At 60.8% G+C, this 179717-nt stretch carries 157 protein-coding genes (1 of these 157 only partly in view); 66 read left to right on the forward strand and 91 right to left on the reverse strand.

Annotated features, from left to right (window positions below; all coding sequences use genetic code 11):
- On the forward strand, nt 1–2052 hold the end of the coding sequence (locus BT125_RS13135; protein WP_072407533.1) for a dermonecrotic toxin domain-containing protein. It extends 2559 nt beyond the left edge of the window; only the last 2052 of its 4611 coding nucleotides appear in the window; its start codon lies beyond the left edge, outside the window; it ends in the stop codon at nt 2050–2052.
- Between the two features lie 113 nt (nt 2053–2165).
- Here BT125_RS13135 and BT125_RS13140 read toward each other — a convergent pair whose 3' ends face one another.
- Complete coding sequence (locus BT125_RS13140) at nt 2166–3710, reverse strand: MocR-like pyridoxine biosynthesis transcription factor PdxR (protein WP_072407535.1); 1545 nt, start codon at nt 3708–3710, stop codon at nt 2166–2168.
- Between the two features lie 100 nt (nt 3711–3810).
- On the opposite strand from BT125_RS13140, the gene BT125_RS13145 reads away from it, so the two are divergent.
- Genes BT125_RS13145 through BT125_RS13155 form a run of 3 tightly spaced genes read left to right on the forward strand, consistent with a single transcriptional unit; the run spans nt 3811 to nt 5582 of the window.
- Nucleotides 3811–4452, forward strand: a complete 642-nt coding sequence (locus tag BT125_RS13145) for an FMN-binding negative transcriptional regulator (protein WP_072407537.1) — start codon at nt 3811–3813, stop codon at nt 4450–4452.
- A 2-nt stretch (nt 4453–4454) separates the two neighbouring features.
- Nucleotides 4455–4901: a GNAT family N-acetyltransferase gene (locus BT125_RS13150; protein ID WP_072407539.1), complete on the forward strand. Its 447-nt coding sequence runs from the start codon at nt 4455–4457 to the stop codon at nt 4899–4901.
- A gap of 9 nt (nt 4902–4910) precedes the next feature.
- Nucleotides 4911–5582 (forward strand): GNAT family N-acetyltransferase, encoded by a 672-nt coding sequence (locus tag BT125_RS13155; RefSeq protein ID WP_072407541.1) that lies wholly within the window; start codon nt 4911–4913, stop codon nt 5580–5582.
- A gap of 186 nt (nt 5583–5768) precedes the next feature.
- Here BT125_RS13155 and BT125_RS29665 read toward each other — a convergent pair whose 3' ends face one another.
- A complete protein-coding gene (locus BT125_RS29665) occupies nt 5769–10721 on the reverse strand; it encodes an OTU domain-containing protein (RefSeq protein WP_256573768.1) in 4953 nt (1650 codons plus the stop codon).
- 176 nt (nt 10722–10897) lie between these two features.
- Nucleotides 10898–11797 (reverse strand): homocysteine S-methyltransferase family protein, encoded by a 900-nt coding sequence (locus tag BT125_RS13165; protein ID WP_072407543.1) that lies wholly within the window; start codon nt 11795–11797, stop codon nt 10898–10900.
- A gap of 114 nt (nt 11798–11911) precedes the next feature.
- On the opposite strand from BT125_RS13165, the gene BT125_RS13170 reads away from it, so the two are divergent.
- The 3 genes from BT125_RS13170 to BT125_RS13180 all read left to right on the forward strand — a co-directional run bounded on the left by BT125_RS13170 (nt 11912) and on the right by BT125_RS13180 (nt 16084).
- Complete coding sequence (locus tag BT125_RS13170) at nt 11912–12733, forward strand: ABC transporter substrate-binding protein (protein ID WP_072407545.1); 822 nt, start codon at nt 11912–11914, stop codon at nt 12731–12733.
- The gene (locus tag BT125_RS13175) at nt 12730–13563 is read left to right on the forward strand and encodes an amino acid ABC transporter permease (RefSeq protein WP_060739974.1); all 834 of its coding nucleotides are present in this window, start codon (nt 12730–12732) and stop codon (nt 13561–13563) included. Before BT125_RS13170 ends, BT125_RS13175 begins: the two co-directional genes overlap by 4 nt.
- Before the next feature lie 493 nt (nt 13564–14056).
- A complete protein-coding gene (locus BT125_RS13180) occupies nt 14057–16084 on the forward strand; it encodes an autotransporter domain-containing protein (protein WP_371857806.1) in 2028 nt (675 codons plus the stop codon).
- A 198-nt stretch (nt 16085–16282) separates the two neighbouring features.
- Here the strand turns inward: BT125_RS13180 and oadA are convergent, their stop codons facing one another.
- Both oadA and BT125_RS13190 read right to left on the reverse strand, forming a co-directional pair.
- The gene (gene oadA, locus BT125_RS13185; protein WP_072407549.1) at nt 16283–18091 is read right to left on the reverse strand and encodes a sodium-extruding oxaloacetate decarboxylase subunit alpha; all 1809 of its coding nucleotides are present in this window, start codon (nt 18089–18091) and stop codon (nt 16283–16285) included.
- 13 nt (nt 18092–18104) lie between these two features.
- Nucleotides 18105–19520: an acetyl-CoA carboxylase biotin carboxylase subunit gene (locus BT125_RS13190; RefSeq protein WP_025216234.1), complete on the reverse strand. Its 1416-nt coding sequence runs from the start codon at nt 19518–19520 to the stop codon at nt 18105–18107.
- 187 nt (nt 19521–19707) lie between these two features.
- Here BT125_RS13190 and BT125_RS13195 point away from each other — a divergent pair, with 187 nt between their 5' ends.
- The gene (locus BT125_RS13195) at nt 19708–20670 is read left to right on the forward strand and encodes a LysR family transcriptional regulator (protein WP_072407551.1); all 963 of its coding nucleotides are present in this window, start codon (nt 19708–19710) and stop codon (nt 20668–20670) included.
- Here BT125_RS13195 and BT125_RS13200 read toward each other — a convergent pair.
- Nucleotides 20612–20821, reverse strand: a complete 210-nt coding sequence (locus BT125_RS13200; RefSeq protein ID WP_072407554.1) for a PA3496 family putative envelope integrity protein — start codon at nt 20819–20821, stop codon at nt 20612–20614. The two genes, BT125_RS13195 and BT125_RS13200, sit on opposite strands and share 59 nt — an antisense overlap.
- Nucleotides 20822–21050: 229 nt before the next feature.
- Nucleotides 21051–21917 carry a transcriptional regulator HexR gene (gene hexR, locus BT125_RS13205; RefSeq protein ID WP_003187110.1) on the reverse strand — a complete coding sequence of 289 codons (867 nt, stop codon included), beginning with the start codon at nt 21915–21917 and terminating at the stop codon, nt 21051–21053.
- Nucleotides 21918–22348: 431 nt separating this feature from the next.
- Here hexR and BT125_RS13210 point away from each other — a divergent pair, with 431 nt between their 5' ends.
- Nucleotides 22349–22663, forward strand: coding sequence for a hypothetical protein (locus BT125_RS13210; RefSeq protein ID WP_072407556.1), 315 nt, complete (start codon nt 22349–22351; stop codon nt 22661–22663).
- 68 nt (nt 22664–22731) lie between these two features.
- On the opposite strand, the gene BT125_RS13215 is transcribed toward BT125_RS13210, so the two are convergent.
- Complete coding sequence (locus BT125_RS13215) at nt 22732–25605, reverse strand: putative bifunctional diguanylate cyclase/phosphodiesterase (RefSeq protein ID WP_072407558.1); 2874 nt, start codon at nt 25603–25605, stop codon at nt 22732–22734.
- A 261-nt stretch (nt 25606–25866) separates the two neighbouring features.
- Here BT125_RS13215 and uvrD point away from each other — a divergent pair, with 261 nt between their 5' ends.
- From uvrD to BT125_RS13230, 3 genes are all read left to right on the forward strand, one after another.
- Nucleotides 25867–28047, forward strand: a complete 2181-nt coding sequence (gene uvrD / locus BT125_RS13220; RefSeq protein ID WP_072407560.1) for a DNA helicase II — start codon at nt 25867–25869, stop codon at nt 28045–28047.
- Between the two features lie 298 nt (nt 28048–28345).
- On the forward strand, nt 28346–29221 hold the full coding sequence (locus BT125_RS13225) for a Tim44 domain-containing protein (RefSeq protein WP_072407562.1): 876 nt from the start codon (nt 28346–28348) through the stop codon (nt 29219–29221).
- Between the two features lie 140 nt (nt 29222–29361).
- Nucleotides 29362–29769 carry an SMI1/KNR4 family protein gene (locus BT125_RS13230; RefSeq protein WP_042731763.1) on the forward strand — a complete coding sequence of 136 codons (408 nt, stop codon included), beginning with the start codon at nt 29362–29364 and terminating at the stop codon, nt 29767–29769.
- Nucleotides 29770–29781: 12 nt separating this feature from the next.
- Here BT125_RS13230 and BT125_RS13235 read toward each other — a convergent pair whose 3' ends face one another.
- Nucleotides 29782–31545 (reverse strand): cation:proton antiporter, encoded by a 1764-nt coding sequence (locus BT125_RS13235; protein WP_072407564.1) that lies wholly within the window; start codon nt 31543–31545, stop codon nt 29782–29784.
- A 278-nt stretch (nt 31546–31823) separates the two neighbouring features.
- On the opposite strand from BT125_RS13235, the gene BT125_RS13240 reads away from it, so the two are divergent.
- Nucleotides 31824–32309 (forward strand): acyl-CoA thioesterase, encoded by a 486-nt coding sequence (locus BT125_RS13240; protein WP_039593237.1) that lies wholly within the window; start codon nt 31824–31826, stop codon nt 32307–32309.
- A gap of 121 nt (nt 32310–32430) precedes the next feature.
- On the opposite strand, the gene pdxY is transcribed toward BT125_RS13240, so the two are convergent.
- Nucleotides 32431–33303, reverse strand: a complete 873-nt coding sequence (pdxY, locus tag BT125_RS13245) for a pyridoxal kinase PdxY (protein ID WP_072407566.1) — start codon at nt 33301–33303, stop codon at nt 32431–32433.
- A gap of 119 nt (nt 33304–33422) precedes the next feature.
- On the opposite strand from pdxY, the gene BT125_RS13250 reads away from it, so the two are divergent.
- Nucleotides 33423–33845: a DUF3301 domain-containing protein gene (locus BT125_RS13250; protein ID WP_053126721.1), complete on the forward strand. Its 423-nt coding sequence runs from the start codon at nt 33423–33425 to the stop codon at nt 33843–33845.
- A 12-nt stretch (nt 33846–33857) separates the two neighbouring features.
- Here the strand turns inward: BT125_RS13250 and BT125_RS13255 are convergent, their stop codons facing one another.
- Nucleotides 33858–34823: a CobW family GTP-binding protein gene (locus BT125_RS13255; protein ID WP_072407568.1), complete on the reverse strand. Its 966-nt coding sequence runs from the start codon at nt 34821–34823 to the stop codon at nt 33858–33860.
- Between the two features lie 27 nt (nt 34824–34850).
- Between BT125_RS13255 and BT125_RS13260 the strand changes: the two genes are divergently transcribed.
- Nucleotides 34851–35204 (forward strand): NADH:ubiquinone oxidoreductase, encoded by a 354-nt coding sequence (locus BT125_RS13260; RefSeq protein WP_072407570.1) that lies wholly within the window; start codon nt 34851–34853, stop codon nt 35202–35204.
- On the opposite strand, the gene BT125_RS13265 is transcribed toward BT125_RS13260, so the two are convergent.
- Nucleotides 35201–35851, reverse strand: a complete 651-nt coding sequence (locus BT125_RS13265; protein WP_072407572.1) for a DUF1826 domain-containing protein — start codon at nt 35849–35851, stop codon at nt 35201–35203. The genes BT125_RS13260 and BT125_RS13265 overlap by 4 nt on opposite strands.
- Entirely contained in the window at nt 35851–37059 is a 1209-nt protein-coding gene (zigA, locus tag BT125_RS13270) for a zinc metallochaperone GTPase ZigA (protein ID WP_072407574.1), read from the reverse strand. The genes BT125_RS13265 and zigA overlap by 1 nt, the downstream gene beginning before the upstream one ends.
- A gap of 145 nt (nt 37060–37204) precedes the next feature.
- Here zigA and BT125_RS13275 point away from each other — a divergent pair, with 145 nt between their 5' ends.
- From BT125_RS13275 to BT125_RS13295, 5 genes are all read left to right on the forward strand, one after another.
- Complete coding sequence (locus tag BT125_RS13275) at nt 37205–37597, forward strand: glutamine synthetase (RefSeq protein ID WP_072407576.1); 393 nt, start codon at nt 37205–37207, stop codon at nt 37595–37597.
- A 115-nt stretch (nt 37598–37712) separates the two neighbouring features.
- The gene (gene folE2 / locus BT125_RS13280; RefSeq protein ID WP_072407578.1) at nt 37713–38609 is read left to right on the forward strand and encodes a GTP cyclohydrolase FolE2; all 897 of its coding nucleotides are present in this window, start codon (nt 37713–37715) and stop codon (nt 38607–38609) included.
- The gene (locus tag BT125_RS13285; protein WP_072407580.1) at nt 38606–39274 is read left to right on the forward strand and encodes a metal ABC transporter ATP-binding protein; all 669 of its coding nucleotides are present in this window, start codon (nt 38606–38608) and stop codon (nt 39272–39274) included. The genes folE2 and BT125_RS13285 overlap by 4 nt, the downstream gene beginning before the upstream one ends.
- Nucleotides 39274–40140, forward strand: a complete 867-nt coding sequence (locus tag BT125_RS13290; RefSeq protein ID WP_072407582.1) for a metal ABC transporter permease — start codon at nt 39274–39276, stop codon at nt 40138–40140. The genes BT125_RS13285 and BT125_RS13290 overlap by 1 nt, the downstream gene beginning before the upstream one ends.
- A gap of 11 nt (nt 40141–40151) precedes the next feature.
- Complete coding sequence (locus BT125_RS13295; RefSeq protein WP_072407584.1) at nt 40152–41027, forward strand: metal ABC transporter substrate-binding protein; 876 nt, start codon at nt 40152–40154, stop codon at nt 41025–41027.
- A 124-nt stretch (nt 41028–41151) separates the two neighbouring features.
- Here BT125_RS13295 and BT125_RS13300 read toward each other — a convergent pair whose 3' ends face one another.
- Complete coding sequence (locus tag BT125_RS13300; protein WP_072407586.1) at nt 41152–41673, reverse strand: DUF3617 domain-containing protein; 522 nt, start codon at nt 41671–41673, stop codon at nt 41152–41154.
- 141 nt (nt 41674–41814) lie between these two features.
- On the opposite strand from BT125_RS13300, the gene cls reads away from it, so the two are divergent.
- Complete coding sequence (cls, locus tag BT125_RS13305) at nt 41815–43254, forward strand: cardiolipin synthase (RefSeq protein ID WP_060739952.1); 1440 nt, start codon at nt 41815–41817, stop codon at nt 43252–43254.
- Here cls and cfaB read toward each other — a convergent pair.
- From cfaB to BT125_RS13330, 5 genes are all read right to left on the reverse strand, one after another.
- Entirely contained in the window at nt 43251–44438 is a 1188-nt protein-coding gene (cfaB, locus tag BT125_RS13310) for a C17 cyclopropane fatty acid synthase CfaB (protein WP_072407588.1), read from the reverse strand. The two genes, cls and cfaB, sit on opposite strands and share 4 nt — an antisense overlap.
- 182 nt (nt 44439–44620) lie before the next feature.
- Entirely contained in the window at nt 44621–46540 is a 1920-nt protein-coding gene (locus BT125_RS13315; protein WP_072407590.1) for a heavy metal translocating P-type ATPase, read from the reverse strand.
- On the reverse strand, nt 46537–47589 hold the full coding sequence (gene hflK, locus BT125_RS13320; protein WP_072407592.1) for a protease modulator HflK: 1053 nt from the start codon (nt 47587–47589) through the stop codon (nt 46537–46539). Before hflK ends, BT125_RS13315 begins: the two co-directional genes overlap by 4 nt.
- Nucleotides 47586–48626, reverse strand: coding sequence for a protease modulator HflC (gene hflC, locus BT125_RS13325; RefSeq protein ID WP_072407594.1), 1041 nt, complete (start codon nt 48624–48626; stop codon nt 47586–47588). The genes hflK and hflC overlap by 4 nt, the downstream gene beginning before the upstream one ends.
- Nucleotides 48623–50584 (reverse strand): protease modulator HflK, encoded by a 1962-nt coding sequence (locus tag BT125_RS13330; RefSeq protein WP_072407596.1) that lies wholly within the window; start codon nt 50582–50584, stop codon nt 48623–48625. Before BT125_RS13330 ends, hflC begins: the two co-directional genes overlap by 4 nt.
- Before the next feature lie 221 nt (nt 50585–50805).
- On the opposite strand from BT125_RS13330, the gene lpdA reads away from it, so the two are divergent.
- Nucleotides 50806–52206 (forward strand): dihydrolipoyl dehydrogenase, encoded by a 1401-nt coding sequence (lpdA, locus tag BT125_RS13335; RefSeq protein ID WP_072407598.1) that lies wholly within the window; start codon nt 50806–50808, stop codon nt 52204–52206.
- Nucleotides 52207–52340: 134 nt separating this feature from the next.
- Here lpdA and BT125_RS13340 read toward each other — a convergent pair whose 3' ends face one another.
- The 7 genes from BT125_RS13340 to BT125_RS13370 form a co-directional block, all read right to left on the reverse strand.
- Nucleotides 52341–54491 (reverse strand): hypothetical protein, encoded by a 2151-nt coding sequence (locus tag BT125_RS13340; RefSeq protein ID WP_072407600.1) that lies wholly within the window; start codon nt 54489–54491, stop codon nt 52341–52343.
- The gene (locus tag BT125_RS13345) at nt 54478–55671 is read right to left on the reverse strand and encodes a DUF3142 domain-containing protein (RefSeq protein ID WP_072407602.1); all 1194 of its coding nucleotides are present in this window, start codon (nt 55669–55671) and stop codon (nt 54478–54480) included. Before BT125_RS13345 ends, BT125_RS13340 begins: the two co-directional genes overlap by 14 nt.
- Nucleotides 55672–55832: 161 nt before the next feature.
- Nucleotides 55833–56645 (reverse strand): class I SAM-dependent methyltransferase, encoded by an 813-nt coding sequence (locus BT125_RS13350; protein WP_072407604.1) that lies wholly within the window; start codon nt 56643–56645, stop codon nt 55833–55835.
- Nucleotides 56639–57793: an acyltransferase family protein gene (locus tag BT125_RS13355; protein ID WP_072407606.1), complete on the reverse strand. Its 1155-nt coding sequence runs from the start codon at nt 57791–57793 to the stop codon at nt 56639–56641. Before BT125_RS13355 ends, BT125_RS13350 begins: the two co-directional genes overlap by 7 nt.
- Nucleotides 57790–58659, reverse strand: coding sequence for a class I SAM-dependent methyltransferase (locus BT125_RS13360; protein ID WP_072407608.1), 870 nt, complete (start codon nt 58657–58659; stop codon nt 57790–57792). Before BT125_RS13360 ends, BT125_RS13355 begins: the two co-directional genes overlap by 4 nt.
- Nucleotides 58656–59948: a glycosyltransferase gene (locus tag BT125_RS13365; protein ID WP_072407610.1), complete on the reverse strand. Its 1293-nt coding sequence runs from the start codon at nt 59946–59948 to the stop codon at nt 58656–58658. The genes BT125_RS13360 and BT125_RS13365 overlap by 4 nt, the downstream gene beginning before the upstream one ends.
- Nucleotides 59942–61555, reverse strand: a complete 1614-nt coding sequence (locus BT125_RS13370; protein ID WP_072407612.1) for a glycosyltransferase — start codon at nt 61553–61555, stop codon at nt 59942–59944. The genes BT125_RS13365 and BT125_RS13370 overlap by 7 nt, the downstream gene beginning before the upstream one ends.
- Nucleotides 61556–61982: 427 nt before the next feature.
- On the opposite strand from BT125_RS13370, the gene BT125_RS13375 reads away from it, so the two are divergent.
- Genes BT125_RS13375 through BT125_RS13410 form a run of 8 tightly spaced genes read left to right on the forward strand, consistent with a single transcriptional unit; the run spans nt 61983 to nt 70986 of the window.
- Nucleotides 61983–62897 (forward strand): GDP-mannose 4,6-dehydratase, encoded by a 915-nt coding sequence (locus BT125_RS13375; protein WP_072407614.1) that lies wholly within the window; start codon nt 61983–61985, stop codon nt 62895–62897.
- The gene (gene gmd / locus BT125_RS13380; protein WP_060739937.1) at nt 62894–63862 is read left to right on the forward strand and encodes a GDP-mannose 4,6-dehydratase; all 969 of its coding nucleotides are present in this window, start codon (nt 62894–62896) and stop codon (nt 63860–63862) included. The genes BT125_RS13375 and gmd overlap by 4 nt, the downstream gene beginning before the upstream one ends.
- A 3-nt stretch (nt 63863–63865) precedes the next feature.
- On the forward strand, nt 63866–65308 hold the full coding sequence (locus BT125_RS13385) for a mannose-1-phosphate guanylyltransferase/mannose-6-phosphate isomerase (RefSeq protein WP_072407615.1): 1443 nt from the start codon (nt 63866–63868) through the stop codon (nt 65306–65308).
- Entirely contained in the window at nt 65308–66105 is a 798-nt protein-coding gene (locus BT125_RS13390; protein WP_072407617.1) for an ABC transporter permease, read from the forward strand. Before BT125_RS13385 ends, BT125_RS13390 begins: the two co-directional genes overlap by 1 nt.
- A complete protein-coding gene (locus BT125_RS13395) occupies nt 66105–67370 on the forward strand; it encodes an ABC transporter ATP-binding protein (RefSeq protein WP_072407619.1) in 1266 nt (421 codons plus the stop codon). Before BT125_RS13390 ends, BT125_RS13395 begins: the two co-directional genes overlap by 1 nt.
- Nucleotides 67367–68734 carry a glycosyltransferase family 4 protein gene (locus BT125_RS13400; protein ID WP_072407621.1) on the forward strand — a complete coding sequence of 456 codons (1368 nt, stop codon included), beginning with the start codon at nt 67367–67369 and terminating at the stop codon, nt 68732–68734. Before BT125_RS13395 ends, BT125_RS13400 begins: the two co-directional genes overlap by 4 nt.
- Nucleotides 68725–69855: a glycosyltransferase family 4 protein gene (locus BT125_RS13405; protein WP_072407623.1), complete on the forward strand. Its 1131-nt coding sequence runs from the start codon at nt 68725–68727 to the stop codon at nt 69853–69855. The genes BT125_RS13400 and BT125_RS13405 overlap by 10 nt, the downstream gene beginning before the upstream one ends.
- Entirely contained in the window at nt 69856–70986 is a 1131-nt protein-coding gene (locus BT125_RS13410) for a glycosyltransferase family 4 protein (protein WP_072407625.1), read from the forward strand.
- Between the two features lie 53 nt (nt 70987–71039).
- Here the strand turns inward: BT125_RS13410 and BT125_RS13415 are convergent, their stop codons facing one another.
- Together BT125_RS13415 and BT125_RS13420 are read right to left on the reverse strand one after the other, a co-directional pair.
- On the reverse strand, nt 71040–71666 hold the full coding sequence (locus BT125_RS13415; RefSeq protein ID WP_072407768.1) for a glutathione S-transferase family protein: 627 nt from the start codon (nt 71664–71666) through the stop codon (nt 71040–71042).
- A 126-nt stretch (nt 71667–71792) separates the two neighbouring features.
- The gene (locus BT125_RS13420; protein ID WP_072407627.1) at nt 71793–72695 is read right to left on the reverse strand and encodes a LysR family transcriptional regulator; all 903 of its coding nucleotides are present in this window, start codon (nt 72693–72695) and stop codon (nt 71793–71795) included.
- 335 nt (nt 72696–73030) lie between these two features.
- Here BT125_RS13420 and BT125_RS13425 point away from each other — a divergent pair, with 335 nt between their 5' ends.
- The gene (locus BT125_RS13425) at nt 73031–75244 is read left to right on the forward strand and encodes an LTA synthase family protein (RefSeq protein ID WP_170866833.1); all 2214 of its coding nucleotides are present in this window, start codon (nt 73031–73033) and stop codon (nt 75242–75244) included.
- A gap of 53 nt (nt 75245–75297) precedes the next feature.
- On the opposite strand, the gene BT125_RS13430 is transcribed toward BT125_RS13425, so the two are convergent.
- Entirely contained in the window at nt 75298–76287 is a 990-nt protein-coding gene (locus BT125_RS13430; protein ID WP_072407631.1) for an aspartate-semialdehyde dehydrogenase, read from the reverse strand.
- A 131-nt stretch (nt 76288–76418) separates the two neighbouring features.
- Here BT125_RS13430 and ftrA point away from each other — a divergent pair, with 131 nt between their 5' ends.
- A complete protein-coding gene (gene ftrA / locus BT125_RS13435) occupies nt 76419–77405 on the forward strand; it encodes a transcriptional regulator FtrA (protein WP_072407633.1) in 987 nt (328 codons plus the stop codon).
- Here ftrA and nudK read toward each other — a convergent pair.
- Genes nudK through BT125_RS13455 form a run of 4 tightly spaced genes read right to left on the reverse strand, consistent with a single transcriptional unit; the run spans nt 77402 to nt 80762 of the window.
- Nucleotides 77402–77998: a GDP-mannose pyrophosphatase NudK gene (nudK, locus tag BT125_RS13440; protein ID WP_060739927.1), complete on the reverse strand. Its 597-nt coding sequence runs from the start codon at nt 77996–77998 to the stop codon at nt 77402–77404. The two genes, ftrA and nudK, sit on opposite strands and share 4 nt — an antisense overlap.
- A gap of 42 nt (nt 77999–78040) precedes the next feature.
- Nucleotides 78041–78874: an ammonia-dependent NAD(+) synthetase gene (nadE, locus tag BT125_RS13445; protein ID WP_072407635.1), complete on the reverse strand. Its 834-nt coding sequence runs from the start codon at nt 78872–78874 to the stop codon at nt 78041–78043.
- Between the two features lies 1 nt (nt 78875).
- Complete coding sequence (pncB, locus tag BT125_RS13450) at nt 78876–80105, reverse strand: nicotinate phosphoribosyltransferase (RefSeq protein ID WP_072407637.1); 1230 nt, start codon at nt 80103–80105, stop codon at nt 78876–78878.
- A 9-nt stretch (nt 80106–80114) separates the two neighbouring features.
- On the reverse strand, nt 80115–80762 hold the full coding sequence (locus BT125_RS13455; RefSeq protein WP_072407639.1) for a nicotinamidase: 648 nt from the start codon (nt 80760–80762) through the stop codon (nt 80115–80117).
- A 181-nt stretch (nt 80763–80943) separates the two neighbouring features.
- Between BT125_RS13455 and BT125_RS13460 the strand changes: the two genes are divergently transcribed.
- Complete coding sequence (locus tag BT125_RS13460) at nt 80944–81501, forward strand: adenylyltransferase/cytidyltransferase family protein (RefSeq protein ID WP_072407641.1); 558 nt, start codon at nt 80944–80946, stop codon at nt 81499–81501.
- Nucleotides 81491–82198, forward strand: coding sequence for an NUDIX hydrolase (locus tag BT125_RS13465; protein ID WP_072407643.1), 708 nt, complete (start codon nt 81491–81493; stop codon nt 82196–82198). Before BT125_RS13460 ends, BT125_RS13465 begins: the two co-directional genes overlap by 11 nt.
- A gap of 3 nt (nt 82199–82201) precedes the next feature.
- Here the strand turns inward: BT125_RS13465 and BT125_RS13470 are convergent, their stop codons facing one another.
- The 23 genes from BT125_RS13470 to rpmH form a co-directional block, all read right to left on the reverse strand.
- A complete protein-coding gene (locus tag BT125_RS13470) occupies nt 82202–83458 on the reverse strand; it encodes a type II toxin-antitoxin system HipA family toxin (protein ID WP_072407645.1) in 1257 nt (418 codons plus the stop codon).
- Nucleotides 83451–83909, reverse strand: a complete 459-nt coding sequence (locus BT125_RS13475) for a helix-turn-helix domain-containing protein (protein WP_072407647.1) — start codon at nt 83907–83909, stop codon at nt 83451–83453. Before BT125_RS13475 ends, BT125_RS13470 begins: the two co-directional genes overlap by 8 nt.
- A gap of 329 nt (nt 83910–84238) precedes the next feature.
- Nucleotides 84239–86071, reverse strand: a complete 1833-nt coding sequence (glmS, locus tag BT125_RS13480; RefSeq protein ID WP_072407649.1) for a glutamine--fructose-6-phosphate transaminase (isomerizing) — start codon at nt 86069–86071, stop codon at nt 84239–84241.
- A gap of 1 nt (nt 86072) precedes the next feature.
- The gene (locus BT125_RS13485) at nt 86073–86849 is read right to left on the reverse strand and encodes a DeoR/GlpR family DNA-binding transcription regulator (RefSeq protein ID WP_060739917.1); all 777 of its coding nucleotides are present in this window, start codon (nt 86847–86849) and stop codon (nt 86073–86075) included.
- 206 nt (nt 86850–87055) lie between these two features.
- On the reverse strand, nt 87056–88423 hold the full coding sequence (glmU, locus tag BT125_RS13490) for a bifunctional UDP-N-acetylglucosamine diphosphorylase/glucosamine-1-phosphate N-acetyltransferase GlmU (RefSeq protein WP_072407651.1): 1368 nt from the start codon (nt 88421–88423) through the stop codon (nt 87056–87058).
- Between the two features lie 114 nt (nt 88424–88537).
- Complete coding sequence (locus tag BT125_RS13495) at nt 88538–88963, reverse strand: F0F1 ATP synthase subunit epsilon (protein WP_072407653.1); 426 nt, start codon at nt 88961–88963, stop codon at nt 88538–88540.
- A gap of 45 nt (nt 88964–89008) precedes the next feature.
- A complete protein-coding gene (gene atpD / locus BT125_RS13500) occupies nt 89009–90385 on the reverse strand; it encodes a F0F1 ATP synthase subunit beta (RefSeq protein ID WP_003187186.1) in 1377 nt (458 codons plus the stop codon).
- 27 nt (nt 90386–90412) lie between these two features.
- Nucleotides 90413–91273 carry a F0F1 ATP synthase subunit gamma gene (gene atpG, locus BT125_RS13505; RefSeq protein WP_072407656.1) on the reverse strand — a complete coding sequence of 287 codons (861 nt, stop codon included), beginning with the start codon at nt 91271–91273 and terminating at the stop codon, nt 90413–90415.
- A gap of 50 nt (nt 91274–91323) precedes the next feature.
- A complete protein-coding gene (gene atpA / locus BT125_RS13510) occupies nt 91324–92868 on the reverse strand; it encodes a F0F1 ATP synthase subunit alpha (protein ID WP_053126819.1) in 1545 nt (514 codons plus the stop codon).
- 21 nt (nt 92869–92889) lie between these two features.
- Entirely contained in the window at nt 92890–93426 is a 537-nt protein-coding gene (locus BT125_RS13515; RefSeq protein ID WP_060739913.1) for a F0F1 ATP synthase subunit delta, read from the reverse strand.
- Nucleotides 93427–93438: 12 nt separating this feature from the next.
- Nucleotides 93439–93909: a F0F1 ATP synthase subunit B gene (locus tag BT125_RS13520; protein ID WP_047230097.1), complete on the reverse strand. Its 471-nt coding sequence runs from the start codon at nt 93907–93909 to the stop codon at nt 93439–93441.
- Nucleotides 93910–93967: 58 nt separating this feature from the next.
- Entirely contained in the window at nt 93968–94225 is a 258-nt protein-coding gene (gene atpE / locus BT125_RS13525) for a F0F1 ATP synthase subunit C (RefSeq protein ID WP_003097235.1), read from the reverse strand.
- A gap of 131 nt (nt 94226–94356) precedes the next feature.
- Nucleotides 94357–95226: a F0F1 ATP synthase subunit A gene (gene atpB, locus BT125_RS13530; RefSeq protein WP_039593180.1), complete on the reverse strand. Its 870-nt coding sequence runs from the start codon at nt 95224–95226 to the stop codon at nt 94357–94359.
- A gap of 16 nt (nt 95227–95242) precedes the next feature.
- Nucleotides 95243–95650 carry a F0F1 ATP synthase subunit I gene (locus BT125_RS13535; RefSeq protein ID WP_014340990.1) on the reverse strand — a complete coding sequence of 136 codons (408 nt, stop codon included), beginning with the start codon at nt 95648–95650 and terminating at the stop codon, nt 95243–95245.
- A gap of 148 nt (nt 95651–95798) precedes the next feature.
- The gene (locus BT125_RS13540; protein ID WP_060739912.1) at nt 95799–96671 is read right to left on the reverse strand and encodes a ParB/RepB/Spo0J family partition protein; all 873 of its coding nucleotides are present in this window, start codon (nt 96669–96671) and stop codon (nt 95799–95801) included.
- 9 nt (nt 96672–96680) lie between these two features.
- Nucleotides 96681–97478 (reverse strand): ParA family protein, encoded by a 798-nt coding sequence (locus BT125_RS13545; protein ID WP_072407658.1) that lies wholly within the window; start codon nt 97476–97478, stop codon nt 96681–96683.
- An 18-nt stretch (nt 97479–97496) separates the two neighbouring features.
- Complete coding sequence (rsmG, locus tag BT125_RS13550) at nt 97497–98132, reverse strand: 16S rRNA (guanine(527)-N(7))-methyltransferase RsmG (protein ID WP_170842301.1); 636 nt, start codon at nt 98130–98132, stop codon at nt 97497–97499.
- Between the two features lie 5 nt (nt 98133–98137).
- On the reverse strand, nt 98138–100036 hold the full coding sequence (gene mnmG, locus BT125_RS13555) for a tRNA uridine-5-carboxymethylaminomethyl(34) synthesis enzyme MnmG (protein WP_060739910.1): 1899 nt from the start codon (nt 100034–100036) through the stop codon (nt 98138–98140).
- A gap of 567 nt (nt 100037–100603) precedes the next feature.
- On the reverse strand, nt 100604–101974 hold the full coding sequence (gene mnmE, locus BT125_RS13560; RefSeq protein WP_072407660.1) for a tRNA uridine-5-carboxymethylaminomethyl(34) synthesis GTPase MnmE: 1371 nt from the start codon (nt 101972–101974) through the stop codon (nt 100604–100606).
- Between the two features lie 79 nt (nt 101975–102053).
- Complete coding sequence (gene yidC / locus BT125_RS13565; RefSeq protein ID WP_072407662.1) at nt 102054–103736, reverse strand: membrane protein insertase YidC; 1683 nt, start codon at nt 103734–103736, stop codon at nt 102054–102056.
- Between the two features lie 2 nt (nt 103737–103738).
- Entirely contained in the window at nt 103739–103984 is a 246-nt protein-coding gene (yidD, locus tag BT125_RS13570) for a membrane protein insertion efficiency factor YidD (RefSeq protein WP_010465488.1), read from the reverse strand.
- On the reverse strand, nt 103977–104378 hold the full coding sequence (gene rnpA / locus BT125_RS13575; RefSeq protein ID WP_003207107.1) for a ribonuclease P protein component: 402 nt from the start codon (nt 104376–104378) through the stop codon (nt 103977–103979). Before rnpA ends, yidD begins: the two co-directional genes overlap by 8 nt.
- 16 nt (nt 104379–104394) lie before the next feature.
- Nucleotides 104395–104529: a 50S ribosomal protein L34 gene (gene rpmH / locus BT125_RS13580; protein ID WP_003213577.1), complete on the reverse strand. Its 135-nt coding sequence runs from the start codon at nt 104527–104529 to the stop codon at nt 104395–104397.
- 567 nt (nt 104530–105096) lie between these two features.
- Here rpmH and dnaA point away from each other — a divergent pair.
- The 5 genes from dnaA to gabP all read left to right on the forward strand — a co-directional run bounded on the left by dnaA (nt 105097) and on the right by gabP (nt 112996).
- A complete protein-coding gene (gene dnaA, locus BT125_RS13585; protein ID WP_072407664.1) occupies nt 105097–106623 on the forward strand; it encodes a chromosomal replication initiator protein DnaA in 1527 nt (508 codons plus the stop codon).
- A 39-nt stretch (nt 106624–106662) separates the two neighbouring features.
- Nucleotides 106663–107766 carry a DNA polymerase III subunit beta gene (gene dnaN / locus BT125_RS13590; RefSeq protein ID WP_003196145.1) on the forward strand — a complete coding sequence of 368 codons (1104 nt, stop codon included), beginning with the start codon at nt 106663–106665 and terminating at the stop codon, nt 107764–107766.
- A 7-nt stretch (nt 107767–107773) separates the two neighbouring features.
- Entirely contained in the window at nt 107774–108877 is a 1104-nt protein-coding gene (recF, locus tag BT125_RS13595; RefSeq protein WP_072407666.1) for a DNA replication/repair protein RecF, read from the forward strand.
- A gap of 5 nt (nt 108878–108882) precedes the next feature.
- Nucleotides 108883–111300: a DNA topoisomerase (ATP-hydrolyzing) subunit B gene (gene gyrB, locus BT125_RS13600; RefSeq protein WP_072407669.1), complete on the forward strand. Its 2418-nt coding sequence runs from the start codon at nt 108883–108885 to the stop codon at nt 111298–111300.
- Between the two features lie 301 nt (nt 111301–111601).
- The gene (gene gabP, locus BT125_RS13605) at nt 111602–112996 is read left to right on the forward strand and encodes a GABA permease (protein ID WP_072407671.1); all 1395 of its coding nucleotides are present in this window, start codon (nt 111602–111604) and stop codon (nt 112994–112996) included.
- A 128-nt stretch (nt 112997–113124) separates the two neighbouring features.
- On the opposite strand, the gene BT125_RS13610 is transcribed toward gabP, so the two are convergent.
- Nucleotides 113125–113859 carry a response regulator transcription factor gene (locus BT125_RS13610; RefSeq protein WP_072407673.1) on the reverse strand — a complete coding sequence of 245 codons (735 nt, stop codon included), beginning with the start codon at nt 113857–113859 and terminating at the stop codon, nt 113125–113127.
- 233 nt (nt 113860–114092) lie between these two features.
- On the opposite strand from BT125_RS13610, the gene BT125_RS13615 reads away from it, so the two are divergent.
- On the forward strand, nt 114093–115607 hold the full coding sequence (locus BT125_RS13615) for a sensor histidine kinase (RefSeq protein ID WP_072407675.1): 1515 nt from the start codon (nt 114093–114095) through the stop codon (nt 115605–115607).
- A 187-nt stretch (nt 115608–115794) separates the two neighbouring features.
- Here BT125_RS13615 and BT125_RS13620 read toward each other — a convergent pair whose 3' ends face one another.
- From BT125_RS13620 to glyQ, 4 genes are all read right to left on the reverse strand, one after another.
- Nucleotides 115795–116574, reverse strand: a complete 780-nt coding sequence (locus BT125_RS13620) for a lysophospholipid acyltransferase family protein (protein ID WP_072407677.1) — start codon at nt 116572–116574, stop codon at nt 115795–115797.
- An 80-nt stretch (nt 116575–116654) separates the two neighbouring features.
- Nucleotides 116655–117188, reverse strand: coding sequence for a D-glycero-beta-D-manno-heptose 1,7-bisphosphate 7-phosphatase (gene gmhB, locus BT125_RS13625; RefSeq protein WP_060739901.1), 534 nt, complete (start codon nt 117186–117188; stop codon nt 116655–116657).
- Between the two features lie 3 nt (nt 117189–117191).
- A complete protein-coding gene (gene glyS, locus BT125_RS13630) occupies nt 117192–119246 on the reverse strand; it encodes a glycine--tRNA ligase subunit beta (RefSeq protein ID WP_072407679.1) in 2055 nt (684 codons plus the stop codon).
- Nucleotides 119243–120196, reverse strand: a complete 954-nt coding sequence (gene glyQ, locus BT125_RS13635; RefSeq protein WP_003177094.1) for a glycine--tRNA ligase subunit alpha — start codon at nt 120194–120196, stop codon at nt 119243–119245. The genes glyS and glyQ overlap by 4 nt, the downstream gene beginning before the upstream one ends.
- A gap of 81 nt (nt 120197–120277) precedes the next feature.
- Here glyQ and BT125_RS13640 point away from each other — a divergent pair, with 81 nt between their 5' ends.
- From BT125_RS13640 to BT125_RS13655, 4 genes are all read left to right on the forward strand, one after another.
- Entirely contained in the window at nt 120278–120835 is a 558-nt protein-coding gene (locus BT125_RS13640; protein WP_072407681.1) for a DNA-3-methyladenine glycosylase I, read from the forward strand.
- A gap of 43 nt (nt 120836–120878) precedes the next feature.
- The gene (locus BT125_RS13645; protein ID WP_072407683.1) at nt 120879–121766 is read left to right on the forward strand and encodes a lysophospholipid acyltransferase; all 888 of its coding nucleotides are present in this window, start codon (nt 120879–120881) and stop codon (nt 121764–121766) included.
- A gap of 224 nt (nt 121767–121990) precedes the next feature.
- Nucleotides 121991–122716 carry a hypothetical protein gene (locus tag BT125_RS13650; protein ID WP_072407685.1) on the forward strand — a complete coding sequence of 242 codons (726 nt, stop codon included), beginning with the start codon at nt 121991–121993 and terminating at the stop codon, nt 122714–122716.
- Between the two features lie 271 nt (nt 122717–122987).
- Nucleotides 122988–123776 (forward strand): SDR family NAD(P)-dependent oxidoreductase, encoded by a 789-nt coding sequence (locus tag BT125_RS13655; RefSeq protein ID WP_072407687.1) that lies wholly within the window; start codon nt 122988–122990, stop codon nt 123774–123776.
- Between the two features lie 114 nt (nt 123777–123890).
- On the opposite strand, the gene BT125_RS13660 is transcribed toward BT125_RS13655, so the two are convergent.
- The 4 genes from BT125_RS13660 to BT125_RS13675 form a co-directional block, all read right to left on the reverse strand.
- Nucleotides 123891–124337 (reverse strand): phage infection protein, encoded by a 447-nt coding sequence (locus tag BT125_RS13660; RefSeq protein ID WP_072407689.1) that lies wholly within the window; start codon nt 124335–124337, stop codon nt 123891–123893.
- 31 nt (nt 124338–124368) lie between these two features.
- Entirely contained in the window at nt 124369–124788 is a 420-nt protein-coding gene (locus BT125_RS13665) for an organic hydroperoxide resistance protein (RefSeq protein WP_030139009.1), read from the reverse strand.
- A gap of 402 nt (nt 124789–125190) precedes the next feature.
- Entirely contained in the window at nt 125191–126315 is a 1125-nt protein-coding gene (locus BT125_RS13670; RefSeq protein ID WP_072407691.1) for a GGDEF domain-containing protein, read from the reverse strand.
- 186 nt (nt 126316–126501) lie between these two features.
- On the reverse strand, nt 126502–127065 hold the full coding sequence (locus BT125_RS13675; RefSeq protein ID WP_072407693.1) for a TetR/AcrR family transcriptional regulator: 564 nt from the start codon (nt 127063–127065) through the stop codon (nt 126502–126504).
- A gap of 150 nt (nt 127066–127215) precedes the next feature.
- Here BT125_RS13675 and BT125_RS13680 point away from each other — a divergent pair, with 150 nt between their 5' ends.
- Nucleotides 127216–127911 carry a glutathione S-transferase gene (locus tag BT125_RS13680; RefSeq protein WP_072407694.1) on the forward strand — a complete coding sequence of 232 codons (696 nt, stop codon included), beginning with the start codon at nt 127216–127218 and terminating at the stop codon, nt 127909–127911.
- A gap of 76 nt (nt 127912–127987) precedes the next feature.
- Here BT125_RS13680 and BT125_RS13685 read toward each other — a convergent pair whose 3' ends face one another.
- Nucleotides 127988–128362, reverse strand: a complete 375-nt coding sequence (locus BT125_RS13685; RefSeq protein WP_080712484.1) for a lysozyme inhibitor LprI family protein — start codon at nt 128360–128362, stop codon at nt 127988–127990.
- 655 nt (nt 128363–129017) lie between these two features.
- Here BT125_RS13685 and BT125_RS13690 point away from each other — a divergent pair.
- On the forward strand, nt 129018–129377 hold the full coding sequence (locus tag BT125_RS13690; RefSeq protein ID WP_072407696.1) for a DUF6124 family protein: 360 nt from the start codon (nt 129018–129020) through the stop codon (nt 129375–129377).
- 213 nt (nt 129378–129590) lie between these two features.
- Here the strand turns inward: BT125_RS13690 and BT125_RS13695 are convergent, their stop codons facing one another.
- The 3 genes from BT125_RS13695 to BT125_RS13705 form a co-directional block, all read right to left on the reverse strand.
- A complete protein-coding gene (locus BT125_RS13695) occupies nt 129591–130364 on the reverse strand; it encodes a MetQ/NlpA family ABC transporter substrate-binding protein (RefSeq protein ID WP_072407698.1) in 774 nt (257 codons plus the stop codon).
- Between the two features lie 79 nt (nt 130365–130443).
- Complete coding sequence (locus BT125_RS13700) at nt 130444–131118, reverse strand: methionine ABC transporter permease (protein ID WP_003196204.1); 675 nt, start codon at nt 131116–131118, stop codon at nt 130444–130446.
- Nucleotides 131118–132125: a methionine ABC transporter ATP-binding protein gene (locus BT125_RS13705; RefSeq protein ID WP_060739889.1), complete on the reverse strand. Its 1008-nt coding sequence runs from the start codon at nt 132123–132125 to the stop codon at nt 131118–131120. Before BT125_RS13705 ends, BT125_RS13700 begins: the two co-directional genes overlap by 1 nt.
- A 209-nt stretch (nt 132126–132334) precedes the next feature.
- On the opposite strand from BT125_RS13705, the gene katE reads away from it, so the two are divergent.
- Nucleotides 132335–134527: a catalase HPII gene (katE, locus tag BT125_RS13710; RefSeq protein ID WP_256573771.1), complete on the forward strand. Its 2193-nt coding sequence runs from the start codon at nt 132335–132337 to the stop codon at nt 134525–134527.
- Between the two features lie 116 nt (nt 134528–134643).
- On the opposite strand, the gene BT125_RS13715 is transcribed toward katE, so the two are convergent.
- The 4 genes from BT125_RS13715 to zur are packed head-to-tail and all read right to left on the reverse strand — an operon-like array spanning nt 134644 to nt 137440.
- On the reverse strand, nt 134644–135357 hold the full coding sequence (locus BT125_RS13715) for a PA5502 family lipoprotein (RefSeq protein ID WP_072407702.1): 714 nt from the start codon (nt 135355–135357) through the stop codon (nt 134644–134646).
- Nucleotides 135358–135394: 37 nt separating this feature from the next.
- Entirely contained in the window at nt 135395–136183 is a 789-nt protein-coding gene (gene znuB, locus BT125_RS13720) for a zinc ABC transporter permease subunit ZnuB (protein WP_003196213.1), read from the reverse strand.
- A complete protein-coding gene (gene znuC / locus BT125_RS13725) occupies nt 136176–136958 on the reverse strand; it encodes a zinc ABC transporter ATP-binding protein ZnuC (protein ID WP_072407704.1) in 783 nt (260 codons plus the stop codon). Before znuC ends, znuB begins: the two co-directional genes overlap by 8 nt.
- Nucleotides 136958–137440 carry a zinc uptake transcriptional repressor Zur gene (gene zur, locus BT125_RS13730; RefSeq protein WP_018602776.1) on the reverse strand — a complete coding sequence of 161 codons (483 nt, stop codon included), beginning with the start codon at nt 137438–137440 and terminating at the stop codon, nt 136958–136960. The genes znuC and zur overlap by 1 nt, the downstream gene beginning before the upstream one ends.
- Nucleotides 137441–137506: 66 nt before the next feature.
- Between zur and BT125_RS13735 the strand changes: the two genes are divergently transcribed.
- Nucleotides 137507–138436, forward strand: coding sequence for a zinc ABC transporter substrate-binding protein ZnuA (locus BT125_RS13735; RefSeq protein ID WP_072407772.1), 930 nt, complete (start codon nt 137507–137509; stop codon nt 138434–138436).
- Between the two features lie 94 nt (nt 138437–138530).
- Here BT125_RS13735 and BT125_RS13740 read toward each other — a convergent pair whose 3' ends face one another.
- Together BT125_RS13740 and BT125_RS13745 are read right to left on the reverse strand one after the other, a co-directional pair.
- Nucleotides 138531–139481 carry a homoserine kinase gene (locus BT125_RS13740; RefSeq protein WP_072407706.1) on the reverse strand — a complete coding sequence of 317 codons (951 nt, stop codon included), beginning with the start codon at nt 139479–139481 and terminating at the stop codon, nt 138531–138533.
- A 60-nt stretch (nt 139482–139541) separates the two neighbouring features.
- Nucleotides 139542–139829: a DUF2782 domain-containing protein gene (locus BT125_RS13745; RefSeq protein WP_018602771.1), complete on the reverse strand. Its 288-nt coding sequence runs from the start codon at nt 139827–139829 to the stop codon at nt 139542–139544.
- 74 nt (nt 139830–139903) lie between these two features.
- On the opposite strand from BT125_RS13745, the gene polA reads away from it, so the two are divergent.
- Nucleotides 139904–142672, forward strand: coding sequence for a DNA polymerase I (gene polA, locus BT125_RS13750; RefSeq protein WP_072407708.1), 2769 nt, complete (start codon nt 139904–139906; stop codon nt 142670–142672).
- Between the two features lie 375 nt (nt 142673–143047).
- On the opposite strand, the gene yihA is transcribed toward polA, so the two are convergent.
- Nucleotides 143048–143689, reverse strand: coding sequence for a ribosome biogenesis GTP-binding protein YihA/YsxC (gene yihA, locus BT125_RS13755; RefSeq protein WP_072407710.1), 642 nt, complete (start codon nt 143687–143689; stop codon nt 143048–143050).
- A 191-nt stretch (nt 143690–143880) separates the two neighbouring features.
- Here yihA and BT125_RS13760 point away from each other — a divergent pair, with 191 nt between their 5' ends.
- The 7 genes from BT125_RS13760 to BT125_RS13790 all read left to right on the forward strand — a co-directional run bounded on the left by BT125_RS13760 (nt 143881) and on the right by BT125_RS13790 (nt 151218).
- The gene (locus BT125_RS13760) at nt 143881–144171 is read left to right on the forward strand and encodes a c-type cytochrome (protein WP_003196231.1); all 291 of its coding nucleotides are present in this window, start codon (nt 143881–143883) and stop codon (nt 144169–144171) included.
- Nucleotides 144172–144217: 46 nt separating this feature from the next.
- Nucleotides 144218–144829 carry a c-type cytochrome gene (locus tag BT125_RS13765; protein WP_072407712.1) on the forward strand — a complete coding sequence of 204 codons (612 nt, stop codon included), beginning with the start codon at nt 144218–144220 and terminating at the stop codon, nt 144827–144829.
- Between the two features lie 188 nt (nt 144830–145017).
- Nucleotides 145018–145662: a thiol:disulfide interchange protein DsbA/DsbL gene (locus BT125_RS13770; RefSeq protein WP_072407714.1), complete on the forward strand. Its 645-nt coding sequence runs from the start codon at nt 145018–145020 to the stop codon at nt 145660–145662.
- Between the two features lie 15 nt (nt 145663–145677).
- On the forward strand, nt 145678–146556 hold the full coding sequence (locus BT125_RS13775; RefSeq protein WP_072407715.1) for an endonuclease/exonuclease/phosphatase family protein: 879 nt from the start codon (nt 145678–145680) through the stop codon (nt 146554–146556).
- Nucleotides 146553–148646, forward strand: coding sequence for a diguanylate cyclase (locus BT125_RS13780; protein ID WP_072407717.1), 2094 nt, complete (start codon nt 146553–146555; stop codon nt 148644–148646). Before BT125_RS13775 ends, BT125_RS13780 begins: the two co-directional genes overlap by 4 nt.
- Before the next feature lie 103 nt (nt 148647–148749).
- Nucleotides 148750–149529 carry an N-acetylmuramoyl-L-alanine amidase gene (locus BT125_RS13785; RefSeq protein ID WP_072407719.1) on the forward strand — a complete coding sequence of 260 codons (780 nt, stop codon included), beginning with the start codon at nt 148750–148752 and terminating at the stop codon, nt 149527–149529.
- A gap of 75 nt (nt 149530–149604) precedes the next feature.
- Nucleotides 149605–151218 (forward strand): EAL domain-containing protein, encoded by a 1614-nt coding sequence (locus tag BT125_RS13790; protein WP_072407774.1) that lies wholly within the window; start codon nt 149605–149607, stop codon nt 151216–151218.
- Nucleotides 151219–151237: 19 nt separating this feature from the next.
- Here the strand turns inward: BT125_RS13790 and BT125_RS13795 are convergent, their stop codons facing one another.
- Nucleotides 151238–153028, reverse strand: a complete 1791-nt coding sequence (locus BT125_RS13795) for an ATP-binding protein (RefSeq protein ID WP_072407721.1) — start codon at nt 153026–153028, stop codon at nt 151238–151240.
- Nucleotides 153029–153038: 10 nt separating this feature from the next.
- Nucleotides 153039–154385, reverse strand: coding sequence for a sigma-54-dependent response regulator transcription factor AlgB (gene algB / locus BT125_RS13800; RefSeq protein ID WP_053126909.1), 1347 nt, complete (start codon nt 154383–154385; stop codon nt 153039–153041).
- A 438-nt stretch (nt 154386–154823) separates the two neighbouring features.
- Here algB and BT125_RS13805 point away from each other — a divergent pair, with 438 nt between their 5' ends.
- The 5 genes from BT125_RS13805 to BT125_RS13825 all read left to right on the forward strand — a co-directional run bounded on the left by BT125_RS13805 (nt 154824) and on the right by BT125_RS13825 (nt 159287).
- Entirely contained in the window at nt 154824–155108 is a 285-nt protein-coding gene (locus BT125_RS13805) for a hypothetical protein (protein WP_072407723.1), read from the forward strand.
- An 80-nt stretch (nt 155109–155188) separates the two neighbouring features.
- Entirely contained in the window at nt 155189–155353 is a 165-nt protein-coding gene (locus tag BT125_RS13810) for a DUF1328 domain-containing protein (protein ID WP_003177151.1), read from the forward strand.
- 2 nt (nt 155354–155355) lie between these two features.
- Nucleotides 155356–155820, forward strand: a complete 465-nt coding sequence (locus BT125_RS13815) for an inhibitor of vertebrate lysozyme family protein (protein ID WP_072407725.1) — start codon at nt 155356–155358, stop codon at nt 155818–155820.
- A 702-nt stretch (nt 155821–156522) separates the two neighbouring features.
- Entirely contained in the window at nt 156523–157854 is a 1332-nt protein-coding gene (gltP, locus tag BT125_RS13820; protein WP_072407727.1) for a glutamate/aspartate:proton symporter GltP, read from the forward strand.
- Between the two features lie 203 nt (nt 157855–158057).
- Nucleotides 158058–159287 (forward strand): nucleoside recognition domain-containing protein, encoded by a 1230-nt coding sequence (locus tag BT125_RS13825; RefSeq protein WP_072407729.1) that lies wholly within the window; start codon nt 158058–158060, stop codon nt 159285–159287.
- A gap of 5 nt (nt 159288–159292) precedes the next feature.
- Here the strand turns inward: BT125_RS13825 and BT125_RS13830 are convergent, their stop codons facing one another.
- From BT125_RS13830 to BT125_RS13875, 10 genes are all read right to left on the reverse strand, one after another.
- Nucleotides 159293–159925 carry an ABC-type transport auxiliary lipoprotein family protein gene (locus BT125_RS13830; protein ID WP_072407731.1) on the reverse strand — a complete coding sequence of 211 codons (633 nt, stop codon included), beginning with the start codon at nt 159923–159925 and terminating at the stop codon, nt 159293–159295.
- Nucleotides 159922–160860 carry an MlaD family protein gene (locus BT125_RS13835; protein WP_072407733.1) on the reverse strand — a complete coding sequence of 313 codons (939 nt, stop codon included), beginning with the start codon at nt 160858–160860 and terminating at the stop codon, nt 159922–159924. Before BT125_RS13835 ends, BT125_RS13830 begins: the two co-directional genes overlap by 4 nt.
- Before the next feature lies 1 nt (nt 160861).
- Complete coding sequence (locus BT125_RS13840; protein WP_072407735.1) at nt 160862–161665, reverse strand: ABC transporter ATP-binding protein; 804 nt, start codon at nt 161663–161665, stop codon at nt 160862–160864.
- Nucleotides 161662–162810 carry an ABC transporter permease gene (locus BT125_RS13845; protein ID WP_072407737.1) on the reverse strand — a complete coding sequence of 383 codons (1149 nt, stop codon included), beginning with the start codon at nt 162808–162810 and terminating at the stop codon, nt 161662–161664. Before BT125_RS13845 ends, BT125_RS13840 begins: the two co-directional genes overlap by 4 nt.
- 52 nt (nt 162811–162862) lie before the next feature.
- Nucleotides 162863–163888: a DUF5924 family protein gene (locus BT125_RS13850; RefSeq protein ID WP_072407739.1), complete on the reverse strand. Its 1026-nt coding sequence runs from the start codon at nt 163886–163888 to the stop codon at nt 162863–162865.
- A 198-nt stretch (nt 163889–164086) separates the two neighbouring features.
- Nucleotides 164087–165469 (reverse strand): M16 family metallopeptidase, encoded by a 1383-nt coding sequence (locus BT125_RS13855; protein ID WP_072407741.1) that lies wholly within the window; start codon nt 165467–165469, stop codon nt 164087–164089.
- 184 nt (nt 165470–165653) lie between these two features.
- Nucleotides 165654–167312: a Na/Pi cotransporter family protein gene (locus tag BT125_RS13860; RefSeq protein WP_072407743.1), complete on the reverse strand. Its 1659-nt coding sequence runs from the start codon at nt 167310–167312 to the stop codon at nt 165654–165656.
- A 359-nt stretch (nt 167313–167671) separates the two neighbouring features.
- Nucleotides 167672–168439 (reverse strand): TerC family protein, encoded by a 768-nt coding sequence (locus tag BT125_RS13865; protein WP_072407745.1) that lies wholly within the window; start codon nt 168437–168439, stop codon nt 167672–167674.
- A gap of 74 nt (nt 168440–168513) precedes the next feature.
- Nucleotides 168514–169821 carry a CitMHS family transporter gene (locus BT125_RS13870; RefSeq protein ID WP_053189433.1) on the reverse strand — a complete coding sequence of 436 codons (1308 nt, stop codon included), beginning with the start codon at nt 169819–169821 and terminating at the stop codon, nt 168514–168516.
- 397 nt (nt 169822–170218) lie between these two features.
- Nucleotides 170219–170557, reverse strand: a complete 339-nt coding sequence (locus BT125_RS13875; RefSeq protein WP_072407747.1) for a DOPA 4,5-dioxygenase family protein — start codon at nt 170555–170557, stop codon at nt 170219–170221.
- Between the two features lie 84 nt (nt 170558–170641).
- Here BT125_RS13875 and BT125_RS13880 point away from each other — a divergent pair, with 84 nt between their 5' ends.
- Entirely contained in the window at nt 170642–171301 is a 660-nt protein-coding gene (locus tag BT125_RS13880) for an NAD(P)-dependent oxidoreductase (protein ID WP_072407749.1), read from the forward strand.
- Between the two features lie 80 nt (nt 171302–171381).
- Here the strand turns inward: BT125_RS13880 and BT125_RS13885 are convergent, their stop codons facing one another.
- Nucleotides 171382–172332, reverse strand: a complete 951-nt coding sequence (locus BT125_RS13885) for a choline sulfate utilization transcriptional regulator (protein ID WP_072407751.1) — start codon at nt 172330–172332, stop codon at nt 171382–171384.
- 114 nt (nt 172333–172446) lie between these two features.
- Here BT125_RS13885 and betC point away from each other — a divergent pair, with 114 nt between their 5' ends.
- The 3 genes from betC (at nt 172447) to BT125_RS13900 (ending at nt 176630) form a co-directional block, all read left to right on the forward strand.
- On the forward strand, nt 172447–173961 hold the full coding sequence (gene betC, locus BT125_RS13890; protein WP_072407753.1) for a choline-sulfatase: 1515 nt from the start codon (nt 172447–172449) through the stop codon (nt 173959–173961).
- A gap of 15 nt (nt 173962–173976) precedes the next feature.
- On the forward strand, nt 173977–174897 hold the full coding sequence (gene choX, locus BT125_RS13895; protein WP_072407755.1) for a choline ABC transporter substrate-binding protein: 921 nt from the start codon (nt 173977–173979) through the stop codon (nt 174895–174897).
- 164 nt (nt 174898–175061) lie between these two features.
- On the forward strand, nt 175062–176630 hold the full coding sequence (locus tag BT125_RS13900) for a SulP family inorganic anion transporter (RefSeq protein WP_072407757.1): 1569 nt from the start codon (nt 175062–175064) through the stop codon (nt 176628–176630).
- A 74-nt stretch (nt 176631–176704) separates the two neighbouring features.
- Here the strand turns inward: BT125_RS13900 and aroE are convergent, their stop codons facing one another.
- Nucleotides 176705–177526, reverse strand: a complete 822-nt coding sequence (aroE, locus tag BT125_RS13905) for a shikimate dehydrogenase (RefSeq protein WP_072407759.1) — start codon at nt 177524–177526, stop codon at nt 176705–176707.
- A gap of 13 nt (nt 177527–177539) precedes the next feature.
- Nucleotides 177540–178454, reverse strand: a complete 915-nt coding sequence (hemF, locus tag BT125_RS13910; protein ID WP_072407761.1) for an oxygen-dependent coproporphyrinogen oxidase — start codon at nt 178452–178454, stop codon at nt 177540–177542.
- Nucleotides 178455–178617: 163 nt separating this feature from the next.
- Between hemF and BT125_RS13915 the strand changes: the two genes are divergently transcribed.
- Nucleotides 178618–179595, forward strand: a complete 978-nt coding sequence (locus tag BT125_RS13915; protein ID WP_072407763.1) for an NADPH:quinone reductase — start codon at nt 178618–178620, stop codon at nt 179593–179595.
- Nucleotides 179596–179717: the final 122 nt, after the last annotated feature.

Consider the following 179717-nt stretch of genomic DNA (forward strand, 5'->3'; position numbering starts at 1 on the left):
GAAGGCGCACTGAAAGGGCTCTACGAACGAAGCGGGAGCTGGTACGCAAAAATGGCGGGGAGCTGGTTCAAAGTGAAAGTCGAAGGCGAATCGGTCTTTATCGTCGACGGAAAAGATCCCACCCGCGAGGGGCCGCCCTTGATCAATGATACCCACGGCACATGGCATATCGATACGCGCCTGCGATTGCGTGGCATCGGCTCCAAAGGCATCCGGCAAAAAGTCATCGCCGACGCGCAAGGGCGCCGCACCGAGCTGCTTGCCTCACTCAATCGGTTCGAAGAAAAAAAGCCACAGAACCAGAAATTGCTGACCATGCAAGCCAAGGAAATGAACGAGGCTGCGGGGCCGGCCAAGGAAATAAAGCGCGACGAATATGTGAGCCTGCTGAAAACACAGCGGGAACACTACGAGAAGGCGTTGCGGACCCTGATGGAATGGCCGCTCTTCCAGTCGAGGCCCGACTACGCTCGCACCCGGCTCGGCTACCTGAACGCGCAGATCGATTTCACCTTCGCCGAAATGGAGGCGCTCCAGGAACGATTCATCCCGGCCTTGAACAAGGCCAAGGGCATGATCACCTCCGGGGTCGAGGTGCTGGAGCAACAGCACATCGACGCGGCCGAGAGCATGATCAGCGTCGGCGACGACATGATCGAACGCCTGGACTATATGGAAACACGCTTCACCGAGCTGAAGACTGTGGGCTACGAAGGCTTCGAATTTGTCCATCGGCACCGCAAGAAAATGCCGCTCTATACGGGCGCCGACCTTCGAATGATCAAACTGGATATGTATCGCCATCTCTGCCTGTCGCTGGAAAGCGTCGAGTCGATGCCCGAAGGCTGGGAGGCGCTCAACCAGGTCGTCGATAACGCCACGGTGGCGTTCCAGAGCCTGCGTGACGCGATCGATGAGCGAAGCGTGATCCGGCTGGACGAGCGAATCGATGCATTCGGCAGCCTGGCCGAACAGTTCGTGGCCATCGGTGAACATCTCCAATACCTGGGCAACGAATACAAGGGCAGCGTGCAGCCGTTACAACTGGCGCGGCTGCGCTCAGGGATCGCCACGCTGGAGCAATGGACGTTGCATCACCTGGGGGCCGCCTTGGAGGAAAGAAAGAATCAGCGAAGCTCGGGGGCGCCTTACGAACAACGGCCCAGGCCTCGAAAAAAATTCATCCGCGCGCGCTTTTGGGGCCTGGTCAGTGGCGAGCCGCGCTTGTCCAAGCTCATGGAGGAAACGGACTGGGTCGATGTGAAAAAACCCTTCTCGGGGGAGATCATTGTTACGTTCCATCGCAAGGAAAGCGGCGAATGGATTCCTCACCTGAAGCCCGATGCTGCACCGGCCGCTGTCCCGGCGTTGAACATCAGCGTCGCCAAGGGCAATGACCTGATCAACGGCCTGGCGGCGTTCAAGGCGCAGATCGCAGAAACCGCAAAGACACCCACCCAAACGCCCACCGGGCTCGGGATGATCCTCAACGCCCACGCCGGCAGGATGGAAAAAATCAGCGCGGCAATCAAAAAAGCACTCGACCAGGCCCAAGGCGTGGCCTCCAACGAAACGTTCGAACTGCCGGCAGAACAACGGCGCGCGGCGGAAACCTTGCGCGCGCAACTCGAAAGGGAGTCGAGCGCCCTTTACATCCTGGGCTTCGACACGGTCCTGAATCTCATCAAGCAACGCCCGCCGACCATGAGCAGCATCCTGTGGCTCAAGAGCCGCAACCAGATTTCCATCACCAAACAAAAGAGCCGTCAACGCATCAAGACCCCGCCCCACGGCTATCTCGACCGGTACGAGATCAAGGACGTGAAGACCAATAAAACCCTCTGGTTCGCGGATTTTCGTTACTCGAAAAGCTGGGTTCCCGCCTATGCATTTCTTTCCGCACGCTTGAAAACCATCGAGCAAGCCAGTCAGGAAACCGTCGAAATCGAAGACATCCAGCCTCTCACCCAGCGTGAACTGGTCGACCATTATCGCAGCGAAATTGCCGTGGACCAGGCCAAGGAAGTGTTCTTTCATAAAGCCCGCTCATGAGCGCAATGCAATTCATTTAGGAAAATGATCGACCTGTGGCGAGGGAGCTTGCTCCCTCGCCACAGGTTGTCGATTGCCTTAAGTGAACCGTATTACAGTCATGAACCGGGGTGTCAGGGCCTCCAGGCTTGGGTCAGACTCGCCAACGCGGTCGCGATCGCCGTGGGCGGGACCGCGGCGAATCCCAGCACCAACCCGCCGTGGATAGCCGTGGTGGTGCTGGGCAACCAATAACTGCTCAAACCATTGACTTCGACCCCCGCCGCCGTCGCCTGGGCAATCAGTTCGCGCTCCCGGGCGAGGCTGTCCACCGGCACCGTGACATGCAACCCGGCCACGACGGTCGGCAAGCTGCCAACCCCTGGAATGTCTTTGGGCCAACCCGCCAGCAGCGCGTCTCGTCGGACCAGCGCGGCCCGCCGCATGCGCCGGATGTGGCGCTGGAAATGCCCGGCGGCCATGAACTCGGCCATTACCGCTTGGGTGCTGACTTCGGAATGGCGCACGTCCACGGCGCGACGCCGGGCGAAGGCGTTGACCAGGCCCGGCGGCAGCACCAGGTAGCCCAGGCGCAAGGCCGGGAACGCCACTTTGCCGAACGTACCGACGTAGAGCACCCTCCCCTGGCGATCCAATGCGGCCAAAGGCGCCAGGGGCGCGCCGCTGTAGCGGTACTCGCCATCGTAGTCGTCCTCGACGATCCAGCCGTGGTTGCGTTCGGCCCAGGCCAGCAGTTCCAGGCGCCGTGGCAGGCTCATGACCACCCCGGTCGGGTACTGATGGGACGGGGTGACGTAGGCCAGCCGGCAGTGGCTCAACCCACCGAGCGCCGTGCAATCCAGGCCCTCATCATCGACCGGCACTCCCTTGACGTCGGCACCGGCGACGGCGAACGCATGCCCGGCCGCGCGATAACCGGGATTTTCCACCGCCACGACGTCGCCCGGGTCTACCAGCAGCTGTGCACAAAGGCTGATGCCCTGCTGTGCGCCACTGGTGATCACAATTTGTTCAGCCGTGCAGTGCAGCCCCCGGGAGCTGCGCAGGTAAGCGGCGATCAGCCCGCGCAGGCGCGCATCCCCTTGGGAGTCGCCATAACACAACTGCTGCAAATCCGGCTTACGCCAGAAAGCCGCGTTCAGCTTGGCCCAGACGTCAAAAGGGAACAGATCGAAAGCCGGCACACCGACCCTGAATGCTCGCGGCGGGCCACTGGGCGGCTGGGGTAAATGGTGGTTTTCGACCCGATTCAATGCATCGCTGTGGATAACTTTACTGGATGAAACCACAGGCAAATCGAGCCAGTCTGTGGATAAGGCTGTGGGTAAGCCTGTTGAAAACCCTGTGGATACTTTTGTGGATATGTTTTTCAGCGGCAGGGTCATCGAGGACAGTTTTGCCACATAGGTGCCGTCCCCTACCCGCCCTTCGATGAAGCCCTCGGCGTAGAGCTGGTCGTAGGCCCGGACCACGCTGTTGCGCGAGATCGACAAGGCTGCCGCCAGGTCACGGCTGGCCGGCAGGCGCGTGCCGCTGGCCAGGCGTCCGTCCAGCACCCGAGCGCGCAACGCCTGGTAAAGCTGGCGGCTGAGGCCCTGGCGGCGGTCCAGCTCGATGCCGGCGGGGTTGAACGACAGTGGCGGCACGACGTTGTGCATGACAGCCCTCACGAATGGACCTATTGAATTGGCCAGAAGTGGCTCTTACAACAGACCAATAGCCTGCCTAGGATGCTCGCATTCGCCAAGGAAAATCATCATGTACAACCCCAAAGCCTTTGCCGTCGATGACCTGCCTCAGTTGCACCAGATGATGGGCGATTGCCGCTTGGCCGTGCTGGTCACCCACGGTGAACACGGTGTGCAGGCCAGCCATCTGCCGCTGTTGCTGGCCACGCAACACGGGCCGAACGGCACCCTTTACGGGCATATGGCCCGAGCCAATCCACAATGGCGCGACTTGGAAGCCGGCGCCGAGGCCCTGGTGATATTCACCGGTGCCGAGGCCTACGTCAGCCCGGGTTTCTACCCGAGCAAGGCCGAACACGGCAAAGTCGTGCCGACCTGGAACTATGTGGCCGTACACGCCTACGGCAACGCTGAGGTGTTCAGCGACACGCAGCGCCTGCGCAACCTGGTCGGCGCCCTTACCGACCGCCACGAAACCGCTCGCGAGCAGCCGTGGAAGATCGATGATGCACCGGCCGAGTACATCGACAGCATGCTCAAGGCCATCGTCGGCTTCGCCCTGCCCGTCCTGCGCCTGGAAGGCAAGCGCAAGCTCAGCCAGAACCGCAGCCCCGCGGATGCCGCCGGGGTCCGCAGCGGGCTCGCTGCCAGCCCCGACCCGCAGGACCGGGCCCTCGCCCACCTGATGCCTGAACCATCGTCCAAGGAGTGAACATGAGCCAACTCGACATCCGCCGCGTCAGCGCCGACGATCACGCCGCCTGGCTGCCGTTGTGGCAAGCCTACCTGCGCTTCTACAACACCGAACTGCCGGAGGCGGTCAGCCAAAGCACCTGGCAGCGCTTGCTCGATGAGCGTGAACCGACCCATGCTGCCCTGGCCTGGAAGGGCGACACGGCGGTGGGCCTGGTGCACTTTATCTATCACCGTTCGAACTGGAGTATCGAGAACTCCTGCTACCTGCAAGATTTGCTGGTGACGCAACAGAGCCGTGGCACCGGTGTGGGTCGCCAGCTCATCGAGTTCGTCTACGCCACCGCCAAGGCCGATGGCTGCTGCAAGGTGCACTGGTTGACCCACGAAACCAACGCCACGGCGATCCAGCTATACGAGCGCATCGCCGAGCGCCCAGGCTTCATTCAATTTCGCAAAGCCCTTTAAGGAGCGCCCATGTCGTCTTCACTCGCTGATTGGAAAGGTGTCCCGGCGCCGTCTGCGCAGTTGCTCGAAGGTCGTTTCATCCGCCTGGAAAAACTCGATCCGGCGCGGCACGCCGACGGCCTGTGGCAAGCCCTCGAAGGTCCCGGGGCCGACCCGAAGCTCTGGGATTACTTGCCCTATGGCCCGTTCAAGGAGCGCGGCGCGTTCGATGCCTGGCTGAACAACCACGCCGCCCACACCGATCCGTATTTCTTCAGCGTGATCGACCGCGCCAGCGGCGAGGTGCAGGGCATTCTCAGCCTCATGTCCATCGTCCCGGCCCAGGGCCGCATCGAGATCGGCCACGTGACCTTCGGCGCGCCGATGCAGCGCTCGCCGAAAAGCACCGAGGCGGTCTACCTGTTGGCCAAGGAGTCTTTCGCCCTGGGTTACCGCCGGCTGGAGTGGAAGTGCAACAACGGCAACGCTCGCTCCAAATATGCCGCCGAACGGCTGGGGTTCACGTTCGAAGGCGTGTTCCGCCAGCACATGGTGGTCAAGGGCCAGAACCGCGACACCGCGTGGTATTCGATGCTGGATTCGGAGTGGCCCGCTATCGGCGCCGGGTTCGAGCGCTGGTTGAGCGACGAGAACCAGCGCGAGAACGGGCAGGTGCGCGGCTTGGTGGAGTGCCGGTCCTAGGTTCGATGCCGGCCACTTGCCTCGTAAACCCGTGGCGAGAGAGCTTGCTCCCGTTGGAGTGCACAGCAGCCCTAGAGTCTGCCGCCTCGATGGGCCAGGTTGATTGTGTCCGGCCTTTTTGGGGCTGCTGCGCAGCCCAGCGGGAGCAAGCTCCCTCGCCACGATTTCTGGTTGGAAGACGGCCTATCAGGCCTCAGGCGGTTTCCTCGTGGCCAGGAATGGCTCGAGCACCTCGGGCGTTACCCCTCTTCGGGCATACGGCCAGGCCCATTGCGGTATGGCCCCATGGGCGCTCACATAACTGGCGAAATTCAACCGGCTGTGCCCCACGCCCCCTCCTGAGAAATTGAAATTGTAGAGGAAGTACTGGGCTTGCCTGTCGCTCATGCTGTAGGCATCCAGGATCAGTCGATGCGCCCGGGCCTCGTCCTGGGTCAGGCTGTCGATCAAGGCGCTCGTGAATGTCCACTCGGTGTCGAGCGAGCCGGGTCGGCCCAGCACGAACCGGATGTTGTCGTTGCTGAAGTGCGGCCCCATCAGATCCTGCCAAATGGTCCTGGCGCTTGCGCGCGTGATCCCGCGCATGGCGAGAATGGACGACCACAGGTCCGGCCTGTCGAACAGGACAGCGATCCGGCTATTGGAAAACGGCTGCCCCGGTGCATTGAACAACCTGGCGACAGCAGACAAGTCGCTGTCCCGGACGTATCGGGCCTCCAGGATAAAGCCGGAGAACTCCAGCAAGGCCTGCCGATGCGTGAACAGGTTTTGCAGATTCCAATCATCGAACGGCTGCATCCAACGGATATCGATGCTGCCGTAAAGCTCCAGTTCGTCATAACGGCCCGTGAGATATCGGGCAATGAGGTCAAGCCGCGCATCGGATAAGCCAGGGGTGCGTATCCATTGCGAAAGCAGGTTCATAGGGAACAGCCCGCCCAGGTTGGAAGCGATCAAGGGGGACTTGAGCAGGATGTTCGCCCGACTCGATAAGATAGGGAATCGTTGGAGGGCGACCGTCAGCAGATCGACCAGGTCCTCGGCCCGGTCGTATTGGATGAATTGCGCCAACAGATCTTCATCGTCGAACATGCTGCGGCCGGTTTCCTCCTTGAACCTTGTCCCGACCTTCTTCAAGTCGCCGCTGTCCACCAGATAGGCGCCGTTGAGCGTGTTTTCGAGCTGCTCTTCGCTGAGATGACCATGCACGGCCTGGTCGTAGGGGACGTACGCCATGCTGTTCTTGGGGTGGTGATCGGTCAGGTCCCGGGCCTTGACTCCGTATTCGAGCATGATGTGGATCACGTCCTGGGAGAACATGAGGAATTCATTGTTGAGCAGTTCGCCCACTTCCGTAGGCTCGACAGGCGCCAGCAGCGTGTCCTCGAAAAAGCTCCGCAAGGACTGATCGTTTTGGGTGTAGTAGGGAATGCTGCTCAGCACCGGTCGCCCCGGGGCCCGAGGAGACACGAAGCTGCCGATGTGGCGCAGTATTTCCGGTGGCAAGGCGGCGTCGGACGCGTGGTTCAATACCCTGCGCGCCATGTCGTCTGCATGCAGGTGCAAGAGCCTCAACAGCGGTTGAAACAGGTTATGCGGGTTACGCACCCCGTAGACAATCTGACTCAGGTCGAATACCGCCCCTTCGCCCAACAGGTTCTCCAGGGAACGTGCGTTATCGGCGAGTGCCTGCTGCAACCCGGTGGGCTGCGTCACCAGGTAATTGTTGAGTTCCGGGTGCTGGTCGATGTAGGCGGCCGCTTCATTGCGCAATCCCTGCATCGAAAACCTCGGCTGCGTCTGCCCCTCGTTCAATCCCCGCGCGACGGCGTTGAAGAAGCAATCGCCGTCGGCCGCGAACGTGACGTCCGTATCGTCAGCGAGCCTCAAGGTGTAATGGTTTTCCTCCGTGCGTATCAGCACCACGTCGGTGCTTGACCTGAGCGGATGCGCGCCCGATGGGTAGCTGCTTTCGTACTGCCCTGGGGTGAAACGCACGGTCCAATCCCGGCGCCCATGGCGTCGGTCGATGATCAGCAAGCTGCGATTTCGCGGCCAACTCGCAATACGGGTGATGAATGAAGGCACCAGTTCCATGATCTGGACGTCCCATACCCCCGGCGTCCGGATCAGGGCAGAAACGGCGCGAAGCGATGGCGCCGACCGTTTGGGGTCTGAGGGACCCGGTTGGGGAGAGCGTTGCGACGGCCGCTTGCCTCCTCCGCCCAGGCCATACCCTACGGCGCGCCACTCGCCATCGGGCCCACGGGCCACGGTACTCCTCATCACCCCGCTGGAGCGGATGCTCAACCCTGTGGCCGGGTTGACGATGGTGGCTTCGCTGGCGTTGAGCGGCGTATGGTCGTGCACCCGGAACACCGTCCCATCGGGTTGGCGCACATAGACCTGACGCGTGACGCGGCCCGTCGCGCCATCGGTGATAGTAGGACGATAGAAGCCCCGGACATCCACTGGCACCCCTTGGAGCAGCGCGGTATCCATCACGGCATAACGGCGATACAGCGCGTCCTCCAAGGGCAATCCGAGCCGCGCTTCAGTCGAGTTCTGCCGAGCCGCTGCCGGCAGAAAAGTCCCCTGGCCTCGCACCTTGAATGGCACACCGCCGAGGCCTGGCGACCGTCGGGTGTTCGCCACCGTGTGCACGAACATCAGCGTGTCCAGGTGCGTGGGCACGGCACCGGTCTTGAGCACCAGCAAGCCCGTTTTGACCGCACGCGCGAGCATCTGGAAACCGGGGATAAGCAACAGGCCAGCCAGGTCCATGACCAGCTCCACCACCATCATCACCAGCCTCATGGCGGTCTGGTGGCTGATATCCCGGTTGCTGTTGGAGCGGTGATCGGCATGGGCACTGTGGAAATTGACGTGGGCCCGGTGAAAGTCCTCGAGGAAATGGCCATTGATCAGGAACCCCCGGACCATGGGGCGACCGCGATATTGCCCCAACGCACGCTTGATCTCCTCCGAGTCGAGGGTGGACATGCGCGAACGGAAATACGTGCGCCATTCTTCTTGCTGCAGCAACCCCGTGACGCCATCGCTCAGGTCCGAAAATTCGTGGAAGTCATCGCCATGAGGGCTGTCCGGGAAATAGACGCCTACGGTTCCTTCGATCAGCGGCCCCGCCTGGTCTGACAGAATCAGCACGCCATCGATACTGATCGCGTTGCCCGTCGTGCCATGCTGCAAGCCGACGGTGCCGCCCAGGAGAAGACCGTAGATGCGCACGCTGCGCCCGCCGACCAATGCGCGCTTGGCGGCGGTGGGCGATTGCAGCACCGCCTCCAGCCAGCCCGCGACGAGCTTCTGCGCCTTGGGTCGGCTGACGTCGGGATTGATCACGGTCGCCTTGAACACTTCATCGCCCCGGAGCCCGGCCGCGTAACCTTTGAACTCCAGGTTGGCCAGGTACGCCGCCTGCCAGGCCGCCTTGTATTGCGGCGCGTTCATTTGTTCGCGAAGCAGGATTTCATAGCGGCCACCGGCATCGATGCTCGACGCCATCCGGGCCAGTTCGCTCCCGGTCACCGTGATCAGGAAACCGCTTGCCGGGTGCCGGACACGTTGACCATGCCGGTCGACCAGGTCAACGGCCAGCACTTCTCTCATGGCGTTCGGGTACTGCGGTGCACGCAGATTATCGAGCATCAATTGCGTCAGACTGCTGGTCCGGGACTGCCTCGGATTGGCCCGGTCGCCGAAGAACAGCTTGACCATGGTCCGGTCCGGATCCGGTTCTATGCGCGGGTGGATGCTTTGCTGAAGGTATTGCCGGATCTTCTGGCGAGTGAACTGCACCAGCGTCGGGACACCGCTGCCCAACGCGTAGACGGCCTGGAATACCCGGCCTTCGAGCTCGCGATAGCGGGCCTGTTCGGCCCGCGTCGCGGCTTTGTAGAAACCCGGGCGACGATTGTCCACCAAGGTTTCCTGGCGGGCCGCCAGTGGCCCGGCCAGTGACAACATGGGCAAGCCAAGGGCTGCTTCCGTTCGTTGGGCAAAGACATCCATGGATACCGTTGCGTTGTCCGGCGCAGTCAACACCGCCTCCAGGGCGCCACTTTGCATCTGCAGCAAGTCCGCTGCCGCCACCTCGAACACATGCCCGGTCAATTCAGAAGAAATATCGTGGATCGAGCGTTCCTGGCCCTCGTGGAGCGGGCGGACGTTGTCGACCAGATCCTGGAAAGCGTGAAATCGCTGCAGCCCGCGTTCCAGGGAATACAGGAACAACGAAGGCCGATCGGTGAACTTGATCACCATTGCCGCGGGCCATTTCTGCGGCGAATCCGTGCCTTGGTCGAGCAGGACGGTATAGGCGTGGGGAATGGGCGCCCTTAGCAGCCGGTTCCTGTCAGCCTGGGAAGGATGGGTGGTGATGATGTCCAGCAGGCGATCATCATCGGCCTGCTGGATTCGCGCGGCTTGGGTGAGCGGAGCGGCAGGATCCCGATCCGCTTTATACAAATTGAACAGGTGCAGGAATCGTTGGGCAAGCAATTGGGCAAGGACCGCTTCAGCCGTGGACGGTGCTGCGGTCGCCTCGCGGGTGTCGCCCCGGTTCTCGCCAAGACGAAAGCGCGCCAGCTCGTCACGGAACTGAGTTTTGACCCGTTCGTTCGCCGCGGTTCGGGAAATGTGGAACACCGACGCCAAGGCCCGTAGCGTCTGCGCGTCCGGTTGCCGGACAAATACGCTGTCGGCCTCCTCCAGCGAGTCCGGACGGATGAAGAAGCCGACGCCACCGTTTGTGAAGTCAGGCGCCGTGTCGCTGAACAAACCGTTGCGCAGGACATCGGTGAAACGCTCCGAGGACGTCAGGGCGCGATCACCGGCCTGGTCCGTGGTAAAGCGGTTCACGTAGCAGTTATCTGGATCGATATCCGCAAGCAGCGATGGGCGGAATCTGTCGGCGGGAATCTTCGCCTTGAGCAGGCTGACCAGCAGGTTCCCAAGCACCCCGTCGAACGTGGGAAGGCCTGCAAACAACTGAGTGAGTTGAATCTGGTTGTTGTCCAGCAACTCCAGTTGCCTGAGTTGCACCCTTGCCTGGGCACTGAGCGGTTCGCCCTGGGGGACGACGGCGTTGGCCGGATCGTCTTTGGAGAAAGTAGCCATCTGAATGGTCCGGTTCTGATTGAAGAATCCGGACCCTATCGCGCCGTCGCCGCCCAAACGGCATACATATTTATAGCGTGGCTAGGCAGCCTGGCGAAAAACGTAATCCAACGTGTCGCCCTCTATCCATGGCCGTGGGGCTGGCCTGCCGTGAGGGCAGTCACCCGCCAGACGGCTCAGCCCAGTTGCTGTGCCAATACCGCAATATGCTCCGGCCCGATCCCGCAGCAGCCACCCAAATGGCTGGCCCCGCGCTTGCGCCAGTCCGCCGCCCATTGCAGGTAACCCGGTGGATCGAGGTCTTCGCGCAACGGGTCCAAGCCGTCGTTGGCGGTCGCTTCTTTGGGTTGCGGCGGAAAGGCGTTGGCGTAGGCCCCGATGTGGATCGTCACGCCCAGGCGCTCGAAGGTATCGCGGGCAGCGTCAATCGCCGCGCCGATCACTTCCGGCTGGCTGCAGTTGAACAGCAGCACCTCGACGCCCAGTTCGGCCGCCACCGCGGCGGCGTCCGCCACCGGTTCACCGGAGCGCAGGCGCGGCACTTCATCGGTGTCTTCGTCTTTCAGGGTGAACGACAGCCAGAACGGCTTGCCGTCCTTCGGCAAACCGGCGTGAATCGCCCGCGCTTCGACCGTGGAGCTTTGGGTCTCGGCCAGCCACAAATCGATATGGGAGGCCAAGCCGTTTACCAGGGGCGCCAACAGTTCACTGGCACGGGAAGCGTCGAACAGGTCCGGCCGATAGGAACCGAACAGCGGCGGCAGCGACCCGGCCACGCGCACCGCTTTGCCTGAGGCCTGTACCGCCCGCTGCGCCAACTCGCCAGCCAACGCGGCCAGGGCCTGGCCTTCGGCGGCGAAACGCGCCTCGCCGATATGGAACGGCACCACCGCATAGCTATTGCTGGTGATCACGTTGGCGCCGCTGGCAATGTAAGCCGCGTGCACGGCTTCTACCGCCTGGGGCGCTTCGCTCAAGGCCAGGGCCGACCACTCGGGCTGTCGGAACGGCGCGCCCCGGCGTTGCAGTTCGCGGCCCATGCCGCCATCGAGAATGACTGTCGTTGCTGCGCCCATATGCGATTCACTCATAAGCTTATGAAAAATACTCACTACCGGAGTTGTTCTTATAACTATTTAATACGCACCATTCGGTTAACTACAACTTATTTTTCTACCCAGGGACTTTCCGTGAAATCACAACCATTGCTGGCCCTGGGCCTGACATTCCTGGCCGCCTCTTCGCAAGCGTTTGCCGGTGCCACGCTGGACCGCATCGAACAGAAAAAAGAACTGGTCGGCGTGTTGATGGAAAGCTATCCGCCCTTCTCGTTCCTCAACGATCAGAACCAACTCGACGGGTTCGACGTCGATGTGGCCAAGGCCGTGGCGCAGAAACTGGGAGTGAAGCTGCGCCTGGAGACGCCGTCCTGGGACGTGATTGCGGCCGGTCACTGGAGCGGACGCTATGACATCTGCATCTGCTCCATGACCCCGAGCAAGGCCCGCGCCGAAGTGTTCGACTTCCCGGTGCAGTACTACGCTTCGCCCGCGGTGATCGTGGTCAACGCCAAGGACGACCGTATCCACGGTGCCAAGGACTTGAGCGGCAAGAAGGTCGGCCTCACCAGCGCCTCCAGCTACGAAAGCTACCTGAACAAGAACCTGGTGATCGAAGGCGCCGAGGATACCCAACTGAGCTATCCGTTCGAGGATGTACAGATCGCCCCGTACGATACCGACAACGTGGCGTTCCAGGACCTGGGCCTGGGCGCCGGGGTGCGCCTGGACGCGGTGCTGACCAACCTGGTGACGGCGCAGCCACGCCTGACCGAAGACAAGCGCTTCAAGCTGGCCGGCGAGCCGCTCTATTCCGAACCGAACTCGGTAGCCATCGAAAAAGGCGACGCCCAGTGGGACAGCAAGGTGCGTGAAGTCTTCGCCCAGTTGAAACAGGACGGCACCTTGAGCAAACTCTCGCAAAAATGGATCGGCGCCGACATCACCCAATGACTTCTTTTCCACCCCCTCAGCCACCGCCATCGGTGGCTGAGTCACGCCTGCAGAAAATTTTCGGTTTCCGCACCCGGCTGTATCTGACCTGGGCGGCCATGCTGGTGCTGTTCGCGAGTTTCTTCCTGAGCTTCGACCTGAAGTTCTCCATCATCCTCGACAAACTGCCGAACCTGCTGGGTGTGCACCTGGCGCCCAATGGCTTTTTGCAGGGCGCGGTGCTGACATTGTTCCTGTGCCTGTGCTCGATCGTCGCCTCGTCATTGCTGGGCTTCATCACCGCCCTGGCGCGGCTGTCCAGCAGCGCGGTGGCCTTCGGCATCGCCAGTTTCTACGCGTCATTCTTTCGCGGCACGCCCCTGCTCATCCAGATCCTGCTGATCTACCTGGGCCTGCCCCAACTGGGCGTGGTCCCGGGCGCCATCGCCGCCGGGATCATCGCCCTGTCGCTGAACTACGGCGCCTACCTGAGCGAAATCTTCCGCGCCGGCATCCTCGGCGTCCCCAACGGCCAACGCGAAGCCTCCCTCGCCCTGGGCCTGAGCGAAACGGTGATCTTCTGGCGCGTCACCCTGCCCCAGGCCATGCGCACCATCATCCCGCCGACCACCAACCAATTCATCTCGATGCTCAAGGATTCTTCGCTGATCTCGGTGATGGGGGTTTGGGAAGTGATGTTCCTGGCGCAGTCCTATGGTCGTTCCAGCTATCGCTACATCGAAATGCTCACCACGGCGGCGATCATTTACTGGTTGATGTCCATAGCGCTGGAGCTGATCCAGGCGCGGATGGAGCGGCATTATGGGAAGGCGTATCTGAATAACCGCTGAGCCGCTGCCAGAGTTGCCGGCATGACTCACATGGCACGGTACAAAAACCTGTGAGAGCGAGCTTGCTCGCGATGACGTCGGCACAGCCAACATCACTGCAGACTGCCTCACCGCTATCGCGAGCAAGCTCGCTCCCACAGGAGGAACGTGTTCATTCCCAACCATTCACCGAGCCTAGACGAGGTGCCTAGTGGTGGGCCATTGCTCCGTCAAACGCCGGTCAAATAGAAAGGTCCGTGCGGGCTGTAAGGCAAAGCTTCGAACCATGAAAGCCAACGAACCGCCACGCTGATCGCAGTACGAACTGCCTACAGATTTCGTCCGCCGAATCCTGCTCGCGGCGAGAAAGTGACTGGCATCGCCGCCGAGGGTGAAATTTTTAAAGTGCAACCTCCTTCATGAGAGGTCGCATTCGATGCCTACCCAACACCTGTTCCTGCCCCAACACCTCGCGCTGGCCATAGCCTTGGCACTTGGCTGTGCCGAGGTTTCGATGGCTCAGTCAGTTGCCGGGGAAACCTTCCCCTTCGAAACAACCGCCGAGATGCAGGCTCGCCTCAAGGCGTTCGCGGATGACCCGGATACAAAGATCGATAGAGTCACCAAAGCCCGGGAAACGCCCCTCTCCAAGGACGACAGCGATGATCTGGTGATTGTCAGCAGGCAGGGCGAACTCGTCGGGCTCACCGACGGCGGTGGCGGTGCCAATGTCTTGCAACTGGAGATCGCCAAAGGCGGCGAGTTAGGCGAGATACGCAATATCCAGGATGTGTATTTGAAGCGAGGCGAATGGTCAAACGGCAAGGATTTCGACAGCCGCAGCCTGATTGATTCGAACGCCAAATTGCTCAACACCGGCCGTATCGGCGGTGCGGTTCACGTGCTGGGTGAGTTCGCTAACCAGGGCTCCGTTGCCGGGCCGGTCTTCGTGGGGAAAAAGGCCAGGTTCAGCGGCAGTGGGACGGTCGACGCGCTCGACGTGGCGGGCTCGATGGAGGTCGGCCCTGACATGGGTGCCCCTTCAGTGGTCAACGACCTCAGGTTTTCCAAGGGCGCGACGCTCGTCTATGGCATCGGCGCAAAGAAAGGCAGCGCCACGATCAAGGTCGGCGGCACCGCCACCCTGGACAATGCCATCTTGAAAATCGCAGCCGTACCGGGCGAATACATCGACACGAGCAGCCACATCGTGATCGACGCGGACAAGGTCGAGGGGGAATTCGGGAAGATCGTCAATGACCTTGCGTTCATGAGCGCTTCAGTGGACTACACCACGGGAAAACAGGTCGGCCTGACCTACACACGTAACAATGTCCCGATCGAACAAGCCGCGACCACTGAGAACGGCCAGGCACTTGCAACCAGCATCCTGGCACCAGCCCCAGAACCCATCATCACGGCAACAGCCCCACAACCGCCTGCCATCGAGCCGCGACCCCACCACGTCACATCCAAGCCCGCGGAACCCGCAAAAATCGCCAGCGCCACGCCCACGCCCGGCAACCAACCGGCTCCCAAGCCCAACGCCGCCATCAACGCCCTGCTCGGTAGCAGCCTGGTCACCGCCGCCGATGCCCTCGACCAGTTGAGCGGCCACGACACAGCTGAGCTGGGCAACGCTACCCTGAGCAGTGTCGGCCCCATCAGCACCGGGATACTCGCGGCCATCGGCCAGAACACTTCCCAGGGCGCCCATGGCAATGGGCAGGTCTGGGTCCAGGCCATCGGCAACAGTGGCCGCATCGGTAAGCATCTGAACGACTACGCACTAAAGCATTCGACAACCGGTTTGCTGCTGGGAACCGACTGGACGATCAACCCGACTTGGCGCCTGGGGATCATAGGCGCCAAGAGCGAGACGCGGCTGGACGGTCATCGATTTGATGGCCGACTCGACAGTTGGCATGTCGGCGCCTATGCCTTGCGTCAGGATGGGCCGCTGGCGCTACGTCTGGGCGCGGTGTATGGCGATCACGACGGCAGCACCAAACGCCACGTGGCTTTCAACGGTTTCAGCGATCGACTCAAAGGTCGTTACGGCGCCAACACGCAGCAGGTCTTCGGGCAGGTCGGCTACAACCTGGACGTCGGGCATTTCGATATCGAGCCCTATGTCCAACTGGGCTACCAGCGCTACCAACGCGATCGCTTCACGGAGAAAGGTGGCGACGCGGCGCTGCGGCTCGAGAGCCAGACCCAAGACCACTACACCAGCGAGCTGGGCCTGCACCTCGTCCGCCCCTTCGTTCTTGACCAGGGAGCGCGGTTGACGCCGCGCCTGAATGTCGGCTGGAAACACCTTTATGGCGACGTCCGAGGCAGCTCCCGTCAACGTCTCGTCGGCGGCGGCAAGACCTATACCGTCGAGGGCATCGAGCTGGACCGGGATAGCTTGCTCCTGGAAGCCGGCCTGGACCTGGCCGTTTCGCCACGACACACATTGGGGGTGAGCTACAAGGGTGAAACCGGCCAGGACAATCGCAACGTCGCGCTGATGGGGCAGTGGCGGATGATGTTCTGACTATCCGGGTGATAGCGCCGCCATTTCTGTGGGAGCGAGCTTGCTCGCGAAAGCGTCGCACATTCAACATTTTTGCTGGCGGTCACACATCTTTCGCGAGCAAACCCGCTCCCACAGGGGGACCGCGCAAAGCACAGGCAAAAAAAAAGGGGAGCACATGCCCCCCCGAGGTTAAAGCGTTGTATCGAGGCTGTTAACTCAGCCTTCGATCTCGATCAGGATCTCGCCCGGGTTGACCCGGTCGCCCTTGGCCACATGAATGGCGGTGACCTTGCCGGCGATGGCCGCCTGCACTTCGGTTTCCATCTTCATGGCTTCGGTGATCAGCACCGCTTGGCCCGCCTTCACCACATCGCCCTCCTTGACCAGGACATCGACGATGTTGCCCGGCATGGTGGTGCTGACATGACCCGGCGCAGTGGCTTGCTTGCGCTTGCTGCTGCCGCCGCTGACAAACTCATTGAGCGGTTCGAACACGACCTCTTCCGGCATGCCATCGATGGACAGGTAGAAGTGACGCTTGCCTTCGGCCTTGACGCCCACACCGGTGATGTCGACGCGGTAGGTTTCCCCGTGAACGTCGATGACGAACTCGGTCGGTACGCCTTCTCCGCCCGCGGAGCTGACGCTGCCCGCCTCGGGAATCGGCAGCAGCACTTCCGGAGTCAGGGTGCCGGCGTCGCGTTCTTCGAGGAACTTGCGACCGATGTCCGGGAACATGGCATAGGTCAGCACGTCCTCTTCGGACTTGGCCAGCGCACCGATTTCGCCACGCAGCTTGGTCATTTCCGGCTTGAGCAAATCGGCCGGACGCACGTCGATCACCTCTTCGCTGCCGATGGCCTGGCGACGCAGCTTTTCACTCACCGAACCCGGCGCCTTGCCGTAGCCGCCCTGCAGATAGAGCTTCACTTCGTTGGTGATGGTCTTGTAGCGCTCACCGGCCAACACGTTGAAGAACGCCTGGGTGCCGACGATCTGCGAGGTCGGGGTCACCAGCGGCGGGAAGCCGAGGTCTTCGCGCACCCGCGGGATCTCCGCCAGCACTTCGTTCATCCGGTTCAGTGCGCCCTGCTCTTTCAACTGGTTGGCGAGGTTGGAGATCATCCCGCCCGGTACCTGGTTGACCTGGACGCGGGTGTCCACTGCGGTGAACTCGCTTTCGAACTGGTGGTACTTCTTGCGCACGGCGTAGAAGTACAGGCCGATTTCCTGCAACAGCTCCAGGTCCAGCCCCGTGTCGAATTCACTGCCTTTAAGGGCCGCAACCATTGATTCGGTGCCCGGATGGCTGGTGCCCCAGGCGAAGCTGGAGATCGCGGTATCAATGTGATCGGCACCGTTTTCGATGGCCTTGAGCTGGCACATCGCGGCCAGGCCGGCGGTGTCGTGGGAGTGGATGAACACCGGCAACGATTGCTCGGCCTTCAGCGCCTTGACAAGTTCACCAGTGGCATACGGGGTCAGCAGGCCGGCCATGTCCTTGATCGCCACCGAGTCGCAACCCATGGACTCCATCTGTTTGGCCTGGGCCACGAACGCCTCGATGGTATGCACCGGGCTGGTGGTGTAGGCGATGGTGCCCTGGGCGTGCTTGCCGGCGGCCTTCACCGCTTCGATGGCCACCCGCAGGTTACGCACGTCGTTCATCGCATCGAAAATACGGAACACGTCGATGCCGTTGACGGCGGCCTTGGCCACGAACGCCTTGACCACATCATCGCTGTAATGGCGGTAGCCCAGCAGGTTCTGGCCGCGCAGGAGCATCTGCAAGCGGGTGTTGGGCAGCGCCGCGCGCAGTTGGCGCAGACGCTCCCACGGGTCTTCCTTGAGAAAGCGCACGCAGGCGTCGAATGTCGCGCCGCCCCAGACTTCCAGCGACCAATAGCCGACTTTGTCGAGCTTGTCGCAGATCGGCAACATGTCTTCGGTGCGCATGCGGGTGGCGAGCAGCGATTGGTGGGCGTCGCGCAGGATTGTGTCGGTAACAAAGATCTTCTTGGACATGGTCATACTTTCCTTACAGGCCTGCGTGGGCGGCAATGGCGGCGGCGATGGCCAGGGCCAGCTCTTCGGGTTTGCGCTTGATCGAGTAGTTGGTCAGTTCAGGGTGGCTTTCAACGAAGCTGGTATTGAACTGGCCGCTGCGGAATTCCGGATTGCGCAGGATCTCCTGGTAATACGCGGCGGTGGTCTTGACCCCCTGCAGGCGCATGTCATCCAAGGCTCGCAGGCCACGGTCCATCGCTTCTTCCCAGGTCAACGCCCAGACCACCAGTTTCAGGCACATCGAATCGTAGAACGGCGGAATGGTGTAGCCGGTGTAGATCGCCGTGTCGGTGCGCACACCCGGGCCGCCAGGGGCGTAGTAGCGGGTGATCTTGCCGAAGCTGGGCAGGAAGTTGTTTTTCGGGTCCTCGGCGTTGATACGGAACTGCAACGCAAAACCCCGGTGCAGGATGTCTTCCTGCTTGACCGACAGTGGCAGCCCGGAAGCGATGCGGATCTGTTCGCGAACGATGTCGATACCGGTGATTTCTTCGGTGATGGTGTGTTCCACCTGCACCCGAGTGTTCATCTCCATGAAGTACACCTCGCCTTCGGCGAGCAGGAACTCCACGGTGCCGGCATTCTCGTAGCCCACGGCCTTGGCCGCACGCACCGACAGGTCGCCGATGTAGGCGCGCTGCTCGGGGGTCAGCTGCGGGCTCGGGGCGATTTCGATCAGCTTCTGGTTGCGGCGCTGGATCGAGCAGTCACGCTCGAACAGGTGCACCACGTTGCCGAAACTGTCCCCCAGGATCTGCGCTTCGATGTGCTTGGGATTGACGATGCATTTTTCCAGGAACACTTCCGCCGAACCGAATGCCTTGGTGGCTTCGGAGATGACCCGGGGAAAGGCCTGTTCGAGTTCTTCACGACTGTTGCAGCGACGGATACCGCGACCGCCGCCGCCAGACGTGGCCTTGAGCATCACCGGGTAACCGATCCGATCACCTTCGGTCAGCGCTTCTTCAATGCCCGAGACGTTGCCTTCGGTGCCTGGCGTGACCGGCACACCGGCCTTGATCATGCTGCGGCGCGCTTCGGTCTTGTCGCCCATGCGGCGAATGACTTCCGCCGACGGGCCAATGAATTTGATGCCGCGTTCAGCGCAGATATCTGCCAGCTCGGCGTTTTCCGACAGGAAACCGTAACCGGGGTGCAAGGCATCGCAGCCGGTTTCCACCGCCAGGTTCACCAGTTTGCGCGGGTTGAGGTAGCCGGCCAGCGGATCGGCGCCGATGCTGTGGGCCTCGTCCGCACGCTTGACATGCAACGCATGACGGTCCGCGTCGGAGTAGACCGCGACCGAGCGAATGCCCATCTCGGCGCAAGCGCGCACGATGCGGACGGCAATCTCACCGCGGTTGGCGATCAGGATCTTTGTTATCAATTGGAGGTTCCCTTGAGCCGGTGATACCACGGCCTGAGGTCCAGGCCGACGCGTGACCAGATGTAACAATTGGTCGCAGCTCCACACTAGTCCTGGCTGTGGATTAACAAAAATGAATAATTATTGGGTCATGCATAAGCAAAGACTTATAGTTGCCTTATCCGCCCCATTCCAGAGTGCTTAGAAAATGCGTAAGTCATTGATGCGTATGACATTGCGTCAATTGCAGATTTTCAATGAGGTGTGCGACCTGAGGTCTTACAGCCGTGCAGCCGACGAAATGTCTCTTACGCAACCGGCCGTTAGCCTACAGATTCGATCCCTGGAAGAGCTGATTGGCCAGCCGCTGTTCGAGTATGTCGGCAAGAAACTCTACATGACCGAAGCCGCCGAAGCCCTGCAACGTGCCAGCCGAGACATCTTCGGGCGTCTGGAAAACCTCGATATGCAGCTCTCGGACATGCAGGGATCGCTGCAGGGTCAATTGAAGCTGGCGGTGGAATCCAGCGCCAAGTACTTCGTCCCGCACCTGTTCGCCGCGTTCAAGCGCCAGCATCCGGAGGTCAATCTGAACCTAACGGTGGTCAATCGCGGCCAGGTCATCCGACGCCTCTCGGACAACCGAGACGATCTGGTGATCATGTCCATGGTGCCCCAGGACATGGGTTTGGAGTTCCTGCCCTTCCTCAACAATCCGATCGTCGCCGTGGCGCCGCCCGACCATCCGCTGTGCCACCTGGGTCCGCTGCGCTTGCAGGACCTGGAGCCCTACACGCTGCTGTTGCGCGAACCTGGCTCCGGCACGCGACTGGCCTGCGAGGAATACTTCAAGGAGAAACGGGTGCATTTCACCCAGACGCTGGAAGTGGCGTCGGCGGAAGCCCAGCGCGAATGCGTGGTGGCCGGGCTGGGCGTGGCGCTGTTGACGCGCCACGCCGTGAGCCGGGAGCTGTCGTCCGGCGCACTCATCGAATTGCCGGTGGAGGAATTGCCGCTGTATCGCAGTTGGTGCCTGGTGCAGGCCAGGGCCAAGCGCCTGTCACCGGTGGCCCACGCCTTCCTGGCGTTCGTGCGCGGCGAGCGCGCTCAGATCATTGGCCTGGTTGAGCGTTTCGACGGGAAGCCGCCGACGATGCCTGCCAGTAATTGAATTCTGCCGCGTCAGGAAACTCGCTGATCTCGGCCAGGAGCTGGCGCTGCTCATAACGGTCTTCGATGGCACGACGGAACGCCATGCGGCGTTGATCTTCCTGCTGACGACGGGTTTTGACGGCGCTGCGTTCTTCGTAGGGCTGGGTCATGTCGAGACTCCCAAGACGTATACGGGAGTTTCACGATGAAGGCGCGCGATGACCGTTTGGCGGCGCGGGGGTTACAGAACGATGAATTCGGGCGGATGACACCCTGTGGCAAGGGAGCTTGCGCAAACCTGCCAATGCGGCGTGTCTGGATAAGCGTTGGGGTCGCTTCGCAACCCAGCGGGAGCAAGCTCCCTCGCCACAAAAACCCCTCAACCCAAAGCTCGGGACTTTAGTCGTCCAGCGCCTTCACCGACTTGGGCGACAGCCGCAGGCTGCGAAGGCTGCGCTTCACGCTCTTGAGGTGGTTGACCAGACTCGGGCCACGGGCCATGGCGACGCCCATTGCCAATACGTCGATCACCACCAGGTGGGCGATGCGCGAAGTCAGCGGCGTGTAGATCTCGGTGTCTTCGTGCACGTCGATGGCCAGGTTCACCGTGGAAAGCTCCGCCAGCGGTGTCTGGCTCGGGCACAAGGTGATCAGCGAGGCACCGCTTTCACGCACCAGGTTCGCGGTGATCAGCAGGTCCTTGGAACGCCCCGACTGGGAAATGCAGATCGCCACATCGGTGGGTTTCAACGTCACCGCCGACATGGCCTGCATGTGCGGGTCGGAATAGGCGGCCGCCGTCAGCAGCAACCGGAAGAACTTGTGCTGGGCATCGGCCGCCACTGCGCCCGAAGCGCCGAAGCCATAGAACTCGACACGCTGGGCCTGGGACATGGCCGTGACAGCTTTTTGCAACGCCACCGGGTCAAGCTTCTCGCGAACCTCCATCAACGTATGCAGGGTGGTATCGAAGATTTTCAGGCTGTAGTCCGCCACCGAGTCATCTTCATGGATCGCAAACTGACCGAAGCTCGCTCCGGCGGCCAGGCTTTGCGCCAGCTTGAGTTTCAGGTCCTGGAAACCCGAGCAACCAATGGCCCGGCAGAAGCGCACGATGGTCGGTTCGCTGATGCCGACGCTGTGGGCAAGATCGGCCATGGAGCTATGCATCACGGCCGCTGGATCAAGCAGTACGTGATCGGCGACTTTCAGCTCCGACTTGCGCAGCAAGTGGCGTGACTGGGCGATGTGTTGCAACAGGTTCAAGGGGCTGGACTCTTGTTATGGGCAAATGCCGGGATGTAGCAAGCTTGTAGTTATACTACAAGAATTGGCGCTTTGCCCGTCCAAAACGTAACTGGATTGCCACCCCGCCCCTTTGTTTTGGCCGAGGATCGCCAGATGTAGCAGCCTGTGCCTTGACGCAAACCCTCTGCGTTGCCGATCCACGGGTCCCCAGACGTGACCTGAGCCCTGGCTGGGAGAAAAACCGTCTATTCAATCACTGACTACTTGCTACTTCCCCAGCAACATACTCCAGCCGTCATCAATAACATGACCAACAAACAACCTGACAACTCACCCAGCAACTAACGTCTTCTTACAATACCCATCTCAATTTTCCAGACACTATCAAGTCAAAGTCGATATATTGGCTCCCGCAGGACGCAATCAACTTTATTACAGGAGTTACTACCATGAAAATCACAACCAAAGATTGGGCCGCGCAAATCGATCGCATGCCAGGTGCCGCGTCGTTCCGTACCTTTGGCACTGTCACCGTACCCCACACCGGCATTACGCCAAAGCTGGTACGAAGCCCGATGCAGGACAAGTCCTTTGATCTGCGACTGGAGTTGGAACTTGAATCTTCCAATGAAGTTTCACTGCCGGTCATTACCGACAAAGTCGTCGAATACAAAGTACCCGGCGAGTCTCATGTCACCGGCGTGAGCATTTTTTTCGAAGGGCAGTTGCTGCATCACATTGATGAAGTACTCGTGACCAACTAAGCATACGTTAACAACTTCCCGCCAGACGATAAAATCGTCTGGCGGGAAGTTTCAATCGAGGATAGGGTTCATTCCGTCAAGTGTTGCATCCGCAACAACCCGGCCAATCCATCAGCTTCCACTGGCCGACTGATCAGATACCCCTGCACCTCATCGCAACGCTCGTTTTTGAGGAAGTCGAGCTGCTCCTGCCGCTCGACGCCTTCGGCCACTACCTTGAGCGACAATCCATGGGCCATTGCAATGATTGCCCGGGTAATGGCGGTATCCACGCTACCCTCGCCCAGCCCGCGAATGAACGCCTGATCGATCTTCACGTAGTCCACCGGGATACGTTTGAGGTAGCTCAGGGATGAGTAGCCGGTGCCAAAATCGTCGATCGCCAGCTTGACCCCAAGGTCACGCAATTGCTGGAACGTGGCGATGATGTGCTCGACGCTGTCGAGCAACTGACTCTCGGTCAGCTCCAGCTCTAGGTACTGAGGGGCCAAACCGGTTTCTTCCAGCACTTGTCGCACCAGGCTGACCAGCTTGCCCTGGCGCAATTGATGCACCGACAGATTGACCGACACCCTGATCGGCTCGAGCCCCTGGCGCTGCCACTCGCACGCCTGCCAACAGGCCTGTCGCAACACGAACTCGCCAATGGGCCCGATCAACCCGGTCTCTTCGGCCAGACCGATGAAATCCCCCGGCGGAACCCGCCCCATGGCCGGATGATCCCAGCGCACCAGCGCCTCGGCGGCGTTCAGGCGACCGGTCGCCAGGCACAGTTTCGGCTGATAAAAGACCTTCAGTTGTTGCTCTTCCAAGGCCTTGCGCAACTGGTTTTCCAGTTGCAGGCGCTCTAGCGTGCTGGCCTGAAGGCTCTCGGTGTAGAACTGGAAGTTGTTGCCCCCTAAATGCTTGGCGTGCTGCATGGCCATGTTCGCCTGGCTGACCAGCGTGGCAATTTCCCGCGTGTTATCGGGCAACAAGCTGATGCCGATGGAGGCACTGAGCACCAGTTCATGGCCCTCGATGGTCAGCGGCACGCGCAGCTTGGCGGCCAGCCGGGTCGCCACTCGCGCCAGGCTTGAAAGGTTGCCGTAGGCATCGAACAACACCGCAAACTCATCACCGGACAACCGGGCGATGGTATCCGCCTCGGGCAGCGCATTGATCAGGCGCCGCGCCATTTTCTGCAACAACTGGTCGGCGATGTCATGGCCAAGGCTGTCGTTGAGCAATTTGAAACGGTCCAGGTTGATATGCAGCAACGCCAGGCTGCGCCGTCCACCCTGGCGCACCCGCTGATGAGCTTCGTTCAGGCGTTCGCGAAACAGCGAACGATTCGCCAACCCAGTCAATTCGTCGTAATGGGTCAGATAGCGCATCCGTTCTTCGGATTCGCGCCGTGCCGAAAGATCGGCGAAGAAGCCCACGATATGGCTGACGTTCCCCCGAGCATCGCGCACGACGTTCAGTTGCAGCCACTGCGGATACAGCTCGCCGTTGGCCCGCGCCTCCACCAATTCCCCCTGCCAGGTACCGTGCTGCTTGAGCGATTGGCGAATGACGGAGTAGTGCCGGCGCGCATCGCGGCTGCACGGCAGGTCGACTACGTTGCGCCCGAGCATGTCCTCGATATTGAAACCGGTGACCCGCATGAACGCCTGATTGGCGGCGAGCAACAGGTAGCTGGGGTCGAAAATCACAATACCTTCGCTGGCGGCCTCGAACACCGTGGCCGCCAGCTGGCGTTGCTGCTCAAGCTCCTTGCTGGTGCTGATGTCGCGCCGGGTGCCAACCATGCGCAGCACCCGTCCGCTCGCGCTGCGTTCCACAGCCCGGCCACGGTCTTCGATCCAGACCCAGTGACCATCGCCGTGCCGCACACGGTATTCGATCTGGTAATCGTCGCTGCGACCCTTGAGGTGTTCGACCAGGGCCCGCTTGAGCGCCGGCACGTCCTGGGGGTGCAGGCGCGGGGTGAGGTGGCTGAGCATCGCCGTGACGTATTCGGGCTCCAGGCCGAACAGCTCCTTGAGCTGGGTGTGATGGACTTCGTCAGTCTGCAGGTTCCAATCCCACAACCCCAGCTCACTGGCCTTTAGGGCCAGGGCCAGGCGCGCCTCGCTCTTGCTCAGGGCCTGGCTGGCGACCTCCAGTTCAAGGCTGCGTTGCGCGACCCGCGCCTCCAGGCCAACCTGGGCCGCCCGCAGTTTCTCCTCGGCCGAACGACGTTGCTCGACCTCCCGGGCCAGTGCCTCGTTGAGCGACGCGCTGCGGTTTTGGGTTTGCTGCAGATGATCGATCAGGGCCTGGTTCTGGAAGCGGCGCAGCATGCCACTCTGGATCAAGCGATTGACTTGCCAGGCCACTACGCTCAGGGAAACCAGCACAATCAGCCCCAGCCAGCCCCACCCATGTTGCTGCTCATCGCCGCCCCAGAAGAGATAACCGATGGCCGGTAACAGGCAGGGCAAGGTAAAGGACAGGAACGCTGGAAGGCTCACCGCATAGGCCACACTGGCCGACAGCGCCGCCGCGCCAATCAGGCCGAACACCCAGGCCTGCTGCTGGAAGCTGTCGGCCGGGACTAGCGCGATGCCAGCCCCCGCCAGCGTCAGGCCGGTCATCGCCGAGCCCAGCAAAAACATGCGCAACCAGACCGGGTGCGCCTGGCGGCTTGGCATCGCCGAATCGAAAGCCGCCACCTGGATCACCCGTAGCGCCACTAGCGACAACAACCAGACGAGCCAGACGCTGACCAGGAAATAGCGTCGCGGCTCCCATAACAGCGCGGCGCAGACCAGACCGTTGAGCAACATGAACAGCGTAGGCAGCAGTGAGCCTTGATACAACAGACGTGTGCGCTCGACCGCCATCTCCGTGGCGTACTGCTTGCAGATGACCCGCGGTTCCACACAGGGGCCCGCCGGATCGGAATTGAGGGTCATTGGCACTGTTCTTGTTCTTATTCAGTCAAGCGTGGAGAACCCGAAACGAGCACCGAGCATACACAAGCCATGGGCCTTCCCACACTGTCCCAGCTCATAAAAACAAGGAAAAAAGTCGCTATTTCATTGGGTGGCGCCGCTCCCGAGCGAGTCCCGCCAACGCCTGTAGCCTGTGACCCGCCGGTCATCACCCAGCGGTCTTTTATCGGCTGATGCAAAGCTCGGTTTGCCCGGGGTGGCGCCGCACCCTAGAATGCCCCGATGCGCGATGATCTCTCCCTTCTGCTGAACTCTCTCAACGATGCCCAACGTCAGGCCGTAGCTGCCTCCGTGGGTCGTCAGTTGGTCCTGGCCGGTGCCGGCTCCGGTAAAACCCGAGTGCTGGTGCACCGTATCGCCTGGTTGATCCAGGTCGAGAACGCCTCGCCCCATTCGATCCTGTCGGTGACGTTCACCAACAAGGCCGCGGCCGAGATGCGCCATCGCATCGAACAACTGATGGGAATCAACCCCGCAGGTATGTGGGTCGGCACCTTCCACGGCCTGGCGCACCGCTTGTTGCGGGCGCATTGGCAGGAAGCCGGGCTGAGCCAGACCTTCCAGATCCTGGACAGCGACGACCAGCAGCGCCTGGTCAAGCGCGTGATCCGCGAGCTGGGCCTGGACGAACAGCGCTGGCCAGCCCGCCAGGCCCAATGGTTCATCAACGGCCAGAAAGACGAAGGCCTGCGCCCGCAGCACATCCAGGCCAGCGGCGACTTGTTCCTGGCGACCATGCGCAGCATCTACGAAGCCTACGAGGCGGCGTGCCAGCGTGCCGGGGTGATCGACTTTTCCGAGCTGCTGCTACGGGCCCTGGACCTGTGGCGCGACCACCCAGGCCTGCTGGCCCACTATCAAAAGCGCTTCCGGCATGTACTGGTGGACGAATTCCAGGACACCAACGCCGTGCAATATGCCTGGTTGCGCTTGCTCGCCAAGGGCGGCGACAGCCTGATGGTGGTGGGTGACGACGATCAGTCGATCTACGGCTGGCGCGGCGCCAAGATCGAGAACATTCACCAGTACTCGGCGGACTTTCCTGACGCCGAAGTCATCCGCCTGGAACAGAACTACCGCTCAACCGCCGGCATCCTCAAGGCCGCCAACGCCCTGATCGCCAACAACACCGGGCGCCTGGGCAAGGAACTGTGGACCGATGGCGGCGAAGGCGAGGCGATCAACCTCTACGCTGCCTTCAACGAGCATGATGAAGCCCGCTACGTGGTGGAAACCATCGAGAGCGCGCTGAAAACCGGCCTGGCCCGCAGCGACATCGCCATCCTGTACCGTTCCAACGCCCAATCGCGGGTGCTGGAAGAAGCGTTGCTGCGCGAACGGATCCCCTACCGCATCTATGGCGGCCAGCGCTTCTTCGAGCGTGCTGAAATCAAGAACGCCATGGCCTACCTGCGCCTGCTCGAAGGTCGCGGCAACGACGCGGCCCTGGAGCGGGTGATCAATGTACCGACACGGGGCATCGGTGAGAAAACCGTCGAAGCGATTCGCGATCACGCGCGCCACAGCCACGTGTCCATGTGGGAAGCCATGCGCCAACTGGTGGCCAACAAAGGCGTGACCGGTCGTGCGGCCGGCGCCCTGAAAGCCTTCATGGACCTGATCGAAGACCTGGCCGCCAAGTGCGGGGAGATGCCTCTGCACTTGATGACCCAGACCGTCATCGAGCAGTCCGGCCTGATCGCCTACCACGAAGCGGAAAAAGGCGAGAAAGGCCAGGCCCGGGTGGAAAACCTCGAGGAGCTGGTCAGCGCCGCACGCAACTTCGAAAACACCGAAGAAGACGCAGACCTGTCGCCCCTGTCGGCCTTCCTGGGTCACGCCTCCCTGGAGGCCGGCGATACCCAGGCCGACGAACATGAAGACAGCATCCAACTGATGACCCTGCACAGCGCCAAGGGCCTGGAATTCCCCTACGTGTTCCTCGTGGGCATGGAAGAAGGCCTGTTCCCCCACAAGATGAGCCTGGAAGAACCGGGACGCCTGGAGGAGGAACGACGCCTGGCCTACGTTGGTATCACCCGAGCCATGCAGAATCTGGTGCTGACCTACGCTGAAACCCGACGTTTGTATGGCAGCGAGACCTACAACAAGGTGTCGCGCTTCGTACGTGAAGTGCCGAAGGGCCTGATCCAGGAAGTGCGGCTGTCCAATAGTGTCAGCCGACCGTTCGGCGGCGGCCAGCAACAAAGCAGCAGTCTGTTCGGCGGCAGCGACATTCCGGAAACCGGCTTCAGCCTCGGCCAGACCGTGCGGCACTCGGTGTTCGGCGACGGCGTCATCCTCAACTTCGAAGGCGCCGGCGCCCAGGCCCGGGTGCAGGTGAACTTCAGCGAAGGCAGCAAGTGGCTGATGCTGGGGTATGCCAAGCTCGAGGCGATCTAGGGAATTGTGTAGGCCCTTGTGGGGGGCGAGCTTGCTCGCGATAGCAGCCGATCGGTCAATATTGGTGCTGACTGACACACCGCTATCGCGAGCAAGCTCGCCCCCACAGTTGTTCTGGGAAACATTTCCGATAGAACTTGTTCCGCTTTCCTACAGCCCAAAGTGAACAAGCCTTCTTGCACAGCCGAAGCTGAACCTAACCTGTCACGCAAAAGCCGGAAACACTCTGCCGCTAGCCAGCAACAGTTCAGCTGTGCAACATGGCCCGCGTGCTATCCACAAATGGGAATGCCTTTATATGAAACGTTTTCTTAGCGTCGCCATGGCGTTGTGCATCGGCCTGACGATGGCCATCGATGCCAATGCTGCCAAGCGCTTTGGCGGTGGTAAAAGCTCGGGGGCAGCCCCGACTCACCAGACCAGCCAGATGGCGCCGTCCTCTGCCGCCGGCTCCACCGCTGCCACCGCAGGCGCGGCCGGTGCCGCAGGCGCTGCCACCAAGGCCAGCGGCGCTTCGCGCTGGCTCGGCCCCCTGGCCGGCATCGCCGCCGGTGGCCTGCTCGCCTCCATGTTCATGGGCGATGGCTTCCAGGGCATGCAGATCTTCGACATCCTGATCATGGCGGTCATCGCCTTCCTGGTCTTCCGCTTCATTGCCGCTCGTCGTCGCAAGCAGCAGGAGCAACTCGCTCCAGCCGGCCACGCGCCGATGCAGCGTGAAGTGTTCAACCAGCAGCCTGCCAGTGGTTCGATCTTCGGTGGTTCGGCAGCGCCTGTGGCCGCTCGTCCGGTCATCAATGCGCCGGCCTGGTTCAACGAGCAACGCTTCATCGAAGCCGCACGCAGCCACTTCATGTCCTTGCAGCAGCATTGGGACGCGAACGAAATGGACAAGATCGCCGAGTTCGTGACCCCGCAACTGCTGGAATTCCTCAAGCGCGAGCGAGCCGAACTGGGTGATGGCTTCCAGTCCACCTACATCGATAACCTGCAGGTGCAACTGGATGGTGTCGACGATCGCGCCGACAAGACCATCGCCACCCTGACCTTCATCGGTGTGTCGAAGGATTCTCGCTTCGACAAGGGCGAAGCGTTCAGCGAAAGCTGGAACATGGAACGCGCACAGGGCGATGACCAGCCTTGGCTGGTGGCAGGTATCCGCCAGAACGGTTGAACCTTTGCCCGTTTTGCATGTTGAAATAAAAGAACCCCGGCCCAGGCCGGGGTTTTCTATTTCGCGGTTGCATCTATAGCGAGCTACTGTATAAACCGCTTCATATAAAACCGCGCCATCGAGAAAGAGGATCCCCGGACGTGGAAGAAATCATCGAACAATTGCGTGAAGCCAACGAGCCCGTACCGGTCCCGCTGGAATTGCCCGACGAAGATTTACTGGTAGAGATCGAAGAGCAGCTGTTCATCGATATCCCATTCGTCTTCAGGGAGTTTTTGCTGACCGTCAGCGATGTCGTCTACGGCAGCCTGGAGCCGGTGACCGTCACCGATCCACAGTCCCACACCTACCTGCCGGAGGTGGCCGCCAACGCCTGGGATGCCGGTGTCGACCGCAGCCTGATCCCGATCTGCCAGGACGGCGACGATTATTACTGCGTTGAAGAGGACGGCACTGTAGTGCTGTGGCAAGCTGAAGAAGAACTGATCGCCGAGGAAACCTGGGAATCGGTCTGGCACTGGGCCCGGGACGTCTGGCTGGAAAGCTGAGCCCGCCGCCGGTCAATGCCCGGACGACTCCTTGTGGTTGTCCAGGGTTTCAAGCAAGGCCACCTGCATCCGCGTATGCAGGCGGATGAACCAGCGCCAGAGCAGCGCCGCCACGGCAGTCGCCACCACGGCGATCAGTACGAGTAACTTGTTGGTCGGCAGAATGCTGGCCGACAAGGCTGCCAATAGCAGGAAAATCACCAGCAGCGAGAGAATCGGGATCACTTCGGCGATCACCCGACGCACACGCTGGGTGTGGCGGCCAGCCATCTCCGGCTTCACGCCCATCTCCGCCAGCAGCATCGACAGCGCCTTGAGCTTGCGGTACGCGGCGATCAGGAACGGTAGCGACAGCAACAACGCCCCGCCCCAGATCAATGCTTTCTGCCAGCTCGGGTCGCTGATCCATGCTTGCAGGTAAGCCGACATCCGCTCGGCGAAAAAACCACCCGAGACAAAAATCGCAATCACCAGCGCCAGATTGACGCCGACCTGCAGCAAAATTCGCCGGATCATCGACGCCACCATCGCCCCTTCACCCTGGGGTTGGATGCTACGCAGCCATTCGCCGTACATCCCCAGCACCCGCGTCAGCCGTTTCGGCATGACTGTCGCCAACTTGACGGACAGTGGGTCGGCAGCCCGGATCAGGTACGGCGTCAGCAGTGTGGTCAACACCGAGACGGCGACCGCGACCGGATAGAGAAAATCGCTGGTGACCTGCAGGGTCATCCCCAACGACGCGATGATGAAGGAAAATTCGCCGATCTGCGAAAGACCCATCCCAACGCGCAGCGAGGTGCGTCCGTCGTTGCCGGCGATAAAAGCACCAAGGCCGCAGGACAACATCTTGCCGAGCACCACTGCGGCCGTGATCACGGCAATCGGCCAGGCGTACTGCAGCAGTATCGCCGGATCGAGCATCAACCCGATGGCGACGAAGAAGATCGCGCTGAACAGATCACGCACCGGCTCCACCAGTCGCTCGATCTTCAGCAGTTGCCGGGACTCGGCCATGATCGCACCAATCAGGAACGCCCCGAGTACCATGCTGTATTCCAGTTTCACCACCAGCAGGCAGAAGCCGAAACACAAGCCCAGTACGGTAATCAACAGCATTTCGTTGCTGTCGAACTTCGCCACGTAGGCCAGCACCCTCGGCACCAACAGAATGCCGATGACCAACGCAACGATCATGAACAGCGACAATTTGCCCACGGTGGAAAACACCTCGCCGGAGCTCACGGTGCCGCTGACGGCAATGCTCGACAGCAAGGCAATGATGCCAATGCCCAGGATGTCCTCGACGATCAACACCCCGAAAATCAGCTGGGCGAAGCGCTCGTTTTTCATCTTCAGGTCGTTGAGCGCCTTGACGATGATCGTGGTGGAGGAAATGGCCAGGATGGCACCGAGGAACAGCGAGTCCATGGTGCTCCAGTCGAACCAGCGGCCGATTTCGTAACCGATCCAGATCATCAGCACAATTTCGAGGAACGCCGCGATGAAGGCCGTGGCGCCGACCTTGAACAGTTTGCGCAGGCTGAATTCCAGGCCCAGGCAAAACATCAGGAAGATCACCCCGAGCTCGGCCAGGGTCTTGATCGTGTCTTCGTCATGGATAAAACCGAACGGTGGCGTATGCGGGCCAATGATGAAGCCGGCCACGATGTAGCCTAAGACCACCGGTTGTTTGAAACGATGAAAGAGTACGGTCACCAGCCCCGCCGCCATCATGATGATCGCCAAATCCTGGATAAAACTGATGGCATGCATGTCGGGGCTCCCTGTTCAAAATGACTCACTGCAGAGCTGGAGAAATCCGTTTCCTCTGTAGGAATTGCCCTCGCAACGGGCTTTTGAAGGGTAACACCGCGACTTCCGACAAAAAGACGGTGCAATATATGGAAACAGATCCATCGGCGCGTGACGGCAACCACAGGCGCAGCGTCCCGATATCGGTGGTTTTAAAACCTGGTGACCTGTTCGCAGGCCACTCCCCAGCACCCGCAGAGGTGCACTCCCGAATGACTGCCTTGAACCGTGAGTACGTTATGGAACCCGGAAACGCCCAGCTGTCGATGACGGTGTTGATGACCCCCGATATGGCCAACTTCTCTGGCAATGTCCATGGCGGCACCTTGCTCAAATACCTCGACGAAGTCGCCTACGCCTGCGCCAGCCGCTACGCCGGACGCTACGTGGTGACCCTGTCGGTTGACCAGGTCATCTTTCGTGAGCCGATTCATGTCGGCGAACTGGTGACCTTCCTGGCCTCGGTGAACTACACCGGCAACACGTCGATGGAAGTGGGCATCAAAGTCGTGACCGAAAATATTCGCGAACGCTCGGTGCGCCACACCAACAGTTGCTTCTTCACCATGGTCGCGGTGGATGACCAACGCAAACCCGCGCCCGTGCCGCCCTTGCAGCCGCAAAACAGCGAAGAAAAACGCCGCTACGAACAAGCCCAGCAGCGCCGGCAGATCCGCCAGGAACTGGAGAGGCGCTACCAGGAGATCAAGGCGGACGGGCCTTAAGCGGCGGTGGGAGCGAGCTTGCTCGCGATGGCGATGTCACAGCCAGCATCGATGTTGAATGTGATGGCCTCATCGCGAGTAAGCTCGCACACAAGGATTTGCAGCATTTGCATGGGGGCGATCAGAAGCTGATTGGCACAGCCTCGAACCGCACCCGTGGATGGGCGATCCGGTCCTGGGCGCGGACCAGTTCCAGCTCATAGCTGGTGCAGGCCTGGGTCTCCAGCAGCACTTCGTGCACCGCCGCTGCGGTGAATTCGAACGCCGCGACCAAACTGTCCCCCAGCAGAATCCGCGCCAGGAACAACCCGGACGTCAGGTCACCCACGCCCACAGGCTGGCGCGGGAAAGCCAGCAGCGGACGACGCAGGTGCCAGCTGTCATTGGCGGTCACTAGAAGCATTTCGAAACTGTCATCGGGTTTGCCGGGGTAGGCCAGATGCTTGACCAGCACCGCCTTCGGCCCACGGGCCAGCAACGCGCGGGCCATGGCCAGGCAGTCCAGCAACGACTGCGCCTTGCGCCCCGAAAAACTGTCCAGCTCCAATTGATTGGGGCACATGAGGTCCGCCACGGCAGCGGCTTCTTCCAGGAGAAATTGGCTCACCTCGGGCGCCACGATGCAGCCCTTCTCAGGGTGCCCCATGACCGGGTCGCACAGGTACAGCGCCTTGGGATTGGCGGCCTTGATCCGTGCCACGCCCTTCAGAATCGCCCGCCCCTGAGCCGCGCTGCCCAGGTAACCGGATAACACCGCATCGCAATGCCCCAGCTCACCGATAGCGGCAATGCCCTCTACCAATGCCGGTATCTGCTCCGGGGCCAGCACCTCACCGGTCCATTGGCCGTACTGGGTGTGATTGGAAAACTGCACGGTATTGAGCGGCCAGACGTTCACGCCGACCCGCTGCATCGGAAACACTGCGGCGCTATTGCCAGCGTGACCGAACACCACGTGGGACTGAATGGCAAGCAGATGAGGCGTACGTTTCATGCGGGAAGTTTCCGTAAAACGATTGAAATTCAAGCCGCGCAGTATGCGACTAAACCCAGCCTGTACGACAGACCGGCGAGACAGTTAAGCTGACAGCAACTTGTTGGAGCACTTCGTTCATGCTGACCCTTGGAAACATCTTCGTGCTGATGCTGCTGGCTACCGGCGGCGCCTGGCTGTGGCACAACCATGGCTTGCGCGAACGGGCGTTGGCGAGGGTCATGCAGCATTGCGCCAACCTCAAGATCGAGCTGCTGGACGGCAACGTGGCACTGAAAAAAATCGGCTTCGTGAAGGACGCCAATGGTCGACGACGCCTGGCTCGCGTCTACACCTTCGAGTTCACCGTCACCGGCGAAAGCCGTCATTCGGGTACCATCACCCAATTTGGTGCCCACAGCGCACACATAGAGCTGGCGCCCTACCCGATGCCCTTCGAAGAAACACCGCCAGCGCCCATCGAACCGGTCCAGACCAGGCCCAGGGCTGAAGTCATCGAATTGAGCCAGTGGCGCCAGGAACACAACAAGTGGAAGCCTTGAAACAGGACTGATTCAGGAACAACGACAACTCACCAGACCGGCTTTGAGGCGATCGACGTCTTGCGGCTGATCGAAAATCAGCTCGATCCGAGAATCCTGGCGCCACTCGCTGGCTTGCCAGTCCAGCGCCGCCCCCTCCAACGCATTGGCTGAAACCCAGCCGTCGCGGCTGTGGATAACCATCTTCGCCCGTTTCCAGTCCTGGTCTTGTAGCCATCGCGTCAGCGCCGCTGCGTCGAATCGTTGGCTTGGGTGCCAGCGCCAGCCGATACTCCAGCCTCCGTCCTGCTGCTGATACAGGCAAATGGGTTGCGTCGGATCGGCCCAGATCGCCGGGATCTGCCCCAGACTCTTGGGCAGGTTCACGTTATCCACAGACCCGCTGCCCTGAGCCGCAAGGCCTGGCAATCGATCAATCGGTAATGCCGCGTGTTGCGTCCAGTACAACGCAGACCCTGACAGTTGTGTCGTCACCCGTTCGCGATCGGCCGGCGTGACGCTCTCGGATTTGTTCAGCACCAGCAGTCCGGCATCCGTCAGGGTTTGTCGCTGCGCATCGGGCAAGGGTTTGCCGTCCGCCATTGCCCGGGCATCCAACACCAGCACACAGGGTTGTACCGCGAGCACGCCGAGCCATGGCGCTTCATTCAGTTGTCGCATCAACTGTGCCGGATGACCCAGGCCCGAGGGTTCGATGAACAGCCGATCCGGCCGGGCCTTGCGCAGCAAACGCCCAAGACCGATCTGAAACGGCGCGCCGTTGACGCAGCACAAGCAGCCGCCGGCCACTTCGCCCAGTGCGATACCATCGCCAGCCTGGGTCAGCAGCGCGGCATCCAGGCCGATCTGGCCGAACTCGTTGATCAGCACCGCCCAGCGTTCATTGGCCGGTCGCTGGGCCAGCAGATGCCTGATCAGACTGGTCTTGCCGGCGCCCAACGGGCCAGCAATGACATGGGTGGGAATGTGCTGCAACATAATCGACGGCTTTCGATGGAGGTGAATATGCGATTGATCGGCTGGTTGTTACTGGCACTGACGTCGGACCAGGCGCTGGCCCAGGCCTGCGTGGTTCACAGCCAGGCGGAGCGACTCGATGTGAAAGTCTGCCAACAGAACCGCAGCATTCCGCAGAAACTGTTTGCCAATGGCTTCTGCCAGCCAAACCTTGCCGGCCAGAAGGTCGAGGTGCAATACGTCGATCAATGCCCTGGCGGCGCTTTCGGCGTTTGCAGCAACGCCCAGGTCGCCAATATGCCTTACCGCCAGGATATTCACTATTACGGCGTGGCGACCGATGCGGCGTACCTGCAGCCATTTTGCGAAGGGCAAAGCCAAGGCACTTGGCTCAAGCCTTAAGCCAGCCAATCCAGCGTGAGAATCAGGCGACGCTCTCCCGGCGCAGGCTCCGGCGAGCGATGGATCAGACCAAACCCCTCATTACCGTGCCATTTCTCGCCTTTAAGCAAGCCGACATCACCGCAACCAAACTGCTGGATCACGTGCGGATCAACCGGCTCTGCTCCAGGCTGTGCCAAGTGCAGGCGATCCATGGCCTCTTCCTTGAGCCACTGGCTGCCCACGCCCGCATAGGTGGTCAGCAGCCGCACCGGTACGTGGTCAACATGGAAGCGCGGACACATGGCCTTGTCCAGCGTGCGCAGACGCAGACCCACACGTTGCGCGCCCAACAGGCAGGCAAACGCACAGACCAGCCAGGAAACATCGGCGATAAAGCCTTCATAGCCCTGCAGGTCGCTGAAACCCGCGGCCAGACCGTGCAGCGCTGGCTGGGTGTCTTCCTCTGGCAAGTCGAGCACGCGTGATTCAGCCAGCGGCTGGTCCATCGCCAGCACCATGGCCGCAAAATCGCTGATATGCGCGGGAAGCTGACGCTGCCAGACCGCCAGGTTGGTGCCGTCGTCCAGGATCTGCGTGAATACCCCTGGCGTATCGCCTTGGACCTGTCGAACCTGTGTCGCTCGTTTCAGACTGGGCGCCAGCATCACGCTGCCGCCTCTTCATGCCACGGTCCGAACGGGTCCGGCAACAAGCGCCAACTTTCGACCCCGAGGGCCATCTCCGCATCGGTGAGCAGGCAAGCATCCAGTTCAGCGGCGAGCTTACCAAAATCAATGTCCTGACCAATGAAGACCAACTCCTGGCGGCAATCGCCTGTGGCAGCCAACCAGTTCTTCATGATCGCCGCTGTGCTCTCTTCATCCTGAGGCCATTGGTTTTTCGGCACGAACCGCCACCAGCGCCCGGCGAAGCCATGTCGCATCAAGCCACCAGCCTGAGACCAACTGCCCGCCTCCTCAGGTTTGCTGGCCAGCCAGAAGAACCCCTTGGAGCGCAGGAGTTTACCATTGAGCCACGGCCGGTCGATGAAGTTGAAGAAGCGCTGGGGATGAAACGGCCGGCGAGCACGATAAGCGGTCGAGACGATGCCATACTCCTCGGTTTCTGGCACATGCTCACCACGCAGCTCCTGTAGCCAGCCAGGTGCCTGGGCGGCGCGTTCGAAGTCGAAAAGGCCTGTGTTTAGGATTCTGCCCAGTGGCACCTGTCCCATGACCATAGGGATGATCTGCGCCTGGGCGTTGAGACGCTGCAGAATCGCGGTCAACTCCTCCCGCTCATGCTGGCTGATCAGGTCGATCTTGCTGATCAGAATCACGTCGGCAAACTCGATTTGTTCGATCAGCAGATCGGTGATCGAGCGCTCATCCTCCTCACCCAGGGTTTCGCCCCGTGACGCCAGGCTTTCGGCGGCCTGGTAATCCAGCAGGAAATTCACCCCATCGACCACCGTGACCAGGGTGTCGAGTCGCGCCACATCGGCCAGGCTTCGGCCCTCTTCATCGCGAAACGTGAAGGTTTCCGCCACGGGCAGCGGTTCGGAAATACCGGTGGATTCGATCAGCAGGTAGTCGAAACGACCTTCCCTGGCGAGTTGCCCGACTTCTTCGAGCAAGTCTTCACGCAACGTGCAGCAGATGCAGCCGTTGCTCATTTCCACCAGTTTCTCTTCGGAACGACTCAGGGTGACATCACGCTGGACTTCGCTGCCATCGATGTTGATCTCGCTCATATCGTTGACGATCACAGCAACCCGCAGGTTGTCGCGATTACGCAGGACGTGATTGAGCAGTGTGCTTTTACCGGCTCCGAGGAATCCGGAAAGTACGGTGACGGGAAGACGATTGGGCATCAGGTATATCCTCAACGGACGGCCGCTTCGATGACGGCTCGGTTCCAGGGTTCGGCTGGGTTCAGGGCTTGGTTGCCATTTATGTTATAGTATAACAACACAATTCAACCAGGCCCGCCGCTCTTCATTGGTCTGAGATCAATTCATGCACAATCATCTGAAATTTGTTTTTGCGAGCTCACTGTTGCTTTGGGCGTTAGGCGCTGCGGCTCAGAGTCCGCTCTTGGCAAACTGTACTCGTAGCGCGAATTTGCTGGCGTGTGTGGATATGCAAGGCAATGCCTATAGCGTTGCGACGGCTGGAAATACTCTATATTTACGCGGTTTTGAAGCCGCCGGTCGCCGCTATTGGGCGCAAACGAACAGCCGTTACGGTCAGCTCACGTTCTTTACCGGATTGGCGTCGGATGGAGAAAGTTGGGTTGGATATAGCCGACGTGTGGGCTGGACAACCCTCAATCGTTTTTCCAGCTCCGGCGGTAGCACCGGCGCATTTACATGCGGACGGATGAACGGATGCCAAGATTTATCGCGTTAATGTTTCACGTGGAACGTGAGCATTCAGGGAGATGAAACTCCTTTCATGGAAAAGGCTTCTTAAAATTAACTGTTATACTATAACATATAATTTTAACCTTCGATGGGCCTTGACCATGAATGCGTTAACGCTGCCCGATGTGGCTGCGCAGGTTTCACATCAAACCCTGCCCCTTGATTGGGTAGGCATGTGCGGCATCGCAACGCCGGTATTGATTGATGGCCAGCGCCTCAGCGCAACGGTCGACGCCGGTGTCAGCCTCGATGACAGCGAGACGCGTGGCATTCATATGTCGCGCTTATACCTGGCGTTGGGGTTGCTGGAAGAGACGCCACTTTCGCCCGCGCTGTTGCGCCGAATCCTGGAGCAATTCCTCGACAGCCATGAAGGCCTATCCCATGCGGCTTCGCTCAGGGTGCATGCCGATCTGCTGCTCAAACGTCCGGCGTTAATCAGCCCGTTGGCAGGCTGGAAAAGCTATCCGGTGAGCATCGAAGCACACTTGAAAAACACAATGTTCCACGTGGAACTGAAAATTCAGGTCCCCTATTCCTCGACTTGCCCTTGTTCGGCAGCCCTTGCCCGGCAGTTGATCCAACAGCAATTTGTCGACGACTTTGCTAACAAGAAACTTGAGCATGCCGAAATTCTTGCGTGGTTGGGCTCATCGAACGGCATTGTCGCCACGCCGCATAGCCAGCGCAGCACGGCGACCTTGACGCTACGTCTGGACGCCGCGGTCGACGAATTGCCGCTGCAGTGGTTCATCAACCAAGCCGAAGCAGCCCTCGGCACCGCCGTGCAGACCGCCGTGAAACGCGCCGATGAACAAGCATTCGCCCTGGCCAACGGGCAAAACCTGATGTTCTGCGAAGACGCCGCGCGGCGATTGAGTGCGGCCCTGGCCTGCTCATCGGAGATCACCGCCCTGGATGTCCGTGTTGTTCACGCCGAAAGCCTTCATGCCCATGACGCCGTGGCACAAAGCCGCTGGACCCGGGAACCATCATGATCAATTGCCAAGCACTGCGCTGGGGTGCTCCCGGACAACCCCTCACACCGCCCCTCGCCATGGAACGACCGGCAGGCAGCCTCACCGCCATCATCGGTGCCAACGGCTCGGGCAAGAGCAGCCTGTTGAAAGTACTCGCGGGGCTGCAAAAGCCGCTAGCCGGCAAAGTTACCTTGAATGTTCCACGGCGTGGTGGCGTCTCATTCATGCCTCAGCAGCAACATCTGGATCGGCAATTTCCCATCAACTTGCAAGATCTGGTGGCGGCCGGCTCTTGGGGCAATCGCCACACACCAGGCATGCGTAGACAGTTGTTGCAGACCGTACTGGACGATTGGGCACTGAGCGGCCTTGAGCAGCGTCCGCTAATGGCGCTATCGGGAGGCGAACTGCAACGCGCCCTGCTCGCTCGCCTGAGCCTGGCCGAAGCGCCTTTGCTGCTGCTCGACGAACCCCATGCCGCCCTCGACGAACAAGGCCAGGCGCTACTGTGGAAGCACATTCATCGCTGGCACGCGGCGGGCAGGACCCTCGTAGTGGTGTGTCATGATCTGGCAGCGGTACGCCAACATGTCCCTCATACGCTGCTGATCAAAAACACCGGTTGCGTGCTGGGCCGCAGTGTCGATTTGATCGCCCAACAACCCCATGCGTGGGTGGCCTGATGCTCGCGGCCACGCATTTCTGGCAACCCTTCCAAGAGTTTGTCTTCATGCGTCGGGCCTTGCTGGGTGGCCTTGTATTGGCATGCAGCACGGCGCCGTTGGGTGTGTTCCTGATCCTTCGGCGCATGAGCCTGATCGGTGACGCCGTGGCTCACGGCATCCTGCCTGGCGCCGCCGTCGGCTTCTGGTTCGCCGGGCTGAGCCTGCCGGCCTTGACCCTGGGCGGCCTGGGGGCGGGCCTGAGCATGGCTGGGCTCGCCGCCTGGATTACCCGGCGCACTGGCCTACGAGAGGACGCCAGCCTCGCGGCGATTTATCCCATTTCCCTGGCTGCCGGGGTGTTGATCCTCGGCATGGCCGGCAAACGCCTGGACTTGCTGCACCTGCTGTTTGGCTCGGCCTTGGCGGTGGACGGCCCCACACTCAACGGCATGCTGTGGGTTTGCGGCGTCAGCCTGGTGGCGATGGCGTTGATTTATCGACCACTGCTGCTCGATACCCTCGACCCACTGTTCCTGCAAACCGTCAGTCGTCTCGGCCCATTGGCCCATGGCGTGTTTTTGACCCTGGTGGTGTTGAACCTGGTCATCGGTTTCCAGGCCATCGGCGCGTTGATGGTGGTCGGCCTGATGATGCTGCCCGCCGCCGCGTCGCGATTCTGGAGCCGTCGCCTACCGCTGCTGATGCTGATCGCCGCGCTGCTCGGTTGCCTCTCGGTCTGGCTCGGCCTGCTGTTGTCGTTCTATTACTCACTGCCCAGCGGACCGTCCATCGTTCTGGTGGCGGGCGTGTCGTATCTGCTGTCGGTGGTATTCGGGCCGGTGCACGGTTTGCTGCGCCGCCCGCCCTTGCTCACATCCCAATGAGGTGTTTCCCGATGCGCGTACTGCTCGTGCTAATCAGTCTGATGCTGTCCATGTCCCTGTCCGCCGCCGAAAAGCTCCAGGTGGTGACCAGCTTCAGCATCCTCGCCGACATGACCCGACAGATCGGTGGTGAGCACATTCAAATCACCAACATGGTCGGGCCAGACGCCGATGCACACACCTACGAACCCACGCCAGATGACGCCAAGGCGTTGCTCAGGGCAAAACTGATCATCAAGAATGGCTTGGGCTTCGAGCCGTGGCTGGACCGCCTGGTGACCAGCACCGAAACCAGCGCCCCGGTGATCAGCGCCAGCCGTGGCGTCATCCCGCGGTCACTGGATGAGGACGGCGAGACCATCCCCGACCCGCACGCATGGCACAACCTGGCGAACGCCGAGCTGTATGTCAGCAACATCACCAAGGCACTGGAAGCTGCCGACCCGGCCAACAAGGCCGACTACGAACGCAACAGCCAGGCATACCTGAAGAAAATCTACGCCCTACTTGCCGAAGCCAAGGCCAAGCTCGGCGCTTTGCCTGCTGGTAATCGCAGGATCGTGACGTCCCACGATGCATTCGGTTACCTGGGCCAGGCCTATGGCATCGAGTTCATGGCGCCCCAGGGGTTATCCACCGAACGTGAACCGTCGGCGGCAGAAGTCGCGGCGCTGATTACCCAGATCCGTCAGGCGAAAGTCAAAGCGGTGTTCATGGAAAACATCAAGGACGCCCGCCTGCTCAAGCAGATCGCCGAGGAGAGCGGCGCTCACATCGGCGGCACGCTCTACTCCGATGCACTCGCCGCCAGCGGACCGGCCAGCACGTTCACCGGCCTGTTCGAATACAACCTCAACACGTTGTACGAGGCGCTGAGTCGGCCTTAGAGCATTTGTGGGAGCACGGCTTGCCCGCGATGAACGGTGATGCCCTTGGCGACTCACCGATTTGTCTGCATCGCGAGCAAGCGTGGCTTCCACAGGCTCACCAAGCGATTACTTCAAATGCGCTTCAAGCCCTCGGCTTGACCGTCCCGCAATCCTGCCCCAGCCATACCGCGCGAGTATCGAGGCTACCGTTCTGCTGGATGCCGGTGGCATTGAACGTGCCGTTGACCTTGGTGGTGAATTCACGATCACTCTGGAATGTCGCGACCCCATTACCCTGGGCTTTCGGACAACTGAAGCGAAACTTCCACTGATTGCCGGTGCGCTCGGTGATCTGCTGCTTGCAACCCGATTGCGGGTCCTGCAGCGGGATATCATTGGTTTGCACCTGCGCCGGAGTCAGGCACACGCGAATGCCTTTCCCCCCCATGGTAATCCCCTGCTTTTCCAGCATCGCCCGTTGCTCCGGGGTCATCTGGGTTTGCAACTGGCCGAGGATCAGTTGCAGGTCCGGCAGGTTCTGGTTATCGACCTTCATATTGCTGGTGGTCAATTCCCACAAACCCGGCTGGAGCATCTGCGCATGAGCCGCCATCGGAACCGACAAACCCATCGCCAAGGCCACACCCAGCAGACGAACATTCATTACACGAACTCCAGAGGACAAGTGGCCGTTAGACGCCGGCCACGGGCTTCGGTTCAGGGCCTGAACCGGTGAATTAAATAGCGACATTCGCCACGGAACATGGTCTGTTAAGCATTGAAACTTCAGGAGCAAGGCTGCCCCATGGATTATTTCGGCCCGCATGTTTTCGGTTACCTGATCGCACTGCTCCACACCCTGGGTTCCATTGCCGCCGTCCACGCCGTGCTGACGGTGCGCACCGCCCAAGGCTCGATTGCCTGGGCCCTGTCGCTGACCTTCATTCCCTATCTGACGTTGATTCCTTACCTGGTGTTCGGCCGCAGTACGTTCGATGGTTACATCAAGGCGCGCCGGCAAGCCAACGAAGAAATGCGCAAGGCAATCTCCGAATTGAACTGGCGCCCTTGGGTCGAAGAGGCCCTGACCGCTCGCGCCTCCCAAGCCTACGCCTCGTTACGGGCCATGCCGAAACTGGGGCGCACGCCGTGCCTGGCCAATAATCAGGTGCGTTTGCTGGTCAACGGCCACGCCACGTTCGAGGCGATTTTCCAGGCCATCGAGCAGGCACGAGAGGCCGTGCTGATCCAGTTTTTCATCGTCCATGACGACCGTCTCGGTCAACGCCTGCACACGCTACTCTTGAAGAAAGCCGCCGAAGGCGTGGCCGTGTATCTGCTCTATGACCGCATTGGCAGTCACTCCCTGCCCCACCGCTACGTGCAAGCCTTGCGCGACGGTGGCGTCCACGTAAAAGCGTTCGCCACCCGCAGCGGCTGGCTCAACCGATTCCAGGTCAACTTTCGCAACCATCGCAAGATCGTGGTGGTGGACGGCGTGCAAGGGTTCGTCGGCGGGCACAATGTCGGTGACGAATACATGGGCGATAAACCACCCTTGGCGCCGTGGCGCGACACCCACGTGCAAGTGTGCGGGCCGGTGGTGGCGAGTATGCAAGAGTCATTCGCCGAAGACTGGTTCTGGGCGGCCCGTTCCCTGCCCCCGCTGATCCTGCCGGACAGCTACCCAGACGACGGTGTGCTTTGCCAGTTGCTGGCCAGCGGCCCGGCCGACGCTTATGAAACCTGCTCGCTGTTTTTCGTCGAGGCCATTCACGCCGCCAGCGAACGCGTCTGGATCACCACACCCTACTTCATCCCCGACGAAGCAGTGTTCGCAGCCTTGCGCCTGGCGGTGCTGCGCGGCGTGGATGTACGCATCCTGCTGCCCTCGCGGCCCGACCACAAGATCGTCTACGCAGCGTCCAGCCTGTACGCGTTTGAAGCGGTACGGGCCGGTGTGCGGATGTTCCGTTATGGACCGGGCTTCCTGCATCAGAAAGTGGTGTTGATCGACCGGGAAATCAGCGCCATTGGCAGTGCGAACCTGGACAACCGTTCGTTCCGCTTGAACTTCGAAGTCATGCTGCTCACCGTGGATATTCCGTTCGCCAGCGAAGTCGAGCAAATGCTTGAAGAGGACTTTGCCCAGGCCCAGGAAATCGACAAACAGGAAAGCCGGGAGACCCACCGCCTGCAGAAGGTCGGCATGCGGATCGCCCGGCTTATTTCCCCGATTCTCTAAGGGGTGTAGATGTCGTCGCGGGTCCAGGGCAGCTCATGGCTACCGTCGGCATGGGCCTTCACCGCCAGGATCTGGTGCAGGTTGATCCAGCCCTTGGCGAAGGCGTAGGCGCAGCCGGCCAGGTACAGACGCCAGATCCGCAGTGCCTGCTCCGACACTTCCTTCGACGCTGCCTCGAGGTTGTCCTCCAGGCGTTCACTCCAGTGATCGAGCGTGCGTGCATAGTGCATGCGCAAGCTTTCCACATCGACGATCTCCAGCCCCGCTTCACTGATCTGCGCGGAAATCATCGACAGGTGCGGCAGCTCGCCGTTGGGGAATACGTACTTCTCAATAAACTCGCCCGCGCCGCGACCGACCGGACGCCCGTCGGTGTGCTTGGCAGTGATGCCATGGTTCATCACCAGCCCACCCTCGCGCACGGCACCGAACAGCGTCTTGCAGTACTGCGCAAGGTTGGCGTGGCCGACATGCTCGAACATACCCACGCTGACCACTTTGTCGAAGCGGCCGTCCTGGGGCAGGTCACGGTAATCCAGCAGTTGCAACTCGACCTGATCTTCCAGGCCTTCGGCCTTGACCCGCTCCCGGGCCAGCATCAACTGCGCCTTGCTCAGGGTAATGCCGAAGACCTTGGCACCAAACTCCCGCGCGGCATAACGCGCCAGGCCGCCCCAGCCGCATCCGACATCCAGCAGGTAGTCACCCGGTTGCAACCGCAGCTTGCGACACAGGTGGCGAAACTTGGCTTGCTGGGCCTGCTCGAGGGTTTCACTGCCTGTCTCGAAATAGGCACAGGAATAGGCCATGTCGCTGTCGAGCCATAGCTGATAAAACGCGTTGGAAAGATCGTAGTGGTAGGAGATCGCCTTGGCGTCGGTTTCCTTGTCGTGGACCGAGCGCACCGGCTGGTTCTCGGGATCGTCCGCGACCAAGGCTTGGCTCAATTCATCGCAGACCCGAATGACTTCGTGGATCGGACCTTCGAGTTCCAGTTTGCCTTCGACAAACGCCGCCCCCAATGCGTCCAGGCTGGGGTGGGTAAATTGCGCGACCATTTGTGGGTCCTTGACCACAATCGTGACGCTGGGATCGGCCCCCAGTGTAAATTCATGGCCATCCCAGAGCCGCAGCCGAAGCGGTAAATGCAGATTCTGTAAGGCCGGTGGAAGTTGCGCGAGCATGAAAAATCCCCCCTTGTTTCAGACGTCTGAAATGAGGGTAGACCATGCTAGAAAAATAGCAGGCTATCGAATTTATAGCCTTTTTCTATCGCTGTCCCAAATCACTCCTGTGGCGGGTAACTTCTGCGCTGGCACGCCCTCTCCAATAGCAGACTGCAAGTACCACGCGCAGTTCGCTGACCCTACCCAACGGTGCCCTTCGCTTGGATCTTGAGCAGTGGCTCCTGGAACCGCAGCAAGCGCCCGGCATTACCTAACACTAGCAGGGTACTGAGATTGTGCAGCAGCGCAGCGATCATCGCCCCCGCCGCGCCAAGCCAGCCGAAGGCGGCAAAGGCAACAATGGCCAGCGTCCAGCCCAAGCCAATGATCACGTTGACCTGCAACGTGCGCCGACACTGGCGACTCAATCGCACGCAGGTGCCGAGGCGCCGCAGGTCGCTGCCGATCAGCACGATGTCCGCCGACGCCAGGGCGATGTCTGCACCACCCGCTCCCATGGCAACACCCACCACCCCGGCCTTGAGCGCCAGGGAATCGTTGATGCCATCGCCCACCACCATCGGGCGAAACCCATGGTCGATTTCAGCCATGACCCGCTTGAGTTTGTCTTCCGGCAAGGCCTGGGCTTGCACATCGCCGATGCCGACATCTCGGGCCAGGGTCGTGGCCACGCTCTGGCGGTCGCCGGTCAACAGCAACTGACGGCCCAGACCCAACTCGCGCAGCTCGGCCATGGCCACCTGTGCCTCCGGCTTGACGCTGTCGGCCAACAGCAGCCAGGCGAGGAACTGCCCATCCAACGCCAGACCGGCAATCGGGCCATCGTGCTCAGGAACCGCTGATGTTTGAATGCCCAGCTGTGCAAACAACTCCGGCCGACCGAGCGCCGCTTCGCCCTGAACCGTCATCGCGACCACACCCAACCCCTGGCGCTCACGAATGTCCGTCAGAGCCAGGCAGTTGTCCTGTTCCACCAGCCCCGCCAAGGCACGACTGACCGGATGACTACTGGCCGAACCAAGACTGGCAGCCAACGGCAGCAGCAACGATGCGTGAGCGTCCTGGGCATGTTCGATGGATTGCAGGCGCAGCACGCCATAGGTCAAGGTGCCCGTCTTGTCGACGACCAACGAGGTCAGGTCCGCCAGTTCTTCCAGGAAGGCCGAGCTGCGGATCAGGATCCCGTGGCGTGCCGCCACCGCGATCCCGGCAATGGCAGTGGCCGGCGCCGACAGCACCAACGCGCAGGGACACGCCGCCACTAATACCGCCAACATCGCCTGAGCATCGTTGGTCACGAACCAGGTCACTGCCGCCAGCAACAACACCAATACCAGGTAACTGCCGGCGTAGCGTTCCAGCAAACGGGTGATGGGTGGCTTGGAACGTTCGGCGTTTTGCATCAAGGCGATGACTTTGCCCAGGGTGGACGCTTCGCCGGTACGGGTCACCTCCAGGCGCAGCAGGCCATCGAGGTTGATCGCACCACCGAAGACTTCTGTGCCAACCACCGCCTCCAGCGGCACCGACTCACCGGTGATAGGCGCGGTGTCGAGGCTGGCCTGGCCGGACAGCACCCGACCATCGGCCGGCACCCGGTCACCGGCGCGCACTTCCACGACATCGCCGGCCTGGAGGGTCGCGTTGTCGACATCGATGATCGAGCCATCGGCCTGTACCTTGCGACCTTGGCTGCGGGTCAGTTGGCCAAGGGCATGGATCGCCTCTTGGGAACCGATGACACTGCGCTCTTCCAGCACATGGCCAAAGATCATGATGATCGGCAGTAACGCCGCGGTCAGCAGATCGCCGGTGGCCCAGGCGCCGAGCATCGCCAGGGCGATCAGTTGGTCAGTGATTCCGTGCAGGCTTGGGTACCGCAAGCTGTACCAGGCCGAACGCATCACCGGCACCGCCACCAACAGCGAGGCGAACCCCAACAGCAGTTGGCTGACGCCGCTCTGCTCCGGCAACCAGCCGCGCCAGGCCAGGCCCAATGCGAGCAAGCCGAGAGCGAGCATCGCCAAGGTCAGTTGCCGGGCGGCGATGCGTTGCTCCGCCGAGGACAACATCGGTACAGCAGGCGTTCGAGCGGTCATTGGCCGGCTCCCTGGATGATCAGGCGAGAATCGTCTTTCGGGTCGACCGTGGTCACTGAACCCGCCTGGCGAAGGATGGCAGGCATGCGTTCGCGATACAGGCGCAGCAGCATTTGCGGATCGCTGCCCTGGGTCTTCGCCAGCCCGAGTACCGTGGCCGTGTCGGCCGAAGCCTTGGCAAGCCGCTCGCTGGCCTGGGCATGGGCGACTTGCACGGCACGGTCAGCGTCCTGCCGGGCGACCTGGGTGAGTTTTTCCGCTTCAGTCCGTGCGTTGGCCACGGCTTTGTCGGCCTGTTGGCTGGCGGTCAGTACCGCGTTGAAAGCACTCACCGCCGGCCCGGGCAGACTCGATTGCACGTCGACCCGCACCACTTCGATGCCCAGCCCCTGCCCCGTCGCCGCCAGGTCAGCCAGGCGTCGGTTAAGCCCCTGAACCAGATCGCCTCGCAAGCGTTCGCGGCGCTCGGCCGCCTGGTTGTCACTGCCCATCAGTTCGGGGCGCGCCACCAGAATGGTATCCAGGTCCCGGGCCGCGGTCAGGGCCACGGCACTGCGGGTCGCCAGTCGGTCGAGTGCCGGCAAGACATGTTCACCTTGCAAGACGAAAGCGTAAGGGTCAGTGACCTTATAGAACACCCGCACATCCAGTTGCACCACGCCGGCATCACCGGTCAATAAATAACCAGAGCCGGCCAATGCATCGCTGACCGGCGTGGCGAAACTGGCCACACGATCAGCCTGCAAGGCCGCGTCCGAGCGCAGCAGATTTTCCACCCGCCGTTCCAGCACCCGATCCGCTGCTGGCAGCAGGATCACTTGTTCCACGGGACGCGGCCAAGCCAGCAAGAGGCCGGCATTCTGGATACGGTCCAAGGCGCCAAAGTGCAGCACCACCGCACGATTCTGCGGGTCGATCTGGCGCACGTTGGAAAAGACCCAGGCCAACGCCGCCAACACAGTGACAGCGTAAAGCACTAGAAACGCCAAACGTCCGGCCTGGATCCACGGACTGGATAACGCATTTGTTCCACGTGGAACCAAACTCATGGTTGTGTTCCACCTTTGCCGTCCAGGGAAGCAGGACCGTCCACCAGGACACGGAATGGCGCGGCATCGGTGCGCAAAATCAGCTTGGTGCCAGGGCTGACGATAGTGCCTAAGGTGTCCAGCGAACGGAGCAGGTTGTAGAGCTGGGGAGAGCCGGCGTACGCCCGGCCATATATTTCGGCCGCGTCTACCCGGGATTGCGCCTCGATATCAGCGGCCTTTACCGTGGCATCGGCTTGTACGACGCGGGCATCACGTTCTGCGGCGGAACGAATCTGCGCCGCTTCGCGCTTGCCGATGGCGGTGCGCTCGGTGGCGATGGTTTCGCGCTCGGCCCGCATGCGGTCTACCGTTGCGGTCAATGTCACCGATGGCAAAGTCAGGCGTTCGATACCGACTTGCAACACCCGTACACCGTAAGTGGCAAGCAACTGTTGATCGATCTGCTGACGCAACTGCGCTTCGAAATCGGCGATGCGCACTTGGCTGGCATCGGTGTTGACCAGGTTCGCCAAGTCAAAACTGGCGGCCGTGGTTTCCATCGCGGAGCCGACAAATGTGCGGATCTGCCGCGCAGCTTCGTCCGGTTGGTTCTGCACCGCGCGCATGAAACGCTGCACGTTGTCCGGGTCACCCTGGACCTGCCAGGCCACGTAGGCCTGGACAATGATCCGCAGCCCATCGCGGGTCCCGACATCCTGCAGGCCGCTGGACGTGGTGCGCAATCGCAGGTCCACCGGGATCGCCGCCTCGAACGGCGCCGGCCAGCGCCACCCCAGGCCAGGTTGCAGCAGCACCCGGGCCGGGTTGCCGAAACGGGTAATGACCGTGGCCTCCCCCGACCGCACTTGCACCAGGCTCGCGGCCGCGACGGCAAATGCCACCAACAACAAGGCCCAGCCCATCCGCCGCCAAGGAAATGGCCCGGCTTGCTCCGGGTCGCCGTGATGGTGGTGATGATGGCCATGGTGATGACCGGTATGGCCGTGATCGTGACCGGCGTGGTCGTGGTGACCGTGTGAAGAGGACTGGCTCAATGGGCAGCTCCTGGCGGGACGGGGTTACGCGGCGACGCGGGGTCGGCCGGCAGCGTGAAGGTTCGCAAGTCGATGGTCGGCGCGTTGCTGCTATCGCCCAGGCGATGATCGAGAATCAGCAACTGGGCATTGCCGAGGCCCTGGCTCAGTTGGCTCAAATAATGTTCCAACACAAAAGCGTGCCCCGCCGTGGCGTAGGCTTTACGGTCGGCGTTGAAACGCAAATCGGCAGCCTGGGCGGCCGCGTTGATTTCCCGCGCGGTGGCACTGGCCCGGTCATGGGCAATGCTGGCTTGCAATTGCGCCTGGTTAGTCTGTTCCGCCGCCGCGCCACGCTCCCGGGCGATCAATGCCTGGGCGCCGATCTGCGCGGCCTGCACGCCGTGGTAGGCATTGGCCGCACCGGCCGGCGGATGAATCGCCTCCACCACGGTCGCCAGGATTTCCACACCGCTGTCGACAGATTGCAGATCAGCCTGGACAGCGCGACCGATTTCGTCGGCCAGGCTCACGCGGTCGGCACCCAGCAAACCATCCAACGTACGTGAAGCAAACTCATGCACCAGGATGCGGCTGGCGGTGCTGCGGATCAGCGTCGGGACATCGGCGCTGTTGTAAGTCGCCGCCAGCGCCGCGGCATCCGTCAGGCCGATGCGATAGACAAAGCGCACATCCATGTTGACGATCTGGAAGCTCTGCTGGTCGGCACGACGGCTGGCAATGACCTGGGATTTGTCGTTCACATGACTGGCGTCCCACAACCGATTGGCAATAGCCGGTGCCGGCCCCTCCGCCGGTTCAGCCTCGACCACTGCACGGCTATCCGCAACGCTGGTCGCCAGTTCATGCACAACGCCATTCTCGACCTTGAGCACCCTGCCCCACGGCCAAGGCAATGCGACATGCAAGCCGGGACCGAACACCTCTACCGGTTTACCGAAGCGCTCATAGATGCCCCGCCCCTGCAGCGGCACTTCATGCACGCCAGTCAACAACCAGCCCACCAGCGCCACTGACGCCAACACCGGCAAAAAAGCCCGACGCATGTAGCTGAAGGCCCAGATCTGGCGCAGGTCGATGCCGAATCGGTTATGCAGTTCATGCTGCAAGGCCAGCCACGGTTGCGGCGGCCAGCGCAGCAGATCGGCGATGACACTGCGGCCCAGCAGCGTCGGCTCCAGGGCGTCCCGACGCGGGATAAACCACGATAGCACCGCGCGCAACAACAACTCCGCCGCCACCAGCCCCGGCAACAGCCCCATCAACACCGCCAGGCGCACCGGCCAGATGGACGTTTCTGCGGCGAACAGCAAGCACAAGGCGCCAAGCACCAGCACGATGATCGCCACCCGCGTCAGTTGCGCCAGCGCTGGCGCTTCCGGCCACTCCACGGGGGGCTGCTGGGCCAATTGCCGCTCAAACACCAATAACCCGAACGCCAACAACAACGACAGCACCGCCCCCACACTGGCCGAAACACCAAGGGCGGCAGCCGGCAATTGCAAGTCCCAGGTTTGCTTCAGACCCAGCAATACCAGTACGGCCCAACCGGCCAACCACAACGCAGGCGCACCGATTTGCTTGAGCAGGCCCACCGAACGGGCGCCCATGCGGTCCAGCAGCCGCTCATACCAACCCAAGTTATCAACAGGCTCGTTTTCCGCCGGCAGGTTATCCACAGCCGGCAGCAACGCCCTGCTGCGCCATTGCGTCACCCACCAGGCAGATTGCAAGCCCGCCACCAGCACCAACAGTCCTGCGCCTTGGCTGACCAGCAAGACTGGCCACAAAGATTGCGGCGAAAACACGCCGATAAAAAACGCCAGGACCAAGCCCAATCCCGCCACGCTTCCCAAGGCGCAGGGGATAAGCTTCAAGCGGCGCCCTTGAAACGACGCTTGCTGGAAACGCGGCCATTCGGCCACCTGTGCCCCCTCGATATCTAGATCGACTTGCATACCACCCCAGCTTCCGTGGCGATCAAAATCCGGGCCTGTGGGCAGACGCCACCGCCGCTTCGTTATAGGTCGTTACCTTATAACGATTACTGTGAAATTTCCGTTTTGAATTCTTCATGACAAGGTCCACGCCGGCCTCTTGACTTAAGCCTTGACCGGAATCTCTGCAAACGCTCATATTACGACCATAATTTTTTATCAAGCCAAGCGGGAGAACAGCGATGAGCAACTACGACGTGGTCATTCTGGGCGGCGGACCCGGCGGGTATAACGCGGCGATTCGGGCCGGGCAGTTAGGATTGAAGGCCGCTTGTGTCGAAGGTCGAGCCACCTTGGGCGGCACCTGCCTGAACGTCGGCTGCATGCCCTCCAAGGCGTTGCTGCACGCTTCGGAACTGTACGAGGCGGCCACGGGAACGGAGTTCGCCAACTTGGGGATTGAAGTCAGCCCGACCCTCAATCTTGCGCAAATGATGAAGCAGAAAGACGAAAGCGTGACGGGCCTGACCAAGGGCATCGAATTTCTGTTTCGCAAGAACAAGGTCGACTGGATCAAAGGCTGGGGCCACATCGACGGACCGGGCAAGGTGACCGTCACCGGTGCCGATGGTAGCAAGACCGAACTCAACGCCAAGGACATCGTCATCGCCACCGGCTCGGAACCCATGCCGCTGCCAGGCGTGACAATCGACAACCAGCGCATCCTCGACTCCACCGGCGCCTTGTCCCTGGGGGAGGTCCCCCGGCATCTGGTGGTGATCGGCGCTGGCGTCATCGGCCTCGAACTGGGCTCGGTCTGGCGGCGCCTGGGCGCCCAAGTGACCGTGGTGGAATACCTTGATCGCATTTGTCCGGGCGTGGACGGCGAGGCCGGCAAGACCTTGCAACGAGCCTTGGCTAAACAAGGTATCGAGTTCAAGTTGAGTTCGAAGGTCACCGGCGCCACGACCTCGGCCAGCGGCGTGCAATTGCAGATCGAACCGGCGGCGGGCGGCGAAGCACAGCACCTGGATGCCGATTACGTGCTGGTCGCCATCGGTCGGCGGCCCTACACACAAGGGCTGGGGTTGGAGAACGTCGGGTTGAGCACCGATAAACGCGGCATGCTCGCCAACCAGCGTCACCGCACCGAAGCACCCGGCGTCTGGGTGATCGGCGACGTGACGGCCGGACCGATGCTGGCCCACAAGGCCGAAGACGAAGCGATGGCCTGCATCGAACAGATCGCCGGCAAGGCCGCCGAGGTCAACTATGCGCTGATCCCCAGCGTCATCTACACCCGTCCGGAACTGGCCAGCGTCGGCCAGACCGAGGAACAGCTCAAGGCCGAAGGCCGCGTCTACAAGGTCGGCAAGTTTCCGTTCACGGCCAACAGCCGGGCCAAGATCAACCACGAAACCGAAGGGTTCGCCAAGGTCCTGGCCGATGAGCGCACCGATGAAATCCTTGGCGTGCACCTGGTGGGTCCGAGCGTCAGCGAGATGATCGGGGAGTACTGCGTGGCGATGGAGTTCAGTGCCTCGGCCGAGGACATCGCCCTGACCTGCCACCCGCACCCTACCCGTTCGGAGGCGTTGCGCCAGGCGGCCATGAATGTGGAGGGAATGGCGACGCAGATGTAGGAACGACGCTCCACGGGCGATAACACCTGCCCTGTGGGAGCGAGCTTGCTCGCGATGCGGTCATCCATAGGCACTTGTAGTGCCTGCAATGCCGCTATCGCGAGCAAGCTCGCTCCCATAATGGGTGCTTCACCTCAGGAGGCTGACATCCGGGCCTTGCGCCGCCGACGACTGATCAACCCCAACCCCACCGCCACCACCAGCACGCCCCCGCCCACTTCCAGCCAAACCTTGTAAGGTCGCAGCGCCGAGCGGATCGGGTCCAGGGCCTGGGTCACGTAGCGTTTGTTCGCCTTGCCGAAGTCCGGTTGCTGGCATTGATGACCAAAATCCCCAGCCCAATCCACGTACGGGCCTTCCTTCACATAGCGCTGGTACAGCGCGCTTTGCTCTTCAAGGCTGGAGTTGTACCCGACCGCCTTGCACAGCACCGCCGCAAACGCCTGGCTGGTATGGGGCAGGTAATCCGCCGCCTGGCTCGCCAGCGCCGTGGCGACAAACCGATAGTGATAGCGCACGTCCGGCTGCGCGGCGCTGGCCTGCTGGCGTTGCACTTCACCTTCGGCCACCAGTGGCCCGACGTTCAACTCGACCGGTTCCAGGCTGTAATTGCCGCCCAGGCTGGCGTAATCCGGCGCCATCTCATAGCCGAGCAGTTCCATACCCCATTTGCGCGCCATCCAGGACGCATGGAAATACGCCTCGGCCCGCCGGGTTGGCCACCATTTGGACTCGGCGTCCTGGCGCAATTGCCCATAGGCACGGGCCTTGTTCTGCAGGTCCGGGTTATCGAAATAAGCCGGCGCCTCATCAAAGCGCCCTTCCCTCAGCAAACGCCTGCCCAGCAGATTACGCAGGCTCGCGGCCACCGGCAGCGGCACATAGTTGTCCCGCTCCTCTTGGCTCAACGCCGGTGGCGCCGGGACTTGAGCGTCGACGTACTGCTTGAGCTCATCCACTGTGAGCACCCGCTCGGCGACGGCGGCGGCGTCGTACCAATAGTTGCTCTGGCCGCGATAGAGCTGATCGAAGGCTTGCAGGTAATCACCGCGCTGCAAGGCCAGGATCGCGCTTTCCCCTTCGACCCGGCACTTGGGTTGCACCGATTCGTAATTCCAATCCGGTGTGCGCCGGCTGCCCCAGGATTCATCGTTCGGAAACGCCTGGGCAGCCTTGGCATAAGCCGCCGCCGCGGCCACCTTGTCGCCGTCGCGCAAGGCCAGCTTGGCGCGCACCCACCAGGCCAAGCCTGTGTCGGGAGCCTTTTGCACAAACGCCTGGGCGTTGGCGTAATCGCCGTGCTGGTAACTCACCGCCGCCAAACGGTCAGCATCGTCCAGGTTGTCCCGGGCGTTGGTCTGCAACAGTTTGACCAGCCTTTTCTCACCCGAAGGTTCTTCACCGTCCCACCAGCCAACGCGGCTGAGCAGGTAGGCGGTGACCAGTCGCTGCACCGCTTTGGTCTTGAGCAACTCGCCCAAACGTTCATCCGACTCGACGCTCAGGCGTTGTGCCAATTGCAGCAACGAGCTGTAGCCGACCGGGGACCCTTGCAGGTTCTGGATCGCGTACAGGCCGATGGCGCTGTCCCAGTCGTCAGCGGTGTAGGCCACCCGGGCCTCTTCGCCGAGGCTGGCGATGCCCAGTTCCAGCGGATCGCTGAACCCGGCGATGCTCATTTCCCGGGCCTGACGAAATGCCGCTCGCGCCTGATCTTGCAAGGCCACAGGGTCGCCGCTGCCCGCCTCGGTGCTCACGGCAAACAATGCCCGCCCAAGGGAATACGCGGCCCAGGTGCTGCGCAACCGACGCTGGTCAGCCGGTAACGCCAGCAATTGCTGGAACGCTTCCACGGCGCGCTGATGCTCACCGACGTTGAAAGCTGCCGCGCCGAGCGCATACAGGCGCAGCTCATCGGGCAGGTTGGCCGCTTCGGCCGCCACCTGGTCGATATCGGTCAACGCACGCAGGCGCTCCACCACCGCTTGTTGCGGCGGAGTCAGGCCAATCTGCTCGGCCTGGTTACGTTGGTCAACGTAGGAAGGCAGGTCGTCATAGCTGTAGTCCGGGTTGCGCGTCGCCTCGGTGGCCGGCTTGAGCCCGGCAATCGCCTGGCCGAGGCGGCTGACCTCGAAGCGAAAGCTGCCTTCGGGCAACTCCGCCAGCGTCTGGGCGCGGTTATCCAGCAGGCGCATCGGGAAATCCGGCCCGCAGGCCAGCGCCGAGCCCAGCGGCAGGCACAGGCTCAGGCACAGCAGGTGACGAGGCCACTTACGGGTAAACATTGAAACCTCCTTGGTCGATTTTCGTACAGCGCGCCCAACCGATTGCTCGTTGGCTACCAGCCGCCAAGCGGCCTTCCTGAATGCGGGTGAAGGTAAGCAGTCCAGGGGTTTGTTGCAACGTATAGCCGGCCAATGCATCGACGCCGTCACAGGCGCCGACAGCCAGCGTCAAGCGCTGAGGCCAGGGACTGTCGAGATTGCCCTGGTTGACCAAGCGGATATCGTACAAACCGCCCTGCTCCCCCCATTGCAACGCCAGGCGACTGTCCAGGCGATCGCCCCGGGCAACGGCGCCGAGCGTGGTCAGGCTCCACGCTCGCCGGTCGCCGGCCAGCGGCAGGCGAAACCAGATCAGTCCGGCGAGATGTTTCGGCGGATCAGCCCGTAAATCCGCCGCAAGCCCGGCCACTTGCTGTGGATCGGCCAACAACTCCCGACGCTCGCCGCCGCGATCGATCGGCACTTCGCTTTCCACTACCGGCACGCCGCTCTCTTGGGTCAGCAGCGCCACGCCGTAGGCTGGCAGGGCCAGATAAAACGGCCGCGTGGTGACCTCGCTCCAGCGTTGTGCCCAGTGCCGGGCCTGTTTCGGATCGAACAGCCCTTGCCGTGGATCGCTCACCGCGTGGACCTGCAGCACGCTGCTGTCCACCGCGTCCAACAATCCCGGCAATGCGGGGCTGTCGAGCCAGGCCGGTAGCGCCGTGATGCTGAGCCGCAGGTTGGCCGGCAGGCTGTGCCGCAGTTGGCCGAGGAAGTTTCCATAGGCCGGCAGCCGTGCATTGCCGGCATCGTGGTCGACCTCAACGCCCACCGGGGTCAGGCCTTGGGCTTGCCAATCGCCCAGAACTTGCTGGATTTGCGCAATGACCTCGTCCTGGTCCAAGGCCTTGAGCTGGCCGTCCAGGCGAATCACGGCGATCAGCGGACGGCCGTCCGCCTTGAGCAGGCCCGGGTCGATCCGCGCACGGCGCCAGCCCGCCCCGGGAAAAGCCTGCAACGCCAGCACCCGCAGCGTGGAAAAATCGCCCCGGCTTTGGCGCAGCGCCGGCTCATGAGCCTTTGTCCATTGGCGCTGCCAGATATACAACTGTTGATCCAGGGCTGGGGGTGGAGGTTGTTCGCAGCCCGCCAAAAGCAACATGGCGAGGGCCAGGGAGAGCCGGAAAAAAACAATCATGAAGCCTTACCGCGCGCAAAAGATGTGCAGATTAACGCCGAGCGCGTCATTGTGGGAGCGAGCTTGCTCGCGATAGCGGTGTCTCAGTCAATCTATAGGCGGCTGAACCAACGCTATCGCGAGCAAGCTCGCTCCCACAGGGTTAAGGTCTACCAACGTCATCAAGGCTTACGCGCAATAATCACCTGACTCTTGGCCACCACCGCGTCCAGCGCCTGCTTGATCTGCGCCCCGCGCGGTGAATTCAGCACTGCTTGCCAGGTGTCGGCCCAGTGATTGAGCAACGGGTGGTCGGCGTTGCTGAAATCGACCTTGGCCTCCCAGAACAACAGCATCCACATCGACCAATAGAACCCGTATTGGCTGTGGCTCAACACCTCCAGCCCGGCCTCGCTGACCATCGCCTTGAACTGCTCTTCACTGATGATGCGAATGTGATTGGGCTTGCGGAAGTACTCCGGCGCGGCGATGTCTTTTTGCAGATCCTCGGAGCTGGGGTGCGGCACGCTCAGCAGGTACAGCGCGCCGGGCTGGCCGACCCGTACCAGTTCGGCAAGGAACTGCGCCGGGTCGTCGACGTGCTCGATGACTTCGGTGGACACCACTCGGGTGGCCGTGGCGTCGGCAATGGGCAGTGGGTTGCAGTCGGTCACATGGCACTCGACACCGCGCGCAGGGGTGTCGCTCAAGCGCTGGCGCGTGGCTTCAACCTTGGCCGCATCGATGTCGGCGATGATGATCTTCGCCCCGCGCATCCCACAAAAATGCACGTTGCCGCCGTCGCCACAGCCCACGTCCAGCAACGTGTCCTCAGGCGTCACAGGGAAACCCGTGAACAGTTCGCCAGTTTGCTGGTTGAACCAGCCGCTGAGCATCGCATCGTGCAGCCCGAGCATATACGGGTCGACTTTCTCGGCGACCGGTTCGGCGGGCGCGGGCGTGCCCGTGGTGAGTTTCTTCAAAAGGCTCAGCATGACGGGGCTCCAGAAACAGGAAGGACGGTTCGGGCGGCGGACAGGCGTTCGACCAACCGGGCGCCACGATTGCGCATGGGCATTTCGACCCAACGGTAGTTCAGTTCGCTCAACAGCCCGATCAGCAACAACGCGCACGCCAGGGCCGGCCAGGGATGGCTTGCCGGGTCCGGCGAGCCCAAGGGGGCGAAACGAAACCACAACTCGCGCAGCAGGAAAAACACTGGGATGTGGATCAGGTAGATCCCGTAGGAACGACTGCCCACCCAGGTCAGCGCCGTCTTCAGCCGACCGCGGGGCAACAAGTAATCCTGATCGTAAGAGGCCACCCAGACCAGCACGGCACTGAGCACCGCGATGACCCCGAGGCGGTAGAACGCCAAATTGAAGTGCTCGGTCGCGATCCAGGCCATCACGCCGCCAAGGCCCAGCACCAGCAGCACACCCAAGGGCGGGCGGCGCAGCCACGTGGGCTCGAAGCGCCAGTAGCTGGGCCGCAGGCTCCAGATCGACAACAACACTCCCAGCGCCAAGGCATCGGTACGGATCACCGACAACCACAGCGCCCGCCAGGTGAAAAACTGCACGAGCACCACCGCCAGCAGCACCCACACCAAATAGCGGCGCGAGACGAACACCAGCAGCGGCAGGATCAAATAGAACTGTTCTTCCAACGACAGCGTCCAGTACACGAAGCTCGCACCGTATTCATACTGCATGAACGCATCGGCAAAACGCAGGTTGGCGAATTGCAGGAAACCGGCCAGGGTCGCCTGCAGGTTGGCCTGCACGCTGCCGAACGCGCCGGAACGGTTCAGGAAGAACACCGCGAACAACACCAGCAGCAACCAGAGCCAGGCCGACGGCAACAGGCGAAACGCACGGCGAATCCAGAACTCCCGGGTGACGGCCCAGAATTGCCGGGGGCTGTCGCAGCGACGCAATTGCGGGATCAGGCTGCGCCCGATGACAAACCCGGAGATCGCGAAAAACAGGTCCACCCCCCACCACAGCTGGAAGCTGTCGGCCAAGGCCGCCAGACGCGGCCATCCGCCAGGAAACGGCATGCCTTGCAGGTGATGGAACAGCACGCCGATCACCGCAACGGCGCGCAGCAACTCGATGTCCAGGATCCGCTTGCCGCTCATAAAGTACTCCCGGAAGAAGGATCGGGTTTACGCGCGATGATGACCTGGCTCTTGGGCATGAACCGGTCCAGCACCTGCTTGATCACCAGGCCGTCGGGTTGCGTCAGCAAGTCTTGCCAGAGGCTCGCCCAACGCTCCATCAACGGCGGATACGGTGCCTGGATACGGTCGCGCACGGCTCCCTCGAGGTCCCGGCCAGCCGCTCGTTCGCTGGCCCAGAAGAAAATCATGCCCATGACCCAGAAAAACCCGCTGGCCTGGCGATGCTCGATCACCAGCCCGGCGTCCTCCACCAGCGCGGCGAATCGTTCGGCACTGAAAATCTGCACATGGTTGGGCGCTTGAAAGTAGCCGGGCGGCGCGATGCCTTGCTGCAAATGCTCGCCCACCGAGGCCGGCACACTGAGCAGATACTGCGTCCCGGGCCGGCCCATGCGCACCAGCTCGGCCATGAACGGCTCGGGCTCATGGATATGCTCGAGCACCTCCATGCAGACGATCTTGTTCGCACAGCCATCGGCCAGGGGCAGCGGCAGACTGTTGCTGACCAGCCCCAGGAACGGCGCGACGGCCTGGGCCTCGACTTGGCGAGCCAGGTCGCGCACCTTGTCCTGTTCGCTGTCGGTAAAGATCACGGACGCGCCCTGGCGCATGGCAAACAGCGTCGCCACACCTTCGCCGCAGCCCACATCCAGCAAGGTATCGCCGGCCGTGATGGCAAAGCCCTTGAGCAATTCGCCGGTTTCACTGCGAAACCAGCCGTCGAGCATCGCGTCGTAGAGGCCGGCATCCCGGGGCGAAACGGCCACCGTCGGCGCTGGCGGAGGCGCCACTGGCCTGCGCCCGGCCAGCCATCGCCGGATCATGGCTGCGCCGCGTTCCGGCGACGCTCGGACAATTGTTCGAAAAATGCCCGCAAACGCTGCTCGGCGTTGGCTTGGCTGCAGAATTTCTCCAGGCTGTGCACGGCATGGGCCGACATGCGGCGATAACGCTCAGGGTCATTTTTAGCCACGTCGTAGCTGGCGCGGTAGGCCGAGCACAGCGAGTCCCAATCGGTGACATAACGCAGGGTCCGGTAAGCCGCCCGCGGGTCGTGGGGCCAGGCGGTCAGTTCCTCGGTCGAATCCACCACGAAGGCATTGTCGTGATCGATGTAGTCGGCCATCGCCGTGTTCAACGGCGCAATCGCCGGACGGCCGCAGGACATGAACTCCATCAACGGCAGGCACTGCCCTTCGCCATAGGAACTGTTGACCACGTACCGGGTGGCTTCCACCAGCCGTTCGTAGTCCGCGTCCGCCAGGTACCCGTGAATCAGCACGATGCGGCAGCGGTACGACTGGTTCTTGTAGACGTGGTGGAGCATGTCGGTGAGCGCGGCGATGACATCGTGGTGAGTCAGCTTGAGTACCAAGGTTGCGTCAGGAACATCGCGAAACGTCGCGCAAAATGCGCTGATCATGTCCTTCCAGTTCTTGCGCCCGTCGTAGGGATTGAACACGGAGGTATAGATCACACCGTCCAGCAGTAACTCGCAATCCTCGGCCGGGCCGTCCAGCACCAGCGGTGTGCCGGCCTGATGCACCGGTGGGCCATATGGCCGCAGATCGGTGGTGCGACTGTCGATCAGCAGGCCACGCAATTGCAGGCGCATGTGATCCACGGTCGGCCGCTGGGCCAGCACCGCACCACGGGCGGCAAAGCGGTCCCATACCGGCGCGGCGACAGCGGCGATGGGAAAGTCCGCGCCCATCACCTCACGAACGGTGCTGACGGTGAAGCTGGAATGGGTGATCGCCATGCCGGTTGCGCCCAAGACCACTCGCCAGTCGTGCCGGGCCTCGCCCTGCCAGCTTTCGGTAGGGATGGTGCTGAATTCCCAGGCGAACACCGGAATCGTCGGGCAGGCGTAGTAGGCAGCGGTGCGATGAGGCGGTGAAAACGACAGGAATACGCAATCCTCGCCACGCTCCAGGCAATCGGCGTACAGCTGATCGACCTCTTCGTCAGGCCGGGTCACTTCGACCACCCGCCCCAACCGCTCCAGCACCGGGCGAAACTCCTTGAGCACGAAGTAATAGCTGTATTCGGGCTTACCGAGGTTTTCCAGAATGTTGCTCTGGTTGGTTTCCGAATAAATGATGATCAACATGAGGCGCTACCTGCCTGGACCGCCAGCGGCAGCCCTTCGTCACAGCCTGGCTCCGCCAGGAAATCCGCCAGGCGCTGCTGCACCGGGGCGAACGCGCAATAGCGGCGCATCCGCTCGTTCGCGGCAACGGCCATGGCCTGGTAGGCCTGCGGCTGGTGCTTGGCCATGGCGTAGCTCTGCTGATAGGCGAGTTTCAATGAGCCCCAGTCGGGTCGATGGCGCAGGGTGCGATACAAAATGCGTGAGTCTTCCGGCCAGATGGTCGGTTCGCGACTGGACTTGACGATGAAGGCCACCTCGGCGTCGATGTAATCGCGCATCGCTGTGTGGTCCGGCGCGATGACGGGGCGTGCACAGGACATGAACTCCATCAACGGCAGGCACAGGCCCTCACAGCGGGACGCATTGACGTAGAAACTCGCCGCGCCATACAGCCGGGCGAACTGTTCGTCCTCCAGGTAACCGTGCATCACCACCACCCGGCAACTGAACGGCGACAGCTGGGACAGCAGCGTCAACAGCTCGACGTAGTAGGTCGACAGGTCGTTCTGAGTCATCTTCAGCACCAACGTGGCGTCCTCGACGTCACGCAGGGCCCAACAGAATGCGGTGACCAACTGATGCCAGTTCTTGCGCCCGTCATCGGGGTTGAACACGCTGACGTACACCACCCCACTGACTTCGGTTTCCACCACTTGGTGGGTGTCCGGCAGCACGGCCTGGGGATGTGCCGGTGCCGCCGGTTCGGGAACAGGCTCTGGAACGGGCTCGACGGCCACCGGCAGCGGTGCCGGCCCCCTCAGGATCCTGCTGGTGGCAACGCGCACCGGCACGGGTATCAGGTCGCGGACCGCCTCGCGATACCAGCACAGCAGGTTGTGCTTGCACAGCCACACGGGGCCCTGCTCGCTCTTGCCGGTGAAGGCGCGGGTGACTTCGCGCAGGTAATGGCGGGAAATGAATGCGCGCCGCCGCCAAGTCAAAGGGGGTGGCTCAATGATTTGTTTCGGCTCTGGTTCCGGCACTTCTTCGAGGATCGGCGCGATCAAGCCATCGGCCGACAGCCCGAGAGGCCGGCTGTCGATGATGCAGCCCCTGATCTGCAAGGTCGTTCCCGGGTTGATCGGCAGGCTCGGGTGGCGCTCACGAACCGCCGCGAAACGCTCCCACAGCGGCGTGGGCAATACCAATACCGGGAAATCCTCGCCCAAGGTCCGGCGGATCGCCTCGGCCGTATGGCTGGACAGGGTAATCACCCGGCCATGACGGGCCAGCGTGCGACTCCAGTCATGCCGCAGGTCGTCGTCCCAGTGCTCGGCCGGGATCGAGTCGAACTCCCAGGCCACCACGCAAACCATCGGGCAAAGCAGGTCCTGCGGCGTCTTGTGCGGGGGTGAAAACGAAAGGAACAAGCAGTCCTGCCCGGCCTGCTGCAGTGTTTGATACAGCGGATCGACCTCGGCGACCGACGACACCACATGCACCGGCCCCAGGCTTTCCAGCACGGGACGATAAGCCTTGAGCACGAAGTAATAGCTGTACTCAGGGCGTCCGAGGCTCTGGCTGATGGAGTGATCGTTTACGTCCGAGTAAAGAATGAAATTCATGGCATCCCATCATGGCACCGCCGTCCCGGCGGCCCCACTTCATGACGGTCGAGTCACGCATCGAGCCGGCCCATGGGCCGCCACGCGTCGTTCATCTCGCTACCCGTCTCGTTCTTGTTTTTTTATGGTCCCGCCCCTGGCGGTTCATCTCGAAGATCGAAACCAGGGAGAGCGTGACGAGGGGCATTCTAAACACATCCGCCAAGGGTTCGTGAACCGCCCGGCAAGAATAAACCAGCTATAAATATGAGAACTGACCAGTCACGATTTGCGCTGTTGAAATTGCTGCAAAATTGGCACAGATTGGCAACCAAACAACTACAACAAACGCTTCTCTAGGCTAATCGTTGAGTGACTTTTCTCCGATCTTACGGAAATTTCCCACTCAGTTCGCAATAGACGAAGCGACCGTCAAGGGGACTGGAGCTTGAAAAAACGTCTGTTCGTTACGGGCTTCAGCGGTTTCGTTGGACGTCACCTCAAATCTCGACTGAACGGTCATGATTCGGCGTGGCAGGTGACGCCTGTCGCCACCCGCTACGACCTGACGGATGCCAAGACCCTGGAGGGCCTCTGGCCCGAGGTTCCCGACGCCGTGATCCACCTGGCGGGCCAGACCTTTGTGCCCGAAGCCTTTCGCGATCCGGCCCGCACCCTGCACATTAACCTGCTGGGCACCTTAAACCTGCTCCAGGCCCTCAAGACCCGGGGTTTCACCGGGACGTTCCTGTATGTCAGCTCCGGTGATGTCTATGGTCAGGTCAGCGAAGACCGGCTGCCGATTACTGAACTGCAACCGCCCGCCCCGCGCAACCCGTATGCCGTCAGCAAGCTGTCGGCCGAACTGCTGAGCCTGCAGTGGGGCATGAGCGAAGGCTGGCCGGTGCTGGTGGCCCGCCCGTTCAATCACATCGGTGCCGGCCAGAAGGACAGCTTCGTCATTGCCAGCGCCGCCCGGCAGATCAGCCGGATCAAGCTGGGCCTGCAACCGGCCCGGCTGCAAGTGGGCGATATCGACGTGACCCGCGACTTCCTTGATGTCGGCGATGTGATTTCAGCCTACCTGGCCCTGTTGGAAAAAGGCGCCCCGGGGCAGGTCTACAACATCTGCTCGGGGCGCGAGCAAAGCATTCGCAGCTTGATCGAACAACTGGGCGATCTCGCCCAGGTCGATGTGCAACTGATCCAGGACCCTGCGCGTCTTCGCCGCGCAGAACAGCGTCGCGTCTGTGGTAGCCCAGCCAAGCTACGACAGGCCACCGGATGGACGCCCGAAACAACAACACAACAATCCTTGCGGGCGATCCTGTCCGACTGGGAGATACGGGTACGACAAGAATGAAAAGTGCATTGATCACGGGGATCACCGGCCAGGACGGCGCGTATCTGGCCAAGTTGCTGCTCGACAAGGGTTACAAAGTCCACGGCCTGGTGGCGCGACGCAGCAGCGACTCGCGCTGGCGGCTGCGAGAGATGGGCATCGAACAGGACATCGTTTACCTGGACGGTGACATGGCCGATGCCTGCTCCGTGCAACGGGCAGTGATCAAGTCGGCGCCGGACGAGGTGTATAACCTGGCCGCGCAAAGTTTCGTCGCGGCCTCCTGGGACCAGCCGGTGACCACCGGTATCGTCGACGGGCTGGGGGTTACCCACCTGCTCGAAGCCATTCGCCAGTTCAGTGTGCAGACCCGCTTCTACCAGGCCTCCACCAGCGAAATGTTCGGCCTGATCCAGGCCGAGCAACAGGACGAGCACACCCCGTTCTATCCACGCAGCCCCTATGGCGTGGCGAAACTGTACGGCCACTGGATCACCGTCAACTACCGGGAAAGCTTCGGCCTGCATGCCAGCAGCGGCATCCTGTTCAACCACGAATCACCGCTGCGCGGCATCGAGTTCGTGACTCGCAAGGTCACCGATGCCGCTGCGCGCATCAAGCAGGGCAAGCAGCAGGAATTGCGCCTGGGCAATATCGACGCCAAGCGCGACTGGGGCTTTGCCGGCGACTACGTCGAGGCCATGTGGCTGATGTTGCAACAGGACAGCCCCGACGATTACGTGGTGGCCACCGGCGTCACCACCACCGTGCGCGAGATGTGCAGGATTGCCTTCGAACACGTGGGCCTGGACTACCGTGACTTCGTCAAGATCGACCCGGCGTTTTTCCGCCCGGCCGAAGTCGAGGTGTTGCTCGGCAACCCGGCCAAGGCACAACGCGTCCTGGGCTGGAAGCCTCGGACCGACCTCGACACCCTGATCCGCATGATGATGGATGCGGACATGAAACGCGTCGCCAAGGAGTAGGCCATGCTCATTCCCGTGATTCTTTCCGGCGGTGCCGGGACGAGGTTGTGGCCGGTGTCCCGCGAGGGCCATCCCAAGCCTTTCATGCTCTTGCCCGACGGCCAGTCACTGCTGAGCAAGACCTATCGGCGGGCGGCGGGGTTGTTCGACGGCCGGGGCGATATCGTTACCGTCACTAACCGCGAGTACTACTTCCAGAGCCGCGATCATTATCAAAGCGCCCATCTGGAGCGCTATCGCGGTCACTTCGTACTAGAACCCACGGGCCGCAACACCGCGCCGGCCATTGCCACGGCCACCCTCGCGGTACAGGCCTTGCACGGCGACGAGGCGATCCTGGTGGTCATGCCTGCCGATCACTTGATCAAGGACGAGGCGGCCTTCAAGGCTTCCGTTGAGCACGCTGTGGAGCTGGCCAAAAATGGCCATCTGGTGACCTTCGGCGTGCTGCCCTCGGCGCCGGAAACCGGCTTCGGCTATATCGAACGGGGCCAGCCCCTGGATACCAAGGGCGCGGCCAAGGTCGTGCGATTTGTCGAAAAGCCCGACTTGCAGACCGCCACCCGGTACCTGGAAAGTGGCCGTTTCCTGTGGAATTCGGGGATGTTCTGCTTCTCGGTCAAGACCCTGTTGGCGGAGCTGCACGCACACGCCCCCGAGCTGCTGGAACAGGCGCGCGCTTGTGTCACGGCCAGCACGGCGGTGGAAACCTCAGGTTGTGTGCAGCAGGAATTGTCCCCGGCGCATTTCGCCGAAATGCCGGACATCTCCATCGACTACGCCCTGATGGAGCGCTCAGCCAACGTCGTGGTGATCCCAGCCGCCTTCGACTGGAGCGATATCGGTTCCTGGAGCGCCGTCGCCAGCCTGGTACCCGCCGACGGACAAAACAACCGCACCACCGGTGAAGCCCTGTTTATCGACAGCCAGAACAACTTCGTCCAGAGCGACAGCCGCCTGGTGGCCGCCCTGGGCGTGGAAAACCTGATCATCATCGACACCGCCGATGCCGTGCTGGTGGCCCATGCCGACCGCGCCCAGGATGTTCGCCGCGTCGCCCGGCAACTCAAGGACAAGGACCACGAAGCCTATCGCCTGCATCGCACGGTCAGTCGTCCATGGGGCAGTTATACCGTCCTCGAAGAAGGTCCACGCTTCAAGATCAAGCGCATCGTGGTCAAGCCTGGCGCATCGCTGTCGCTGCAAATGCACCATCACCGCAACGAACACTGGGTAGTGGTCGAAGGCATGGCCAAGGTCACCAATAACGGCTCGGGCTCGCACCTGGTCGCCAAGAACGAATCCACCTTCATTCCCGCCGGCCACAAGCATCGCCTGGAAAACCCCGGTGTCATCGACCTGGTCATCATCGAGGTCCAGAGCGGCGAATACCTTGGGGAAGACGACATCGTCCGCTTCGAAGACCACTACGGCAGGGCCGTCTGATGCTGTTGGCCTTGCAACGCTCACTGTGGAACTACCGCGGCTTCGTCCTGGGCAGCGTCAAGCGCGAGTTCCAGGCACGCTATCGCAACTCGTTGTTCGGCGCGTTGTGGACGGTGCTCAACCCGTTGTCGATGATCCTCGTCTACACGGTGATTTTTTCCCACATCATGCGTGCCCGCCTGCCCGGGGTCGAAGATGGCATGGCCTACAGCGTCTACCTCTGTGCCGGGCTGCTGACCTGGGGGTTGTTCGCGGAAATCACCACCCGCAGCCAGGGCATGTTCCTGGAAAACGCCAACCTGCTGAAAAAGATCAGCTTCCCCCGGATCTGCCTGCCGGTGATCGTGCTGTTCAATGCAGGGATCAACTTCGCGATCATCCTCGGGCTCTTTCTCGGTTTCCTGCTGATCACCGGGCGCTGGCCAGGCATGACCTTGCTGGCCCTGGTGCCGCTGCTGGCCCTGCAAGTGATGTTCGCCGCCGGGCTGGGCATGCTGCTGGGGATCCTCAATGTGTTTTTCCGCGATGTCGGACAGTTGTTCGGCATTTGCCTGCAATTCTGGTTCTGGCTCACACCGATCGTTTACCCGATGACGATCCTGCCGCCATCGATCCAGCGACTGCTCGCCTTCAACCCCATGACCGCCCTGATGCAGAGCTACCAGAACCTGTTTCTCTACAACCAGTGGCCGGTCTGGAGTTCGCTGGTGCCATTGCTGGTGGTGGCCCTGTTGTTGTGTGCCTTGGGCCTGCGCATGTTTCGCCGGCGCGGCGGTGAAATGGTGGATGAACTCTGATGGGACATTTGCGCGTCACCGGCCTGGGCAAGGCCTACAAGCAGTATCCAAACCGCTGGAGCCGGCTGTTCGAGTGGTTGATCCCGTTTTCCCGGCAGCGCCATCAACTGCACTGGATCCTGCAAGGCGTGGACTTCGAGATCCAGCCCGGGGAAGCCGTTGGCATCGTCGGGGTCAACGGTGCCGGCAAAAGCACGTTGCTCAAGATGATCACCGGCACCACCCAACCCACCTGCGGCCATATCCAATTGCAAGGCCGCGTCGCCGCGTTGCTGGAATTGGGCATGGGCTTTCATCCGGACTTCACCGGCCGCCAGAATGCGTTCATGGCCGGTCAGTTGCTGGGTATGCACGTGGAGGAAATCGAAGCGTTGATGCCCGAGATCGAGGGGTTCGCCGAAATCGGCGAGGCCATCGACCAGCCGGTACGCACCTACTCCAGCGGCATGCAGATGCGCCTGGCGTTCAGCGTTGCCACCGCCCGACGCCCGGACATCCTGATCGTCGACGAAGCGCTGTCGGTGGGCGATGCCTACTTCCAGCACAAGAGCTTCGAGCGCATCCGCAGCTTCCGCAAGGCCGGCACCACGCTGCTGATCGTGTCCCACGATCGCTCGGCGATCCAGTCGATCTGCGACACCGCCATCCTGCTCGAACACGGGCGCATGGCCATGCGCGGCAAGCCGGAAGAGGTGATGGATTACTACAACGCGATGCTGGCCCAGCGCGAGGGCCAGGTGGTTCGCCAGGAGATGCTCGCCAACGGCCAGATACGCACGATTTCCGGCACCGGCGAGGCCGGCATCGTCGATGTGCAATTGCTCAACAGCCAGGGGCAGTCGGTGGAGGTCGCCGAGATCGGCCAGCCGATGGTGTTGCAAGTGCGGGTTGAAATTCGCCAGGACATCGAGCGGCTGGTGCTGGGCTTTTTGATCAAGGACCGCCTTGGCCAGCCCATGTACGGCATCAATACCCATCGCCAGGACAAAGCCGTGACCGACCTCAAGGCAGGCGAACAGATCACCTTCCGTTTCAGTTTCGACATGCGCCTGGGCAAGGGCAATTACTCCGTCGCGCTCAGCCTGTCGCGACTGGACTCGCACCTGGACCGTAATTTCGAATGGCGCGACTACGGGCTGGTGTTTCACGTCATCAATAATCGCCAGGAGGATTTCGTCGGCTGCTCCTGGCTCCAGGCCCGGACCAGTATCCAGCGTTCGAGCCAGACAGCCGTCGAGGCGTTGCCGCAAAAGGAGTTGCCATGAGCCGTTTGCTGGTGGACTGCACCTACGTATACGACCACCCGAATGACAACTCCGGCATTCAGCGAGTGGTGCGCAACGTCATTCGCCAATTGCCGGCCAAGGACCAGGACCGCGAATGCATTCCCGTGGTGATGCTGCAGGGCAAGCTGTATGAAGTGATAAGCCTGGCCCCCCTGCCCACGAACGGACTGGATCTGGCCGGCCTGCGAGTACGGCTGCTACAGTTCGCCAACCTGTTCTGGGTCAGACATCGGTCCCTCGAACAGCAGCGCCCCTTCAGCCAGTCGATCTGGGCACGCCGCTTCTTGTACGTTGCTTGCCGGCTGTTCGCCCTGGGGTGCCTGAGCCTCCCCATTCGAATCCTCGATCGCCTGCTCAAACGCAAGCCTGCCCCGGCGCGTAGCGTACCGCTGGCACATCGAGCCGGCGATCAACTGGTGTTGCTGGACTCTTCCTGGCACTCAGGTTTCTTTCCCCTGGCCGAACGGCTCAGGCGTGATGGCGTCGGGATCATCTCGGTGATCTATGACCTGATTCCCCTGACCCATCCGCAGTTCTGCGACGCCGGGCTGGTCAAGGTGTTCAACCATTGGTTCGACTGGATTGCCCGCACCGCCGACGGCTACATGGCCATCTCCACCACCATCCGCGACCAGCTTCGCCAGGAAATGGTTCGGCGTGTTGGCGAGCAACAGGTGCGCGAGCGCTGGTTCGACTATTTCCACTTGGGCAGCGAACTGGACCTGATCGATACCACTCAACCCGTCGACCCGGGCTTGTTGCGGCTGTTCAAACGCCCCGAGCCGGTGTTCCTGATGGTCAGCACCATCGAACCGCGGAAAAACCATGCCTACCTGATCGATGCGTTCGAGCGGGCCTGGGCCGCCGGTTCACAAGCACGGTTATGCATCGTCGGGAAAATCGGCTGGAAATGCGAAGCCCTGATCGAACGTATCCAACGTCATCCACAGCTCGACAGCCGCCTGTTCATGTTCAACCACCTGGCGGACCAAAGCCTGGAACACGCCTATCGACACTCCACTGCACTGGTGTTCCCGTCCTACGTGGAGGGCTTCGGCCTGCCGTTGGTGGAGGCCATGCAACGCGGCTTGCCGGCGATGGGCAGCGACATCCCGGTGTTTCGGGAAATCGGCGGTGACTTCATGGCCTACTTCGATCTCGACGATCCCCAAAGCCTGGCGAACCTGGTCATCGACATGGAACACACCGGGGTATTCCCGGCCAGGCGCAACCTGGATCAATGGCAATGGCTGAGTTGGCGCCAGGCCAGCGCGCAATTGGTGGAGCGGATCGAGCAACACGTTGGCGAAGCGGTCGTCGACCGGGAAACAGCATGCGGATAGCCCTCAACGCGCGCATTCTCCAGGCGCCACGCACCGGCATCGGCCACTACGTAGCGGAACTGGCGACGGCCTTGGCCCGGGAACCGGATGTACAGTTATCACTGTTCCACGGTTGGGGTTGGAGCCCGCAATTGCCGCCCACAGCCAAGCCTGGCTATTCAAGGCTGAGCCCCTTGCTGCGACGGGTTCCGGGCGCCTATCAGGCGCGGCGCTGGCTGGAGCAGAAACGCTTCGATCAGGGCCGTTCAAAGGCTATCGACCTGTATCACGAACCCAGCCTTTGGCCGCTGGCCTTCGAAGGGCCGACGGTGATCACTCTCCATGACCTTACGCACCTGCGCTACCCCGAGACGCAACCACCGGCACGCCTGAAGGAAATCGAGCGACGACTCAGCCGTGCGGTGGAACAGGCGCAGCTGATCCTGACCGACTCGCAGTTCATCGCCGATGAAGCCCAGCAGTATTTCGGCCTGCCCGTCGAGCGCCTGAGGGTCGCGCCGCTGGGGGTCGCGGCACGTTTCCACCCGCGCGAACCGGAGGCGATCGACACCGTGCTCAAGGCCCATGGGCTGGAGCATGGCCGATACTTTCTCTGTGTCGGCACCCTGGAGCCACGCAAGAACCTGTCGCTGGCCCTGCGTGCCCATGCCGGGCTCCCTGAATCCCTGCGTCAGGCTTTTCCTTTGTTCATTGTAGGAATGAGCGGATGGCAACAGGCGCAGCTCAATGATGAGTTGAAATGCGCCCTGGCTGGCGGTCATGTTTGTCTGGCCGGTTACCTGCCTGACGAACAGGTCGCCCAACTGTTGGCGGGGGCACGGGCACTGGTGTTCCCGTCGTACTACGAAGGCTTTGGCCTGCCAGTGCTTGAAGCCATGGCCAGTGGCACACCGGTGATTACCACCCGCTGCTCGGCGATGCCGGAAGTGGCCGGGCCGGCCGGTATTTATTGCGAGTCCGACGATCCGCACGGCATGCGCGACGCCATGGAGCGGTTGATTGAAGATCGCCTGCACTGGCAGGCATGTCGGGAGGCGGGATTACAACAGGCCGCGCTGTTTTCCTGGGAGCGCTGTGCAAAAGTCACAGCCCACGCGTATCGCAAGGTCTTGGGAGGTTGAATGCGAGTCCTGCACTTCTACAAAACCTATTTGCCTGATTCCATGGGTGGCATCGAACAGGTGATTTTTCAACTCTGCGACAGCACTGATCGGCTGAATATCGATAACACCGTGTTGGCCCTGAGCGGGCAGCCATCGCCAGAACCGATCCAGATTCGACAGCATGTCGTCCACCAAGCCCGGATGGACTTCCAACTGGCGTCCACCGGTTTCTCCTACAGCGTGTTCAAGAAATTCCGTGAGCTGGCCGCCGAAGCGGACGTGATCAATTACCACTTCCCGTGGCCGTTCATGGATCTGGTGCACTTCTGCAGTGCCGTGAAAAAACCCTACGTCGTGACCTACCATTCGGACATCGTTCGCCAGCGGCACCTGCTCAAGCTCTATCGGCCGCTGATGCGACGCTTCCTGGACGGCGCCGATCGCATTGTCGCGGCCTCGCCGAACTATGTTCATACCAGCGATGTGCTCAAGGATTACAGTGCCAAGACCCGCATCATCACCTACGGCCTGAACAAGGCCAGTTATCCACAGCCTGATGCCGAGCGCATGGCGCAGTGGAAGGCAAAACTGGGCGAGCGCTTCTTTTTGTTCGTGGGGGTGATGCGTTATTACAAAGGCCTGCACATTCTGCTCGACGCCCTCAAAGGCGTGGATTACCCCGTCGTCATCCTGGGCGCCGGCCCATTGGAAAAGCAACTGCATGCCCAGGCCACGAAACTGGGCCTGCGTAACCTGCATTTCCTCGGGCGCCTGGGAGACGAAGACAAGGTCGCATTGCTGGAACTGAGTTATGCCATCGTGTTCCCTTCGCACCTGCGCTCCGAAGCCTTTGGCATCTCCCTGCTCGAAGGCGCGATGTTCGGCAAACCGATGATCTCCAGCGAGATCGGCACCGGCACCAGCTACATCAACATCCACGACGAAACCGGCCTGGTGGTGCCACCCAGCAACCCCGAGGCTTTCCGCGAGGCGATGCGCACCCTGTGGGAAAACCCGGCGCAAGCCCAGGCAATGGGCGTCAAGGCCGAAGCCCGTTACCGCCAGTTGTTCACCTCCGAAGAAATGGGCCAAAAGTGGGTGCAGTTGTATGGGGAACTGTTGGAGGAAAAGGCGCTTTCCTACGCCTGACACCTGTGGCGAAGGAGCTTGCTCCCTCGCCACACAGCACCCCATTCAAATACTCATGGGTGCTTTTGCAACCCGGCAACCGTACGCGGCATGCCCACGAACCCGGGCAAGACTTCGATCCGCGCCAGCCAGGCCCGCACATGAACATAGTCCTGCAGCGACACATTGCCTTCCGGTGCGTGGGCGATGTAGCTGTAGCCGGCGATGTCCGCGACGGTCGCCGTATCACCGGCCAGAAAATCACGACTGCTCAATTCCTGATCAATGACTTTCAACACAGCGTGGGAACGGGCAATCACGTCCTCGGCGTTGTAGGCCGCGCCAAACACCGTGATCAATCGCGCCGTGGCTGGCCCCGCATGGATCGGCCCGGCCGCCGCCGACAACCAGCGCTGCACCCGCGCGGCGCCGACTGGATCGGTGGGTAGCCAGCGGCCGTTGCCATATTTGTGCGCCAGGTACACCAGAATTGCGTTGGAGTCCGCCAGCACCACGCCGTCATCGTCAATGACCGGTACCTGGCCAAACGCATTGAGCGCGAGGAAATCCGCCTGTTTGTGCGCGCCCTTGGCCAAGTCGACGAAGACCTCCTCGACCGGTAGCCCGAGCAACGAAAGCATCAATTGAACGCGATGGGAATGGCCGGACAGCGGGAAGTGATAGTGCTTGATAGGGTTCATGGTCGACTCCGCAGGAAGTGACGCCATCAGCACAACGGCGTCGATGGGGGTCATCTTCCGCTCCGGGCCAAAACAAGAGAATCACCCAGAAATGCAATCCATTGTTTCAGCCAGGGAAACAATACGTCAGTCGCTCAAGGCCGGATGTTCGCGCAATGCACTGACGACAAAATCGACAAAACTGCGGACCCGCGCCGGCGCATTGCGTCCGCCCTGGTACACCACATGGATCGGCAGAGGCGGCAATTCGAAATCGGCCAGGACGATTTCCAGCTCGCCGGCGGCCACATTGCCCGCCACTTGGTAAGACAGGACTCGCGTCATTCCCAACCCCTGGCAAGCGGCGGTGATCGCCGCCTGGTTGGCCGTCACCACCAGCCGAGGTACGGGCCGGACGGCCAACGCTTGGCCTGAATCGATGAAGGTCCAGCTTTTGACCTGGCCAATGGCCGACGACGCCACGACGGGCATTCGCTCCAAGTCATCCGGATGCCGGGGCCGCCCATGGCGTGCAAAGAAATCCGGGGAGCCGCACACCACTCGCCGTACTTCCCCGACCCGCACCGCGTGCAGGTTGCTGTCCGGCAGTTCGCCAATGCGCAGGGCAACGTCGATGCCCTCCTCCACCAGGCTGACCGTGCGGTCCAACAACAAAGCGTTGATGCTGACCTCGGGGAACCGATGCAGGTAATCCACCAGCAGCGGCGTGACGAACAACTGGCCGAACAGCACCGGCGCGGTGATCGTCAATTGCCCACGGGGCTGAACGTGACTGCCGGCCGCCGAATCCTCGGCTTCCTGCAAATCGCTCAGGATCCGCCGACAGTCCTCGAGAAAGCGCTGACCGGCTTCACTCAGGTACACATTGCGGGTGGTGCGCACCAGCAATGGCGTGCCGATGCGTTGTTCCAACCCTGCCACCGCCCGCGTGACGCTGGCCGCCGACAGGCCCAGGCGCCGCGCCGCCGCCGAAAACCCCGACTCCTGGGCCACGGCGAGAAAAACCTGCATTTCCTGGAACCTGTCCATCCATCCCCCGATGAGAAATCCTGATACAAGTTTTTCGCGCACCACAAAAGCAGCGCTGCGCCGCCATTGTAGAGGCCTGCGCCAGTGAACCACAGCGTAGCGCAGCCGGACACTGGGACATTGGCCCGACCCGCGGCGATAGCCCTTGGTACCATCGCTCCTCATGACAGTTTCATGACCGAAGGAAGAACCTGCTGTGGGAGCGAGCTTGCTCGCGATGGCGTCAGTCAGTCACATGCCATAGGGACTGATACACCGCTGTCGCGAGCAAGCTCGCTCCCATAGGGTGGGTGTGTCGTTCAATGGATTGGCTTCAACTGAAAGGCCCGTTTCTCGTGAATATTATTTATCGCGCTTCAACCCATCCCCGCGCCGCCCTCATCACCTTGATTGGCTGCGTATTACTCGTCCCCATGGGCCTGCGTCTCGCCCTCGGCTGGTCCGACCCGCTGGGCTATCTCTCGGACCTGGGTATCGGCGGGTTGCTGATCGTGCTGCTTCATCGCCGTCCCGGGTGGCTGGCGTTCCCGGTATTACTGGCCTGGAGCGCATTGACGCTGGCCAGCATCGAATTGGTCAATGCGGTGGGGCGGATGCCCAATCCTTCGGACATTCATTACCTGACCGACCCGCAGTTCGTTGAAAACTCCACCAGCGGCGGCTTCGCCCATCCATGGCTGGCCGCGATCCAGTTGGCCGCGCTGGCGCTCTGGCTGATGACCCAATGGACCAGCCGCCCACACTCGGCGCCACGCTTGCCTCGCCACGCCTGGGCCGTGCCTGTGTTGCTCCTGCTGAGCCATGGCGCGCTGCAAGCCTGGCGGCCCAGTGAGGCGGACCAATGGAATGTGTTCAACTTGCCCCATCAACTCGTCACGGCGGGTGTAGCGGCCGGGCAGGACCAAGCCCGGCAATGGCTCGATGGCGATGCCGTGGACCCCGCCCCGCCGATGGCAGGGCTGACCCGCCTGGACCTCGATGGCCACAAACTGCTGGCCGAGCCGGGGCGTGCGCGCAACGTCCTGGTCATCGCCCTGGAGGGCATTCCCGGCGCCTACGTGAGTGCCAACCGCCAAGCCTTGAAAAGCAGTTATCAGGAAAACCTGATGCCCAACCTCAGCGCCTGGGCCGAGCGTGGCATGAACACCCCTGATTACGTCCTACACAGCCACCAGACCATTCGTGGCTTGTACGCGATGCTGTGTGGCGACTACGACAAGCTCGACGACGGCACGCCCAAAGGCGTCGAAATGCTCAACCAGACTCAGCGCAACCAGGCCTGCCTGCCGGCCCAGTTGCGCCAGAACGGCTTTTCCACGCATTTCCTCCAGGGCGCAGGCCTGCGGTTCATGGCCAAGGATCGAATCATGCCGCACATCGGCTTTGACACGACCCTGGGCATGGAGTGGTTCACTCGCCCCGCCTACCTGGAATTCCCTTGGGGCAAGGACGACAAGACCTTCTTCGAAGGCGCGCTGGACTATGTCGGGCAACTGCAACAAGCGGACAAGCCCTGGATGCTGACCTTGCTGACCGTGGGCACGCACCAACCCTACTCGGCTCCGGATGACTACTTGCAACGCTACGACACCGCCAAGCAAGCGGCAGTGGGTTACCTGGACGACGCACTGGCAAGCTTCCTGGCGGGCCTGGAACGCCAGGGCATCCTGGACAACACCCTGGTGGTCATCACCTCGGACGAATCCCATGGCATCGACGATGTGCGGCTGGCCTCGTCCTGGGGGTTCAACCTGACGCTGGCGCCGGAACCGTTGCCTAGGATCAAGTCAGGCACCTACGGCCATGTGGACCTGACCGCCTCGATCCTCGATTACTTCGGCTTCACGGTGCCCACGTCGTTGTCCGGTCGCTCGATGTTCAGGGACTACCCGACGGGTCGGGAAATCATGTCGTTCACCAATGGCAAGCTGCGCTACCACGACGGCAAGGGCACGTTCACCGAATGCGATTTCCTCCAGCATTGTCGTTACTACAGCAGCGAAGGCTTCATCGCCGACCGCGCCACCTACGGCGGGCAATACAGCGGCCAGCGCGCCCGATTGATCAGCGCCCGGGCCACGGCCCTGGACCAGACCCTGTTGAGCACGCCCCTGAACCAGCACTATCAGTTCGGCAGCGCCGACAAGATCCCGCTACCGGCCCAGGTCACCAACGACTGGACCGACAACCTGATCGGTGCCCAATACCTGGAAATGCCCAAGGGTTCACAGACCCGCGTCAGCCTGACCATCCGCGCGGTGGAGGCAGACCATGCCGCCTACATCTCCCTCAAGGCCAAGGAGTTCGAACAGGATGTGCCAATGGACCTGCCGACCGAGGTGGCGGTGACACCCGACCAGCCGTTGGTGATGAACATCAGTTTCGACAACCCACAACAGCGCAAGGCGTTTTCCTTCCATCTGCTGGGCCATGGCGTCGGCGCCATCGAGATCAGCGACTTCAGCGTCGTGACCGAACTGCCGGACCAGACGGACCAGCCGCAATACCTGGACGATATGCAGGAAGACAGCGAGGCCCAATCCAGTTGAACAAAAAACGCGCAGCCATGGCTGCGCGTTCTAATGTTCGGGCCCGGGCTTGATCAAGACTTGATCAATTGCATGATTTCGAATGCATTCAATGCTGCCCCCCGCAGTAACTGATCGCCGCTGATGAACAGGTCCAGCCCGTGTTCGCCGTAGATCAGGTTGTAGCGAATCCGCCCGACTTCCACCGCATGCTTGTAAGTGGAGGTCATGGGCATCGGATAAGCGCCGAACTCGGGCTCATCCACCACTTCAACCCCCGGTGCCGCACGCAACAACTCACGCACCTGCGCCAATGACTCGATGGGCTTTTTGAACCGCAGGCTCAGGCTCTCGGCATGGGAGCGCAGGGTCGGCACCCGCACAGCCGTGGTGCTGATAGCCAACCCCGGTTCGTCCAGGACCTTGCGCAGCTCCCAGACCACTTTCATTTCCTCACGGGTGTAACCATTGGCTTCGAACGAATCGACCTGGGGAATCACGTTGAAAGCCAGGTTATGGGCGAAGTATTCGCTGTCATCGCGGTCGCCATAATCACTGAAGGACTTGGCCTTCTCTCGCAGTTCTAGCATCGCCGGCTGCCCCGCACCGCTGGCCGCCTGATAAGTGGAAACGATCGCGCTCTCCAACCCGAAGGCTTGATGCAGCGGCCCCAGCACCATCAGCGCAATGGCTGAGGAGCAATTGGGGTTGGCGATCAGTTTTTCGCCCTTGTAACGCTGACCGTTGATGGGTGGTACCAGGAGCGGAATCGCCGGGTGATAACGGAAGGCCGAGGAGTTATCGATGACGTAGGCGTTTTCAGCCAGACGCTCGCCATACTCCAGGGCGAAAGCCCCGGAGACACACAGGAAGACGATATCGCACGAGGCGCAACCCTCGACCGAAAAGGCTTCGATCAGGTGCTCGACCTGACCCACCTTCAAGTGCTTGCCCGCCGAACGGCCAGAGGCCATGCAGACCACGTCATAATCGGTATTTTCAAGCAACTGCAGCATGGCCATGCCCACTGCACCGGTGCAGCCCACCACGGCGACTTTCTTCATTTCGCGTCCCTTATCCACCTTTGCAAAGGCTCAACCGTCTTGGTTTTCCTGATTGCCTGCGATCGATTGTAGGGAGACGGGCCCGTCCGCTACAGTGCAGCGCAAGACAATAAACGGTGGAATCACGCCAAATGCACGCGCACCCCGGAACCGTGGCGATCCTCGTTTATGAAGGCCTGTGCGTATTCGAGTTTGGTATCGCCCTGGAGATCTTCGGCCTGCCTCGTCCGGAGCTGAATGTAGCGTGGTATGACCATCAAATCGTCGCCGTCGATCCAGGACCGATGCATGCGCTGGGCGGCCTTCGGATCGCCGTCGACGCGGGGCTCGAAGCACTGGACAGCGCGCGAACCATCATCATCCCCGGCTGGCGCAACCACCATGCAGCGCCCCCTGAAGCGCTGTTACAAGCACTGCGCCGCGCCCACGCCCGCGGCGCACGCCTGCTGTCGATTTGCTCGGGGGTATTTGCCCTGGCCGCCACCGGGCTGCTCGACGGCAAGAGCGCGACCACCCATTGGCAATTCTGCGCAGAACTGGCCGAGCGATTCCCGCTGATCACGGTCGACCCGAACGTGTTGTATGTCGATTCCGGACCATTGATCACCTCAGCCGGCAGCGCAGCGGGCATCGACGCCTGCCTGCACCTGATTGCCCGGGACTTCGGCACGCATGTCGCCAACTCCGTGGCCCGTCGCCTGGTCATGGCGCCGCAACGGACCGGTGGCCAGGCCCAGTTCATCGTCGCTCCCGTGAGCAAGTCGCCACGCAACGAACTGACCCGCATCCTGCAGTGGCTTCGCGAGCATCTGGATCATCCCCTGAGCGTCGGCGACATGGCCGCCCGCGTCGCCATGAGCGAGCGCACCTTCCTGCGGCGCTTCGTCGAAACCACCGGCCTGCCGCCCAAGACCTGGCTGCAGCAAGAGCGCTTGAACCGGGCACGGGAGCTGCTGGAAAGCACCGACCAGAGCATGGCCGGCATCGCCCAGGCCTGCGGCTATCGATCAGTGGAGAGTTTCCGGGCGGCGTTCCGGAACGCTGTCGGTTTGCCGCCCACCGCCTATCGCGAAAGATTCGGCAGCGGTGCGGTCCGCCCTCAGCAAGCCTGGGGCTAATCCAGCAACCGATGCAGCTTGGCGTACTGCAACAACATGATGGTCTTGCCGTCGCAAATCTCCCCGCTCTCGATCATGCCCAAGGCCTGGTCGAGGGACAGTTCCAGCACTTCGATCTCTTCGCCCTCGGCTTCAAGGCCGCCGCCTTCGTGCTGCTTGTCTTCGTCGAAATATTCGCCGACGAAAAAATGCACCCGCTCAGTCACCGAGCCCGGGCTCATGAAGGCGTCGAACACCTTGCGCACGTCTTGGATGATGTAGCCGGTTTCCTCCTGGGTTTCCTTGCGGATACAGGTGTGCGGGTCGTCGTTGTCCAACAGGCCGGCGCAGGTTTCTATCAGCAGGTCATCGTGCCCGTTGACGAAGGCCGGGAAGCGGAACTGCCGGGTCAACACCACCGTTTGCTTGGCCTTGCTGTACAGCAGGATGGTGGCGCCGTTGCCCCGGTCATAGGTTTCGCGCGTCAGTTCGCGCCATTGGCCGTTGCGGCCGAGGTAGTCATAGGTGGTCTTGCGCAGCACGTACCAATCGTCCGAAAGGACTTCGACGTGCTTGATGCGTACGCGATCCTTGATGCTGATTGCCTGTGTCATTTACCCACTCCGTTCAAAACCAAATGTCCCATCAGAACCCTATTACAACGATGCAGGGACGCGTGGCAATGCACGTTTGTGGGCTGTCTTGAGGTAGGCGCGTTCAATGATCTGTCGCGCCTGGGCCGACACCTCTTCGCCCATCAGGTACGCATCGATTTCCTCGTAGCTGCAGCCATACGCCACTTCATCCAACTTGCCGGGCGCCAGGTCTTCCAGATCCGCGGTCGGCGCCTTGCGCACCAGGTGCGCGGGGGCGCCCATCGCGTCGGCCAACCATCTCACCTGGGTCTTCGTCAGTCCGGACAACGGTGCCAGGTCGCACGCGCCGTCGCCGAACTTGGTGAAAAATCCCATCACCGCCTCTGCCCCATGATCGGTGCCCACCACCAACCCGTTGCTCAGATTGGCAATGGCGTATTGCGCCAACATCCGTGCCCGGGCCTTGGCGTTGCCTTTGGCAAAGTCGATGAGTTCGGCCGAAGGCTGCAAGCCCTCGATGGCGATACTGCCCATCAGCCCGTCGACACACGCGGCGATGTTGCTGGTGGTGATCACGTCCGGCCGGATGAAGTCCAGGGAAGCCTGGGCGTCTTGCTCATCGGCTTGGGCCTTGTACGGCAGCCGGACGGCGATAAACCGCGCCGCGTAGCCTTCATCCCGCAGTTGCTCCACCGCCAACTGACAGAGGCGGCCGGCGGTGAGGGAGTCGACGCCGCCACTGATCCCCAGGACCAGGGACTGGCAACCCGATTCGCGCACTATCTGCTTTATGAACTCGACGCGGCGGGCAATCTCGGTTGCTTCGCCGCCCTGTGTGAGTTGGCGGTCGATGCCCAGTTCCCGGGCAATGCTCTCTTGCTGAAACGAAGTCATATCAAGCTCCCAACTGTGGATTGATCAGGGCGACGTTGAACACTTGGGCGGCGTAGCGCAGAAACGAGGCATCCTCGCAGACGTTCTTGATCGGGTCGTCGGAGAACTTCACCACCGGTTCGCCGTGGACCCGCACCAGTTTCATGACGATGCTCAGCGGTTCGACACCGTCGACATCGCAGGCCAGGCTGGTGCCCATACCAAAACCGAATTTGGCCTTGCCGCGAACATGACGCAGGATCGGCAGGCACTTTTCGAAATTGAGGCCATCGGAGAACATCAGGTCCTTGGTGCGTGGGTCGACACCGAGTTCCTGGTAGCGCCCCAGCACCTTGTCCGCCCAGACGATCGGGTCACCGGAATCCTGACGCAGGCCGTCATAGAGCTTGGCAAAGTACAGGTCGAAATCCTTGAGGAAAAAGTCGGTGCTGATGCAGTCCGTGAGCGCGATTCCGAGCCGGCCGCGATACTCGTGCACCCAGTTTTCCAACGCCGCGTTCTGGCTCTCGCGCAAGCGCCCGAGTTGCTGGTGCACCATCAGCCACTGGTGGGCCATTGTGCCGATCAGGGGCAGATCGAACTCGTAGGCCAAGTGAGCGTTGCTGGTGCCGACAAAGACCCCAGGAAAATCGCTGCGCATCACATTCACCACTTCACGCTGGGCCCTGAACGACAGCCGCCGCCGGGTGGAGAAGTCTGAAACGCGAAACTCGGCGAGTTCTTCACGACTGGCATTTTTCTCCAGCCATTCGAACTTCTGGTACAGCTTGCGGGTGACGTCGGCCAACTCGACCTCGGGGTATTTCTCGCGATTGCGCAGTTCGCTGACCATCGCCAATACCGGCTGTTCGAACATGATGCAGTGCAGCATCGGCCCACGGACACGGATGTGCAGTTGGCCATCGACTTCCGAAACGTGGATGTAGCGCAAATTGAAGCGAAACAGGCCGAGAAACTGTTCGAAGTCCGGGGTCAGGTACTCACGGAAACGCTTGTTGAACAGAAACCGCTGCTCCCCCTCGCGCAGCTGCAACCCGGCGAGCTTCTCCAGCTCGACACGAATGTCCGGAATCAGGTGACCGAGCCGCTCCTTGGAACGCACGATGAACTGGTATTCCACCTCGACATTCGGGTGCTGGTGCAAGACCGCCTGCATCATGGTGAAGGTGTAGTAGTCGGTATCCAAAAGACTCTGGATGGTACCGCTGCTTGAATCGAATGCACTGTCCATGTCTCTTCCTTATGGGTTTGCCAGGCGGATGGTTTCTTCGCGGCTCGCGGCAACCGAGATCCCCGCTTGCTGCATGTCTTGGATGGCCTGAAGGGCCCCCTCCTCACTAATGGCCCGGCAAGCCGGGAGGTGAATGATCACCTTGAAGCCGGCGGCAGCCAGTTGCAGAGCGGTGGTCTTGACGCAGAAATCCAGCGCCAGCCCGCCGACAATGACCTGCTCGACACCCAGGCCTCTCAGGTATTCGATCACCCCAGTGGACAGCTTGCCGTGCAGGTCGTGGTAGCAGGCGCCGTACGGGTGCAAATCCGGCTCGACACCCTTCCAGACGAAATAGTCGTAGTCGTAGGGGGTCGGCAGTTGATCCAGCAGGGCGAAACCTTCGGTACCAGGGACGCAGTGGCTGACCCAAGTGATGTCGGCATGCTCGAGCCCAGTCGGCACGAACATCTGTGCGTGATCGGCGACCACCCACGGGGCCAGGGGCGAATGGGCGTCCTTGCTGCCGACACGGAGGCTGGCCAGGGATGCGATGAAATTCAGCTCACCGGCAATCTGGTCACCACCCGGCACCGGAAGCTCATCGGGGCATAGCGGCGTGAAGCTCTTTTGCGCATCGACATCGAAGGAAGCGGTTTTCCGGGTCAGGCTGTTCATGCTGGGTTTCTCCTCTTCATGGCCACGAGAGTACACAAGGTGTACTTTCATAACAAGCCATCCGTAGAAATATTTTTGACGTGCCCTTTCTATCCAAACCAATTGGTGCAACAGAAAGTGGGTTTTCACAAAAAAGATTTTGCTGATAGAGTACATGTCATGTACCAAAAGAGGATGAGCCATGTTCGAGATAGCCCTTTATGGCGGCGCCTTCAACCCCCCTCACGCCGGTCATGCCCAGGTGATGATCGAGGCCTCATGCCAAGCCAGGCGCGTGCTGGTGGTCCCAAGCTTGCGGCATCCCTACGGCAAGCAAATGGTCGACTATGAGGTGCGCCTGAACTGGCTGGAATCAATCGTCGAGAACGTTCAACCGCTGTGCCGCGCCGAAGTGCGTGCAAGCCGGGTGGAGCAGGTCGTGGCCCGTGGCGTTGAAGGCGCGATCTACAGCTACACCCTCCTTGCCCACCTCGCCGACAGCCTGGCCCTGGACGGCAAGCGGATTGCGTTGGTGGTGGGCCAGGATGTCGCGGATCTGCTGCCGACCTTCTATCGCGGGCAGGAACTGCTGGAGCGTTTTTCCATCCTTCGCGTGGAGGAAAAGATCCACGTGCGCAGCACGGTGGTTCGCGAACGACTGGCCTTGGGCGAGTCGCTTCCCAGCGACTGGATGGCCCCCGGCATGAACCCGTTAAACTATGACCTTTACGCTACCCACGGAAATCGACATGCCCACTAGCACAGCTCCCGCACGCGGTTACCTGCACACCATCGACCTCTGTGTGCTGCGCTTCTGCCGGGAGACCCAGGCGCTGGAAATCCTCCTGAACAGACGGGAAGCCGAGCCGTTCGCCGGCCATTGGGCGCTGCCCGGGATCGTGGTCAATGGAGGCGTCGAAGATCTCACGCTGAACGACGCCGTGGAGCGCCTGCGTAGCTCAAGCAAAGTGGGCATGCCGCTGGCCTGGATCGAACAGGTCGGCACCGTCGGCGACGCGTTCCGCGACCCACGCTGCTGGTCATCGTCAACGTTCTACCTGGCGATTGTCAGCGAGGCGGTCCAACTCGCCGAACACCAGGGGTTTTTCCCCCTCAAGGATGTCGCCGACGCCTCGATCAAACTCCCTTTCGACCACAACAGCCTGGTGGCGGCGGTCCAGGAACGGCTGTTGTCCAAAGCCCTCTACAGCAGCTTGCCGCTGATGTTCCTGGGCCCGGAATTCAGCGCGCCGGAAGCGGTGAGCATTTTCTCCGTGGTGCTCGACCGCCCGGTGCTCAAGACCAGCATGCGCCAGCGTTTGCTGAAAATGACCGAGGCGGGTTATTTGCAGGAGACTGGTCGCAAGAAAAGCGGCGACGGCGGCCGGCCGCAACGCACCGTGGAAAACCTCAAGCCGGCCAGCGTTTACCTTTTTGATCGTTGTTTTCTGGAGTAGGGCTTAGGGGGCCAGCGCAAATGCTGGCGCCATCCGCTGCTGCTCATTGCTTGAGATGCCCAGATAGCGCGCGACCCTGGGCCATTTGCTGACGACGCCCTGGAACCTCTCGATGGTTTTTCTGGCATCGTCAGCGGAGACGCGGAAATAACCGGCGACGCTCATTGCCAAATCGAGGTCTATGGCGTTATCGGCCTCTGAAACGTTGAGCCTCAAGCCAGTGTCACCAGGGACAGGGTTCATGTCATACGCAGGCGAAAGACGCCAACCGCGCCCTGGCTCCAGTAGGAAGCCATGGTTTCGTAGATGGTCGTCAGTATTCGAAACCAGCATGTTGAAGACAATTCTTCGCCAAAGCTCGGGAAGATCCACGTCGGCAGCGGCTCCCTCCCTGACCAATACCTCTGCAATCTCCAAGTAACTGGCCCCTGTCTCATGCCCATCACCATCCTGATGGTCCGTCAGGGTCATCGCTGAGGCAAAGTGAAGTCGACCACCCCCTGCCGTTCTGTCAAAGCGCTTAACCATGAAACAGTGGTACTCGCTCGCGTACCGTTGCGCTTTTCCTTCAGCCACATAGAGCCCACAGCCTTGGGCCAATGTGTTGACGACCATCTCCCAGCCGCCCACGTCGTGGGTGTCTCTATTACTGGGAAATTTTCCTATCCAGAGTGCGTGATCGTCATCTACTACGCTTGCCTTGGGCCTCGCTCCACCCAGAGAGCCACCTGGAGCAATGAGCATTCGAATCCAGTCCTGACCCTGAGCCCCCTGATCCTCTCCAGCTTCAAATCGACGCGAAGCCTCTTCAAGCTCACGCATGCGGGCCATCGGTGGGGCGGCATGCTCCACATGGTCGTCGAGGAACGCTCCTTCTTCCTCGATTTTGAAACGCAGCCCTCCTACCCGATAGGCGTCATGAACCCCGATGAGATAGTCCGAGTCAAACAGCCGAGCGTCCTGCGGTACGACCCCTGCTCTTTTATCCCGCTCCAAGCGACGATCCATCAGCAGTCGCCCCCATCGATCAGGCGAGGAGTCCGATACGCACCCAAAGCAATTTCTCGCTGGATATTGCCGCCCTTCGTAAGGCTGAATTCGGGGGTCGATCGCAACCTGAGTGTGAAGGGTTTGAAGAACAGCCCGCGCGTACTCGAACTCCATACGCTCGGATCCTGCCAATCTGCGGGAATGAAGGGTTCCAAGCAGTACGGGTGCTGTTTCATTCCAGTCTGCGTAGACGAAAATCCTTTCAGACATCGTCGTCCCCTAAAAGCTTCTTAGCCAGTTCAGAGCTTGTCTGGCTTCGAGTGTCAGCGGCTGGTGAGGAAGAACTGTTCTCTTTTGCCGAGACGCTGACCAGGTTGTCCCAATGAAACTGAGGCAGCCGTACTTTTGGCTTGATGTGCTCGACTGCAGAACGCCCTTTCAATTCAGCATCTTGCAGATCACGGCCTAACTCATCCGTGCGCGCGAGCAATTCAAGATCCTTCTCCAACCCCAAGGCTACCAATACCGAAACGTAAGCCCCGATGGTCACAGCAGGACTGCCACTTTCCAGCGCCCTCAACGTGGGAGCGCTCATGCCCGCCCGCGCAGCCATTTGCGCCGCAGTGATCTTACGGCGCTTACGAGCCAGCTCGATCCGTTCGCCAAGCTGGCGCAGGAGCCGCTCAGCGGATGGCATGAGGGGTGCTGTTTTTTTCGGCATAGCAGTATTTTTTCAATTTCTTTGAGGATTTGTAAAAATACTAGCACATGGAAGGTCGGCATCTGCCCATAACGAGAAAATGAAAGTATTTTTTCATACTCATAGAGAAAATCTAAAAATACCTTCCAAAGCCAAATTTGGTTTCTCAAAGATCAACGCAGATGTCAGGTCGGTTTTCTCTTCAGCGGTTCAGTGAAGGAGTGAGACCATCAAGGTGTCAGCCATGTGTAGGGAACGATGCGGCTGAACGAATGACGGGTTTAGCGATGCTAAACCCGACCAGATTCATTACGTAGGATCACCAAGAAGCCTCGCCCTTGGTAGACGACTCACTCCACCGTCACAGACTTCGCCAAATTCCTCGGCTGGTCCACATCAGTGCCCTTGAGCACCGCAACGTAGTACGACAGCAGTTGCAACGGGATGGTGTAGAGAATCGGCGACAGGATGTCGTGAATGTGCGGCATGTGCACCACGTGGGTGCCTTCACCGTTGGTCATGCCGGCTTGTTCGTCTGCAAAGACAATCAACTGGCCGCCACGGGCGCGCACTTCCTGCAGGTTGGACTTGAGCTTTTCCAGCAGCTCGTTGTTCGGCGCCACGGTGACCACCGGCATGTCGTTATCCACAAGCGCCAGCGGGCCGTGCTTGAGTTCACCGGCCGGGTAGGCCTCAGCGTGGATATAGGAGATTTCCTTGAGCTTCAAGGCCCCTTCCATCGCCACCGGAAATTGCGCACCACGCCCGAGGAACAGGGTGTGGTTCTTCTCGGCGAACAGCTCGGCGATCTTTTCCACGGTGCTGTCCATGGCCAAGGCTTCGCCCAGGCGGGCCGGCAGGCGGCGCAGTTCTTCCACCAGTTTGGCCTCGACGCCCTCGCCCAGCGTGCCGCGGACCTGGCCCAGGGACAGGGTCAGCAGCAGCAGGCCCACCAGTTGCGTGGTGAATGCCTTGGTCGACGCCACGCCGATCTCACGGCCGGCCTGGGTCAGCAGGGTCAGGTCGGACTCGCGCACCAGCGAGCTGATGCCGACGTTGCAGATCGCCAGGCTGGCAAGGAAACCCAGTTCCTTGGCGTTGCGCAGGGCGGCCAGGGTGTCGGCTGTTTCCCCGGACTGGGAAATGGTGACAAACAAGGTGTCCGGCTGCACCACCACCTTGCGATAGCGGAACTCGCTGGCGACTTCGACCTGGCACGGAATACCGGCCAGTTCTTCGAGCCAGTAACGGGCGACCATGCCGGCGTGATAACTGGTGCCGCACGCCACGATCTGCACGTTGCGGACCTTGGCGAACAGTTCGGCGGCCTGTGGGCCGAACGCCTGGACCAGCACCTGGCTCTGGCTCATGCGGCCTTCCAGGGTGCGCTGCACCAAGGCCGGTTGTTCGTGGATTTCCTTGAGCATGAAGTGGCGGAACTCGCCCTTGTCGGCGGCTTCGGCACCGTCGCGGTACTGGACGGTCTCGCGCTCCACAGCTTTGCCGTCGATGTCCCAGATCTGCACGCTGTCGCGGCGAATTTCAGCGATATCGCCTTCTTCCAGGTACATGAAGCGGTCGGTGACCTGACGCAGCGCCAGTTGATCGGAAGCCAGGAAGTTTTCCCCCAGGCCCAGGCCGATCACCAATGGACTGCCGCTGCGGGCTGCGACCAGGCGATCAGGTTGTTTCGCGCTGATGACCGCCAGGCCATAGGCACCGTGCAGCTCCTTGACGGTGGCTTTGAGGGCCACGGTCAGGTCCGCCAGGTCCTTGAGCTTGTGGTTGAGCAGATGGGCGATGACTTCAGTGTCAGTGTCCGAAGTGAACACATAACCGAGCGCCTTGAGCTGTTCACGCAGGGCTTCGTGGTTTTCGATGATGCCGTTGTGCACCACCGCCAGATCGCCGGAGAAATGCGGGTGAGCGTTACGCTCGCACGGCGCGCCATGGGTGGCCCAACGAGTGTGGGCGATACCGAGGCGACCGAGCAGCGGCTCGGCGTCCAGCGCCTGCTCCAGTTCGCTCACCTTGCCCGGACGACGCATGCGCTCGAGCTTCTCGTCGTTGGTGAACACCGCCACACCGGCGCTATCGTAGCCGCGGTATTCCAGGCGCTTGAGGCCTTCGAGCAAGATTGCTGTGATGTTGCGTTCAGCAACGGCGCCGACAATTCCACACATGCTATTTCTCCTGGCTGACAGGCGCGCAGATCACGGTGATACCGCGGGCCTGAATCTGATCGCGGGCCTCTACGGGCAGGCGATCATCGGTAATGAGGGTATGGACGCTGCTCCACGGCAGCTCCAGGTTGGGGATCTTGCGGCCGATCTTGTCGGCCTCCACCATCACGATCACTTCCCGGGCAACCTCAGCCATCACGCGGCTCAAGCCCAGCAGTTCGTTGAAGGTGGTGGTACCTCGAACCAGATCGATGCCGTCGGCGCCGATGAACAACTGGTCGAAGTCGTAGGAACGCAGAACCTGCTCGGCCACCTGGCCCTGGAACGACTCGGAGTGAGGGTCCCAGGTGCCGCCGGTCATCAACAGCACCGGCTCGTGCTCCAGTTCGCTCAAGGCATTGGCGACATGCAGGGAATTGGTCATCACCACCAGGCCCGGCTGTTGGCCGAGTTGAGGGATCATGGCGGCGGTGGTGCTGCCGCTGTCGATGATGATCCGCGCATGTTCGCGGATCCGCTTCACAGCGGCCCGGGCAATGGCGAGTTTGTACTTGGAGACGGTTTGCCCGTTATCGGCCACCAATTCCTGCGGCATCGGCACCGCACCACCGTAGCGACGCAGAAGCAGGCCATTGGTTTCCAGGGCGGCGAGATCCTTGCGAATCGTAACCTCCGAGGTTTCGAAACGCTTGGCCAGCTCATCCACGCTGACCTCGCCCTGCTCTTGGAGCAAAGCAAGGATGTTGTGACGGCGCTGAGGTGTATTGCGTTTCGACATGGCGGCTTAAGTTTCGATTCGAAAGATAACGTAAGCAATCAAAACCTATTGCAACGATATCGTCAAGGCGCCAGAAGAAAAATTCAGAAACCCTCTCATCACTGTGGGAGCGGGCTTGCTCGCGAAGGGGCCAGGCCAGGCAATACAGCTTTACCTGATACACCGCCATCGCGAGCAAGCTCGCTCCCACAGGGGTTGTGGATAACTTAGGGCTTCTTGATTTTTTCCGGCCGCTTCCAGCCGTCGATGTTGCGTTGGCGCGCGCGCCCCACCGCCAATTGGCCGTTATCCACATTCTGGGTCAGGGTCGAACCGGCCGCCGTGGTCGCACCGCTGGAGATATCCACAGGCGCCACCAAGGAGTTGTTGGAGCCGATGAAGACATCGTCACCCATTACGGTTTTCCACTTGTTGGCGCCATCGTAGTTGCAGGTGATGGTGCCGGCGCCAATGTTGGCGCGGGCGCCGACTTCAGCGTCACCCAGGTAGGTCAGGTGGCCAGCCTTGGCGTCTTCGCCCAAATGAGCGTTCTTGAGTTCGACGAAGTTACCCACATGGGCACGGGCTTCCAGCACGGAGCCTGGACGCAAGCGCGCAAACGGGCCGGCGTCGCTGCCCTCGCCCATGACCGCGCCATCCAGATGACTGTTGGCCTTGATCACCACTCCCTTGCGCAGGGTGCTGTCCTTGATCACGCAGTTCGGGCCGATGACCACGTCGTCTTCGATGACGACCTTGCCTTCGAGGATGACGTTGATATCGATGACCACGTCGCGACCCACGCTGACTTCACCGCGCACGTCGAAACGGGATGGATCGCGCAGGGTCACGCCTTGGGCCATCAGGCGGCGGGCGGCGCGCAATTGATAGTGGCGCTCCAGCTCGGCCAGTTGCCGGCGATCGTTGGCGCCCTGCACTTCCATGGCGTCCAGCGGCTGCTCGGTGGCGACCACCAGCCCATCGGCAACAGCCATGGCAATCACATCAGTCAGGTAATACTCGCCTTGGGCATTGTTGTTCGACAGACGACTCATCCAATCGCCCAGGCGCTCGGCCGGTACAGCCAGGATCCCGGTGTTGCCCTCGGTGATCGCGCGCTGGGCTTCGTTGGCGTCCTTTTGCTCGACAATCGCCGTCACCTGGCCGTCGGCGTTGCGCACAATGCGGCCGTAACCGGTGGGGTCATCCAGCTCGACGGTCAACAGGCCCAATTGCTGCGGGGCGACGTGCTTGAGCAAGCGCTGCAAGGTCTCCACTTCGATCAGCGGCACATCGCCGTAGAGAATCAACACTGTATCGGCCGTGATGAACGGCACGGCCTGGGCCACGGCATGGCCGGTGCCCAGTTGTTTGTCCTGCAGGACGAAATTCAGGTCATCCGCTGCCAGGCGTTCGCGTACCGCATCGGCACCGTGGCCGATGACCACGTGAATGCGCTGTGGATCAAGTTGCCGCGCGCTGTGGATAACATGACCGAGCATGGAATTGCCGGCGACCGGGTGCAAGACCTTGGGCAACGCCGAACGCATGCGGGTGCCTTGGCCGGCCGCGAGGATAACGATTTCAAGAGACATGACTGGCTACCAATCCTGGGTGGTCAGCGGCTGCGACCAGGTAATGAATAGGGGAAAAGAAAAAAGGGTAGCCGAGGCTACCCTTTTTAATCAATCGCACAGAAAGCAGACGGCTTAGCCGCCGAACTTCTTGCGGATCTGCTGGACGGTACGCAGCTGGGCTGCGGCCTCGGCCAGACGTGCGGCAGCAGAACCGTAGTCGAAGTCTGCGCCTTTTTCGTTCAGAGCCTTCTCGGCAGCCTTGACGGCTTCCTGAGCGGAGGCTTCGTCCAGGTCGGCAGCACGTTGCACGGTGTCGGCAAGGACCTTGACCATGTTCGGCTGAACCTCGAGGAAACCACCGGAGATGTAGAACACCTCCCTTTCCCCGCCCTGCTTGGTCAGAGTAATCGGACCTGGCTTCAAGCTGGTGATCAGCGGTGCGTGACCCAGGGCGATACCAAGATCACCCAGCTCACCGTGCGCAACCACAAACTCGACCAGACCGGAGAAGATTTCCCCTTCCGCACTGACGATATCGCAATGGACTGTCATAGCCATCTGATTGCCTCAACCTAAATTAGCGCCCGTTACCGGGCGCCGGGATTACAGTTTCTTGGCTTTCTCGATCGCTTCTTCGATGCCGCCGACCATGTAGAACGCTTGTTCTGGCAGGTGGTCGTAGTCACCGTTGAGGATGCCTTTGAAGCCAGCAATGGTGTCTTTCAGGGAAACGTATTTACCCGAGGCACCGGTGAAGACTTCAGCCACGAAGAACGGCTGCGACAAGAAGCGCTGGATCTTACGAGCACGGTTTACCAACTGCTTGTCGGCTTCCGACAGCTCGTCCATACCCAGGATCGCGATGATGTCCTTCAGTTCCTTGTAACGCTGCAGCACGTACTGAACGCCGCGAGCGGTGTCGTAGTGCTCCTGGCCGATCACGTTCGGGTCCAGTTGGCGCGAAGTCGAGTCCAGTGGGTCTACCGCTGGGTAGATACCCAGGGAAGCGATGTCACGGGACAGAACGACGGTGGCGTCCAAGTGGGCGAAGGTGGTCGCTGGCGACGGGTCGGTCAAGTCGTCCGCTGGTACGTATACCGCTTGGATCGAGGTGATCGAGCCTTGCTTGGTGGAAGTGATGCGCTCTTGCAGCACGCCCATCTCTTCAGCCAGGGTCGGCTGGTAACCTACTGCCGAAGGCATACGGCCCAGCAGTGCGGATACTTCGGTACCGGCCAGGGTGTAACGGTAGATGTTGTCGACGAACAGCAGAACGTCGTTACCTTCGTCACGGAACTTCTCGGCCATGGTCAGGCCGGTCAGGGCTACGCGCAGACGGTTTCCCGGCGGCTCGTTCATCTGGCCGTAGACCAGTGCCACTTTGTCCAGAACGTTGGAATCCTTCATCTCGTGGTAGAAGTCGTTACCCTCACGAGTACGCTCACCCACACCGGCGAACACGGAATAACCGCTGTGCTCGATGGCGATGTTACGGATCAGTTCCATCATGTTTACGGTCTTGCCTACACCGGCACCACCGAACAGACCGACTTTACCGCCCTTGGCGAACGGGCAAACCAGGTCGATAACCTTGATGCCGGTTTCCAGCAGTTCGTTGCCACCGGCCTGTTCAGCGAAGGTTGGCGCAGGACGGTGAATGCCCCAGCGTTCTTCGGTGTCGATCGGGCCAGCTTCGTCGATCGGGTTGCCCAGTACGTCCATGATCCGGCCCAGGGTCGCTTTACCGACCGGTACGGAGATGGCTGCGCCAGTGTTGTTGACGTCCAGACCGCGCTTCAAGCCCTCGGTGGAGCCCATCGCAATGGTACGAACCACGCCGTCGCCCAGCTGCTGCTGAACTTCCAGGGTGGTTTCGGCGCCTTGAACCTTCAAGGCGTCGTAGATGCTCGGTACGCTGTCGCGTGGGAATTCCACGTCGATAACGGCGCCGATGATTTGAACGATACGTCCGCTACTCATAGCTGGATCCTCTGAATATTTGAACCGTTAAACCGCGGCAGCGCCGCCGACGATTTCCGAGATCTCTTGGGTGATCGCAGCCTGACGCGCCTTGTTGTAGATCAGCTGCAAATCGCTGATCAAATCACCGGCGTTGTCGGTAGCGTTCTTCATCGCGATCATCCGCGCCGCTTGTTCAGCTGCGTTGTTCTCGACCACCGCCTGGTAGACCTGCGACTCCACGTAGCGGACCATCAAGCCGTCGAGCAGCTCCTTGGCATCCGGTTCGTAGAGATAGTCCCAGTGGTGCTTGAGTTCCTGTTCCGGGGTCGCCACCAGTGGAATCAACTGCTCCACGGTCGGCTGTTGCGTCATGGTGTTGATGAACTTGTTGGATACCACGGACAGGCGGTCGATCCGGCCCTCCAGGTAAGCATCCAGCATCACCTTGACGCTGCCGATCAGGTCATTGATCGACGGTTCTTCACCCAGGTGGCTGATAGCAGCGACGACGTTACCGCCGAAGTTGCGGAAGAAAGCCGCACCCTTGCTACCGACCACGCACAGATCGATCTCGACGCCTTGTTCGCGGTTTACCGCCATGTCCTTGACCAGGGCCTTGAACAGGTTGGTGTTCAAGCCACCGCACAGACCACGGTCACTGCTCACCACAACGTAACCGACGCGCTTGACGGCGCGTTCGATCATGAACGGGTGGCGGTATTCCGGGTTGGCGTTGGCCAGATGACCAATCACCTGGCGGATGCGCTCCGCATAAGGACGGCTAGCAGACATGCGCATTTGTGCCTTGCGCATTTTGCTGACCGCCACTTTTTCCATGGCGCTGGTAATCTTTTGCGTGCTTTTGATGCTCGCAATCTTACTGCGAATCTCTTTTGCGCCTGCCATGTAACACCTATCAGGTTAGCAAGCGGGAGCCTTGCGGCTCCCGCTGCGGCTTACCAGGTTTGGGTGGCCTTGAACTTCTCGATACCAGCCTTGAGGCCAGCGTCGATTTCGTCATTGAAGTCACCTTTAACGTTGATCTTGGCCATCAAATCGGCGTGATCGCGGTTGAAGAAAGCGATCAGCGCTTGTTCGAAGCTGCCGATCTTGGCGATTTCAATGTCAGTCAGGAACCCACGCTCAGCGGCATACAGCGACAGCGCCATGTCAGCGATCGACATTGGTGCGTATTGCTTCTGCTTCATCAGCTCGGTAACGCGCTGACCATGCTCAAGTTGCTTACGGGTCGCTTCGTCCAGGTCAGAAGCGAACTGGGCGAATGCCGCCAGTTCACGGTACTGGGCCAGGGCGGTACGGATACCACCGGACAGCTTCTTGATGATCTTGGTCTGAGCGGCACCACCCACACGGGATACCGAAACACCGGCGTTCACAGCAGGACGGATGCCCGAGTTGAACATGGCCGATTCCAGGAAGATCTGACCGTCGGTGATGGAAATCACGTTGGTCGGAACGAACGCGGAAACGTCGCCAGCCTGGGTTTCGATGATCGGCAGCGCGGTCAGGGAACCGGTCTTGCCAGTCACTGCGCCGTTGGTGAACTTCTCTACGTACTCTTCCGAAACGCGGGATGCGCGCTCCAGCAGACGGGAGTGGAGATAGAACACGTCGCCTGGGTAGGCTTCACGGCCTGGTGGACGGCGCAGCAGCAGGGAAATCTGGCGGTAGGCCACTGCTTGCTTGGACAGATCGTCATAAACGATCAGCGCGTCTTCACCGCGGTCGCGGAAGTATTCGCCCATGGTGCAACCGGAGTACGGTGCCAGGAACTGCAGTGCGGCCGATTCGGAAGCACTGGCGGCAACGATGATGGTGTTAGCCAGTGCACCGTTCTCTTCCAGCTTGCGAACCACGTTGGCGATGGTCGATTGCTTCTGACCGATTGCCACGTAGACGCAGAAGATGCCGCTGTTTTTCTGGTTGATGATCGCGTCGATCGCCAGAGCGGTCTTACCGATCTGACGGTCGCCGATGATCAGCTCACGCTGGCCACGGCCGACAGGGATCATGGCATCGACAGCCTTGTAGCCAGTCTGTACAGGCTGGTCTACCGACTTACGCCAGATCACGCCTGGAGCAACTTTCTCGACCGCGTCGGTCTCGGTGTTGTTCAGCGGACCTTTGCCGTCAACAGGGTTACCCAGTGCGTCGACAACGCGCCCCAGCAGTTCCTTACCTACCGGAACTTCGAGGATGCGGCCGGTGCACTTGGCGCTCATGCCTTCAGCCAGCGTCGTGTACGCGCCCAATACCACGGCACCTACAGAGTCTTGCTCCAGGTTGAGGGCCATACCGTAGACGCCGCCCGGAAACTCGATCATCTCGCCGTACATGACGTCGGCCAGACCGTGAATCCGCACGATGCCGTCAGATACGCTGACGACAGTGCCTTCGTTACGGGCTTGGGAGGTCACATCGAGTTTGTCGATGCGGCCCTTGATAATTTCACTTATTTCGGAAGGATTGAGTTGCTGCATTGCTCTGCTGCCCCTTCAAACTCAAGATTTCAATGCTTCGGCAAGTTTCGCGATTTTGCCGCGAATCGAGCCATCGATAACCAGGTCGCCGGCGCGGATGACAACGCCCCCAATCAGGGACTTGTCTTCCTCGACTTGCAGGCGCACTTCCCGGTTGAGTCGTGCACTGAGAACCTTGGCGAGTTTGTCTTGCTGTTCTTGGTTCAATGCGAAAGCACTGGTGACTTCCACGTCTACCGATTTCTCTTGCTCGGCCTTGTACAGGTCGAAAAGAGCGGCGATCTCCGGCAGAAGCGGGAGACGGTCGTTTTCGGCAACGACGTGAATGAAATTCTGTGCCTTGGCATCGAACTTGTCGCCGCACACGTCAATGAACGTGGCGGCCTTTTCTGCGCTCGTCAGTCGCGGGGCCTTGAGCACGCGCTGCATGGTGCCGTCTTGCGACACCGCTGCTGCCAGGCCGAGCATGGCTGACCAATTGGCCAGTTGCTGGTGGGCCTGAGCGTGCTCGAAGGCCGCCTTAGCGTAAGGTCGGGCCAACGTGGTCAGTTCTGCCATGATCGCCCTCGCTTAGATTTCAGCAGCCAGTTTGTTTACCAGCTCTGCGTGCGCGTTTTGATCGATTGTGGCACCCAGGATCTTCGAAGCACCGCCAACGGCCAGAGCACCCACTTGGGCACGCAGCGCGTCTTTGACACTGTTGAGTTCCTGTTCGATCTCGGCTTGAGCCTGAGCCTTCACACGGTCAGCTTCGACGCGAGCCTGTTCACGGGCTTCGTCGACAATCTGGGTACCGCGTTTCTTGGCTTGCTCGATGATTTCAGCTGCCTGAGCTTTCGCTTCGCGCAGTTGCTGACCCACTTTCTCATGGGCCAACTCCAGGTCGCGAGCTGCACGGCTGGCAGCGTCCAGACCATCAGCGATCTTCTTTTGACGTTCGTGCAATGCCGCAATGACCGGAGGCCATACGAACTTCATGCAGAACAGTACAAAAATCAGGAACGCAACGGACTGGCCAATCAGGGTCGCATTAATGTTCACGCCAACACCTCGCAGTTACGTTGTCCATCACACCAATCTACTCGAGACATCCGAGTAATTAGCCAGCGATTTGACCAACGAACGGGTTCGCAAAGGTGAAGAACAGCGCGATACCAACACCGATCATGGTCACGGCGTCGAGCAGACCGGCCACGATGAACATTTTGACTTGCAGCATTGGAACCATCTCTGGTTGACGCGCTGCGCCTTCCAGGAACTTGCCGCCCAACAGGCCGAAACCAATTGCGGTACCCAGTGCGCCCAGGCCGATCAACAGTGCAACAGCGATAGCGGTTAGACCAACTACAGTTTCCATCTTTCCTCCCGACTTTTACGTCGTATGGTTTAGGTTTTTTAGATTAAAGCGGTAAAACAAATCGTTTCTCAGCCCGGTTCGGGCTCCTTCCCGTTTGACCGGGAAGGACATCAGACTAGTCGAGACTGGCCTTAATGGTTTTCTTCGTGCGCCATCGACAGGTAGACGATGGTCAGCATCATGAAGATGAACGCCTGCAGGGTGATGATCAGGATGTGGAACACAGCCCACGCCCACTGCAGAACTACACCCAGGCCGCTGAGCCAGAGCAGGCCGCTGCCGAACATCACAGCGATCAGGATGAACACCAGTTCGCCGGCATACATGTTGCCGAAAAGACGCAGTGCCAGAGAAATCGGCTTGGCGATCAGGGTCACGAATTCCAACAGGAAGTTCACCGGAATCAGCAGGGCCTGAACGAGGATGTTCTTGCTGCCGAACGGGTGCAGGGTCAGTTCGCCGATGAAGCCGCCGATGCCCTTGACCTTGATGCTATAGAAAATGATCAGTGCGAAAACCGAGAACGCCATGCCCAGGGTCGCGTTCGGGTCGGTGGTCGACACGGCGCGGAAGGGGATATGTGCATCGCCGGAGATCAGAATGGCCAGCTGAGGAATCCAGTCGACCGGTACCAGGTCGATGGCGTTCATCAGGAACACCCAGACGAAGATGGTCAGTGCCAGCGGTGCGATCACCGGGCTGCGGCCATGGAAGCTGTCTTTCACGCTGCCATCGACGAATTCGACCAGTACTTCAACGAAATTCTGCAGTGCGCCTGGCTGTCCGGAGGTCGCCTTCTTCGCCGCCATGCGGAAAAGAAGAACGAAAATCAGACCCAGTGCGACCGACCAGCCGAGGGTATCGACGTGGAAAGCCCAGAAGCCCATTTCCTTGGCTTCTGCTGCGGTGTGGGCGAAGCCCCAGCCGCCGTTGGGTAGCTGACCGAAGGTCAGGTTCTGCAAGTGGTGCTGGATATAGCCCGAAGCGGTTGTCTCTGCCATGGTTGCCTCAAACGCCCTAAGGTCTCGAAAGTCTTGTTCTCATTAGCAGGGGAGCGAACCAGCTAACCAGTTGGGTCAGCACGAAGACGCTGAATACAGCCAGCGGCGCCAGTGGCTTCACACCTGCGAACGTCAATGCAAACAGCACTGCCGTCAAAATCAGTTTCCCCGCCTCGCCGGCATAAAAAGACCGGACGATAGCCTGGGCTGCTCGGGCGCCGGAAAACCGAAAGGCCCTATGAGCAAAGTAAATATTGGGAAGCAAGGCTATCAGGCCTCCGCAAAGCCCTGAGTATCCGGCGACGACTCCTTTCCATTGCCAGAGCGCCAATGTGGCGATCAGTACGACGGTGAATTGAGCCATCAAAACCGGGAAAACTGCCAGACGATGGAACGGCAAGCGGTTTGGCGTGCGGGTTTCCATCGCTTTTGCTCTCCAATAGTCGGCCGCCATAATTCAATAACTTGGCATAATTTGTGCCGACAAAATGCGCGCAGAGTATAGGGGCGGTTCTGCCCCTATTCAACTGCCAGGTAGTGATTTCCGACTGCGCGCTACAAGAGCAATTGTTTCAGCGAATGTGTGCAAGGACACCCTGCAGCTCATCGAGGGAGTTATAACCGATCACCAATTGGCCCTTGCCCTTCTTCCCGTGGCGAATCTGCACCGCAGAGCCCAGGCGCTCGGCCAGGCGTTGTTCGAGGCGGGCGATATCCGGATCGATCTTGGGTGCCTCGACAGGTGCCGGTTTGCCACTGAGCCACTGACGAACCAATGCCTCGGTTTGGCGCACGGTGAGGCCGCGTGCGACAACATGTCGCGCCCCTTCAACCTGTTGATTTTCCGGCAAACCGAGCAATGCTCGGGCATGGCCCATTTCCAGGTCGCCATGGGACAGCATGGTCTTGATGACCTCCGGCAACGCGATCAGCCGCAACAGGTTGGCCACGGTCACGCGGGACTTGCCCACCGCCTCGGCGACCTGTTGCTGGGTCAGCTGGAACTCCTGCTGCAGACGTTGCAGGGCTACAGCTTCTTCAATCGGGTTGAGGTCTTCGCGCTGGATGTTCTCGATCAGCGCCATGGCGATGGCCGTTTCATCCGGCACATCGCGGACCATCGCCGGGATGGTTTCCTGGCCGGCCTGCTGGCTGGCGCGCCAGCGCCGTTCGCCGGCGATGATCTCGAAGCGTCCATTGGCGATCGGCCGGACCACGATCGGCTGCATCACGCCCTGGCTCTTGATCGATTGGGCCAGTTCTTCCAGCGCCTGCGGGTCCATGTCCCGGCGCGGCTGGTATTTGCCGCGCTGGATCAGGTCCAGGGGCAAGTGCTGCAGCTCGCGCTGGTCGGCCTGTACGGCCTGTTCTTCCAGCGAGCTGACAGTCGGACCGCTGAGCAGTGCATCCAGTCCACGTCCGAGACCTCGTTTCTTGACGGCCATGGGGTTTCCTTAAGTTGGCTGGGCTGCAGCGTTGCGTGGGTTGCGGCGCTGACGACGAACCATCTCGCCCGCCAGGGCCAGGTAAGCCAGCGCACCACGGGATTGTTTGTCGTAGGCCAGGGCCGGCATGCCGTAGCTCGGCGCCTCGGCCAAACGGATGTTACGGGGGATGACGGTGTCGTAGAGCTGCTCGCCGAAGTGTTCCTTGAGCTGGGCCGAGACATCGTTCATCAGGCTCAGGCGCGGGTCGTACATGGTCCGCAACAGGCCTTCGACCTTCAGGTCCGGGTTCAACAGTTCGGCGATGCGCTTGATGTTATCCACAAGGTCGCTCAACCCTTCCAGGGCGAAGTACTCGCACTGCATGGGGATAATGACCCCATCGGCGGCGACCAGGGCGTTGAGGGTCAGCATCGACAGCGACGGCGGGCAGTCGATCAGGATGTAATCGTAGTTTTCCCGGATCGGCGCCAAGGCGCTGCGCAGGCGGCTTTCCTTCATCTGCATTTCTAGCAGCACCACTTCGGCCGCCGTCAGGTCACGGTTGGCCGGCAGCAGTTGATAACCGCCATGTTCGGAGAAGTGCATGGCCTGGCCCAGATCGCATTCGCCGATCAGGACGTCGTAGATGGAGTTTTCCAGGCCATGTTTATCCACACCGCTGCCCATGGTGGCGTTGCCCTGTGGATCGAGATCGATCAACAGCACCCGACGCTTGGTCGCGACCAGGGATGCTGCGAGGTTGATGCAGGTGGTGGTCTTGCCCACACCACCTTTCTGGTTCGCTATCGCGAATACCTTAGCCATTCTTGCTTGTGTTCCCAATCATGCCGTGCGGCGCAGTATCAGCAGATGGCGTTGGCCTTGGCAACCGGGTACGGCCAAGGCGTGTTCGCTATCGAGGTGGAAGTCTGCCGGCAATGCTACCAGCTCATCGGCCGGATGAACGCCCTTCATTGCCAGCCAGCGCGTATCGGCGTCGCCCAGGTGGCGAGTCCAGTTGCTGAAGTTCTCCATACTGCTGAACGCCCGGGAGATGATCCCGTTGAACGGCTCGGCAGGCTGGAACGCTTCGACGCGGCTGTGGATAACTTGCAGGTTATCCAGTTTGAGTTCGAGTTTGACCTGGGTCAGGAAGCGGGTTTTCTTGCCGTTGCTGTCCAGGCAAGTCACTTGCGAGTCGGGAAACAGGATCGCCAGGGGGATGCCCGGCATACCGCCGCCACTGCCGACGTCCAGCCAACGACCGTTTTCGATGAAGGACATCACGCTGAGGCTGTCGAGCAAATGCCGCGAGACCATTTCATCCGGATCGCGCACGGCAGTCAGGTTGTAGGCCTTGTTCCATTTGATCAACAGCGCCAGATAACCCAGCAACTGCGCGTGCTGGGCTTCACTCAGGCTGACGCCGAGTTCACGGGCACCTGTGGATAACTCTTCAGCGTGTTGCGAGGTGACCATCGAACTCAAGCGCTTTGCTCCAACTGGCGGCCCGCGCCGCGTTTTTTCAAATGAATCATCAACAGGGAAATCGCCGCTGGCGTGACGCCGGGAATGCGCGAGGCCTGGCCCAGGGTCTCCGGACGGGTCGCACCGAGCTTGCTCTGGATTTCTTTCGACAACCCGGAAATGCCGGTGTAATCGATATCCACAGGCAGCTTGGTGTCTTCGCTGGCGCGCAGGCGGGCGATTTCATCCTGCTGGCGGTCGATGTAACCGGCGTACTTGGTCTTGATCTCGACCTGTTCGGCCACCTGCGGATCTTCCGCGCCCTGGCCGGTCACTTCCACCAGCCCGGCGTAATCGATTTCCGGACGGCTCAAGAGGTTGAGCAGGTTGTATTCGTGGGTCAGCGGCGTACCGAATTTCGCCGCGATGGCATCGCCCTGCTCGGTACCGGGACGAACCCAGGTGCTTTTCAAGCGTTGCTCTTCCAGCTCGATACGCTCGCGTTTCGTGCAGAAAGCGGCCCAGCGCACGTCATCCACCAGACCCAGCTCGCGACCTTTCTCGGTCAGGCGCAGGTCGGCGTTGTCTTCACGCAGGATCAGGCGATATTCGGCGCGAGAGGTGAACATCCGATACGGTTCCTGGGTACCCAGGGTAATCAGGTCGTCCACCAGCACACCGATGTAGGCCTCATCGCGGCGCGGGCACCAGCTGTCTTTGCCCTGGGCCCGCAGTGCCGCGTTGGCACCGGCCAACAACCCTTGGGCGCCGGCCTCTTCGTAACCGGTAGTGCCGTTGATCTGCCCGGCGAAGAACAGGCCGCCGATGACTTTGGTTTCCAGGCTGTACTTCAGGTCACGCGGATCGAAATAGTCGTATTCGATGGCGTAGCCGGGGCGAACGATGTGGGCGTTTTCCATGCCGCGAATCGATTGCACGATCTGCAATTGCACATCGAACGGCAGGGAGGTGGAAATTCCGTTCGGGTACAGCTCATGTGTGGTCAGGCCTTCCGGCTCGATGAAGACCTGGTGGCTTTCCTTGTCGGCAAAGCGATGGATCTTGTCTTCGATCGACGGGCAATAACGCGGGCCGATGCCTTCGATTTCACCGGCAGCGGAATACATCGGCGAACGATCAAGGTTCGCCGCAATGATTTCATGGGTACGGGCATTGGTGTGGGTGATCCAGCAACTGACTTGCCGTGGATGCTGTTCCTTGTTGCCCATGAACGACATTACCGGGATCGGCGTATCGCCAGGCTGCTCGGTCATCACCGAGAAATCCACAGAACGCCCGTCGATACGCGGTGGCGTACCGGTTTTCAAGCGCCCCACACGCAATGGCAGCTCACGCAGACGGTGAGCCAGAGCGATCGACGGCGGATCACCCGCGCGACCGCCGGAAAAGTTCTGCAAGCCTATGTGGATAAGTCCACCGAGGAAGGTCCCGGTGGTCAACACCACGGAATCGGCGAAGAAACGCAGGCCCATCTGCGTCACGACACCACGTACCTGGTCCTGCTCGACAATCAGGTCATCCGCTGCTTGCTGAAATATCCACAGGTTCGGCTGGTTTTCCAGGATTTCGCGGACAGCGGCCTTGTACAGGATGCGGTCGGCCTGGGCGCGAGTGGCGCGAACGGCTGGGCCTTTGCGGCTGTTCAATACGCGAAACTGGATACCACCCTTATCGGTGGCCATGGCCATCGCGCCCCCAAGGGCATCGATCTCCTTGACCAGGTGGCTTTTGCCAATGCCACCAATGGCAGGGTTGCAACTCATGGCGCCAAGGGTTTCCACGTTATGCGTCAGCAGCAGGGTTTTTGCCCCCATGCGTGCTGATGCAAGTGCTGCCTCGGTACCGGCATGACCGCCGCCGATGACGATCACTTCAAAACGGGAAGGGAAATCCACCACGCACCTCGTGCCTGCTTTATTCAGGTAATTCGGAAATAGGTTTTGAGTCTGGCCCTGGGCGTTTTTCGAGCCAGGTCGGCAAGTATAGGGACTTCGCCCTTTCTAAAGAACCCTTTGCACAAAATTTAACCAGCTGTGGAGAACTCGCGGTTAAAAAAATAAAAAAGAAAGAAATTTATAAAATCTTTGTTTTTATGTTTATTCTTACTGCCCCACCTATCTGTGGATAACGTTCTGTATGCCTTTATCTACGCTGTGTACAGAGATTCAAAACCCTGTGGTCATGTGGCATTGAGGGGCTTGGATAACCGGTGTAAGCCTGTGGATGAAAGAGGTGTTTATCCACAGAGGCGGTTATCTTCAGTTTTGAAGGCCGCTTATCAACCGACCTCAATGGCAGTTATTCACAGGGCTTAATCCACAGAAAACAGCTTCCAAGGGGTCGTAGCAGCGTCCACAGGCAAGCCGCCATCAGGGGCAATCGGTTCAAAAAAAGAGAGGAGGAACCGGGTTTGCGTTGCGCTCGTCAGATTGTCGAGGACAAACCCGGTTGCAAAGGAGGGGCTATTTACCGATGCAAAAGCTGGAAAAGATCCGCCCCAGCAAGTCATCGGAGCTGAAGGCGCCGGTAATTTCCCCAAGGGACTGTTGCGCTTGGCGCAGGTCTTCGGCCAGCAACTCACCAGCCCCCGCCAAGGTCAGCTGCGCGCGACCGTGTTCCAGGGCGGCATTGGCATGGCGCAACGCTTCAAGGTGCCGCCGGCGAGCGCTGAAGCTGCTTTCCGAAGTCTGCTCGTAGCCCATGCAGGCCTTGAGGTGTTCGCGTAGCAGCTCCAGGCCTTCACCCGCCGACTTCGCGCTCAGGCTGATGGTCACGTGCCCGTCAGCGCTGACTTCCAGGGCAATCGACTCCCCAGTCAGGTCGGCCTTGTTGCGAATCAGGGTGACCTTCGCGGGATCCGGGCGAACTTCGAGGAACTCAGGCCACAAGGCAAAGGGATCGTCTGCTTCCGGTGCGGTGGCATCCACCACCAGCAATACCCGGTCGGCTTCACCGATGGCCTTGAGTGCGCGTTCGACGCCGATTTTTTCCACCTGGTCCTCGGTGTCGCGCAAACCGGCCGTATCCACCACGTGCAGCGGCATGCCGTCGATGTGGATATGTTCGCGGAGGATGTCCCGGGTGGTGCCGGCGATCTCAGTGACGATCGCCGCCTCGCGGCCGGCCAGGGCATTCAACAGGCTGGATTTGCCGGCATTCGGTCGTCCAGCAATCACCACGGTCATCCCATCGCGCAACAAGGCACCCTGTCCGGCTTCGCGCAGTACTGTGGATAACTCATCGCGCACTTTATCGAGCATGCTCAGCACGTGGCCATCGGCGAGGAAATCGATTTCCTCTTCCGGGAAGTCGATCGCCGCCTCGACGTAAATCCGCAGCCCAATCAATTGTTCGGTGAGGTTATGCACACGCTGGGAAAACGCTCCTTGCAAGGAACGCAATGCGTTGCGGGCGGCCTGGGCAGAGCTGGCTTCGATCAAATCGGCAATCGCCTCGGCCTGGGCCAGGTCGAGCTTGTCGTTGAGGAATGCGCGTTCGCTGAATTCCCCCGGCCGGGCCAGGCGGCAGCCCAGTTCAAGGCAGCGCTTGAGCAGCATGTCCAACACGATCGGACCACCGTGGCCTTGCAGTTCCAGCACATCTTCTCCGGTGAACGAATTTGGCCCCGGGAAATACAAGGCCAGCCCTTCGTCGAGCACCTGCTGGTCATCACTGAAAAATGGGCCGTAATGCGCGAACCGCGGCTTGAGTTCACGACCGCTGATTGCCTTGGCCGCAGCACTGGCCAAGGGCCCCGAAATACGGACGATGCCGACACCGCCGCGACCTTGGGCGGTGGCAACGGCGGCGATGGTTTCACGCGGAGCGCTCATAAACCGGTATCCAGACAAAAGTGGCAGATAGCAAAACGCCCCACTAGGGGGCGTTTTGTGTGGTTATCCACAGAGCAAGTTACGCCTCGGCTTTTTTCGTCGCCGCTTCGATCTTACGCGTGATGTACCACTGCTGAGTGATGGACAACACGTTGTTCACAACCCAGTACAGCACAAGACCCGCCGGGAACCACAGGAAGAAGAAGGTGAAGATGATTGGCATCATTTTCATGACCTTCGCCTGCATCGGATCCGGAGGCGTTGGGTTCAGTTGCTGCTGGATGAACATGGTCGCGCCCATGATGATCGGCAGGATGAAGAACGGATCCTTGATCGACAGGTCGGTAATCCACAGCATGAACGGTGCCTGACGCATCTCCACGCTTTCCAGCAGAACCCAGTAGAGCGCGAGGAACACAGGCATTTGCACAAGAATCGGCAAGCACCCACCCAGTGGGTTGATCTTCTCTTTCTTGTACAGCTCCATCATGGCCTGGGACATTTTCTGCCGATCATCGCCATGCTGTTCTTTCAGGGCGGCCAGTTTCGGCGCCACTGCACGCATGCGTGCCATGGATTTGTAGCTGGCGGCCGACAATGGGAAGAAGATCCCCTTGATCAGCATGGTCAGGAAAATGATCGACCAGCCCCAGTTACCGACGATGCTGTGGATATGTTGCAGCAGCCAGAAGATCGGCTGGGCAATGAACCACAGGAAACCGTAGTCCACAGTCAGTTCCAGGCCTGGGGACAACTCTTTCAGCACCGCCTGGCTTTTTGGACCGGCATACAGAATGGCGCTGGTTTCGGCTTTCGCACCTGGCGCGGCAGTCAATGTCGGGCCGGTGTAGCCGATGATGAAGTTGCCCTTGCTGTCTTTACGCGTCTGGACAACGTTGCTGTCGCCCTTCTGCGGGATCCATGCTGTTACAAAATAATGCTGCAGCCAGGCAACCCAACCACCTTGGACGGTTTCCTTGATCTGGCCCTTGTCCATGTCCTTCATGGACACTTTCTTGTACGGCTCCGAACTTGTCCACAGGGCGGCGCCCAGGTAAGTCGCGGTACCGGTGGCCGTGCTGGAAGACGGATCGTCGCTGGCGTCACGCTTGAGTTGCGCGAACATCGCGCCCGACCAAGGCTGGGCGCTCTGGTTGTCGATCAGGTAAGAGACGGTGACGTCATACAGGCCACGTTTCAGGGTGAAACGCTTGATGTAGTTGACGCCGTCCTTGCTGAACTTCAGGTCCACGACCAGTTGGTTCTGACCGTCAGCCAGTTGATAAATCTTCTTCTCGGCAGAGTAGACCGGGCGACCGGCCGGGCTCGAATCCGGGCCGTTGCTACCAATCAGGCCACTTTGAGCCAGATAGGTGCGCTCGTTACCGTTGTCGAACAACTGGAACGGGATTTCCGGATGATCCTGGCGACGCGGGTACAGCGGCAGCTTCAGCTGGGCGACGTCACCACCTTGTGGATCGATTGCCAGCTCGAGCACGTCCGTCTTGATCTGGATGAGATCTTTGCTCGCGGCCACAGGGGCTTCGGCAGGAGCGCTGGTATCGCTTGCCGCGCGTGGGATGTCGTCATTGCTGGCAGCGTTGTTGCCAACGGGAGCATCCGGCAGGCTCGGTGCGGTATTGCTGGCTGCAACATTCTGAGTCGGCAGGGCAGCCTGGCCATAGTCCTGGTTCCATTTAAGGACCATGACGTAGGACACGATTGCCAGGGCGACGATCAGGATCGTGCGTTTGATATCCATGATTACTCGGCCATCGAAGAAGAACGGGAGGTAGGGATAGGCGGAACCGGGTCATAACCGCCGGGATTCCACGGATGACAGCGACCTAAACGACGAAAGGTCAGCCAGCCACCGCGCAGGAGGCCATGATTTTCTATGGCTTCGTACGCGTAGCAGGAACAACTGGGGTAGAAACGACAGTGACTGGCCATCAAAGGACTAATGGCATAGCGATAAAACTGGATCGGAACGAGTGCCAGTTTACGCATCGGGACTGTCTACCCCTACAGTTTCGGTGTTGACCGCTGGTACTGGCTTGTTGCGTGCCAGACGTTTCCAGAGCTTGCCGAAATGCTGAATCAATTCGGGGTTTTCTACGTCACCCAAACCTTTGCGCGCGACGATAACGATGTCCCATCCAACCAGTGAATCCTGGTTCAGGCGAAACGATTCGCGCATCAGACGTTTGAGGCGATTGCGCTGAACGGAGAGCTTGACGCTCTTTTTCCCGATAACCAGCCCTAGTCGGGGGTGATCGAGATCGTTACTGCGCGCAAGGAGCAGGAGATTTTTCCCCGGAACCTTGCCGGTAGGGGAGTCAAAGACTGCCTTGAAATGTCGGGGTGTAAGCAGACGCTTTTCCCGACTGAAGTCCTGACTCACCTCCAGTGCCGGATTATCAAACTGCCAGACGCGCACGACCTTTGGCGCGACGACGCGACAGGACGGCACGACCGTTCTTGGTAGCCATGCGAGCACGGAAACCGTGGGTACGAGCGCGTTTGATAGTGCTTGGTTGGAAAGTACGTTTCATGTCGTGTTACCTGGTTCGTCCACAACGGGCCGGAATGGCCCCCGTTTTAAGAGACCGGGGATTCTAGAGAAAGCAAGCCTCTAGGTCAATTTCCAACCAGCGTTTCCTTTAAATAGATATCCAGCCGCGTTCGGCGGATTCATCACACTGCGCTAGATATAGAAATAAAGAAGGGAATTATTTAAAGCTTTTTTGTAAAGCTTATAAAAGCAAGGTCGCCACCTATCTGTGGATAACCATGCCAAGGCCTTGTAATTCGCTATGTACAGAGAATGACAACTACAGGGGAAAGCAGTGGCCAGCCTGTGCTGCGCTGTCGGATAAGCTGTGGGTGGAATGGCAGGTTATCCACAGGGCGGTTATCCACCGAGTTTCGACCCCACTTGTGCAACGACCTCAGGGGCGGTTATCCACAGAGCTTATCCACCGACCGTCGGTCGCCTTTCTCTCGGTTAACGCCTTGATAAATCATGGGCAATGAGCAACCTGCGTGTGGATAAGTGCACGTCTGCTCGCTACAATGGCCGCTTGTTTTTGCCTCACCGGCTTTCAACTTAGGGGATATCCGTGTCAGTGGAACTTTGGCAGCAGTGCGTGGAGCTTTTGCGCGATGAGCTGCCTGCCCAACAATTCAACACTTGGATCCGTCCACTACAGGTCGAAGCCGAAGGCGACGAGTTGCGTGTCTATGCACCGAACCGTTTCGTTCTCGACTGGGTCAACGAAAAGTACCTGGGCCGGGTCATGGAACTGCTCGACGAGCATGGCAATGGCATGGCGCCTGCGTTGTCCTTATTAATAGGCAGCAAACGCAGTTCGGCACCCCGTGCCGCGCCCAATGCACCGCTGGCCGCCGCAGCGTCACAGGCCCAGCAGGCTGCCCCTGCCCCTGTGAACAACCATGCCGCCCTGGCGCCCGCGCCTGCCCCGAGCAAACGCAACACACAAAAAGTCGCTGAAGTCAGCGAAGAGCCTTCCCGGGACAGCTTCGACCCCATGGCCGGTGCCAGCTCCCAGCAGGCTCCAGTGCGGGCCGAACAGCGCACCGTCCAGGTCGAAGGCGCGCTCAAGCACACCAGCTACCTGAACCGGACCTTTACCTTCGAGAATTTCGTCGAAGGCAAATCCAACCAACTGGCCCGCGCGGCAGCCTGGCAGGTCGCGGACAACCCCAAGCACGGTTACAACCCGCTCTTCCTTTATGGCGGCGTCGGCCTGGGTAAGACCCACTTGATGCACGCGGTGGGCAACCACCTATTAAAGAAGAACCCGAATGCCAAGGTCGTGTACCTGCATTCCGAGCGTTTCGTGGCCGACATGGTCAAGGCGCTGCAACTGAACGCCATCAACGAGTTCAAGCGTTTCTACCGTTCGGTGGACGCCTTGCTGATCGACGATATTCAGTTCTTCGCCCGCAAGGAACGTTCCCAGGAAGAGTTTTTCCACACCTTCAACGCATTGCTTGAAGGCGGGCAGCAGGTCATTCTCACCAGTGACCGCTACCCGAAAGAGATCGAAGGCCTCGAGGAACGCCTCAAGTCGCGTTTCGGCTGGGGTCTGACGGTGGCCGTCGAGCCGCCGGAGCTGGAGACCCGGGTCGCGATCCTGATGAAGAAGGCCGACCAGGCCAAGGTCGAACTGCCTCATGACGCGGCGTTCTTCATCGCTCAGCGTATCCGCTCGAACGTGCGTGAGCTCGAAGGTGCCCTCAAGCGGGTGATCGCTCATTCGCACTTCATGGGCCGCGATATCACCATCGAATTGATCCGCGAATCCTTGAAGGACCTGTTGGCGCTCCAGGACAAATTGGTTTCTGTGGATAACATTCAGCGAACGGTTGCTGAATACTACAAAATCAAGATCTCCGACCTGCTGTCCAAACGCCGTTCGCGTTCGGTGGCACGTCCGCGTCAGGTGGCCATGGCCCTGTCCAAGGAGCTGACCAACCACAGCCTGCCGGAAATCGGCGATGTGTTTGGCGGGCGCGACCACACCACCGTGCTGCACGCGTGCCGCAAGATCAACGAACTTAAGGAATCCGACGCGGACATCCGCGAGGACTACAAGAACCTGCTGCGTACACTGACCACTTGATGACCACCAGCGCAGCTTATTAAGGCAAGGGACTAGACCATGCATTTCACCATTCAACGCGAAGCCCTGTTGAAACCCCTGCAACTGGTCGCAGGCGTCGTCGAACGCCGCCAGACCTTGCCGGTACTTTCCAACGTGCTGCTGGTTGTCGAAGGCCAGCAATTGTCGCTGACCGGTACCGACCTGGAAGTCGAGCTGGTCGGTCGTGTACAACTTGAGGAGCCGGCTGATCCGGGTTCCATCACCGTGCCGGCGCGCAAGCTGATGGACATCTGCAAGAGCCTGCCCAACGACGCGCTGATCGACATCAAGGTCGATGAGCAGAAGCTCGTGGTCAAGGCCGGTCGCAGCCGCTTCACCTTGTCCACACTGCCCGCCAACGATTTCCCGACCGTTGAAGAAGGCCCGGGTTCGCTGACCTGCAGCCTGGACCAGAGCAAATTGCGTCGCCTGATCGAACGCACCAGTTTCGCCATGGCCCAGCAGGACGTGCGTTATTACCTCAACGGCATGCTCCTGGAAGTGTCGGCCGGCGTTATCCGTGCGGTCGCCACCGACGGTCACCGCCTGGCGATGTGCTCGATGCAGGCCGATATCGGTCAGCCGGATCGCCACCAGGTGATCGTGCCGCGTAAAGGCATCCTGGAGCTGGCCCGCCTGCTGACCGAGCCCGACGGCAATGTCAGCATCGTGTTGGGCCAACACCACATCCGCGCCACCACCGGTGAGTTCACCTTCACGTCGAAGCTGGTCGACGGCAAGTTCCCAGACTACGAGCGCGTGCTGCCAAAAGGCGGTGACAAGCTGGTCCTGGGCGATCGCCAGGCCCTGCGCGAAGCCTTCAGCCGTACCGCGATCCTGTCCAACGAGAAGTATCGCGGCATTCGTCTGCAACTGGCCAACGGGCAGTTGAAGATCCAGGCGAACAACCCGGAGCAGGAAGAAGCGGAAGAAGAAGTCGGCGTTGAGTACAACGGCGGCTCCCTGGAAATTGGCTTCAACGTCAGCTACCTGCTCGACGTCCTGGGCGTGATGACCACCGAGCAGGTGCGTCTGATCCTGTCTGACTCCAACAGCAGTGCGCTGGTGCAAGAGTCCGATAACGACGATTCGGCTTACGTTGTCATGCCGATGCGTCTGTAGTCGCTAGATGTCCTTAAGTCGCGTCTCGGTCACCGCGGTGCGCAATCTGCACCCGGTGACCTTCTCTCCTTCCCCCCGCATCAATATCCTTTACGGCGCCAACGGCAGCGGCAAAACCAGCGTGCTGGAAGCCGTGCACCTGCTCGGGCTTGCCCGTTCGTTCCGCAGCACCCGTCTGTTACCGGTCATCCAGTACGACCAACTGGCGTGCACGGTGTTCGGGCAGGTGGAACTGGCGCAAGGTGGCCGCAGCGCCCTGGGGATCTCTCGGGACCGGCAAGGGGAATTCCAGATCCGCATCGATGGGCAGAACGCCCGCAGCGCTGCGCAGCTGGCCGAGATCCTGCCGTTGCAGTTGATCAACCCGGACAGCTTCCGCCTGCTGGAGGGTGCACCGAAGATTCGCCGGCAATTCCTGGACTGGGGCGTGTTCCACGTGGAACCGCGTTTCATGACGACTTGGCAACGCCTGCAGAAGGCGCTGCGCCAGCGAAACTCTTGGCTGCGACATGGTACACTTGACGCCGTTTCGCAAGCGGTTTGGGACAGGGAACTGTGCCAGGCCAGCGCTGAAATCGATGAATACCGCCGCGCTTACATCAAAGCCTTGAAACCGGTCTTCGAGCAGACCTTGAGCGAACTGGTTGAGCTTGAGGGCCTGACGCTCAGCTATTACAGAGGCTGGGACAAGGACCGGGAACTGAGCACCGTGCTGGCTGGCTCGCTGCAGCGGGACCAGCAGATGGGCCATACCCAGGCTGGACCACAACGCGCTGACTTGCGCCTCAGATTGGGTGCACATAACGCCGCGGACATCTTGTCCCGGGGGCAGCAGAAGTTAGTGGTGTGTGCCTTGCGTATCGCCCAAGGGCATCTGGTCAGTCAGGCCCGGCGCGGTCAGTGTATTTATCTGGTGGATGACTTGCCGTCCGAGCTGGACGAAGCCCACCGCCGCGCGTTGTGCCGCTTGTTGGAAGACTTACGCTGCCAGGTGTTCATCACCTGTGTAGACCACGAATTATTGAGGGAAGGCTGGCAGACGGAAACGCCAGTCGCCCTGTTCCACGTGGAACAGGGCCGTATCACCCAGACCCACGACCATCGGGAGTGAAGGCATTGAGCGAAGAAAATACGTACGACTCAACGAGCATTAAAGTGCTGAAAGGCCTGGATGCCGTACGCAAACGTCCCGGTATGTACATTGGTGACACCGACGATGGCAGCGGTCTGCACCACATGGTGTTCGAGGTGGTCGACAACTCCATCGACGAAGCCCTCGCCGGCCATTGCGACGACATCAGCATCATCATCCACCCGGATGAGTCCATCACCGTTCGCGACAACGGCCGTGGCATCCCGGTAGACGTGCACAAAGAGGAAGGCGTTTCCGCCGCCGAGGTCATCATGACCGTCCTCCACGCTGGCGGTAAGTTCGACGATAACTCCTACAAGGTCTCCGGCGGTCTGCACGGCGTAGGTGTATCGGTGGTGAACGCGCTGTCCGAACAGCTTGTACTCACGGTGCGCCGCAGTGGCAAGATCTGGGAACAGACCTATGTCCATGGCGTGCCTCAGGCACCGATGGCGATCGTTGGCGACAGCGAGTCCACCGGCACCCAGATTCACTTCAAGGCGTCGAGCGAAACCTTCAAGAACATCCACTTCAGCTGGGACATCCTGGCCAAGCGGATTCGCGAACTGTCCTTCCTCAATTCCGGTGTCGGCATCGTCCTCAAGGACGAGCGCAGCGGCAAGGAAGAACTGTTCAAGTACGAAGGCGGCCTGCGTGCATTCGTTGAGTACCTGAACACCAACAAGACCCCGGTCAACCAGGTATTCCACTTCAACATCCAGCGTGAAGACGGCATCGGCGTGGAAATCGCCCTGCAGTGGAACGACAGCTTCAACGAGAACCTGTTGTGCTTCACCAACAACATTCCGCAGCGCGACGGCGGTACCCACCTGGTGGGCTTCCGTTCGGCGCTGACCCGTAACCTGAACAACTACATCGAACAGGAAGGCTTGGCGAAGAAGCATAAAGTCGCCACCACCGGTGACGATGCTCGCGAAGGCCTGACAGCGATCATTTCGGTGAAGGTGCCGGATCCGAAGTTCAGCTCCCAGACCAAGGACAAGCTGGTGTCTTCCGAAGTGAAGACTGCGGTCGAACAGGAAATGGGCAAGTACTTCTCCGACTTCCTGTTGGAGAACCCGAACGAAGCCAAGCTGGTGGTCGGCAAGATGATCGACGCCGCCCGTGCCCGTGAAGCCGCGCGCAAGGCCCGTGAGATGACTCGCCGCAAAGGTGCGCTGGACATCGCCGGCCTGCCGGGCAAATTGGCCGACTGCCAGGAAAAGGACCCTGCCCTGTCCGAGCTGTACCTGGTGGAAGGTGACTCTGCTGGCGGTTCCGCCAAGCAGGGTCGCAACCGTCGCACCCAGGCCATCCTGCCGCTCAAGGGCAAGATCCTCAACGTCGAGAAGGCGCGCTTCGACAAGATGATTTCCTCCCAGGAAGTCGGCACCTTGATCACCGCGCTGGGCTGCGGCATTGGCCGCGAAGAGTACAACATCGACAAGTTGCGCTATCACAACATCATCATCATGACCGATGCTGACGTCGACGGTTCGCACATCCGCACCCTGCTGCTGACGTTCTTCTTCCGTCAGTTGCCGGAGCTGATCGAGCGCGGTTACATCTACATCGCCCAGCCGCCGCTGTACAAGGTCAAGAAAGGCAAGCAAGAGCAATACATCAAAGACGACGATGCCATGGAAGAGTACATGACGCAGTCGGCCCTGGAAGACGCGAGCCTGCACCTGAACGAAGATGCCCCGGGTATTTCCGGTGAAGCTCTCGAGCGCCTGGTCAACGACTTCCGCCTGGTAATGAAGACCCTCAAGCGCCTGTCGCGCCTGTACCCACAGGAACTGACCGAGCACTTCATCTACCTGCCAGCCGTGAGCCTGGAGCAGTTGTCCGATCACGCAGCGATGCAGGATTGGCTGGCCCAGTACGAAGTACGCCTGCGCACCGTGGAAAAATCCGGCCTGGTCTACAAAGCCAGCCTGCGCGAAGACCGTGAGCGTAACGTCTGGCTGCCGGAGGTCGAACTGATCTCCCACGGCCTGTCGAACTACGTCACCTTCAACCGCGACTTCTTCGGCAGCAACGACTACAAGACCGTCGTATCCCTTGGCGCGCAACTGAGCACGCTGCTGGACGAAGGTGCGTACATCCAACGGGGTGAGCGCAAGAAAGCCGTGACCGAGTTCAAGGAAGCCCTTGAATGGCTGATGGCGGAAAGCACCAAGCGCCACACCATCCAGCGATACAAAGGTCTGGGTGAAATGAACCCGGATCAGCTGTGGGAAACCACCATGGACCCAAGCTCGCGTCGGATGCTGAAAGTCACCATCGAAGACGCCATTGGCGCGGACCAGATCTTCAACACTCTGATGGGTGATGCGGTCGAGCCTCGTCGTGACTTCATCGAGAGCAATGCGTTGGCGGTGTCCAACCTGGATTTCTGATCCTTGCGCAGTACCCGCTCCAACAAAAAGCCAACGCACATGCGTTGGCTTTTTTTTACACCGAAAATACCCACTCCTTCTAAGACCCACCGGTCAAAAACGGTGTAACTGGGTAACACCCTGGCATAAAGCCTTCATTGTCAATGGGTTAGGAATTGGATGAAGGCCCCGGATACCGGGGACTTTGGATTTCCTGGCGCAAAACTTGCGTGTTTAATAACTTACACATCGTTTTTTTAAATTTACAGAAAGCGATGGGTCGAGGTGGTACGAATAAATCCAAATGCCAAGGGTAGTCTCAATGAGCGGTACGCAAACTTCCGATAATCTGGCGCAAGGGCTCAAGCCCCGTCATGTGACGATGCTTTCCATAGCCGGTGTGATTGGCGCCGGTCTGTTCGTCGGCTCCGGCCATGCGATCGCAGCGGCCGGTCCGGCCGTGTTGCTGGCCTACGCTGCCGCGGGGGCCTTGGTGGTGCTGGTGATGCGGATGCTGGGCGAAATGGCGGTGGCATCGCCGGACACGGGTTCCTTCTCGACATATGCGGACCGGGCGATTGGTCATTGGGCGGGCTTCACCATCGGCTGGCTCTACTGGTGGTTCTGGGTCCTGGTGATTCCGCTGGAGGCCAACGCTGCTGCAACTATCCTGCACGCCTGGTTCCCGAATGTGGCGATCTGGGTCTTCACGTTGGTCATCACCCTGCTGCTGACGGTCACCAACCTGTTCAGTGTGAAGAATTACGGCGAGTTCGAATTCTGGTTCGCCCTGGTCAAGGTGGTGGCGATCATCGGCTTCATCGGGCTGGGTCTGATGGCGATATTCGGTTTTCTGCCAACCAGCCAGGTCAGTGGTGTTTCACACCTGTTCGACACTCAAGGCTTCCTGCCCAATGGCATGGGCGCGGTGCTGGGGGCGATCCTGACCACCATGTTTTCGTTCATGGGCACCGAGATCGTGACCATCGCCGCGGCTGAATCGAAGAACCCTGGCCAGCAGATTTCCAAGGCAACCAACTCGGTGATCTGGCGGATTGGCTTGTTCTACCTCGTCTCCATTTTCATCGTCGTGGCCCTGGTGCCATGGAACGACCCGCTCCTGGCCAGTGTCGGCTCCTACCAGACGGTGCTGGAGCGCATGGGCATCCCCAACGCCAAGCTGATCGTCGATATTGTGGTCCTGGTGGCGGTCACCAGTTGCCTGAACTCGGCGTTGTACACGGCTTCGCGCATGATGTTCTCGTTGGGCAAGCGCGGTGATGCGCCGGCCGTTTCCCAGCGCACGAACAAGAGCGGCACGCCTCACTGGGCGGTGATGTTGTCAACCGGCGCGGCCTTTTTGGCGGTGTTCGCCAACTACGTGGCCCCGGCGGCGGTCTTCGAATTCCTGCTGGCCAGCTCTGGCGCCATTGCGTTGCTGGTGTACCTGGTCATCGCGATTTCGCAGCTGCGTATGCGCAAACAACGTATGGCTCGCGGTGAAAAAATCGCTTTCAGCATGTGGCTGTTTCCCGGCCTGACCTACGCGGTGATTATCTTCATCGTCGGCGCCTTGACCATCATGCTGTTCCAGGAAGCCCATCGCGTGGAGATTCTCGCGACCGGGCTGCTGAGTGTCTTGGTGGTGATATCCGGCGTGCTGATACAGCGTCGTCGGATCGCAAAAGCAGGAAGCTTGGTACCGACGATCGGGTGATATTCATTGTGTGGCGAGGGAGCTTGCTCCCGCTTGAGTGCGAAGCGCTCACAAAAGGGGCTGCTGCGCAGCCCAGCGGGAGCAAGCTCCCTCGCCACAGAGCCCGTTCAGTATGAGCAGTCGGTTCCCTAACTGGCCACCGACGCCTCACTCCCCGCCACCACACTCTCCAACCGATACCCATACCCGTAGATCGTCAGCAACTGCCAACCCCGATCCGCCGTCAGCCCGAGTTTGTTGCGCAGGCGATAGATGTGGGTGTCGAGCGGGCGGGACGAGGTCATTTCCTCGTGGGTCCAGAAGCGTTCGTAGAAGTACTCCCGGGACAGCGGCCGGCCCAGGTTGGCGAACAGGCACCGGGCCAGGCGGTATTCGCGTTCGGTCAGGCTGATGGGGATGCCGGCGCGGGTGATGGTCAGCTCGGCGTCGTCGAACGCCAGGTCGTTGAACACCAGCACGTCGCTGGCGGGCGCGCGTTGCAGGTTGTGACGGCGTAGCACGGCGGTGACCCGGGCCTTGAGTTCGTTGGGCCTGAAGGGTTTGCTCACATAGTCGTCGGCGCCGGCGTTGAGGGCCTGGACGATGTCGTGCTCGCCGTCACGGCTGGTCAGCATGATGGCGGCCGGTGGCGAATCCATGTGCTCGCGGGTCCAGCGCAGCAACGAAAGCCCGCTGATGTCGGGCAGTTGCCAGTCGAGGATCAACAAGTCGAAGGTTTCCCGCCGCAGTTGTCGCAACAAGTCTTCCCCTCGTTCAAAACTGTGCAGGGTCCAGGTTTGCTCGCCTCTGCCGGGGATTTGTTGCAGCGTCTGTTCTACCCGGCGCAACTCGGCCGGTTCATCGTCCAGTATGGCGACACGCATGGAATGCGATTCCTTGATCTCGAGAGTAACGGACATCTTCAGGTGGCAATGAAAGACAGCCAGTGGCGGATTCATTGACCTGTCGCTGGCTGCGACAATACCGGCTCGCGACACAGAGGGAAAGGCAGGAGCGCGCCGCCTATCGAGTCCGATATAGTCGTGGGCTTTCAAGCCCGTCGTCTTAGGCAGGCCAGTGAAGATATCCACAATCCTTGAGTTCGGCCAGGAGGCCTATGAGTAACCAGCGTCGCCGTGAAAGTCGTGAACCCACCCAGGTTCAGCGGTTGTTTCGACAATTGGTGCGGGAATGGTTGTGGATAAGTCTGCTGCTGTTACCGCTGACGGCCTTGCTGTCATTGAGCAGCCAATCCACAGGCCATTCAGGCGCCGCATTGTTGTCGGTGTGCCTGGTGGGTTGTGTATTGGGCTTGCTGCTGTTGCGCCCGCGCCTGGCCCTGTGGACAACGGTGGGTGGCATGAGCCTGGCCCTGTTGATCAGCGCCATGCTGGGCGCGCGGGGCTGGTGGTGGTCGCCCATGGCGAGTGTGCTGGGGATCATGTTCGGCTACCTGATCTGGAACTGGCGACGGCTGAGCGTGGTGTTGGCCTATTTCGGTTGGGAACTGGCACGCCTGGACGCCGAGCCCAAGGTCTTCCCGGAGCGTCGCCGCGCCTCCTACACCGGCAGCGACCGTTTACAGGGCCAGATCATGGCCCTGGAACAAGCCATGAGCCGAACCCGCGACACCCGGCGCTTCATTGCCGACGGCCTGGAGTACTTGCCGGTGGCAACCATGATCAGCGACCCCCAAGGCAAGCTGCTGCTGGGTAATCGAAAGGCCCGCGAGCTATTCGGCCATGGCTTGGCGGGCGGCGATGTGCTGGAGCACCTTGGGCAATTGGGTTATCCGGGGCTGGAAGACGAGGCGCATCATCGCTTATCCACATTGCCTTTGGTGGAGTTTCGCGATATTCGCGAGCGCAGCCTGCGCTTGGAACGGGCTGCATTGTTGCCGGTGGATGGCGATGCGCCGATTGGCTGGTTGCTGAGCCTCACAGACCTGAGCGCCGAACGTGAGGCGGAAGAGCAGCGCAGCGTCATGCTGCGGTTCCTCTCCCATGACTTGCGCGCCCCTCATTCGGCAATCCTTGCGCTGCTCGATGTGCAGCGGCATCAGGCCGGTGGAGATCATCCGCTGTTCGACCAGATCGAACGCCAGGTACGGCGCGCCCTGGACCTGACCGAGGGCTTCGTACAATTGGCCAAGGCCGAATCCGAGGCCTATCAATTCCAGCCGACGCTGTTCGCCATGCTGGTGTTGGACGTGCTCGATCAGGCGCTGCCCATCGCCCAGGCAAAGCGTATCCAGTTGGTTCACGAAATAGAGGATGAAGACGCGATGGTGAGGGCGGATCAATCGTTGTTGACCCGTGCCCTGTTCAATCTGCTGGAAAATGCCATCAAGTACAGCCCCTCCGACGCCTGCATTTCCTTGCAGGTGCATTGTGTGTCGGGCTGGTTGATCTGCAATGTCGCCGACCAAGGCAAGGGCATCAGCGCCGAAGAACTACCGGACCTGTTCAGTCAGTACCGACGGTTTTCCTCGGCCCACGGGGTCGATGGAATTGGCCTTGGATTGTCGATGGTCAAGGCCGTGGTTGACCATCACGAGGGGAAAATCGAGTGTCGTAGCGTGGTGGGTAAAGGCACGACGTTCAGCCTGCGCTTCCCGTTATTGGAAGATTGAGATCGCGGCCTTCGGCAGCTTCTACAGGACGTATCAATCCCCCGAAGGCTACGATTTTTTGCCGCTATAAAAACTTATGCACCTGACCGTGGCTTTTATGTGTTTAGGAAATATGTATGAAAAACATATAGTTACAACATAAAAGCAACGGATTTCGAAAAAACGGTACACAGGTTATCCACAGATCTCAAACAGCGGCTTGTTCCGTGGGGACTTCCGTGACAGGGCCTGGAGGAAGCGAGCCCATTTCCCGTTGTGCCTGTTCGTTCCAGGCTTGTACGCGGTCATTGAGTTCGGCGATGGCGCGGGGCCCAGTGCCTTCGGCATACATCGGTGCGCCGATTACCACGGTGATGACGCCTGGTGTTCTGATCCAGCCTGCCTTAGGCCAGAATTTGCCGGCATTGTGTGCAATCGGCAGCACCGGCAGGTTCGCGTTCACCGCCAATGCGGAACCGCTGCGGGAAAACTTGCCAATCGTCCCGTAAGGAACACGGGTGCCCTCGGGGAAGATCAGCACCCAGGTGTTGTCCTTGAGCAGTTCGTCGCCCTTTTTCGCCACTTGCTTGAGCGCCACTTTGGGATTGTCGCGATCGATGGCAATCGGGCGCAACATGGCCATGGCCCAGCCAAAGAACGGTACGAACAGCAGCTCACGCTTGAGGACCTGGCTCAACGGCTCGAAATAGGCCGAGAGAAAGAACGTCTCCCAGGTGCTCTGGTGGTTGGACTGAATCACGCAGGGCCGGTCCGGCACGTTCTCGGCGCCTTTCACTTCATAGCGGATGCCCAGGAACACCTTGCTCAGCCACAGTGCGCAGCGGCACCAGTACACGTTGATGAAACGGTAGCGCGCCCTGAACGGCAGGAAGGGCGCGATAAAAAAACTCAGGGAACACCACAACAAGGAACTGGTGCCCAGCAGCAGGTAAAAGAGAAAGCTTCTGATGGCCTGCAATATCGACATAGCGGCGTTTACCGTTGCGGGCAATGCCCGCCTGTTCAAGCGCTTCCCGAACAGTCCTTGATCAGGATGTCTTGGGAGCTCTAATTGTGGATAAGTTCAGCGGCAATCGCCGCCAGGTCGTCAAAAATCAAGGTGCCCACCGGGAGGGTCTTGCCCAGAGTCTTCTCGCCTTTCCCGGTCTTTACCAAAACTGGCTGACAATCGACGGCCTTGGCCGCCTCCAGGTCACCGAGACTGTCACCGACGAACCACACACCTGCCAAGGCCACATCGTAATGCGCGGCAATGGTTTTCAACATGCCTGGCTTGGGCTTGCGGCAATCGCAGCCGTCGTCCGGCCCATGGGGGCAATAGACGATCAAGCCGACTTCCCCGCCCTGCTCTGCCACCAGGGCGCGCAGGCGCTCATGCATGGCGTCCAGGACGGTGAGGTCGTAATAACCGCGGGCAATGCCCGACTGGTTGGTGGCGACCGCCACCGTCCAGCCGGCCTTGCTCAACTGCGCGATGGCTTCGATCGAACCGGGCAGCGGCAACCACTCCTCCACCGATTTGATGTAAGCGTCGGAGTCGTGATTGATCACCCCGTCCCGATCGAGAATCAGCAGTTTCAAGCGTTACCCCAGCAACGAAATATCGGCGACGCCGAGGAACAGCCCACGTAGACGCGCCAGCAGCGCGTAACGGTTGGCCCGTACTTTGGCATCTTCAGCGTTGACCATCACCGCCTCGAAAAACGCATCCACCGGCTCGCGCAGTGCCGCCAGGCGCGCCAGGGTTTCGCTGTACTGACGCGCCGCCGCCATTGGCTGGACCGCCTGGTCCGCCTGCTGGATCGCCGAGTACAGGGAAAACTCGTTGGCGTTGTCGAAGTACTTGGCTTCGACGGTGGCCGCGACGTTGCCTTCGGCCTTGCCCAGCAGGTTCGATACCCGCTTGTTCACCGCTGCCAGCGCGGCGGCTTCTGGCAATTTGCGGAAGGCTTGCACCGCTTGTACGCGCTGGTCGAAGTCCAGGGCCGAACCCGGTTTCAGGGCTCGCACCGACAGGTAGGTGGCGACGTCGACGCCTTCATCTTCATAACGCGCACGCAGGCGGTCGAAGATGAATTCCAGCACCGCATCGGCCAGGCCGGCAGCCTTGACCTTGCTGCCGAACGCATTGACGGCGAATGCCACGGCGTCGTTCAGGTCCAGGTCCAGTTGCTTGTCGATCAGGATCCGCAACACGCCCAGGGCCGCACGACGCAAGGCATACGGGTCTTTGCTGCCGGTGGGCAGCATGCCGATGCCGAAGATGCCGACCAGGGTGTCGAGCTTGTCGGCGATCGCCACGGCCGCACCGGTCAGGGTGGTTGGCAGTTCAGCGCCGGCACCGCGGGGCATGTACTGCTCGTTCAGCGCCAGGGCCACGTCCTGCGGCTCGCCATCGTTGAGGGCGTAGTAGTAACCGGCGACGCCTTGCATCTCCGGGAATTCACCGACCATTTCGGTGGACAGGTCGCACTTGGACAGGATGCCGGCACGGGCCGCGCGCTGGGCGTCGCCGCCGATGCGTGGGGCGATGAACGCCGCCAGTTTCGAAACGCGCTCGGCCTTGTCGTAGACGCTGCCGAGTTTTTCCTGGAACACCACGTTGCGCAGGCGCTCGTTGAAGCTTTCCAGGGGCTGTTTCTTGTCTTGCTTGAAGAAGAACTCGGCATCGGTCAGGCGCGGGCGAACGACTTTTTCGTTACCGGCGATGATCTGCTGCGGGTCCCTGCTTTCGATGTTGGCAACCGTGATGAAGCGCGGCAGCAACTTGCCTTCGGCGTCCAGCAGGCAGAAGTACTTCTGGTTGTCCTGCATGGTGGTGATCAGCGCTTCCTGCGGCACTTCAAGGAAACGTTCCTCGAACGAGCACACCAGCGGCACTGGCCATTCCACCAGCGCGGTCACTTCGTCCAGCAGGTTGGCCGGCACGATGGCGGTGCCTTCCTGCAGGGTAGCCAGCTCTTCGGTGCGCTTGCTGATCAGCTCGCGCCGCTCGTTGGCGTCGGCCAGCACGTAGGCGGCACGCAGGTCGGCCAGGTAGTTGGCCGGCGAGGTGATGCGCACGCTCTGCGGATGATGGAAGCGGTGACCGCGGGAATCGCGACCGGCCTTCTGGGCCAGGATCGTGCAATCGATGACCTGGTCACCGAGCAACATCACCAGCCACTGGGTTGGACGTACGAATTCTTCCTTGCGCGCGGCCCAGCGCATGCGCTTGGGGATCGGCAAGTCATTGAGGGAGTCTTCGACGATGGTCGGCAACAGGCTGGCGGTCGGCTTGCCCTTGATGCTCTGGCTATAGCGCAGCTTCGGACCGCTCTGGTCGATTTCGCTCAGGTCCACGCCGCACTTCTTGGCGAAGCCCAGGGCGGCCTGGGTCGGGTTGCCGTCGGCATCGAACGCGGCCTGGCGTGGCGGGCCGTCGAGGTTGATGCTGCGGTCCGGCTGTTGGGTCGCCAGGGCGGTGATCAGCACGGCCAGGCGACGCGGCGCGGCGTACACCTGCTTGGCTTCGTAGCTCAGGCCAGCGGCTTGCAGGCCTTTGTCGATACCGGCCAGGAACGCATCGGCCAGGGTGTTCAGGGCTTTGGGTGGCAGTTCTTCGGTGCCCAGTTCAACCAGAAAATCTTGAGCACTCATTGTGCAGCCTCCAGCTTAGCCAACACTTCATCACGCAGGTCCGGGGTCGCCATCGGGAAGCCCAGCTTGGCACGGGCCAGCAGGTAGGCTTGCGCAACGGAACGCGCCAGGGTGCGTACACGCAGGATGTATTGCTGGCGCGCGGTCACGGAAATCGCCCGGCGTGCGTCCAGCAGGTTGAAGGTATGGGACGCCTTCAACACCATTTCATAGCTTGGCAACGGCAGCGGCTGATCGAGCTCGATCAGGCGCTTGGCTTCGCTCTCGTAGAAATCGAACAGCTCGAACAGCTTCTCGACGTTGGCGTGTTCGAAGTTGTAGGTCGACTGCTCCACTTCGTTCTGGTGGAACACGTCGCCATAGGTCACTTTGCCGAACGGGCCGTCGGCCCACACCAGGTCGTAGACCGAATCCACGCCCTGCAGGTACATGGCCAGGCGTTCCAGGCCGTAGGTGATCTCGCCGGTGACCGGGTAGCACTCAATGCCGCCCGCCTGCTGGAAGTAGGTGAACTGAGTCACTTCCATGCCATTGAGCCAGACTTCCCAGCCCAGGCCCCAGGCGCCCAGGGTCGGCGATTCCCAGTTGTCTTCGACGAAACGAATGTCGTGCACCAGTGGGTCGAGGCCCACGTGCTTGAGGGAGCCCAGGTACAGTTCCTGGAAGTTTTCCGGGTTCGGCTTCAGGACCACCTGGAACTGGTAGTAGTGCTGCAGGCGGTTCGGGTTTTCGCCGTAGCGGCCGTCAGTCGGGCGGCGGCTGGGCTGCACATAAGCGGCGTTCCAGGTTTCCGGGCCGATGGCACGCAGAAACGTGGCAGTGTGGAAAGTGCCGGCGCCTACTTCCATATCGTAGGGCTGAAGTACCACGCAACCTTGCTCGGCCCAGTATTGCTGGAGGGCGAGGATCAAGTCTTGGAAGGTACGCACGGCTGGCGTAGGCTGGCTCACGAAATTCACCTGTTTCTTGGGCTGCGATTTAAAGAGCGGGAGTATACCCGATTCGTTCGTGCGCACGCCCCCTGGAGCCTTATGCCACGCTGCTTTTGGTGTTCTGACGATCCGTTGTACATGGCTTATCACGATCAGGAGTGGGGCACGCCGCTGCGCGATGCGCAGGGTTTGTTCGAGTTGCTTTTGCTCGAAGGGTTCCAGGCGGGGCTGTCCTGGATCACCGTTTTACGCAAACGCGAGCGCTATCGGGAAGTGTTGTACGGCTTCGATGTGCAGCGCGTGGCGCAGATGAGCGACGCGGAAATCGATGAGCTGATGCTCGACCCGGGCATCATCCGCAACCGCCTCAAGCTCAAGGCCGCCCGTCGCAATGCCCAGGCCTGGCTGGCGCTGGAAGACCCGGTGGCGTTCCTCTGGTCGTTCGTGGGCGGCAAACCCATCATCAACCATTTCAAGGACCGCAGCGAAGTGCCCGCTATCACGCCCGAGGCACTGGCGATGAGCAAAGGTCTGAAAAAGGCCGGGTTCACTTTCGTCGGGCCGACCATTTGCTACGCCTTGATGCAGGCCTCGGGCATGGTCATGGACCACACCCAAAACTGCGACCGCTACGCCGAGTTGGTAAACGGCGGTTAGAATAGCCGGCTCGCAACACGGCCCATACATTCAGGAGTGACCTGTGGATAAGTTGAAAGGCGCCTTGCTGGTCGGCGCTCTGCGGTTGTTTGCGCTGCTGCCCTGGCGAGCGGTGCAGGCAGTGGGCTCGGCGATTGGCTGGCTCATGTGGAAATTTCCCAACCGTTCCCGCGACGTGGTGCGGATCAACCTCGCCAAGTGCTTTCCCGAGATGGACCCGGTCGAGCGCGAACGCCTGGTGGGCCAGAGCCTCAAGGACATCGGCAAATCCCTGACCGAAAGCGCCTGCGCCTGGATCTGGCCGGCCCAGCGCTCTATCGACCTGGTGCGTGAAGTCGAAGGCCTGGAGGTGCTGAAAGAAGCCCTGGCCTCCGGTAAAGGCGTGGTGGGCATCACCAGCCACCTGGGCAACTGGGAAGTGCTCAACCACTTCTATTGCAGCCAATGCAAACCGATCATTTTCTACCGCCCGCCCAAGCTCAAGGCGGTGGATGAATTGCTGCAAAAGCAACGCGTTCAGTTGGGCAACAAGGTCGCGGCGTCGACCAAGGAAGGCATCCTCAGCGTCATCAAGGAAGTGCGCAAGGGTGGCCAGGTGGGCATCCCCGCCGACCCGGAACCGGCCGAATCCGCCGGGATCTTCGTGCCTTTCTTCGCCACCCAGGCCCTGACCAGCAAGTTCGTGCCGAACATGCTCGCCGGCGGCAAGGCGGTTGGCGTCTTCCTCCACGCCCTGCGCCTGCCGGACGGCTCCGGTTACAAAGTCATCCTCGAAGCCGCCCCGGACGCGATGTACAGCACCGACACCGAAACCGCCTGCGCCGCCATGAGCCAAGTGGTGGAGCGCTACGTGCGGGCCTACCCGAGCCAGTACATGTGGAGCATGAAGCGCTTCAAGAAACGCCCGCCGGGCGAGGCGCGGTGGTACTGAAGACGTACCGCCACATACATCGCAGCCACCACCGAACCCTGTGGGAGCGAGCTTGCTCGCGATAGCGGCCTAACAACCGCCGCACAAACAACTGACTCCATCCCTCCCCATGGCGAGGGAGCTTGCTCCCGCCGGGCTGCGCAGCAGCCCCACCCCAACTCTTCCTAAAGCTCGGTCTCGTGCTGTCGATAACACGATGTATCCGCCAATCATGGACTGATGAAATGGAACTCTCCCTTAGCGCTGCCTCTATTGCACCCGCCAACACCCATCTCACCCGTTCCGATCAGAAATTGGTCACTCATCCTCCAACGGGCTCCGTAAAGGATCTGGCAAGCGCTGGCCCAGCGGCCATCTACCACCCCAGTGAAGAAACCCAGATCGTGGAGCAACCGCTGGTGGCCATTACCACCTGGGTCGGTCGATCCCAATCGCCAGATTTTCCTCGCTATGTCGCGATCACCGAGAGCGCGAAAAACACGTTGAAAACCTCCTTCGAGACATTCCAGTCAACGCTGTCGGCGACCTACCCGGATTTGGCCAGCAAGAAATACGGCTTCACCGTCGAGGCCGATGGCAAGCTGAAAGTGCTCAACACGGCCGGCCAGCTCAGCAGCTCGGAAACCCAGCGGCTCACCGCCTTGCTCAATGACTCCAGTGACCTGAAAGCCGCCGCCAGCGCCTTCCGCGATGCTTCCATCGACATGGTGGATGCCGACTCGCCCTGGTCTGGCAGCTACCTGGGCCGCTACAACCTGACCAAGGAAAACTTCGCCAGCACCATCGACCTGGCACCGCTGCTCAAGCGCGCCGGCTCGGTGCCGCCCCAGGAGTTTTCGGACGGGCTGTTCTTCAATCAACTGGCGCACAAAGGCGAACTGGCGACCCAAGAGACGGAAGCCGCGATGCTTGAACGGCGTGCTGCGCAGCGATTCAGCGCGCAGGTCTGAAAGCCGGGTCTACCAAATCGTGTGGCGAGGGAGCTTGCTCCCGCCGGGCTGCGCAGCAGCCCTTCCCCATCACCAGCTATGAGCTGGCGGTGTGGTCGGCTTCCTGATGGTTGTTTGATCACGAGGAGGCGCAAAGCCTCAATCGTGTCCATGATTAAGGGCCTGCGATATGGGCGACGTGGGGATGGCAAAGCCATCTCTAAATCCGTCGGACTACCGTTCAGTCAGAAATATCGCACTTCCTCTGGTTCATTAATCAAGGAGTCCCCTCATGAACATCGATTTCACCGGACGTCAGGTCCTGGTCACCGGGTCCACCAGCGGTATCGGTTTTGCCACTGCCAAAGGCTTCCTGGAAGCCGGCGCTCACGTGGTCATCAACGGTCGTAGCGAGAGCAGCGTGGAGGAAGCGCTGCAGCGCTTGGGCAACCTAGCTTCAAGGGCGACCGGCTTTGTGGGCGATCTCAGCAACTCGCCTGGCTGCCAGGCACTGATCGCCAAGCACCCGAGCTTCGATATCGTCATCAACAACCTGGGCATTTTCAAACAGGAAGACTTTTTCGAAACGCCGGACAGCGAATGGCAGCGTTTCTTCGAAACCAACGTGATGTCGGGCGTGCGGGTTTCCAGGGCCTACGCACAAGGCATGGTCGAGCGCGGTTGGGGGCGGATTGTGTTTGTTTCGTCGGAATCGGGCGTGAACATTCCCGCCGACATGATCCACTACGGCTTCACCAAAACCGCCCAACTGTCCATCGCTCGCGGACTGGCCAAGCGACTCGCCGGTACGGGCGTGACGGTCAATTCGGTATTGCCTGGGCCGACGCTTTCCGAAGGCGTTGCCCAGATGCTCCAGGCAGATGTCGAGCGCAGCGGGGAAAGCCTGGAAAAGGTTGCGGCAGATTTCGTCAACCAGCACCGCAGCACCTCGATCATTCAGCGCGCGGCGCGCGTCGAGGAGGTCGCCAACATGATTATCTATGCCAGCTCGGAGCAGGCCTCGGCCACCACTGGAGCGGCGCTGCGTGTCGATGGTGGTGTGGTGGATAGCATCGTTTAGGAGCCTATGACACGTTGCAAAAAAACGCCGCTTCCTCGTGAGAGATAAGCGGCGTTTTTGTTTTGGAAGCAACATGGGTTGATTCGACCGGCTTTGAAGTGGTGAAGGGTTTTTTCAGCCCACTCTGTTTTCCATCAGGCGATCCGAGCCGCCTTCGGCCACACGGTTTTCGATCAGTCGATCCGAGCCACCTTCGGCTACACGGTTTTCGATCAGTCGATCCGAGCCACCTTCGGCTACACGTTTTTCAATGAGTCGATCCGAACCGCCTTCGGCTACACGTTTTTCAATCAGTCGATCCGAACCGCCTTCGGCTACACGTTTTTCAATCAGTCGATCCGAACCGCCTTCGGCTACACGTTTTTCAATCAGTCGATCCGAACCGCCTTCGGCTACACGTTTTTCGATCAGTCGATCCGAGCCGCCTTCGGCTACGCGTTTTTCGATCAGTCGATCCGAGCCACCTTCAGCGTACGTGGGTTGAACAAAAGAAGCTGCGAACGCATTGCCGAGGGACAGTGCCAGAAGCGAGCCAACGAGAGTTTTGTGGAAAGTGTTCATGTCCTGATCCTTTTATTCGTATGTGAGTGAGTTAGACGGTGACGTGCAAACGGACGTCGACGTTGCCGCGTGTCGCGTTGGAGTACGGGCAAACCTGGTGAGCCGCGTCGACCAGCGCTTGGGCATCGGCTTGATCCAGACCTGGCAGGCTGATGTGCAGGTCGATGTCCAGACCGAAACCGCCAGGGATCTGGCCGATGCCAACGTGTGCCGTGATCGAAGCGTCGGCAGGAATGCTGCGTTTGCTCTGGCTGGCGACGAACTTCAGTGCGCCGATGAAGCAGGCCGAGTAGCCGGCTGCGAACAGTTGCTCAGGGTTAGTGGCTTCACCACCGGCACCACCCAAGGCTTTTGGTGTGGCCAGTTTCACGTCGAGAATCTTGTCGCTGGAAACAGCACGGCCATCACGGCCACCGGTGGAGGTTGCGACTGCGGTATAGAGAACGTTCATGGTGTTTCCTCTTGCTGAATGGGCTGATCGATTTTTGGTTTTGGTTTGCGCTAAATGTTTGTGCGCTAACCAGTTGAGATAAATTTAACGCTCAAATACTTTGCGCGCAAGATAAATTTTCAAAAAATTATCACTTCTTGGTTAACTTGTTGATATGAAAAGTAATTTATTTTTAGGACAGCGCAAGATCACCCGCCGCAAGGTGAACCAAGGAGAAGGAGGTGCAAGGGGGTCAGTGCCCGCGCAACTGCAGGCCTTTGGAGCGCGCGTGTTCAGGGTTTCTCGATGGCTCCCACGCTCCCGCGTGGGAACGCCGCCAGGGACGCTCCGCATTCCGCTTCTGGAATGTGACGTAGAGCGTGGGGGGATCAAACTCTGGCTAATGATGCAAAGCCAACCCGACTAAGCAACAGCGACCCGATTACGCCCCAGCGCCTTCGCCCGATACAGGGCCTTATCCGCATCGTTCATCAAGCCGTGAAGATCCTTATTACAGGCCTCCGTCGACGCAACGCCAAGGCTGGCGGTTATGCAGTGAACAGGCTCGATCATCAAACCCGCAATCGTATCGATGAGCTGTTCTGCAATCTGGGTGGCGACCTCAATAGACGTGTCCGGAAGCAGAATGGCGAACTCTTCCCCACCTAGCCGGCCGTGAATGTCCGTCGCCCGAAACGACGAGCTGATGACCACCCCCATCTCGCGCAAAACCTGATCCCCGACCTGATGGCCGTAGGTGTCGTTAATGTGCTTGAAGTGATCCATGTCCAACATGACCGCGCACAACCCCAACTGGTTGGTCTTGCATTCGTCATAAAGCTGCTGGGCATGTTCGAAAAAAGCGCGTCGGCTTTTCAGACCGGTCAGTTCATCGGTTTGGGCTGCGCGGGTTGAAATGCTGTTCGCCTGTTCCATTTCACGGGTGAGTCGAAAAGCGGTTTCCAATGCCTGGGACATCTTGCTTGTAGCGCGGGCAGCAAATGCGGTGAACACCACGATCGACAGTGCCATGCCGACTTGAATCGCGGATGGTTGAAACAGCAGCCAGGCGGTGCACGGCAACAGAACCAGGCCAATGGAGACGAGTGTCATATTGCGGTAAGCGGAGTAGCAAGACACCGCACTGACGGACATCCCGACAGTAAAGAGCATGACCAAGGCCTGGGACAACAGATCGTCCGCCGGCATGACCACAAACGCACCACCGCCCCAGATGCTGGCGGATGACACCAGTGTGACCCAGTATCTGCGTTCCCAGCGTTGAGGCGTACGCTCACTTTCGTCGCTGCGGAAATAGGCGACGAACATCGCGATACGCAACAACGTCGATACGCTCAGGATGCCCAGCCACCAAAGAATAACGCTGTGCTCAAACCGATCCCAACACAGCCAACTCAGCATGATGGCAGCCAGGTAACTGCCGAAAACCGCAGAAACGGATTGGCGAAACAGTTGCTGCAGTCGATCAGTTCGCACCTGTTCGGCTATGAAAAAAGCTTGGCCGTTCCGAGATCTTGGGCCATCCATTTGATCCACCTGATCGTGACGCAACGAAAGCGGCGATTGTGGCACCCGGCCACCAATGCAAACAACTGAATTACACCCACGGCCCCAATTGAACCAAAACCCCGTGGCGAGGGAGCTTGCTCCCGCTGGGCTGCGAAGCGGCCCCAACCATTCCTACAGCCAAACGGCATCATCTGCTTTACAGGATCAGGCTGGAATCAATCCTGCTTCCCGGTAGCTCAAAATCAGATCATCGAACAGGCCGACATCCGCCCGAGTCCGCGCGATTAACTGAGCACCCGCAACAGCGGTGTAAATGGCGCGGGCTCGGCGTTCACATTCCTCTGCGCTACCTGTCCCAGCATCTGCCAGTACCTGGGCGAGCCACGCCACGTTAACGTCCGCAAAAGCCCTGACCTCTCGCGACACTTCATCGGGAAGGTCTTCGAATTCGGCTGCCATGAAGCTGGACAGACAAAGCCTGTTGCCGTCCTCAAGCGACTTTCGAAAAATGGAGGGGTACAGCCGCACGCACGCCTTCGGATCGGTATTGGCGGCGCGTATTTCTTCGAGCATGCGCAGCGCGTCCTGCCAGTAGCGTTCAGCAACCGCCGCAGCCAGGCCTGCCTTGCTCGGAAAGTGGTAGTAAATGCTGGCGTTCTTGATGCCCACTTGGTCGGCGATGCTGCGGAAATTGATACCGCTGTAACCGTGGAGTTGGGCAGCGGCTTTCGCTGCCGCCAAGATGGCTTCTCGAGCATTTTCGTTCACGTTGCAGCCTCGTTTCGAGATTCGACTCACTCAGATAACGGCGATTCTACGCGCAGATCCGTCTACCTGCCAATTGTCAGGTAGGGGATTGACTGCGCTAAATTGGCGGCTCAATCTTTACCTACCAATTGACAGGCAGGTGCGCGAATCATGACTTCCCCACAACAGCGCGTTGATGTTTCCACTGTTCCTACGATGAAAATCTACGATTGGTTCAACGGCCCCTACCCCGCCCGAGTGCGCATTGCGCTGGCGGAAAAAGGATTGCTGCCGAACATCGAATTCGTACCGGTGAATCTCTGGGCCGGCGAGCACAAGAAAGCCGAGTTCCTGGCCATCAATTACTCCGGGACACTGCCGGTGCTGGAGCTGAACGATGGGACGCGGATCGCCGAGTGCACGGCGATCACCCAGTACCTGGATAGCCTGGACGGTCATCCGACGTTGACGGGCGAAACGCCTGTTGAAAAAGGCATCATCCAGATGATGACCAAACGTGCCGAGATCGAGTTTCTCGATGCCGTCAGCGTGTACTTCCACCATGCCACGCCGGGCCTCGGCCCCGCTGTGGAGCTGTACCAGAATGCCGAGTGGGGCGCCCGGATGGGCGATAAGGCGATCAGGGGCATGCGCTATTTCGACAGCCTTCTCAAAGACCGGCCCTTTGTGGCGGGTGACAAGTTTTCGATGGCCGACATTGCGGTACTGGGCGGCATGATCTTCGCCTCGCTGGTGAAGCTCCCCGTTCCTGTTGAGTGTGCTGCACTGCGAGCCTGGCACGCCAGGATGCAAGAGCGCCCTAGCGTTCAGACATGGCGTGACATGGTCGAGCGTGGCGCTGCGTAGCGCTAATAATGAAAAACCCGACGCTTTACGTCGGGTTTTTCGTGGGATACGACTGCAAGCCGACGTTGTTTACGGATTATTCGACTTGCGACAGCTTGGCGTCGTCGCAACCGGCAGCACGGCACTCACGCTCGACAGCTTTGAGTATGACGATACGCGCCTCGGTCTTCTCATTGGCACAATCTAGGTAGAGCAGGCCATCGTTGGAGCAGGCGCTGTCACGATTTTTGATCCACTGGATTTGAGCGGCTTTCACTTTTTTCTTTTGATCCGGGTTCAGGGCACTCATGGTCTTCTTGTATTGATCATTGATTTCCTGATCCGACTGAACCATTTTCAGCGACGCGCAATAGGTTCTGTCATAGGCGTTTCTAGGGTTATCGCAACTCATCGCAGATGCCGATGCTGATGCCATTGCCAGCAATGCCCCAACCAACAAAGACTTGATCACTTACTTCTCTCCCTGAATGCCCTCTATTGATTAGAGGTCGCGGCGGGGAATTTATCATGAGGGTTGTTGAACAATGAAGCAGATCCTGTGGTTCATTCGGCCCGGACAATGGGCAAATGCTGATAGGGTTTCGGGAGCAAGTGATTGCTGAAAGAGGCTGCGTCGTCGTTCCCCACCTTTTCGGACCGAAAGACAAGCAACCATCACGTATCGAGCAAGCGGGCATCCCCACCCCGAAAAACGCCTACAGACAAAACCCCTCTTCCAATCCCCCACCACAACCCCGTCTAGCGCTAATTTACGGGTCAAAACCAAGCCCTGTTTATTCCGTTGGCGTGATCCCTCCATCAAGCTACACATCCTTGCGCCATTACCTACAACTACGCCAGAATCCGTCCGCTTGTGCGCCTGGTCCCCGGGTTCTATCGTTTCCCTGCCACTGCCCATCAGTGGTCGGGTTTAGTAGCCCGAGGTATTTAGTAGGTGCATTAGCTCCGTCAGACAGGCGTCTCCATGCCTGTATTTGATGGCGGTTGTGCGCAGGGCGCCTTCGGGCGCGCCGGCTTGCTAAGTCCCCGGTCTACTAACCTGCGTACAGCTGCCTCCCCTTGTTTAGTAGCTAGAGGGTTGCGGCTTCACCTATAGGGCTTAGTACATGTTCAAACCTACACCGAATCCGCCAGAGGCGGACCGCACTTCCCCGCACACCAAATCCAAGGCCAAAAAGCACGACGAAGCCACCAACCGCGCCTTGGATTACTACCTGCTACCAAAACCGGAAAAGTCCGAAGATACGTCCCAACCGGGCCAGCTCTTCACCGTCGCCAAAAACGCCGACAACGAATCCCTCCTCGCCAACCTCAGCGAAACCCTGGCGGCAGCCGACGCGATGGTCAGCAACCTGGCCTTCGATCTGGAAGGTCCTCGCCGTCATATTGCTCTTGGTATCCAGCAATTGATCGAATTGAGTTCATTGCTGGCGAATCGGGTGCTGGATAACGTTGAGCCGCGATAGCGGGCAAGGATAAGCATCCTCTCAAAAAGCACACCCGGCGCCTTGTGTCGGGTTTGCTTTATTGAATGAGTTTGCTGCTCAACTTTACCCTTATGTAGCTAGCGTATTCCCACGACACATGCTCTCTTTTCACTGATCGGGAGTTGACAATTCGGAGCATAAAAAAACGGGCCTGCATTCCCACGCAGCCCCGTTTTTCACCACTCGATCAGCTCAAAACGCTGGCAAAACCGCGCCTTTGTACTTCTCCAGAATGAAAGCCTTCACTTCCGGCGTATGCAATGCCGCAACCAGCTTCTTCATCGCCTCACTGTCCTTGTCATCCTCACGAGCCACCAGGATGTTCACATACGGCGAGTCGTTACCTTCGATAACCAGGGCATCCTTGGAAGGATCAAGCTTCGCCTCCAACGCATAGTTGGTATTGATCAACGCCAGATCCACCTGGGTCAGCACCCGCGGAATGGTCGCCGCTTCCAGCTCACGGAATTTCAGATCCTTTGGATTCTCGGTGATGTCCTTGGTGGTCGACAGGATGTTGTTCGAATCCTTCAACTTGATCACCCCAGCTTTCGCCAGCAGCAACAGCGCACGGCCGCCATTGGTGGCGTCGTTCGGGATCACCACGTTGGCGCCGCCCGGCAATTCTGTCAGTGCCTTGTACTTGCTGGAGTACGCGCCCAGGGGTTCCAGGTGCACACCGGCCACGCTCACCAGGTGCGTGCCCTTGGCCTTGTTGAACTCATCCAGGTACGGCTGGTGCTGGAAGAAGTTGGCGTCCAGGCGCTTTTCCGCGACCTGTACGTTCGGCTGGATGTAGTCGGTGAAGACCTTGACCTTCAGGTCGACGCCTTCTTTGGCCAGGGCCGGTTTGACGAATTCGAGGATTTCCGCGTGTGGCACCGGTGTGGCCGCGACGGTCAGGGTGTCGGCGGCGTGGGCGGAAAACGCTGCGGCGGCAGCGAAGGCAACCAGTAGTTTCTTCATTCAGCTAACTCCTTGTGAGGCGCCTGCTCTCGGCGCCTGCCAGCGAATGGCCGGCTCATGGTTTATTGGCCGCGAGGCCTTATTTTCTAGAAAAATGCACAACCAGTTTGTCGCCCACGGTTTGCAGCACCTGGACCAGCACCAGCAGCAACACCACCGTGACCACCATCACATCGGTCTGGAAACGCTGGTAACCGAAACGGATCGCCAGGTCGCCCAAACCACCGGCGCCGACCACACCGGCCATGGCCGTGTAGGACACCAGCGTAATCGCTGTCACCGTAATCGCGGCAAAAATGCCTGGACGGGCTTCCGGCAGCAAGGCATTGACGATGATCTGCCGCGTGGTGGCACCCATGGCCTGGGTCGCTTCGATGATGCCGCGGTCGACTTCGCGCAGGGCGGTTTCTACCAGGCGGGCGAAGAACGGTGTCGCGCCGACCACCAGCGGAGGGATCGCGCCGGCCACGCCCAGGGAGGTGCCGGTAATCAATACCGTGAACGGGATCATCACGATCAACAGGATGATGAACGGCAGCGAACGCAGGATGTTCACGATCAGTGACAGCAGCGCATACACGCCCCGGGCCTCGAGCAACTGGCGCGGGCTGCAGAGGAACAGCAACACGCCCAGGGGCAAGCCGAGCAGCACGGTGAACAACAGCGAACCGAACAGCATCAGGAAGGTGTCGCCGGTGGCCAGCCAGATTTCCAGCCAGTCGATGTTGGAGAAGAACGAACTCAACAGTTCCATTAGCGCAGCACCTCCATGTGGACATCGGCCGCGGTGAAGCGGGCGAACGCCGCCTCCATGTCACCGCCGGTGATGGCGAGGGTCAGTTGCCCGTAGGGGGTGTCTTTGATGCGGTCGATACGACCGGCCAGGATGCTGTAGTCCACGCCGGTTTCCCGGGCGACGGTGCCGAGCAATGGCGCGTAGGTCGCATCGCCCTGGAACGTCAGACGCACGATGCGCCCAGGCACGTGAGCGAAGTCGTCGCGCTGTTCGCTTTCGTCGATCTGCTCGTCTTCCTGGACAAAACGCTTGGTGGTCGGGTGCTTGGGGTGCAGGAACACCTCGGCCACCGGGCCTTGCTCGACGATCACACCGGCGTCCATCACCGCCACTTGATCGCAAACCCGGCGGATCACATCCATTTCATGGGTGATCAGCACGATGGTCAGCTTCAGCTCGCGGTTGATCTCCGCCAGCAGTTGCAAGACCGAGGCGGTGGTTTGTGGGTCGAGGGCACTGGTGGCCTCGTCGCACAGCAGGATCTTGGGTTTGGTCGCCAGGGCGCGAGCGATGCCGACGCGCTGCTTCTGGCCGCCGGACAGTTGCGCCGGGTACTTCTTGGCGTGGTCGGACAAGCCGACGCGAGCGAGCAACTCGGCGACGCGTTGGTCGATTTCGCTGCGGGACAATTCGCCCGCCAGCGTCAGCGGCAGCGCCACGTTGTCGGCCACGGTCTTGGACGCCAGCAGGTTGAAGTGCTGGAAGATCATACCGACCTGTTGACGGAAACGCCGCAGGCCGCTGGCGTCCAGGGCGGTGACTTCCTCGCCGTCGACAATGATCTTGCCGCCAGTGGAATCTTCCAGGCGATTGATCAGGCGCAGCAGGGTACTTTTTCCCGCACCGGAATGGCCAATCAGGCCGAAGACCTGACCGTTCTCAATCGTCAGACTGGTCGGATGCAGGGCGGGGATATCCCTACCGGCGACCCGGTAGGTTTTATGGACGTCTTGAAACTCGATCACGTAGCGAACCTTGTGGGGCGCGTTGGAAAAGGATCAGCGGTTAGCCGGGCGCGCATTTTAGCCTGTCCGTATAGAGGTTCTTAGCATTTATTTGCGATCGGACCGTTCATTTGGCAATAACGCGATCAAAGGACATAAAAAAGGAACACGGCCAAACGGCGTTGGTCACTCATTAAGCCACTCGAAATGCCGAGGTATGTACCTGCGGCATCGAACTCAAGAGTCCTGGCCACGGCGAGGAACGTAAAGAGGAGTCATGCCTGATGAGTACCAAGAAGCCCACGGTCAACAAGAGCCAACTGGCCGGGACCGACACCCTGGATCGCGGCAACACCAACGCCAAGCTTGAAAGCCTGGAACAGTTCCGTTCCGACGCCACTGAACAGGCGTTGCGCACCAACCAGGGCGTGAAGATCGCCGATAACCAGAACACCCTGCGCGTCGGCCCCCGTGGGCCCTCGCTGCTGGAAGACTTCATCATGCGTGAAAAAATCACGCACTTTGACCATGAGCGTATCCCGGAACGCATCGTGCACGCCCGTGGGACCGGCGCCCATGGCTACTTCCAGAGCTATGAAGCGCATTCGGCGCTGACCAAGGCCGGTTTCCTACAGGACCCGAGCAAGAAAACCCCGGTGTTCGTGCGCTTTTCCACCGTGCAAGGTCCGCGCGGTTCCGGCGACACCGTGCGGGACGTGCGCGGCTTCGCGGTGAAGTTCTTTACCGACGAAGGCAACTTCGACCTGGTGGGCAACAACATGCCGGTGTTTTTCATTCAGGACGCGGTGAAGTTTCCGGACTTTGTCCACGCGGTAAAACCCGAGCCCCATAACGAAATTCCTACAGGCGGCTCGGCCCACGACACGTTCTGGGATTTTGTCTCGCTGGTGCCGGAATCGGCTCATATGGTGATCTGGGCGATGTCTGACCGGGCCATTCCAAAAAGCCTACGCACCATGCAGGGTTTTGGGGTGCACACCTTCCGCATGATCAACGCCGAAGGCAAAAGCAGCTTCGTCAAATTCCACTGGCGTCCCACAGCCGGGACGTGTTCATTGGTGTGGGACGAAGCCCAGAAGCTGGCGGGCAAGGATACCGACTACCACCGTCGCGATCTCTGGGAGTCGATCGAGATGGGCGACTACCCGGAATGGGAGTTCGGCGTGCAGATCGTCGCCGAGGAAGACGAGCATAAGTTTGACTTCGACCTGCTCGACCCGACCAAGATCATCCCTGAAGAGCTGGTGCCCATCACGCCCCTGGGCAAGATGGTGCTGAATCGTAACCCGGACAATTTCTTCGCCGAGGTCGAACAGGTTGCGTTCTGCCCCGGGCATATCGTGCCGGGCATCGACTTTTCCAACGACCCATTGCTGCAAGGTCGGCTGTTTTCCTACACCGATACGCAGATCAGCCGACTCGGTGGGCCGAATTTTCATGAGCTGCCGATCAACCGTGCCATCACGCCTGTACACAACGGTCAGCGAGATGCCATGCACCGCACCACCATCGACAAGGGACGCGCGTCTTACGAGCCGAACTCCATCGACGGCGGCTGGCCGAAGGAAACCCCGCCCGGCCCGGAAGACGGCGGCTTCGAAAGTTATCCAGAGCGTATCGATGCCTACAAGATCCGCCAACGCAGCGATTCGTTCTCCGACCATTTCTCACAGGCGCGGTTGTTCTACAAGAGCATGAGCTCCCACGAAAAAGAGCACATCATCGCCGCCTACAGCTTTGAGTTGGGCAAGGTGGAGCGAGAGTTCATCCGAGCGCGGCAGGTCAATGAGATTCTCGCCAACATCGACTTGGAACTGGCTGGGCGGGTAGCGAAAAACCTCGGCTTGCCAGCACCGACCGCGGGCACTGTGGATGTTCCGACGCCATCACTGGAGGAGTCCCCGGCCTTGAGCCAGGCGAACCTGCTGTCCGGCGACATCAAGACGCGCAAAGTGGCGGTGTTGGTAGCCAACGGTGTCGATGGGGCGATCATCGATGCCCTCAAGCAGGCCCTGGAGGCCGAGGGCGCCCACGCCAAAGTGCTGGGGCCGACCTCGGCGCCAGTCACCACGGCCGATGGGCAGAAACTGGCGGTGGATGCGTCCATGGAAGGCTTGCCGTCGATTGCCTTCGACGCGGTGTTCGTACCGGGTGGCGCGGAATCGATCAAGGCCTTGAGCGGCGATGGTGTGGCGTTGCATTACCTGCTGGAAGCCTACAAGCACCTGAAGGCCATCGCGCTGAATGGCGAAGCCCGGCAGTTGTTGGTGTTGTTGAAGCTGGAGGAGGATGCGGGGCTGATTCCTGACGCGGATGCTGGCAAGTTCCAGGCGTTCTTCGATGCGATTGCCCAGCATCGGGTGTGGGCGCGGGAACCTAAGGCGAAGGCGATTCCGGCTTGATGAGTGTCTGAAAGTGGCTGGTTGCTGGTAGGACGCTATCGCGAGCAAGCTCGCTCCCACAGGGTGAGGTGTCAATCACAATACCCAGTGTGGGAGCGAGCTTGCTCGCGATGCTTTTAGGGTTTGCGCGGAGTCAGCACGACTTGCGCCGGCACACTGCGCACAATCTGCTTCTGCAGTTTCAGATCAAATCCGGGATCAAGTTTCTTGACCCGCTTGGTCAGCAACGTCGCTAACCACGGATAATCATCGGTGCGCGGCGCCTGGATGCTGACGTCGCACTGATAATTCACCACATCAGCGGCAATGGCGTCCAGTTGGCGCCGCATTTTCTGGATATCGCCGATATTAAGCGCAACGGTGGTGCTCTCGGCACTCGGATCAATCACTTTGGCGACCGGTTTGGCTTCGGCGGCCTTGAGGTCGGCCTCGGCTTTTTCCAGGTCGGCCTTGCGGGCTTCGGCAATGGCGCTGTTGACCTCGCCGGTAAGGGCTGGGGCCTTGGGCATCAACGCCCGGGCCCGGCTCAGGGCGGTGGCTGCGGCGTTTACGTCGCCTTTTTGCAAGTCGATCTGGCTGCGGCGCAAATACGCCTCGGCCAATTGCCGCTGGTAGGGTTCCAGCGACCGGTCTTCGGGCGACTGGGCTTGCAGGGCGGCCAGCCGGCCTTCAGCGGTGGCCAGCTCATTGCTGGCCAGGCTTTGCTCGAGCTGTGCGATGGCCGGACCCCGCGTATCGGGAGCCTGGGTGACCGGCGGTGTACTTTGGCAAGCGCCCAGTAGCAGGGAAAATGCGACAAGGAGCAGATAACGGGAGGCGAACGGCTTCATTCCTGCGACTCTCTATTTGCGCAAAAAGCGAGCAAGTCTACACCCCTCGACGAGGCAGGACAAAACTCAGCAGAAACAACGCAGCGGCGCTGACCACGATCGACGGGCCGGCCGGGGTGTCCTTGAACCAGGAAAGTGCCAGGCCGCCACACACCGCGAGCATGCCCAGCAGGCTCGCGCCGAGCGCCATCTGCTCGGGCGAGCGGGCGTGACGCTGTGCCGCAGCCGCCGGGATGATCAGCAATGATGTAATCAGTAACACACCAACGATTTTCATTGCCACGGCAATGACCACTGCAATCAGCAGCATCAGCGCCAGTCGCAAACCCAGCACAGGCAAGCCTTCGACTCGGGCCAGCTCTTCGTGCACGGTGACGGCCAGCAATGGCCGCCAGAGCGCCACCAGCAACAGCAACACCGCCGCGCTACCGCCCAGGATCCACGACAGGTCTGTCGGACTGATCGCCAGCAGGTCGCCGAACAGATAGGCCATCAGGTCGATGCGCACGTCATGCATGAAGCTCAGCACCACCAGCCCGAGGGACAAGGTGCTCGGCGCGAGAATGCCCAACAACGTGTCGGACGCCAGCGGCTGGCGATGTTGCAGGGTCACCAGGACCACCGCCAGCAACAGGCAACCAACGGTCACTGCTACCGCGGGGCTGACATCCAGCAAAAATCCCAGGGCCACCCCAAGCAATGCGGCGTGGGACAAGGTGTCGCCGAAATAGGCCATGCGCCGCCAGACTACGAACGAACCCAGGGGGCCGGCGACCAGGGCGAGTGCCAGGCCTGCGAGCAGGGCGTACAACAGAAAATCAGCCATGCTTGCAGCCATCTCCATGAACATGATTGGAAGTGGAAGGGGCGCTGACCACCGAGCCATGCAGGTCGTGGGCGTGGTCATGGTGGTGGTGATAAATCGCCAGGCTTTGTGCGTTTTTTCCGAACAGCTCGACGAAGGCCGGATCGCCGCTGACCTGCTCGGGATGCCCGGAGCAGCAAACATGACGGTTGAGGCAGACCACCTGGTCGGTGGTGCTCATCACCAGGTGCAAGTCGTGGGAGACCATCAGCACGCCGCAGCCATGGCGGTCGCGCAGGCGCGTGATCAGGCTGTACAGCTCGGCCTGCCCGGCCACATCGACCCCTTGCACCGGCTCGTCGAGCACCAACAATTCAGGCTCGCGCAGCAGGGCGCGGGCCAGCAGCACGCGTTGCATCTCGCCGCCGGAGACGCTCTGCACCGGGCTGTCGATCACCTGTTCGGCGCCGACCTCGTTGAGCGCGGCCAAGGCCCGTGCGCGGTCCACGCCAGGCACCAGGCGCAGGAAGCGCAACACGGAAAGCGGCAAGGTCGGATCGACGTGAAGTTTTTGCGGCATGTAGCCGACGCGCAACCTGGGCTTGCGCCAGACGCTGCCGCTGTCGGGCTTGAGCAAACCCAGTACGGCGCGCACCAGGGTGGTCTTGCCGGCGCCGTTGGGGCCGATCAGGGTCACGATCTGTCCCGGCTCGACGCTCAGGTGAATGTTGTCCAGCACGTTCTGCCCGGCGAACGTCACGGCCACCTGCTCGAGGCGGATCAACGCATTGCTCATCAGGCCCCCTGGCAGCCGGAGCAGAGACCGACCACTTCGACGGTCTGGGTGTCGACCACGAAGCCGACATCCTTGGCGCTGGCGATGATGGCATCGCTGATGGACTTCTGTTCCAGCTCGATGGCGGCGTGGCATTCGCGGCAGATCAGGAACTGGCCTTGGTGGGCGTGCTCCGGATGGTTGCAGCCGACGAAGGCGTTCAGCGATGAAATGCGATGCACCAGGCCGTTTTCCAAGAGGAAATCCAGCGCCCGATAGACCGTTGGCGGAGCGGCACGGCGGCCGTCCTGCTCGCTGAGCACAGCGAGGATGTCGTAGGCGCCCAAAGGCTTGTGGCTTTGCCAGACCAATTCCAGCACGCGCCGCCGCAGGGCGGTCAGGCGCAACCCTTGGCGCGCGCAGATGGCGTCGGCCTCGGACAGCGCGCTATGCACGCAGTGGGAGTGATCGTGGGGACGACTGGCAAGGGGTGTAATAGGCATGGGCAGCGACGAGTTTAGTGAGAGACGTTATTATGTTACCCGTTCTCGCCTCTTCGAGTGGTCATCGTGTCCCGATTTTTTTCGCTCTTTGTCGCTTTTGTCGCAAGTTTTCTACTGATTGGCCCGGCCCAGGCCGACGTCAAGGTCCTTACCAGCATCAAGCCCTTGCAACTGATTGCCGCCGCTGTGCAGGAGGGCGTGGCCGTTCCGGAAGTGTTGCTGCCGCCAGGGGCTTCGCCGCATCACTATGCGTTGCGGCCATCGGACGTGCGCAAGGTGCAGTCGGTGGACCTGCTGTACTGGATTGGCCCGGACATGGAGGGTTTCCTGCCGCGTGTATTGAACGGTCGTACGCTGCCGTCGGTCGCGGTGCAGGCGCTGCCGGGGCTCAAGTTGCGTCACTTCGCTCAGGACAGCGCATCCCACGAGGATGATGACCATGACGGCGATGAGCACGATCACGACCATCGCCCTGGCACCGTGGATGCCCACCTGTGGCTATCGCCGCACAATGCGCGGGTGATCGCCGCGAAAATGGCGGCTGACCTGAGCGCGGCGGATCCGGCGAATGCGGCCCGCTACCAGAGCAACCTCACGGGTTTCAACCAGCGTCTCGACGCCTTGGACGCGCGCCTCAAGACGCGTCTGGCCGGGGTCGCGGGCAAACCGTATTTTGTGTTCCACGAAGCGTTCGACTATTTCGAAGACAACTACGGCCTCAAGCACGCCGGGGTGTTCGCCGTGGCCGCCGAAGTCCAGCCCGGCGCCCAGCATGTGGCGGCGATGCGCACGCGCTTGCAAGCCGTGGGCAAGACCTGCGTCTTCAGCGAACCGCCGTTGCGCCCGCGCCTGGCCGAAACCCTGGTGGCCGGGTTGCCGGTGAAACTGGCGGAGCTGGATGCACTGGGCGGCTATACCCCGGCGACGGCGCAGGGGTATGAGCAGTTGTTGGAGAAGTTGGGGAATGATCTGGCGGGGTGCCTGGAGTCGCTATGACCCCAGCCCCGCGCGCTCCTGCCGAACATGGATCCTGTGGCGAGGGAGCAAGCTCCCTCGCCACAAAAGCATTCAGCTTCGCGCTTGACTGCTGTTACAGGGCAAAAGGCAACAACGCGTGAACCGTCTGCCGCTGCGCCAAGCGCTGCTGGAACTCCATCGGATCGTGAATCAACACATCCTGCCCGGCGAACGACTCGGCGGCGATCAACCGCGACAGCCAGAAACGCACGCACGCCACACGCAGCATGGTTGGCCACAGCTCGGCCTCGGCGGCGGTGAACGGCCGTAGCGCCGCATAGGCACCCAGCAATGCCCGCGCCCGAGGGCCATCGAGCACACCGTCGTCATCCGAACACCAGTCGTTCAAGGCAATGGCGACGTCATACAGCATCGGCCCGGAGCAGGCGTTGTAGAAGTCGATCAACCCGGTCAGGTGCGTGCCTTCGAACATCGCATTGTCGCGGAACAGATCGGCATGGATGTTGGCTCGAGGCAGCGCCAGGATGCCTACCTTCTTCAACGAAATTTCATCCAGCGCAGCCTCCAGCAACTGACGCGGCGCGGTATCGAGGTGCGAGAGCAGCTTGGCGCCCTCCTCCTGCATCCAGTCCAGGCCGCGATCGGTCTTGCGCTTGATCATGTTGTCCCGGGTCGCCAAGTGCAGATGCGCCAGCAACTCCCCGACCTGGGCGCAGTGCTGGGCGTTGGCCTGCTTGATGTGCTTGCCCGCCAGGCGCGGTTGCAACAGCGCCGGCTTGCCCGCCAATTCCCGCAACGCCACGCCGTCGGTGGTGCGCAAGGCGTAAGGCACCGGCAGGTCGGCGTCATGCAGCACATCCAGCAGTTCGATGAAGAACGGCATTTCCTGCACCGGGCCGCGCTCGACCAGGGTCAGAACGAACTCGCCCTGCTCCAGGCTGATAAAGAAATTGGTGTTTTCGCTGCCGGCGGCGATCCCCTGGAAATCAAGCAGGCGGCCGAGCCCGTAAGGGGCGAGAAAGGTTTCCAGCTCGGGCCGAGCCAGGGGCGTGAACACAGACATGGTTAAAAACTGCCAGTACGGGCGCCCTTCAGCGGGCGCCGGTTGAAGTCGCGAGCGGTATTACCACTCAAAGATTTTCCACGACGGAATCAGCATATCCGGCTGATCCGAACGGATGAAGTTTGCATCGGTACCGTCGGCCCGCACCAGGAAATAAGGCTTGCCGTTCTTGGGCGTGACCTTGATCGCGTACAAAAAGCCGTTTTGCCGGTACTCCTGAATGGTTTTATCGCCTTCGGTGCGGATGGTGACATCCGGGTCCGCCGAGGGTGCGTCGTCCGCCGCCATGACGGCCAGCGGGGTGATTGCAAACAAGCCAGCCAGTAACAGGCGATTTAGTGTACGCATGATAACCTTGTCCCTTTGTCGTCAACGGTCCCGCTATTCTAGCCCCGGACCCGCCGAAAAGGTTGATCCTGCTCATGAGCCAAGCCCCCCTCGTCCTGGTGGACGGTTCTTCTTATCTGTACCGCGCCTTTCACGCGCTGCCACCGCTGACCACGTCCAAAGGCCTGCCGACCGGTGCGGTCAAAGGCGTGTTGAACATGCTCAAGAGCCTGCGCAAGCAGTATCCGGACAGTCCGTTCGCCGTGGTCTTCGACGCCAAGGGTGGGACATTTCGCGATGCGCTGTACGCCGAATACAAGGCCAACCGCCCGAGCATGCCCGATGACATGCGCGTGCAGATCGAGCCGCTGCATGCCAGCGTCAAGGCCCTGGGTTTCCCGCTGCTGTGCGTAGACAACGTCGAAGCCGATGACGTGATCGGCACCCTGGCCCGCAGCAGCGCGGCGGCCGACCGCCCGGTGGTGATCTCCACCGGCGACAAGGACATGGCGCAGTTGGTCGACGGGCACATTACCTTGGTCAATACCATGACCGGTAGCGCCCTGGACGTGGCTGGCGTGAAGGAGAAGTTTGGCGTCGCTCCAGAACAGATCATCGATTACCTGGCGCTGATGGGCGATTCGTCCGACAACATCCCAGGCGTTCCGGGCATCGGACCGAAAACCGCTTCTGGCCTGCTGGTGGGCGTCAATGGCGGCCTGACCGAGCTGTACGCGCAACTGGACATCGTCGCCACTTTGCCGATCCGTGGCGCCAAGACCCTGGCCGCCAAGCTCGAAGAGCACAAGGAAATGGCGTTTCTTTCCTACGAGCTGGCGACCATCAAGACCGACGTGCCGTTGGATATCGGCCTTGACGATCTGCAGATGGGCGCACCCGATCACGAGAAGCTGGCCGAGCTGTACACATTGCTGGAGTTCAAGAGCTGGTTCGAGGAAAACCAGCGGGACGCCAAGCGTGCCGGCCAGGAGATCGTCGAAGTGGCCGAAGAACAGCCCGGCGCCGCCGAGGCCAAGTACGAGGTCATTCTCGAGCAGGCGCGCTTCGAGGCGTGGCTGGCGAAACTGGACAAAGCGCCGCTGTTCGCTTTTGTCACCGAAACCAACGGCGGCGATGCCCAGCATTCGCAACTGGTCGGCCTGTCGTTCGCCGTGGCCCCTTTCGAGGCGGCCTACATCCCGCTGACCCACTCCTATATGGGCGTGCCGGAGCAACTGGACCGCGACACGGTGCTCACGGCGCTCAAGCCGCTGTTGGAAAACCCGGACAAGGTCAAGATCGGCCAGCACGCCAAGTTCGAAACCAACATCCTGGCCAACTGCGCCATCGGTGGCGATCAGAACAACGGCATCCTGGTCCAGGGCATCGCCTTCGACACTATGCTCGAATCCTACGTGCTGGATTCCACCGCGACCCGCCACGACATGGACAGCCTGGCGCTCAAGTACCTGGGCCAGAGCAAGACCGATTTCCAGGACATCGCTGGCAAAGGGGTCAAGCAACTGACCTTCGACCAGATCTCCCTGGAACTGGCCGGCCCTTACGCCGCCGAAGACGCCGACGTGACCTTCCGCCTGCACCAGGCCTTGCAGGAAAAGCTGGCCGCCACGCCAAGCCTGGGCCCGGTGCTCAACGACATCGAAATGCCGCTGATGCCGGTCCTGGCGCGCATCGAGCGCCAGGGCGCGTTGGTCGATGCCAACCTGCTGGGCGTACAAAGTGTCGAGCTGGGGGAAAAACTGGTGGCGCTGGAGCGTGAGGCGTTTGCCATCGCCGGCGAGGAGTTCAACCTGGGTTCGCCGAAGCAATTGGGCGTGATCCTATACGAAAAGCTCGGCTTGCCGGTGCTCAGCAAAACCGCCAAGGGCCAGGCGTCTACCGCCGAAGCGGTGCTCGCCGAACTGGCGGAGCAGGATTACCCACTGCCCAAGGTGCTGATGCAGTACCGTTCCTTGAGCAAGCTCAAGAGCACCTACACCGATCGCCTGCCGGAACAGATCAACAGCCGCACCGGCCGCGTCCACACCAATTACCAGCAGGCCGTCGCCGCGACCGGGCGCCTGTCATCCATCGACCCGAACCTGCAGAACATCCCGATTCGCACGGCCGAAGGCCGACGCATCCGCCAGGCGTTCGTCGCGCCGAAAGGCTACAAGCTGCTGGCGGCGGACTATTCGCAGATCGAACTGCGGATCATGGCGCACCTGGCCAAGGACGAAGGGTTGCTTCATGCGTTTCGTAATGACCTGGACGTGCACCGGGCCACGGCCGCCGAGGTGTTCGGCGTCGACTTGGACGCGGTCACCCATGACCAGCGCCGCAGCGCCAAGGCGATCAACTTCGGCTTGATCTACGGCATGAGCGCGTTCGGTCTGGCCAAACAGATTGGCGTCGATCGCAAGCAGTCCCAGGCCTACATTGACCGTTACTTCACTCGCTACCCAGGCGTGCTGGCGTACATGGAACGCACCCGCGCCCAGGCGGCCGAGCAAGGTTTTGTCGAAACCATTTTCGGTCGCCGGTTGTACTTGCCGGACATCAACGCGAAAAACCCGGCCCTGCGCAAAGGCGCCGAGCGCACCGCCATCAACGCGCCGATGCAGGGCACGGCGGCCGACATCATCAAGAAAGCCATGGTCGCCGTGGACCGCTGGCTGACGGCGTCCGGGCTGGATGCGAAGGTCATCCTGCAGGTCCACGACGAACTGGTGCTGGAAGTGCGTGAAGATCTGGTCGAACAGGTACGCGAAGAAATCCGCCAGCACATGAGCACCGCCGCCACGCTGGACGTGCCGCTGTTGGTGGAAGTGGGTGTGGGCAACAACTGGGACGAGGCGCACTGAGTCGTAGACTCTGAAGCTGGCGCAAGTCCCGTGGCGAGGGAGCTTGCTCCCGCTTGAGTGCGAAGCGCTCACACAATGTTTGGGGCGGCTGCGCCACCCAGCGGGAGCAAGCTCCCTCGCCACATCGGCTCACTGAAAACCCAGGGATGATGTCTTTAGTTCGGAAAATTCCTAAGGCTATTTCCAAAAATAATCTGAACTAAACCCGTGAATCCCCACTCAGAGATTCTGAATGGCTGGTGAAGCCCTTCAATGCTCCTATGTTGTGTTAAGTGTTGGCAGATATCTGGACCCCGCCCTAGCGGTCCGGAACTTGGACCCCGAACTTCCCCCTCCCCATAAGAAGTCCGGGGTTTTTTTTGCTTGCGATTTGGCTTATTCGGCCGCTTCGCTGCCCTTGTCCGCCAATTCCATCCAGTCGGCCAGCACCGTGTAGGCTTCTTCCAGGCCCATACGCTTGGGTGCCGAGAACAACTGGATGGTGATCGCGTCGCCCCAGCCTTTGCGAATTTCCGACTGCACTTTGAGCAAGGTGTTTTTGGCTGCGCCATAGGTGAGCTTGTCGGCCTTGGTCAGCAGGATGTGCATCGGCATGCCGCTGGCGACCGCCCAATCGAGCATCAACAGGTCGAAGTCGGTCATCGGATGGCGGATGTCCATCATCAGGATCAGGCCTTTCAAACTCTCGCGGCTACCCAGGTACGCTTCCAGGTGGCGCTGCCAGTGTTGCTTGAGCGGGATCGGGACCTTGGCGTAGCCGTAGCCGGGCAGGTCGACCAAACGCCGTTCATCGTCTAGCTTGAAGAAGTTCAAGAGCTGCGTGCGACCGGGGGTTTTCGAGGTGCGTGCCAGGCTCGCATGGGTCAAGGTGTTCAGCGCGCTGGATTTGCCGGCGTTGGAACGCCCTGCAAAAGCCACTTCGAAGCCTTCGTCGTCTGGGCATTGATCGACTTTGGCGGCGCTGAGCATGAAGGTGGACTGTTGGCACAGGCCAAGGATGGGGTTCTTCAGTTGCATGGGATTTCCGATGTGGGCGGCGTCGGGAATGGACGCGGCAAGCTGTGTCGTTTCCGTTTCAGTGACGCCAGTATATAATGCCGCAGATTTTGTGTGCGCTTTGTCCCAGCGTAGGATGAGGCTCACGGGAGCGACCGACCGAAATTGCGCATTAGAACGCAGCTCGTTCCCAACCCTGAAAAGGTCGTTTTATGACGAAATGGCTGCTAGCTGCCGGTGTCTTGATGCCGCTTTACAGCGCTCAGGCTACACAGGATCCGGAAGCTGTGTACAACCGTGTTTGTGGTGCCTGTCATTCCGGCCAACTCCCCATGGCGCCTCGCAAGGGCGATCAGGAAGCTTGGACGCCGAGGTTGGCGAAAGGTATGGAGACGCTGGTGCAACACGTGACCCAGGGTTTCAAGGCGATGCCGCCGCGTGGTTTGTGCATGGACTGCAGTGCCGAGGATTACCGAGCCATCATCCAGTGGATGAGCGAGTAAACCCGGTCCATAACTCTTTAACCCTTAGCCGTAGTTGGATTAGCTGATGAACAAACTGATCGTGAGTCTGCTGTTGACCTTGGGGATATCCGGCGTAGCCCACGCCGCTGGCGATGCCGCTGCCGGTCAGGCTAAAGCGGCCGTATGCGGGGCCTGCCACGGCCCGGATGGCAATAGCATGGCGCCCAACTTTCCGAAACTGGCGGGCCAGGGCGAGCGTTACCTGAACAAGCAACTGCACGACATCAAGACCGGCAAGCGTACGGTGCTGGAAATGACCGGCCTGCTGACCAACCTGAGCGATCAGGACCTGGCGGACATCGCGGCCTATTTCGCCAGCCAGAAGGGCAGCGTCGGCGCCGCCGATCCAAAACTCGTGGCTCGCGGTGAAGCGCTGTTCCGTGGCGGCGACCTCGACAAAGGCTTGCCTGCCTGCACCGGTTGCCACTCCCCGGATGGCAAAGGCAACGCCGCTGCCGGTTTCCCACACCTGGGCGGCCAGCATGCCCAGTACGTCGGCAAGCAACTGACCGACTTCCGCAAAGAAGAAGGCGGCCGGACCAACGACGGCGACACCAAACCCATGCAGAGCATCGCCAAAAAGCTGAGCGACGAAGATATCGCGGCTGTCTCCAGCTACATCCAGGGCCTGCACTAAGGCCGTTGCGAGGGGATACACCTCTTGCAACGTTAACGCTCGATTAATCTGTCGATGCGAGCATCAAAAGGGTGGCTTTGGCCGCCCTTTTTTGTGGCCGCTGCCGTTACACTAGAGAACTTGAACCCGCCACGGTCTGTCTTAAGAAACAGGTCTTGCGAGGCCCCCTCATTGTCCAGGAGTAAAGCATGCGTAATCTGATCATCAGCGCCGCGCTCGTCGCCGCCAGCCTGTTCGGCATCGGCGCTCAAGCCAACGCCGAGGAATCGAAAGCCCCCTACGTCGAGTTGACCAACCCCGTTCCGGTGGCGGCGCCTGGCAAGATCGAAGTGGTGGAGTTGTTCTGGTACGGCTGCCCGCATTGCTACGCTTTCGAGCCGGTAATCAACCCATGGGTCGAGAAACTGCCATCTGACGTCAACTTCGTGCGCATCCCCGCCATGTTCGGTGGCCCGTGGGACGCCCACGGCCAGATGTTCCTGACCCTCGAAGCCATGGGCGTCGAGCACAAGGTTCACGCTGCCGTTTTCAACGCGATCCAGAAAGAACACAAGAAGCTGACCGACAAAGAAGACATGGCGGACTTCCTGGCGACCCAAGGCGTAGACAAGGACAAGTTCCTGGCCACCTTCGACTCCTTTGCCATCCAGGGCCAGATTAAGAAGGCCCGTGAGCTGGCGAAGAAATACGAGATCACGGGCGTACCGACCATGATCGTCAACGGTAAGTATCGCTTTGACATCGGCTCTGCCGGCGGTGCTGAACAAGCGCTGCAACTGGCCGACCAACTGATCGCCAAAGAGCGAGCGGCCACCAAGGCTGCCGCCAACTAAGCGCGGCCCACGCTCATGGCCCGCTGGAGTAGCGAACGCATCGTTGGCCTGCATGAACCTCGGGTCAACGAGCACCATGTCACGTCCACGGGCCTGCCCGGCGACAGCCGCTTGCGGCTGCTCAGCTTCAATATCCAGGTGGGCATCAGCACCGAACGCTACCGGCATTACCTGACCCGCGGCTGGCAACACTTGCTGCCGCACACCGGCCGTGCCGGCAACTTGCAGAAAATCGGCGACCTGCTCAAGGATTTCGACCTGGTAGCCCTGCAAGAGGCCGACGGCGGGAGCCTGCGATCAGGCTACGTCAATCAGGTGGAACACCTGGCCCAGCTGGGCGCCTTCCCCTACTGGTACCAACAACTCAATCGCAACCTCGGACGGCTCGGCCAGCACAGCAATGGCGTGTTGAGTCGTTTGCGTCCCTGGGCGATCGAGGACCATCCGCTGCCGGGCCCCAAGGGGCGCGGGGCGATTCTTGCGCGTTTCGGCGAAGGGCCGGAAGCGCTGATCGTGGTCATGATGCACCTGGCGCTCGGGGCGCGTACTCGGACGCTGCAGCTGGCGTACATTCGCGAGCTGATCGGCGGCTACAAGCACCAGATCCTGATGGGTGACATGAACACCCATGCCACCGACCTGCTGCAGACCTCGCCTCTGCGCGATCTCGGTCTGCTCGCCCCACAACTGGAAGCGACATTCCCCAGCTGGCGCCCCCAGCGCTGCCTGGACCATATCTTGTTGAGTCCGACCCTGACCCTCGAACGCGTCGAGGTGTTGGCCCAACCCATTTCCGATCACCTGCCGGTCGCGGTCGAAATTCGTTTGCCGGGTTCGCTCACGGCCGATGCATTCCCCGCGCTGAGTACTGCCCCTCGCGGATCCGATGAATGAGCGACGACGCCGAACGCTGGAGAGAGAAATACTTAAAGAGTATCGAACAGCAGGAAAAGCTTGAGCGCCGTTGGGATGCTCGGCTCGACTTGTTGCGTCGTGGCCTGGTGCGCAGCACCCTGGCCGCTGAGGGCTCTGATCGGGTCGTCGACGAATGCATGAAAGAGATGCGCGAGGTGGTGCGCACCGATGACATGGACGCCGGCCTCGCCGCCCTGCTGCCGCGCCTGGAGAAAGCCGTACTCGATTCCGAGCAGCGCCGCGAAACCCGAATCGAGCAGATGAGCACCGCATTGACGGCCCTGGTGGCTCAGTTGCAAAGCCTGCCGCTGCCGAAGGAAGTCAGCCGGCCCCTGAAGAAATTTTCCAAGCAGTTGGAAGATCGGGTCGGCCAGGCCCGGGAGATTCCGCTGCTGCTCAGCGAATTGAGCGGTTTGCAAGGCAAGGCGCTGAGGACCCTGGACGCTCCTGTCGAACCGAGCCGCCCCGGATTGCTGCAACGGCTGTTTGGTGGCCAAGGCCATGAGGACGTGCCGCCCCAGCCTCACGAGCCAGCCCAGGCCAGCGTGGCGCCCCCGGCAGACACGACCCAGCCAGTAATCGTTGAGCCGGCAGTCCACACAGCATCCGTCGCACCAGCACCAGCACCAGCACCAGCACCAGCCCCAGCCCCAGCCCCAGCCCCGTCGGTAGCGGAGCAAGCACCCACGTTGGAGGCAGTGCCCGAGCCGGTCGACCAGATTACGCCGCAGACCGAACTCGCGCCGGCGCTCCCTCCGGCACCAGCAGCCGAAGTGGCTCAACCGATCGACGAGCCGGACGAAGCCGCCGAGCCAGCCCCCTTGCCAGCGGTGGTCGCCGACGAGCTCCCGGTAGCGGCACCCACCCTGGAAAATCCCGACGAGCTGATGCCCGAAGAGGCGCCACAGGCCCTCCCCGACCCCTCGGCGCCTCCAGCAGAAGCCGAGCCTGACGCGCCCGCGCCCTTGGCCGCCGCCGATGTGGCTGACGCCCAATACGCCCTGCCCGACTCGCCTGAACCATCCTACAGCTCGGTCGCCAGGCACATCGAAGACACTTTGCTGGGCCTGTTGGGCGACCTGACCTTGCCCGAGCGTCATCGGCCACAAGCCGAAGCCATGCGTGAGCGGTTGCGAAATGGCTTGAACTGGTACGAACTGCTACCGATCCTCGATGATCTGGCGGTATTGATGCTAGCCATCACCGACACCGGCCAGCATGAATTCGAAGCGTACCTGCAACGCCTCAATGATCGTCTCGAGTCCTTCCAGAGCAGCCTGCAGGCCGCCAGTGAGGATCATGCCGACAACCTCTCGGCCTCCCGGGAAATGGACACCCAGATTCGCGAACAGGTAGACGGCCTGCAAAGCAGCGTGCAACAAGCCGATGACTTGGAAGGCCTCAAGCAGGTGCTCGAGAATCACCTCGAAGGCTTGCTCGGGACAATGGACCAGCACCGCCGGCAACGTGATCAGCGCGAGCAGGAAGTCTCGACGCGCCTGAAAAGCCTGGCCGATCGCGTCGCGCTGATGGAGCAGGACGCCCAGGTCGTGCGGGAGAATCTCGAGGAACAGCGGCAAAAAGCGCTGGTCGATCCGCTCACTGGGTTGCCCAACCGCGCCGCCTGGTCCGAGCGTCTGGAGCACGAAGTCGTCCAGTGGCACCAGCACGGCAACAGCTTGCTGCTGGCCATGCTCGATCTCGATCATTTCAAGCGCATCAATGACAACTACGGCCATCTGGCCGGTGACCGGGTGTTGAAACTTATCGCCTCGGTCCTGCGAAAACGCCTGCGTGGTGGCGATTTCATTGCGCGTTTTGGTGGCGAGGAGTTTGTCCTGCTGGTGCCGGATACCCCCCTGGCGGCTGGCGCCAAGCTGGCCGAAGCGCTGCGGCTGGCCATCGAAGCCTGCCCGTTTCATTTCAAGGGCGAACCGGTGACGGTGACGGTATCGGTGGGCATGACGGCTTTCAAGCCGGGCGAACACAGCGATTCGGTGCTTAAAAGAGCCGATCAGGCGCTCTACCGGGCCAAAAATGCCGGACGCAACCGTGTGGAGCTGGGCTGAGGTCTAATTGTTCCAATTTGTTTAATATCGTCCCGCGCATCGGATCATCGCGGGGCGATACGTTACACTGTTGCATTACTTCCAGCGCGTAATGCCTTCCGCCATGAAATTGTTCTCGCTCATTGTTTCTTTATTTATCCTGGCCGGCTGCACCAGCGGCCCTCGGTTCGACACCAGTCACCCCTCCGTCAACCATGACAACCGCATCCAATTCGTGGTGGTGCATTACACCTCGGCGTCCCTGGAGCGTTCACTGGCCCTGCTGACCCATGGCGAAGTCAGTGCCCATTACCTGATTGGCGACGATAAAGACGCGACTATCTACAAGCTGGTGGATGAAAGCCGGCGCGCCTGGCACGCCGGGGAAAGTGAATGGGAAGGCCGGACCTGGCTCAATTCCAGTTCCATCGGCATCGAAATCGTCAATCCGGGTTTCGTCGACACGCCTACCGGGCGCCTCTGGTATCCCTACAGCGAAGCTCAGGTCCAGGCCTTGACCGTCTTGCTCAAGGACATCATCCAACGCAACGGGATCAGCCCGCGTAGCATCATCGGCCACAGCGACATCGCACCCCTGCGCAAGCTTGATCCGGGGCCGCTGTTCCCCTGGAAGCGTCTGGCGCAAGAGGGCCTGGGGGTGTGGCCGGATGAACAAGCCGTCGCACGCCAGCAGGTTTTCTTCGCAACGCAGCTACCGCCTGCCAGTTGGTTCCAGGCCGAGCTGGCCCGTCTGGGCTATCCGACGCCCCAGACCGGCGAATGGGACGTGGCCACCCACCACGTGCTGGCCGCTTTTCAGATGCACTACCGGCCTACCCGCTTCGATGGCATGCCGGACCCGCAAAGCGCGGCGATTCTGCAGGTGCTCAACCAGACAAAATAATGACGCCCGTCCGACGAATCGGGCCAAACTCAAATCAGAAGCTATAACTCATTGGTAACTTTCGGATTACCCATGATGACGGCTGCCCGCGAAACCTTACAGAGCTGGCTCCATCGCCCCCTGTTCCTGGCGATGATGGCGGCTGCCCTGAGTACCTTCCTACTGCTGACGGGCAGTCTGTTCGTGGTCGTGCAGCAGATCCAGCAGCGTGAAAGCGACCAGATGAATGCCCAGGGCGAGCGCTTCCTGCAACGGCTGGAACAGCTTTTCGGGCAATTGCGAGAAAGCCTCGACGACCTGCAAAACCAGCCGTTGCGTGGTTGCGACGATGACATGATCGCGACCTTGCGAGAGGTCAGCTTCAATTACCGTTTCGTTTATGAAGCGGTGTACATCGATGGCAGCGGCATCTGTTCCAATCGTCCGCGCCAGAGCGGATTGTCGGTGGCCCGTCCGCCCGATCTTCGAGGCCCGACCTACAGCTATTGGCTCAATACCACCACCGAACCCAACGAAGACCGCGCTGCGTTGATGCTGGGCCGTGGCAATTTCCGCGTCGCCACCTCCCGGGGGCATTTGGCCGACGTGGTCGACCTGCCACCGGGCAGCAGCCTGCTGGTGGTCCTGGACCACGGCACGCGGGCCATTCCCGTGTTGGGCACCCAACAATACTGGCCGCCCACAGAGCCTTGGCCACCGAAAAGCCAGAATGCCTTGCAGGTGACGCAGACCCGGCTGATTTATCGAATGCCCACCGACAGCCCGGAATATCAGCTGGTGCTGATCGCCCAGCGCAACGGTTTCAAGGTGCCGGCCTATGCCTGGTGGATGTTGCCCATCAGTTTGGTGCTGGGCCTGGGGATTGGTTTCCAGGTGTTTCTGCTGGCGCGCCATCGCCAGTCGATGGATGCTGAGTTGCACGGAGCCATCCGGCGCGGTGAATTGCAGGTGCTGTACCAGCCGATTTTCGACCTGGACAGCCGCAACTGTGTAGGTGCCGAAGCCTTGCTGCGCTGGCGACGACCGGACGGCACCCTGACCAGCCCGGACCTGTTTATCCCGATGGCCGAAAACACCGGGCAGATCCGCCAGATTACCGATTTCGTGTTGCAGCGGCTATTTGATCAATTGGGCCAGCTGTTGCGGGCCAATCCGCAGTTGTATATCTCGGTGAATCTGGCGGCCTGCGATGTGATGGTGCCGCGTATTGGCGAAGTGATCGCTCGCCTGCTGGCGTTGCATCGGGTCTCGGCGCACCAGATTGCCTTCGAAGTGACCGAGCGCGGGCTGATCGATGTGTTGGTTGCCCGGGATAACCTGCAATCGCTGCGCGACGTTGGACATCAGGTGCTGATCGACGATTTCGGCACCGGTTACTGCAGCCTGGCCTACCTGCAAACCCTGCCGGTGGACTGCCTGAAAATCGACAAGGCCTTCATCGACGCTCTGGGCCACGATGCCGCTAGCAGCGGCGTGGCCCCGCACATCATCCGCATGGCTCACGCTCTGCAGCTCAAGGTGATCGCCGAAGGTATCGAGCATGAAGCCCAGGCCTCTTATTTGAGCAGCGAAGGGGTGAGGTTCGGCCAGGGCTGGCTGTTCGCCCACGCCCTCAGCGCGGTCCAGCTCATCGAGTTGATTACCCGTGGCCGACGCCTGCGTGGGCGGCGCCTTGACGATGAAGCCTAGGTGTCCTTCGGCCTTGCGCTCAGACTGACAGCGCCATGTAGAACTGCGTACCCTGCCCCGGCCTCGAATAAACGCCCATGCGTCCGCCGTGGAGCTGGACGATCTCCTTGCACAGGGCTAGACCGAGGCCGGCACCACCCTTCTTGCGTCCGACCTGGACGAAAGGCTCGAAGATTCGTCCCTGTTGCCCGTAGGCAATGCCTTCACCGTTGTCTTCGACACTGATGATCACCCGCTCGCCGTGGCGTCGGGCCTGCAAGCGGATCTGGCCGTCTTCGCCGGTGTGGCGCATGGCGTTGTCGATCAGGTTATCGAGCACGCGTTCCAGTTGCGCAGCGTCGGCATGCAGCCGCGGCAATGGGCCCTGGATCGCTACCAGCAACTCGATACCCTTGGCTTGGGCTTGCTCGGCGAACCGCAGCCGGGCCTCTTCCAATAGCGCGTCGATGGAACAAGGCGCCAGGGTCAGCTTTTGCAGACCGTTCTGGTAGCGAGAGAAATTCAGCAGGTCATTGATCAGTTGCATCAGCCGCTGCATTTCTTCCGTGACGGTGTTGAGCAGGTCCGCCTCGCGGGACTCTGGTGGGAAGTGTAGGCGCTCCTGCAACAGGCCGAATGCCATGTGCATGCCCGTCACAGGCGTGCGCAGCTCATGGGAGGCACGCAGGACGAACTCACTGCGCACTCGTTCGAAGGCGCGCTGTTCGGTGACGTCATGCAGCACCATGACCGCGCCGAGGATGTGGCCCTGGGTGTGGCTGACCGGCGTGAGGCTGTAGGTCAGCACCCGCGACTCGCCATCCACCTCGATGCTCAGGTCTTCCGGTGCACGCTCCAGGGTTCCACCGCGCAGTACCAGGTGCAATTCTTCATCCAGCTCCAGGCGTCCCAGCGCCTCGCCGAGCCCTTGGCCCAGTCGCGCCTCATCCCAGCCCAATTGACGCTGGGCCACCGGGTTGAGGTGCTCCAGCTGGCCTTGGCGATCGATCATCAGCAAACCGTCGTCGATGCTGTCGAGCACCGCTTGCAAACGTTGCTGGCCGGCGAGCAGTTCATCGACATTGGTGGCCTGATGTTCGCGCAGTGCCTGGGCCATGACCCCGAAACGACGGGTCAGCAAATTCAACTCGGCGGCCGAAGAAATGGGCAGCGTGACCTCGAAATTGCCCTGGCCGATGTCATCCGCCGCCGCGGCCAGCGCCTCGATCGGTGCGCCGAAACGCCGGGCAAGGCCATGGGCCGTGACAAAGCCGATGACCAGTACCGCAAACCCCACCAGCCCCAGCAGTCCGGAAATCCACAATGCCCGTTCACGAGCGCGGTCTTGGGTTTCACTGATCTTGGTCAGGGCCTGGCGATAACTTTCGATCAGCCCATTGCGCAGCACGTTGAATTTTTCGGTGAGGTCCTTGATGCCCGTGAGCTGTCTCGGTTGCTGGCGAGACGTGGTGAAGGCCTCGAGAAATTCAACGTAGTCGGCCTTGGCCCTGCTGAAGCTGACGGCCGTGTTGTCCAGCTTTCTTTCGTGGGCGATCCCTTGGTCGATCAGCGCCAGGTATTGCCGCTCGGATGCCTCCAGAGCGGCCAGGTCGGGCTTGTCGTCGAGCATGATAATCAACTGATCGCCGAGGGTCTGGCGCAGCTTGAGGCCCAGGTCCAGCAGGATGAAGTTGTCGCGTACCGATTGTTCCTGGGTATTGGCCATTTGCATGACGCTGACCAAGCCAAGCACTAATCCCAGCAATGCTACGGTGATCAGGGCCGAGATACTGAGAAACAGCCGTGTGCGCAGCTTCATCGCAAGTTTCATAAGGTGTCGCTCACAGGTTGTACTGCTTGCGTTTGCGATACAGCGTGGAGGCATCGATACCCAAGGTCTTGGCCGCTTGATCGAGCGTGTCAGCCGTGGCCAGCACCGCCCCGATGTGGGCTTTCTCCAGCTCGTCGAGGCTCAGTGCGGCACCGATGCGCGGTGCGTTGTTGACCGGCTGCTCGGCCATGCCCAGGTGACTGATTTCGACTTTTTCCTGCGGGCAGATGATGCTGGCGCGCTCGACGACGTTGCGCAGTTCGCGAATGTTGCCGGGCCATCGGTAGCCTAGCAGCGCTTCGCGAGCCTCGTCGCTGAAGCCCCGGGCCGGGCGCGCGTATTCCTTGACGAAGCGGGCCAGGAAGCGGTCGGCCAGGGTCAGGATGTCTTCGGCGCGCTCACGCAACGGTGGCAGATGCAGGGTGATGACGTTCAGGCGATATAGCAGGTCTTCGCGAAAGCGTCCGTCGCGCACCATGTCCTCGAGGTTGAGGTTGGTGGCGGCGAGAATCCGCACGTCGGCGCGGCGGGTGACCGGGTCCCCTACCCGCTCATATTCCTTGTCCTGGATGAACCGCAACAACTTGGGTTGCAACGTCAGGGGAAAATCGCCGATTTCGTCGAGAAACAGCGTGCCGCCGTCGGCCTGGTTGACCCGTCCCAGGGTACTTTCGCTGGCGCCGGTGAAGGCCCCACGGCTATGGCCGAACAATTCGCTTTCCATCAATTCGGCAGTCAGCGACGGGCAATTGATGGTGACGCAGGACTTTTTCGCACGCTTGCTCCAGCCGTGGATCGCCCGGGCCAACTCACCTTTACCGGTACCGGATTCGCCGAGGATCAGGATGTTGGCGTCGGTGCTGGCGACTTGGCGGGCGGTCTCCAGGACGACTTTCATCGCCGGGCTGTGAGAGTCCAGACCGTCCTTGGGTTTGCGCACTTCCCCTTCCAGGGCTTCGAGCCTTGCCGACAGTTGGCGCACTTCCAACTGCTTGGCGGTGGCCAGGCGCAGTTGATCCGGGCTGCAAGGCTTGACCAAGTAGTCGGCGGCCCCGGCCTGGATCGCATCGACTGCGGTGTCGACGGCCGAATGGGCGGTGACGATCACAACCCGCATCCAGGGCGCCTGGATACGCATTTGTGCCAGGACATCCAGGCCGTTGTCCTCCCCCAGGCGCAGGTCGAGAAAACACAGGTCAAACACCTGGCGTTGCAGCAGTGTGTCGGCCTGGGCGGCGCTGTTGGCGGTGGCGACGGTATAGCCTTCGTCTTCCAGGCAGTAACGGAACGTACGCAGGATGGCGGACTCATCGTCTACCAGCAGAATGCGGCCTTGGTGCTCAGTGGCGGATTCCATTTTTCCTACGCTCCTTTAATGAATGATGTTGGTTAGTGTCAGAAAAATCGGGCAAGTTGCATGGTCGATTCTGAGGGGATATTACCCACCGAACCTGCCTCTGTGGACGTCTGACTCCTAAAAGACTGATTTGAGTTCCTTTTTTTCTTATTCATACGGGTCGGACGGTTCGCATCGTTGATTCCGACGGCTGGATCTGACAGGAAATTCGAAAACAACCTTACGCCTTTTCCTTCTTGTTCGTGCAATACGCACGACGTGCGCGCGGATCATCGTGCAGGATGCGTCCCCCACGCCTCGTGGGTATTTTGTAACTATTTGATTTAAAAGAGATTTATCTATAAAAAAATCCTGGCACGCCGGCTGCAATGCTCTGGTCAACGTGGCGCAAGAGCGCCTCAACCAGATCACCACACCCGGGTGGGGAGGAATTTCAGGATGAATCGTCAATGTGCCGCGCAGTTTCGACTCTCTTCCTTGAACATTCAGCAGGGCTTATGGGCTGCCCTGGCATTGCTGGTCACGCTCGTGATCGGTCAGCAATGGTTGCTCTGGCACGAACGTCAACAGCCAGAAGCGCCACAGGTGTCCATTTACCGCGCCCCACAAACCCATTTCACCGCCGTCAACGTCGCAGAAGCTTCTGCTTCCATGCGCATGATGGATGTCGATCAGGCTCAGCCAGTGACCGACATGCCACGTGAAGAGCGCTGGGTGTTTTAACCCGATGTACCGGTCGTCCACTGTGCCGGAACCATCACCGCGAGACCCTCACTAAATAGAAAAGCGTAAGGAGAATCACCATGTTGAGCTGGGCAATTACTTTCCTGATCATTGCCATCATCGCCGCCGTACTGGGCTTCGGTGGTATCGCAGGCACCGCCACGGGCATCGCCAAGATTCTCTTTGTCGTGTTCCTGGTGATGTTCATCGCTTCCTTCTTCTTTGGCCGTCGTGGCCGAGGCTGACCATGAGCGTTTCATTCAAAGGACTGGCCGCCGCCCTGTTGTTGGGCGGCAGTGCCATGGCAATGGCTGCCAATGACGGACAGATGCGCGCCAACCAGTTGCTGGAGGCGGATCCGCAATACCGCGAGACTTGGCAGCACGTCGTCAAAAAAGAAGAACGCCTGCCCGAATGGGTGATGAACCTGTCAGGCGATTCGGAACAGATGAACGCTGTCGAAGAGGACGGTGACAAGTATCTGGTGGGACCGCTGTGTGAAACCCAGGCCACGTGTCGCAGCAAGCGCCTGATCGTCGCCTTCAGTTTCGACAAGGACGAGGCCTACGCCATGTTGGTGGAGGTTCCTGCCGGACTGCCGGCCGACAAGTCGCCGACCCGTCATGCCGACTACCGTTTTCTCGGTAATCCCAATGAAGGTATGCAAGAACTGTTAATGGAACAACTCAAGAAAGATCCGAACTGGTACTGATTCTGAAAACGAGAAAAGCAGCCCTGCTTTTCTCTGCTGCACAGCCCGAGGAGGGCCGGTGCATGACCAGGGGGCCGGGATATTCTGACGGATGAGCGTCGGAGTGACCTACGGGCACAAGGGGTGCCTGCGAAAGGGCCGGGTCAGGTAAAAGCTGCGACGCAAGTTCGCAAGGCCCTCACAGCTTGGCGAACTTGCGTAGAGCTTCATTCCGCACATTACGTGGGCCAGAGCGGTTACTCGATCTGGTGTCGCAAGCAGCCCGCGATGCGGCATTTTGTCTCCTCCCGCCAATTTATTGCCCTTTCCCTGACCGTATATCGGAGAATACCGAGACGATTTGTCTCGAAGGTCCCGTCTCGATCCGTTGCCGTTTCCTAGAATCCTGACGCTTGGAAAAAAAAGCCCAGCTACGCTGAAATGGCCGGTTCACGGCGCTTATGCCTGCAAAAATGTCGCATTCGAACCGCTTGTAACGCGGGTTTCGCTTGAAAAATCTCATGCCGATTCGGCATAGGGTAGGCGTTTACGGCATTAGACGATCCCCCCTGGCATCGCAATAGTTGCGCCTTTTTTCGCCTGCCAGTAAGCCGCTCATGCGCTCGGGGTGACCTTATACGGGGGCAGTGGCGCGAATGTCTTGTCGTCAGCGACGAGCCGTTCGCGCCACTGCCCGAGTCCAACTGAAGTAAGGGTAACGATATGAAGAAGGCACGACTAAGCCTCGCCTGGCAGATCCTCATCGGTCTGGTGCTCGGGATTGCATTGGGCGCGCTGCTCAACCATTTCAGTGCCGAAAAGGCCTGGTGGATCAGCAATGTGCTGCAACCGGCGGGCGACATCTTTATCCGTCTGATCAAGATGATCGTGATCCCGATCGTGATTTCCTCGCTGATCGTGGGCATTGCCGGGGTCGGCGACGCGAAGAAACTCGGGCGTATCGGCCTCAAGACCATCCTTTACTTCGAAATCGTCACCACCATCGCCATCGTCGTCGGCCTGCTGCTGGCCAATTTCTTCCAGCCAGGCAGCGGCATCGACATGAGCACCTTGGGCACGGTGGATATTTCCAAGTATCAGGCCACCGCCGCTGAAGTCCAGCATGAGCATGCGTTCATCGAGACCATTCTCAACCTGATCCCGTCGAACATCTTCGCAGCGGTCGCCCGTGGCGAGATGCTGCCGATCATTTTCTTCTCCGTACTGTTCGGCCTGGGTCTGTCCAGCCTGCAATCGGACCTGCGCGAGCCGCTGGTGAAGATGTTCCAGGGCGTCTCGGAAAGCATGTTCAAGGTTACCCACATGATCATGCAATACGCGCCAATCGGTGTGTTCGCCCTGATCGCGGTGACGGTCGCCAACTTCGGCTTCGCATCCCTGCTGCCGCTGGCGAAACTGGTGATCCTGGTTTATGTCGCCATCGCCTTCTTCGCCTTCGTGGTGCTGGGCCTGATCGCCCGCCTGTTCGGGTTCTCGGTGCTCAAGCTGATGCGCATCTTCAAGGACGAGCTGGTGCTGGCCTACTCCACCGCCAGCTCCGAAACCGTGCTGCCGCGGGTAATCGAGAAGATGGAAGCCTACGGCGCGCCGAAGGCCATCTGCAGTTTCGTAGTGCCCACCGGTTATTCGTTCAACCTTGACGGCTCGACCCTGTACCAGAGCATCGCGGCGATCTTCATCGCCCAGCTGTACGGCATCGACCTGTCCATCAGCCAACAATTGCTGCTGGTGCTGACCCTGATGGTCACCTCCAAAGGCATCGCCGGCGTACCAGGCGTGTCGTTCGTGGTGTTGCTGGCCACCCTGGGCAGCGTGGGCATTCCCTTGGAAGGCCTGGCCTTCATCGCCGGTGTCGACCGCATCATGGACATGGCCCGTACCGCGCTGAACGTCATCGGCAATGCCTTGGCCGTGCTGGTCATCTCCCGCTGGGAAGGCATGTACGACGATGCCAAGGGCCAACGCTACTGGAACTCCCTGCCGCACTGGCGCAGCAAAGAGGCGCTGCCGGCCGGAGAAATCTCCAGCCGCTGATGCGCACCTCCTCTGTGGGAGCGAGCTTGCTCGCGATTGCGGAGTGTCAGCCAACATCCATGCTGACTGATCCGACGCCATCGCGAGCAAGCTCGCTCCCACAGGAGGCTTGCGCAGCGACTACTAGACCCCGGAGAAATCCGGGGTTTGTCGTTTCTGCCAGCCCCGCTATCATTCGCGGCATCTTCCGGGGGATTTAACCGATGCTCAATGGCCTGTGGCTTGGCTTCTTTATCGTGGCAGCCGTGTCGGCGCTGGCCCAGTGGCTGATCGGCGGCAACGCCGGGATCTTTGCGGCCATGGTGGAAAGCATTTTCGCCATGGCCAAGCTGTCGGTGGAGGTCATGGTCCTGCTGTTCGGCACCTTGACCCTCTGGCTGGGCTTCCTGCGCATCGCCGAGAAGGCCGGCATCGTCGACTGGCTGGCCAAGGCCCTCGGCCCGCTGTTCTTGCGCTTGATGCCGGAGGTGCCCGCCGGCCATCCGGCCATCGGCCTGATCACCCTCAACTTCGCCGCCAACGGCTTGGGGCTGGACAACGCGGCCACCCCCATCGGCCTCAAGGCCATGCGCGCCCTGCAAGACCTCAACCCCAGCCCGACCATCGCCAGCAATGCGCAGATCCTGTTCCTGGTGCTCAACGCCTCGTCGCTGACGCTGCTGCCGGTGACCATCTTCATGTACCGCGCCCAGCAAGGCGCGCCGGACCCGACCCTGGTGTTCCTGCCAATCCTGATCGCCACCAGCGGCTCGACCCTGATGGGGTTGTTGTCCGTGGCATTCATGCAGCGCCTGCGGCTGTGGGACCCGGTGGTGCTGGCCTACCTGATCCCGGGGGCTCTGGCGCTGGGTGGCTTCATGGCGTTGCTGGCGACGCTCTCGGCGACGGCCCTGGCGGGGTTGTCATCGATCCTGGGCAACCTGACCCTGTTTGGCCTGATCATCCTGTTCCTGGTGGTGGGCGCGCTGCGCAAGGTCAAGGTGTATGAAGCCTTCATCGAAGGCGCGAAAGAAGGGTTCGACGTTGCCAAGAACCTGCTGCCATACCTGGTGGCAATGCTTTGCGCCGTCGGCGTGCTGCGAGCTTCAGGGGCGCTGGATTTCGGCTTGGACGGCATTCGCCACCTGGTGCAGTGGGCTGGCTGGGATACGCGGTTCGTCGATGCCTTGCCGACGGCCATGGTCAAGCCGTTCTCCGGCAGCGCCGCCCGGGCGATGCTGATCGAGACCATGAAGACCTCCGGCGTGGACAGCTTCCCGGCCCTGGTCGCGGCGACTATCCAGGGTAGCACCGAGACCACGTTCTACGTGCTGGCGGTGTACTTCGGTGCCGTGGGCATCCAGCGGGCGCGCCACGCCGTGGGTTGCGCGCTATTGGCCGAACTGGCGGGCGTCCTGTCGGCGATCGGGGTCTGCTACTGGTTCTTTGGCTGAGGCCTTCAGGGAGCCGGCGTTGCGAAACGCTGGCCCTGCTCCAACGTCCAGTTCACCACCTCGGCGGTCAGCCGGTCACTGGCCCGGCCAAAGCCGTCCACCACCGCCGGCACCTTCACATCGTTCAATGGCTGGCGCACTTCGAAACGGCGGCTGGCCAGGATGCGCTGGTCGAACCCTCGCACCAGTAACGCGTCCAGGCGAACCACCACGCTGGCGGCGCTGCCCTGGTACTCGGTCTGGAACGCCTGCAATTGCCCGCCCAGCTCCAGGTCTGCCTGCAGGTTGCTGTCAGCGACACTCAACAGCCGGACACGCCCGTCCTGGGCAAAGCCGTCGAGCAGGCGGTTGCGCACCAATACCGGGGCAGGGTCGCTCCAGCGCGAGGCGGCGTAGCTGCTGAACAGGTTGCCTTGGGGAATGACCGCGATCTTCGGGCTGTTGAGCACTTCGCTGGCCTGCGGGCTGGCCAGGCGCAACGACCAGCTCACCGGGGTGCCGGCGGAGGCCGCTGCCTGGGCGGCGGGCAGGCGATAGATGTCCGAGGGCTCGGCCTTGGGCAGGATCGAACAACCGGCCAACAGGATAAACCCCGCGAGAGCCAGGCCCGGACAGACGAATCGATGGAACGGTTTCATGGCGTGAATTCCTTGTCCTTGTCATTGCCCAGCAAGTAGCCGCTGGGGTTGGCATCCAGGCGTCGGGATATACCGCGCAGGGCACTCAGGGTTTCCCGCAGCTCGCGCACGGCTGGCGCCAGGGCATTGAGGCCCTGCATGCCGTTGTTCAGCGAATCGCGGTTGTCGTTCAGCAGTTTGTCGAGGGTCGCCGTGCTGCGGGCCAGAGAGTCCATGGCCTGGCTGGCACTGCCGAAGGCCTGTTTGCCCTGGTCGTTGAGCAGCCCATTGGCATTGCGCATCAACGCCGTGGTCTGCTCCAGCGTGGCGCTGGCCTGTTTGCCGACGGAGGCCAATTGCTGCATGGCCTGGCGAATATCGCCACGCTGATCGGCGATGACCCCGGTGGTTTGCTCCAGGTGATCGAGGGTATTGCTCAGGCGCTGGACGTTATCCGAGGAAAACACCTCGTTGGCGTTGTGCAGCAGCAGGTTGATGCTGGTCATCACGTCATCGCTGTTGTTCAACAGGCGGGCGATCGGCGAGGGCGCGGCGATGATCACCGGCGGTTCGCCGTCGTGCCCAGTCAATGGCGGGCTCTGGGGTGTGCCGCCGCTGAGCTGGATGATCGAGGTGCCAGTGATGCCGGTCAGCGCCAGCTTGGCCTGGGTGTCTTGCTTGATCGGGGTCTCACCGCTCAAGCGCACCCGCGCCAGCACCCGGCGCGGGTCGTTCGGGTCCAGGCGCAGATTCACCACGTCGCCGACCTTGATGCCGCTGTATTCCACCGAGCTGCCCCTGGACAAGCCGCTGACGGCCTCGTTGAACACCACTTCGTAATCCTTGAACTCGCTGTCCACGCTGGACTTGGCCAGCCAGAGGCCGAACAGCAGGGCGCTGACCACCACAATGACGGTGAACAGGCCGATCAGCACGTGATGGGCTCGGGTTTCCATGTCAAACCTCGTTGGACTGTGTAGCGGCGGATAAAGCCGCGCGGCCGCGAGGGCCATGAAAGTATTCATGAATCCAGGCGTCGTCGGTTTCCGACACCTTGTCGATGACATCGGCCACCAGCACTTTTTTCTGCGCCAGCACCGCCACCCGGTCGGTGATGGTGTAGAGGGTGTCCAGGTCATGGGTGACCAGGAACACGCTCAGGCCCAGGGCGTCGCGCAGCGTCAGGATCAACTGGTCGAACGCCGCCGCGCCGATGGGGTCGAGGCCGGCGGTGGGTTCGTCGAGAAACAGGATGTCCGGGTCCAGGGCCAGCGCACGGGCGAGGGCGGCGCGCTTGATCATGCCGCCGGACAGCGAGGCGGGGTACTTGTCCGCGGCCGAGAGTGGCAGCCCGGCCAGGGCGAGTTTCACTGCCGCCAGGTGTTCGGCGTCGGCCCGGCTGAGGCCGGCGTGTTCGATCAGGGGCAGGGCGACGTTTTCTGTCACGGTCAGGGACGAAAACAGCGCGCCTTTCTGGAACAGCACGCCAAAGCGCCGTTCCACCCGCGAACGCTGCTCCTGGGACAGGCTCGGCAAGTCCTGGCCGAACACCCGCACCGAACCCTCGCTGGGCTGGTTCAAGCCGACGATGCTGCGCAGCAGCACCGACTTGCCACTGCCGGAGCCACCCACCACGGCGAGGATCTCGCCCTTGTAGACGTCCAGGTCGAGGTTTTCATGCACGCTCTGGCGGCCAAAGCGATTGCACAGGCCACGCACCTGAATCACCGCCTCGGAGGGCGTCCTGGAAGGTCGACTCACCAGCTCATCTCCATGAAAAACAGCGCGGCCACGGCATCCAGCACAATCACCACGAAAATCGACTGCACCACGCTGGAAGTGGTGTGGGCCCCGACCGATTCGGCGCTGCCGCTGACCTTGAAGCCTTCCAGGCAGCCCACGGCAGCGATCAGGAAGGCGAAGATCGGCGCCTTGACCATCCCCACCACGAAGTGCTGCACGCCGATGTCCGATTGCAGCAGTGACAGGAACATGGCCGGGGAGATGCCCAGCGACAGTGCGCACACGACACCGCCGCCAATGATGCCCGAGAGCATGGCGACGAACGTCAGCATGGGCAGCGCCACCAGCAGGGCCAGCACCCGCGGCACCACCAGCAGCTCGACGGGGTCGAGGCCAAGGGTGCGGATTGCGTCGATTTCTTCGTTGGCTTTCATCGAGCCGATCTGCGCGGTGAACGCGCTGGCGGTGCGGCCCGCCATGAGGATCGCCGTCAGCAACACGCCGAATTCGCGCAGGAACGAGAACGCTACCAAGTCCACGGTAAAGATACTGGCGCCGAAATCCGCCAGCACCGTCGCCCCGAGAAAGGCCACCACCGCGCCCACCAGGAACGTCAGCAAGGCCACGATGGGCGCCGCGTCCAGGCCGGTCTGCTCGATGTGCACGACCATCGGCGTAATGCGCCAGCGCCGCGGATGAAACAGCCCGCGGGCCAGGGTTTCCAGGATCAGGCCGACAAAACCGAGCAATTGCAGGGTGTCCTGCCAGACCTTCTCCACGGCGCGGCCGATGCGCGTCAGCAACTGGGTCACGACGCTGACTTTCGGTTCTTTGTCCGGTACGCAGAAATCCGTCAGCGAGCAGTACACCGTCTGCAACAACGCGCGCTCGGCTGCCGGCAAACTGCAGTCCGGGTGTTCGGTGGTCTTGCCCAGCCGTTCGGAGCCCAGCAGTTCCACCAATAACGAGGCCCCGGCGGTGTCGAGGGCCCCGAGGCCGTTGAGGTCGATCCGGGTGTTTTCGTCGTACTGGCCGCGCAGCGATTCGGCCAGGCGCTTGAGCTGTGGGTAATGGGCCAGCGTCCAGGCGCCGCTGATCCACAGCTGCGCCGGCGCGCCGGACGTGTCGAGTCGGGCACTGCCCATGTGGGGGCTGGGGGTCATAAGCTCCATGCTCGTTCGGCTTGAACAGCGCTACCTGATAGCACAATTGCCATCATTTTGCTTCGGGTACAGCGGCGTTCACGTTGAAACGCAGCACTCCGATCATCTGGCCATTTTCCGTCAGCACCCGCACCTGCCATTTGCCTGTCGGGTCGTCCGGGAAGTTCTGTTTGTGAGTCCAGGCGCGATAGCCTTCCTTGCGCCCGCCATGAATGTCCAGGGCGATACGATCCACTTCTTTACCGTTGAACTGCCAGACGTGATAGATCCGCTCGTCGAGCCCACGTGGTGCGTTGATCGCGGTGTAGGCGTACAGGCCGTTGCCGCGGATCTGGGCGGCGCTGACTTCCTTGAGGCTGGCACCGGGAGTGCGGTCTTCCAGTTGGGTGCTGATCGCCACTTCGGTCATCCACAGCGTCGCCGGCGGCACCCAGGAGCGCAGCACCCAGCCAGCGGCGCCAATCCCCACGGTAATGCAGAGGATCGCCACGGCGTTGCGCACGGTGCGGATCGGAAAGATCGAGGCCAGGCTGGGAAACGACAGCAGCATGGCAATGCCCAGTGCCAGCTTGAAGCTTTGGTCGGTGGTCAGGTGCAGGATGACCGGCAACGCGGTGAGCAGGGCGGCGAACAGCGTCAGCGTGTGCAACGCCAGGAACGCCCAGCGCCGTGGCGCCAGCCATTTGTAGTACAGCGGATCGGTGATCGAGATCAGCGCCGCGATCGTCAGCAGGCCAGTGAAAAGCAGTTGGCTGCTGTTCCAGGTGGTGGTGATGAAGAAAAACGGCAGGACGAAAAACAGGCTTTCCTGGTGAATCATCTGCGTGGCGTAGCGCAACAGCGGCTGGGGAATCTCCCGTTTGAAAATCCGCGTGAACAGCCGGGTCATGCTGTTCTCGACCATCAGCCAGAGCCAGCTCACCAGCATCATGATGGCGATCCAGGTGGCCAGGCCCTGCTGGCGGTCCACCAGCATGAAACTGCCGACCCCGGAGATGAAACCACCGAGCGCAATGACCCCTGGATAGCGCTTCATCAATTCAAGGATGCGCTGGATATAGACCGTCAGGTTTTGCATTCGGTAGTTTCACAGTAAGTCGTAGGAAAATATCCCTGACAGAGTATCGCCAGGGCATCGATGTGACGAGCACTCTTGTGGTGAGGGAATTTAGCGAAACGCCGCACTACCCTGTAGGAGCTGCCGAAGGCTGCGATCTTCTGATCTTTCGCTTGCGCCCCGAATGCCAGGGGAAAGATCGCAGCCTCGTTGCACTCGTCAGCTTCTACGTTGTCGGCGTACCTGCCATGTCACCAATCCGAGCAGCAACAGCCCCAGCAAGCCGCCCAGCCCCCAGACGAGTTCATCGTCACTGAGCAACGGCTTCTCGATGCGCAGGTAACCCGGGTCCTTGAGCAGTTCGCGCAGGGCCACGTTGGCCTGTTCCAGGCTCACCTCCTGCAGGCGCACGGCCGGGTTGGCGAAGCGACCGTCTTCGTAATCGCCCAAGGCGCCCCAGTAGTAATCGGCCAGTGCGCTGTTACCTTGAACCGCCCAGGACTGATGGGCGATGGCCGCGCGTTTGATGCGCACGAAACTGGCAGGGTCCAGGCCATCCTTGAGCAAGGTCTTGCGCAGTTCTTCCAGCGCCTGTTCGGCTTCGGGCAGGTCTTCGCGGGACAGGTCGGCGTTCAGGCTGAAGAAGCCGACGCCGCCGAATACTTCGCGTTCGGTCCACGGCCCGTAGGACAGGCCGCGGGCCAGGCGCAGCTGGCGATAAAGTGCCCAATCCAGGTAATCCTTGAGCAGATCGAAGGTTTCGTCATGCTGCTCGTCCAGCACCGGTTCCGGGAACAGCCAGTGAAGCTTGGCACTGTCGCCGGCCAGGCCACGGATCAGATTGCGCTTGGTGACCGCCTTGTAGCGGATTTGCGGCAGCGCCTCGTGGGCACTGGGCTCCACCGGCTCGAGTTCGCCAAAGGCGCGTTCCAAGTAGGCGGGCAGCAGTCGGTCGAGATCCCCGACCACGATCAGCGTCATGTTGTTCGGCGCATACCAGGTCTTGCGCACTTGTTCGAGGCGGGCGAGGGTATGGCGCTGGACCTCGGCCCGTTCTGCGCAGCGCAAGCCCAACTCAACCGCCAGTTGGTTGCTGGCCTTGTGGCCCAAGTCCTGGTGATCGAGCCAGCGTTGCAGGTGGGTGTAGTGACCACCGTCTTCGCGCTCCACCACCCGCTTGGCCGCCTCCAGGGCTTTTTCGTCGATACGGGTGCGGGTCAACAGCGTCAGCAGCAGGTCCAGCACCTTGCGTTGATTGCGTGCCGGCGCCTCGATGACGAACGTGGTGTCGGCGTTGCTGGTGAAGGCATTCCACTCGCCGCCCAAGGCCTGCATGCGCTCTTCCAGGCCACCTTCACCACTGTCGTCGACGCCGCTGAACAACAGGTGCTCGAGCAGGTGCGGCAGTTCCTTGTCGGCGCAACTGAAATCGTCCAGACCCACGCCGACCACCAGCCGGATCGCCACATGGCCGCGCTCGGTGCCGGGCTTGAGTATCAGTTGCATGCCGTTGGGCAGCGTATAGCCTTCGACCTGGAACCGGTCCAGAGCAACCACGGGCAGTGAGCCGAGCAAAAGAAAGGCGAGCAACAGACAACGCATAAGGGCTTCCTGGCGGCTGAGTGGAGATCCATGGTGCCGGGCAGGCCTCATCGGCGGGTCGCGCCCGGAGTTGGCTCGCTCCCCCTATCGAATCTATGCGGTATTCATGACAACGGGAGCAGGCGGGCCGCTGAACGGTTTCAGGCCCGAGCCATTGTTACTGACTGACCAATGCGCCAGTTGTTCAAGGCGAATGGGTAATGTCGCTAATTTCATCCGCCGCCAGCGCACCGATCTCGGCCGTCTCCAGCACCACATAGGCACTGCCGCAAAACAGCGAATTGAGGCGCCTCATGTCGGCAATCAGCTCCAGGTGCAGGGAACTGGTCTCCAGGCTTTGGACGACTTTGCGTTGCAGGCGGCTGACATGGGCATGGGCCATGCGCCGTTCCTGTGCCCGGAAACGACGTTTCTCACGCAACAACTGGCGGGCGCTTTCCCGGTCGGCGCTCAGGAATACCGACAACCCCAGCCGCAGGTTGGCGATCAAGTGGCTGTGCAGCCCCGCCAATTCTTCCAGGCCTACATCGGAAAATGAGCGGCGCTGGGAAGTCTTCTGCTGTTGGACCTTGCGCAACATGCGCTCGATCAGGTCGCTGGCCAGCTTGAGGTTGATCGCCAGTTCGATGATCTCGGCCCAGCGGCGGCTGTCCTGTTCGCTGAGGTCTTCACGGGGCATTTGCGCCATGTACAACTTGATTGCACTGCACAGTGCCTCGACGTCATCGCTCATGCGCCGCACTTCCTGGGTCACCGCGGTCTGCTGGCCGCGCAGCACGTCCAGCATGGCTTCGAGCATGTTTTCGATCAGATCGCCAATGCGCAGGGTTTCACGGGCCGCGTTCGCCAGCGCCAGGCTCGGGGTGGCGAGGGCCGTGGGGTCCAGGTGGCGGGGCTTGGCCGTGCCGTTGGTCTCGGGCCGTTCCGGCAGCAGCCAGGTACAGAGCTTGGCCATCGGGCCGACGCTGGGCAGCAGCACCAGGCACCGCACGGCGTTGTAGAGCAGATGAAAACCGATCACCGTTTCCTGGGGGCTGAAATCCAGGCTGTCGAGCCAGCCCACCAGCGGATCGAGCACCGGAATGATCAACAACAGCCCGATCAGCTTGTACAGCAGGCTGCCCAGCGCCACCTGGCGTCCGGCGGTGTTCTGCATGCTGGTGCTGAGGAACGCCAATACGCCGCTGCCGATGTTGGCGCCGATCACCAGGCCGATGGCCACCGGCAGGCTGATCACCGCGGCACCGGCCAATGTCGCGGTCAGCAGCACGGCGGCCAGGCTGGAATAGGAAATCATCGCGAACAGCGCGCCGACCAGTGCATCGAGCAGGATGTCGCCGGTCAGCGAGGCGAAGATCACTTTCACGCCTTGGGCATGGGTGATGGGCGCGGCGGCTTCGACGATCAATTGCAGGGCCAGGATGATCAGGCCCAGGCCGATGCCGACCCGGCCCATTTGGCCGACGCGGGTCTGTTTGCGCGAGAGGAAGAAGATCACACCGAGGAAAATCAGCAGCGGCGACAGCCACGACAGGTCGAGGGTCAGCACCCGTGCCATCAGCGCGGTGCCGACATCGGCACCCAGCATGGTCGCCAGAGCCGGCGTCAACGCCATCAGGCCCTGGCCGACGAACGAGGTGACGAGCATGGCCGTGGCGTTACTGCTCTGGACCATGGCCGTGACTATGATCCCAGCGATGAACGCCAGCCAGCGCCGGGACATGTTCTGGCCAATGACATGGCGCAGGTTCGAGCCATAGACCCGCAAGATGCCGGTACGCACGATATGCGTGCCCCAGATCAGCAGGGCCACGGCGGAGAGCAAATTCAGCAGGGTCAGCATGAGAGGCCCCCTGTTAGCGTCCCAAAGGGACAAAGTGACAGCGCCACATCATTTTTAGGTATGTACTTAAGCTGTAGTTGGCTAATGGTTCGAGCGCCAGCATTGCACAGCTAAAGAATCGATTGAAACAAAACTGTCATAAAAAACACCCCGACGATCTTGAAGCCTCCTATTGATCAGGCAAACGCGGACCTGTGGGAGCGGGCTTGCTCGCGAATGCATTCTGTCAGGCGACACAGGATTGACTGTTCTGGCCTCTTCGCGAGCAAGCCCGCTCCCACAGGTCATGCACTAGGCCACTTTCATACCAGCATGAAAAAGGGGCTCCAAAGAGCCCCTTTATTCACTGCCCCATGTCATTACTGACCGGGTACATCCTTACGCAGTTTCACCGGATCCTGCTGCTTGCGCTTGCGGGCCATGGCGGTGCGCATCTTGATGTTGACCGCTTCCACCGCCAGGGAGAACGCCATGGCGAAGTAGACGTAGCCTTTTGGTACGTGCACGTCGAACGACTCGGCGATCAGCACGGTACCGACCACCAGCAGGAACGACAGCGCCAGCATCTTCAGCGACGGGTGTTTGTCGATGAACGTGCTGATGGTGCCCGAAGCCAGCATCATCACCAGTACGGCAACGACGATGGCGGCAACCATCACCGGTACATGGGAGACCATGCCGACCGCGGTAATGACCGAGTCCAGGGAGAACACGATGTCGATGATCGCGATCTGGATGATGGTGTAGATGAAGTTGCCGCCCTTGCCCGAAGGTTCGTCGTTGCTTTCATCTTCGCCTTCCAGCGCGTGGTACATCTCCTGGGAGCTTTTCCACAGCAGGAACAGGCCACCGAAGAACAGGATCAGGTCACGACCGGAGATGCCCTGGCCGAACACTTCGAACAAATCCGCCGTCAGGCGCATGACCCAGGTGATGGACAGCAGCAACAGGATCCGCGTGATCATGGCCAGCGCCAGGCCGAAGATCCGGGTGCGCGCCTGCATGTGCTTGGGCATGCGGCTGACCAGGATCGAGATCATGATGATGTTGTCGATACCCAGGACGATTTCCAGGGCGGTCAAGGTAAAGAAGGCAACCCAGATTTCCGGGTTGGTCAGCCATTCCATGTGAGTTCCTTTGAGCGAGTGTTAGGCCCGGCCGGCCTTCTTGTCAGATAGACACGGCAGAGCGAGCGTTGCTTTTATAGAGTGCTGAACAGCGGAAAAATCCCCATCAGCAAGGCGGCGAACATTATGCACAGGCAAACCAGCACTGCCCACTTCAAGGTGAAGCGCTGGTGATCGCCGAACTCGATCCCAGCCAAGGCTACCAGCAGGTAGGTCGACGGAACCAGTGGGCTCAACAGGTGGACGGGCTGGCCAACGATGGAGGCACGGGCCATTTCAACGGCAGTGATGCCGTAATGGCTGGCGGCTTCGGCCAAAACCGGTAACACCCCGTAATAAAATGCATCGTTAGACATGAAGAAGGTGAAGGGCATGCTCACCAGCGCAGTGATGACTGCCAGGTAAGGACCGAGGAACTCCGGAATGACCGCCAGCAGGCTCTTGGACATGGCGTCGACCATGCCGGTGCCAGACAGGATGCCGGTGAAGATACCCGCCGCGAAAATCAGCCCGACCACCGCCAACACACTGCCGGCGTGGGCCGCGACGCGGTCTTTCTGCTGTTGCAGGCACGGGTAGTTGACGATCATCGCGATGCTGAAGGCCACCATGAACAGCACCGGCAGCGGCAACAGGCCGGCGATCAGGGTGCACATCAGGGCCAGGGTCAGCGCGCCGTTGAACCAGATCAGCTTCGGACGACGGGCGTCCGGGAACTGGGACACGCTGATTTCGCTGTGGTCGATCTCGTCGCCCGCCAAGTGCAATTCACCCAGGCGTGCGCGCTCGCGTTTGCCATACATGTAGGAGATCGCCAGGATCGCCGCGACGCCGGCCAGCATGGCGGGAATCATCGGCACGAAGATGTCGGACGGGTCCACATGCAGCGCACTGGCCGCCCGGGCCGTCGGGCCGCCCCAGGGGGTCATGTTCATCACGCCACCGGCGAGGATGATCAGGCCGGCCATGATGCGCGGGCTCATGCCGATGCGGCTGTAGAGCGGCAGCATCGCGGCCACGCAGATCATGTAAGTGGTCGCGCCGTCACCATCGAGGGAAACGACGAGCGCCAGAACGGCGGTACCGACCGAAACTTTCAACGGGTCGCCCTTGACCAGCTTGAGGATCTTGCGCACGGCCGGGTCGAACAGGCCGGAGTCGATCATCAGGGCAAAATACAGAATCGCGAACATCAGCATCACCCCGGTCGGGGCGAGCTTGGTGATGCCTTCGAGCATCATCGGGCCGATCTTCGGCGCGAAGCCACCGAACAGGGCGAACAGGATCGGGATAATGATCAGGGCGATCAGCGCGGACAGGCGCTTGGTCATGATCAGGAACATGAACGTGATGACCATGGCGAAGCCAAGGAAAGTCAGCATGGGAAATACTCCAGGCGTAGCGCGGCTATGAAAGGCGAACCGGACAGGTCAGCGCGAAATGCAAAGCACGAGAGGGACGGATGGAGTGGGTGCGGCGGGACGGGTAGCAGCGGACATCAGAATCACCATTGTTGTTGTTAAAAGGGCCGAACGAGCCTTGAAAACTCGCTTTTGGCCGACCGGTCTTTTGCCGGAAGTGCGGTGATCCTAATCGCGCTAGCTTTCAGCAAGCTTTCGCCGTTGCAATGGCTGATGGTTGGTCAAGCGAGTCTGTGCAGCTATGCAGCTGTGTAGCTGTGTGGCGAGGGAGCTTGCTCCCGCTGGGCTGCGAAGCGGCCCCAGGATTTGCGGCCGCTGCGCGACCGAGCGGGAGCAAGCTCCCTCGCCACAACAGCAATCAGGTGCTTGCCTTAAACGCTGAAAGATTCAACGGCCGCACCGCGCCCATCCAGATCGCATGCTCGGTGTGGTCCGTCAGGTCATCGCCGGTCTCCGGGTGCAGGAAAATCACCAGGCCCTTGCGATTCAGCGCCAGCCACGGCAGGACCACGCCGATGTACTGGGGATCGAACGCCAACTGACAACTCCAGTCCGGGTGCGGGCCGACCGGACGTTGATGGACACGGCCCATTTTCAGCGGGAACAGCCGCGCCGCTTCCTCGCACAGGGCCCGCGCCTGGTCGAGGGTGCTGGCGTCGAAATACACATGGGCGTGGTAGCCCTTGATCCGCTGCATCTGTACTCCTTGGAAAAGAGGCCGAACCCTCGCCGTTTGCCGCGGGTCAGAGCCTTTACATGCGCGTTAGAGAGGGAAACAGCCATGAAAAACGCCGAAACCCCGGTCATCAAAGTGGTGCTCTATGGTGCCATGAGCAGCCTCGGCAGTGCGTTGATGGCTGAAATGCTGCGGCGCCAGCATGAGGTCATCGCCATTCTCGACGATCTTACCGCTCTGGCTCCACGCCCGGGCCTGCGGACCAAGACCGGCGATCTTTTCGATCCGGAGCGGGTCAAGCAAAGCGTTGCCGGCGCTAGCGCCGTGGTGTGTCTATTGAACGCGCCGGGGTTGCCGATGAACAGTGAACAAGTGGAGCGCACGTTGATTCCCGGCCCGGTGGAGCAAGTCCTGGCGGTGGATGCCCTGATCGCCGGCATGCAAGCGGTGAACGTGCCCCGGTTGTTCCTGATCGGCGACTTCGCCGTACTCGACGAGGAGCAGGCCGACGACGATTTGCAGCGTCATGCCGCCGAAGAAGTGCTCGACGCCCTCAAGAACAGTACCTTGCAATGGACCTTGGTCAACGCCCCTTACGCTGCGCCAGGCCTGGGCATCGAGCATTTCAGCCAGGTCAGCACCAGCCTGGAACCCGGCATGGCTGAATCCCTGGAGCGGCTCAACCGCGTGGCGGTCGGCATCGCCGATGAGCTGCGCCTGAACCTGCATGTGGGCGAGCATGTCAACTTTGTGGCCGCCCACTAGCTGACGACAACTACATCCGTGGCGAGGCTTGCTCCCGCTGGGCTGCGAAGCAGTCCCAAAACATGGCTCTCGCCACGGCCTCAAACCGCAATGGAAGGCAGCGGCAATCCCGTGAGCGATTCGGCGCTATTGGCCTGTTCCTCCGTCAACCAATCGACGAATTGCCTGATCAGCACACCGCGCCGTTTACGCTGAGGCAAGACCACGTAATACCCCAGCCGCGACAGCACCGTTTCGGCGATCGGCCGACACAGCAGCCCTTGCGCCAATAAGTTATCCACAAGGTGTCGCCAGCCGATGGCGACACCTTGGCCGCCAATCGCCGCCTGGATGAGGAGTGTGTAGTTGTCGAAGCGCAATTGCCCGGGGGCGGGCGGCGAGGTGATGCCCAGCTCGCGGAATACGCCGCTCCAGTCGAACCAGCTGTTGCTGTTGCCCGCTCGCAGGTGCAGCAATGGAAACTCCGCCAAGGCCTGGGCGGGCAAGGGCAGGGGACGTTCCTTAAGCAGCAGCGGGCTACAGACCGGAAAGACTTCTTCGCTGAACAGCCAGCGACTTTCGCCTTGCTTGAAGCGACCGTCGCCGAACAGCACGGCAACGTCGATATCGGTCCGCAGCATGTTGTGGTTGCGTTCGCTGGTCACCAGGCTCACGTCCACCTGGGGGTTGGCGGCGTGAAAGCGATGCAGGCGCGGCATCAGCCAGTAAGCGGCGAAGGCGAAGTCCGTGGCGACCTGCAGCACCTCATGCTGGTGTTGGGCGGTGATCGCGCTCAGCCCGGCATCGATGCTTTGCAGACCGGCCTGCACCTGCTCGAACAGGATCGTCCCGGCCTCGGTCAGTTCGATGCCACGGTAGATCCGGTCGAACAACCGTGTACCCAGTTGCTCTTCCAGGCGCTTGATCTGCTGGCTGATGGCCGGCTGCGTGGTGCCCAGCTCAATCGCCGCCGCCGTAAAGCTTTGTTGGCGGGCTGCGGCTTCAAAGGCACGGAACAGTTCCAGGGACAGGTTACCCAAGGCGTCATACATAAGCTGTGCTTATCCTAGTCATTATCCTGCATGGGCTTTACCCCAAAACCTGGGGGCTACATGCTCAATCGCAGCAATGTCGCATAACTGCCTACTATGGAATGCCGCGAATACATGAAGCGCAAGAACATTCTTTTCATCATGGCCGATCAAATGGCCGCGCCAATGTTGCCGATCTACGGTCCTTCGCCGATCAAGCTGCCGAACCTGTCGCGCCTGGCCGCCGAGGGCGTGGTGTTCGACGCCGCCTATTGCAACAGCCCGCTGTGCGCGCCGTCGCGTTTCACGTTGGTGAGCGGCCAGTTGCCCAGCAAGATCGGCGCCTACGACAACGCGGCGGATTTTCCTGCGGACGTGCCGACTTACGCCCATTACCTGCGCCGCCTCGGCTATCGCACGGCATTGTCCGGCAAGATGCACTTTTGCGGTCCCGACCAACTGCACGGCTACGAAGAGCGCCTGACCAGCGACATTTATCCGGCCGACTACGGCTGGTCGGTGAACTGGGACGAGCCGGACGTGCGGCCGAGCTGGTACCACAACATGTCGTCGGTGTTGCAGGCCGGCCCTTGCGTGCGCACCAACCAGCTGGATTTCGATGAAGAAGTGGTGTTCAAGGCCCAACAGTACCTGTTCGACCACATCCGCGAAGACGGTGACCAGCCGTTCTGCCTCACTGTGTCGATGACCCACCCACACGACCCGTACACGATTCCCAAGGCGTTCTGGGATTTGTATGACGACAATGACATTCCGTTGCCGCAGACACCGGCGCAAACAGACCTCGATCCACATTCCCAGCGGCTGCTGAAGGTCTATGACCTGTGGGACAAGCCACTGCCTGTGGATAAAATCCGTGATGCCCGCCGCGCCTATTTCGGCGCGTGCAGCTACATCGACAGCAACGTCGGCAAGCTGCTGCAAACCCTGGAAGATACCGGTCTGTTGGACGACACGATCATCGTCTTCTCCGGCGATCATGGGGACATGCTCGGCGAAAAGGGCCTGTGGTACAAAATGCACTGGTTTGAAATGGCTGCCCGCGTACCGTTGCTCATCAGCGCACCGGGACAGTTCGCCAGCAGTCGGGTGGGCGCGGCGGTGTCCACCGCCGACCTGCTGCCGACCCTGGTGGAACTGGCCGGCGGTACGCTGGAACCCGGCTTGACACTGGATGGCCGTTCGCTGGTGCCGCATCTGCAAGGGCAGGGCGGGCATGACGAAGTCTTCGGTGAATACATGGCCGAAGGCACCATCAGCCCCTTGATGATGATCCGCCGTGGCCCGTGGAAATTCATCTACAGCGAAGACGACCCGTGCCTGCTGTTCGACGTACGCAACGATCCCAAGGAGCTGGAAGATCTCAGCCAATCTCCTGAGCATCAAACCCTGTTCGCCGATTTTCTCGCCGAAGCGCGCGCCAAGTGGGATATTCCGGCTATTCATCAACAGGTGCTCGCCAGCCAGCGCCGCCGCCGTTTTGTCGCCCAGGCGCTGACCCTGGGCAAACTCAAGAGCTGGGACCACCAGCCGCTGGTGGACGCCAGCCAGCAGTACATGCGTAACCACATCGATCTCGACGATCTGGAGCGCAAGGCCCGTTATCCACAACCCTGCCAAAACCAATAACGTAAGGGGAAGCACATGCAAAAGTTATCCACAGTACTGACCGCTGGGCTGTTGGCGTTGAGCAGTGTTTCGGCGTGGGCCGAGCAGAGCTGCGAGACCGTGAAAATGGCTGACCCGGGCTGGAGTGACATCGCCGCGACGAACGCCATCACCGGTTTCCTGTTGGATGGCATGGGCTACAAGGCCAAGGTCGACACGCTCGCGGTGCCGATCACCTTCGGCGGCCTCAAGGACGGCCAGGTGGATGTATTCCTGGGTAACTGGATGCCGGCGCAGCAGGGCTTCTATGACAAATTCGTGGCCACGGGCGACGTCACGCAACTGGCCAAGAACCTCGACGGCACCGAGTTCACCCTGGCGGTTCCGGATTATGTCTGGGACGCCGGTGTGCATAACTTTGCCGACCTGAACAAATTCGCCGACAAGTTCGAGAAGAAGATCTACGGCATCGGCTCCGGCGCCCCGGCCAACCTCTCCCTGAAAGAAATCATCAAGACCAATGACTTCGGCATGGGCGAGTGGAAACTGGTGGAGTCCAGCGAGCAGGCGATGTTGGCGGAAGTCTCCCGGGCGGTGAAGAAACAGAAGTTCGTGACCTTCCTGGGCTGGACGCCGCACCCGATGAACGTGCAATTGAAAATGCACTACCTCAAGGGCGGCGAGAAGTATTTCGGCGATACGGGCAGCGTCTACACCTTGACCCGCAAGGGTTATGCACAGGCCTGCCCGAACGTTGGCAAGCTGTTGACCAACCTGAGCTTCACCCAGGAAATGGAGAACAGCATCATGGCCGAGGTGGTGAACAACAAAGTCAGCAACGCAGATGCGGCCAAGGCCTGGATCAAGGCCAACCCGGCGGTGCTGGATAAGTGGCTGGACGGCGTGAAGACCCTGGATGGCAAGGATGCGTTGGCGGCGGTGAAGGCCAAGCTCTAGGCATAATGGCGAGGGGCTTTTGTGGCGAGGGAGCTTGCTCCCGCTGGACTGCGCAGCGGTCCCGATTTTTTGCGGCCGCTGCGCGACCGAGCGGGAGCAAGCTCCCTCGCCACGGGTGATCCCTCGCCTGATACTCTTGCGCCAAACCCCATCCTTGAGGCCCCATGGCAATCCCCACGCGCCGTTCACTCTTCCCCTTCCTGAGCTGGCTGCCCCGGCAGACCCGCGCCAGTGTCGGCCGTGACCTGATCGTTGGTCTGAGTGGCGCGATTCTCGCGTTGCCGCAGTCCATCGCCTACGCCCTGATTGCCGGTTTGCCCCCCGAGTACGGCTTGTACGCAGCGATCGTGCCGGTGCTGATCGCCTGCCTGTGGGGGTCGTCATGGCACCTGATCTGCGGTCCTACGGCGGCAATCTCCATCGTCTTGTACGCCACCGTTAGCCCTCTGGCGGTGCCCGCCAGCCAGGACTACATCACCTTGATCCTGCTGCTGACGGTGCTGGCGGGGATTTTCCAGTGGCTGCTAGGGTTGTTGCGTTTCGGTGCGCTGGTGAATTTCGTCTCCCATTCGGTGGTGCTGGGTTTCACCTTGGGGGCGGCGGCGGTGATCGCATTGGGGCAGTTGCCGAACCTGCTGGGCCTCGACTTGCCGAACGAAGCCACGGCGCTGCGGAGCCTGCTGATGCTGGTCGAGCACATCGGGGCTGTGGATAAGCCATCGCTGCTGCTGGGGTTGGGCACGCTGCTCCTGGGTGTGGTGCTCAAGCGCTTGCTGCCGCGCTGGCCGAGCCTGTTGATAACTTTAATCATCAGCAGTCTGGTGGTCTGGCTGTGGCCGGCGATGTTCGGGCATGTGGCGCTGGTCAGTGCGTTCGCCGGGCGCCTGCCGCCGCTCACCCTGCTGCCGCTGGACCTGGAACTGATCCTGCGCTTGCTGCCCGGGGCCGTCGCGGTGGGCATGCTCGGGCTGGTCACCAGCCTGTCCATTGCCCGTTCGTTGTCGGTACGTTCCGGGCAATTGCTCGATGCGAACCAGGAGGTGAGGGCGCAGGGGCTTTCCAACCTCGTTGGTGGATTTTTCTCCGGATCCTTGTCGGCCGGTTCCTTCACCCGTTCCGGCCTCAGCTATGAAGCCGGGGCCTGCTCGCCCCTGGCCGGGGTGTTCTCGGCCTTGTGGGTGGCGTTGTTTGCGGTCGCCGGGGCGAAACTGATCGCGCACATCCCGATTCCGGCCATGGCCGGCAGCATCCTGCTGATCGCCTGGGGGCTGGTGGACCACCGTGGTATCCGAGCTTTGTACCGCGTGAGCCGCGCCGAATTCATGGTGATGAGCCTGACCTGCCTGGCCACGTTGCTGCTGGAACTGCAAACCGCCATTTATGCCGGCGTACTGGCTTCGCTGTTCTTCTACCTCAAGCGCACCTCACAGCCGCGGGTGCAGCACTTTCGCGAGGGGGAGGCGGAGATCCTGCGGGTGGGCGGCTCGATCTTTTTCGGCGCCAGCCATTACCTGCAAGTACGCCTGCAACGGTTGCAGGCGCAGCGGGTGGTGATCGATGCCCAGCAGATCAACTTCATCGATTATTCCGGGGTGGAAATGCTCCACCAGGAAGCCCGGCGCCTGCGCGGCCAGGGGCGTAGCCTGACCTTGCGCATGGCCCGGCCGCAGGTGGTGGAGGAGTTGTTGAAGCTGGAAGGACCGGAGCATTGCCCGATCCATTTCGAGGATTGAAAACTGTAGGGGACTTGAGGCAGACACATACCTGTGGCGAGGGGATAAATCCCCTCGCCACAACAGCCTGAGGCCTACAGCGCGAGCTGTCGGCGCAGCTCGGTCAGCACGGGCGCGGTGTCCGGGCGCACCCCGCGCCACAGGTAGAACGCTTCGCCCGCCTGTTCGGCGAGCATGCCCAGGCCATCCATCGCCACCGCCGCCCCGTGCCCACTGGCCCAACGGCAGAATGAGGTCGGCTCCTTGCCATACATCATGTCGTAGCAGACCGTCTTGCCGGGCTCGATCAAGCTGGCGGCAATCGGCGGTACATCCCCCGACAGGCTCGCGGAGGTGGCGTTGATGATCAGGTCCACCGGCTCTTGCAGCCAATCGAACCCACTGGCCGAGACCGGGCCCAGGTCGGCGAACAACTCGGCCAGCACTTCGGCTTTTTCCACGGTGCGGTTAGCGATGACCACCGAGGCCGGCGCTTCGGCCAGCAGCGGTTCCAGGGCGCCGCGCACCGCGCCGCCGGCCCCCAGCAACAGGATGCGCTTGCCCTGGAGGCTGAAGCCGGCGTTGACGGTCAGGTCCCGGACCAGGCCGGCGCCGTCGGTGTTGTCACCCAACAGGCGCCCGTCGGCCAGTTTGCTCAACGTATTGACCGCCCCGGCCCGCTGGGCTCGCTCGGTCAGGGTGTCGGCCAGGCGAAAGGCGTCTTCCTTGAACGGCACCGTGACGTTCGCCCCACGCCCCTCGCGGAAAAATGCCTGGGCGCAACCGGAGAAATCCTCCAGCGGTGCCAGCAGCGTGCTGTAGTCCAGGGTTTGCCCGGTCTGCTCGGCGAACAGGCGATGAATCAACGGCGACTTGCTGTGGCCGATCGGGTTACCCATTACAACGTAGCGATCCATGGAATATCCCCGTTCAGGCCGTTGCCAGCCAATCGCGATCCTGCAGGAAGTACTCGGTCAGCCGCGCCTCTTCGCTGCCCGGCTCGGCTTTCCAGTCGTAGCCCCAGCGCACTTGCGGCGGCAGGGACATCAGGATCGACTCGGTACGCCCGCCCGATTGCAGCCCGAACAGGGTGCCGCGGTCGTAGACCAGGTTGAATTCCACGTAACGCCCACGGCGATATTCCTGGAATTCCCGTTGCTTGGCGGTGAACGCGTCATGCTTGCGACGACGCACGATGGGCAGGTAGGCATCGATGTAGGCGTCGCCGATGGCGCGGATGAAGGCAAAGCAGGTGTCGAAACCCCACTCGTTCAGGTCGTCGAAAAACAGGCCGCCGATGCCCCGGGGCTCGTTGCGATGCTTGAGGTGGAAGTAGCTGTCGCACCAGGCCTTGTAGCGCGGATACACCTCGGGGCCGAACGGCGCGCAGGCTTGCTCGGCGACGCGGTGCCAATGGACGCAGTCCTCTTCTACGCCGTAGTAGGGCGTGAGGTCGAAGCCACCGCCGAACCACCAGACGGCTTCTTCGCCTTCCTTTTCGGCGATGAAGAAACGCACGTTGGCGTGGGAGGTCGGCACATGGGGGTTGTGCGGGTGGATCACCAGCGACACGCCCAAGGCTTCGAAGCCGCGTCCGGCCAGTTCCGGCCGATGGGCGCTGGCCGAGGGTGGGAGGCCGCTGCCGAAGACGTGGGAAAAGTTGACGCCGCCCTTTTCGATCACCGTGCCGTTTTCGATCACCCGCGTGCGACCGCCACCCCCGGCTGGCCGGGTCCAGGCATCTTCGACGAAGCGCGTGCCGCCGTCCTCGGTTTCCAGGGCGGCGCAGATTCGGTCTTGCAGGTCGAGCAGATAGGCTTTCACGGCCTCGGTACGAGTGGACATGACGTCACCTTGATCAGGGCTACGCTACGCGGCGTATAGCGGGCCGGTGGCAAATGGGCGCACAGGATACCACCGCACTTGCCCACGCCACAGTTGACGACGGTCAAGCTTAGGAGTCCGATAGCAGGCTTGGTAAAAAGTCTGCGACAAGGAGAAAGTGAAGATGGCCAAACGTATCCAGTTCAGTTCCCACGGCGGTCCCGAAGTACTCGAGTATGTCGACTATCAGCCGGCCGAGCCGGGCCCGCAGCAGGTACGCGTCAGCAACAAGGCGATCGGCCTGAATTTCATCGACACCTACTACCGCAGCGGTCTTTATCCGCCACCGGCGCTGCCTTCGGGCCTGGGCGCCGAGGGCGCGGGCGTGGTCGAGGCCATCGGTCCAGGCGTCACGCGGTTCAAGGTCGGCGACCGGGTGGCGTATGGCAGCGGACCGCTGGGGGCCTACAGCGATGTGCATGTATTGCCCGAAGCCAACCTGGTGCATCTGCCCGAATCCATCAGTTTCGAACAGGCCGCTGGCGTGATGCTCAAGGGCCTGACCGTGCAATACCTGTTGCGCCAGACCTATGAACTCAAGGGTGGCGAAACCATCCTGTTCCACGCCGCCGCTGGTGGCGTGGGCTCCTTGGCCTGCCAATGGGCCAAGGCCTTGGGCGTGAAGCTGATCGGTACCGTCAGCTCACCGGAAAAAGCCGCCATCGCCAAATCCCATGGCGCCTGGGAAACCATCGACTACAGCAAGGAAAACGTCGCACAGCGGGTGTTGGAATTGACTGACGGCAAGAAGGTGCCCGTGGTGTACGACGGCGTTGGCAAGGACACCTGGCTGACCTCCCTGGACAGCGTCGCCCCCCGTGGCCTGGTGGTGAGCTTCGGCAATGCCTCGGGGGCAGTGGACGGTGTGAACCTGGGGATTCTCTCGGCCAAGGGCTCGCTCTACGTCACCCGCCCGACCCTGGCGACGTACGCCAACAATGCCGAAAACCTGCAGCGCATGGCCGATGAACTGTTCGGGATGATCAGTAGCGGCAAGCTCACGGTGGACATCAACCAGCGTTATCCACTGGCGGAAGCGGCCAAGGCCCAGACCGAACTGTCGGCGCGGCGCACGACGGGGTCGACGATTCTCTTGCCCTGAGATTTGATGGTTCAGGTTGCTTGAAAACCTGTGGGAGCGAGCTTGCTCGCGAAAGCGTTGTGCCAGTCGACATCAATGCTGGTTGACCTGACGCCATCGCGAGCAAGCCCGCTCCCACAAGG

It is taken from the genome of Pseudomonas sp. NFACC04-2 (genome assembly GCF_900119265.1).
Lineage (GTDB): Bacteria > Pseudomonadota > Gammaproteobacteria > Pseudomonadales > Pseudomonadaceae > Aquipseudomonas > Aquipseudomonas fluorescens_AA.

What these genes read in the sequence shown, in the direction of transcription:
- BT125_RS13680 (WP_072407694.1), top strand. Translation starts at nt 127,216, where the DNA reads ATGACTTCCCCACAACAGCGCGTTGATGTTTCCACTGTTCCTACGATG.
- rpmH (WP_003213577.1), bottom strand. Translation starts at nt 104,529, where the DNA reads ATGAAACGTACTTTCCAACCAAGCACTATCAAACGCGCTCGTACCCAC.
- yihA (WP_072407710.1), bottom strand. Translation starts at nt 143,689, where the DNA reads ATGCAACTGAAGAACCCCATCCTTGGCCTGTGCCAACAGTCCACCTTC.
- BT125_RS13385 (WP_072407615.1), top strand. Translation starts at nt 63,866, where the DNA reads ATGCTCATTCCCGTGATTCTTTCCGGCGGTGCCGGGACGAGGTTGTGG.
- BT125_RS13850 (WP_072407739.1), bottom strand. Translation starts at nt 163,888, where the DNA reads ATGCAAAACCTGACGGTCTATATCCAGCGCATCCTTGAATTGATGAAG.
- dnaN (WP_003196145.1), top strand. Translation starts at nt 106,663, where the DNA reads ATGCATTTCACCATTCAACGCGAAGCCCTGTTGAAACCCCTGCAACTG.
- BT125_RS29665 (WP_256573768.1), bottom strand. Translation starts at nt 10,721, where the DNA reads ATGGCTACTTTCTCCAAAGACGATCCGGCCAACGCCGTCGTCCCCCAG.
- BT125_RS13650 (WP_072407685.1), top strand. Translation starts at nt 121,991, where the DNA reads ATGGAACTCTCCCTTAGCGCTGCCTCTATTGCACCCGCCAACACCCAT.
- BT125_RS13155 (WP_072407541.1), top strand. Translation starts at nt 4,911, where the DNA reads ATGTCGTCTTCACTCGCTGATTGGAAAGGTGTCCCGGCGCCGTCTGCG.
- BT125_RS13855 (WP_072407741.1), bottom strand. Translation starts at nt 165,469, where the DNA reads ATGCGTTGTCTGTTGCTCGCCTTTCTTTTGCTCGGCTCACTGCCCGTG.
- BT125_RS13350 (WP_072407604.1), bottom strand. Translation starts at nt 56,645, where the DNA reads ATGCTGAGCCTTTTGAAGAAACTCACCACGGGCACGCCCGCGCCCGCC.
- BT125_RS13785 (WP_072407719.1), top strand. Translation starts at nt 148,750, where the DNA reads ATGAAATTGTTCTCGCTCATTGTTTCTTTATTTATCCTGGCCGGCTGC.
- BT125_RS13805 (WP_072407723.1), top strand. Translation starts at nt 154,824, where the DNA reads ATGAATCGTCAATGTGCCGCGCAGTTTCGACTCTCTTCCTTGAACATT.
- BT125_RS13315 (WP_072407590.1), bottom strand. Translation starts at nt 46,540, where the DNA reads ATGACCGCTCGAACGCCTGCTGTACCGATGTTGTCCTCGGCGGAGCAA.
- BT125_RS13495 (WP_072407653.1), bottom strand. Translation starts at nt 88,963, where the DNA reads ATGGCTATGACAGTCCATTGCGATATCGTCAGTGCGGAAGGGGAAATC.
- gltP (WP_072407727.1), top strand. Translation starts at nt 156,523, where the DNA reads ATGAAGAAGGCACGACTAAGCCTCGCCTGGCAGATCCTCATCGGTCTG.
- BT125_RS13880 (WP_072407749.1), top strand. Translation starts at nt 170,642, where the DNA reads ATGAAAAACGCCGAAACCCCGGTCATCAAAGTGGTGCTCTATGGTGCC.
- atpE (WP_003097235.1), bottom strand. Translation starts at nt 94,225, where the DNA reads ATGGAAACTGTAGTTGGTCTAACCGCTATCGCTGTTGCACTGTTGATC.
- BT125_RS13810 (WP_003177151.1), top strand. Translation starts at nt 155,189, where the DNA reads ATGTTGAGCTGGGCAATTACTTTCCTGATCATTGCCATCATCGCCGCC.
- BT125_RS13870 (WP_053189433.1), bottom strand. Translation starts at nt 169,821, where the DNA reads ATGCTGACTTTCCTTGGCTTCGCCATGGTCATCACGTTCATGTTCCTG.
- polA (WP_072407708.1), top strand. Translation starts at nt 139,904, where the DNA reads ATGAGCCAAGCCCCCCTCGTCCTGGTGGACGGTTCTTCTTATCTGTAC.
- atpG (WP_072407656.1), bottom strand. Translation starts at nt 91,273, where the DNA reads ATGGCAGGCGCAAAAGAGATTCGCAGTAAGATTGCGAGCATCAAAAGC.
- pncB (WP_072407637.1), bottom strand. Translation starts at nt 80,105, where the DNA reads ATGGACAGTGCATTCGATTCAAGCAGCGGTACCATCCAGAGTCTTTTG.
- zur (WP_018602776.1), bottom strand. Translation starts at nt 137,440, where the DNA reads ATGCCTATTACACCCCTTGCCAGTCGTCCCCACGATCACTCCCACTGC.
- yidC (WP_072407662.1), bottom strand. Translation starts at nt 103,736, where the DNA reads ATGGATATCAAACGCACGATCCTGATCGTCGCCCTGGCAATCGTGTCC.
- mnmE (WP_072407660.1), bottom strand. Translation starts at nt 101,974, where the DNA reads ATGAGCGCTCCGCGTGAAACCATCGCCGCCGTTGCCACCGCCCAAGGT.
- BT125_RS13915 (WP_072407763.1), top strand. Translation starts at nt 178,618, where the DNA reads ATGGCCAAACGTATCCAGTTCAGTTCCCACGGCGGTCCCGAAGTACTC.
- BT125_RS13535 (WP_014340990.1), bottom strand. Translation starts at nt 95,650, where the DNA reads ATGGAAACCCGCACGCCAAACCGCTTGCCGTTCCATCGTCTGGCAGTT.
- gmd (WP_060739937.1), top strand. Translation starts at nt 62,894, where the DNA reads ATGAAAAGTGCATTGATCACGGGGATCACCGGCCAGGACGGCGCGTAT.
- znuB (WP_003196213.1), bottom strand. Translation starts at nt 136,183, where the DNA reads ATGGCTGATTTTCTGTTGTACGCCCTGCTCGCAGGCCTGGCACTCGCC.
- BT125_RS13355 (WP_072407606.1), bottom strand. Translation starts at nt 57,793, where the DNA reads ATGAGCGGCAAGCGGATCCTGGACATCGAGTTGCTGCGCGCCGTTGCG.
- BT125_RS13165 (WP_072407543.1), bottom strand. Translation starts at nt 11,797, where the DNA reads ATGGGCGCAGCAACGACAGTCATTCTCGATGGCGGCATGGGCCGCGAA.
- folE2 (WP_072407578.1), top strand. Translation starts at nt 37,713, where the DNA reads ATGAATGCGTTAACGCTGCCCGATGTGGCTGCGCAGGTTTCACATCAA.
- algB (WP_053126909.1), bottom strand. Translation starts at nt 154,385, where the DNA reads ATGGAATCCGCCACTGAGCACCAAGGCCGCATTCTGCTGGTAGACGAT.
- BT125_RS13860 (WP_072407743.1), bottom strand. Translation starts at nt 167,312, where the DNA reads ATGCTGACCCTGCTGAATTTGCTCTCCGCCGTGGCCCTGCTGATCTGG.
- BT125_RS13885 (WP_072407751.1), bottom strand. Translation starts at nt 172,332, where the DNA reads ATGTATGACGCCTTGGGTAACCTGTCCCTGGAACTGTTCCGTGCCTTT.
- BT125_RS13715 (WP_072407702.1), bottom strand. Translation starts at nt 135,357, where the DNA reads ATGAAGCCGTTCGCCTCCCGTTATCTGCTCCTTGTCGCATTTTCCCTG.
- BT125_RS13790 (WP_072407774.1), top strand. Translation starts at nt 149,605, where the DNA reads ATGACGGCTGCCCGCGAAACCTTACAGAGCTGGCTCCATCGCCCCCTG.
- BT125_RS13415 (WP_072407768.1), bottom strand. Translation starts at nt 71,666, where the DNA reads ATGAACCCTATCAAGCACTATCACTTCCCGCTGTCCGGCCATTCCCAT.
- BT125_RS13830 (WP_072407731.1), bottom strand. Translation starts at nt 159,925, where the DNA reads ATGAAACCGTTCCATCGATTCGTCTGTCCGGGCCTGGCTCTCGCGGGG.
- BT125_RS13780 (WP_072407717.1), top strand. Translation starts at nt 146,553, where the DNA reads ATGAGCGACGACGCCGAACGCTGGAGAGAGAAATACTTAAAGAGTATC.
- BT125_RS13290 (WP_072407582.1), top strand. Translation starts at nt 39,274, where the DNA reads ATGCTCGCGGCCACGCATTTCTGGCAACCCTTCCAAGAGTTTGTCTTC.
- BT125_RS13835 (WP_072407733.1), bottom strand. Translation starts at nt 160,860, where the DNA reads ATGGAAACCCGAGCCCATCACGTGCTGATCGGCCTGTTCACCGTCATT.
- BT125_RS13175 (WP_060739974.1), top strand. Translation starts at nt 12,730, where the DNA reads ATGACTTCTTTTCCACCCCCTCAGCCACCGCCATCGGTGGCTGAGTCA.
- BT125_RS13345 (WP_072407602.1), bottom strand. Translation starts at nt 55,671, where the DNA reads ATGATTGTTTTTTTCCGGCTCTCCCTGGCCCTCGCCATGTTGCTTTTG.
- zigA (WP_072407574.1), bottom strand. Translation starts at nt 37,059, where the DNA reads ATGCCCAATCGTCTTCCCGTCACCGTACTTTCCGGATTCCTCGGAGCC.
- BT125_RS13240 (WP_039593237.1), top strand. Translation starts at nt 31,824, where the DNA reads ATGGAACCCGGAAACGCCCAGCTGTCGATGACGGTGTTGATGACCCCC.
- lpdA (WP_072407598.1), top strand. Translation starts at nt 50,806, where the DNA reads ATGAGCAACTACGACGTGGTCATTCTGGGCGGCGGACCCGGCGGGTAT.
- BT125_RS13795 (WP_072407721.1), bottom strand. Translation starts at nt 153,028, where the DNA reads ATGAAACTTGCGATGAAGCTGCGCACACGGCTGTTTCTCAGTATCTCG.
- BT125_RS13660 (WP_072407689.1), bottom strand. Translation starts at nt 124,337, where the DNA reads ATGAACACTTTCCACAAAACTCTCGTTGGCTCGCTTCTGGCACTGTCC.
- BT125_RS13360 (WP_072407608.1), bottom strand. Translation starts at nt 58,659, where the DNA reads ATGATCCGGCGATGGCTGGCCGGGCGCAGGCCAGTGGCGCCTCCGCCA.
- BT125_RS13615 (WP_072407675.1), top strand. Translation starts at nt 114,093, where the DNA reads ATGAGTAACCAGCGTCGCCGTGAAAGTCGTGAACCCACCCAGGTTCAG.
- BT125_RS13515 (WP_060739913.1), bottom strand. Translation starts at nt 93,426, where the DNA reads ATGGCAGAACTGACCACGTTGGCCCGACCTTACGCTAAGGCGGCCTTC.
- betC (WP_072407753.1), top strand. Translation starts at nt 172,447, where the DNA reads ATGAAGCGCAAGAACATTCTTTTCATCATGGCCGATCAAATGGCCGCG.
- atpD (WP_003187186.1), bottom strand. Translation starts at nt 90,385, where the DNA reads ATGAGTAGCGGACGTATCGTTCAAATCATCGGCGCCGTTATCGACGTG.
- BT125_RS13845 (WP_072407737.1), bottom strand. Translation starts at nt 162,810, where the DNA reads ATGACCCCCAGCCCCCACATGGGCAGTGCCCGACTCGACACGTCCGGC.
- atpB (WP_039593180.1), bottom strand. Translation starts at nt 95,226, where the DNA reads ATGGCAGAGACAACCGCTTCGGGCTATATCCAGCACCACTTGCAGAAC.
- BT125_RS13700 (WP_003196204.1), bottom strand. Translation starts at nt 131,118, where the DNA reads ATGGAACTGTTGAGTTCGTTCTTCTCCAACATCGACTGGCTGGAAATC.
- BT125_RS13200 (WP_072407554.1), bottom strand. Translation starts at nt 20,821, where the DNA reads ATGACCCAGCCCTACGAAGAACGCAGCGCCGTCAAAACCCGTCGTCAG.
- BT125_RS13235 (WP_072407564.1), bottom strand. Translation starts at nt 31,545, where the DNA reads ATGCATGCCATCAGTTTTATCCAGGATTTGGCGATCATCATGATGGCG.
- BT125_RS13215 (WP_072407558.1), bottom strand. Translation starts at nt 25,605, where the DNA reads ATGACCCTCAATTCCGATCCGGCGGGCCCCTGTGTGGAACCGCGGGTC.
- znuC (WP_072407704.1), bottom strand. Translation starts at nt 136,958, where the DNA reads ATGAGCAATGCGTTGATCCGCCTCGAGCAGGTGGCCGTGACGTTCGCC.
- BT125_RS13475 (WP_072407647.1), bottom strand. Translation starts at nt 83,909, where the DNA reads ATGCCGAAAAAAACAGCACCCCTCATGCCATCCGCTGAGCGGCTCCTG.
- BT125_RS13745 (WP_018602771.1), bottom strand. Translation starts at nt 139,829, where the DNA reads ATGCGTACACTAAATCGCCTGTTACTGGCTGGCTTGTTTGCAATCACC.
- BT125_RS13430 (WP_072407631.1), bottom strand. Translation starts at nt 76,287, where the DNA reads ATGAAGAAAGTCGCCGTGGTGGGCTGCACCGGTGCAGTGGGCATGGCC.
- aroE (WP_072407759.1), bottom strand. Translation starts at nt 177,526, where the DNA reads ATGGATCGCTACGTTGTAATGGGTAACCCGATCGGCCACAGCAAGTCG.
- BT125_RS13455 (WP_072407639.1), bottom strand. Translation starts at nt 80,762, where the DNA reads ATGAACAGCCTGACCCGGAAAACCGCTTCCTTCGATGTCGATGCGCAA.
- glmS (WP_072407649.1), bottom strand. Translation starts at nt 86,071, where the DNA reads ATGTGTGGAATTGTCGGCGCCGTTGCTGAACGCAACATCACAGCAATC.
- gabP (WP_072407671.1), top strand. Translation starts at nt 111,602, where the DNA reads ATGAGCGGTACGCAAACTTCCGATAATCTGGCGCAAGGGCTCAAGCCC.
- BT125_RS13180 (WP_371857806.1), top strand. Translation starts at nt 14,057, where the DNA reads ATGGCTCAGTCAGTTGCCGGGGAAACCTTCCCCTTCGAAACAACCGCC.
- oadA (WP_072407549.1), bottom strand. Translation starts at nt 18,091, where the DNA reads ATGTCCAAGAAGATCTTTGTTACCGACACAATCCTGCGCGACGCCCAC.
- BT125_RS13740 (WP_072407706.1), bottom strand. Translation starts at nt 139,481, where the DNA reads ATGTCTGTGTTCACGCCCCTGGCTCGGCCCGAGCTGGAAACCTTTCTC.
- ftrA (WP_072407633.1), top strand. Translation starts at nt 76,419, where the DNA reads ATGCACGCGCACCCCGGAACCGTGGCGATCCTCGTTTATGAAGGCCTG.
- choX (WP_072407755.1), top strand. Translation starts at nt 173,977, where the DNA reads ATGCAAAAGTTATCCACAGTACTGACCGCTGGGCTGTTGGCGTTGAGC.
- BT125_RS13765 (WP_072407712.1), top strand. Translation starts at nt 144,218, where the DNA reads ATGAACAAACTGATCGTGAGTCTGCTGTTGACCTTGGGGATATCCGGC.
- BT125_RS13225 (WP_072407562.1), top strand. Translation starts at nt 28,346, where the DNA reads ATGAAACGTTTTCTTAGCGTCGCCATGGCGTTGTGCATCGGCCTGACG.
- glmU (WP_072407651.1), bottom strand. Translation starts at nt 88,423, where the DNA reads ATGTCTCTTGAAATCGTTATCCTCGCGGCCGGCCAAGGCACCCGCATG.
- BT125_RS13470 (WP_072407645.1), bottom strand. Translation starts at nt 83,458, where the DNA reads ATGTCTGAAAGGATTTTCGTCTACGCAGACTGGAATGAAACAGCACCC.
- BT125_RS13485 (WP_060739917.1), bottom strand. Translation starts at nt 86,849, where the DNA reads ATGTCGAAACGCAATACACCTCAGCGCCGTCACAACATCCTTGCTTTG.
- hflK (WP_072407592.1), bottom strand. Translation starts at nt 47,589, where the DNA reads ATGAGTTTGGTTCCACGTGGAACAAATGCGTTATCCAGTCCGTGGATC.
- BT125_RS13300 (WP_072407586.1), bottom strand. Translation starts at nt 41,673, where the DNA reads ATGAATGTTCGTCTGCTGGGTGTGGCCTTGGCGATGGGTTTGTCGGTT.
- BT125_RS13695 (WP_072407698.1), bottom strand. Translation starts at nt 130,364, where the DNA reads ATGAAGAAACTACTGGTTGCCTTCGCTGCCGCCGCAGCGTTTTCCGCC.
- BT125_RS13405 (WP_072407623.1), top strand. Translation starts at nt 68,725, where the DNA reads ATGCGGATAGCCCTCAACGCGCGCATTCTCCAGGCGCCACGCACCGGC.
- BT125_RS13825 (WP_072407729.1), top strand. Translation starts at nt 158,058, where the DNA reads ATGCTCAATGGCCTGTGGCTTGGCTTCTTTATCGTGGCAGCCGTGTCG.
- BT125_RS13865 (WP_072407745.1), bottom strand. Translation starts at nt 168,439, where the DNA reads ATGGAATGGCTGACCAACCCGGAAATCTGGGTTGCCTTCTTTACCTTG.
- hemF (WP_072407761.1), bottom strand. Translation starts at nt 178,454, where the DNA reads ATGTCCACTCGTACCGAGGCCGTGAAAGCCTATCTGCTCGACCTGCAA.
- BT125_RS13365 (WP_072407610.1), bottom strand. Translation starts at nt 59,948, where the DNA reads ATGTTGATCATCATTTATTCGGAAACCAACCAGAGCAACATTCTGGAA.
- BT125_RS13640 (WP_072407681.1), top strand. Translation starts at nt 120,278, where the DNA reads ATGCCACGCTGCTTTTGGTGTTCTGACGATCCGTTGTACATGGCTTAT.
- BT125_RS13210 (WP_072407556.1), top strand. Translation starts at nt 22,349, where the DNA reads ATGAAAATCACAACCAAAGATTGGGCCGCGCAAATCGATCGCATGCCA.
- BT125_RS13150 (WP_072407539.1), top strand. Translation starts at nt 4,455, where the DNA reads ATGAGCCAACTCGACATCCGCCGCGTCAGCGCCGACGATCACGCCGCC.
- nudK (WP_060739927.1), bottom strand. Translation starts at nt 77,998, where the DNA reads ATGACACAGGCAATCAGCATCAAGGATCGCGTACGCATCAAGCACGTC.
- BT125_RS13295 (WP_072407584.1), top strand. Translation starts at nt 40,152, where the DNA reads ATGCGCGTACTGCTCGTGCTAATCAGTCTGATGCTGTCCATGTCCCTG.
- BT125_RS13390 (WP_072407617.1), top strand. Translation starts at nt 65,308, where the DNA reads ATGCTGTTGGCCTTGCAACGCTCACTGTGGAACTACCGCGGCTTCGTC.
- BT125_RS13140 (WP_072407535.1), bottom strand. Translation starts at nt 3,710, where the DNA reads ATGCACAACGTCGTGCCGCCACTGTCGTTCAACCCCGCCGGCATCGAG.
- pdxY (WP_072407566.1), bottom strand. Translation starts at nt 33,303, where the DNA reads ATGAAACGTACGCCTCATCTGCTTGCCATTCAGTCCCACGTGGTGTTC.
- BT125_RS13465 (WP_072407643.1), top strand. Translation starts at nt 81,491, where the DNA reads ATGCCCACTAGCACAGCTCCCGCACGCGGTTACCTGCACACCATCGAC.
- recF (WP_072407666.1), top strand. Translation starts at nt 107,774, where the DNA reads ATGTCCTTAAGTCGCGTCTCGGTCACCGCGGTGCGCAATCTGCACCCG.
- BT125_RS13195 (WP_072407551.1), top strand. Translation starts at nt 19,708, where the DNA reads ATGCGTAAGTCATTGATGCGTATGACATTGCGTCAATTGCAGATTTTC.
- BT125_RS13690 (WP_072407696.1), top strand. Translation starts at nt 129,018, where the DNA reads ATGTTCAAACCTACACCGAATCCGCCAGAGGCGGACCGCACTTCCCCG.
- rsmG (WP_170842301.1), bottom strand. Translation starts at nt 98,132, where the DNA reads ATGGTCACCTCGCAACACGCTGAAGAGTTATCCACAGGTGCCCGTGAA.
- BT125_RS13250 (WP_053126721.1), top strand. Translation starts at nt 33,423, where the DNA reads ATGCTGACCCTTGGAAACATCTTCGTGCTGATGCTGCTGGCTACCGGC.
- BT125_RS13145 (WP_072407537.1), top strand. Translation starts at nt 3,811, where the DNA reads ATGTACAACCCCAAAGCCTTTGCCGTCGATGACCTGCCTCAGTTGCAC.
- BT125_RS13265 (WP_072407572.1), bottom strand. Translation starts at nt 35,851, where the DNA reads ATGCTGGCGCCCAGTCTGAAACGAGCGACACAGGTTCGACAGGTCCAA.
- BT125_RS13900 (WP_072407757.1), top strand. Translation starts at nt 175,062, where the DNA reads ATGGCAATCCCCACGCGCCGTTCACTCTTCCCCTTCCTGAGCTGGCTG.
- nadE (WP_072407635.1), bottom strand. Translation starts at nt 78,874, where the DNA reads ATGACTTCGTTTCAGCAAGAGAGCATTGCCCGGGAACTGGGCATCGAC.
- glyS (WP_072407679.1), bottom strand. Translation starts at nt 119,246, where the DNA reads ATGAGTGCTCAAGATTTTCTGGTTGAACTGGGCACCGAAGAACTGCCA.
- BT125_RS13370 (WP_072407612.1), bottom strand. Translation starts at nt 61,555, where the DNA reads ATGAATTTCATTCTTTACTCGGACGTAAACGATCACTCCATCAGCCAG.
- BT125_RS13285 (WP_072407580.1), top strand. Translation starts at nt 38,606, where the DNA reads ATGATCAATTGCCAAGCACTGCGCTGGGGTGCTCCCGGACAACCCCTC.
- BT125_RS13760 (WP_003196231.1), top strand. Translation starts at nt 143,881, where the DNA reads ATGACGAAATGGCTGCTAGCTGCCGGTGTCTTGATGCCGCTTTACAGC.
- BT125_RS13340 (WP_072407600.1), bottom strand. Translation starts at nt 54,491, where the DNA reads ATGTTTACCCGTAAGTGGCCTCGTCACCTGCTGTGCCTGAGCCTGTGC.
- BT125_RS13770 (WP_072407714.1), top strand. Translation starts at nt 145,018, where the DNA reads ATGCGTAATCTGATCATCAGCGCCGCGCTCGTCGCCGCCAGCCTGTTC.
- BT125_RS13610 (WP_072407673.1), bottom strand. Translation starts at nt 113,859, where the DNA reads ATGCGTGTCGCCATACTGGACGATGAACCGGCCGAGTTGCGCCGGGTA.
- BT125_RS13460 (WP_072407641.1), top strand. Translation starts at nt 80,944, where the DNA reads ATGTTCGAGATAGCCCTTTATGGCGGCGCCTTCAACCCCCCTCACGCC.
- BT125_RS13665 (WP_030139009.1), bottom strand. Translation starts at nt 124,788, where the DNA reads ATGAACGTTCTCTATACCGCAGTCGCAACCTCCACCGGTGGCCGTGAT.
- BT125_RS13620 (WP_072407677.1), bottom strand. Translation starts at nt 116,574, where the DNA reads ATGTCGATATTGCAGGCCATCAGAAGCTTTCTCTTTTACCTGCTGCTG.
- yidD (WP_010465488.1), bottom strand. Translation starts at nt 103,984, where the DNA reads ATGCGTAAACTGGCACTCGTTCCGATCCAGTTTTATCGCTATGCCATT.
- BT125_RS13410 (WP_072407625.1), top strand. Translation starts at nt 69,856, where the DNA reads ATGCGAGTCCTGCACTTCTACAAAACCTATTTGCCTGATTCCATGGGT.
- BT125_RS13275 (WP_072407576.1), top strand. Translation starts at nt 37,205, where the DNA reads ATGCACAATCATCTGAAATTTGTTTTTGCGAGCTCACTGTTGCTTTGG.
- atpA (WP_053126819.1), bottom strand. Translation starts at nt 92,868, where the DNA reads ATGCAGCAACTCAATCCTTCCGAAATAAGTGAAATTATCAAGGGCCGC.
- BT125_RS13400 (WP_072407621.1), top strand. Translation starts at nt 67,367, where the DNA reads ATGAGCCGTTTGCTGGTGGACTGCACCTACGTATACGACCACCCGAAT.
- BT125_RS13815 (WP_072407725.1), top strand. Translation starts at nt 155,356, where the DNA reads ATGAGCGTTTCATTCAAAGGACTGGCCGCCGCCCTGTTGTTGGGCGGC.
- BT125_RS13260 (WP_072407570.1), top strand. Translation starts at nt 34,851, where the DNA reads ATGCGATTGATCGGCTGGTTGTTACTGGCACTGACGTCGGACCAGGCG.
- BT125_RS13655 (WP_072407687.1), top strand. Translation starts at nt 122,988, where the DNA reads ATGAACATCGATTTCACCGGACGTCAGGTCCTGGTCACCGGGTCCACC.
- cfaB (WP_072407588.1), bottom strand. Translation starts at nt 44,438, where the DNA reads ATGCTCGCGCAACTTCCACCGGCCTTACAGAATCTGCATTTACCGCTT.
- BT125_RS13395 (WP_072407619.1), top strand. Translation starts at nt 66,105, where the DNA reads ATGGGACATTTGCGCGTCACCGGCCTGGGCAAGGCCTACAAGCAGTAT.
- BT125_RS13545 (WP_072407658.1), bottom strand. Translation starts at nt 97,478, where the DNA reads ATGGCTAAGGTATTCGCGATAGCGAACCAGAAAGGTGGTGTGGGCAAG.
- BT125_RS13670 (WP_072407691.1), bottom strand. Translation starts at nt 126,315, where the DNA reads ATGGATGGCCCAAGATCTCGGAACGGCCAAGCTTTTTTCATAGCCGAA.
- BT125_RS13420 (WP_072407627.1), bottom strand. Translation starts at nt 72,695, where the DNA reads ATGGACAGGTTCCAGGAAATGCAGGTTTTTCTCGCCGTGGCCCAGGAG.
- uvrD (WP_072407560.1), top strand. Translation starts at nt 25,867, where the DNA reads ATGCGCGATGATCTCTCCCTTCTGCTGAACTCTCTCAACGATGCCCAA.
- BT125_RS13875 (WP_072407747.1), bottom strand. Translation starts at nt 170,557, where the DNA reads ATGCAGCGGATCAAGGGCTACCACGCCCATGTGTATTTCGACGCCAGC.
- BT125_RS13255 (WP_072407568.1), bottom strand. Translation starts at nt 34,823, where the DNA reads ATGTTGCAGCACATTCCCACCCATGTCATTGCTGGCCCGTTGGGCGCC.
- cls (WP_060739952.1), top strand. Translation starts at nt 41,815, where the DNA reads ATGGATTATTTCGGCCCGCATGTTTTCGGTTACCTGATCGCACTGCTC.
- BT125_RS13540 (WP_060739912.1), bottom strand. Translation starts at nt 96,671, where the DNA reads ATGGCCGTCAAGAAACGAGGTCTCGGACGTGGACTGGATGCACTGCTC.
- BT125_RS13330 (WP_072407596.1), bottom strand. Translation starts at nt 50,584, where the DNA reads ATGCAAGTCGATCTAGATATCGAGGGGGCACAGGTGGCCGAATGGCCG.
- BT125_RS13775 (WP_072407715.1), top strand. Translation starts at nt 145,678, where the DNA reads ATGGCCCGCTGGAGTAGCGAACGCATCGTTGGCCTGCATGAACCTCGG.